Consider the following 230,686-nt stretch of genomic DNA (forward strand, 5'->3'; position numbering starts at 1 on the left):
TTATCATTAGCAATAAGATATTCAAGTATCGGGTCGATCTTGTCCGCGAAGCGCTCATAGGAATAGGTTGTATCACCTTCCGGAACGTAGCGGGAGATGTAATCCAGGTGGCCAAGGACATCAAATTCTGAAAAGAGCTTTATGTTCTCCAAAGTCTGATCAAAAAATCTGTTAAAGATGTTTTCAACTGTGTCCGGTGCCCAAAAATCAGGGTAGAAGGGGTCGCGCCTATCCACAAGGTGCTGTGAGGCGATGATGAAATCAAAAGAATCAGACTTTGCAATGGCCAGGTTTTCTTTTGTTACCTGGGCCTGCATTCCAATCTCTATCCCGAACCTGAGGGTGATCTTATCCTTGTATTTATCCTTAAGGGAAAAGAGCTCCTTCTTATAAGAAGGTACATCTAAAGTGAAGGGCTCGGGAGGCAGATCAGGGGTGTCAGGATAGTCAAGATCCAGGTGCTCTGTAAAACATATCTCAGAAAGCCCTTTATCTATAGCGCTCTTTATCATATCCTCCATGGGGGTGGAGCTGTCCCCGGAGTGGTTGGAATGCATGTGAAAATCTGATGTAATCGGCATTTTATCTCCTTAATGTTGGAATATTGAAACCACAATATACTATGTCGTCATTTTACTGAAAATTTATAAGTTAATCTACCAGATTTTTAATATTTTTCTTGATTTATGGGCAAAAGTCAGCTAGAATTTAAAGTGCTGATAAAAATTTGTCAAAAGAGATAATTTTAGAAACAGCAACTCATATAAAATTCATTTTAGGAGGAACTTAAAATGGCAGTAAAAGTAGCAATCAATGGTTTTGGCCGTATTGGTCGTCTTGCATTCAGACAGATGTTTGGTGCAGAAGGTTACGAAGTAGTAGCTATCAACGATTTGACAAGCCCTAAGATGCTTGCACATCTGTTGAAGTACGATTCATCACAGGGACGTTACGTAGAAGTTGGTCACGAGGATGACGTAACAGCTGATGACGAGGCTGGAACAATCACAGTAAAGGGAAAGACAATCAAGATCTACAAAGAGCCTGATGCAAACAATTGCCCATGGGGTGAGCTCGGTGTAGACGTAGTTCTTGAGTGCTCTGGATTCTATACATCAAAGGATAAGGCACAGGCACACATCAATGCTGGTGCTAAGAAGGTTGTTATTTCTGCTCCTGCAGGAAATGATCTTCCTACAATCGTATACAACGTTAACCACACAACACTTACAAAGGATGACAAGATCATCTCAGCTGCATCTTGCACAACAAACTGCCTTGCACCTATGGCTAAGGCTCTTAACGACTACGCTCCAATCCAGTCAGGTATCATGTGCACAATCCACGCTTACACAGGTGACCAGATGATCCTTGATGGACCTCAGAGAAAGGGCGACCTCAGAAGATCACGTGCAGGTGCTGTTAACATCGTTCCTAACTCAACAGGTGCTGCAAAGGCTATCGGCCTTGTTATCCCTGAGCTTAACGGAAAGCTTATCGGAGCTGCTCAGCGTGTTCCTACACCTACAGGCTCAACAACACTTCTTTTCGCAGTTGTTAAGAAGGCTGACGTTACAAAGGATGCTGTAAATGCAGCTATGAAGGCAGCAGCTACAGAGTCATTCGGATACAACACAGACGAGATCGTTTCATCTGATATCGTTGGTATGAGATTCGGTTCACTCTTCGATGCTACTCAGACTCTTGTAAACAAGGTTGATGATGATACATACGAAGTACAGGTTGTTTCATGGTATGACAACGAGAACTCATACACATCACAGATGGTTAGAACAATCAAGTACTTTGCAGAGCTTGGCTGATTAACCTCAAATATCGAATAGACTTTAGATGAGGTCCGGTCCATATGGACCGGACCTCATTTTTATTTATCAAAAATTCTAAAAACAATCCCAGGAGGAAAAACAATGGCACTCAACAAAAAGTCAGTAGATGACATCAATGTTAAGGGCAGACGCGTACTTGTACGTTGTGACTTCAATGTTCCTTTAAAGAACGGTGAGATCACTGACGAGACAAGAATCGTAGCAGCTCTTCCTACAATCAAGAAGCTGGTTAAGGATGGCGGTAAGGTAATCCTTTGCTCACATCTTGGAAAGGTTAAGAACGGCCCTAACGAGGGAGAATCTCTCGGACCTGTTGCTAAGAGACTTTCTGAGAAGCTTGGCAAGGACGTTAAGTTCATCGATGATTACAGCGTAACAGGCGCAGCAGCAACTGGTGCTGTTGAGGCTATGAAGGAAGGAGATGTTATCCTTCTTCAGAATACACGTTTCAGAGGCAAGGAAGAGACAAAGCCTGAAGAGGCTGGCGAGGCTTTTGCAAAAGAGCTTGCTGATCTTGCTGATGACTATGTATGTGATGCTTTCGGTTCAGCTCACAGAGCACATGCTTCTGTAGCAGTTGTAACTAAGTACATCAAGGAAAAGGGCGGAAACAACGCTGTTGGATATCTTATGCAGAAGGAGATCGACTTCCTTGGAAATGCAGTAGAGAATCCTGAGAGACCTTTCGTAGCTATCCTCGGTGGTGCAAAGGTTGCTGATAAGCTGAACGTTATCAATTCTCTTCTTGAGAAGTGCGATACTCTTATCATCGGTGGTGGTATGGCTTACACATTCCTTAAGGCTAAGGGATATGAAGTTGGTAAGTCACTCCTTGATGACACAAAGGTTGATTACTGTAAGGAAATGATGGAGAAGGCTGAGAAGGCTGGTAAGAAGCTTCTTCTTCCTATCGATACAGTTTGCATCGATTCTTTCCCAGATCCTATCGATAATCCTAACATCACTACAACAGTTGTTGATGCTGATAAGATTCCTTCTGACAAAGAAGGTGCTGATATCGGACCTAAGACAATCGAGCTTTACTCTGAGGCTGTTAAGTCAGCTAAGACAGTTGTTTGGAACGGACCTATGGGTGTGTTCGAGAACCCTGTACTTGCAGAGGGCACAAAGTCTGTAGCTGAGGCTCTTTCAGAGACAACTGCTACAACTATCATCGGTGGTGGCGACAGTGCTGCAGCTGTTAACCAGCTTGGCTACGCTGACAAGATGAGCCACATCTCAACAGGTGGCGGAGCTTCTCTGGAATTTCTCGAAGGAAAGAAACTTCCTGGAGTATATGCTGCGGATGATAGAGCGTAATGAGTGAGTCAAAGGTGTGACATACCTGCTTGCAGGATATGACACAGCCTTGACGAACAAACCGGTTGAGCAATATCCCGTGCTTTGCACGGAAGAGATATTGCGAAGACGGATAGGATTTCGAGAGCGAAGCGGAGAAATCCGTATTCGCTCTATATTGAGAGGAGAATTAAAAAATGGCACGTAGAAGAATCATCGCCGGAAACTGGAAGATGAACAAGACTCCCAGCGAGGCAGTAGCTCTTTGTGCAGAGCTTAAAGATCTTGTAAAGAATGACGCTGTTGACGTAGTTTACTGCGTTCCAGCAATTGATATTGTTCCTGTTGTAGAGGCAGTTAAGGGCACAAACGTTAAGGTTGGTGCTGAGAACTTCTACATTGAGGACAAGGGAGCTTTCACAGGTGAGATTTCAGCTCCTATGCTTAAAGATGCCGGTGTTGAGTACATCATCATCGGACACTCAGAGAGAAGAGACATCTTTGGTGAGAACGATATCCTCATTAACCAGAAGGTTAAGAAGGCATTCGCTGCTGGCCTTACACCAATCCTTTGCTGTGGTGAGTCCCTTGCACTTCGTAAGGCTGACACATACAAGGCTTGGATCGAGAGACAGATCACATGGGATCTTGACGGTGTAACAGCTGACCAGGTTAAGAAGCTTGTTATCGCTTACGAGCCTATCTGGGCTATTGGAACAGGCGAGACAGCTACAGCTGATCAGGCTGAGGAAGTTTGCGGACTTATCCGTGAGCTCATCGCTAAGCTTTACGATCAGGCTACAGCTGATGAAGTTCGTATCCAGTATGGCGGATCAATGAATGCCGGCAATGCTGCTGAGCTTCTTTCAAAGCCAAACATCGATGGCGGACTTATCGGTGGTGCAAGCCTTAAGCCTGACTTTGGTCAGATTGTTAATGCTTAACAATTGCATAAAAAAGCGCTGGACCGGAAATCCGGTTCAGCGCTTTTTTAATTTATTCATTATTTGTTCTTTCTGATTTCTTTGATGGCCTGCTCTGTTGTGTATTCTACAGTGTAAAGGACATCGTCCTCTGACTGGATGTACATAACTCCATCCTTCTCGTAGTAGTAGAATCTCTCATCATTAGTGGTCATCTTTGTGATGATGTTATCCTTCTTGCTTACGTCCTTGAATGTGCATTTTCCGTAGGATGAAGAAAAACCGTCTGTGAAGAATGCAAAGTTCTCTTCGCCGTCGCTATAGATTGCAAGGACCAGTTCGTTGCCATCAGCATCTTTTCCCTGAAAAGCATATTCAAAAATCGGTTCCTCGTAGGCGGCGGAAGCTGCCATTACAGTTGGAGTGAAGATGAATCCCAGGATACCCAGCGCAGCCAGAAATCCGGAAAATCTCCGTAATACTTTTTTCATACCATTCCCTCCTTTCAACTTATCCGCTCTAATACTATTATATACGAATAATTCAAGATGGCGGCATAAAAAGTATGAACTAAATATACAAAATTCTATAAAATTTTTGAAAAAAACTTTATTTCTTGCACAAAAGCCTGTTGACATACCCCGACTGTAGTAGTATATTTGCTATGACAGTCGTAGTAACGATTGTCGTAGCAACTTGCAACCAATCAGGATTCATACAAGGTGAGAACTTATGCAACAGATCAGTAGTGATGTGATCCGAGGGTATAACGACACCATTATTCTATTTTTCCTGAGAAAAGAGCCTTCTTATGGATATGAGATATCCAAGAATATCAAGGCGCTGTCCGACAATAAGTATCTGATAAAGGAAACTACCTTATATTCAGCTTTTACCAGGCTTGAGAAGAATGGGTATATAAGTTCCTTCAGCCAGGAAGCTGAGAATGGGAAAAGGCGAACTTATTATCAGATCACAGAAGAGGGCAGGATCTATTATCATGAAAAATGTGAAGAGTGGCATCTGACCAAGGATGTTATTGAAAGATTTATTTCTAACGAGTGAACGAAAGATTATTGATGTGCATTAAGAAGCACATATATTAAACAGGGGAGATGAATTATCATGGATGCAATTAAGAATTATCTGGAGACAATGTTTTCAAGTTTGCCTGACACCGAGGAGACCAGAAGGGCAAAGGCTGAGATCCTCTCAATGACTGAGGATAAATATAACGAGCTTATAGGAAGCGGAATGTCAGAGCATGAAGCTATTGGAAAGATCATTTCAGAGTTTGGAAGCCTGGATGATCTTAAAGAGTCCCTGGGACTGATAGGGGAGGAATGCGTACAGGCTGCGGAAGAACCTTTGAAGTCTGATTCAGTTCTTTTTACAGGAGTTCCTGAAGCTCCCAATCCGCCGGTAGAAATTGAACCAGTGGCAGAGAGAGCCCATAAATCATATGGTGGAAATCTTCGTCTTGTTTCTTTGGATGAAGCAAAGGATTTTCTTGCTGATGCAGCATTTAGCAGATTTTTATTGGGAGTTGGAGTTTTCTTCTGCATTATAGCTCCTGCTGGTCCTATCATGGGAGATGCCTTTGGGGATCTGTTCTTTGGAGTTTTTGAAGATCTGATGGAAGGCCTCGGGGTAATGTTCCTGTTCCTTTCCGTGGCTTTGGGCGTAGGACTTATCATCCTGTCCTCTTCAAAGATGAAGGAATGGAAGGACATCAAAAAAGGCGTCAGCATTATGGATTACGAAACCGAGGAATATATCAAAAGTGAAAAGCAGGCCCTTAATCCCAGCAGATCCACAATGCTTGCTCTTGGAATAGTACTTTGTGTATGCTGCGTCATTCCTGTAACATTCTTTGGTATCTTTTCAATAATACCTTTCCTCTCTGAAGGGGTTGGACCATCAATGATCTTTGTTATGGTGGGTGCAGGAGTGTTCTTTATTCTCAACTCCTCAAGGCTCACAGACGCCTGCGACAAGCTCCTGAAGCTTAATGTATGAAAGCGGTTACATTGGTCAAGATTTGCAACTTTTTGATATAAAAATGAAGTGAAAATGAAAGAACTATACACTATAGTAGCATATAGATAGTGTATAGTTTTTTTATTGGTTTATTGGAGGGATTATGGAACTAAGAACCGCATGTTCACCAAAGGACGAGAAATATTACGATACCGCAAGGCTCCGCAGTGAATTCCTTATCGATGACCTTTTCCAGCCTGACGACATTAAGCTGGTTTACAGTCACATCGACAGGATCATCACAGGATCTGCAGTACCTGTAGCTAAGGAGCTCAAGCTCACAGCCGGTGATGAGCTGAGAGCAGAGTATTTCCTGCAGAGACGCGAAATGGGTGTCATCAACATAGGTGGTGCAGGTGTTATCACCATTGACGGCAAGAAGTACGACGTTGAGTACAAGCAGGGAATGTACATAGGAATGGGAGCAAAAGATATTTCTTTTGCCAGCAAGGACTCATCAAAGCCTGCAAAGTTCTACATCAACAGCGCACCTGCTCATAAGACTTATCCTACAGTTCTTATTAAGAGAGAAGGAACTCCTTCTGAGGACGTAGTGATCATCAAGGATGAGAACAAGAAAGAGCTTGGAAGCCTTGAGGGAGCTAATCACAGAGTTATCAATAAGTACATTCTTCCAGGACAGGTTGAGACCTGCCAGCTGGAGATGGGAATGACAGAGCTTAAGCCCGGATCAGTGTGGAACACAATGCCATGTCACACCCACGACAGAAGAATGGAAGTTTATCTTTACTTTGATATGCCTGAGGATGCACTGGTTATGCACTTCATGGGAGAGCCTCAGGAGACAAGACACATCATCATGAGAAATGAACAGGCAGTCATCAGCCCAAGCTGGTCAATCCACTCAGGCTGCGGAACCCAGGCATACACATTCATCTGGGGAATGGTTGGAGAGAATCAGGATTTCGACGACATGGACGACTGCGCAATGCAGGATTTACTTTAAACAAACACAAATTAGGAGGGAAATATAATGGGAGACTTTTTAAAGAACTTTTCACTTGAAGGCAAGGTAGCATGGATCACAGGTGCTTCCTACGGCCTTGGACTTGCTTACGCAGTAGCTTATGCTGAGAGCGGAGCAAAGATCGTATTCAACGATATCAATCAGGAACTTGTTGATAAGGGACTTGCTGAGTACGAGAAGCGTGGTATTAAGGCTTTTGGTGCTGTATGCGATGTAACAAAAGAGGATCAGGTTCAGAAATTCGTTGCTGACGTTGAGGCTAATGTTGGTACAATCGACATTCTTGTTAACAACGCAGGTATCATCAAGAGAATTCCTATGCATGAGATGAGCGTTGAGCAGTGGAACCAGGTTATCGATGTAGACCTTACAGGTCCATTCATCTGCTCAAAGGCTGTAATTCCTGCTATGATGAAAAAGGGATCAGGTAAGATCATCAATGCATGTTCAATGATGTCTGAGTTTGGCCGTGAGACAGTTTCTGCTTATGCAGCAGCTAAGGGCGGACTTAAGATGCTTACAAGAAACATCTGCTCTGAGTATGGTCAGTACAACATCCAGTGCAACGCTATTGGACCTGGCTACATTGCAACACCTCAGACAGCACCTCTTCGTGAGAAGCAGCCTGATGGATCAATGCATCCATTCGACAGATTCATCCGTTCAAAGACACCTGCTCAGAGATGGGGCAAGACAGAGGATCTTATGGGCCTTGCTGTATTCCTTGCTTCACCTGCATCTGATTTCATCAACGGACAGGTTGTTTATATCGATGGTGGTATCTCAGCTTACATCGGTCAGGATCCAGGAAACCTTGATCCATCCAAGTTTACAGATATCGATGAGAGTCAGGCACAGTAAGTATTTTTTATAAAAGAAAGGCATAAAAATGGATAAGATTTGCGAAGAACTTTACAAAATTGGAATCGTTCCAGTAATCGCTATTGACGATGCTAAGGACGCAGAGCCTCTTGCTGAGGCACTTATAAAGGGCGGACTTCCTGCTGCAGAGGTTACTTTCCGTACAGCAGCTGCTGAGGAAGCAATCAGGATCATCTCTGAGAAGTTCCCTGAGATGGTTGTAGGAGCCGGAACAGTATTAAATGCTGAGCAGGCTGACAGAGCAAAGGCTGCAGGTGCTAAGTTTATTGTTAGCCCTGGATTCAACAGATCAAATGTTGAGTATATCTTAAGCCTTGGTGTTCCTTGCGTTCCAGGAACAGCAACTCCCGGTGAGGTTGAGCAGTGCATCGAGCTTGGACTTGACTGCGTTAAGTTCTTCCCTGCTGAGCAGAACGGCGGAATCGCTAAGATCAAAGCTATGGCTGCTCCATATACAAAGATGCACTTCATGCCTACAGGCGGCGTAAATAAGAACAACTTAAACGACTATCTTGGATTCAACAAGGTATTCTGCGCAGGCGGAAGCTGGATGGTTAAAAAGGATCTTATCGCTGCTGGCAAGTTTGACGAGATCGAAGCTATGACAAGAGATGCTGTTAACACAATGCTTGGATTTACTATGAAGCATGTAGGCATCAATCAGCCTGATGCTGCTTCTGCAGAAGCTACAGCTGATAAGTTTGATTCACTCTTTGGCTTCACAAAGAAGGTTGGAAATTCTTCAGTCTTTGCTGGTTCAGTAGTTGAAGTGATGAAGTCACAGGGCCGTGGCACATGTGGTCACATTGCTATCGGAACCAACAACGTAGACAGAGCTGTTTACCACCTTGGAAGACAGGGCGTGAAGTTCGACGAGAGCTCTTTTGCATATGATGCTGACAATCATCTTAAGGTTGCATATCTTGCTGACGATTTCGGCGGATTTGCAGTACATCTTGTTAAGAATTAATTTTGGAGGATTATTATTATGTCAAAGAAAGTAGTTACATTTGGTGAGATCATGTTACGTCTTCAGCCTGACAACTATTTAAGATTTGTTCAGGTTGATCATCTTGAGGCAACATTTGGAGGTGGAGAGGCAAACGTTTCTGTTTCACTTGCAAATTATGGCCTTGATTCAGTATATGTTACAAAGCTTCCTACCCACGAGATTGGTCAGGCAGCAGTTAATTCACTTAGAAAGTACGGCGTAGATACATCCAAGATCACAAGAGGTGGTGACAGAGTTGGTATCTACTTCAATGAGAAGGGTGCTTCCCAGAGAGGTTCAAAGTGCATTTACGATAGAGCACATTCTGCAATTGCAGAGGCTGTTCCTTCAGACTTTGACTGGGACGAGATCTTTGAGGGCGCAGAGTGGTTCCACTTCACAGGTATCACTCCTGCTGTAAGCGATTCTCTTGCAGGTATCACACTTGAGGCAGTTAAGAAGGCTAAGGAGCATGGACTTACAGTTTCCTGCGACCTTAACTACAGAGGAAAGCTCTGGAGCAAGGAAAAGGCCGGAAAGGTTATGGGAGAGCTTTGCAAGTATGTTGATGTTTGCATCGCTAACGAAGAGGATGCTGGCGACGTATTTGGTATCAAGGCTTCTTCTACAGACGTAACCACAGGTAAGCTCAACAGAGAGGGTTACATCGAAGTTGCTAAGAAGCTCACAGATCAGTTCGGCTTCAAGAAGGTAGCTATCACACTTCGTGAGTCTATCTCAGCTAACGACAACAACTGGAGCGCAATGCTCTACACAGACGGAGAGGCTTACTTCTCCAAGAAGTATGCACTTCACATCGTTGACCGTGTAGGCGGCGGTGATTCCTTCGGCGGCGGACTTATCTACAGCTGTGTAAATGGATTTGCTCCTCAGGAGACAATCGAATTTGCAGTTGCTGCTTCTGCTCTTAAGCACTCAATTGAAGGAGACTTCAACCTGGTTACTGTTGACGAAGTCAACAAGCTTGCTGGTGGAGACGGATCTGGACGAATTCAGAGATAAAAAGTTTATAAAAAAGCGTCATGTATGTTTCAATACATGGCGCTTTTTCTGTATAATGTATACGGAGGACAAGCGCTTTATGAAGCTGGATAAAACTACGGAAACCATGCTGATTTTTATATCAGTACTGGTTATTCTTCTAACTTCATACTATGTAGAACGGGTTTGCTCTAATAATACTGTGGCCTCTGAATACAGTAAGAATTTAAGCCTCACAGGCTCCAGATTGTCTGATGAGGTTTATGCTACTGTGGACAAAAGCGCAGATTCTTCAAGCAGCAAAGGTTATGTGAACAGCTATGAGATTACAATCTACAATGATTCAAGGGCAAGTCTCAGTAACTGGATTGCATTTTTGAATGTAGGTGAAAATGCTAAGATCCTGGATAGTTGGAATGCAGGAGTGACTTTGCTTGATAACGGTAGCCTTATGATCACCCCGGAGTATTACAACCTCTATTTTGATCCCGGATATTATATAGATTTTGGATTTACCCTCGAGACCAAAGAAGCTTTTTTTCCTACTGATATTGAATTTAGGGCTTACAGTTCCAAGGTTATGGGTGGAACCATATTCAGGAAGATAATTTATGTTGCTCTTGCTATATGGGCAGTATTGTTTGTGGGATTTCTTGTTACCGGTGTTAACCTTAGAAATTACAAGGAAAAGCAAAAGAACGACGTAAGGATTATCCTTCAGTCTATGAATACATTCATAAGTTTCATAGATGCTAAGGACCCATACACCAGGGGCCATTCAAGACGAGTTGCCATGTATGCGGCTGAAATTGCCAAGAGAATGAGGCTTTCGGAGGATGAGATCCAGAATATCTACTACGCAGGATTACTTCATGATGCCGGGAAGATCAGTATTCCGGATGCGGTTCTGAACAAGCCAGGAGTCCTGACAGAAGAGGAGAGGAAGCTGATCCAGGATCACACCGTAGCCGGAGGAAAGATGCTTAAGCAGCTGTCATCACTTCGTGGAATAAGGGAGACAGCTCTTTATCACCATGAGAGATACGATGGAACAGGATATCCGGAAGGGCTTAAGGGTGAGTCGATACCTCTTTATGCAAGGATCGTTGGCGTAGCGGATTCCTATGATGCCATGTCCAGTAACAGAGTGTACAGGCGCCACCTTAACAAGGATGAGATCATAGAGGAAATCCAGCAGGGAAGCGGAACTCAGTTTGATCCTGAAATAGTAAGCTACATGGTAGACATGATTAACGATGGATACGTAAACGTAGTAAAGATGGAAACAGCTGAACATGAGGAAGGCTCTTCAGACTTCCACCTGACAGAGGATGATATCCCCGGAGTATACATGGGATTTTAATAAAAGATTTATTGCCACAATATAATCTCATTCGTATAAAAGGGTGATCAGGAAATAAGTTTTAAGGTATGTAAAGGAGGAAAATTCATGGCAAACGATAAGGATTATAATCTTAATTCAAGTAAGATTGACGATGATGAACTGCTTGGTGTAAGTGGCGGAAAGATGATGACGGAGCACCTTACCTTCAAAAAGTCCACTAAGGTAAACAAGACCAATACTTTATATAGCGGAGAAGTTACCCAGAAAAACAGCAATCTCCTTTACAAGGATGATGATCGCGTACGTGATCTGCCTTTAGATGGGCCTAAGCTTTGCTGATATTTCGTCTTCCATAAAGGTGGCCATCAAATTCTTTGAAGTAGGTCTCTTCGATCTTTTTCATGAAAAGAGTTACCTCTCTATCTTCGAAGAATAGCTGGAAATGGATGGAACCCACAGATTCACCGATGAGATGAATGCGGATATAGAGAACGTTGTCTCTGGTAAAGACAGCGCCAGCGGTATATGCGTTTTCATAAATGGGAAAGAGCCCTTCACACATGCTTTGGATTCCGAAGTATATTGTGTGGAGGGTATTTTTTTGCTCAAAAGAAATATTGGAGGCTCCGTCCTGGGACAGGCGTAAATGCAGCTTTTCAAAGCCCTGAGAATTCTCTTTAAGGCTGTAGGTAAGGCTTATGCAGCCATCGGAATCACCCCCTGAAAGCGACCTGATAAAGTCCGGAATTTTGCTGGTAGCGGTAAAGGCACCGGTATAGCTGTAGCTTTCGGGAAGATGGGGAGGAGCAATGGATAAGGTATCTGCAAAGGCGCAAAGCTCTCGGTAGGCACTGGGATCAGACTCACAGCTCTTTTCCCCGGTTTCATCTAGAAGATACCTGTACAAAGTGTCGTAGATGACCTGATTGCCTCCCTGGTACCCCTGGGTGTCAGCAGTAGTCACTATGAGCATATCCTTGGAAGGGATGCTTATGGCCAGCTGACCACCCATGCCATAGAGCACAAAGCCGCCCTTTTCGTTCTGCCAGATCTGCATTCCATAGCCCTGAGCTTCGCTGGGAATGGGACCTGTCATGTAGTTGTCAGATAGGTTACCTGTGGCTTCTTCCACAAACTCTTTTGGCAAAAGAGATCTCTCCTGCCCATCAGAGCAGATTACAGTCCCCTTCTTGTGAAGGATATATAAGAATTTAAGGATGTCCATAGGAGTTGCCATAAGTCCGCTTCCGCCCATGGAAACACCAAAGGGATCCTTTAGCATGTAGGAATCTTTGGAGAAATCTACCTGATATAGGATGCTGTCCTTGAGATATGTGAGCATGTCTTTTCCTGAGAGCTTCTCCACAAGTGCGCAGAGAACATGAGCCGCTGAGGTGTCATAGTGAAAGACTGTTCCCGGCTTATGGGTGGGAGGTGTCACAAAAAAGCTCTTTACCCAGTCGGATTTCATATCTACCTTGTAGGTGGTTTGAGCGTGACAGGTTCGCATCATGAGAAGGTTACGGACGGTCATCTGCCTTATCCAGGGATGTGTGCTTTCGTCTGTGTACTCAGGGAAATATGATGTGATTGGAGCATCAAGATCCACTTTGCCTTCAGAAGCTAAAAGACCTATTGCCACTCCGGTAAAGCTCTTACTGATGGAAAACATCCTGTGGAGAGTATCTGCTTTGTAGGGAGCATAGTACTTCTCGAAGATCAGCTTATCATTTTTCATGATAAGCAGACTGTGCATGGGAATGGATTTTTCCTGCAGGGTCTTTAGAACTTTTTCTATGTTTTTTGAGGACAGTGAAACTTCTTCGGGAATGGCTCTTTCAAAGGCAAACATGACTCTCTCCTTAATGTTTATGCTGATAAAATTAGTATACCATGATATCGCGCATTGCTTATCTGTGGTATCGCGCATTGCTTAGCGAGGTTTTGCACGAGCTTAGCAATAAGCATACCAAGAAATGAGACGAGGTATTAACGAGTCCATTTCTGTGGTATAATTTAAAATTAGTTAGAAAAAGAGTTGTGAGGTAATTTATGTCTTCTATTATTCAGAACAATCAGGTTTTTAATAACGAGATCCCTTTTTGCAGGGTTTACAGTATTGAGAGCAAGAAGCAGCTGGAAGAAAGATTCCTGGCTCATCGCATTTCATACTTCATCGAGTGGCAGGATAAGTCTTTTATCCAGAGACTTTTTGACAGAAGCAAGAGCAAGATTGTATGCACCTTCAGGATCAACAAGGGTGATATCTTAAAGGCCAGAGAACTTTCCCAGGGTATCGAGGGTATCAAGTTCAAGGATTATGGCGAGATCAAGAACACTGAGCGCATCCGCAGAAGGAGCGAGGCAGTCAGAGATGAGAGCACAGGTCTCGAGATGCCTGAGCTTAGGATTGAGAACAGAGCAAATGGCTCTGATGAGGAAGAAGAGTAATTTTGGCAGATAATAAACGTATAAAAAAGCAGACCACAATTAAGAAGACTGCAGAGCAGCCAAAGAGTAAGAGCCGCTGCCCTGTCTTTAAGAAGTGTGGCGCATGTCAGATGATCGATACTCCATACGAGCAGCAGCTTCGGAAAAAGCACGCCCATGTGGCGGAGCTTTTGAAGCCTTACTGCAAGGTGGAGTCTTTTATCGGAATGGAGAAACCTGAGCATTACAGATGCAAGGTCCATTCTGTCTTTACCCACGACAGGAAGGGTAATCCACTTTCAGGAATATACAGAGAGGGTAGTCACGAGGTAGTACCTGTTGACAGCTGCCTTTTGGAAGATGAGAAGGCTGATGCTATCATCGCTTCCATAAGGGGCATGCTTAAGTCCTTCAAGATAAAGACCTATGATGAGGACAACGGCTTTGGACTTTTACGCCATGTCCTTATAAGGATTGGAAAGAACACCGGAGAGATCATGGTAGTACTGGTCACAGTGTCTCCGATTTTTCCATCCAAGAACAACTTTGTAAAAGCTCTTTTAAAGGAGCACCCTGAGATCACTACCATTGTGATCAATGTAAATGACAAACAGACCAGCATGATACTGGGAGATAAGGAGAAGGCCATCTATGGCCCGGGATTTATCTACGATATCTGCTGTGGGATGAAGTTTAAGATCAGCCCTAAGTCCTTCTACCAGGTTAATCCCATTCAGCAGGAGGTACTCTACAAAAAGGCTATAGAGATGGCAGATCTTAAGGGGGATGAGGTGGCTCTTGACTGCTACAGCGGTGTAGGAACCATTGGACTTATTGCCAGTCCCCATGTAAAAGAAGTTATATCTGTTGAAGTTAATAAGGACGCAGTTAAGGATGCAATCCTGAACGCTAAGATAAACGAGGTCAAAAACATAACCTTCTACCAGAACGATGCTACAGTTTTCATGCAGCAGATGGCGGATTCCGGAGATAAGGTGGATCTGGTCTTCATGGATCCTCCAAGAGCAGGTTCAACACCTGAGTTTATAGGGTCGCTGATCACCCTTGCACCTAAGAAGGTAGTTTATATCTCCTGCAGTCCTGACTCTCTGGCAAATGACCTTAAGCTCATTACAAAGGGTGGTTATAAGGCCGAGAAAGCTATTCCCGTAGACATGTTCCCATTTACACGTGGGTGCGAAACAGTCGTACTCTTAACGAAGACAAACTAGAGCGGAACATCCTTATGAAACTGCAACGAGGTGGACAATGAAAGAGAAGATAAGATCATGGCTAAGGCCATCTGGTAAAAAGACAGACATAATAATAGTTGCGCTGATCTTAACAACTGTTATGGTGTTTGCAGGTGATTTGCTGGGATATTACTCAACTATGGTCATTCCGTTTAAGGCAGCCGTAGCCCTTTTGACGCCCAATGAGGATATCAATGAATTCGCATCATTGTACTACGAATTTATAGGTATCTGGGTTTTCTTTTTTCTTTTTTGTATAGTCAAATACAATCGTCCAATAATGGCAAAGCTTGCCATAAACAAGAAGGCGCTTAAAGGAATGCTCATAGGAGCGCTCCTTGGCTTTGGTACTAATGGGATCTGCATTCTTGGTGCGGCTATTATGGGTGACATAAAGCTGTCCTTTAGTGAGATCAATCCCGGGCTGATAATCTTTTTTATCATAGTCGTATGTATTCAGTCGGGAGCGGAAGAGCTATGTGACAGAATATACCTCTATCAGAAGATGCGAAGAAGGTTTAAGTCACCTGCAGTTGCCTTTATCGTGAATTGTCTGTTCTTTGCTTCAATGCATGCATTTAATCCGGGAGTTACGTTTTTTTCTCTTTTCTCAATTTTCGTAGTTGCAATTTTATATACGTTTCTTATCTACTATTATGACAATGCCTGGATGGCCATAATGACACATGCATTTTGGAATTATACCCAGAATATAGTGTTCGGACTTCCTAACAGCGGAATTGTCTCCCAATATTCAGTATTCAAGCTGGAAGCAGCATCCGCCAGAGATGGATTTTTCTACAGTGCAGCCTTTGGAGTTGAAGGCAGCTACGCAGCAGTTCTCGTGAACATTATCTGCATAGTGGTGATAATCCTGCTTAACAGAGGTAAGGGTGAAAAGAATGATACCTGGGCCGAGATGGCTTGATAGAATGCAACGGGAACGATCCTTTGGGCAGATGCAGCCAGACCTTTGAAAATGCGCAGTTCTCGCACGAGGCGATGATTTTCAGAATAAAAATAACAGCAAGTGCCGATTGCTTTGAGCAACGTCGAAATGAGGCACTTGCTGTTTTTTTTATTCTAGAAAATCACAACGCAGGAGCAAACAAGTATTTTTGAAGGTCTGGCTGCATCTGCCCAAAGGACCGTTCCCATGGAATTAGGCTCTTTAATTCATCTCTTTCAGGAGCTTCTCAGCTGCTACAAGGCGGACACAGACTGTGAAGATCTCCATGGCCAGCTTAAGGTCTGTGAGATTAGGGAAAGTAGGAGCGATACGGATGTTGGAATCATGAGGATCCTTTCCGTAAGGATAGGTTGCTCCTGCACCGGTCATTGTAACACCGGCTTTTTTAGCTCTGTCTACGATGGCCTTGGCGCAGCCTTCAGGGGCGTCAAAGCTGATGAAGTAGCCTCCCTTTGGCTTTGTCCAGCTACCGATTCCGCAAGGAGTAAGATCTCTGTCAAGAGTCTCAAGTACTGCCTCGAACTTAGGACGGATGATAGCTGCATGTTTCTTCATGTGGGCTTTCATGCCTTCAAAGTCTTTGAAGAAACGAACGTGTCTGAGCTGGTTAACCTTGTCGTGACCAATGGTCTGGATACTGAGCTGGTTCTTGATCTCTTCAAGGTTGTTTAATGAGGTTGCTATAGCTGCAATTCCGCTACCAGGGAAGGTTATCTTGGAAGTGGAAGAGAATTTGTAAACCATGTCGGGGCTTCCGGCTTTTTTGCATTCCTCAAGGATTTCGATGAGGTAATCCTGATTGTCATCGTAAAGGTGGTGAACGCCGTAAGCGTTATCCCAGAAGATACGGAAGTCTCTTGCTGCTGGACGAAGACGGGCAAAGCGTCTTACTGTTTCATCTGAGTAGGAGTAGCCCTGTGGGTTTGAATATTTGGGAGTACACCAGATTCCTTTGATTGCCTCGTCGTGTGATACAAGACGTTCAACCTCATCCATATCAGGACCTGTAGGAGTCATCTGAACCGGGATCATCTCGATTCCAAAATATTCTGTAATAGCAAAATGTCTGTCATAGCCGGGAACAGGGCAAAGGAACTTAACCTTTGGAAGCTTGCCCCAGGGAGTATTGCCCATAACACCGTGAGTATAAGCTCTTGATACGGTATCGTACATAACGTTCAGAGAGGAGTTGCCATAGATGATGATGTTCTCAGGCTTGTTCTCCATCATGGCACCAATGAGAACCTTGGCTTCCTTGATTCCGGTAAGTACTCCGTAGTTACGGCAGTCTGTGCCATCCTCGCAGGAAAGGTCTGCTTCTGAATTGAGGGCATCCATCATTTCCATTGAAAGATCAAGCTGTTCTCTACAGGGCTTTCCTCTTGCCATGTTGAGGGAAAGTTCCATCTCCTGATACTTTTTATATTCAGCCTTGAGCTCAGTTACTACCATCTCAAGCTCCTGCTTGCTCATGTCTGCATATTTCTTTGTTTCACTCTGAACCTTGGGCATTTTACTCCTCCTATGGACCGACATCCTTTTTTGATTTAATCTTCTTAAAAGAATATAACACTATCTGCTCAACTTCAAGAGTTTAATGTGTTAAAATGATGATATAGGGATTCAAGGTTGCAAGATTTCTGTGCTTGCACGGATAATTTTGCAACTTTGAAGACCGAACAAACATGAGGAAGTAGCACTATGGTGCGGATTCCGAATGTTTGAGACCTGCGGGAATGACGCAGTCATGAAGCAGGTCGTATATCATCGTTTTATAGGGAGATTGGAATGAATTTACGCGAACTAAAGATTGGACAATCTGCTGTCATTAAAGCTGTCGGTGGCGAGGGAGCTTTAAGGCAGCATTTCCTTGATATGGGAGTTATTCCCGGAACAGAGGTCACTATTATAAAATACGCACCACTTGGCGACCCTATGGAGCTGCAGATCCACGGCTATGAACTGACCCTAAGACTTGCAGATGCAGAAAAAATAGAGATAGAACAGATACCTGAACGTACCAATAAGCACGAGAGGATCTCAGCAATTGAGCCCTCAGAACATCCCGGGATCGGTGAGGATGGAAAGTACCATCTTAAAGGGGATGGGGACAAGCTTCCCGACGGCTCATTCCTTACTTTTGCCCTGGTGGGAAACCAGAATTGTGGCAAGACCACTCTTTTCAATCAGCTCACAGGAGCTAATCAGCATGTAGGAAACTTCCCGGGAGTTACAGTGGACAGAAAGGATGGTCCCATAAAGGATTTCCCTAACACCATGGTGACTGACCTTCCCGGAATCTATTCCATGTCTCCCTACAGTTCAGAGGAGATTGTATCAAGAAATTTCGTATTAAATGATAAGCCCAGGGCTGTCATTAACATTGTTGATGCCACTAACATCGAAAGAAATCTGTATCTTACCATGCAGCTTCTTGAGATGGATATTCCCATGGTTGTGGCACTTAATATGATGGACGAAGTAAGGGGCAACAACGGCTCCATAGATATCAACAGGATGGAGTCTTTACTTGGTGTGCCTGTAGTTCCTATCTCTGCTGCTAAAAATGAAGGCGTTGCGGAGGTTATACGTCACGCTGTTCATATTGCCCAGTATCAGGAAAAACCACTGAAGCAGGATTTTTGCAGCAAGAGCGATCACGGCGGAGCAGTCCACAGAGCAATACATGCGGTAGAATCTATCCTTGAGGCCCATGCAGAAAAGGCAGATGTTCCCCTTAGATTTGCCACCACAAAGGTAATCGAGGGAGACAGCATTGTCCTTCGGCAGATGGATCTTAGCGACGATGAAAAAGAGATGATAGAGCGCATCATACTTCAGATGGAGAAGGAGAGCGGAATGGACAGAAGCGCAGCCATTGCTGACATGCGCTACGACTTCATCGAAAGAGTGTGTGAGCAGACTGTGGTAAAGCCCATGGAGAGCAAAGAAAGGATCCGTTCTGAGAAGATCGACAAGATCCTCACCGGAAAATGGACTGCAATTCCCTGCTTTATCCTTATCATGATCCTGGTGTGCTATCTGACCTTTAATGTGATCGGAGCATTCCTTCAGGACCTTTTAGCTACGGGGATCGACTCCGTTAAGGTAATTACTGAAGGTGCCATGGTAAAGGCCGGAGTCAATGAAGTAATAATGGACCTTGTAATAAACGGAATCTTTGAGGGCGTAGGAAGTGTCCTTAGCTTCATGCCTATAGTAGTTACCCTGTTCTTCTTCCTTTCTCTTATGGAGGACAGTGGATACATCGCAAGAGTGGCCTTTTTCATGGACAAGATCTTAAGAAGGATAGGACTTTCCGGAAGAAGTATCGTGCCTCTTCTTATTGGCTTTGGATGTACAGTTCCTGCAGTTATGGCCACAAGAACGCTGCCCTCAAGGCGTGATCGAAGGATGACAATTCTTCTTACACCCTTCATGAGCTGCTCTGCAAAGGTGCCAATCTATGCATTTTTCGTAAGTGCCTTTTTCCCCGGCCACGGAGGACTGGTTATGGTGGCACTGTACCTTCTTGGAATCCTGGCAGGTGTCATGATAGCAGTAATATACAAAAAAACTTTCTTCAAGGGCGAGGCTGTTCCCTTTGTTATGGAACTTCCAAATTACAGACTTCCCGGAGCAAAGAACGTGTACAGGCTCCTTTGGGAGAAGGCAAAGGACTTTTTTACCAGAGCCTTTTCAGTTATCTTCATTGCTACGATCATTGTCTGGTTCCTTCAGGGATTTGACATGCATTTCAACATGGTGGAAGATTCCTCCCAGAGTATCATGGCTAATATTGCAGGTGTCATGGTGCCTATCTTTGTGCCCCTTGGCATAGGAGACTGGAGAGTTGTCACATCCTTTATTTCAGGTTTCATCGCTAAAGAGAGCGTTGTGGCAACCATGGAGATGCTCTTCGAAGGCGGAGTGGGCAATGCCCTCACAACTGGTATGGCAGCAACTATCCTTGTTTTCTCACTTCTGTACACACCCTGTGTTGCAGCTATCGCATCCATCAAAAGAGAACTTGGCAAAAAGTACGCTGTCCTGGTGGTGCTTTGGCAGTGTGCTCTGGCATGGCTTGCAGCCTTTGTCTGCAGACTGGTCTTTATGGCCCTTGGAATGTAACAATAGAAGTAAGAAACACCTTTTTGAGTTTGGCAAACTATGCTATACTATAGTCTGGTTACATACTTATATAGAAAGTGATTGCAAAGTTTATGGAGTCGAAGAAGCAGTACAGTAAACGAATCCGTAATTTGCGCAGACTGATCTTAACGACAGTAGCAGCAGCCTGTCTTGTTCCTACATGTATTTGTGTCATCCTGGCTATCAGGTATGACAGATTGAATGACCGGTACGAGCAGTCGGAGGCCAACCTTGCCTGGTACAGGGACAGGTATGGCAGTGAGAAGGAAATCCTGTCTTCTGAGGAAGAGGAAACCGTTGCCGACAGCTCTTTTCCCATTTCTGAACCTATAGATGGGATGGATGTGGATTATGCCACCATTGAAGTCAGTGGTGCTCAGAATCCTGAGGACATTGAAGGAACCAGATATGTGTATCTGACCTTTGATGATGGGCCCAGTACCTACACGGACGATATACTGGACATCCTCGCGGAATATGATGTGAAGGCTACCTTCTTTGTCTGTGGTAAGCCTGACGCCAAATATACAGATGTTTACAAGAGAATTGTAAGTGACGGACATACCCTGGGTATGCATTCCTACAGTCACAAGTACAGCGAGATTTATTCATCGATGGAATCATATAAGGCGGATCTGGATAAGCTTAGAATCTTCCTTTATGAGACCACAGGAGTCTGGTCCAAGTACTACAGATTCCCGGGAGGCAGTTCCAATAAGGTCAGCAAGGTTCCTATTACGGAGCTGGTGGATTATCTGGATAACTCAGAGATCACATTTTTTGACTGGAATGTGTCAGCGGGAGATGACAGGGCCGGAGCTACAAAGGATACCATATATGCCAATATTGTGAACAATGTTCCAAGGTTCAAGCACTGCATTGTGCTTATGCATGACGCAGCTGACAAGAGGAGCACGGTTGATGCCCTTCCGGAGATAATTGAAGCGATACAGGCAATGGATGACACAGTGATAGTGCCGATAACCGACGATACGTTACCGGTTCAACATATCAATAAATAAAAGAAAATCATTGAATGGAGGATGAGCAGATGGGATTTTTTTCTGAGCTTAAAAGCGACCTCTCACAGGCAGTGAACACACTGATGCCAGAGGATAAGCCAGAGAGAGAAGCTCTTGATGACAACAAGGTGGGGGAATCAGCACCAAAGCCGGTAGACCTTGACAGTATGCTGGATCGCCTTGATGATATCAGGCTTGATGATGTGACGGAACCTGAGACTTCTGAGGAACCTGCCAAGGCAGAGGATGACCTTAAAGAGGCAGAAGAGGAAGTTGAGGAAGTCCTTGATGAGGTAAAAGAGATCAAGGAAGAGATTAAGGAAGAGGTTAAGGCTGCAAAGGAAGAAGTCCGCGAGGAAGTGGATGAAGCCAAGACTCTTGAGGAGAAGATTGAGGAGGAGACTCTTGCTGAGATCAGCGTAGAGGAGCCAAAGAATGCGTTAGAGGCAATCAATCCATCTCACATCAATAAATATGTTGCTGATGTAAATGCAGAAACTGAAGTAATTAAGAAAAATGGGGGAATTGATACTATGGATTTCGAACAGCAGACACCAACAGATGAAGTAGCCAGCATTACCGAAGGTATGATAGTTAAGGGTGACATTGCCACAACAGGCTCCCTTGACCTTGTAGGAAAGATCACAGGTAACATCAAGTGCCTTGGAAAGCTCAATATTACAGGTGAGATCACAGGTGATTCAGATGCAGCAGAGATTTATGCTGAGTCAGCAAGGATCACAGGTGAGGTTAGAAGTAAGGGCAGCGTTAAGGTTGGACAGAGCACTGTTATCGTTGGTAACATCTTTGGTTCAAGCGCAGTTATCGCTGGCGCTGTAAAGGGCGACATCGACGTTCACGGACCTGTTGTTCTTGATACAACAGCTATCGTAATGGGTAACATCAAGTCTCAGTCAGTACAGATCAACAACGGTGCTGTTATCGAAGGTATGTGCTCACAGGCTTATGCTGATGTTAATCCTTCAGAGTTCTTTGAGGGACTTAAGAATAGATAATTTAAAAACGGAGACGATATGAGAATATTATTAAAGCTCAGTGGAGAAGCACTTGCAGGTGAGAAGAAGACAGGTTTTGATGAGGAAACTGTCAGAAAGGTAGCACTGCAGGTTAAGCAGCTTATTGATGATGGCTGTCAGGTAGGTATTGTAATTGGCGGCGGAAATTTCTGGAGAGGCAGAAGCAGCGAGAACATTGATCGCACAAAGGCAGATCAGATCGGAATGCTCGCTACTATAATGAACTGCATCTATGTTTCTGAGATTTTCAGAAGTGTTGGTATGATGACAAACATCCTTACTCCTTTTGAGTGTGGATCTTTCACAAAGCTCTTTTCAAAGGACAGAGCTAACAAGTACTTTGAGAAGAACATGGTGGTATTCTTCGCAGGAGGAACAGGTCATCCATACTTCTCAACAGATACAGGAGTTGTCTTAAGGGCTATCGAGGTTGAGGCAGATTACATCCTTCTTGCTAAGGCAATTGATGGTGTTTATGACAGTGATCCTGCTAAAAACCCTGATGCAAAGAGATATGATACTATCTCCATTGATGATGTTATTGCACAGAATCTTCAGGTAGTTGATATGACGGCTTCTATCCTGGCAAGGGACAACAAGGTTCCTATGAGGGTATTTGCCCTTCAGGAAGAGAACAGCATCGTAAAGGCTGCTTCAGGAGATTTTAACGGAACAACAGTTACTACATAAAAATGCCTAGGAGGAAAAGGGTATGAACGAAAGACTTAAGAGTTTTAATGACAAAATGCAGAAGTCATATGATTTTCTCAAGGAAGATCTCGCATCAATCCGTGCCGGACGTGCTAATCCCAAGGTCCTGGACAAGATAAAGGTTGATTACTACGGAGCACCTACACCTATTCAGCAGGTTGGTAACGTATCTGTTCCTGAGGCAAGGATCATTCAGATCGCTCCTTGGGACAAGACACTTATAAAGGATATCGAGAAAGCTATCATGGCATCTGATCTTGGTATCACACCAAGCAATGACGGTGCTGTTATCAGACTGGTATTCCCAGAGCTTACCGAGGAGCGCAGAAAACAGCTCTCTAAGGACATCCACAAGAAGGGTGAGGAAGCTAAGGTTGCTATCAGAAACATCAGACGTGATGGTAATGATGCTCTCAAGAAGCTTAAGGGAACAGAGGTATCCGAGGACGAGATCGAGGATCTTAACGAAGAGCTTCAGAAGATCACCGACAAGTTCGTTAAGGACGTTGATGCAGCTGTCGAAGAGAAGACAAAAGAGATAATGACAGTATAAAAGGAATCAAGCATGGAAGAAAATTTAAATATTCCTGCACATGTAGCCATCATTTTGGATGGTAATGGAAGATGGGCAAAGGAAAAAGGAATGCCCAGAAACTACGGACATATGCAGGGCGCAAAGGCTGTAGAGGATATTCTTGTGGACGCTAGGGACATGGGAATAAAGTATCTTACAGTTTATGCATTCTCAACTGAGAACTGGAGTCGTCCTGAGGCAGAGGTTTCTGCCCTCATGACGATTTTGCGTAATTACCTGAAGACAAGTATAAAGAAATCCATGAAGAACAATGTGCGCTGCCGTGTTATTGGTGAGCGCTCAAAGCTCTCTGCAGATATCCAGGATGCCATAAATGAACTGGAAGAGGCCACTAAGGATAACACCGGACTGACCTTTACCATTGCTATTAATTATGGCAGCAGGGATGAGATCACAAGAGCGGTTCGCAAGGTGGCTGATAAAGTAGCTGCCGGAGAGATAGCATCTTCTGACATCACAGAGCAGATGATCACAGAGAATCTGGATACCAATTTCCTTCCGGATCCTGATCTTCTTATCCGTACCTGCAATGAGCAGAGGATTTCCAACTTCCTTCTGTGGCAGTGCGCATATGCAGAGTTTTACTACACTCCCGTGGCTTGGCCTGATTTCAACAAGGCAGAACTTGAAAAGGCTGTAGAGTCATATTCAGGGCGTAATCGTAAATTTGGTGGGCTTAAAACGTGAAGACTAGAGTAATTAGTGGCATAATAATAGGACTTATTCTGGCCGGTGTTTTGATCCCCGGAGGGTACATACTTCTGGCTGCATTGTTTATAGTATCATTAGTGGGGTACTATGAACTGGTCAGAGCCACAGGAGTACATAAGGAAGGTGAGAAGGTCAACGCCCTGGAGGTTTGTGGCTTTATATCCATCGTGGTCCACTATGTGCAGATGACCGTCACCAGAGAGTACAGATATTTCATCTTTTCTCTGATGTTTGCTTTCTTCCTGATAATGGTTTGTTATGTGCTGAACTTCCCTAAGTTCAACGCAACGCAGGCGATAGCAGCATTTTTCTGCTTTATCTATGCCCCGGTGAATATGTCTTTTATCTACCTGTTAAGGGAAAGACCTCTTGGAATATATTTCGCCTGGATACCATTCATCGCCTGGGTTTGTGACACCTGTGCGTACTTTGCAGGAAGAGCCCTGGGTAAGCACAAGCTTGTACCGATCCTTTCTCCTAAGAAGACTGTGGAGGGAGCAATTGGCGGAGTTATCGGAGCTGTGGCAGTTGGAGCTGTTTTTGGATATCTCCTTTACAGAAATGAGACCCACGATGTTTCAGTGATCATAGTCCTTATAGTAATTACCTTTGTGGGCAGCATTATTTCCCAGCTTGGAGACCTGCTGGCATCGGGAATTAAACGTGATCACAACATTAAAGATTATGGCAATATCATCCCCGGACACGGCGGGATTATGGACAGGTTTGACAGTGTTATCTTTGTTACACCTTGCATCTATTTCCTGGCTGCAGTACTGGCGCCACTCCTTAAGTGACGGTGGCAACCTTGGGGGTAATGTGGTATCATTTCTAATGTACTGAATTATATTTTTTTGAATTGTAGCATCCTGTTTGGGACACCAGTACAGGGTGCTTTTTATGTAATAGGACTTTGTTACGAGGTAATCAGATGAGAAAGATAGTTTTACTTGGGTCAACGGGATCCATCGGGACCCAGACTCTGGATGTTGTAAGAAATAACCCCACTGAGCTGGAAGTAATCGGTCTTGCAGCCAACAGCAGAGTGGCTGATGTAGAGGCACAGGTCAGGGAATTTAAGCCTAAGTACGTTTGTATGTATAGTGAATCTGCGGCAAAAGAGCTGCAGGAGAAGATTTCAGATACCGGCATCAAGGTACTTACAGGCATGGATGGACTTCTTGAGATAGTATCCGTCCCTGAAGCAGATACAGTCCTTACTGCAGTTGTTGGAATGATCGGTATTCAGCCTACCATCCGTGCAATTGAAAGTGGAAAGGACATCGCTCTTGCCAACAAGGAGACTCTGGTTTGTGCAGGACATATCATCATGCCTCTTGCAAAGGAAAAGAATGTGCAGATCCTTCCTGTGGATTCAGAGCACAGCGCTATTTTCCAGTCACTTAACGGAGAGCCAAAGGATAAGGTGGAGAAGATCCTTCTTACAGCCAGCGGCGGACCCTTCAGAGGGAAAAAGAGATCTGAGCTGGAGAACATGACAGCAGCAGATGCCCTTAAGCACCCTAACTGGGATATGGGACCAAAGGTTACCATAGATTCCTCATCCCTGGTCAACAAGGGACTGGAAGTTATGGAAGCCAAGTGGCTCTTTGGAGTAGACCTTGATCAGATCCAGGTAGTAGTACACCCCCAGAGCATTGTTCACAGTGCAGTTCAGTTTACTGACGGTGCAGTGATCGCACAGCTTGGAGTTCCTGATATGAAGCTTCCTATCCAGTACGCACTCTTTTACCCGGATAGAAGACCTATGAATGAAAAGAGACTTGATCTGTTTGAACTTGGTTCTCTTACCTTTGAAAAGCCTGACACTGATACCTTCAGAGGTCTTGCCCTTGCCTTTGATTCAGCAAGAGCAGGTGGCAGCATGCCTACAGTATTTAACGCTGCCAATGAGATGGCGGTAAAGAGATTCCTTAAGGGCGACATCAGGTATCTTGAGATCTACAGCATGATAGAGGAAGCTATGGAGCACCACAAGAGGATCGAGAATCCTACTGTGGCTGAAATTCTTGCAGCAGAGCAGGAGACCTATGAATTCCTTGGAAAGAAGTACAACATATAATGGCAATTAGTATACTGATTTTTTTCTTAATGTTTGGACTCCTTGTGACCTCCCATGAATTGGGGCATTTCCTTATTGCCAAGGCAGGAGGCATAAGAGTTAATGAGTTTTTCATCGGAATGGGACCTACCCTTTGGAAAAAGCAAAAGGGTGAGACTCTGTACAGCATAAAGCTTCTTCCCATAGGTGGAGCCTGTGTCTTTGACGGCATGGATCCCTTGGCGGAGGAGAAGGAAGGCTATGACGAGAGATCCTTTTTAAACGCTCCTGTCTGGAGAAGGATTGCCACACTCTTTGGTGGACCCTTCGCCAACTTCCTGATCGGTTACATTCTGGCAGTGGTACTGGTGCTTTTTTCAGCCTGGGATTTTCCTGTTATTTCTCAGATGACAGAGGACTCAGCAGCTCAGGAGGCAGGAATGCTTCCCGGGGATAAGATCATCAGCGTTGACGGCGAAAAGGTCTACATGGCTGCAGAGGTAACTTTGATCTCGCAGTTTGCTGAAGGAAGCCCTATGGATATCGTCTATGAGAGAGACGGTGAAAGACATGAGACCACTATTTTACCTAAGTACAGCGAAGAGGCCGGCCGTTACTACATGGGAATTTATCTGGGAGAGTATGGAGCCATAGAAGGACCACAGGCCCTTAAGTACGCCTGGTATCAGGTACGGTATTATTTCAAGAACACCTACAGAAGCCTTGCACTTTTGGTAAAGGGAAGGCTATCAAAGGACGATGTATCCGGACCTGTGGGAATGGTAAAGATGGTGGATGACACCTATGACGAGGTAAGACCCTATGGCATTTCGGCAGTGATCCTTACGATGCTGTCACTTACGGTGCTTCTTTCCATTAACCTGGGAGTTATGAACCTTCTTCCCCTTCCGGCTCTGGACGGCGGAAGACTGGTGTTCCAGTTTATAGAAGTTATCGTAGGTAAACCTGTTCCCGCAGAAAAAGAGGGATTTGTGCACATGATCGGCATGATAGCTCTCATGGGACTGATGGTGTTTATACTGTTTAATGACATTAGTAAATTTACAAGGTAATTTTGCGTGGAGGCGCACAACATGGCATATCGTGACAATACTAAAGTGATACATATTGGCGACAGAGTGATCGGAGGAGGTAATCCCGTTCTTATCCAGTCCATGACCAACACAAGGACTGAGGATGTGGCAGCTACAGTTGCCCAGATAAGGCGCCTTGAAGAGGCCGGCTGCGAGATCATAAGGAGCACAGTTCCCACTCTTGAGGCTGCAAAAGCTCTTTCTGAGATAAAGAAGCAGATCCATATTCCAATTGTTGCGGATATCCATTTTGACTATAAGATGGCCATTGCTGCCATGGAAAACGGCGCTGACAAGATCAGGATCAATCCGGGAAATATCGGATCAAAAGACAGGATCGCAGCTGTAGTATCCTGTGCAAAGGAAAGAAATATCCCTATCAGAGTTGGCGTTAACAGTGGTTCTTTGGAAAAAGACCTGGTTGAGAAATATGGCGGCGTTACAGCAAAGGGACTTGTGGAGAGCGCCCTTGATAAGATCGGAATAATCGAGGATCTTGGCTATGACAATATGGTAGTCAGCATTAAGTCCTCCAATGTTATGCTCTGTGTAGAGGCTCATGAGCTGCTGGCAGAAAAGTGTAACTATCCTCTTCACGTGGGAATCACAGAAGCCGGCACAGTTTACGGAGGAAACATCAAGTCAGCTGTTGGCCTTGGAATCATCCTTAATAAGGGCATTGGTGACACCATAAGAGTTTCTCTTTCAGGTGATCCTGTTGAGGAGATCAAGTCTGCCAAGATGATCCTTAAGACCCTTGGTATGAGAACAGGAGGAATCGAAGTTGTTTCCTGTCCTACCTGTGGAAGAACAAAGATCGATCTTATCGGACTGGCTAATCAGGTAGAGACCATGGTTCAGGGCTATGATCTTGATATCAAGGTTGCTGTAATGGGCTGCGCAGTTAACGGCCCCGGAGAAGCCAGGGAAGCAGATATAGGAATTGCCGGAGGAGTAGGTGAGGGACTACTCATTAAAGGCGGAGAAGTAATAAAGAAGGTTAAAGAGGACGAGCTTTTGTCCACTTTAAAGGATGAGTTGGATAGCTGGCCATCTAAGTAACAGGTAATAGTTTTGAGGTTTTGTTTTTATGGGGAAGTCGTTTTTTGAAGTTTTTCCTGCTTTGAAGCTGGACCAGGACACCAGTGAGATCATGGAGCAGACTGAGGTTGTAAAGGTTTCTACAACCCGTAAGCAGGATTTTATAAGGATATACATCGCCAGCAATAAGCTTATTGATAAGTCGGACATCGTCAAGACAGAGACCAGCATCAAGAAGCAGCTTTTTGGCGAACAGGATATAACCATCAAGATCTATGAGAAATTCAGCCTTTCGGCGCAGTACACCCCTGAGAATCTGCTGGATATCTACAGAGAGAGTATAGAGCTGGAGCTAAAAGACTATGACCATATGGAGTATAGTCTTTTTCGCGCGGCTAATTTTCTTTACCCAGATGAGGGCAATGTTGTCATGCAGCTGGAGAACAGCGTTGTGGGCAAGAAGAAGGCCCCTGACCTGATCCGTGTTCTCTCCAAGATTTTCAACGAGCGCTGCGGACTTTCAGTTGTCTTTTCCCCTGAATTTATAGAGGTTGAGAAGGAGAACAAGGAGCCAGACTACTCCGAAGAATCCTCCAAGATGGCCAAGAGGCTTGAGGAAGTTGAGGAGCAGGAGAGAGAAAAGGCCCTTGAAAAGCAGCAGAAGAAGGAAGCTAAGGAAGCAGCAAAGGCTTCAGGAAGTTCTGAAAAGAGCCCTGCTCCCAAGGCAGATGCTGCAGCTTCAAAGCCTGCCACCACAGGTCAGGCTGATGGCGGCTTTACCAAGGGTAAGACCTTTGGCAAAAGAGATTTCGGAGGAAGCTACAAGAGATCCGATAACCCTGATGTTCTCTTTGGCCGTGACTTTGACGATGAGGCCATGAAGCTCGTTGACCTCGTGGGAGAGCTTGGTGAAGTAACCATCCATGGTCAGATCATTGAGTTTGATAAAAGAGATATCAGAAACGAGAAGTCTATCCTTATCTTTGCAGTTACTGATTTCACAGATTCCATCGCTGTAAAGATGTTTGTAAATACTGAGGATGTTCCTGCCATTACTAAGGACATCAAGATGGGAGCCTTTGTTAAGATCAAAGGTATTGCTGCTGTGGATAAGTTTGACCATGAGCTTTCCATCCAGTCAGTTGTGGGAGTAAAGAAGATTCCTGACTTTACCACCAAGCGTGTGGATCATGCTGAGGTTAAGAGAGTAGAGCTTCACTGCCATACCAAGATGAGTGATATGGATGGCGTTTCAGAAGTTAAGGATATAGTAAAGCAGGCCTACAAGTGGGGAATGCCCGGTATCGCCATTACTGACCACGGCGTTGTTCAGTCCCTTACAGATGCAAACCACGTCTGGGAGGATCTCTACGGCGCTGAAAAGAGCAGAAGGAAAGAGGCAGGTGAGCCTCCTATCGACCGTCAGGATTTCTTTAAACTGGTCCTTGGTGTAGAGGCTTATGTAGTTGATGACCTGAAGGAGATAGTAGTAAACGACAAGGGTCAGAAGCTGGATGACACCACCTTTGTAGTATTTGATATTGAGACCACAGGTTTTTCGCCTATAAAGAATAAGATCATTGAGATCGGTGCGGTAAAGATCCGTAACGGTGAGATCATAGACCGCTTTTCTGAGTTCATAAATCCAAAGGTTCCAATTCCCTACAGGATTGAGAAACTCACCAGCATCACTGATGAGATGGTAATGGGAGCTCCCACCAGGGAAGTGATCATTCCTAAGTTTGTGGAGTTCTGTGAAGGAGCTGTCCTTGTAGGACATAACGTAGCCTTTGATATCAGCTTCATCAACCAGAACTGCGAGGATCTGGGAATACCTGCGGATTATACGACCGTTGATACTTTGTGGCTTTCAAGATATTTCTTCCCGTTGCAGGCGAAGCACACTCTGGATACAGTTGCCAAGACGCTTAACATCGTTCTTGGTCACCACCACAGAGCTGTTGATGATGCGGAGTGTACAGCCCTTATCTTCAACAAGTTTCTGCCAATGCTAAAGGAACAGGGAGCTGAGGACTTAACTCAGGTCAATATCCTTGGTAAGCCCACACCTGAGATGATAAGGCACCTTCGCCCTAACCACTGCATTATCCTTGCTAAGAATACACTGGGCAGAGTCAATCTCTACACCCTGGTCAGCAAGTCACATATAGACTACTTCAGAAGATTCCCTCTTATACCTAAGAGTGAGCTTATCAAGTACAGAGAGGGACTTATTGTTGGTTCAGCCTGCTGTGCAGGTGAGCTTTATGGCGCTGTTGTGGAGGGAAGACCTCCCCAGGAGATCTCAAGGATCGTCAGCTTCTACGACTACCTGGAGATCCAGCCTGTAGCCAACAACCACTTCATGGTTGACTCCGAGAGATACGAGGATATCAACAGTGATGATGATATCCGTGAAATAAATAAAGAAATCGTTCACCTTGGTGAACAGTTTGGCAAACCTGTTGTTGCCACCTGTGACGCTCATTTCCTGAATCCTGAGGATGAGATCTACAGGACTATAATCATGGCCGGTAAGGGAATGAATGACGAGGAGCCGGCACCTCTTTTCCTGAGGACCACTGACGAGATGATGGAGGAATTCGATTATCTTGGAGGAGACAAGGCAAAAGAGATCGTCATCGATAATACCAGACGCATCCTGGATATGTGCGATTCCATATCCCCGGTACGTCCTGATAAGTGTGCCCCTGTCATTGAAAATTCCGATGAGATCCTGACAAAGATCTGTTACGACAAGGCCCATGAGATCTATGGAGAGGAGCTTCCCGAGATAGTTAAGGAGCGTCTTGAGAGGGAGCTTAATTCAATTATCAAGAACGGTTTCGCCGTTATGTATATCATTGCCCAGAAGCTGGTTTGGAAGTCCAATGAGGACGGATATCTGGTAGGTTCCAGAGGATCCGTTGGTTCTTCCTTCGTGGCATTTACTTCGGGAATTACGGAGGTTAACTCCTTAAGCCCACACTATGTGTGCCCTAACTGTAAGTACAGTGATTTTGATTCACCTGAGGTTTTGGCTTTCGGTGGTAACTCGGGCTGTGATATGCCTGACAAGATGTGCCCTAAGTGCGGAACTAAGCTTTACAAGGACGGCTTTGATATTCCTTTCGAGACCTTCCTTGGATTCAAGGGAGACAAGGAGCCTGATATCGACCTTAACTTCTCCGGTGAGTACCAGTCAAAGGCTCACAAATATACGGAGGTTATCTTTGGTTACGGTCAGACCTTCAGAGCTGGAACTATTGCTTCACTGGCTGATAAGACTGCTTATGGTTTCGTTAAGAAGTACTATGACGCACTTGGAGTCAGCAAGAGAAAGAGCGAGATAAACAGAATAGTTCAGGGCTGTACCGGTATAAGACGTGGTACAGGTCAGCACCCGGGAGGAATCATAGTTCTTCCAGTGGGAGAGGATATCAATTCCTTCTGTCCTGTTCAGCACCCGGCCAACGATATGACAACGGCCACCATTACCACACATTATGATTACCACTCAATTGACCATAACCTTTTGAAACTTGATATTCTCGGACATGATGATCCTACCATGATAAGGTTCTTGCAGGACTGCACAGGGATGGATCCCAAGACTGTGCCACTGGATGACAAGAAGGTAATGAGTCTTTTCATGAATACAGAAGCTCTTGGTGTCACTCCGGATCAGATCGGAGGAACCAAGCTTGGATGTCTTGGACTTCCTGAGTTTGGAACAGACTTCGCTATGCAGATGGTTATCGATGCCCAGCCGAAATCTCTTTCCCATCTCATAAGGATTTCGGGTCTGTCCCACGGTACAGACGTATGGCTCGGCAATGCTCAGACCCTGATCCAGGAGGGTAAGGCTACAATTGATACCTGTATCTGCTGTCGTGACGATATTATGATCTACCTGATCCAGAAGGGACTGGATAAGTCAGAGTCCTTCAAGATCATGGAGGCTGTTCGTAAGGGTAAGGTTGCCAAGGGCAAGGAGAGCAACTGGGATACCTGGAAGCAGGATATGATCGATCATGGTGTGCCTGACTGGTACATCTGGTCCTGTCAGAAGATCAAGTACATGTTCCCTAAGGCCCATGCAGCAGCTTACGTTATGATGGCCTGGAGAATTGCGTATTTCAAGGTTTATATGCCACAGGCGTTCTATGCAGCCTGGTTCAGTATAAGAGCAAAGGCCTTCAACTATGAGCACATGTGCCAGGGTGAGAACCACCTTCACAGCATCATGAGGGACTATGCAAACAGGAAGGACGAGCTTAGTAACGCCCAACAGGCGGAGTACGGCGATATGAGACTGGTTGAGGAGATGTACGAGCGAGGCATCGAATTCATGCCTATCGACATTTTCCGTGTAAAATCCAGAGAGTTTCAGGTGATTGATGACAAGATCATGCCTTCCCTTACCAGTATCGATGGTATGGGTGAGAAGGCTGCAGACCAGATCGTGGAAGCAGCCAAGGATGGTCCTTTCCTTTCAAAGGATGACTTCAGACAGCGCACCAAGTGCCCTCAGACTGTTATTGATAAGATGGCCAACATGGGACTTTTGGGAGATATTCCGGATTCTAACCAGATTTCTCTGTTCGATTTGATGAAGGGGATGTAAGATAAAAGGTAGGAATAATTATTGCAGAGGTAAAAGGCATTGAAAAACAAAAGCATTATAGATAATACGCTGCATTTTCTTGTTCATAATGGGTTCCTGTTTACTGTATCCATCATGTGTCTGGTACACGTGGTGCTTCTGATTCTTACACTTATAGCGGATGTACCACCTTTGATGTTTTTCAATATACTCAGCGTCATAGTATATCTCTTTTGCGTGATACTGTGTAAAGTGGGGTATATCATGCCGGTATATATCAGCATCCTTTTGGAAGTAACGATATATTCGGCGCTTGGGGTATATTTCATAGGATGGGACAGTGGATCCTGTAACTTTTTGTTTTCAATAGTTCCTATTATCATCTACTTTGGATGCTTTTTGTTTAAGGGACCAAAAAGATGGCTGATAGTCTTCTTTCTGGCTCTGAACTATATTTTGTTTGTGGTGCTGTATACCTTGTTTTCAAAGGCAGTTCCGGTTTTTGTTCTGGCAGCGCCAATGAGAATGACCATGATGATCTTCTCAACCTTTGTTATGGTCTTTTCCATGATCTTCTATAACACAATCTATATTTATTCAAGTGAAGGTGAGATGTTATCACTGGAGCTGCAGAACGAGCAGCTGGCTGTGGATGCCAATAAGGACACTCTGACACAGCTTCTCAACAGACGCGGCTTTTTGCCTTTGGTAAAAAAGCGTATGGAAGATACGAATGAGCATTTCTGTATCGCCTTTTGTGACATTGATAATTTCAAGCGGATAAATGATACCTACGGTCATGATTGCGGCGATGAGGTTTTAAGGAATATTTCCAGGACCATTGAAAAAGAGCTGCCGGAATGTGATGTCTGCAGATGGGGAGGCGAGGAGATTGTCATTCTCCTTAATGACTACGATTTTGACACCGCCAGACAGGCAATGGAATCCCTCCGGACGCTTATAGAAACTACTCCTACGGTTTTCTATAACAAGCGCATTCACAAGACCATAACCATAGGCCTTGTGGAATATCAGGGTGATTTTGAGAGTGCTGAAGAGATCATAAAAACTGCTGATGAGAGAATGTATTACGGAAAGCAGCATGGAAAGAATATTGTAATCTACAAGAATGTAGGTTAAATTAGGTACGAAGACCTTGGAGGAATACGATGGTAAGGATACTATCAGACAGTACCTGTGATCTGTCAAAAGAGCTTTTGGAAAAATATAACGTCGGTATAATCCCTCTCTTTGTAAGACTTGGGGAAGAGGAGTACCTGGACGGAATAAACATCACACCGGAGGATCTTTACAAGTGGTCTGATGAACACGGCGAGACACCTAAGACCGCCGCTCCCAGTGTAGAAGTTATCGGAAAGATGCTGGACCCCAAGGGGGATGATGAGTACGTGGTATTTGCCATTTCATCCTCCATGTCAGTCAGCTTTCACAATATAAGACTTGCAGCCGACAATTACCGTATGGCTGACAGAGTCCATGTAATAGATTCCGCAAACCTTTCAACAGGTATAGGACTTCAGGTCCTTCGTGCTGCTCAGATGGCAAAAGAGGGAAAGACAGCTGCCGAGATCGTTGCAGATATAGAAGCTATCAAGAGTAAAGTCAGGGCAAGCTTCGTTGTAGATACTTTGGTTTATCTGCACCGCGGCGGAAGATGCTCAGGACTTGCTGCTCTTGCCGGTACAGCCCTTAAGCTACATCCTAGGATTGCTGTAATTGATGGTGCAATGCATGCTGAAAAGAAATACAGAGGAAACAGCAAGAAGTATGTCATGGACTATGTAAAGGACATGGAAGCTGACCTTAAGAGCGCCAGAAAAGAGAGGGTATTTATAACTCATTCAGGGTGCGATGAAGAGATAGTAGGTATGGTCAGGCAGTACCTTGAGGGTCTGAACCACTTTGATGAGATATTGGAGACCAGAGCAGGTTCTGTAGTTTCATCCCACTGTGGTCCGGGAACCTTGGGAGTATTGTTTATAGCGCAGTAACTAAGATGTCAGGGATTTTTTTCCCTGACATTTTTTTATTTAAAAGGTGTTGACAATTGTTGAGCGGAGGTTTATATTCAACATATGAACAGTTATTCATATGTTGAAATGTTGAAGGGATAACGGAAAGGAAGAGCATATGTCCATAAATGATGTAGAGCATTGCGAAGTGGTGCATAAGCACAGTGAAGTGGTGCTGAAGGTTCACAGAGAAATGCCTGATGAAGATAAGCTGTATGACCTGGCTGAGCTTTTTAAGGTGTTCGGGGATTCCACAAGAATCCGAATCCTGTTTGCTCTATTTGAGCAGGAGATGTGTGTGTGTGATATAGCTGAGAGCCTGGACATGACCCAGTCAGCCATATCCCATCAGCTTAAGATCCTGAAGCAGAGTAAGCTTGTAGGAAATCGCCGTGAAGGCAAGCAGATTATTTATTTCCTTGCAGATGAGCATGTAAGGACCATCATAGATCAGGGAATAAATCATATTGAAGAATAAAGAAAAGGAAAGGTGGAAAGAATTATGAAGAAAACATTTAAGTGTGAGGTTGATTGTGCAAACTGTGCAGCAAAGATGGAAGAGGCTGTAAAGAAGATCGATGGAGTTGTTAGCGCCAGAGTTAATTTCATGACTCAGAAGTTTACATTGGAGGCAGCAGACGACGTATTTGATAAGGTTTTTGATGATGCAGTAAAAGCTTGCAAAAAGGTTGAGCCGGACTGCTCTATCGAAAAATAAGATTAGGATTCAAGGAGGTCAGCCATGACCAAGAAACAAAAAAAGACCCGAAACAGAATACTTATTGTGCTGGTACTTTTTGCCATCCTTCTTATCCTTGATAAGATCGGCATCCTTGAGCCACTGCCCTGGTTTATTAAGCTTATCATTTACCTGATCCCCTATGGAATCATAGGATATGATGTCATCAGGAAGGCAGTTATCAATATCAGTCACGGACAGGTTTTCGATGAGAACTTCCTTATGATGATCGCGACCTTCGGAGCTTTTGGCATTGGAGAGTACTCAGAGGCACTGGCGGTAATGCTCTTTTACCAGGTGGGCGAACTTTTCCAGAGCTATGCTGTTGGAAAGTCCAGACAGTCTATAACTGATCTTATGAGTATTGCACCAGAGTATGCAAATCTTGTAGGTGAGGATGGCCAGGTAAATGAGGTTGACCCTGAGGAAGTAAGTGTAGGCGATATCATACTGGTAAGAGCAGGAGAGAAGATCCCGCTGGACGGTACAGTTATTGAAGGTGAGTCCTTTGTAGACACTGCAGCACTTACTGGTGAGTCTGTTCCCAGAAGGGCAGCAGAGGGCGACAGCGTTATCAGTGGCTGCGTAAACGGCGAAGGAATCCTTAAGGTAAAGGTTGATAAGGCTTACGAGGATTCAACTGTTGCAAGGATCCTTGATCTCGTTGAGAATGCCAGCAATAAGAAATCCAGAATGGAGAACTTCATCACACGGTTTGCCAGGTACTACACCCCGGTTGTTACTATCGGAGCAGTACTGCTTGCAGTGATCCCTCCGCTTCTTGGCCAGATACCTTTTTCTGACAGCATAAGAAGAGCATGTATTTTCCTTATAGTTTCATGTCCTTGTGCACTGGTTATTTCGGTTCCTCTTGGTTTCTTTGGCGGAATCGGAGCATCCTCCAAGAAGGGTGTCCTTGTTAAGGGCAGCAACTTCCTTGAGGCTGTAGCACAGGTTGATACTGTTGTATTTGATAAGACAGGAACCATCACAAAGGGCGAGTTTAAGGTAAGCGAGATCGTACCTTCAACCCAGTCAGATATTACAGAAGACCAGCTCCTTTCTCTGGCAGCTTATGGTGAAATGTATTCAAATCACCCCATTGCCAGATCCATCCTTGCCTGCTACGCTGAGCGCAACGACGGCGCAAAGCCTGATCCTTCTCACATTGATGAGGCTCAGACCAAGGAGATTGCAGGAAATGGTATCAGCACGATCCTTGATGGAAAAGAGCTTTTGGTTGGTAACGACAAGCTGATCAATGTCCCTGCGTCAATAGGTCTTTTAGATGAGGCCGCAGGCACTGTTGTCTACGTATCCTACGACGGCTTCTACGCTGGCAGCATCGTGATCGCAGACGCTATTAAGGACGGAATCAAGGAGGGCATAGCTTCCCTCTACGACCTGGGAGTTAAAAGAGCTGTCATGCTCACTGGAGACAATGAGACAATTGCCCGGCATGTGGCTGATCAGGTTGGAATAAATGATGTGAAGGCAGGCCTTCTTCCCGCTGACAAGGTCAGTGCAGTTGAAAAAATGCTTTCAAAAGATGATAATGGTAACAGGCTTGCGTTTGTTGGCGATGGAATCAATGACGCCCCTGTACTAATGAGAGCGGATGTGGGAATCGCCATGGGATCTATGGGATCTGATGCTGCTATAGAGGCAGCGGATATTGTCATCATGGATGACGATGTCAGGAAGATCTCTTCAGTTATGAAGATCGCCCGTAAGACTGTAAGGATCGTAAAAGAAAACATAGTCTTTGCCCTCTCAGTCAAGATCATCATCCTTATTCTGGGCGCCCTGGGACTAACTACCATGTGGCTTGCAGTATTCGGAGATGTTGGAGTAGCAGTTATAGCAATACTTAATTCCATGAGGGCTTTAAAGGACTGATCCTCAAAAATTAACCCTCATGGAGGTAATATAGATATGCCAAGAGCAGAACTTTACGTTGGAGAGCTTTTGATGAAGATGGTCGCCAGACAGACCGGCGAGATCAGTAAGGTGGACTTTTCACCACAGAAACCGGCTTTCATCTCGCTTTCCTTCCCTGATGAACAGTTTCTGGAGAGATCCTCTCCGGAATCCCAGGGCGTAAGCTCTGCTTTTTTTACTGAGCTTATCAGGGATCTGGAGATGGACAGGGATTGCAAGATGCACAAGTTCATCGCCCTTCGTCACGGGAAGGTGATCGCAGAGTGCGCCTTTGAACCCTATGACATGGAGATGTGGCATGTGACCTATTCCATGTGCAAGTCTGTCACAGGAATGGCCATAGGGATACTTATGGGTGAGGGTAAGCTTTCGCTGGATGACAGGCTTGGAGATATATTTGCCCCAAGGCTTGGTCCTCTTAGCATTTTCAGAAAGACGGTGACAGTAAAGAACCTTCTTACCATGTCCAGCGGCGTCGAGTTTAATGAGATCGGAGCTGTCAGTGGAAATGACTGGAGAAAGAGCTTTCTGGATGCTTCCTTTAAGTTCGATCCCGGAACCAGATTTGAATATAACAGCATGAATACCTACATGCTTTCTGCCATTGTGACTGAGATCACAGGACAGTCTCTCTTTGATTTCTGCAAGGAGAGGATATTTGATCCCATGGGCATCAAGAGAGTCTTCTGGGAGAGCTGCCCACAGAGCATCACAAAGGGCGGCTGGGGCATGTTCATGAGAATAGAGGATATGGCTAAGCTTGGTCAGCTCTATCTCCAGAAAGGCAGATGGAATGATCAGCAGATAGTGCCTGAGGAATGGGTTACTGAGTCTACCTCCTGGCAGATTGAGACAGGAAGCGATGACAATGCCCACTACGGCTATCAGCTTTGGATAAATGATGACAGACCAGGCTCCTTTGCCTACAACGGAATGATGGGCCAGAACGTGTTTGTTTACCCTGACCTTGACATGGTTGTGGTGACAAATGCAGGAAATGCAGATGTATTCCAGACCAGCAGCATGGCTGTTAAGATCCGTGACAGGATGAAGAATGAGATAGTGGTTTCTGATGAGCCGCTGCCTGAGGATTTTGTGGCTCTTTCTGAGCTTAAGGCTATTTGCAAATCTGTAAGCGGAAGAAATGCGGATTTCCCTGTTATCGCAGGAGGCGGTTGGAAAAACAGAACTGTAAAGATGACCACCGGCTCTACCAGAAACAGAGACATAAAGCTTCCGGGGAAGAAGCATGACTTCAAGTCCGCCGTTAGCTCTTTTAACATAAGAAATGAAAATCAGCTGATTCAGAAGTGGCTTACGAAGCTGGATGGGAAGGTATACGACCTGGATACCACGGGAGTAGGTCTTTTACCCATAATGATGCAGGTGGTCCACAACAACTTCACTGACGGAATGAGGAAGATCGGCTTCAGGCTCACTCCTGACAACGCCTTCTACATTGATATCTACGAGGGTGAAGTGATCTACAGGCTCCGCTGCGGATTTGGGGGCAAAAGATATGTGAGCGACATAAACGTTCACAGCGAAAACTACAAGGTTTCTCTGGATTCTACGGTCACTACCGATGAGTACAACCGCCTCACCATAAGAAATGACATTTATTTCCTTGAAGAGGCCTGCATGAGGACCTTCAATATCTATTTCCTGGATGATGCAGTTGACAGGATAGACCGGAAGGGAACCTTTATTCATCCTTCGCTTCCCGGCGGCATAGAGATCAGGATGAGGGAGACTCCGGGAGCCGACATGCTCCATGACACCTTAAAGAACTTCAACATTGAGGGTACAGGCTGGGAATCAGCTATTATCTCAAGGTTCATGAAGGGCGGTATGAAGGAAGCTATCGGACATGCAGTGAACAACACTGTAGAGCCCACCATTTACGGACGTCTTGAGACTCCGGTGGACCTTTTGGGACTTGAGGACTCATCTGAGGGTAATCAGGAGGACCAGCTGCCCGGCACAGATGACCTCTTGATTGCAGAGACCCCTGAAAATGAGGTATCATGATATGTGATGATTGGGTCAAAGGTCTAAACCCATGACATGCTTGCATGCCAGAAAAGACCTGATAAGGAGGCAAATAAATATGGAAAACAGAATGTATGAAAGGCTACTCAGATGCAAGGATGCAGTAAGGAAATATACTTCCTTTGAACCGGAGGTTGCTCTGGTACTTGGATCAGGCCTTGGAGCATTTGCAGAGAATATAGAGGTTGAGGCAGAGGTCAGCTACAGTGACATTCCGGGCTTCCCTGTATCAACAGTTCCAGGACATGCAGGAAAATTCATCTTTGGATATCTTGGAGAAGTTAAGATTGTTTGCATGAAGGGAAGAGTTCATTTCTATGAGGGCTATGATGTGGCAGACGTTGTAATGCCAGCAAGACTCATGGGACTTTTAGGAGCAAAGATTCTTTTCCTTACAAATGCAGCTGGCGGTCTTGGAGATGGCTTTAATGCAGGGGATCTGATGCTGATCACAGATCACGTATCAATCTTTGCACCAAATCCTCTTGTTGGACCCAATCTGGATGAGTTGGGACCAAGATTCCCTGACATGTCTGAGGTTTACAGAAAGGACCTTCAGGATATCATCAGAACAGTTGCAAAAGAGAATGACATTAAGCTCCAGGAGGGCGTATATGCTCAGCTTACAGGCCCTTCATTTGAGTCTCCTGCAGAGATCAGACTCCTTAAGAGCCTTGGCGTTTCTGCAGTTGGCATGAGCACGGTAAATGAAGCTATTGCAGCAAATCATATGGGGCTTAAGGTTTGCGGAGTATCCTGCATCAGTAACCTGGCAGCAGGACTTTCCGGAGAGCCTCTTTCCCACGGGGAGGTTCAGGAAGCTGCAGATAAGGCAGCACCTCTTTTCACTAAACTTGTAATGGAATCTATCAAGAGATTTTAATAGGGGGGCTAAAGCATGAGAACTCGCTTTTTCAATGCAAGAATCCTTACAATGGAGCCGGGAAAAGAGATTTTTACCGGAGAAGTCTGGGTCAAAGAAGACCGTATAATATTTGCAGGAACAGAGGAAGAGGCGCGGACCTACTGCGACTCACATCAGGATGCAATCTTAGTTTGGGACAGGGAGATAGACTGCAAGGGCAATCTCCTTATGCCTGGATTTAAGAATGCCCACACCCATTCAGCCATGACCCTGATGAGATCCAAGGCTGATGACCTTCCGCTGCAGGACTGGCTTGGAACCCAGATCTTTCCTATAGAAGCCAAGATGACTGCAGATGATATATATCACCTGAGCAAGATTGCAATCATGGAGTACCTTACAAGCGGCATGACAGCTGCATTTGAGATGTATCTTACTCCATTCTCCGTTGCAGATTCCTTCAGGGACTGCGGCTTCAGGTGTGTGCAGACCAGCTGTGTAAATAATTTCTCCCAGTCTGTGGAGCTTTTAGAGAGATACTACAACGAGCTCAACGGAAGAGATGAGTATAATTCATTTATTCTTGGGGTCCATGCTGAGTATACCTGTTCAAAAGAGCTTTTGGAGCAGTGTGCAGAGCTAACCAGAAAATATAAGGCTCCCTTCTGGGCTCATATCCAGGAGACAGAAAAAGAAACAAAGGAGTGTCAGGAACGCTATGGCATGACTCCTTTTGAATTCCTGGATTCTTTGGGACTTTTTGAGTATGGTGGTGGCGGATACCACGTTGTCTGGACCAATGAAAAAGACAGAGAGATCATGAAAAAGCGTGGTCTTTATGCTGTTACAAACCCGGGCTCCAACACAAAGCTGGCCAGCGGAATTGCACCAATTGACCAGTATCTTAAGGATGGAATTCCTGTGGCTATCGGTACTGATGGCCCTGCCAGCAACAACTGCCTTGATATGTTCAGAGAAATGTTCCTGGTAACAGGACTGGCCAAGCTAAAGGACATGGATGCGTCAAAGGTTGATGCAGCAGAAGTCCTTAAGATGGCTACCGTGAATGGCGCTCATGCCATGGGACTTAAGGATGCTGACTATCTTGCAGAGGGCAAGCTTGCGGATATCATAATGATCGATATGCATCAGCCTAACATGCAGCCCGTCAACAACATCGTAAAGAACCTTGTTTACAGCGGAAGTAAGTCAAATGTCCTTATGACCATGATCGGTGGTATCATCCGCTATGAAAAGGGACAGTTCAATATCGGCGCAGACCCTGAAGAGATCTATGCTAAGGCAGCCGAAATATCAAAGAGGTTATATAGCTAAAATATGGAATTATATGCGATTCTGATAATTGTAGGACTCTTTATCCTGGTGGCCTTTTTACTGGGACTAAGGGATAAGATAACTGCAGAAAAGAACCTGATAAAGATCCTTACAAGGATCTACGGACAGGCCCCCACCAAACACTATAAGAATGACGACATGGACCATGTGACGGGTTTTTACAGGAATCATCAGGATGATTTCCAGATTGATGATACCACCTGGAACGACCTGAACATGGACGGTGTCTTCAAAAGACTCAACTACTGTCTTTCAGCAGCAGGAGAGGAGTATCTTTATTACATGCTCCGAACCCCTAAGCAGGAGGATGATTTTGAGAAGCTTGAAAAGCAGGTGGATTTCCTTCAGAAAAATGATGAGGACAGACGTAAAATTCAGCTGATATTTCACCGTATAGGGAATACCAGCAGATATTCAATCTACGATTACATTGATTATTTAGAGAAGTTTGGCAAGGGCAGCAATAACTTTCACTACATCATGCTTTTGGTGCTCCTTGCAGCTATAGTGCTGTGCTTTGTGAATTTCAACTATGGTTTTATAGCACTGATTATTCTTATGGTTGTTCAGATCATCTCGTATTTTAGGATAAAGAGTAATATTGATCCTTACCTGGTGACCTACAACTATATCATGAGAGTGCTCAGCTCCGTGAAGAATTTCTCTTCTCTTAAGCAGGATGTATTTGCAGAGGATATGGAGGAACTCAAAAAAGCAGCTGCAGAGTTCTCTTCCTTCAGGATGGGGGCAGATATTCTCCTTTCTCCCGCCAGAAACAATTCCTCCGGAAATCCTGTAGATCTTGTTATGGACTACATCCGCATGGTGACTCATCTTGATATCATCAAGTTCAATCAGATGTTCAGGATCATTGTGGAGAAGATGGATAAGCTGGATAAGATCCTGGAGATAACCGGCAGGATAGAAGCGTGTGTTTCTATCTCCTGCTTCAGGGCTTCCTTTGAGGGACGCTACGTTATACCTGAATTTGCTAAGGGCCCATATATGGGAAAAGAGCTTGTTCACCCACTAATAGAAGATGCTGTAGCAAATGATATTGAAACGGGGAGAGGTGTTCTCCTTACAGGATCAAATGCTTCCGGAAAGTCCACTTTCCTTAAGACCTGTGCCATAAATTCTATTCTTGCCCAGTCAATCCACACTGTTATCGGATCAGAGTACAAGGCAGAGTTTTACAGGATATTCTCCTCCATGGCACTTAAGGATGACATCTTTGAAGGTGACAGCTACTACATCGTAGAGATCAAGTCAATTAAGAGGATCCTTGATGCAGCGGCCCAGGAAGGCAGCAGAGTCCTTTGTTTTGTGGATGAGGTCCTTCGCGGAACCAATACTGTTGAGAGGATAGCAGCTTCCACCCAGATCCTTAAAAAGCTGGCAAAAGAGGGTGTTTCCTGCTTTGCAGCTACACATGATATTGAGCTGACAGCTCTTTTGAAGGAAGAATACGATATCTATCATTTCGAGGGCGATGTGACTGATAACGATGTACACTTCGATTACAAGCTAAAACAAGGCCCTGCCACCACAAGGAATGCCATCAAGCTCCTGGGAGTTCTTGGTTATGACGAGAATATTGTTCAGGATGCCCAGAAAATGGCGGATGATTTCCTGGTGAAAGGGAAATGGGCTGTGACTACTTAACGAGGTTTTTTCGAGTTTAGCAGGAACGTGTTCTGGCGAGCAAAGCGAGAGCAGAACCACATTAGAAAGGACATATATTAAATGCACGTGGAAATATATTCTGACGGGTCAGCCCGTGGTAACCCGGACGGTCCCGGAGGATACGGCGTTGTTATGCGCTATGTGGATTCCAAGGGGGAAGCCCACGAAAAGGAAATAAGCGCAGGCTATGATAAGACCACCAACAACCGCATGGAGCTTTTGGGTGCCATTGTTGGGCTGGAGAATCTTAACAGACCCTGCGAGGTAGATATGTACTCAGATTCCAAGTATGTCATCAGCGGCTTTAAGGAAGGATGGCTTAAATCCTGGATGAAGAACGGCTGGAAGACAGCTTCAAAAAAGCCTGTTAAGAACGTTGAGCTATGGCAGAGGCTCTTAAAGGCTGCAGAACCCCACAAGATCACCTGGAATTGGGTGAAGGGCCACGCAGGACACCCTGAGAATGAAAGGTGTGATGCTCTGGCAACTTCAGCAGCTGATGGTGATCCTGAGACTCTTTTGCACGACGACGGTGGGGATCTCAGGTAAGGAATTTAGATGATCTATTATATTGCAGACTGTCATTTCTTCCATGGGGCTCTCAATGAGAAGATGGATAAAAGAGGCTTTGGCAGCCCCGAAGAGATGAATGAATACATGATAAAAAAGTGGAATGACAAGGTCACTGGGCAGGATACGGTGGTTGTCATAGGAGATCTGTCCCTTGGGAAGGCTCCGGAGACGGCAGAACTCTTAAAAAGGCTTAAGGGCAAGATTGGCCTTATTGTGGGGAATCATGACAAGTACCTTAAGGCTGCAGATTTTGATGCCTCCAGGTTTGAGTGGATAGACAACTACCGGGAGATAACCGATTCCCAGAGACAGGTGGTGCTCTGTCACTATCCCATACCTTTTTACAACGGCCAGTACAGGCTTCGTCACAACAAAGATCCAAAGACCTACATGTTATATGGTCATGTTCATGAAACCAGGGATGAAGTTCTTTTGCAGAAATTCATACAGCAGATACGGGAAACAAACTACACGCCCATTCACAGTGAGCATGAGAGCAAGATCCCCTGTAATATGATAAACTGCTTCTGCAAAAGGTCGGATTACGAGCCTCTTTCCCTTTCGGAGTGGATCCGGCTGGATAATTTGGATTCAAAATAAATTAACTTTATATAAAAATATTTTCAATCGTTTTTACGCAAACAAAATAGTGATATAATTATTGTTGGACACGTTGATCATGCATCCAGAGAAATGAAGAACGGGGGCAATATGAGCGATAAGAAAAGACTTGTAACGCGTAGTGACTTTGATGGACTTGTTTGTGCAATGATCCTTAGGGAGTGCAATCTCATCGAAGAGATCAAATTTGTTCACCCCAAGGACGTACAGGACGGAAAGGTTGAGCTTTCCGATAACGATATCACCACAAACCTGCCCTATAACAAGAATGTTTTTATGTGCTTTGACCATCATGAGTCAGAGCTGACCAGAAATGCAGATATGAAGGAGAGCACAAACTGGTTTATTGAGGGCGATGCAAAGTCTGCTGCAAGGGTTGTTTACAACTATTACAAGAATGCCGGATATTCCCTTGACAGGATTTCTGATGAGATCATGACAGCAGTAGATAAGGGCGATTCTGCCGACTTTACTAAGGATGAGATCCTTGATCCTAAGGGCTGGGTTCTTATGAACTTCCTTATGGATGCCAGAACAGGTCTTGGAAGATTCCATAATTTCAGGATCTCCAACTATGATCTCATGATGGAGCTTATTGACTACTGTATCAACCACAGCATCGATGAAGTTCTTCAGCTTCCCGATGTTAAGGAGAGAGTAGACCTTTACAATGAGCAGTCAGAGCAGTTTAAGAAACAGTTAAAAGAAATATCTCACATGGAAGGCAAGGTTGTTGTAGTAAATCAGAAGGCGGCCGGAGACATCATTTATGCCGGAAACCGCTTCATGATCTACGCTCTGTTCCCAGAGGCTGAGATTTCAATTCATGTAGCCTGGGGCTTCAAAAAACAGAACACAGCTGTTATGATAGGAAAGTCCATCATAAACAAGGTTTCAAAATTCAACATCGGTGAGATGTGCCTTGAGTATGGCGGAGGCGGACATGCCAATGCCGGAACCTGCCAGATCGACAATGACAAGATCGATCAGATTCTTCCGGAGATTATAGAGAAAATTAACAATAATTGATAGTTCAGCCCGACGCATTGGCTGCGGAGGGCGTGAGAATATGATGCAGAAGTGCAGAAATCCCATCGACGAAGTCGATTCTCATGATTTCTGCATCGTATCTGCGAGGGGACTGAGCAGATAAGATTAACAACGGGTAATTTAAGTTTATGGTAGTAAATGAAACTAAAAAAGCTCTTATAGCTATGAGCGGCGGCGTTGACAGCAGCGTTGCCGCTATGCTTATGGTCAAAAATGGGTTTGATTGCATGGGCTGCACCATGCGCCTTTATGAAAATGACATGATAGGAGAGGACCTTTTCGGTACCTGCTGTTCCTTAAAAGATACTGAGGATGCCAGGCAGGTCTGCGAGCGGATCGGGATCCCTTACAACATCTATCACTACGAGATCCAGTTTCAGGACAAGGTGATAGAGCCCTTTGTGTGCAGCTATGAGCGCGGGGAGACGCCAAATCCCTGCATAAGATGCAACAAATATCTTAAGTTTGATATTCTCTATGAGAAGGCAAAAGAGCTTGGATATGATAATATAGTTACCGGCCATTATGCCAGGATTGAGGAAAAGGACGGACATTTTTATCTGAAAAAGGCTAAGGACCTTTCTAAGGACCAAAGCTACGTATTGTACGACCTTACAGAGGAACAGCTTCGTCACACCTACTTTCCTTTAGGAGAGCTTACCAAGGTGGAAGCCAGGGAAATTGCTGATGAGAACGGCTTTGTCACCTCCCATAAGAAGGACAGCCAGGATATCTGCTTTGTGCCGGATGGCGACTACGCCGGCATGATAAAGAGGTACAGGAACAAGGAGTATCCTAAGGGGAACTTCGTGGACCTTGAAGGAAACGTTCTTGGAACCCATGATGGCATAATAAATTACACCATTGGCCAGAGAAGAGGCCTTGGAATCCCGGCAGACAGGCGCCTGTACGTTAAGCGCATTGATTCTGACCGAAACGAAGTCATCCTTGCAGATGATGAGGATCTTTTTGAAAAAGAGCTTTTGGTAAGGGATTTCAACTGGATAACAGGTAACGCTCCGGAAGGTGAATTCAGGTGTCAGGCCAAGATAAGGTACAGACACAAAGAACAGCCTGCCACAGTCACAATTCTTCCGGAAGGAAAAGCCAAGATAGTATTTGATGAGCCTCAGCGCGCCATTACACCTGGACAGAGCGCTGTACTGTATGACGGGGATACGGTACTTGGAGGCGGAATCATCTGTCTATAGATCTAAGAAAAGGGGAGAGTAAATGAAAAAAGACAACATAATCCTGATAGGTATGCCCACATCAGGAAAGAGTACAATGGGCGTAATATTAGCCAAGATTCTTGGCTATAACTTTATTGATGCTGACCTGGTGATCCAGGAGCAGGAGGGAAGAAAGCTCTCAGAGATCATTGAGACTGAAGGAGTTGAGGGCTTCATTGATATTGAGAACAGGGTAAACACCGGAATAGAAGCACAAAAGACCGTGATCGCCACCGGTGGAAGCGTAGTCTATGGCAAGGAAGCCATGGATCACTATAAGAACATTGGAAGGGTTGTTTACCTTAAGGCAGACATGGATACCCTTACAAAGCGCCTTAGAAATGCAAAGCAAAGGGGCGTTGTTATGAGAGAGGGCCAGTCCCTTATTTCCCTCTATAATGAGAGAAGCATTCTTTATGAGAAGTATGCGGATATTGTTGTAGAAGAAGGAAATGACAGCTTCGAGGAGGTTGTAGCAAAGATCCTCGGGGAGCTGTCATAAAGGTTTAGAAATTATTGTTCAGGTGGAAGTTTTTTCCAGGTAGCCATCCAGAGTACTGATAACATCTGCGAAATATCTTTTCCTGGAATCGTCATCTGCGTTAAAGATCTCGTGTCTTGAGTTCTCGTAGTGGTGTATGTCTGCCTGAGGAACCTTGGCCTTAAAGGCCTTGTAGCCTTCAGAGCTTATAAGGTGATCCTGACCTGCAGTCATGACTGTTACGGGAAGTTTGAGTTTATCAGCATCCTTTATGGCTTTATCTGTTGCCTTCATGCTGGCAACTGCCCAGCCAAAGGAGGCAGAAGATATCTGATAATGCGGATCAGCAATTCGCTGATTAAATTGATAATCGAATCTCGCACGGGATAGAGCACTGCAGCCTTCGAACTTCGGAGTGGGGCTGAAGTGCTTTTGATTTGGGGCAAGTTTTTTGGACTTGCCACTGAGCAATGCGTACAGACCTATCAGACTCTTGACCAATGGATTGTAGTTATCGCTCTTCATCTTAAGCATCGGAGAAGAGAGGATAGCAGCCTTAAAGGTATCCGGATGGGACTCAAGGTAGAGAGTTCCGATACAACCGCCCATGGAGTGGGCGATAAGGAACAGCTCAAGACCTGTGGTATTTGGCTTAACTACTGTCTCTATAAAGCAGTCCAAGTCACTTACGTAGGTGGAATAGTTGTCGATGTAGATCACATCGTGCTCCGGAGCCTTACCCTCTGAATAGCCGTGGCCCCTTTGCTCTAAGAAGAACACCTTGTAGCCGGCCTTAAACAGATACCAGATGTATTCTCTGTATTTTCCGAAGAATTCAGCCATTCCGTGGACAATAACAACTGCGCCCTTTGGAGCTTCGGGAGTTGCTATGTAGTAGTTGAACTTAAGCCCCTCAGGATTGGAAAAACTGCCCTGAGTTACAAAATTTCTTTTCCATTCTTCATTCTCTGTTGTCATGACTTCAAGAAAGTCATCTTCACCTAAAAATTTGATATCACTCATTATGCTTTCCCTCCGGGACGTGTGTTATCTATGTTCCAGAGCTTGTCGTAGCTAAGGCCTGTAACCTTTTCACAGATCTGGATCTCTTCAGGTGTTATCTTTGAAGAATCCTCACCTCTGCGTCTTGCGATCTCAGTCTGAACAACCTTAAACTCTTTTCCTGTAAGAGGGAACTTGATGCCTGAGATGATGAGAAGGGCCATCAGGATAACAGGAACAAATACGTAGATATATACGATTCCGTGCTGGGTTTCAATGCTCTGGCGAAGACCGCTGTTTGCAAGGACCTCATCGTAGCCAACAGCTGACAGCAGGAAGCCGATTACAGCTGCTGAAGTACCGGATGATATTTTTCGTGCAAAGGTTGCCATTCCTGAAACGATGCCGGGTCTTCTGACAGAAGTTATAAGCTCATCCACGTCAGCCATATCAGCCATTATTGAAAAGATACTTGTCAGTGTTGCAGCGTTACCAAAGCCAATAAAGGCTGTAAGGACAAGGATCGGTGCTATTGGAGCTCCCTCCTTTGAAATAAACAAAAGACCTAAGGTTGCGATAAGCCTCATTGGTGCACCGATTAAAATGGTGGTCTTCTTGGAGGTCTTGGTCATTACAGGGCCCCAAACCAGCATTCCAAGGAGCTGTGAAATAAGGATGACAGCCATAAGGTAGGTAAAATAGCCGTTTCCGTAGCCGTTCAGTACATCGTCAACGTAATATACAGCCATTCCTGAGACGAAGTCCATTCCGCACTGTCCAAAGAGGTAGATGCAGATGAAAAGGCGGAAGGAGTGGCTCTTGAATACGCTGGCTGCCTGAGGAAAGCTCTCTAAGAGGCTTGTCTTAACGGGAGCCTTTGGATGTTCCCAGGTTCCTGCGAAGGTGACCATTGATGTTACGAAGAACAGGAAACCAAAGAGCAGAGCGCATCTCATGTAAGCTCCTGTGTCCAGGTTGTCCTTGATGATGAAGGTGGGCACAAGGCCACATACCATGGAACCAAGAGTTGACCAGATCATTCTGACGTTGGAGAACTTGGCTCTAATAGTGTAATCATCGATCATGTCAGGCAAAAGCCCGTTGTAAGGAACAGAGATGATAGTAAAGCCTGTTGAGAACAGACAGTACATGAACAGGTAAAAGACATAAAGACCTGCGATGGACTTGGTCGGAAGAGTGATCCACATGACGATGAAGGTCAGCGCTGATACAATTCCGCCGATCATGATGTAGAATCTCTTTGGACCAAACTTTGAAACGGTCCTGTCTGTGATATTACCCATCATTGGGTCTGTGATAGCGTCCCAGATCTTGCCCACCAGAGGAATGGTTCCTGCAAGGGCAGCAGGCATTCCCAGGGCCTTTGTTAGAAACACCGTGAAAAAGGTGTTGATGATGACGAAAGCACCGCCGCTGTAGAATTCGGCCATGCCATAGAGGATCTGATTAAGCAGACCATAGTTTTCTTTTTTCTTTCCCATAAATAACCCCCAAACAAATGTTATGAATTTAATGATATACGAATTGCTCCATGACAAAGTCATTCTCGCAATTCTACAAACATTCGGAAACCGCAAATTTACTTCGTAAATTGCTAATTCCTCATATTTGTTTGGGTCATAAAGTCAAAATGCTTAACATGCAAGCATGTACGCATTTTCGACTTTTGACACCTATATCATATAAATTATACTACTATAAATTTCCCTTTGACACCGCTATTTTGTTTAGGTACAATAATAACGCACGCTACTATATTCAAGTCTGAAAATTCAAATTTCTGTAGCGTCATTGGGAGGAGACAATGTCTAGAAAAGCTACCATTACACAAAAAGAAATAGTTAATGCTGCATTTAAGATCACCAAGAAGGAGGGATTTGAGCAGATCACATCCCGTAAGCTTGCTGCAGCTGCAGGGTGTTCAACCCAGCCTATTTTCCGTATATATGAGAACATGGATGCCTTAAAGCTTGATGTTTATGCTAAGGCTGCAGAGTATTATGAGGAGTATTACTCAGAGTTTAAGAAGAACCATGAGGTTCCTTTTGTAGATCTGGGACTGGCTTACATTGGTTTTGCCCAGAAGAATCCTCACCTGTTCAGACTCCTTTTCATCTCTCAGCAGGGGAGCAATGGCAAGAGCATGTACGACCTTGTAAACGGCAAGGACGAGAACGTTGTAAAAGAGATAAGCAAGGCTGCAGCCCTTGGTGTAAAGGATGCGCAGCAGCTCTTTATGCAGATGTGGATATTCATCCACGGCGCAGGCTGCATGGCTGTAACAGGAGATTATGACCTGGACGAGGCTGCCTCAGTAGGCATGCTGGAATCAGCATTTAAGTCATTCAGCGCATAAGTGAGAGACCTATGAAATTTGAGGCGGACGTTGACGTAATCACAAGAATAAATGAATGCTACTCCAAGATGAGTAAGGGCAAGAAGAACATTGCTACCTACATCTGTGACCACTACGAGCAGGCTGTGTTTATGACAGCTGCTGAGCTTGGCAAGATTGTCGGCATGAGCGAGTCCACAGTTGTAAGGTTTGCAATGAGTCTTGGATATGACGGATATCCTGAATTCCAGAAGTCCCTTGCCTCCTGGGTATCTGATAAGTTTGGATCTGTTGAGAAGGTTGGAAGAAGGTTCGGCAGGAGCACTGAAGGCGAGATCCTTAATTCAATCCTCAAGTCTGATATTTCTAATATTGAGCATACCATTAACAACATTGATGTGGCTGCCTTTAAGACAGCTGTTGATATTATACTGAAGGCAAGGACTGTGTATATAGTGGGCCTTCGTAGCTGTGAGCCCCTTGCGGATTTTCTTTGCTTTTATCTGAACATGATAAGGGGCAACAATGTGCTGATCCGCACTACCAACGTAAGCGAGATGTTCGAGCAGATGATAAGGATCGGTGACAGGGACTGTATCATAGGTATCAGCTTCCCAAGATATTCCATGAGGACCTTAAAGTGCATGGAGTTTGCCAACGACAGGAATGCCAAGGTTATCACTATTACTGATTCCGTCCACTCACCTATGAATCTGTATTCATCCTGCAACATTCTGGCTAAGAGCGAGATGGCATCCATCGTTGACTCTCTGGTGGCGCCCCTTAGTGTTATAAACGCCCTTGTGGTTGCACTTTGTATGAGAAAGCCCAACGAGGTCAAGGCAGATCTTAAGATGCTGGAGGAGACCTGGAACAACTATCAGGTATACCTCAATGACGAGATAGATTTTGCCTCAGATGATGTGGCAGTACACATCCCCGGAGTGAAGGCTGAGAGAACCTGACGAGGTATTTTCGAGTCTGGTTCGAACGTGTCATGGCGAGCAATGCGAGAACATGACTTCCTTGTGAAGAATTAAGAGGAATTATATGAAGATAGCAGTAATTGGCTGCGGAGCAGCCGGTATGATGGCGGCGCTTGCTGCTGCGGAGAGCGGCGGAAGCGTCACTATTTTTGAGAAAAATGAAAAGCCCGGGAAAAAGATCTATATCACCGGAAAGGGCAGATGTAACGTTACAAATGCCTGTGATGTGACGGACTATTTTGACAGTGTTCGCCGCAATCCGAGATTCTTGTACAGCGCTGTTTACGGCTACGACAACAGGGCTGTTATGGACTTTTTTGAAAATAATGGGTGTCACCTGAAGGTTGAGAGAGGCGACAGGGTTTTCCCTGTGTCTGACCACTCTTCAGATATCATCAGGACCTTATATAATGCGGTGAAGAAGGCAGGAGTAAAGGTTTTACTTGAAACTGTGGTACATTCTGTAGAGAGCGAAGGCGGAGAAGTTAAAGCAGTTGCCTATAGCAAAGTGAATGAACCTATAACTCATGAGGAGTTTGACAGAGTCATCGTATGTACCGGTGGAATGAGTTATCCTTCAACAGGATCTACCGGAGATGGATACAGGTTCGCAAAGGATCTGGGACACAAGATCGTGGAGCCAAGGCCCAGTCTGGTGCCTTTTGAGATAAAGGAAGAATGGGTTAAGGAACTTCAGGGGCTGTCCCTTAAGAATGTGGGACTTAAGCTGTTCCTGGAAGATGCAGGAAAGGCAACTGATGCTTCAAGTGTTGTGGCTAACGAGAAGAACGCGGTCAGCTCTGAGGCGGATGGAAAGGCTGACAATAATGCAGGTAGTAAGGCATCTGGTGGCAAGGCTGGTAAGAAGGCCCGCCCTGTGTACGACGGATTTGGCGAGATGCTGTTTACTCACTTTGGTGTGAGCGGTCCGCTGGTTTTGACTGCAAGCTGCTTTTATGAAAAAGAGAAGGCTGGAAGGCTTCTTCTTGACCTGAAGCCGGCTTTGGACGAGCAGCAGCTGGATAAGAGAGTTTTGCGGGACTTTGAGGCTGCGCCCAATAAGCAGTTTAAGAATGCGCTGGGAGGTCTTTTCCCTTCCAAGATGATACCTATTATGGTGGAACTGTCGGGGATTGATCCTGAGAAGTCCGTGAACAATATTACACGAGAAGAGAGGCAGAGTTTCGTGAAGCTCATCAAGAATGTGCCCATGACAATTACTGGCACAAGGAGCTTTAATGAGGCTATAATAACAAGAGGTGGAGTCAGCGTAAAAGAGATTGATCCCTCCACCATGGAGTCCAAGCTGATAAAGGGGCTCTACTTTGCGGGAGAAGTCATCGACGTCGACACCGAAACCGGAGGCTTCAACCTCCAGGTAGCCTGGTCTACCGGCCACCTCGCAGGGGAATCCGCGGCAACCACTTTTTTTGAATAATACGGCTTTAGAAATAATAAGGAGAATACAGATGAGCAAGAGTATAGCTATAGATGGTCCTGCGGGAGCAGGTAAGAGTACCATTGCAAAGATGGTAGCGAAGGAGTTGGGATTCATTTATGTGGATACAGGAGCTATGTATAGAGCTATGGCGCTGTATATGATCAAGAATGGGATTGATCCAAGTGAATCAGAAAAAATCAGCGCAACATGCCAGAGTGCTGATATTACCATCAAATATGAGGATGGAGTTCAGGTGGTTTATCTGAATGGTGAGAATGTAAATGGTCAGATAAGGACTGAGGCTGTAGGAAATATGGCTTCAGCTAGCAGCGTGAATGGCGATGTAAGAAAGAAACTGGTGGAGCTTCAGCAGAAGCTGGCACAGACCACGGATGTTGTTATGGACGGAAGAGATATCGGAACCGTAGTACTTCCTGGGGCTGATCTAAAGGTATATCTTACAGCTAGCTCAAAGGTCAGGGCTGACAGAAGATACAAAGAACTGGTTGCAAAGGGCGTAGATTGCGACTTTGATGCCATCGAGAAGGACATCATCGACAGAGACTACCGCGATATGCACAGGGAGATCTCTCCTCTTAAGCAGGCAGAAGACGCTATTTTAGTGGATTCTTCTGACATGACCATAGAGCAGGTAGCAGGCAAGATCCTTGAACTGTACAAGAATGTGACAGAGTGATGCTAAATATATAAGCAAGTAGTTTCAATAATGCGAGCTAGACAGTGAACTGTTTTTCAAAGTGTGAGGCAACGGTGGCAAATATGTCTGCCGATGCGATTGTCGAGCTCTACGGAGAGAAGACGCACTCCCAGTGTGGCTTCTCGGAGTTCTCAGAGGTCGGAGCAGCGGAAGACATATTTGTCACCGTTGCCGGGCTATTCGAAAGAAATGAGGTTTATATGGAAGTAATTGTTGCCGAGCATGCAGGCTTTTGCTTTGGTGTTACCAAGGCGGTGGAAACCGTTTACGACCAGATTCAGAAAGAAAAAAAGAATATATATACATTTGGACCCATAATCCACAATGAAACTGTGGTAGGAGATCTGGAGAAAAAAGGGGTCAAGGTCATCGAGAATCCTGCGCAGCTTCAGGGGATTTCGGAAGGAACAGTGATCATCAGGTCCCACGGCGTAACCAGACAGGTCCACCAGGAGCTTGAAAGCTCAGGCCTTGATATAATCGACGCCACATGCCCTTTTGTTAAGAGGATCCATAAGATCGTGGACGAGGAAAGTGCCAAGGGCAAGAGCATTATCGTGGTTGGAAGCGAGACACACCCCGAGGTAGAGGGGATTGTAAGCTATGCAAACGGTCCTGTTTTTGTTGTTGAGTCCCCTGAAAAAGCAAAATTATTCAATGAAAACAGGGAACTGGAGTACACAGTAGTGTCCCAAACCACCTATAATAAAAAGAAATTTCAAGAAACCATTGAAATAATAAATAATAATGGTTACAATATTAATATTGTGAATACTATATGCAATGCTACTGACGAGCGGCAGTCTGAGGCAGAAGAAATTGCTTCAAAGGCGGACGTTATGATTGTTATCGGTGGCGCACACAGCTCTAATTCAAGAAAACTGTATGAAATATGCAGTCAGAGATGTGCGAAAACATATTTTATTCAGACACTGGATGACCTGAAAATGGATATTGATGCATCAGTGAATCTGGTGGGTATTACCGCCGGGGCTTCAACCCCAAAGAACATTATTGAGGAGGTTCAGAAACATGTCAGAACAAACATTTGAACAGATGCTTAACGAATCGTTCAAAACAATTCACACAGGGGAGGTTGTAGAGGGAACTGTTATTGACGTTAAGCCTGACGAGATAATCCTCAACATTGGCTACAAGTCCGACGGTGTTTTAACAAAGAGCGAATACTCTAACGACAACAGTATTGACCTTACAACAGCCGTTAAAGTTGGTGACACAATGGACGTTAAGGTTCTTAAGACCAACGATGCAGACGGCCAGGTTATTCTTTCATACAAGAGACTTGCCCTTGACAGAGGCAACAAGAGAATCGAAGAGGCATTCAACAACAAGGAAGTCCTCACAGCTAAGGTTGTTCAGGTACTTGAGGGTGGTCTTACAGTCGTAGTTGACGAAGTAAGGATCTTCATTCCTGCAAGCCTTGTATCAGACAGCTATGAGAAGGATCTTTCCAAGTATCAGGATCAGGAGATTCAGTTTGTTGTAACTGAGTACAATCCTAAGAGACGCAGATACATCGGTAACAGAAGAATGCTTGTAACAGCTGAGAAGGCTGAGGCAGCTAAGAAGCTCTTCGATACAATCAGCGCAGGTGACGTTGTGGATGGTGTTGTTAAGAACGTTACAGATTTCGGTGCATTCATCGACCTTGGTGGTGCAGACGGACTCCTTCATATTTCAGAGATGAGCTGGGGCCGTGTTGAGTCACCTAAGAAGGTATTCAAGATTGGTGATACAGTTAAGGTTCTTGTTAAGTCTATCGACGGAAGCAAGATCGCTCTTTCAAGAAAGTTCGATGATGAGAACCCTTGGAAGGATGCTACTGAGAAGTACGCAGTTGGCAACATTGTAAAGGGTAAAGTTGCAAGAATGACTGACTTTGGTGCTTTCGTAGAGCTTGAGCCAGGTATCGATGCACTTCTTCATGTTTCTCAGATCGCAAAAGAGCATGTTGAGAAGCCAGCTGATGTCCTTAAGGTAGGCCAGGAAGTTGAAGCTAAGATCGTAGACTTCAACGAGGCAGACAAGAAGATCAGCCTTTCAATCAAGGCTATGTTCGCTCCTGAGAAGGAAGAGACACCTGAGGAAGAGGGCGATGTAGTATCAGTTGACATCGACAAGGTTATCGCTGAGCAGTCAGAGGAGACACCTGAAGCTTAATATTTATTTGAAATTTTGAGGACCGGTGGTATTACCACCGGTCTTTTTTATAGTCCCAATCCCATCCATATCGGAATTAAATGCCAATTAAAGTTTTCTAAAAAATAACACCATGAGATTTGTACGAAAATTTATTTATAAATAATTTATTTTACATACAATTCCAACTAATATAGAATTAATTGTGTGACCTTGTGGTCAATAAAATAATTCAAAAAAACTAGGAGGAATTGTGCTTTATGGCAGCTGATTACGAGTGGTTTAAAAAGGGCGTGTATGATCTGACAAAGATTGATCTTAATGCTTATAAAGAGAAGCAGATGAAGAGACGAATCGATACTTTGATCGGTAAGTATGAGGTTAAGGGCTATGACGGCTTCCTTGATCTTATCAAGAAGGACAGAGAAGCGCTGGATTCCTTCGTTACATACCTTACCATCAACGTATCTGAGTTCTTTAGAAACAAAGAGCAGTGGGAGCTGATGGACAAGGAGATGGTTCCTGAACTTATGGGTAAGTTCGGTAAAAACCTTAAGATCTGGAGTGCAGCCTGCTCAACAGGTGATGAGCCCTACACCATCGTTATGATGCTCTCCAAGCATATTCCTTTAAATCAGATCAATGTCTATGCTACAGACCTGGACGCAGTTGTTCTTGCAAAGGCTAAGGCAGCTATCTATGACAAGAAGGAAGTTGCAGGTGTTCCTGATGAGTTTAAAAAGAAATACTTCACCGAGACAGAAGATGGCAAGATGAAGGTTTCAAGTGAGATCACCTCAAGAGTAACCTTCAAACAGGCAGATCTTCTTCGCGACCCGTATCCGAAGGATTGTCATCTCATCGTTTGCCGTAATGTTCTTATCTACTTCACTGAAGAAGCCAAGGACGATATTTTCAGAAAGTATTTTGCAAACCTTAAACCCGGCGGAATCCTCTTTATTGGAAGTACAGAGCAGATCGTAAACTATAAGGATATCGGTTTTGTAAGAAAGAACTCCTTCTATTACGAGAAACCGGAAGCATAAGCCGGCGCCCGGATCACAAATTATGAATTGTTAAAAGAGATGTGGAGCCACTTCACATCTCTTTTTCGTATAAATATCTAAAATGCTTTTGGGATTTTGGAGGAAACAGCTATGATGGACTTTGGAAAACAGGAAGAGTTAAAGAAAAAAAGAAATAGCTGGTACGTCCCTTATGGTAGAATAGAGAAAGGTAGGCGAATTCGGAAAGGGACATAAAATGATCAAGACCAGAGAGGCAATAACAACTTCGGATAACCTGAATGAGGAGGCTTTAGCTCTTTTGCCAAAGCGCCTTGACTGTCGGATGGAGGATATATTATTCATTGATATCGAGACCACCGGGCTATCGCCGAGAAATAGCGAACTGTATCTAATTGGAACCGGATTTTTCCAGGATGGGAAGTGGCTCATCAGCCAGTTCTTTGGGGAAAACACCAGTGAGGAGGAAGCGGTTTTATCAGCTTTTTCAGATTTCTCCAGAAACTTTAAGGTGCTGGTACACTTCAACGGAGACAGATTCGATATCCCGTTTCTTCAGAGCAAGTTTAAGGAGCATAAGCTGACGGATCCCTTTGAGAGGATGGTGTCCTACGATCTATATAAGCACGTAAAAAAATATAAGACTCCCTTGGGGCTTCCTGACTGCAAGCAAAAGACCATCGAGCTTTTCCTCGGTATCGACAGGGAGGATAAGTACGACGGCGGAAAGCTCATTGCAGTCTACAAAGACTACGAGGAGTCCAAGGACAGCGAGCTTCAAAGGCTCCTTCTTCTCCACAATTTTGAGGATGTGAAGGGCATGCTGAAGCTCCTGCCAATCCTTAACTACGAGGAATTCTTTGAGAGTTTCAAGAATCTTCCAAAGGTTTCTGTAAGGACCGACGAGGAGATCGATGAAGCCAGGTACATGGAAGGGCAAGCTCTTCCTCTCCGGGCAAGGAAGGTACAGGCCAATCGCTACAAAGACTTTGATGGAAAAGAAAAGTCGGAAGTATATATGAAACTGGTGCTTCCAATAGAGCTTCCCTCATCCATAGCCGGCAATGAGAACGGGTGCTTCTTCAAGGCCCAGGGCCGGGAAGCCACCTTAAAAGTGCCACTCTACGAGACTGAGCTCAAATATTTCTATTCAAACTACAAGGATTATTATTACCTCCCTAAGGAGGATATGGCTATACACAAGTCCCTAGCCACTTTTGTGGACAAGGACTTCAGGGAGAAGGCAAAACCTGAGAACTGCTACACCAAAAAGGAAGGTCAGTACCTGATGGAGTGGGATCTTACTTTTGCCCCCTTTTTCAAAAGAGAATATAACGATAAAAGCTTTTTCTTTGATCTGAATGAGAACATGAAACAGAGCCGTTTTGCTATGAGTCTGTACGCGTCTCATGTGGTGGCTCACGTGATGGACCTTTAATACTGGAGGACAAGGCCTATGATGGACAGTGGTTACAAGCAGGTTGACAAGAACAAGAATGTGATCGACACAACTTCCAAGAATGCTGAGATCTTCAAGCCCAAGATCGACACAGGCATGAAAGAGGATAATGAATACAAGCACGTGATCGATCAGAAGAGCGTTCAGGAGCTGAATAAGGAAAAGAGCAATGATAATATCATCCAAAACGTTGATGATGACCAGAGCATTTCCATGGTCCTGGACGAGAACCAGCCACTATTTGTCAAAAGACCTGTTCCCGCGCTTTCCAGGGAGCTGTCCATTGCCATTAACAAGGTATATAAGTGGGGAGACCTTAAGCGTGATACCTCACAGCCTGTTCATGATGCAATATCTGCCCTAAAGCAGGCAAATTCCGAGTCGGAATTTGTGGCTTCCTTTACCGAGCTTTTGGAAAAATGTATTAATTACATGACCATAAATGCCGGTACTCGTAAAAATATCTTTGGAAGCGGAGAGCAGCGCAAGGAGGATATCAGAGGCCTTCTCGATGCCCTTGCAAAGTATGCTGCAAACTCAGGTTCCAATCTTTTGTATGTTCTTGACAGCACCTTAGCAGAACAGGATCAGAACTTCAAATACACCAAATCTTTTAAGAAATCCTTAAATGACGCACTTACAAATAAATATGGAAATAAGCTCACCGGAAGACAGGGCTGGCAGGTTGCAGAAGAAGGCGAGCAGAAGATGCTCAGTGACCTTGAGGACTGGGGAGGAAGCTGTGAAGCGCGGGCAAAAGCTCTTTTAGCCGCAAGAAAAGAAAGGCCAAAGCCAGATTTTATTGAGTTTGATCTAAGACCTGATGTTCTGGAGAGGACCATTAAGGAACTGACCATTCCCGATACTAAGTCCATGGACGACTATGCCCTTTTAGCTAATCCTCAGATGGAAATCTTCAGGGAAAAGATGTACAACCCCCTTATGCAGAATCTGAATAAGCTGATATTTACGGGACAGCTGACGGATATGGGCGAGATACTAAAACTCCGCACAAAGATGGAAGTCCTGAGGCAGCAGTTGAACCTTTATGATGCCAGATTATCCATCATGGCCGGGGAACAGGCTGATTTAGAGCGCAACGAGCTTTTGGTGAACAATGCTTTGTATCTGCAGGACATGGAGGAGGCAACAAGGACCAGGACCCTTGAATCCATGAAGGGTGATGATCTGATCGCTTCCTTCAAGGGCTACGAGAAGGTTCTGGAACCAAACAAGAAACTGACCACCCAGGACCTTAGAAACAGGCTTTACATCATAGAGCAGAACCGGGCAAAGCAGGATTATGTTACTATGGCGACTTCTCTTGCAAGGGATACGAAGCTTCAAAGGGTTGATGACGAGGACAGAGTTGAGCGCTACAAGAAGCAGCGCGGCGTCATAGACAGAGTGCTTTCTACAGATTTTTCTGAGCTGCTTAATACAAATGTCAGCGAGACGGGACTTATCAGTAACCTGACAAAGCGCCAGGAGCTTTTGACCATGCTCACTGATCTGGAGCAGTTCCTTGATGGCGTATATGAAAATGAAGGTGCCCTTAAAGCGGAGGAAAAGGAAGGTCTCAATAATGAAGACATCCTTCTCATGGATTCAGAGAAGCAGGAGCTTTCAGCCCTTGTGGAACTTGGCAGACTCTTTAGCCCCTATCTGCCAAAGCTTCGTGCCTTTATGGATAATGAGGATGGCTATAGTGTTCTTAAGTCTTCTGATTATCATTCCCTTCCGGATGGAGAGCATAAGCAGCATCTTCTCACCAAGCCGGAACAATTCGGGGAAGGCCATGTAAATGAATTTAAGGTTTACAAATCCTGCGTGGCTTTCAAGGAGTTAAAAGAGATAGAGGATGTTATAGGCGCAGAGCTTGCGGATAAGGCGAAACTTCTTAAAACCCTCAGAACCCAGAATGCAGCTGTGGCTGAGTTTGTGCGCCAAAAACGGGAACAGGAGAGGCTGGAGAGAGAAAAAATCGAGGAACAGCAGAGGCTGGAGAGAGAGCAGAAAGAAGCTCAGGAGAGGAAGAAGAAAGAGGCACATAATAAATTTAAGGAAACCTTCAGCGATTTTAATCCTGTTGACTTTATCAGGGGTGAACTGAGTAAGGGAGACAGCCTGGATAAAATGACCAGGAAGAAGTCTGGCAGGAAAGTTGACGCCGAGGATCTGGAGAGCACCTATGAGAGGCTCCTTAAGGAGGACGTTACTATTGCCATGAAGGAATATGACAAGCTTGTCCTTTCAAACCTTCTTAAAGAGGGAGTCAAGAAAGCTGTAGGTGCCTATAACGCCCTTTCTGACAAGAATGCAAAGCCCGGAGATGAATTAAAGGCAAGGGAACTTTGTGTAAATACCATGTCTGAACTCAGTGGGGTAGACAAAGAAAAATTTGACCTGATACCAACAGACGTGATAGCCAACAGGCTTTCCAGGATAGAGACCGAGAAGTACTTTGATTCTAAAGCCTTTAATGAGGATGTTAAGGCAATTCTTGAAGATGCCGGGCAGTACACTGATGAGATTTCAGGCATTCTCGTTCCGCTTTCAAAGAAAAAAGACCTTGACATGGCTGAAAGCCTTAAGCTCAGGGAGTACTCCATGTGCGCTATGGAAGTCTGCCTGGATAAGTGTGCGAAGGGAAGAAAGACCTTTGACAAGTTCGACACTCATTTCCTGACTGAGCTTGCCCTTGGTCTTCTTGCCATAGATGACATTGATCTTAAGGACAAGGAGAAAGTACCTACTGAAAAAGAGCTTAAAAAGGTTAAAACAGTTTCAGTTACACTTCTTTCCCTGCTTACCGGTAAGGATAAGGCTGAGTATGAGTTCATTCCGGTAAAAGAGCTTTCGGAGATCATGTACGAGGCTACATCAAGGCTTGGTTCTGAGCTGGAGATTGTTCCTTATATTGAGGAACAGGTGACCCTTGAGAAGAGAAAGAAGATTGTCAGGGATGGCTCCGCCGCCTACGAAAAGCTGGATAAAAAGACTGCGAAAAAGTCTGAGATCGACAAGGCACGAAACACTGTTATAGAGGCGCTTGTTTCTCTATCGGGAAGCGAAAAGGGCGTTTTTGACCAGATACCAATTGACAAACTATACGAGATCTTAAAGGATTTACAGGATAGTGTGCAGGACCCTAAAGCCATGGAGCAGATAGTCCTTGGGAACTTAGAGACCTTAGATATGATCCTTGACTATGAAGGATTATTCAAGGTGATAGGTGACCTTGAAGGGGACAAGGATATGTCCCAGGATATGAAGGATTATCTGGTGGCTGAGTATGGCTTAATTGCCTATGGCAAGATGCTGGATAAGCTGGGCCTTACTGACCAGCAAAAGGATGTTACAAGAGAAGGCTTTGATCCTGAAAACCTTAAGCATTTGCCTGAGGCAGTGCTTATGGGAACTCATTTTATAAAGAATAATCCTGACAGCATATATAAGGAGGATACGAAGGCTTTCAGGGAGGGGGCTTGCAATTTCCTTTCACAGGTTACCGGTAAGGAGCCTGGAACCTTTGCAGATCTTCCTGTTTACGACCTTAAGAAGATATGCCGTGATCTCATTAAGGTGGCAGGGAATAAGGAAATCTTTGAAAAGACAGTAGAAAATCTCAATGATACTTACCTGGAAAGTTACCGTGGACAGGCCTTTGTGGATGAGCTTACATTGCTCATGGGTAAGGCTTCCGAAATAAAGAAAAACCAGCCGAAAGATAAGGGCAACAGCGACAACTATGCCCTTCGTGACCTTAGGGAGGTGGCAATTCATTTCATCATTGATATTGCTAAGGTAGAGGATATCTCAAGAGAGGAACTTGAAAAGCTTCCGGGCATGACTCTGTACACCATGGCTTTAGAGCAGGCTACCAGGGAAAAGGAGATGGTTCCTGAATACGACCCGGAAACTGACTGGAGCTATAGGAGCAGGAGGGCTTCCGTTGAGAAAAAATGGATGCAGGTAAAAGGAATAGCAGAATCTATCCGTATCCACAAAAATCGCCTGACAAAGGAAACTAAGGCCTATGATAAGCAGCTCACTAAACTGGCAGAAACTAATAAAAAGGGCAAGAATGACAAGAAGATACAGGAAGTTACCATGGCAAAGAATGCGCTTGTTGCCAAGTACCTGCCTGAGATAAGCGTGCTGGAAAAGAGAACTCTTGATATCCAGGACAAGGCCCGTGAGGAAGAGAAAGAGTTAAATGAATACTTAGAAGTAAAGAAAGCTGAGCACAAGAATCTTGATAAGTCTGTAGCTAAACAGTACCTGGAAAGGGATGAAGTACAAAGAGACGAGTATGACAGGGCTGTAGCCATGACCAGCACCGCTCAGCTTAAAAAGGAAATAGATACCAGTGAGAAGCATTGGAGTAAGGAGGCAGAAGATGTCTTTTCACTCCTTTCTGATCTGATCTCCATGGAGAAGCTCTTTGACAAAAAGGGTAATGAGGTTCCTGCAGCTGACAGGATGAGAACGATTCTGTCAGGCAAGGTATCTCTCCTTACTATGCTCCTTAATCAGAGAGCTAACAGGAACCCCAGTAAGGGCGTAATGAATGAGATATCAAGGGAGCTGTCAGGACCTGAGGCTATACTTATGTCTACCATTTCAGGACAATTCCTTGATAGTATTTTTGGCGCCTTTGAGCACCTTGGTAAAAAAGACGAAGGCTGGACTGAAAAGGAAGTCGCAGACATTTTAAATAGCAAGGAGATGGCACAGCATCTTCAGAACTCAGACAAGATCCTTGAAAAAGCCATTGGAGAAGGTGATGTCCACATAACGGATATGGTAAGCGAAGCTGCAGATGACCTGTTTGGCAGCAGGACTGGAGGCCTTGTTCCTGAGGATGATGTTCTTATGTACATCATCAATAACATGATGACTGAAGAAGAGAGAGAAAAGATCATCCCTAAGGAGCAGGAGCTTACGGATAAGGAGAAGCTTCAGAACATTCGTGACTCTGTATTTGACATGAACAACGGACAGGGTAAGTTTCTTTACAAGGTCATCAAGGACTATTACAAGGAAGCTCCGCTGTCCCAGAGACGCTTCATGATGTCCTATCTGATAAAAGACTTAAAACCCACTCAGAAAGGTGTCAGAGGAAGAGAAAAGGGAGCTATCTTCTTTGCATCAATGCTTAAAGGTGCAGGCCCTATCATGCAAAAGCTCTTCCAGGGCATTCCTGAGCACATGCTTATGAAGCAGTTCATGCCTGCCCTCAGCGTTGTTAAGTCAGGACTTCGTCCTATTCCTACTGAGTATGTTGACAGGCAGCTTGCAGAGCTTAAGAGAAACGCCAATGATAATCTTCTGAATAAAAAGAAGAAGGAGAAAGTAACATCCATCGAAAAGGTAAGGAGCCTTGGTGCAGCATCCATAGCTGAGACCTTCCTTTGCAATGTAACCTATGAGGGACAAAAGGGCCGGCGCAAAGAGCAGGTGGTTGTTAAGATCATGCGCCCAGACGTCAATTTGGAGCGCCTTACTCAGGAAAAAAGATTTATAGAAAAGTGTGCTGCTCAGACCGATAAGACAGGAGTTATGCTGTCATCCTTCAATGCCCATTACAACAAGATCGTAGAGGAGCTGGATTTTGGCAATGAGATCAAGAATGCCAATATGGGAGAAAAAGCTTACACCAAGGATCCTAAGGTGCATTCCGTAAAGATATCCACCACCATTCCTTCGGGCAAGAACTATCTTGTAATGGATAAGGCTGAGGGCGTTACTGCCGACCGCTATATTGAGGAACTGAAAGAACTTTCATTAAGCAGCATAAAGGAGTTTGACAGTCTGGTTGGACCGGCTGATAAGCGTTACACCATGTCCATAAAAGATTTTCCTCGGCATACTGAAATAAGAAAGAAGATAGCGGACAAGCTCATAGAGGCACAGAAGTGCCAAAAGAATATGGAAAAACTGGTGGAGACCTGGATTCAGGATGCGCTGTTTACAAGCGTCAGTAAACATATGTATTTCCATCATGGAGATCTTCACGCCGGTAATATTATGATCAACAAGGACTTCGCTACGGTTTTGGATTATGGAAACTGTACTACCCTTGACAATAGCGCAACGGGTTGGTTTTCATCAGGCAAGGTTGATAACATCGTCAAGATGATGGCTGCTGCTTTTAAGGGATTTTCGGGTGATTTCGTAAAATTCCTTGAGGCTTTCATCGCTCTTGATGGAGATAAAAACGATTACAATTCTCTGCCTGATATGAAAAAGAAAGAAATGAAGGATAAGCTTACAAAAGAGCTTGAAGTGGTGCTTAAACTTGGTGGGGAAGAGAATACCGGTGAACGCATATTTGTAGCTCTTTTAAAGGCACAGGAAGCGGGATTTAAGCTGCCTCAGGAGCTCATTAACTTCTCCCAGTGTCAGCAGAGGCTTGAGAATTCTTTGAATGAGTTTAATGGTGCCATAGAGTCACTTAAAGATGCCTTAGAGATCATAGACAGGGTTCGTGTTACAGATTTAGAGCTCCATGGGAAAGAGGTGACATTTGATCCCGTTAATAAAATGCTCTTAAATATTCCGACGGGCTTTTCCAATGAGACACCAAAGACTGTAATTGAGCAGACATACATGACCTACAGGAGTATAGATAAGGAGGAGATCAGGAAGACAATTCGTGATCCCCAAAAGCTTGATGCCTTTAGGGAGGGGCAGATGCGCGTCTATATGGATGTGAAGGAACATCTGGAAGGTGAAGAAACCAAAGCGTTTTTTGCTGATGCTCACAAGAAAATGATCAAATGGAATAAGGAATATTCTGAGTATAAGACCTATAAGGATTTAAAGAAGGAGGATATTCTCGACAAGAATAAGCTGAAAAAGTTCGATTATTATAAGACCATGAAGGAGGAAATGGGCAGCTTTTTATTGGATTTTTCAGATGACGTAGGCTTCTTTGATTGCATCGGAAAATTTTCAACCTTGTCCGATCTTGCTGCTACCGCCTCCATGAATTACGCTGAGGAGAGCTGGGAGCGGCTTTACGAACTGTTTGAAGTGAAACTGCAAAAAATGTATTCCCTTGGAGTTAAGTTTGACAATTATCAGAAAGCTGTCACAGAGAAAGTGAGCGAGGAAAAGCGATTAAAGCTTGAGGAGGAGTTCCTTGATGCTTTCTGCGATATGTACGAGGAAGACACACTTGAGCGAAATGAAATTGTTGAGATGTCCAAGCTGATCTCTCCTGATCTTGACCTGGCCAATTATCATAACAACAGGGGAGAAATACCTGTATTCGACGCCCTTAGAGATTCCGAAAAATATCATACCTGGGATTACTTTGACCAGATTGATGTTACGGAAAAGGATGGAACGGTCCATAAGGAATACGTACATGGCAAAAAAGCAGAGAAAGTAGTAGCTATCTGGCCAAGGATGAAGGAGCTTCATTCAATCAAGAAGCGCTCACCCCAGGAGGAGGCAGAATGGGAGCAGCTTATCAAAGAAGCCGGGCAGCAGATCACCTTTATGTATATTGAAAGCAAAATGAGTAAAAATTGTAAAAAGATGGAAGAAGAGCTTGCTGATTACTTCAAGGATGAATCTGCCGAGGGCAAAGAATTCAAACTTTCCTACCAGGAACTAAGAAAGGTGCAAGAGGAATACGTTAATGCTAAATATGAGGAGAATCTTTCCGATAAAGAGATGGCTCTTTTGAAGCAAAGAAGAATTGATGTCAACAAGAGGTTCCTTTTTGCCTTTAGAAATATGGTTGAAAAGAGATTAAGGCCTGTCTATGACAGCGTTAAGGACTACAGACCTACGGAACTTAATGATTTCGTGTCTCTGATGGAAGACAGGATTTTGAATAACAAGAAAAAAGTACTTGCTATTCTAAAAACTGATTCAGTTAAGTACGTATTGTAAATGCCATACTTTGGTCAATTATTTGCTGAAAAAAATTGATGTTAATCATCATTTTTTTGGCAAAAACGAGTATAATAGGTAGTGATGATGTGGGTCAGATTTTGCATCTGGCCCACTTTGTCAATATGAAAAAAAGTAGGAAGGTTGGGAGAAATGGCAAGAGGTACTTTTACGGGCGGAATTCACCCTTACGAAGGCAAAGAGCTTTCTAAGGACAAGCCCATCAAAACTGTGCTACCAAAAGGGGAACTGGTTTATCCTGTTTCTCAGCACATTGGCGCACCGGCAAAGCCAATTGTTGCAGTTGGTGACCATGTCCTTACTGGACAGATGATCGCTGAAGCTGGCGGATTCGTATCAGCTCCGATCTATGCCACTGTTTCCGGAACTGTTAAGGCCATCGAGAAGAGACGCCTTGCAACCGGCGCTATGTGCGACAGCATCATCGTAGAAAACGATGAGAAGTATGAAGAAGTTGAGTTTAAGCCTGCAAAGCCCTATGAGGAGATGACTGCTCAGGATAAGATCGATGCAGTCCGCCAGGCGGGTGTTGTAGGTATGGGAGGAGCAGGATTTCCAACTGCAGTCAAATTCTCTCCCAAGGAGCCTGACAAGATCGATTACGTAATTGCCAACTGTTCAGAGTGTGAGCCTTATCTTACCTCTGATTACAGAAGGATGATCGAGGAGCCGGAGCTTCTTCTGGAAGGTCTTAAGATCGCTGTTAGTATCTTCCCTAACGCAAGAGGTATTCTTGCAATCGAGGACAACAAGCCCGATGCGATCGCCAAATTCAAAGAATTAACTAAAGATGAAGACAAGATCAGCGTCAAGGTAGTTAAGACCAAATACCCTGAGGGTGCTGAGCGTATGCTTATCTATGCCTGCACAGGCAGAGAGATCAACTCATCTATGCTTCCCGCAGATGCTGGATGCATCGTAGATAACGTTGATACCCTTTGTGCTGTTTGCAGAGCAGTCAAGGAGGGACGCCCTCTCATGGAGAGGATCGTTACCATCACCGGAGAAGCAGTTAACGAGCCCCAGAACTACAAGGTAAGGATCGGTACCAACTACCGTGAGCTTTTGGATGATGCAGGACTTAAGTGCGAACCTGCCAAGATCATTTCAGGTGGTCCTATGATGGGCTTTGCCGTATTTGATCTGGATGTTCCCACAACCAAGACTGCGTCTGCTTTGACTTGCCTTACAAAGGACGAGGTTTCAGCTTTGGAGCCATCAGCCTGCATCAACTGTGCACGCTGCGTTGAGGTATGTCCTGAGAGACTTGTTCCAAAGAATCTTGCGGATGCGGTTGAACATAATGACGAGAAGGCATTCCTTAAGATGTACGGAATGGAATGCTGCGAATGCGGATGCTGCAGCTTTATCTGCCCTGCAAGACGTCAGCTTACCCAGCTGATAAAGGGTATGAGAAAGATCCAGCTCGCCAACAGAAAGAAGTAAGGGGGACATTTGAATGAGCGATTTAAGAAAAGTGTCATCCAATCCGCATGTGAGAAGTAAGACCACCACATCCAATATCATGATGTGGGTTATAATAGCTCTTTTGCCAACAACAGGCTATGGTATTTACAACTTTGGACTGAATGCACTTATTATAGTTTTATTGTCTGTAGCAAGCTGTGTGCTTACAGAGTTTCTTTATGAAAAGGCCCTGAAAAAGCCTGTCACTGTGGGAGATTTCTCTGCAGCGGTAACAGGTCTTTTGCTGGCCCTTAACCTGCCATCTACAGTGCCGTGGTGGATCCCGGTTCTTGGCGGTATCTTTGCTATCATCATGGTTAAGCAGATCTTTGGAGGTCTTGGACAGAACTTCATGAACCCTGCACTGGGTGGAAGATGTTTCCTTGTTATCTCTTTCCCTGCTATCATGACCAACTTTATTACAGATACATATACAGGAGCCACACCACTGGCTAACCTTAAGAACGGCGTTGAGCCAAGAGTTATGGACATGATCATCGGTAATACTGCCGGTACCATCGGTGAGACATCTATGCTCTGCATCGTTATCGGAGCCATGATCCTGTTTGCAGTTGGTGTTATTGATTACGTGATCCCATTCACCTACATCATCACCTTCTCACTTTTCGTTCTTCTCTTTGGCGGATATGGATTTAACTTCTACTATCTGGCTGCACACCTTGCAGGTGGCGGACTTATGCTTGGTGCCTTCTTCATGGCAACAGACTATGTTACATGTCCCATCACTCCAAAGGGCAGAGTGATCTACGGTGTGATCTTAGGTCTTTTGACCGGAATCTTCCGTATCTTCGGTGCTAACGCAGAGGGCGTTTCCTTCGCTATCATCATTTCAAACCTGCTTGTACCGCTTATTGAGAAATTCACAATACCAAGAGCCTTCGGTATTAAGAGAACAGCAAAGAAGGAGGCGAAAAAAGCATGAACGATACAAAGTCTATGATCAAGAATGCGCTTATCCTTTTTGCTATCACATTAGTTGCTGGTGTTCTTTTGGGAATCGTTTATCAGGTAACAAAAGAGCCTATCGCTTACCAGAACAAGCTTGCACAGGATAAGGCTAATCAGTCAGTATTTGCTGCTGCTTCAACCTTTGATGATGTTGCAACAGACGAAAGCGGCGCTTTAGCTGCAGTTACAGATTTTACCGGAGTTACCATCGAGAGCGTAAAAGAGGCTAAGGATGCTTCAGGCTCTGTTCTTGGATATGTAATCCAGGTTAAGTCAAAGGGCTACGGCGACTTCATCACCTACACAGTTGGTATCACCAATGAAGGTAACGTAAACGGAATTTCTATCATCTCAATTGCTGAGACTCCGGGACTTGGAATGAACGCTGAAAAGGTTGTTGTTCCACAGTTCGTAGATAAGGCAGCTACTGTATTTGGCGTTGCAAAGAACGGTCAGGTCACAGATCCAAACACACAGATCGAGGCCATCTCCGGAGCAACAATCACATCAAAGGCAGTTACCAATGGTGTGAATGCAGCAGTTACTTATTTCAATAATGTATTGAAAGGAGGTCAGTGATGAGTATGGATGCTAAAAAAGGCGCTTTAGGTTTTAAGGCCAATACTCCGGCCGAGAGATTTTTCAACGGTCTCATTGCTGAGAACCCTACCCTTGTACTTATGATCGGTATGTGTCCGACACTGGCTGTTACATCATCAGCTATCAACGGACTTGGAATGGGACTTGCAACTACATTTGTACTTGCACTTAGTAACGCAGTTATTTCTGCTCTGAGAAAGGTAATTCCTTCGACAGTCAGAATTCCTTCTTTTATAGTAGTAATAGCTTCCTTCGTAACACTGGTTCAGCTTCTTATGCAGGCTTACCTTCCATCACTTAATGCAGCTCTTGGTGTGTACATTCCACTTATTGTTGTTAACTGCATTATCTTCGGAAGAGCCGAGGCATACGCAAGCAAGAACGGAATCGTACCTGCCTTCTTTGATGGTATCGGTATGGGAATCGGATTTACCTGTGCTATTACCTGCATTGGTCTCATCAGAGAGTTCATCGGCGGAGGAACAGCCTTTGATGTTCAGATCCTTGGTGAGGGCACAGTAGTTCCTGGACCTGTAGGCGCATTCCTTTCAGGATATCAGCCAATCTCAATCTTCATCCAGCAGGCTGGAGCCTTCTTTGTACTGGCATTCCTTATTGCCATCATGAACAAGGTTAAGATGAATATGGCTAACAAGGGAAAAGACACATCGAAGTTCGGTCAGGGATGCTGCTCATCTGCAGAGGAAGCAGCTGCTGACAAGATCATGGAAGAAAAGGAGGCTAAGAACTGATGGGAGAACAGATTTTAAGTCTTGTTGCGCTCATGCTTAGCGCTTCACTTATTAATAATGTAGTACTTAGCCAGTTCCTTGGACTTTGTCCTTTCCTTGGTGTTTCCAAGAAGACAGATACAGCCCTTGGAATGGGAGCAGCCTGTGTATTCGTTATCACAATGGCTTCACTGGTCTGCAGTATCATTTACAAGTTTATCCTTGCTCCTTTGGATCTTTCTTATCTTCAGACCATAGTATTCATTCTTGTTATTGCGATGCTGGTTCAGTTCGTTGAGATGATCCTCAAGAAATATGTGGTTTCTCTGTATCAGGCACTGGGCGTTTACCTTCCTCTGATCACAACAAACTGCGCAGTTCTTGGTGTAGCTCTTAACAACGTAACTGATGGATACTCAATTCTTCAGAGTGTGGTTTGTGGTTTTGCAACTGCTGTAGGATTTACGATCGCTATCGTTATCCTTGCAGGTCTTCGTGAGAAGATGGAGTACAATGATATACCTGCTCCGTTTAAAGGGATGCCCTTAGTTCTTTTAACATCAGGACTTATGGCAATTGCATTCACAGGCTTCTCAGCTCTGAAATAATCGGCACCTATTAATAAGGAGATTAATCTTATGGTAACTGGAATTATTATTGCAACATGTGTGGTTGCAGGCGCCGGTATCGTCATCGGACTGATCCTTGGCGTTGCAGACCTTAAGCTCCATGTTGATGTAGACGAAAAGGAAGCTGCCATCTTAGAGGCACTTCCCGGTAATAACTGTGGTGGTTGTGGATTCCCCGGATGTTCCGGATGCGCTGCAGCCATAGCAAAGGGTGAAGCTGCTGTCAACCAGTGTCCTGTAGGAGGAGCACCGGTGGCAGAGATCATCTCAGGGATCATGGGCGTTGAAGCCGGTGATTCCACAAGAATGGTGGCATATGTTCACTGTCAGGGAGATTGCGAAAAGGCAAAGAGCAAATATGATTACAACGGAGTGCCTGATTGTAGACTCCAGACCCAGGCTCCGGGCGGCGGATCAAAGACCTGCTCCTTTGGCTGTCTCGGTGGCGGAAGCTGCGTATCCGTTTGCCAGTTTGATGCCATCCACGTAGTGAACGGAGTGGCAATGGTAGATAAGGAGGCTTGTAAGGCCTGCGGTAAATGTATCGATATCTGCCCAAGACATCTCATTGACCTTATTCCATATGATGCAACTCAGGTTGTTTCCTGTAAGTCACAGGATATGGGTAAAGATGTAAATCAGTACTGCTCAGTTGGATGTATTGCTTGTCACATCTGTGAAAAGAACTGTCCTTCTGGAGCGATCACAGTTGAGAATAATGTAGCTGTTATCGACCAGGAGAAGTGCACACACTGCGGAACCTGCGTAAGCAAGTGTCCTAAGAAAGCTATAAAGGCTGTATGACGCATAATAACTAAATTCTAAAAGTCATGTCCCATTTATAAAGGGCATGACTTTTTTTATTTGCATTTGTTTAGAATTATAAAGTCAAGTTGTATAGTTATAAACTAAAAATAAAACAACTCTTAAGGGCAAGTGAATATATAGTTAAGAAACAAATGGTAACCACAATATGATGATTTTTATGATTACAATATCCTTACAATGATTTCAAGAAGCACAGTTATGGCTGTTTATGTATAAAAATATGAGAGGGAGATAGAAATCTCAAGTTCAGAAGTAAAAGTAGCTTAATCCTAGAAAACATCTGGGATTGAGCCACTTTTACTTCTGAACTTGAGATGCCACAAGGGCTTGCGGATGATTTATAATCTATTCAACTTCTGAACTCGGGAGATTTCAAATAATAACCAATAATAAAAATTCTAAAGAGTTGCGAAAAATCGCAGCTTTTTAACACTTAATGAAAAAACGTGTAAAATAGATATATGAAAATGATACATTTAAATATCATCTTAGAGAAAATCCCGACAGTTCTATTGCTGTCGATAAACGCAACTAATGTCTGCCATTGCAATAAATGGCAAGGGGGCATGTGAAGTGAAGTGGAAAAGGATACTGGCAGGTATAATACTTGTCCTGGTTATTATAGGTCTCTGCTTCGGATGGATCTATTACATGAAAAGAATAAGGACAAAACATCCGGATTTATCAGTAAATTCCAGAGACAGCATAGTCTATGATGCTGATGAAGAAATCGAACTGACAAATGCAAAGTATAATGACCCGCAGTTTTATGAAAAAGCAACAAAGATAGAAGGATACAAGGCATCGCAGCACAAGGTATCTTTGGTTTTTGCAGGTCTGACAACTCCGACGGAAATGCAGAAGATCCTTGATCTTCTAGATGAATATGATATCAAGGCCACATTTGTCTGCGATGGAGTTTCAGCATCTGAAATACCGGATACTGTGAATGATATCAAAAAGCGTGGAAACATATTGGCAAACTATGGAATGAATATGGAAACGCATTGGGAAACGCTTGATGATGATACTATCCTTGATACTGTTACCCGCACCCAGGCGATTTTAAAGAGGATAACGGGAGAATATCCGAACTATGTTATGGGAAATGCAACGCAGATAAACAGAAACATGCTTTACCTTATGGCCTGCGCAGATATAGACAATTATATTTCGCCCACAAAGTTCATTAATCAATCAAGTTTTAAAGATTTTGGAGAAGCGCTTGGCTTTGTAGAAAAAGTACCCGGCGGCTCAATAATCTGTATCAAAATAAACGACACTCTCGATGAGATTGAGTTTGAGGCCTACGAGGTTGATGAGCGTCCTGCAGATGACAAGCAGGCTTCGATAAAAGAAGATCAGCCCCAAAAGCTCTCTGCAGTAGAAACGACTGACCTGCTACTTGAGGCCTTAGATACTACAGAGACTGCAGTCGTACCTTTAGATGAACTTCATAATGAACCTGACCCGTCTATAGACAAGCGTTTTTCTGACAAAGAACAGGCATCTGATTTTGAGGTGGAAAAATCTGCAGCTCAGGATCCGGCATTTTTGGGTAAGGCACTGCTTATAGGTGATTCGCTTACACTTGCTCTTTCCTATTATCCTGTTATCGATGAGCACGCGCAGTTTTGTGCTTACAAGTCAATTACACCGATGCAGTTTGTCAATAATATAAAGGTCGCCGGTCCAAACAATAAAGAGGTAGCTATATGGGATGAGGTATGCAGCAAACATCCGGACAGGATCTATATGTTGCTCGGTACCAATGCTCTGGCAAGCGGAAGCAACAAGTCTTTCATGGTATATTATGAAAAACTTACAGATATGCTCATAGAGCAATTTCCGGATGTGCCGATCTACATTGAAGGAATACCGCCGGTTACTGATGAGGTATCAAATACACGAATAACGCTGAATAACGGAAGAATAAGAAAGATAAATGTTGAGATTGCCAAGATGGCAAAAGAAAAGAACTGTTACTACATTGATCTATACACAGCACTGTCAGATTCAAAGAAAGCACTTCCTGTAGCTATTGCGCAGGAAGACGGGATACATATGAATCAGGAAGGTTGTCAGAGATGGATTGACTACCTTCTAAGCCACAAGGCAAAAGACGACAAATAATGGAATTTCTCGATAAGATCAAAAAAAAGAATAAAAATAAGGTTGATGAGGATGTCCTGCTCCATGTAAAGAAAGACAGAAGGTCCCTTCCGGATGTCCCTTCCGTTGCAGGCAAGAGAAAGCTTACAGACAGAAGAGGTGGAATGGAGGAATCCGAAAAATCCTTCAAGGAGCAGACCGAAAAAAGACAGCTTGGCATAAGATACCTCAACGCTTATGAGGTTTATGTCAGGATTAAAAAGGATGGAAAAAAATATAGCTTTATAGCCAAGTCCTTTGATGTCTCCATGACCGGAATTGGTTTAAAAGTGACCGAAATGGAAAAAAACATCCTGGAAAATGCACAGGACATCCGGATAAAGTTCCATGTTGAACCCGGAACCCTGCCTGAGGGTTTCGAGATGAATATTAGAACCGGTGCCAGAGTGACGAGAACAACGAGGGTTCACCCCGGCCGGTACCAGGTTGGTCTTATATACACTGAAGACCTTGCCGAGTATGCGAAAAAGAAAAAGGACAGGTATATTCTGACCATGTCCTCCGCGCTTTTATTCTTCATCAGCCTTTTCATCCTGCTTATGCGCTCAGAGAGCATTATTTATCTGAAGTATAACAGCGTATTGTACTTATATAGTATTATTGCCGCAGTTTTCCTACTGAGCCGCTATCTGTTCGGCGCATTATACAGGCCGGTTAAGATTGATCCGGACTTCACTCCGGGGGTAACTGTCATAATACCCTGTTTTAATGAAGAAGAGTGGATCCAGAGAACCATTCTAAGCTGTGTGAATCAGAATTATCCCACTGATAAACTGGAGGTTATTGTTGTTGATGACCAGTCATCGGATAAGTCTGTAGAAAAGATCAAGGAGCTGATAGAACAGCTGGAAGAGTCCGAGGAAGAGGAGTTTAAGATCAAAGAAAGAGTTACATATATGGTGCAGCCTAAGAACGCCGGAAAGAGAGAGGCTCTGGCCGCAGGCCTTAGAAAGGCCCAGCATGAATATGTCATATTTGTAGACTCTGACAGTTTCCTTGAACCATATGCCGTAAGAAATCTGGTTCAGCCTTTTAAGGATCCCAAGATGGCAGGCGTTACGGGCCGAACCGATGTGGCAAATACCTATACCAATTCACTGACAAGGCTTCAGTCGGTAAGATACTACATAGCATTCAGAATTATGAAGGCGGCAGAGAGCTTTTTCCACTGCGTAACATGCTTATCAGGCCCGCTTTCCTGCTATAAAAAAGAACTGGTCATGGAGAATCTGGATAAGTGGCTCAATCAGACGTTTCTTGGTCAAAAGGCTACTTTTGGTGATGACAGGTCACTGACTAACATTATGCTGCGAAATTACAGGACTTATTATCAGGATACAGCTATCTGTTCGACTATAGTTCCGAATAATCATAAGGTATTCTTAAAGCAGCAGATGAGATGGAAGAGGTCGTGGCTCAGAGAGTCCTTTACCGCCGGAACCTTCATCTGGAAAAAAGAACCTTTTGCGGCAGTATTCTTTTATATAGGACTTTTTGTACCGATCCTTGCGCCGGTAATTGTTATTTATAATCTGTTTTACGTTCCATTAACCCGTTATGTATTTCCGACAACCTTCATTGTCGGCATGGTCATGATGGCTATGATGATGAGCACTGCGCAGCTGTTTCTGCGAAAGAGCTCAACCTGGATATATGGCTTTTTATTCTGTATGTATTATGAAATAGTTCTCTTATGGCAGATGCCTATAGCAATACTGACATTCTGGAAGTCCACATGGGGAACCAGAATGACAACAAATGACGTTGAATACATGGAGAAAAAGAAGAAATCAAGAAAGAAGAAACATGGAAGCGGAAAAGGAACAGAAGAAGAAAAAGAAAAGGAAAATATTTGAGACCAAGACGGACGTCATTGTTTTTATCCGGTCTGTATTCGAGCTGGTCGTTATCGGAGTAGTTCTTTTCATGCTGATTCGTCTGTTTGTGACTCCTGACAGGTATATTTCTTATGATAAAAATGATGCAAACATAGTGCCAGGTAGTGACAATGGGTTTATCTGTATCTCCTATGTTGGGGTTGACCGCACGGGAACCGACACTCTGGTTGCTGACGATGACCTGGAACAGCAGCTTGCGGTACTGAAGGAATTAGGATATGTAACTATTACCCAGCAGGATATAATTGATTATTACGAAAAGGGAGCGTCACTTCCTGATAAAGCTCTTTTCCTGGTCTTTGAGGACGGAAGAATTGATACAGCTATGTTCTCACAGCCGGCCCTTGAACGTAATAATTTCATTGCCACGATGCTCAGCTACGGAAATAATCTGGAAGGCAAGGACTCCAAGAAGCTTAGCGGAAAAGACCTTGTAAAGCTCGAAAAAAGTACATTCTGGGAAAATGGTTCCAATGGATACCGTTTGTCTTACATCAATGTATTTGACCGCTATGGCAGATTTCTTGGCGAGATGGATTCCCTCGAATTCAATGCGATAAAGCAGTATCTGGGAAGAGAATACAACCATTACCTGATGGACTATTATCGCGATGAGAATTATATGCCTGTTGAGTCTTATTCGCAGATGCGGGAGAGGATCAGTTATGACTATGAACTGATGCAGGACGCGTATTTGAAAGACCTTGGATATGTTCCCGGATTATATGCCATAATGCATTCCAACACGGATATGTTTGGCAATAACGTGCGTGTCAGCGAAGTGAATAAGGAAAACATGGAAAAGCTCTTTTCCCTAAACATAAACAGAGAGGGCTACGCTGTAAACACAATTGATGAAGATATGTTTGATCTCACAAGACTTCAGTCCCAGCCATACTGGTCTGTAAATCATCTTCTCATGAGAATATGGGATGATCTGGATGAGGCAAACAAAAGCAATATCAAGTTCGTAAAAGGTGACAGGACTAGAGGAGACCATTGGGATACACAGGTTGGCGTGTCAGAATTTGAGGGAAATGAGATATTCCTGGTGTCACTTCCGGATTCCAAGGGCCTTCTTTCCTTAAAGGACAGCTCTGCTTACAAAGACATCAAGCTTGAAACGACTCTCACCGGTAACTATTGCGGAGATCAGTCCATAATACTCAGGAGTAATGAGGATTCAGGCAGCGGGATAAAGATAACATTCCGGCTCAGGGACATGATTGTAAGCGATAACGGAACAGAGATCGCCAAAGTAGATCTTGATAAGATCATGGGAGTCAAGTACGACTCCGTAGATGAGGATAAAAGAAATTCACTTGCCGGGGAATACAAGATGCGCTCCGATAGCGCAAGAAACTGGGAAGAGAGTATGGCCTACAGCATGGAGGGCAAGGAAATATCCGACCAGGAGGCCCAGAGCGTTGAAGAGGGAGCTCAGCCATATATTCCTACAATTGAGGCACATATCCCTGCTGAATGGAAGGTTATTATAAACCTTAAAGATGATAAACTTGATGTATCGGTAAACGGATATGATGCTCTGGTTAACTGCAGCGTAAACGCAGCGTCAGGGGGAAGTGTCAAACTTGAGGCAGCAGTCCTTCCTGAGATGGGATACAGGCAAAGAAATATTGCGGATGATGTCTATGAAGCACGTTTCGAGGATCTTGTGATCACAAGTCTGGCACAGAAAGACTTTGAGACTGTTTTGTATGATAACAGGCTTCATGGAAAAGAAAATGTATTTTATGTTGTTGTTACCTGGTGGAACAGGGTAATCGACTGGTTTGTGGAGAATCTGTAAAGAAATGAAAAAAACAATAATTTTGATGATGGCTATGCTGTGGGTGCTGCTTGTAGGCTGTGACAGCAACCAGAGTGTAGAGAGCGAAACTCCCAAAGAGGAGGTACCGGTTTTAGACGTGCAGGAAACAAAAAACGAAGCAGTGGATAGCGGTGAGGCTGTTAAAACGCAGGATGTAAGCCGTAACGCAGCCTGGTGTGTTTACTGGGATCCGTCTCCTGCAGACAGCGCTGATAAATACTCAAAATATTCTGACCTGGTACTGTTTGGATGCATATATTCTGAAGATTATTCACTATATATCCCTGATAAGCTGTATGAGCTGGCATTAAAGTTCAGCAATAAGAACGTATCATCCGGTCAGGAAACCTATTTGTCATTTATCAATGATGTCATGCATGCTGACGGCACTTCGACGCAGAAGTCTACTGATTTTCTTAAGGCTGTGCTATCAGATCCGGAATTATCGGACAGAGTCATCGACGACATGATAAAGAAAGCTCAGACTTTTGGAGTCAATGGGATAGAGCTTGATTACGAGAATGTTCATAAATGTGATGGATTTTGGGCTGAGTATCTTGATTTTGTGGAAAAGCTCTATTCGCGGGCCTCGGCAGCTGGCTTGAAGCTCAGAGTAGTACTAATGGTTGCAACACCTGTAAGTGACCTGAATTTCATCAAGGGACCGCAGTACGTTGTAATGTGCTACAACCTGTATGGAAATCATAGTGGCCCCGGTCCCAAGGCAGACGAAGAGTTTTTGAAAAAGACATATGACAAGTTCAAAAGTATTGATGCGGGCTACGCTCTTGCAAATGGCGGGTTCGAATGGGGGCCAAATGATAAAGCCGTACGTTCTCTTACAGCCGCTGATGCAGCAGCACTGGCAAAAGAGAAAGGCGCAGAGGTTACACGCGATGGAAGTGGAGCTCTTACCTACTCATTTCAGTCCGATGACGGAAAACACACCGTATTTTACGGAGATGAACAGACAATCGACAGGTGGAGCAGTATCCTGAAAAATACTGCAAATGGCAATGTCGGGATAAGTCTTTGGAAACTTGAATAACATTTTTTAGCAGGAGAAATAATACTATGAGAAGAATAATTACCACAATAATGGCAATGCTGATCTGCCTATGTGCTATTACAGCCTGCGGCTCATCAAATGAAGCACCCGAGGATAGTGCGGTTAATGTATCGCTGGACGATGTCGTTAATAAGATCAAATCAGTTAATCCTGTCGCTGATGAGAGAGTGATCGATGATTTTGCGGTTGAAAATGAAATGGGGCTTGACCCTGCAATCATAGACCAGTACAAGGGTGTTGTTACAAACTCACAAAGTGACTGCTCCCTGATATTTGTCGCAAAAGCAAAAGACGGCAAGACAAGAGAACTTAAGCAGCAGCTGACAGACTATCTGACAGGACTGGCAGCCAATGATCTTTATGTGGAGTTTGCAGATAAAATCGAGAAGACCAAACAGGCCAGGGTTCTTGTATATGGTGATTATGTTGTTCTGGCAATAGCAGGACTTAATGTTGATAATGATGTTGTGGTAAAGGCGATAAGTGAAGCGTTTGGAGAATAATATCTATGCTCTTTAACAGTACAGCGTTTTTATTGTTCTTTTTCCCAGTGGCGTTATTACTCTACTATATTGCACCTGACAAGATGAAAAACGGAGTTCTTCTTTTGGAGAGCATAGCGTTTTATTCTTATGGTGCGCTTAAATATGTGCCATTATTATTGTCCCTTATAGTATTGGATTATGCGCTGGCCCTTTGGATGGGCTCACAGGGCATTAAGCGCTCCGGGAAGAAATTCATTCTGATAGTCGGAATCGTCGTAAATGTTGTTCACCTTTTGATATTCAAATATGGAATACATATTTCTCAGATATTTGAAACGATCGGAATGGGATATTTTGATCTTGCAGCTATCATTCCCCTTGGATTTAGTTACTATTCTTTCAAATCAATAAGCTATCTATGCGATGTTTATTATGACAGATGTGAGCCTGAGAAAAATATCATTGATTATGCAACCTATGTCACGATGTATCAGCAGATAATAGTTGGCCCGATCATCAGATATGTCGATATAAAAGATGCTCTTAAGCAAAAGAGCTCCAGGTTTGACCTTGAAAGATGTTCGCGGGGAATAAGACAGTTTGTTTATGGCCTGGGTAAAAAGGTCATTCTCGCTGATTCACTTGGACTTATGTGGCAGGAAATTTCAGCAGCGGACGGACTGTCACTTTCACAGGCATCTTCGGGTGTGGCCTGGCTTGCGGTCATATCATATTCGCTTCAGCTGTACCTTGATTTTTCCGGCTATTCGGATATGAGTAACGGCCTGTCAAAGATAATGGGATTTGAATGTAAAGACAACTTTGACTATCCGTATTGCGCTACCAGCTTTGCCCAGTTTTGGAGAAGATGGCATATCACTTTGACGGAGTGGTTTAGAGACTATGTATACATCCCACTTGGAGGCAACAGAGAAGGGCTTTCAAAGCAGATTTTTAACATGCTTGTTGTGTGGATTCTGACAGGAATATGGCATGGATCAACTGTCAATTTTCTTATATGGGGAGTGTATTGTTTTGGCATACTTGTTTTAGAAAAGCTCCTGATTGACAGAGTAATAAAGAACGAGCATATCAGAAGGATATTCACTATCTTCGCAGCCGTTGTTGGATGGGGAATCTTTGCTTCATTTGGAAAGATATCTGTAGTGGATTTGTTTGCGAAGCTGTTTTCATTTTCAGGAGGAATATCAGCCGGGTACTATATCAGGAATTATGGCGTTGTCATTATCCTTTCAGTACTTGTATCAGGAGGTATATACAGATTCCTGCAAAAGAGCGTGTTCCGCCGCGTGTGGGTTGAGAATGCGATCACATTACTGCTCCTTTTTGTTTGTTTTGCGTACGTAGTTGGAAGCACCAATAACGCAGCTCTCTATGCTACATTTTAGGATAAACTATTATGGATGGATCCCCTACTAGGTCAAATAAACTTAATAACCTGATATTGATCATTGGTGCGTTAGCATTTATTGTCACAATTGGCATCGCAACACTTATGCACCCCAGGGCGCAACTGCTGGAGAGGGAGAACCGGAAAGCAGCCTCCGCACCGAGTATGACTGCAGAAGAATTGATCAATGGAAAATATGGCAAAGGTCTTTCTACGCATATAAATGATAATGTTGCACTGCGCCAATTCTGGATAGACGCCTGTTGCTTTATAGATGAGATGATCCTGATGAAGACGGAGGAGAACGACATTCTCATTGGAGGCCAGTCACGGCTCTTTGCAAAGCATTTCAAAGGCTATGGAGATGATAGTCAGATTGATAAGAACGTTGGTGAAATCGAGAAATTTGCTTCGGAGAGCGATATTCCCATATATGTCATGATAGTTCCATCAGCCGGATCAATAAATCCCGAGATGCTTCCGAAAGCTGCTCCCCAGGAAAATGAATATGAAAAACTATCGGAGATAAATAGCAGTCTTTCTTCAGTATGTAACGTCGTAGATGTATTTCCGGTTTTGACAGAACACAACAGCGAGTATATATATTTCCGAAACGATCATCACTGGACGACCTTGGGAGCATATTACGCTTATACTGAACTGGCTAAGTGCCTTGGCAGGGAAGTGGCAGACTATAATCTGGGAAATGCGGTAGAAGCAGGAGATTTCCTTGGCACTCATTACGCCAAGTCGAGATATTTCAAGGCTATCCCGGATATAATTACGTATTTTCCTACAGATACAAATATTAACATCATGAAAGTAGTGGGGGATGCACAGTTTGAAACAGAGCGGCAGATACCCATGATCAATACTGAGAAGCTCACAAGTTATGACAAATATGCGGCTTTTCTGGACGGAAACAATGGTTATACGATAGTTCCCGGCAAAGGATCCGGCCGTATCCTGATAGTAAAAGACAGCTTTGCTAATTGCCTTGTACCCTTAATGGAAGATGATTTTGAACAGATAGGAGTTGTCGATTACAGAAATTATGCGTACGGCCTGAGCAATCTCGTAGAAAAAGAGCATTACGACAATATCGTAATACTCTATTCATACGCAACACTTGAAACAGACAACAGACTTGTATATATAAACAAGCCAAGATAGTAAGAATTTTAATCCCTGGGTCTCATGTAGAAATTACCAATTACTTCCTCAGTCCTTACGGTATTGATGAAGGCATTTGGGTCGATTTCCCGGATTTTAGGGATTATTTTTCGTGTATCGGCAGCGCTTACTATGGAGTAGACAATCTTTTTGTTTTTATGGGCAAAAGAGCCTTCACCGTCTATGAGGGTTGCACCATGTCCGCAGCCTTTTTCTGTGGCGACACTTTAATTGTGATATACTTTTATATATAAATGTATTTACACAGGAGGACGTGTTATGGAAACAAAGAGGGAAAAGAGTTGGCTCAGTGCCCTGATCATTGGCCTTTGTGTGACAGCCAGCTGTGTAGCTCTGGCTTTTGGCCTTTCACATTTCAGATCTGAGAGCGTACACACAATAGCAGCCACAGGCGGAGCCAACGTTGATTTTGCGCATCTGCAAACGGTGCAAACGGTGCAGCAGCTAACGGTGCTGGCAACGGAGCAAACGGAGCAAATGGTGCAGCTGGCAACGGAGCAAACGGAGCAAATGGTGCAGCTGGCAACGGCAGCTTAACAGGCGGAAATGGCGGCGTAAATCCTATCATCGCTAACATCGGTGACGAAGAGACAGCAAGAGCAGCATTCGCAAACATCGACGACGAAGATACAGCAAAGGCAGCATTCGCTAACATCGACGACGAAGATACAGCAAAAGCAGCATTCGCAAACATCGATGATGAAGATACAGCAAAGGCAGCAGCTCCTGTAGAAGAGCAGAAGAAGATGGGATTCCCATGGTGGATCCTCCTTATCCTCGGAGCGCTTGGAATTTCTAAAGAGGAGTACGAAAGAAGAAAAGAAGCCAAGAAGAACGCTGACAACAACGATAACATCACACAGTAATAAGTAATAAAAAGTAGATAATCTCTCTCTCAAACACACACACATATACCAAGGAAAAGAGCGGATCCCCCAGGACCCGCTCTTTTTCTGTGTGATCAATAGCTTTTGCTGCGTCAGTTTCGAGATAAACATGTCCCCAGAGCATAATTTATTGGTCGTTCTTGCCATCCTTGACCCCTGCAAATCAGGATGCTTGTTCATCTTCACCGATGGCGATTGACTCATGAGCAGCTGGCGGATGAGTGAGATATATTTTGGGGCAAAAGCCATGTATTCGCGTACTTTAAGGTGGATGATTTTGGTGAATAATACATAAAATGATCCATATACGGGAGAAAAGTCATGCTTTGGACTCTATAAAGTTTGTATTTATGAATACTGTAATGTATAATGTATGTAAATAAAAACATTAGGAGAAAAATGGACGATGGGTAAAAGAAAAGCACTATTATTTCCACAAACGGCAAAGAAACTTCAGATAGTTGGTGAACAGATCAAGCTTGCTCGTTTGCGTAGGCATCTTACAGCAGAAGATGTTGCTGAAAAAGCGCGTGTTGGTCGTACAACAGTAGTGCAAATTGAAAAGGGATCTCCATCTGTTTCAATGGGGATGTACCTGGCTGTCCTTAATGCGCTGGGGCTTCAGGATGATATTCTACTTCTTGCCAAAGATGATGAGCTTGGCAGAACCATACAAGACCTTGATCTTAAAACTCCTCGAAGGGTAAAGAAACATGAGTAAAAAGAAAGAAATTTTTATTTATGCCGGATGGCTGAATGATGATTATATAGGTACAATCCATTCCGAAGTTGTCAGCGGAAATGAGGTTGTTTCTTTTGAATATAGCCGCGAATGGTTACAGGAGCATTCATCCTTGATACTAGATCCTACCATTCCGCAGGTAACATATCGCTCATATTCGATGGACAAACAACTCTTTGGTGCTTTTGAGGATTCATGTCCTGATAGATGGGGACGGAAGTTAATAGATAGACGAGAAGCATTATATGCTATCAAAGAAAAACGAGCACCGAGGAAATTCTTTGAAACAGACTATCTACTTGGTGTTCAGGATAACTACCGACTTGGTGGATTTCGATTTAAAATTGAACCTGATGGGGAATTCTTAGAAAATGATATCCTTCCAGTACCGCCCATCACAGCAATAAGAGAGCTTGAACAGATATCCCTCGGTTATGAAAAGGATTCTGACAATCGATGGGTAGAGCAGCTTGTTGCCACTGGTTCATCTCTTGGAGGAGCTCGGCCAAAGGCAAATGTAGCAGATACGGATGGATCACTATGGATAGCTAAATTCCCATCTCAAAATGATACATATGATGTAGGAGCATGGGAAAAAACAGCAAATGATCTGGCTTTAAAATGTGGCCTTAATGTCCCTGAATACAGACTTATGAAGCTAAGTGAAAACGGAAGCACATTTTTATCAAAAAGATTTGACCGATCATATCTTGATGGTAATACAAAACGTATTCATTATGCATCTGCTATGACCATGCTTGGAGCCAGAGATGGTAATACTGACGGGCTTGGTTATTTAGATTTGGCTGAAGTAGTGGAGAGGCTGACGCACAACACGGAAAAGAATTTGCATGATCTATACAAACATATGCTGTTCGATATTGCTATATCTAATCAGGATGATCATTTAAGAAATCACGGATTCTTACTTTATGGTGATTCATGGGAGCTGTCTCCCGTCTTCGATATCAATCCGGTAGCCAATGCGCAGTTCTTGAATATGAACATTGATATAGACAGTGGTTTTAGATCATTTGATAAAGCATTGGAAACCTGCGAGTTTTACCATTATAGCAAAGATGAAGCAGGCAGACTTATAAGGGAATTCTCAGAAATAATATCTAATACATGGAAAGAAACTGCTTCAAAAAATGGCATAAAAGAGAGCGAGCAAAAATATATGTCATCGGCCTTTAGTCTGGCAGAAGAGACCTATAAGATGTATGGCTAAGCGCAACTATCGCTTGGGGGAAACAGATATAATCCCCCATTCTTGTGCTATACTTATATACATAAACGCATATACAGAGGAGGACGTGTTATGGAAACAAAGAGTGAAAAGAGTTGGCTCAGTGCCCTGATCATTGGCCTTTGTGTGGCAGCCAGCTGCGTGGCTCTGGCTTTTGGACTTTCACATTTCAGATCTGAGAGTGTACACACAATAGCAGCCACAGGTGGAGCTAATGTAGATTTTGAATCAGACGTGATCATCTGGAGAGGTTCTTTCTCCGCCCAGGATTATACATCCAAGTCAGCCTATGACAAGATCAAGAACGATTCCGCTCAGGTCAAGAAATACCTGATGGATAACGGTGTTACAGAGGATGAGATCGTCTTCAACTCCGTTGATATTTACAAAACCTACCGTGATATCTATGATGACAACGGCAATTACATCGGAAGAGAGCAGGACGGTTATAGCCTTCAGCAGAGCGTTGTTGTAACCTCCAGCGATATCGATAAGGTGGAAAAGATATCTCGAGACATCTCTACGCTCCTGGAAACCGGCGTGGAATTCACCTCTGATGCACCTGAGTACTACTACACAGGTCTTGATGAGCTCAAGCTTGGCCTCATCGAGAGTGCAACACAGAATGCAAAAGAGAGAATCGACATTATGGCAAAGAACTCCGACGCCAGGATCGGAAAGCTCCGTAACTCAAGCCTTGGAGTGTTCCAAATCACCGCCAAGAATTCCGGTACCGGAAGCTACTCCTATGATGGAGCATTTGATACATCATCAAGACATAAAACTGCTTCAATAACCGTAAGACTTGAGTATGATCTTAAGTAAAACACAATATATTGTATAACCAAAGTATAAAAGTCATGTCCAAATTATAAAGGACATGGCTTTTTTTATACTAAATTGTTTATAATTATTAACCCCCTATGACCCTTCATAAACCAATCCTAAATATGCTCTGAATAGTGCGTAAATACGCACTTTTCGGGGCTTTTATGATGTATTATATGATTGTAGAGCCGATAAAATATGTATATAGAAGATGAGAGGAATATACATTTTGAGATAAAAAGGGGGCAGGCAACATGAAGAGGACAAGATTTATAAATGAAATTGCCAGAAGGGTGGCTGTACTTGCAGCTGTTATAGCCCTTGCCTTTGCAGCACCATTAACAGTATCAGCAAGTGAGCTGAATAAATATGATGCCCAGACAATAACAACCACAAACATCGAAGAAGGCGAAGCAGTCAAAGCAGCAGAACCAGAAACACCACCAGCTCACAAGCCACTCTGGATACTCCTGGCAATGCTTGCAGCAGTCGGCGCATCAATAGAAGTAATCGACTTAAATAGAAACAAAGAGTAATACATCATATGAGTATAGATAGTAAAGGCGGATCCGTAAGGGTCCGCTTTTTTATGGGCTTTTTATCCCTTTGTGGGCCGAGAAATTTCATAGAATAATCATAAAAAGTTAACAAATTACAAAAAAAAGTTTGGATATGATGTTTTGTATGATTGGGTGACGTGTATGATTACTTCGGCAGTTAAAACAAGTTTCACAAGTTTTTTTTGAGAGGAAAAACATGAAGAGGAAAGTGGTAAACAAACAGATGATCAAAGCACTTGCTGTTGGTATATCTGCAAGTATGGCGCTTCAGCCAGTAGCTGTCTATGCAGCGGAGGAGGGGAATGTAAATGGTGGAACATCAGAGCCGACAACTTCCGGTTCTGATAACAATACTACACAGAGCCAGGTAAAAACCGATTTTGAAAATGCTTCAGAGGCAATTAAGGAAGCTGAGAATGCTTTCGTTGGTGAGTCTCAGACTACTGTTGAGCAGAGTTCAGATTCTTCAACAGAGGGTAACACAGTAGCTGTGCCTACTGAGGAAGCAACTGTAGCATCAGACCTTAACGCAGCTGGGGAGTCTGCAAATACTGGTGCTACTGAGAACATTGAAGATGCTAAGACCGAGACAACAGACGTTGCAAATGCATTAAGTTCAATCGATCAGAAAAACGATAAGCTTGATTTCTTCAAAGATCTTGATTTCTCCGAAGAAATTGCAACACTTACCGGAGAACAGACCTCTGCAGTGAAGGATCTTGAGAATGGAAATTCTGACCTCAAGGATGCTGATACTGCAGTAAAAAATGCTAATACTGCTGACGGTAAGGTAAAGACTGACATTAATGTGCTCAATACTAATTCATCTGACGCCAATGACGCAGCTACAACTGGTGTGAGCGTTACTAAGAAGGATGAAAACGGGAATGACATCGTTGACGAGAACGGTGAGAAGGTATATGACGATCATCTTCACAAAATTAGCGAGTATGGCGAAGCATCAGATATGTATTCTGATGAAAAAGAAAAAGGTGGTGTAGTTGAAGAGGCTAAAGCAGCTGGAGATGATGCTGCTACAGCCCAGGAAAATTATAATAATGCTTCTTCAGCAGCTGATTCCTACAAAGCTGATGAAGATTTCGATAAAAATAATAAAGACCAGGGTTCAGATCTTAAGAATATTACTGATCTTGTAAAAGCTGGTGATGAGGCCCTTGAAAAGGCACAGGGCGAGCTTGATCAGGCACAATCCGACCTTGATAGTGCAAATAAGCTCTATGATGATGCAGAGGATGCCTACAATGCTGCCAGCAAGGCTTTGGATGCAGCAAAAGAGGCATATGAGAGAATTTTTGGAAAAGTAAATGAGGATGGTACTACGGTAAAGGGCAATGCTCAGGTTACCAAGGATGAAATAGTTAATGCTGTAAAGGCTCTTGAAGCTGCCGAGGAAGATCTTAAAGCTGCCAAGGCTAAACTTGACGCAGCACAGAAGAGCGTTCTTGGAAAAGAGGATGAGGTACAGGGAAAGATAAGAGAATTGTACGATGCAGGCCTTCAGAACATCAAGACTTTTGATGAGGAGCTTGCTAAGGCTCAGAAGGCTTTGTCTGAGCTTCCTTCAGATGCTTCTGATGAGGAAAAAACTGCAGCTCAGAAAGCAGTTAATGATGCTACTGAGGCTCGTAAGATTGCAGTCATCCAGTACTATATCCTTAAGAAAAAGGGTGAAGTAACAAGTGTAGAAATTGGAACAACTTCCCAGATCGACAATGTAGTAACAGTAGATGCTGAAGGAAAAGAGACTCTGGTTTCAGGTGAAACACTTTCAACTCCTGATGATGCCACTTTCAATTACAGAGACGCAGAAGGCCTTCATAACAATGGTAAGGTTAAATCCATGGATACTATCACCTACAAGGTGGGTGACGATGAGTACACCATGATATGCGAGATTGAGATTGGTGACGATGGTGTAATAACCATTACTGAGCTTGATCCCAAGGCTGTAAAGTCTACTGAGACTGATACTATTCCTGCGCATTATGAGCAGGTTGGTTCAACAACCAATACTATGACTTCAGAGGATATCGAGGGTCTTGAGAATTCTGGAAAGGCAAAGACGGTAACCGGTGAAGATAATAGCCAGGTAACTTATGTAATTGACCAGAACACAGAATACGAGATGCAGACCGCTTTTGAGAAGACTGGTGATGCTCCTGATACTTATGATGAGTCTGTGGCAAATCCTAATAGCTTTCACAACCTTGAAAAAGTTGGCGAGATTGTCTTTGATGAGAGTACAAACACTACAATTATAACTCATAAGATCACTAAAGTAGTTAAAGCTGATGAGAATGATTATGAATACAAGGATGCTCAAGAAAGTGCTTGGGACGGAAAAACATACAATAAGACATTCAATACAACTATTGAGGGAATAAGTGAATGGGTAGATACTGCCAAAAATTCAGAAGGAAAAGCTCAGTTCTTTGGAGCTGACTGGAAGTGGCATGATTATGAAGTGACAGAGATTAAAGATATCGGTTCTTTCTTCAAAGCAATATGGCAAGGACTTCAGGTAGGTGGTGCAACTATTGCAAGTGGAGTAGGATTTGACACATTAAGAGTAGTAAATGAAGGAACAGAGAAAGCATTTGATATGCTGGATGGCTTCACAGAGACTGAGAAGGAAGTTTATAAGACCTTTGAGGCTACAGTAGTTGAAACCATTACTCCATATACACCTGAAAACCCACAGGCATCTTTTACTGGTAGTGTTGAGAGTGATACACAATGGTTTACCAAAGATGGCAATGAAACAGAAGCCATGAATAATTATAGGAAGAAAGCTGAAGGAGAAGGCTATCATTCTTCTGATACTGATGCGAATACGTATGTTATGGATGTCTATGATCCTGATACCGGAATTACGACACGTTATACAAGAACGATTGAAAGAAAATGGACCGAGAGTGGATCATTTATTGTTAATTATAGCAAAACATATGTTGCGTATAAGACAGAGGTAACATACTATAAGTCAGAGTTCAGCGAAGTGTCCGAATTTGTTGAGAACAAGGATAAGGTACAAACCTACGATGTTGGCAAGACATTCTATGGAAGAACCGGATATAACTATGTTGGAGAAGCAGATGGTGAGACTCGCACTCTTTACACTGTAACCTATGATCCTAAGGAAATCGTAGGCACAGCAGATGATGAGGCTTACAGAACTGCTGTTGAAAATCAGAATATAGCTGAAAGTGAGTATACTACAGCACAGTCAGCTTTTGCGAAGGCTCAGAAAGCATATGAAGAGGCACAGAAGAAGCTAGATGCAGCACAGGAGCTTGTAGGTAAGCTTAAGGCTACAGAGGTTGATCAGACCACACGTGATAAATATCAGGCAGCTCAGGATGCATTACGCGATGCTGCAATTGAGAAGGGCAAGGCTGCTGCAGCGAAGGAAAAGGCTGAAGAAGCAAAGACAGCTGCTGACGAGGCAGTAAAGGCAGCAGAGCTTTCAAGTATCGAATCTCATAGCAAGAGCGACGCAGCAGAAGCAGCTGCATTTGCTAAGAAGGCCGACAATTCAGCTAAAGATGCAAAGGATCTTTCTGATGGCGTAAAAGATGTTAAGTCAGAGGATGCTAAGAAGTTGGCAGGAGATGCTGAGGAAATGTCTAAGAAGGCTGCTGAAAAAGCAAAAGAAGCAGCTAATAAGGCAAAAGAAGCTGATACTAAGGCTAAGGAAGCAGCAACTAAGATAAAAGAAGCAAAAGAGGCAGAAGCACAGGCTAAGGATGCTAAGGAGCCTGCTGAGAAGGAGAGTTTCTTAGAAGTAGCAGCGCAGAAGCTTAAAGAAGCTAAGGAAGCTCAGAATTTAGCAGATAAGGCTAAGCAGGATGCAGAACAAGCTGCTAAGGATGCTGCAGGTTTCGCTAAGAATGCAAAAGATTATGCTGGTAAGGCAAAGCTTGCAGACCAGACAAAGCCTTCAGACCAGACAAAGCCTTCAGATCAGACAAAACCTGCAGATCAGACAAAGCCTTCAGACCAGACAAAGCCTTCAGACCAGAACAAGCCTTCAGACCAGACAAATACTTCTGGTAACCAGACTAATCCATCTACAAGCGATGAGAAGGGTAACGGAGCAGGAACTACAACTCCTTTAACCAATGGCACAACTGGTAATAATACAACACCTGGTGGCAACGCTGGTACAACTGATGGAACAACTGGCACAGGAACTACAACAGGTACTGGAACCACAACTGGAACAACAGGAAATACAACAGGTACAGGTAATGGCACATCATCATCTACCACACCTGTATCAGGACCAATAGCTGATGCAACGAGCACAACAGGAACAACATCCTCAACAGATGCTACAACAACAGCTACTGTAGCTACAACTACTACAGCTGCAGCAACTAACGTTCAGCTGGCATCTGCAACTACTGCACAGCAGGCTATTGCAGCTATTGCCAACGCAGGAACAACTACTCAGACAGCTAACGCTGCAACAGGTAACAATGCTACAGCAAATGCAGCAGGTAATGCAGCTGGTAACGCTGCTGGCAACACTGCCGACAATACAGCAAATAACACTGCTGACAACGCAGGAAATAACGCTGGTAACAATGCTGATAACAACGCAGCAGGTGATGCAGTAGCAGCTAACATCGCTGATCCGGAAGTTGCAAAGTCAGCTACTCCTGAGGTGACAGCAAATATCACAGATGATCAGACAGCAACAGCAGCATCTGCACCTGTTGAAGACCAGCAGCCTGTTACAAGAAATATTATTCTTGTTTTATTTGCAGCTGCAGCTGGAATCTCAGTAGAAGAGTATGTAAGACGTAAGAATGCTAAGGCAAAGGTTAACGACAACCACAACAATACAACAATGTGATTTCTAATGTTTATCCTCTCAATAGACATATAGAATAAAAAAGAGGCGAATCCTTGATTTATGGATTCGCCCCTTTGCATTTTTATAAAAAATATTCATCCGGCGTAGGTAAGGCCTTCGAAGATATCATCCACGTTCTGGCCTTCAATCTGGGCTGGGTAATCAGTCTTTGTATAGTTGAGTCTTATAAGTCTGCCGTCATCCAGCTGACAGTCTACGTACTGAGAATTGTCGGTTCTTATGGGCTTGATGCCTGTTCCTACAGGAAGAGTCTCTTTTGACTGCTCGTTTCCGTCGTTATCGATAATTGGTACCGTTAGCTCTTTTGCCAACTTGATCTCATCTGAAATCCATGCAATGGTGTAGATGTTGTCGACCATCTTGGGCATTCCGTCAGACCCAACCTGGTATTTTGTGTAGCAGGTGAAGGTGCCCAGAATGTCTGAAACCTGGCCAAAGTACATGTTGTCAGGATCAGTAAGAACAATCTCACCTGCAAGATCTGTGTCAGAATCTACATATACATAGTGGAAGCTGTCCTGGCCCACAAGCTCCACATCGCCGTCTGTGATATCAAATACCAGAAGCTCGGTGTAATCGTTGAAGGAAAGAATGCTAACATAAATGTACTCGCGGTCATCAGCAGTTCTAACATAGTAAGGGTTAAGGACGTTGTAGTTGCTGTTGAAATCAAAGTATACATCAGCAGTGGCGGACTTATCCATATCCTTCAGTGTCAGAGACTTGCAGTAGAAGTAGCCTTCCTCCACGGTGTCTTCGTCCTCCTTCTCGTAAACAAGGTGGAGAGGAGTAGTGTCATCATCCCATTCCTTTGAATAGGTAGGGAGATTAGCTGCAAAGATATAACCTTTGGAGCTGTCCGGGAAGTAGTCCTTGTTAATTGCACCGGAGAGCTCATCATAGCCGATCAGCACATCCTTATCGCCGTTGGAGTAAGGTCCGATCTCGTAAGGCCCAAAGTAGAAGTGAAGGCCATCATTGGACAGGTACCAGGTGTAGCCGTATTCGAAATTGTCAGAGTCAGAGCTTGCTGTATCGGGATTAAACTTGTAATGGGAAAGAGTGTCCTCAAGATCCCAGAACTGATCAGTGTCATCGGCGTTGTCCTGGAGCTTGGTCATAAGGACAGTATTAAGCTCGTCCTCAGAAAGGTTCAGGACCTGATCAAGGGTAATCACTTGGCCTGTAGCAACGTCATAGGTCGTACCACTCATGCCGTACATTCCGTGGGCGCCGCCCTCAAAGGATGAACCATAATCGCATATGCTCACAACTTTATCATCCGCACGGGAGATTGAAACAGTATTACTGCTTGTGTATGGCCCGGAAAAGAAATAGTCGTTCTCGATAGCGTCTTCCAGATCGGTTTTGGCGTTCTGTGCTGTAGTCTTGGCGTCGTTTTCTGCACCCTGTAAAAAGTCTGAAGCACTTTCTTTAAGCGCCTTATAAAGTGCTGGATATGTATCTGCACACTGGTCTGCAAGCATAATAGCTTCGGATCTTCCTTCGAAAAGAGGCTTATTCTTAAGAGAGTGACCGTCCTTGTCCTCGGTGTATGAGCCGTCGTAAGTCTCGCTAAAATACCTGGTCACTTCCTTAAATATTATGGGGCTTTTCTGGGCAGCAGCCTGTTCCTCAGTTTGAGCGCTGTCCTGGGACTGGGCCTCGGTGGTTGCGCTGGAATTACTGTCATCTGTCCTGGCCTCATCCTGAACAGTTTCTTCTACTTCCTTAGGAAGACTTCCCGGAAGGCTGCAGCCTGTAAGGACTATAACCAGAGCCCCTGCCAGAATAAAATTTCTTTTCTTCATAATAATATGTCTCCTCCTCATAATTGTTCCATTATCATCGCACAATGTTACACTGATAATTTTATCATATTTAAGACAATAAAATGACGTGACATGATATAATATACGAGTGAGGATAGTAGGACCGTTGATCTGATATCCAAGGAGGTCATATATGCTTAAAAAGATTACTTCGCTTGTATTAGCTGTGATAATGGTTCTGTCAGTTTTTTACCCCTGCAGCGTCAAGGCTTATGCAGCAAGAGTGCTTCCTTTTACCAGTTCTTTGGATTATTCAAAGGCAGAGAACTGGCTATATGATGGGGTATACCCTGAAAACGCAGTGGATGTCTTTATAGTGGCACCTTCCGTTGATACTCTGAGTGAGACCAATTCTGCTATTACACCTAAATATAAGACAAGGTTCAGAAATGCCATGAATCAGCAGCAGGCAATTTACGCAAAGACAGCCAGAATCTATGCGCCATATTACAGGCAGGCTGCGCTGAATGCCTATAAGCTGCCGGATTCACCTGAAAAGGAACAGATATTTGCCAATGCCTACACGGATATTTCTGCAGCTTTTAAGTATTATCTTGAGCACAAGAACAATGGTCGGCCCCTGATCCTTGCGGGATTTTCTCAGGGCGCGGACATGTGCTACAGGCTCTTGGAGGAGTACTACGGCGGAAGTTACGAAGGCGCGTCGGAACTCAGGAATAATCTGATCGCTGTTTATGCCATAGGATGGGGCCTGACCCAGGAAATGATAGATAAGTATCCTCAGATCGTGCCTGCCAAGGGCGAGACAGATACTGGTGTGGTTGTCAGCTATGAGTGTGAGGATGGAAATGTTTCCGGCTCCATCAGTATCCCTGCAGGGAAAAGAGCTATCTCCATCAATCCACTGAACTGGCGAACAGATTCAGTTGTTGCGGACAAATCCTTGAACAAGGGGACAGTTACCCAGGACAGCGTAACCGGTGCTATAACCTCAGTCGAAGTAGGAAAGTACGGAGCATACATTGATCCAAACCGTGGATCCTTGATAGTTACTGGAATTGATACCAATGAGTACCCGTATCTCCTGGATATCTTTTCCGAAGGATGCCTCCACCTGTATGACAATTTCCTGTTCTTTGTAAATCTCCAGGAAAATGTCCAGAAGAGAACAGAGAGCTTTTTGCAGAAAAGAGCTGCTTCAAATGCAGCATAAATCGGGGATTTGAAAAAAATTTAAAATATCTAAAAAAAGTACTTGCATTATTTTGGATTATGAAGTAATATAAACAAGTCGCCGCGATGCGGACGACTTAAATGCCTCGTTGGTCAAGCGGTTAAGACGCTGCCCTCTCACGGCAGAATCAGCGGTTCGATTCCGCTACGAGGTATTAGCTATTAAGAATAGCCCAACCCGAAACCCAGAATGTGTCTGCATTCTGGGATTTTTATTTTCTGTTCAAATTCCCCTACCAATCAAAAGTAAACCCCAATCTTTAAAGCGAGTATTGATAACGACTTTGCATTACTATTTTTGCATCAGGATTCCTTGCAATAATGCTTGAATAATGTGTGACATATCTGTGATACACCCTATTGTATTATTACAGTAGAAAAGGAAGCATGGCTTACTCGTGGAAGGAGGTTATGACTATGATGAAGGTGATCAACAGATACAAAGACAATAATATAGAATATGAAGAGAAGAACAATCATTATATTAGTAGTGACAGGCAGCACAATGAGGATGAGATGTTCCTGAAATGGACCATGGTAATGGGCTCCATGCAGGGAAAAGAGCTGTCTACAACGGTTTGTCGCTAGAAAAAGTAAGGATTTCTTCGGATAACCCTTGACGAAAGGGCGTAAATGTGGTATCTTCACAGTGTAATTAGGAAGTGGGCTCGAAAAAAGCCCACTTTCTTTATGCCAAGATGACGGTAAAGCACGTTTTTAATTGTTTCTTGGCGCCTTTATTAAGTGAGGTCAATACAATATGAAGAAAAGCGAAATTGAAGCGAAGGCAGAAGCTCTTTTGCAGCCCATCGCCGAGAAGTGTGGCGTATCCATTTATGATGTGGAGTATGTCAAGGAAGCCGGTGAGTGGTACTTAAGGGCCTACATTGACAAGGAAGGCGGCGTGAATATCAATGACTGTGTTGATGTGAACCATGCACTTTCGGATGCCCTTGATGAGGACGACTTTATTGAGGAGGCCTACACCCTGGAGGTTTCAAGTCCGGGTCTTGGAAGACAGCTCAAGAAGGACAGGCACTTTGAGAACAGCCTGGGACAGGACGTTGAGCTAAAGCTCTTTAAACCAAGAGATGGAGTTAAGGAGTTTGCCGGTACACTGAAGAGCTACACAGACTCAACAGTTACCGTAACTATAAATGGAAATGATGAAGAATTTATAAGAAAAGAGATATCAGTTATTAAGCTTGCTCTGGATTTTTGATCCGGACGGAAATGGAGATTACGATGAGTAAAGAATTAATGGATGCCCTTGAGCTACTGGAGAAGGAGAAGAACATCAGCAAGGATTCACTGTTTGATGCAATTGAGAATTCTCTTATCACAGCCTGCAAGAACAACTTTGGAAAGGCTGAGAACATCAGAGTTGAAGTGGACAGAGACAACTGCGATTTCAAGTGCTATGCAGACAAGGAAGTTGTTGAGCTGGCAGATGATGTTATGGATCCAAACCTTGAGATCTGTCTCGACGATGCAAAGAAGATCAGTAAGAAGGCAAAGGTTGGCGATATCGTAAGCGTATCCCTTAACTCCAAGGAGTTTGGTCGTATCGCAACACAGAATGCCAAGAACGTTATTCTTCAGAAGATCCGTGAGGAAGAGCGTGGTGCTATTTATAATGAATATTTCGAGAAGGAGCATGACATCGTAACAGGTGTTGTTCAGAGATTCATTGGAAAGAACATCTCTATCAACCTTGGAAGAGCAGATGCGATCCTCAATGAGAATGAGCAGGTTAAGACTGAGGTTTACAGACCTACACAGCGTCTTAGAGTATATGTCCTTGAAGTTAAGAATGGTTCTAAGGGACCAAGGATCCTTGTATCCCGTACACATCCTGATCTTGTAAAGAGACTTTTCGAGCAGGAAGTTGCTGAGATCCAGGACGGAACTGTTGAGATCAAGTCAATCGCAAGAGAGGCAGGCAGCAGAACAAAGATCGCTGTTTACTCAAAGGATCCTAACGTAGATGCAGTTGGTGCATGCGTAGGTGTTAACGGAAGCAGAGTTAACCTCATCGTTGACGAGCTGGGCGGCGAGAAGATCGACGTTGTAAGCTGGGATGAGAACCCTGGTAACCTTATCCAGAATGCTCTTTCACCTGCTAAGATCGTTGCAGTATTTGCTGATCCTGATGAGAAGAGCGCAAAGGTTGTAGTTCCTGATTATCAGCTTTCACTTGCTATTGGTAAGGAAGGTCAGAACGCAAGACTTGCAGCAAGACTTACAGGCTACAAGATCGATATCAAGGACGAGACCCACGCTAAGGATGCTCCCGGATTCCGTATGGAAGACTATCTTGATGATGAAGATTACGAAGATTATGAAGATGGTGAGTACGAAGAGGGCGAGTACGCTGAGGACGGCGAGTACGTTGAGGGCGAGGAGCCTACAGAAGAGTAACTTTTAGTATATTGGAGAGTCTATGCAAAAGAAAATTCCCACAAGGAGATGCGTCGGCTGTGGCCAGATGAAGGAAAAGAAAGATCTTATCAGGGTTATAAAGACTCCTGAGGATGAGATTTATCTTGATACCACAGGAAAGGCCAACGGAAGGGGCGCATATATATGTAACAACGCAGAGTGTCTCCAGAAAGCACTTAAGAACAAGGGACTTGAACGGTCGCTGAAGTCTCAGATCCCTGATGAAGTGCGGACGCGACTTGAAAAGGAGCTTGGCTGATATTTTGGATCAAAACAAGGTTTATTCTTTGCTGAGCCTTTGTATGAGGGCCGGCAAGTTAAAGAGCGGAGAGTTTGCCACTATGGAAGCAATCCGCAAGAGAACTGCCAAGTTGGTGATAGTAAGCACTGATGCTTCAGAAAACACCACCAAGCAGTTTACAGATAAATGTAAGTATTATAATGTTCCGATCTATTACTTTGGAGACAAGGAGAGCTTGGGACACGCAATAGGTAAGGATGTTCGAACTAGTTTGGCAATAACAGACTTTGGGCTGTCTGAGTCACTTCGGAAGAACTTACAAGATGAACAGGACGGAGGAAATTTGAATGGCGAAAATTAAGATATCCGAACTTGCAAGCGAGCTGGGATGCGAATCAAAAGAGCTGATAGCTTTTTTGCAGGATAAGGGAATAGAGGCAAAACGTTCTAACAGTTCTATCGAAGAGACAGACGCTGACGTTGCAAGAAAGCAGTTTGGTTCTAAGGGCAAGGAAGAAAAGCCTAAGAAGGAAGCTGCTCCAGAGCCAAAGGTTGAAAAGCCTGTAGAAACAAAGGCAGAAGCACCTAAGGCTGAGGCACCTAAGGCAGATGCTCATAAGGCAGCACCTTCACAGGGGCCTGTTAAGAGACCTGTTGATGGACAGGAGCCTCCTAAGAAAAAGAAGAAGATCATTGTTGTTACCAATAACAACAATTCTCAGAACAGAAGCAGCCAGGGTGGAAATGATCGTGGCAACTTTGGTGGCCAGAGACGTGATAACAGAAACGGTGGGATGAACCAGGGCCAGAACAGAAGACCACAGTTCGCTCAGGCTCAGAACACATACCGTCCTATCAAGCCTCTTACAGCACCTTCACAGCTTGATAGCTACAACACACCTGTTAACAAGTCAACAACTCCTAAGCCTACACCTAAGAAGGAAGAGGCAGTTCAGACACCTGTACAGGCACCGGCTCAGGAGCAGACACAGGTTAGACCAGCAGCACCTGCACAGGCACCTGCTCGTCAGAATGTGCCTTCACAGGCTCCTTCAAGACAGGGTGCTCCTTCTCAGAATGACAACAGAGGAAGAGAAGGCAGAGATAACAGAGACGGAAGAGATAACAGAGACAACAGAGACAACAGAGATAACAGAAATGCTGCAAGGGGAGACAGAAATAACTTCCAGGGCGGCAGAAATGACAATAGAGATGGCAGACCTGATAGAGGTGGCCAGAATGCCGGTGGCCAGGGCAAGTTTGGCCAGGGTAAGGATAACAGATTTGCCGGTAAGGGCGGATCAAGAGGTTTTGATGGACCATCAGAGAAACAGGATGGTGGCGGACATGATGCAAGACGCCGTCAGAACCAGGAGAAAGATAAGAGAAACAAGAAGGATTTTGCTCTTGAGCAGGAAGAGATGATGCCAAGAAGCAAACGTGTCGGCAGATTCATCAAGCCTGAAGTTAAGAAGGTTGAGGAGCCTGAGGAGCAGATCAAGGTTATTACTATTCCTGAGAAAGTTTCCATCAAGGAACTGGCTGAGAAGATGAAGATGCAGCCTTCAGTGATCATCAAGAAGCTCTTTATGGCAGGCCAGATCTCTACAGTTAACACTGAGCTTTCTTATGAGGATGCCGAGAACATAGCTGCAGAGTATGATATCCTTTGCGAGAAGGAAGTTCCTGTAGACGTTATTGAGGAACTTCTTAAGGAAGAGGATGATGCACTTGAGACACTTAAAAAGCGTCCTCCTGTAGTCTGCGTAATGGGTCACGTTGACCATGGTAAGACTTCACTTCTTGATGCTATCCGTAAGACCTCTGTAACAGACAGAGAGGCCGGTGGTATCACCCAGAGGATTGGTGCTTATACAGTATCTATCAACGACCAGAAGATCACATTCCTTGATACTCCCGGTCACGAAGCATTCACAGCAATGCGTATGCGTGGTGCTAACTCAACAGATATCGCTGTTCTTGTAGTAGCTGCTGATGACGGTGTAATGCCTCAGACAGTAGAAGCTATCAACCACGCTAAGGCAGCTGAGGTTGAGATCATCGTAGCAGTAAATAAGATCGATAAGCCAAACGCTAACGTAGACAGAGTTAAGCAGGAAATGACAGAATATGGTCTCATCTCCACAGACTGGGGCGGAACAACAGAGTTTGTACCTGTTTCAGCTAAGTCCGGTGAGGGTATTGAAGACCTTCTTGAGACCATCATTCTTACAGCAGACATTCTTGAGCTTAAGGCTAACCCTGACAGAGCAGCAAGAGGTCTTGTTCTTGAGGCAAGACTTGATAAGGGCCGTGGTCCTGTTGCTAACGTTCTTGTTCAGAAGGGAACACTTCATGTTGGAGATTTCATCTCTGCTGGAGCAAGCTCAGGTAAGGTTAGAGCAATGGTTGATGATAAGGGCAACAAGCTTAAAGAGGCTCGTCCTTCACAGCCAGTTGAGATCCTTGGACTTTCTGATGTTCCTAATGCCGGTGAGGTATTCCTTGGACATGAGACTGACAAGCAGGCTAAGCAGTATGCTAATACATACCTTCAGCAGCACAAGAAGGATCTTATTGAAGAGACAAAGGCTAAGATGTCCCTGGATGACCTTTACTCCAAGATCGAGGAAGGCAGACTTCAGGAGCTTAACATCATTATCAAGGCAGACGTTCAGGGTAGCGTAGAAGCCCTTAAGCAGAGCCTTCTGAAGCTCTCTAATGATGAGGTTGTTGTTAAGGTTATCCATGGTGGTGTTGGTGCCATCAATGAGTCTGATGTAACATTGGCTGCAGCATCAAATGCCATCATCATCGGCTTTGATGTTCGTCCTGATGCAACAGCTAAGAGCATGGCTGAGCACGAGGGCGTAGAGATCAAGCTTTACAAGGTTATCTATCAGGCAATCGAGGAGATTGAGTTTGCCATGAAGGGCATGCTTGCTCCTGTTTATGAAGAGAGAGTTACAGGACACGCAGAGGTTCGTCAGATATTCAAGGCATCCAAGGTTGGTAATATCGCCGGTGCATTCGTCAAGGACGGTGTTATCAAGAAGGATTGCAAGGTTCGTATTTCCAGAGAAGGCGAGCAGATCTTCGAAGGTGATCTTGCATCCCTTAAGAGATTCAAGGATGACGTCAAGGAAGTTAAGGAAGGCTTCGAGTGTGGTCTTGTATTTGACGGCTTCGACCAGATCCATGAGGGCGACTTCGTAGAAGCTTACGAGATGGTTGAGGTTCCAAGGACGTGAGCGATAAAAGGAATGAGTAAACACAGTGATGTGCTTGCACATATAGCTGTGTTTATGAAATGACTGAACGTACATGAGGAAAAAAGATATACGAATGGAATGAGTATAGCGATTTCCGAATGTACGTAGGATTGCGAGAGCAAAGCGTAGCAATCCGCATATCGCGGAGGATATAAATGAGAAAAAACAGTAACAAAAACAGAAGAATCAACGGCGAAGTGCAGAAGGTTATTTCTGAAGCAATCCGTTACAGCAAGGATCCAAGGATCAGCCCCTTTACATCTGTCATGGATGTAGAGGTTGCTCCTGACCTTAAGACCTGTAAGGTATGGGTGACTGTAATGGGCGACGAAGAGGACAGAGTAAGAACTCTTGAGGGCCTTAAGTCAGCTGCAGGATACATCAGAAGCACACTGGCCAAAGAACTTAATATGAGATACACTCCTGAGATCAGATTTATCATGGATGACTCCATTGAGTATGCAATCAACATGTCCAAGAAGATTGACGAGATCACAGCTAAAGACAACGAGGCAAGAGCAGCCCGTGGAGAGAGTATTGAAGAAGACGAAGAGTCTTTACAACAGTAAATGACAGCCCGAAAGCACTTGCTGCTGAGGGCGTACCAATACAGTATATATGACATGCATGGGCGATTTGGAATGCGAAGCCTCGCCCATGCAGTGCAGTTCATCGAACTGCAATCAGGAGAGTAGTAATGAGGATTGATGAAGTATTAAAAGGCGTAAAGACCGTAGGAATCACCGGTCATGAGAGACCTGACGGCGACTGCGTTGGCTCCTGCATGGGTATGTATCTTTATATTAAAAAGAACTATCCCCAGATCAGGGCTGATGTATTCCTAGAGGAGATTCCCCCGGAATACCGCTTTATAAAAGACACTGACAAAGTACATTCTGATTTTCAGACTGATATAGAGGTCTATGATCTCTTTATCTGCCTGGACAGTGGCAAGGAGAGAACCTCCGGAGCTGAGAAGCTCTTTGATGCAGCTAAAAGAACTGTCAACATTGACCACCACATGAGCAACAAGGGAACAGGTGATGAGCTGTACATTGTAACAAATGCAAGTTCAGCCTGCGAGCTGGTTTACGATACCCTTGATCGGGATAAGATCGACGAGGATATTGCAAAAGCTCTTTATACCGGAATGGTGACAGATACAGGAGTGTTCAAGTACAACAACACTTCACCAAAGACCATGGAAGTGGCAGCAAAGCTTATTTCCTACGGCTTTGATTTTGGAAGCCTTATAGATCATGTCTTTTATGAAAAGACCTACATCCAGAATCAGATTCTTGGAAGAGCTCTTTTGGAGAGCATCCTTCTTATGGATGGAAGATGCATCGTATCTGTGGTTTCAAAGCAGACCATGGAGTTCTACGAGGCTGGCAGCAACGATATGGACGGAATAGTTAATCAGCTTCTTCTTACAGTTGGAGTTGACTGCGCTATCTTCATGTATGAGAAGGCACCTTTGGAGTACAAGGTGAGCCTTCGTTCCAACGGAGCTGTTAATGTGGCTGAGATAGCAGAGATTTTGGGTGGCGGCGGACATGTAAGAGCTGCAGGCTGCACAGTAAGCGGAACTCAGCACGACGTAATAAACAACATAACCAAGTACATTCATAAGCAGCTTTACGCTGAGTGATAATACGGGGCTGAGTATTGCTAACTCAGCCCTTTCTTTATATTTATGATATAGAGGTATTTAGATGCCAAATAAGTACAATGGACTAATAAATATATATAAGGAGCCTGGATTCACCTCCAATGACGTGGTGGCGAAGCTTCGCGGAATTCTTAAGCAAAAGAAAATTGGGCACACGGGAACTCTTGATCCTGATGCTGTGGGCGTTTTGGTGGTATGCCTTGGAACCGGCACAAAGCTTGTTGAGATGCTGACTGATCACGACAAGGAGTATATTGCAGTGGTGAGGCTAGGAGTATCGACCGACACTCAGGATATGTCAGGGCAGATTCTTGAAGAAAACGAGGTTAATGTCACCAGACAGGAGCTCAAGGATGCTGTTGCTGCCTTTGTTGGGGACTACGACCAGATCCCACCTATGTATTCTGCTGTTAAAGTTGGCGGCAAGAAGCTCTATGAGCTGGCTCGTGAGGGAAAAGAGATTGAGCGCAAGCCCCGTAAGATCCATATTGATGCCATAACAATTTTGGACGATTCACACCTTGAGAGCGATTATCTCTTTACAATAGAAGTGAAGTGCTCCAAAGGTACTTATATAAGGACACTTTGCCATGACATTGGACTTCGCCTTGGCTGCGGAGCCGCTATGCAGCACCTTACAAGGACAAGAGTAGGTGCCTTTAACCTGGAAACAGCTGTAACTTTGTCCCAGGTTGAACAGATGCGCGACAATGGCACTTTAGAGGAGCACATCCAGTCACCGGAGTTTATCTTCCGCGATCTGGACAGGATACATGTGCAGGATTCGGCGAGAGCTCTTTTGGAAAATGGCAATAGCTTCAGGTTGTCCAATGTCCTTAATGAGGATCCGGATGGCGTGAATGATAAGGAATATGCAAAAGAAATGTTCAAGGACGGAAACTCCTTCAGAGTATATTCTGAGGACAATACCTTCTTTGGGATCTATAAATATAACGAGAAGACAAGGCTGTTTAATGTGGACAAGTTCTTCTTTGAAAAGTGAGTTTAAATGGAAATAATTTCAGGTACAACCGAATTTCATATAGACAATAAGACCGCGGTAGCCATCGGGAAATTTGATGGGATCCACCTGGGGCACAAGAAGCTCCTGGACCAGATCCTGCTTCAAAAGAAGGATGGCTTAAAGAGCGTTATCTTCACCTTTGATCCATCGCCGGAGGAGTTCTTTACCGGAAAAGAAATACCACAGCTCTTTACCAGGATTGAAAAACGTGAAGCCTTTGAGGAGATGGGAATTGATATCCTTTTGGAATTCCCACTTACCGCTGCTACGGCGGCGACAGACCCGGAGGACTTTGTGAGGCGTATACTTGTAGGACAGCTGGGCGCAGATTTTATCGCAGCCGGGACCGATGTTTCTTTTGGAGATAAGGGCCGTGGGGATCAGCATCTTTTGCGGAGCCTTTCCAAGGAACTGGGCTACGAACTGGCTCTTATAGACAAGGTCAGGATCGATGGGGAAGAGGTTTCCTCCACCAGGGTCAGAAACCGTGTTGCTGACGGTGATATGCCTATGGTGAAAAGACTTCTTGGCTACAACTACAGCGTTAGCGGAACGGTACAGCATGGGAGGCATATAGGTCACACCATTGGAGTGCCAACAGTAAATATCATACCTCCTTCCAACAAGCTCCTTCCGCCCTATGGAGTTTACTCCAGCAAGGTCTACATTGATGATAAGGTCTTTGATGGCATGACTAACATAGGAAGAAAGCCAACCATCTCCGAGAAGGAACAGGTGGGAGTTGAGACCTACATTTACGACTTTGACAGCGATGCCTACGGCAAATTCATTAAGGTGGAACTCCTTAAATTTGTTCGCCCTGAGATGAAGTTTGATTCCATCGATGCCCTAAAGGCACAGATCAAGAGTGACCTGGTAAGTGCCAGAGAAAGTTGATGCTTTACATAAATACATAATTGTGATAGTATTAGTTGGTTGCTGTCGGATGTGACAGTAGCAGTAACAGAAACTACCGTTACTACGGCCAAGGAAACTCCAACCTGGTCCTGGTAATTGGCGGATTATTTAAAAGGAGAAAAAACAATGATCACAAAAGAGAAGAAAACAGAAGTTATCGAGAAGTTTGCCAGAAAGGCTGGCGACACAGGATCACCTGAGGTTCAGGTAGCTATCCTTACAGAGAGAATCAAGGAGCTCAACGATCACCTTCAGAAGAACCCTAAGGATCATCACTCAAGAAGAGGTCTTCTTAAGATGGTTGGTCAGAGAAGAAGCCTTCTTGGCTACCTCAAGAAGAAGGACATCGAGGCTTATCGTAAGCTCATCGCTGACCTTGGTCTGAGAAAGTAATTTCTGAAATTATTAAAGGCGGGATATGGCTGACAGTTCCCTGTCAGCTTGTTCCGTCTTTATGCGATTAATGAGAAAACAGCGTTTTAAGCGCTTTTCTAAATAGGTGAAAACATGATTAAAGCTGCACACGCACCTGAAGTACAGTCAAATGTGTGAATTACTGCAATTTGCACTTCGCTGCAAATTGCGTGAGAACATGAATGAGAAGTGAGGGGCAATCTTTGCGAAGCAAACTCTCATTATTGCCCCGAATCTCTACAGTTCGCGCAGTGAACTGTAGATGATGGACCGCGGATGAGCAGGAAAAGGAGAAAAAATGGTAAAAACTTACGAAATGGAACTGGCTGGTCGTACACTTAAGGTTGAGATTGGCAAGGTAGGCAAACAGGCAAACGGATGTGCATTCATGCAGTACGGAGATACAACAGTTCTCTGCACAGCTACAGCATCAGCTAAGCCAAGAGACGGAATCGACTTCTTCCCACTTTCAGTTGAGTACGGTGAGAAGTTCTATGCAGTTGGAAAGTTCCCAGGTGGATACAATAAGAGAGAGGGTAAGCCTTCAGAGAATGCGATCCTTACAAGCCGTGTAATCGATCGTCCTATGAGACCTCTTTTCCCTAAGGATTACAGAAACGATGTTACAATCGAGACTATGGTTATGGCAGTAGATCCACAGTGCCGTCCTGAGCTTGTTGCTATGCTTGGTGCATCAGTATCAGTTTCTATTTCTGATATCCCATTCGATGGCCCTTGCGCTATGACACAGATTGGTATGGTTGATGGTGAGCTTATCGTTAACCCTACTCAGGAACAGTGGAATTCAGGAGATCTTAAGCTTACAGTTGCATCTGTAGGTCAGAAGGTTATTATGATCGAGGCTGGTGCTAACGAGATCCCTGAGGAGAAGATGAAGGAAGCTATCTACAAGGCTCATGATGTTAACCTTCAGATCATCGAGTTCTTTAAGGGTATCGTTGCTGAAGTTGGTAAGCCTAAGCACGAATATACAAGCTGCGCAGTTCCTGAGGAACTCTTTGCAGCAATCAAGGAAGTAGTTCCTCCAGAGGAGATGGAGAAGGCTGTCTTCACAGATGACAAGCAGACAAGAGAGGGCAACATTGCAGAGATCACTGACCGTCTCACAGAGAAGTTTGCTGACAACGAGGAGTGGCTTGCTATCCTTGGCGAAGCTATCTACCAGTACGAGAAGAAGACAGTACGTAAGATGATCCTTAAGGATCACAAGAGACCAGACGGCCGTGAGATCAAGCAGATCAGACCTCTTTCAGCTGAGATCGATCTTATCCCCAGAGTACACGGAAGTGCTATGTTCACTCGTGGACAGACACAGATCTGTGATGTAGTAACTCTTGCACCTCTTTCAGAGGCTCAGAAGGTTGAAGGCCTTGATGCATTTGCATCTGACAAGAGATATGTACACCAGTACAACTTCCCTGCTTACTCAGTAGGTGAGACAAAGGTTTCAAGAGGACCAGGACGTAGAGAGATCGGACATGGAGCTCTTGCAGAGAGAGCACTTCTTCCTGTTCTTCCTAGCGCAGAGGAGTTCCCATATGCTATCCGTGCCGTATCTGAGACTTTCGAGTCTAACGGATCAACATCAATGGCTTCAACATGTGCATCTTGCATGTCACTTATGGCTGCAGGTGTTCCTCTTAAGAAGATGGTTGCTGGTATTTCCTGTGGTCTTGTAACAGGCGATACAGATGACGATTTCGTAGTACTTACAGATATCCAGGGTCTTGAGGACTTCTTTGGAGACATGGACTTCAAGGTAACAGGTACTAAGGACGGTATCACAGCTATCCAGATGGATATCAAGATCCACGGTCTTACAAAGCCTATCGTTGAGACAGCTATCGCACAGTGTCGTGAGGCTAGATTCTTCATCATGGACGAGTGCATGAGCAAGGCTATTGCTGAGCCTCGTAAGGAAGTATCCAAGTACGCTCCTAAGATCGTATCTCTCCAGATCGATCCTGAGAAGATCGGTGATGTTGTTGGTCAGAGAGGAAAGACAATCAACGAGATCATCGCAAGAACAGGCGTTAAGATTGATATCACTGATGACGGTAAGGTTTCAGTATGTGGCGAGGATCAGGATGCTATCGCAAAGGCTGTAGATATGGTTAAGACAATCGTTACAGACTTCGAGAAAGGCCAGATCTTTACAGGTAAGGTTGTAAGCATCAAGGAGTTTGGCGCATTCGTTGAGTTCGCTCCTGGTAAGGAAGGCATGGTTCACATCAGCAAGATCTCCAAGGAGAGAATCGACCATGTTGAGGATGTACTTACTCTTGGCGACACAGTTAAGGTTGTATGCCTTGGTAAGGACAAGATGGGAAGAATCAGTTTCTCAATTAAGGATTGCGCTCAATAAGGCGGAACTTCCTTGTTACGATACCACTTGAACATTATATTTACAGGCCGGCGTGTTCCTACATACCGGCCTGTTTTAAGGATTTACAAAAAGGAAATCAGTTAATGAGTAATACTAAGGAAACTATACAGGAAATAAACAAGAGAAGAACCTTTGCCATCATTTCTCACCCTGATGCAGGTAAAACAACACTCACAGAGAAATTTCTTTTATACGGTGGTGCCATCAACATGGCGGGTTCCGTAAAGGGTAAGGCAACAGCCAGACACGCAGTATCTGACTGGATGGAGATTGAGAAGCAGAGAGGTATCTCAGTAACCTCATCAGTTCTTCAGTTCAACTTTGAGGGTTGCTGTATCAACATTCTTGATACCCCTGGACACCAGGACTTCTCAGAGGATACCTACAGAACTCTTATGGCTGCGGATTCAGCTGTCATGGTAATTGACGCCAGCAAGGGTGTTGAGGCCCAGACAAGAAAGCTCTTCAAGGTCTGCGCCATGAGTCATATCCCGATCTTTACTTTTATCAACAAGCTGGACAGAGATGCCATGGACACCTTTGATCTTCTTGATGATATTGAGAATAACCTTGGAATTGCCACATGCCCAATGAACTGGCCAATCGGTTCAGGAAAGAACTTCAAGGGCATCTATGACAGAAGAGAAGGCCATATTGTTACTTTCTCCGAGACCCAGAAGGGTACCAAGGAAGGTAAAGAGACAATCATCAATCTGGATGATAAGGCTGCCATCGACTCTGAGATTGGACAGGATGCTTATGACAAGCTTACCGGCGAGATCGAGCTTTTAGACGGAGCCGGAGCTGAGTACGACCTTGATAAGGTAAGAGCCGGAGAACTCACACCTGTATTCTTTGGTTCAGCCCTTCAGAACTTTGGCGTAGAGCTCTTTTTACATCACTTCCTTAAGATGGCTACACCTCCAACAGGTAGAGTGTCAGCTGACGGCGAGAAGATCGATCCACTTGAGAGCGATTTTTCAGCCTTCGTATTCAAGATCCAGGCTAACATGAACAAGGCCCACAGAGACAGGGTGGCTTTCATGAGGATCTGTTCCGGAAGGTATGATGCAGATAAAGAAGTTAAGCATGTACAGAGCGGAAAGGTAATGCGTCTTTCACAGCCACAGCAGCTTATGGCAGATGAGAGAAAGATCCTTTCTGAGGCCTATGCGGGAGATATCATGGGTGTATTTGATCCCGGAATTTTCTCAATTGGAGATACAGTCTGCATGCCTAAGGATAACGTAAGGTACGAGGGAATCCCTACCTTCGCTCCCGAGCATTTTGCAAGGGTAAGACAGGTTGATACCATGAAGCGAAAGCAGTTCGTTAAGGGTATCACTCAGATTGCCCAGGAGGGTGCGATCCAGATCTTCCAGGAGTACAATACAGGCCTTGAAGAGATCATCGTAGGCGTTGTTGGTGTCCTTCAGTTTGATGTATTGAAGTTTAGGTTGGAAAGCGAGTACAATGTAGATATCATTTTGGAAAGCCTTCCTTATGAGTACATCAGATGGGTGGATAATGAAGATGTAGACATGTCAACTTTGGTTGGAACATCTGACATGAAGAAGATCAAGGACATGCACGACAGACCACTTCTTTTGTTTGTGAACGAGTGGAGTGTAGGCATGACCATGGAGAGAAATAAAGGACTTGTGCTTTCAGAGTTCAAGAAGAATTGATGATCCGGTTTTTGGGGGAGAAGATCATTGAAGAAACTGAGTATCACCGTGAAAAGAATAGCACCGCTATTTCTTGCAGCATCGCTGGCGCTGGGGGCGCTGACAGGATGTGAGTATTCAAGCGTAGAGGATTATCTTGAGGATCTGGGAATCCTGGATCCTTATGATCGTGAGGATGAGACAGGGACTGTAGCTGACCTTGAGATCTCAACAGTGAATTTTGAGTATGACACTGATGAGAATAATTCTCAGGAAGAACCTGAGATCCAGATAGCTGAAAGTGACGCATCACAGGAATTATCAGCAGAGGCTTCCGCAGAGGCTCTGCCCCAGGATGAGGCAAAAGAGCTTTTGGAAGAACCCGGCGCTGATCCTGAGATTGGCAATCATGCTGACGATGAGTTTGTAAAGGGATACAAGGAACTTAAGGATTCCAATACAGACAGCGAGGTTAAGGCAGCCAGAACTGCCATGGGCCTTACAGAGAATGGCATCAGGGAACTGAAGAATGCCCAGAAGGGTCTTTACGCCTACGAACTTTTGACAGATGCAGGTAAGACACTGTATGTTGAGATGCTGGCTATCTTACAGAATCTTGGGACAGATGTGACTGTTTCCACCACCAGTGATGAAGCCATTGAGATGGTCTTTGACTATGTGATGGCAGATCATCCTGAGATCTTTTATGTGGATGGATATCAGTACACCAATTATTCGGTTGGTGATACTATCACCAGGATCTCTTTTACCGGAAATTATCTCTACGGAGCGGATGAGGTAAAGAGAAGGCAGACCAGGATCAACGAGGCAGTAAACAAGTGCCTTCAGGGGGCTCCATCCTCAGAGGATGATTACTATGCCATAAAGTATGTTTACGAGTATCTTATTGCAAACACTGAGTACGACATGGATGCAGTGGACAACCAGAATATCTGCTCGGTATTCATAAACGGAAAGAGTGTCTGCAATGGTTACGCCAAGGCTGCCCAGTATCTTCTTGGCAAGCTTGGGATAAAGAGTACTCTGGTTACAGGAACAGTGAACACCAGGAACAGCTCCGGTGTGAGACATGCATGGAATCTGGTTCTTTGCAATAATTCATACTATTACATGGATGTGACTTGGGGAGATGCTTCCTATCAGACTGTGTCTGGAGAAAGTGCAGATGCAACCAAGCTTCCGGCAGTTAACTACGATTATCTGAATGTTACTACTTCAGAGATCACAAGTAACCATGCAATATCAGATATCATGGCTATGCCAAAGTGCAACAGTATCGCTGACAATTTCTATGTGAGGGAAAATGAATATTTCACCTCCGCAGAAATGGCTCTGGTAACCGATCTGTTTAATCGTAGATATAAGGATGGCAGCAATAATGTCACCATTAAATGCTCAAATGACGGGATTTACGACTCGCTGTTTGAGGAGCTTATTACTAACAGGCGAGTATTTGAGTGCCTTCAGGGAGATACCTCACAGGTATCCTATACAACCTTTGAAGATACAAGGACCATCATATTCTGGATATGATAGCCTGGGCTCGAAGGCGTAAGGTTTAACATAATATTCATTTATGGTATAATTATAAAGAAATATGCATAAAAGTAAGAGGTAAGAAGCAATGGCAAAAGGTAATGCAGAAATTGGAACAGTTAAGATTGCTGATGATGTAGTGGCAAGAATTGCAGCTTTAGCAGCTCTTGAGGTTGAAGGAGTATCTGCTATGGCAGGTAACTACACCAGTGATGTTCTTGAGAAGGTTGGTCGTAAGAACCTTTCCAAGGGAGCAAAGGTCTTAGTTGGTGCCGGAGACGTACAGGTTGATCTTGCACTTATGATGACTTACGGCTTTAATATCCCTGCAACATGTCAGCAGGCTCAGACCAAGGTTAAGGCTTCAATCGAGAACATGACCGGGTTAAATGTAACTGATGTAAACATCAGGATTGCCGGAATTACAATGCCTGAGGCTTAATAAAGGACTGGTATACTATATGAACAGAACAGAGCTTAGAGAGCAGGTTTTTAATCTGCTTTTTCGCGTTGAGTTTAATCCAATGGAGGATATGTCAGAGCAGGAGGAACTCTTTACCACCACATCTGACAAGGAAATCTCCACTAAGGACGCGGACTATATAAGAGAAAAATATGAGAATATCGCTTCAAAGCTCCCTGAGATAGATGAAGCTATCAACAAGGAGACTACAGGATGGAACACCCAGAGGATTGCAAAGGTTGATCTGACAATCCTTCGTCTTGCTATCTATGAGATCAAGTACGATGAGACAGTACCAACGGGCGTAGCCATCAATGAGGCTGTTGAGCTTGCCAAGAAATTTGGTCAGGATGGCTCACCGGCATTTGTAAATGGAGTGTTAGCTAAATTTGCGCAGTGAATATACAGTCACACAGGTTAATTCTTATATAAAGAATATGTTTAGCCAGGACTTTCTCCTTAAGAGCCTTACGGTGAAGGGAGAGGTCAGTAACTGCAAGTACCACTCTTCAGGGCACATCTATTTCACCCTGAAGGATTCAGGTGGTTCCATAGCCTGCGTGATGTTTAAGGGCGATGCGGATAGGGGCCTTAAGTTCCGAATGCAAGAGGGGCAGCAGGTCAAGGTATCCGGCGCCATAACTGTATATGAAAGAGATGGTAAATACCAGCTTTATGCCAGACTGATAGAACTGGATGGAGCTGGAGTTCTTTATGAGAAATTTGAAGAACTGAAGAATAGATTAAAGGAATCCGGCATGTTTGCTGATGAGTATAAGCAGCCGATTCCCAAGTACATACGAACTCTCGGTGTAGTAACGGCTCCTACAGGAGCAGCGGTTCGGGACATAATCAACGTGTCCACCAGGAGAAATCCGCATATTCAGATCATTCTTTACCCTGCCATAGTACAAGGTGATAGCGCTGCCGAGAGTATAGTCAGAGGCATTGAGTATCTGGCTCAGACTGAGGTAGATGTTATCATTGTTGGCCGTGGTGGAGGATCTATAGAAGACTTATGGGCTTTCAATGAGGAGATCGTGGCACAGGCGATCTTTGACTGCCCGGTTCCAATTATCTCAGCAGTAGGGCATGAGACAGATACCACAATAGCAGATTTTGTTGCAGACAAGAGGGCAGCGACCCCTTCACAGGCAGCAGAACTTGCAGTTTTTGAATACGACAGGTTTATACAGGATCTTAAGGATTATCAGTATACCTTAGGACTTCGCATGGACAGGAAGCTAAAGAACCTTTCCCTTGAGGAAAAGAGATATGCTGAGAGCCTAAGGCACCTAAGCCCCATGGGAAAGATCCGTGACAGGCTCCTTCGGATGGATCAGTACCAGGACATGCTTGAGCAGGCCATGAATGGCAGGCTCCAAAGTGCAAGACATCGCCTGAATATTGACATTGAGAGGCTTAAAGGTCTTTCTCCTTTAGACAGATTAAAGGGCGGTTATTCCTACGTCTCCGGGGCGGATGGAAAGAATGTCAGGAGCATTGGAGATGTGAACCTCGGGGACGAGCTGAAGGTTTATGTCAGCGACGGAACCATAAGCGTTACGACTACAGGGAAAGAAGCGGAGACTATATGGCAACAAAAAAATTAGAAAAGAAGCTTTCTATCGAGGAGGCTTTCTCAGAGATAGATGACAAGATAAAAGCCCTTGAAAATGATGATATTTCTTTGGAAGATTCCTTTAAAGAGTATCAGCAGGGTATGGAACTTTTAAAGTATTGCCACGAGGCCATTGCCGAGGTGGAGAAGAAAGTTCAGAAGATAGCTGAGGATGGAAGTCTGGAGGACTTTGAATAAATGATCGGAGAAGATTTCGGAAAGAGGCTCACGGAGAGAGCGGACTTTTTTGAAGAGGTATTAAAAAAGTTCCTGCCAAAGGAAGAAGGCTATCCCAAGGTAGTGCTTGAAGCCATGAACTACAGCCTTTTAGCAGGTGGAAAAAGGATAAGACCAGTCATGATGCTGGAGTCCTATAAGCTTTTTGCAGGTGAGAAGGCAGATACACAGCTTATCTGGCCTTTCATGTGCGCCATGGAGATGATCCACACCTATTCACTGGTGCATGATGATCTTCCTGCCATGGACAATGATGAGTACAGAAGGGGCAGAAAGACTACCCACGCAGTATACGGCGCTGGAATGGCTACCCTTGCAGGAGACGGCCTTTTGAATCTGGCTTACGAGACAGCTGTGAAGGGAGCTATTAAAGGAAAAGAGCTATCGCCCTATGACGGCGAAAACACAAACAGATACCTGGCAGCCCTTGAAGTACTTACAACCAAAGCCGGAGTTTATGGCATGGTTGGTGGTCAGTGCGCAGATATCTGTGCTGAGAACTCGACAGAACCTGATGAAGAAAAGGCTAAGGAAACTCTCCAATATATTGATGAGAACAAGACCGGTGCTCTTATAGAGAGCAGCCTTATGGTAGGCGCGATCCTTGGTGGAGCTACAGCAGACCAGGTAAGTCTCATGGAGAAGGTTGGAAGCAATGTGGGAATTGCCTTCCAGATCCAGGACGACATTCTGGATATTGAGGGAAGTGAAGCAGAGCTTGGAAAGCCCATTGGCTCTGATATTAAGAATGGAAAGAGTACCTATGTGAGCCTCTATGGCATGGAAAATGCCAAGGCTAAGGTCAAAGAGCTCTCCGATGAAGCAATCAACATCCTTTCCGGCTTTGACTACAGCAATACTTTTCTTCAGGAACTGTTTGAGTACCTGATCTACAGAACTAAGTAATTTAGGCGGAGAATAATATGCTGCTTGATCAGATTAATAATACAGGTGACATAAAGAATATACCTCAGAGCGAATATAAAGAGCTGGCCCAGGAGATAAGGGAATTCCTCATTGAGAAGATTTCCATTACCGGAGGTCATCTTGCTTCCAATCTTGGAGCAGTGGAGCTTACCATGGCTCTTCACATTGCCCTGGACCTTCCCAAGGATAAGATCATCTGGGATGTAGGACATCAGTCCTACACTCATAAGCTTCTAACAGGGAGAAAGTCTGGCTTTGACACCCTTCGTCAGTATGGCGGAATGAGTGGTTTCCCAAAGAGATGTGAGTCTGATACTGACTGCTTTGATACAGGACACAGCTCAACATCTATTTCCGCAGGCCTTGGAATGGTCAAGGCAAGAGACCTTAAGGGTGATGACTATGCAGTTGTTTCTGTTATAGGTGACGGCTCCCTGACAGGAGGTCTTGCCTATGAAGCCATGAACAATGCTTCAAAGCTGGAGACCAATTTCATTATTATCCTTAACGACAATGAGATGTCCATTTCCGAGAGTGTTGGTGGAATGGGTAAGTACCTTGATAGTGTACGAACTGCCCAGGGGTACCTTAACCTGAAGGAAGATGTGTATGCACAGCTTCGCACCAGCACCAAGATCGTAGATTCCATCAGAAGAGCCAAGAACAGTGTCAAGCAGCTCTTTGTACCGGGTATGGTATTTGAGAACCTTGGTATTACCTACCTTGGTCCTGTTGACGGACATGATACGGCAGGCCTTGTAAGAGCGATCAAAGAAGCAAGAAAAGTTAAAAAGGCAGTAATGATCCATATCGTTACCAAGAAGGGCAAGGGCTATGAGCCTGCAGAAAGGCACCCTGCCAGATTCCATGGAACGGAGCCTTTTATCATTGAGAACGGAATTCCCAGGAATCCAAGAACGACCTCCAACTACCAGGATATCTTTTCCACAGTCATGTGTAAGCTTGGTGCCAGAGATGAAAAGGTGGTTGCCATCACTGCAGCCATGGCTGATGGTACCGGACTTAAGAGGTTCAGGAACATGTATCCTGACAGGTTCGTGGATGCAGGCATTGCGGAGGAACATGCGGTAACCTATGCTGCAGGACTTGCAATTGGCGGATATAAGCCGGTCTTCGCGGTTTATTCTTCATTCCTTCAAAGGGCCTATGACCAGGTGCTTGAGGATGTGTGTCTCCAAAATCTCCCTGTGGTATTTGCCATAGACAGAGCGGGACTTGTAGGCTCCGACGGTGAGACACATCAGGGAATCTTTGATCTGTCCTACTTGTCTTCAATGCCCAACATGCATGTGCTGGCCCCCAAGAATAAGTGGGAACTTTCGGATATGCTGAAGTTTGCAGTGAACTTCAACGGTCCTGTTGCCATCAGATATCCAAGAGGAAATGCCTATGATGGCCTTAAGGAATACAGAGCTCCTATCGAAATGGGCAAGTGTGAGCCAATCTATGAGGAGAAGGATATATGTCTTTTAGCTGTAGGCAGCATGGTAAAGGTTGCTGAGGAAGTGAGAAATATCCTTAAGGACAACGGATTCAGGTGTTCACTGGTTAATGCAAGATTTGTTAAACCAATAGATACAGACTATATCCACAAGGCAGTAGGAACCCACAGACTCTTTGTCACAATGGAAGAGAACGTGGCTTCAGGCGGATATGGCGAGAAGGTCAGAAGCTATATCGGGGAAAAGAAACTTGATGCGAGTGTACTTTCCATCGCTATCCCTGATCAGTTTGTGACTCACGGAAGCGTGGACAAGCTCTTTAAGGAGTTGGGAATAGATGCCCAGTCCATTGCCGAGAAAGTTATGAAGGAAGTACGGTAAGGTAATTTATGGCAAAGGATAAAGAAAGACTTGATGTCATCCTGGTTAACAGAGGGCTGGCTTCATCAAGAGAGAAGGCTAAGACCCTTATCATGGCCGGTGAGGTTTTTGTAAACGGCCAGAGAGAGGATAAGCCGGGAACCACCTTTGAGGAAGCTAAGATAACTTCCCTTGAGGTTAAGGGAGACACACTTCCCTACGTAAGTAGAGGCGGTCTTAAGCTTGAGAAGGCAGTTAATAACTTCGGCTTTTCTCTTGAGGGAAAGGTGTGCATGGACATTGGTGCATCCACCGGAGGATTTACGGACTGTATGCTGCAAAACGGCGCAGTGAAGGTCTACTCAGTGGATGTGGGACATGGACAGCTGGACTGGAAGCTTCGAAGTGATCCAAAAGTCGTTTGCATGGAGAAGACCAATTTCAGATATATGGTCAGGGATGATATAGATGACGACCTGGACTTTGCGTCCTGCGATGTTTCTTTTATCTCACTGACAAAGATACTTCTTCCTGCCAGAAAGCTTTTAAAGGACGGGGGCGAGATGGTTTGTCTCATAAAGCCTCAGTTTGAAGCCGGCAGGGATAAGGTTGGTAAAAAGGGCGTAGTCAGAGACCCGGAGGTCCACAGTGAGGTGGTCCACCGGATATTTGACTTTATGGGGATCGCAGGTTTTGATGTGCTGCACCTGGATTATTCACCCATCAAAGGACCTGAGGGGAATATTGAATATCTGATCCACATCAGAAAGAACCCCGAAATGAATGAGAAGGTAAAAGACCTTACAGAGGCTGAAGGCGAGAAGCTTCTTAAGGAGATAGAAGGTACAAAAGAGGGTATTTCATATAATGAGGAGAACAGAAAGCTGGTGGAGGCGGCTGTGGCCGGTGCTCACGGAGAGCTTTCTTAAGGGGTTATGGACAAATTTTGTATTGTTGCTAACAGGAACAAAGACAGAAGCCTTGCTCTTTCTAACCACATTAAGGATTATCTGGAGGAAAGGGGAAAGACCTGCGTCATAGCCAGTGAGAAGTCTGAGGAATCAGATCCTCTTCACATTACAAGGAATCACTTAAGTGTTATTCCTGAGGATACGGATCTGGTCATTGTCCTTGGAGGTGATGGGACCATGCTCCAGGCTGCAAGAAGTGTGGCCTTTATGGATGTTCCGCTTATTGGCGTGAATCTTGGAACCATGGGTTATCTCACTGAGGTTGACGAAAGTGGTGTGGACGAAGCCCTTGAGAAGATCCTTAAGGGTGAATACGAGATAGAAGACAGGATGATGCTAAGGGGAAGCGTCGAGGGGAAAAAAGACTACTCCCTGAATGATATTATCCTGACCAGATATCAGGATATTTCCACCATCGGTTACAACATCTACGTAAATGATCAGTTCCTGTATAACTACTTTGCCGACGGGCTTATAATTTCAACACCTACAGGCTCCACAGGCTACAACATGTCAGCCGGAGGTCCAATCATTGAGCCTTCAGCCCACATGATACTGGTAACCCCGGTATGTCCACATACCTTAAGTTCCAGGAGCCTTGTCTTTTCACCGGGCACAAGAATAGAGGTGGAGCTCACTGAAGGAAGAGACGGTCGTGAGCAGAAGGCTATATCAAGCTTTGATGGCAGCGGAACGATCCTTATGCATTCCGGCGACAGGCTGGAAATAAAGATGTCAAAAAAGACAACCAAGATCCTTAGACTCAACAGAGTCAGCTTCTTAGAGGTCATTAGTAAAAAATTTGAGAAATAACTTATGAAGGGCGGTGTAAATTTTGAAGAAGAACAGGCATGACAAGATTATTGAGATCATCAACAACAACGTGGTAGAGACACAGGAACAGCTTGTTTCGCTGCTTTGTAAGGAAGGCTATGATGTAACACAGGCTACCATTTCAAGAGATATCAGACAGATGAAGCTTACCAAGATGGTTCTGGAGGATGGAAGACAGAAGTATGTCTACACCAATGCAGATCCTAAGGTAATGCATGACAAATATGTTAATGTATTAAAGGCAGGATATGTCAGCGTTGATACAGCTGAGAATCTGATCGTCATCAAGACAGTTCCGGGCATGGCAATGGCACTTGCAACAGCAACTGATGCTCTGGAAGTGCCACAGATCGTTGGCTGCATTGCCGGAGATGATACTATATTTGTAGCTCTCAAGACCAAGGAAGATGCTGAGGAGCTTAAGGAAAGATTCCTGCGTCTTATAGAAAGACAGCAGTAAATCTTAGGTAATTATTTGGTTGGGGTCCTCATTTTAGAAATGAGAGAGGAATTATGTTATACAATTTACATGTGAAGAATCTTGCCCTGATAAAGGAGCAGGAGATTGAGTTTTCCAAGGGTCTGAACATCCTTACGGGAGAGACAGGCGCAGGAAAATCAGTAGTTATAGGGTCAGTAAATCTGGCTCTGGGAGGAAAAGCCGATCCGTCCCTTATAAGGACCGGCGAGGAGTACGCTCTTGTTGAGCTTACTTTTGGAGAACTGGAAGATATTCAAAAAGAGCTGCTTGCCGGCATGGACATTCCCCTTGAGGATGATGGAACTTTGGTTATCCAAAGGAAGATCATGCCAGGCAGGAGTGTTTCAAAGGTGTCCGGTGAATCAGTATCAGCCAGACAGCTTAAGGATATAGGTAATATCCTTATCAATATTCACGGTCAGAACGATCATCAGGAACTTCTCCAGAAGAAAAAACATATGGAGATACTGGACGGCTACTGCGACAAAGATCTTAGTGGCCTCTTTGGTGCGCTTTCAGAAGATTACAAGACTATGAAGGACCTTGAAAAAGAGCTTTCGGAATCTGATATAGATGAGAGCGCCAGGATCAGGGAACAGGAGCTTTTGGAGTTTGAGATCGGAGAGATTGAGGATGCTGCTGTGGTTCCAGGGGAAGACAAAGACTTGGAGAGCCTCTACCACAAGATGGTAAACTCAAGGAAGATCTCAGAGGCAGTTTATGCCGTGTCATCCATGATCAGCTCCGGTGAGGGAGAAGAGACAGCCTCAGACATGGTGGGAAGAGCCGTAAGGGAGCTTACAAGCGTAGTTAGCTACGATGAAGCATTAAATGATCTTCTTAGCCAGCTTTCCGATGTGGAGAATCTTCTTTCTGATTTTGGACATTCACTTTCCGGATATATGAAGGATCTGGAGTTTGATGATGAGACCTTCCACAACACAGAGGAAAGGCTCAATACTTTGAATCATCTCAAGGACAAGTACGGCGGAAGCCTTGAAGCTGTGCTTAAGTACAGGGATGAAAAGCAGCTCCGCCTTGATGCCCTCACAGACCTTGATGCCCACAGAAACAGGCTGGTAAAGGAACTGGATGAGATTCGGTCGAAAGTTCTTTTAACCTGTAAGAACATATCTGATATAAGACGTAAAGGTGCTAAGGCTCTGGCAAAAGAGCTAAAGGAGGCCCTGATAGATCTTAACTTCCTGGATGTTCAGTTTGAGATCGATGTCAGGAGCAACGAGGAAAATGTTACTGCAAAGGGCTTCGATGATGTGGAATTCATGATCTCCACAAACCCGGGCGAGGCGCTTCGTCCGTTGGATCAGATTGCCAGCGGCGGTGAGCTTTCCAGGATCATGCTGGCCCTTAAGACCGTTGTTGCAGATAAGGATGACATCAGTACACTTATCTTTGACGAGATAGATGCGGGAATCAGTGGAAAGACAGCCTGGAAGGTTTCCGGTAAGCTTGGAGAGCTTTCTAAGGAGCACCAGATCATCTGCATCACACATCTTCCTCAGATCGCAGCCATGGCGGATGAGCATTTCATGATAGAAAAGGGGCTCTCTGATGGAAGGACAGTTACCGGCATTCACAGCCTTAATGAGGAGGATTCCATAAAGGAGCTGGCAAGGCTTCTTGGAGGCGACAAGCTGACTGATGCAGTGCTTTCTAACGCGAAAGAGATGCGCCAGATGGCCATTGAAAAAAAAAGAGGATGAAAAATGACGATCGATAATGATGATCTTTTGAACAGCATAATTGCTTCTCTTGGCAGGATCGATCCTATCTCACTGGATGAGATGCCCAATATTGATCTTTATATGGACCAGCTTACCTCTTTTATGAATGAGAGGCTCAAGAAGTCCACAAGGCATCCTGAGACAGACAAGATCCTTACCAAGACCATGATCAACAACTATGCAAAGAATGATCTTTTGCCTCCTCCTGTAAAGAAGAAGTATTCAAAGGATCATCTGATTCTGTTGCTGTTTATTTATTACTTCAAGAATATCCTTTCCATAAATGATATTCAGACTCTTCTGGAGCCCTTAAAGGAGCGTTTCCAGACCACTGAGGAGTTTAATGTAAGCAGCATTTACAAGAATTGTTTTGAACTGCAGGGCGAGGCTTTAGAGCCTGTAATTGAAGATATTACAAGGAAATACGGAAGAAGCCTTCAGACCTTCGAAGATGAGAAGCTGTCCGAGGACGAAAAGAACAGGATGCAGCTCTTTTCCTTCATAATCCAGCTGTCCTATGACGTCTATGTGAAAAAGCTCCTGATAGAGAAGATCCTGGACAACATCACTGAGGCTAAGGAGCAGGATAAGAAGGCTGAGAAGGACTCCAAGAAGGATTCTAAGAAAACTAAGGGATAAGATTTAATGGGAATTTACGATACACTTAACGGGCAGCAGAAGAAAGCAGTGCTGCAGACAGATGGACCGGTGCTGATTCTTGCCGGTGCCGGATCAGGAAAGACCAGGGTTTTGACCCACAGGGTGGCTTACCTGATCGATGAATGCAATGTTAACCCCTGGAACATCATGGCCATTACCTTTACAAATAAGGCAGCAGGCGAGATGAGGGAAAGGGTAGATAAGATAGTTGGCTTTGGAGCGGAGAGCATTTGGGTTTCAACCTTCCATTCCAGCTGCGTGAGGATCCTTAGGAGGCATGCGGACCTTCTGGGATACACCTCAAACTTTACGATTTACGATACGGATGATTCAAAGGCTCTCATGAAGGATATCTGCAAGAGGTTTCAGCTGGAGACTTCGCAGCTTAAGCTTCGCCAGATCATGAGCATGATCTCAAAGTGCAAGGACAATCTGGTGGACCCTTCAGAGTACGCTCTTACAGCAGGAAATGATTACGTTAAGAGCCGTGTTTCCAAGGCTTATTCAGAGTATCAGAGTGCCCTTAAGAAGAATAATGCCTTTGATTTTGATGACCTTATCATGAAGACTGTGGAGCTTTTTAGGAAGAACCCTGAGGTTCTGGACTACTATCAGGAGCGCTTCCGCTACATCATGGTTGATGAGTATCAGGATACCAACAATGCCCAGTTTGAGTTTATAAGGCTTTTGGCTGACAAGTACAGGAATCTGTGCGTTGTAGGTGACGATGACCAGAGTATCTACAGGTTCAGAGGTGCGAACATCAGGAATATCCTGGACTTTGAGAAGGTATATAAGGATGCGGTTGTTATAAAGCTTGAGCAGAACTACCGCTCAACCCAGCAGATCCTGGACGCTGCCAATGCTGTTATCTGCAACAACTATGGCAGAAAGGACAAGGCTCTCTGGACTGATGAAAAGGACGGAGACAAGGTTAAGCTTCGCCAGTTTGACACCGGAGAAGAGGAGGCTGAGTTCATCGCTTCCGATATTGGGCGTCTTAAGAGGAATGGGAAGCTGTCCTACGATGAGACAGCAGTTCTTTACAGGACAAATGCTCAGTCCAGACTTTTGGAGGAACGCTTTGTTTACGAGGGAATCCCCTATGACATCGTTGGTGGCACTAACTTCTATTCAAGGCGTGAGATAAAAGATCTTTTGGCGTACCTTAAGACCATCGAGAGCGGAAGGGACGACATTGCTGTAAAGAGGATAATCAATGTTCCCAAGAGGGGCATTGGTCTTACTACCATAGAACACGTACAGAATTATGCTGATGAGAGGAACATAAGCTTCTTTGATGCGCTGTGCGAGGCAGATCAGATAGTTACTGTTGCAAAGAGTACAACTAAGCTCATGGATTTTGTGACCATGATCAGGGCCTTCAGGACCAAGATGAAGGGATATTCTCTGGAGGAACTCTTAAAGGATGTCATCGATGTGGTGGGATACATGGCGTATCTTAAAACTCTGGATGACGATGATGACAGTGGTGATAACGACAGAGCTCAGAACGTAGACGAGCTTATTTCCAAGATAGCAGCCTACGAGGAAAATGAAGAGATAGAACAGCCCACACTTACTGGCTTCCTTGAGGAGGTTGCTCTTGTGGCTGACATAGACAGGATCGGAGATGACAACGAGAAGGTTCTTCTCATGACCCTTCACAGTGCAAAGGGACTTGAGTTTGAGAACGTTTATCTTGCCGGAATGGAGGAGAATGTTTTCCCGAGCTACATGACTTTGCAGATGGAGGACACTGATCCTGAGGGAATCGAAGAGGAGAGAAGACTGGCATATGTAGGTATTACCCGTGCCAAGAGAAATCTCACTCTTACAGCTGCCCGTCGCAGAATGGTTCGTGGGCAGACCCAGTACAATCATGTGAGCCGGTTTGTTGAGGAAATCCCATCGGAGCTCCTTGATAAAGAGAGGCCACTTACAGCAGCTTCATTCCTCTATGACGGGGGCGAGACCATAGAGGATGAGTATGATGACGGCGGTTATGGTCATGGTCGCGGAAGTCGCAGTGGTCGTGACTATGATGATGTGTTTGATGATGATCGCGGCGATGGCGGATACTCAGGGATCAAGCCTGCTTTTGCCAAGGGGCTTAATAAGGCTAAGGCCGGAAAAAGCTCTTTTAACGGGGGCGGAGCCGGAATTGGAGCCGGGGCAGGAAAATCGCAGCTGGCAAGCACCTATAAGCTCAAGGCTTCTCCAAAGCCAAAGGTTACAAAGCCCAGGGCAGTACCGGATAAGCCATACATCGCAGGAGCCGGAGCAACCCACGCAAAGGGCTCTCTTGCAGGTATCTCAAAGGGAATGCCCATGAAGGCAGCTAAGCCTGAGTACGTAGCAGGAGACAGGGTTTCCCATATTAAGTACGGCGAAGGAGTAGTAACTTCTTTAGAGGAAGGTCCAAGAGACTACAAGGTTACAGTGCAGTTCGACGACTGCGGACAGAAGATAATGTATGCAGCCTTTGCAAAGCTTAAGAAGGTATAATCGATAAAATATGTGGTATAATTGAGTTAACTATAATTTTCAATGGAGGGGTTACAAATGGAAGTAAAATCAAAACTTGAAGACATTATTGAAATGACACGCATCAACGAGCTTTTGGACAGAAGAGAAGCAGCCAGCAATAAAAAGGCTTCCACTGTGATCCTTTGGGTCCTGGCGGTTTTAGGCGCTATTTCAGCTGTTGCTATCATCGCTTTCCTGGTTTATCAGTACATGACACCGGCGTTTGAAGATGATTACTACGATGATGATTTTGACGATTTCGAGGATGACTTCGAGGACGAGGATTTCATCAAAGAAAGCTGATATTTATAGTGAAGAAAAAAGATATAGTAGAGGGAATTGTAAGAAAAGTCGAATTCCCCAATAAAGGAATTGTAGAAACAAATGAAGGAAAGGTCGTTGTAAAGGGCGTCCTTCCTGATCAGAAGGTATCTGTTCAGATCCAGAAGGTCAGAAAAGACAGAGCAGAGGGAAGGCTGTTAGAGGTTTTGGAAGAACCCTCAGATGCCATCGAAAGTCCCTGCATCCACTTCGGTAAATGTGGTGGCTGCAGTTATCTTACCATGCCCTATGTCAAGGAACTTGGCCTTAAGGAGCAGCAGGTAAGGACTCTTTTAAAGCCTGCCATGGACAGACAGACCTGCAGATTTACCTGGGAAGGTATCAAGACCAGCCCGGTTAAGTTTGCATACAGAAATAAAATGGAATTCACCTTTGGTGATGAGGTTATGGGAGGCCCCCTTTGTCTTGGTATGCACAAGAGGGGCAGTTTTTATGACATTGTTACAGTCAGTGGCTGCAGGATCGTTGATGACGACTACAAGCAGATACTGTCTGCTACTCTGGATTTCTTTTCACCTATGTATGAGAGAAAAGAGATAACCTTCTACCACAGGATGAAGCAGGTTGGATATTTAAGGCATCTCCTAGTTCGTAAGGCTGTAAGAACAGGCGACATCCTGGTTGATATCATTACCACGACTCAGGAGGAGCATGACCTTACTGCATATAAAGACATGCTTCTGTCCCTGGACCTTTCAGGAAAAATTGTAGGTGTTCTTCATACTAAGAATGATTCTCTTGCGGATGCAGTTATAGACGAGGGTACAGAGATTCTATTTGGCCAGGATTTCTTTTACGAGTATCTTCTTGGCCTTAAGTTCAGGATCACACCGTTTTCCTTCTTCCAGACTAACAGCTTAAGTGCAGAGGTTCTTTATACTACAGTCAGAGGCTATATTCGAAGCCTCTATGACCAGAAGAAGATTAATAAGGATGGCGTTATCTACGACCTGTATTCAGGAACCGGCACAATTGCTCAGCTCCTTGCAAAAGTCTGCGACAAGGTCATTGGCGTTGAGATCGTTGAGGAAGCTGTAGAAGCAGCCAGAGAGAATGCCAGACTAAACAATCTGGATAACTGCGAGTTTATCTGTGGCGATGTTTTAAAGGTTCTTGATGAGATTGAAGTTAAGCCCGACATGATCGTCCTTGATCCTCCAAGAGATGGCATAAATCCCAAAGCCCTTCAGAAGATCATCGGTTATGGCGTTCAATACATGATCTATGTTTCCTGCAAGCCCACATCCCTTGCCCGTGACCTGGAAATCCTCCAGGAAAACGGCTACATGATGACTCGGGCTGTAGCTATAGATCAATTTCCTTGGACCAATCATTGTGAGACGGTTGTTCTTCTGTCCCAACAAAAGCCAGATGATCATATTGAGATAGAGATTAATCTGGATGAGATTGATGCTACAAGTGCTGAGTCGAAGGCTACATACAAGGAAATTGAGGAATGGGTGCAGGAGCACTATGGATTTCATGTAACAAATCTGAACATTGCTCAGGTAAAACAGAAACATGGGATTATTGAGCGTGAAAATTACAATAAGCCAAAATCTGAGAATAGCAGACAGCCTGGATGTCCGGAAGAAAAAGTAAAAGCGATTGAAGAGGCTTTGAAACATTTTCAGATGATATAAATAAAAACTCGTGACTATCGGTATTTGGTGGCCACGAGTTTTTTTACGTACATTTTACCAATGTTGATAATGGATTTTACATGTATCTGCTAGCATTGCGCTAGGAGGTGAAGAGTATGTCTAAAATATGGAGTTTTGTAAATGACTTGAAGGTCAAGAAGAATCATAAAATCACAATGTTTATGTGGCTTACAACAATACTATATGGATTAACTGGCGGTTTGATATGGGGATTGATTGGAAGATTGATATTACCTGAAATAACTTGGCTATTTTGCTTTATAGGGTACCTTGCGGTGTTCATGGGACTGCTTGGCGGGGCAATCTATCTATACAATCATGAGTTCATATGATTTTTCAAGACTTTTACTGAACTTTTACATAAAGATGGCTATGGATTTTACATTAGGCGAATAATATTGTCATTGTAAAAAATACGGCGCCAAATAATGTAAGTTTAGAAAGGAATGAAAAATATTATGAAGAGAAGGATAATTGCTATTATGGCAGCAGTAAGCTTAATGACATTTGGGCTAGTAGGATGTGGAAGCGAGAGTCCCCAAAGTGCTGATGCTGCAGAGCAGGGAAAAAATGAGGAATCTGTAGAATTGAATGGAACTATTAAACTTGCAGGCTCAACTTCTATGGAAAAACTTTGCGAGGCTATGTCTGAGAGTTTCATGGAGAGGAACCCAGGAGTGACAGTCACCGTTGAGTATACTGGCTCAGGTGCAGGTTTGGAATCTCTTGCAGCCGGTTCTGTAGATATCGGAAATGCTTCCAGAGGCCTGAAGGATGAGGAAAAGGCAAGTGGTGTAGTAGAAAATATTGTGGCAATTGACGGTATTGCAGTGATTACTAATAAATCTTGTAGTATCAAGGATGTGACGTCAAAGGATCTTGCTAAAATCTATTCGGGCGAAATTACAGACTGGGCTGAGCTTGGTGGTGAGGAACAGCCAATCATTGTAATTGGTAGAGAGGCAGGTTCAGGCACAAGAGATGCATTTGAAGAGTTACTTGAAGTAAAAGATGGTTGCGCGTATGCACAGGAGTTGGATTCAACAGGAGCAGTTCTTGCAAAAGTAGCAACTACACCAGGAGCAATCGGTTACGTCTCGCTTGATGTGGTTGATGACACCGTGTCAGGATTAAAGATTGATGGAGTGGAGCCAACAGAAGAAGAGATCCTAGCAGGAAATTACATGCTTCAGAGACCGTTTGTAATGGCTACAAAGGGCGAAATCTCAGAGCAGAATGAATTGGTTCAGGCTTGGTTTAACTATATCAATTCTGATGATGGTAAGGAAGTTATCAAACAAGTTGGACTTATTATTCCACAATAAGGGGTATACATGAAGAGAAAAGCATTTATAGAAAAAACTGCCAAAACATTATTCGAGCTTTGTGCAGTAGTGGCTATATTTGCAGTTTGTGCAATTACTATCTATATGTTCATGAAAGGTGCCCCGGCTTTAAAGGAAGTCGGGGTTTTTGATTTACTTTTTAAAACCATATGGAAGCCAACTGCAAGTGAACCATCTTATGGTATTGGATTTATTATTTTGGCTTCGGTAGTAGGAACTACCACTGCACTTTTTCTTGGAGTTCCGATAGGATTGTTAGCTGCAGTATATATATCAGAAATGGCAGGAAAAACAACAGGAAACATTGTACGAACTGCAATAGAATTATTGGCTGCCATTCCATCAGTAATATATGGATTAATTGGAATGATGGTACTTAATCCGATTATGTTTAGATTTGAGCAAATAATATTTGAAGACGATAGTTCTCATCAGTTTACTGGAGGAGCAAACATGCTTTCTGCAATTATTGTACTGACAATCATGATTTTGCCAACGGTAATAAGCGTAAGCACATCGTCGTTAAAAGCTGTACCTGACACTCTTAGAGCAGCGTCGTTAGCACTTGGTGCAACGAAAGAACAGACAATATTCAAAGCAGTTATTCCAGCGGCGAAATCAGGAATACTTACAGGTGTAGTGTTAGGTACAGGTAGGGCACTTGGTGAGGCAATGGCTATAACTATGGTTGCAGGGGGAGCAGTTAATATTCCCTTACCATTTAATTCTGTTCGTACTCTTACCACTCAAATTGTAAGTGAAATGGGTTATGCCCAAGGTACGCATAGACAAGTATTATTCACAGTGGGATTAGTCTTATATATTTTTATTATGATTGTGAACTATGCATTGCTAAGAGCAAGGAAAGCGGGGATTGATGATGTCGATTAGTAGAAGAAAGTTTATTGATTGTATCCTGCGCTTTTTAATATATATCTGCTCGATATTTTCAGTACTTTTGTTACTTGGAATTATTGGATATGTGTTAATAAGAGGTATTTCTGCGGTTAACATAACATTTCTTACTTCAGTAACAAGCGTATTGAAAGGAACTGTGGGGATTGCAGGTAATATTGTAAATACATTACTGATTATTCTTATCACCATGATAATTGCAACTCCAATCGGTGTAGGTAGTGCAATATATCTTAATGAATATGCAAGACCTGGGAGAGTTGTAACAGCAATAGAATATGCAACAGAAACCTTGAGCGGTATTCCATCCATTATCTTCGGCCTATTTGGAATGATGTTTTTTGGAGAAAAGCTCGGATTAGGTTATTCACTTTTGACAGGATCTTTAACATTGATTCTCATGGTGCTCCCTTTGATAACACGAAATACGCAGGAAGCATTAAAAACTGTACCAAGTTCGTATCGGAATGGTGCAATCGGACTTGGAAGTGGCAAATGGCACATGATACGAACAATACTTCTTCCAAGTGCTATGCCGGGAATAATCACAGGAGCAATACTTGCCATAGGAAGAATTGTGGGAGAATCAGCGGCACTTTTATTTACAGCCGGAAGTGCCAAGTTATTACCCCAAGGGATTAGCGGACTTTTAGCTAAACCATTTCAGTCTGGAGGAACCCTTACTATTCAGATGTATCTATCTGCCACAAGTGAAGGTGATTTCGAAACAGCATTTGGAATAGCTGTAGTGCTTTTGATTATCGTATTGGCTATAAACCTTGCAACAAAAGCATTAACAAAACGATTTGATGTGACAAGAAAGGAATAGTAATGGGAGAAACAAAAATCAGTGTTAATGATTTGAATTTATATTATGGACAAAATCATGCATTAAAAAATGTAAGCATGGAAATAAAGGAGAAGGCTATTACGGCATTTATTGGACCATCAGGTTGCGGTAAATCTACCTTTTTGAAAACTCTAAACAGGATGAATGATTTAGTTGAGGGAGTAAGGATTGATGGGACGGTAAAAATCGATGGAGAGGATATTTATGGTAGAGATATAGACACTACGCTGCTTAGAAAAAAAGTAGGCATGGTATTTCAGCAGCCAAATCCATTTCCAATGAGTATATATGATAATGTGGCTTATGGTCCAAGAGTCCATGGCATTAAGGATAAGAAAAAGCTTGATAAAATTGTAGAAGATAGCCTGAGAGGAGCTGCGATTTGGGAAGAGGTGAAAGACAGATTAAAGAAATCCGCTTTATCACTTTCCGGGGGACAGCAGCAAAGAATATGTATAGCCAGAGCTCTGGCCGTAGAACCTGAGATTCTGCTGATGGATGAACCTACATCGGCTCTTGATCCTATCTCTACCACAAAGATTGAAGACCTTATGGAGGAATTAAAAAAGAACTATACAGTAGCTGTGGTCACACATAATATGCAGCAGGCCGTGAGAGTATCGGACTATACTGCATTTTTTCTTGTAGGTGAGATGGTGGAATTTGGCACAACCAAGCAGATTTTCTCTTACCCAAATGATAAAAGAACTGAGGATTATATCACCGGAAGGTTTGGCTAATATGCTTAGTGAATTAGTAAGAATTATAGAAGGGAATATTCGAATGAGAAGTAAATTTGATGAACAGCTTTTAGAACTTAATCATAAGATGATTGAGATGGGAAACAATATAATATCCTCGATTCAGAAGGCTATAGAAGCGTTGGTAGCCCGAGATATTGATCAGGCAAAGCTGATTATGGATGGTGACGCAGAAATTGATCATCTCCAGAAAGTAATCGAAAGTATATGCTTTAATCTTTTGATACAACAGCAGCCAGTTGCAAGAGATCTTCGAACAGTGACAGCAGCAATGAAAATGGTTACTGACATGGAGCGAATAGGTGATCATGCAGCAGATATTTCGGAAATGACTATACTTATGGGGCAGAATAGTCAAATAGATAAGTTTAATCATATTTCAGAGATGGCAAGCGAGACAATGATAATGCTCAATCATAGTATTGAAGCTTATGTAGAAAAGGATGTTGTAAAAGCTAGGGAAGTTATTGAACATGATGATATTGTTGATGAGTTGTTTGTAAAGGCAAAAAAGGATGTTATCCAACTTATCTTAAATAATCCTGAAGAAGGTGAGGAGGCAACCGATATTTTGATGATAGCAAAGTACTTTGAACGAATAGGGGATCATGCAACAAATATAGCAGAGTGGGTAATTTATTCACTAAAGCAGAAGGAGAATGAAGATGAAGTATAAAGATATTAAAGAGAATGAAGAGGTACTGGCATTAATAGCAAAGGGAAATGAAAACCTTGGAATATTGGGGTATACAGACCATTCAGAAGTACATGCAGCTTTGGTAGCCGAGCGTGCTACCAATATTCTTGAGATTCTTGGATACAGTAAGAAACAGATTGAACTTGTTAAGGTGGCTGCATTTATGCATGACATTGGGAATGCCATCAATCGTAGTAGGCATGCAGAGTATGGTTCATTACTTGCAAATGACATATTAAAGAAAACAGGCATGGATAGGCAGGAGAGACTTACAGTGGTTTCTGCAATCGCCCATCATGACGAGTCAACAGGTGGAGCTACAGATGTAATATCAGCTGCACTCATTATAGCAGACAAAACAGATGTTAGAAGAAACAGGGTGCGTCAGAAACCAAAAGCCAACTTTGATGTTCATGATAGAGTGAATTATGCTGTTACCAAAACAGATCTTATTATTGATAAGGATAAAAAGCAAATTTCATTAAATCTCGAAATTGATGAGAAAATCTGTACCATGTATGAATATTTTGATATTTTTCTCGGTAGAATGCTGATGTGTAGAAAAGCTTCAGAACTATTGGGAGTAACGTTTAGATTAATGGTTAATGGAAATAAAGCATTGTAATAGTAAGCAAAGTTTATAATTTTACATAGATTTTACATAGGACATTCATACATTTTACTTTCATTCAGTATGCTAATAATTGGCGTATTTTTTTAGCATACCCAGAAAGGAATTTGTATGGATATTTTTAATGTTCTAAATATGATAGGTGGGCTATCCCTGTTTCTATATGGAATGAGCATGATGGGGAATGAACTGTCAAAGATGGCAGGCGGAAAGTTGGAAATAATTCTTGAGAAGCTTACTTCAAAGAGGATATTTGCGGTGTTGCTTGGCGCAGGAGTTACGGCAGTTATTCAATCATCATCTGCAACTACTGTCATGGTAGTTGGATTTGTAAATTCAGGCATTATGAAGCTAAATCAGGCTGTAGGTATTATTATGGGGGCAAATGTGGGTACAACTATTACATCCTGGATGCTTTCACTTACAGGAATCGAGGGAAGTACCATTTGGCTTAAGATGCTAAAGCCTTCATCATTTTCGCCTATATTAGCGGCAATAGGTATTATTTTAGTTATGTCAAACAAAGAAGAATCTAAGAAAAAGGATGTTGGTGGAATCTTACTTGGATTTGCGATTCTCATGTTTGGAATGGAAACAATGAGTGGAGCTGTGTCTGGGCTAGCAGACAATACTTCTTTTACAAGAATGATGACAGCTTTTAGGAATCCTATACTTGGAATGGTTGTTGGTGCAATTCTAACGGCAGTAATTCAAAGTTCATCTGCATCTGTTGGTATTTTGCAGGCACTTTGTTCTACCGGAGCTGTACATTATGCAGTAGCGCTTCCGATTATTATGGGGCAGAATATCGGAACCTGTGTAACCTCAATTATTTCATCTGTTGGGGCAAACAGAAACGCACGTCGCTCAGCGATGATTCATTTATATTTTAATCTTATAGGAACAATTATTTTTATGGTTGTATTCTATTCTTTGAATACAGTTATAGATTTTGTTTTTTTAGATAAGGCTGCTAATGCAGCAGGGATAGCTGTGATTCATAGTTTATTTAATATTGGTGCGACAATACTTCTTTTCCCATTTGCGGATAAGCTTGTAAAGCTGGCTGAAATAACCATACCAGATGGAGCAGAAGAGCCGGAGGCTAAAAAGGATTCTATCATTATTGACGAGAGATTCTTGGACAGGCCGGCATTTGCAATGGAATTATGCCGTGGAAAAGTAAGAGAAATGGCAGAGTATTGCCAGAAATCTATCACCTTATCACTGGAAGCCCTATTAGAATATGATAAGAAAAAGGTTAAGGAAGTTAAAAGACTTGAAGCTGTAGTCGATAAGTACGAGGATGCAATTGGCTCATATTTGGTAAAAGTATCAAGTAAGAATATTTCAAAATCAGATAGCCAAAGTATGTCCATTATTTTGCATAGTATCAGTGATCTTGAAAGGATTTCAGATCATGCCTTAGAGATTGTTAAATCAGCAGAAGAAATAAAAGATAAGGGCTTAGAGTTCAAGAAGGGGCAGCTCAGAGAAATGAAAGCTCTTTGTGGAGCTGTTAATGATATATGTGCACTAACAGTTGATAGCTTTTGTAGAAATGATGTAGAGCAAGCTACTCATGTTGAGCCTCTTGAAGAAGTTATTGATACACTATGCAAGACCATTAAGGAGAATCATATTAATAGATTGAAGAAGGGAAAGTCTACTATTGAGATGGGATTTATTTTGGATGATGTATTGACCGGTCTGGAGCGAGTATCTGATCATTGTTCAAATATAGCTGTTGAAATGATAACTATTTTAGATGATGATTATAATACGCATGAGTATTTTGAAAGCTTATCTAGTGAAGACAGAAAGAGCTTCAACAAGGAGTATGAAGAACTGATTAAGCAGTACCCCATCAGTAAGAAAGAGATAGAACAGTCTAAGGACGCACAATAGGAGAGAAGAATGGCGCTTATTTATATAATTGAAGATGATGACAGCATAAGGGAAATCGAAGAGCTGGCCCTCATAAATGCGGGGCATAAGGTATTAGGATTTTCATGTGCAAAAGATTTTTATGACAAGATGAATGATGTGATTCCGGATTTATGCTTAGTGGATATTATGCTTCCGGATGAGAGTGGCAATGAAATAGTAAAGAAGCTTAGAAAAAATCCTGAGACAAAGAAGCTTCCTGTGATTATGGTTACAGCTAAAACAACAGAGCTTGATTTAGTTAGAGGAATTGAGGATGGTGCTGATGATTATATCAAGAAGCCATTTTCGGTTATGGAACTAATCTCAAGGGTGAAAGCCCTGCTTCGTAGAACTCAGGCTGAGGATATAAAAGAACTTAGGCTGGACGAACTAGTTATAAATAATGAAAAGCATGAGGTTACTATCAGTGGAAATCATGTTGAGCTAACCTATAAGGAGTATGAGTTTTTGTCTTTTCTTGTATTAAACAAAGGAATCGTACTGAACCGTGACACTATCATGGAGCAGGTATGGGGAGCTGATTACGAGGGGGAATCAAGAACTATAGACATGCATGTAAAAACTCTTCGTCAAAAATTAGGGGATTATGGTAGTAGAATCAAGACCGTGAGAAATGTAGGATATGTAATCGAATGAAAATAAGAATAAATATAAGACTGGTTGGAATTGCGATATTAGCAATTATCGCAACAGTTATTGGAATTACAATTATATATTACAATCTCTTTGAGGGTCAGGTGCGATCAGATCTATCTGTCAGTGCGAAACTTCTAAAGGATACCAAATATTTTGAAACAGTAGATATTGATGTAGATCAGATAGATTTATCTACTGATTTAGATGAGCTGCGTGTAACTTGGATTGATAAAGATGGAACTGTTTTATATGACAATGATGCCTCAGCGGAGCTATTGCAAAATCATTTTGACAGACCAGAGATACAGGCGGCTTTTGAACAGGGTGAAGGGGAAGCAGTTAGAAGATCTGACACTATGAATGAGGATACTTTCTATTATGCGTTGCGTTTAGATAATGGAACGGTTCTTCGTGTTGCTACCAATGCACAGAGCATTTGGGCGGTATTCATATCAGCGATACCAATTATTTTATTAATTATTCTCCTTATCATTTCAATTTGCATAGCGATTTCTCATCTGCTTACAAAACAGTTTTTAAAACCAATAGAGATTATGGCGGAAAATTTGGAGAATGCTGATTATGAATCACCGTACAGGGAATTGGATCCTTTGGCAGAAATGCTTCGCACCCAGCATACAGATATTTTATCTGCTGCAAAAGCCAGGCAGGATTTTACGGCTAATGTTTCACACGAGCTGAAGACACCGCTGACCGCTATTTCTGGTTATGCTGAATTGCTAGAGGGAGGAATGGTAGGCGCTGAGAAGCAGAATCATTTTTATCAGGAAATCAGAAAGAATGCCGACAGATTACTTGCATTGATAAATGATATTTTGAGACTCTCGGATTTGGATAGAAAAGATTCTGAGTTACATTTTACCGAGGTTGACTTATATGAGACTGTCTCAGAATGTATGGAAGTCTTATCAGTTAATGCGAAACAAAGAAACGTGACAATAGAGCTTGAGGGGAAAACGAGTATTGTTTGCGGAAACAAAGATATGCTCAAAGAGTTGGTTGAAAATCTGGGGCAGAATGCAATCAGATACAATAATCCTAATGGCAAGGTAAAGATTTCTGTGGGAACAATTGATGGTCAGGTTGCGCTTACAGTTAAGGACAATGGAATAGGAATACCTGCTTCAGAGCAGCAGCGAATTTTTGAACGATTTTATCGTGTTGATAAAAGCAGATCAAAAGCTACAGGTGGAACAGGGCTTGGTCTTGCGATTGTAAAACACATAGTTGAGATTCATGATGCCAAAATTGAGTTAGATAGTGCACCTGGGGTAGGAACGACTATATCTGTGTTGTTTTAGGATTATTTTTTCTTCTTCCCGCGTCCATTTCCTTTAACCGGTTTGCAGAGATCAGAGTAGCGCTGCAAAATGTCGGTAAAGGTCTTGAACTCGTATGGATCCATCTTAGTAAAATTGATTTTGAAGAGTTTGCTATACATGACCATCTGAGCCTGAGTGACATTGTCGGCGGTCTTTAATTCCTCAAATGAGTCAAGGATATCGTCAACCGGTGTGGTTGCATCACCGGTTTCTGCATCTTTGCCATGGGCATCTCGTATAGCTTTTGCTATTTTGACAATGTCGTTTCCAAGAAGATTGTTGAAGTAGTTGTCTTCAGATATGGTTGCTGCTTCTAAGGTTTTCATGTAATGATCTTCATCGGAAATGCCTTTATTTTGAAGCCGAACTCTTGTCTGTTCAATCATTTTGTTGATGTTTCGAAATTGCATTCCGGCAAGATTATCAACGTAGATTTCCATGTCCGAAAGAAAATTTATAAAATCCGGGTGCTTAATCATTTCACAAATCAATCTGACATTAAGCTTCCCACTTTTTAGTAAATCTACAGTTTCATCATCCAGTCCAAGTTCATCTATAGGAAATAGATGTTGTTCTCTATTTTCAGTAAGTCCCAGAAGATAGTCTGATGTTACTCCATAAAAATCCGCAAGTGTGATGATGGCCTTGTGAGAGATTTCTTTGTAATCATCTGTTTCATAATTTCCCAGTGATGCTCTGGATATTCCGGTCTGCTCTGACAATTCTTGCAGAGACAGGCCTTTTTCTATTCTTAAATCTTTTAGTTTTTCCTGAATTGATAATTTACACTTCAATGCTTTATTCCCCCAGTGCTTTTCCTAAAGTCCTTGTATATGTAAATCATAACAGAATGTAAGTTTGCTATAAATGATGAATTCCAATATCGTGGAAAAATTTGAGTAGAGCATCTATTTCCTACCTCTTGGATATACGGGGTTGGGCTTCTAAATCTTGGATAATTAGTCCATGAACAACGATAACGAGAGGAGGTGAAAAGCAAATGTTGTTAAATCAGGGATACGTTCCATGTAACAAACAGATTCATATCAAGATTCCCGAAAATGAATTACAAATGATTCACGACAGGATGGAGCAGATAGGAATCAAAAACATGAGCGCCTACATTAGGAAGATGGCAATCGATGGATATTATATCCACATTGATTTCAGTGAGTTATTAGAAATCATCAAACTTCTGAAAATTGACAGCAACAATATCAACCAGATTGCAAAAGTTGCCAATTCATGTGGCACTGTAGATAGCAAAACAATTTCTGATATGAAGGAGAATCATGAGCGAGTTTTGAAAAAGGTAGAAAAGACTTTCAACAAATACTTAGACATTTATTGACTTCGTTTTTAGCCTGCTTTGCAGGCGTAGCTTGTCGATGAAAATCGGCAATCAGGGGGATTGGGGCACACTCCCCAACAAGCAAAATCGCATCAGGTGTACACCGATGCACTGCTTGCCAATTTGTGAAAGACTATAAAACTATGATGAAAGGGAGGAAAATATGGGAAGGAATTACTTTGAAAATCCATCTTGTAATGTAGCTTTTGAAAGATGCATCGATGTACTTGCTGAGCTAATTGAAAAGTATGCCGGGAAGTTTGCTATGGATGATATAGGCTATGACTATTGCGTATATATTGGCAATACGCCGGTCACACTTGTTTATTCATACAAAAATTTGGGTGATCGACTCAAAGATTATTATAGGCAATGTTATCACAATCAAGACTCAGGGATGAAATCAGAAAAGAGCATGTGCCAAAAAGCAAGTTGACAGTGACACAGTGCGGAATTACAATGGTGTCAGAAAGCGAGGTGGCACAAGATGAAAATTACAACTCTTGATGAAGCCCTTGAAAGAATAAAGGAATTAGAAAAAGAGGTTGCAGAGCTAAAGGCGGAAAATGAAACGCTCCGTAACCGTAACTTCGGTGGTCGCAAAAAACATGATGAAGCTTGGATGGCAGCATACAATGATTTCATGTTGAAGTATGAGAGTGGCATGACTCTTATGGAGATTGTGGCAGAGGGGGATGTCAGCAGAAGAACAGCCTATCGCTATCTGGCATATTATAAAGAACTGCAGAAAATTGCAGGGACTTCAAAAAGTGTTCAAAAGTGAACACTTTAACTATAAAGTTTAAACCGGTCGAATTCGACGGGGTTAAAAAGAAAAAAGGTTAAAACGTAGAATCTTGAGGTCAAAATTTTTCACCTCAAGATTGGAAAGGAAAATATGGGCGAAAAAAAGAACGAAGTGGTGGATAATACTGAATTAGTTCCAGTAGAAGTTACAGAAGAATTTTTGAGAGAAAAACTATATGAAGTTCGTGGCGTAAAGGTAATGCTTGATGCAGATTTGGCAGAAATATATGGATATGAAACTAAAAGGTTAAACGAGCAGGTAAAGAGAAATATAAGAAAATTTCCTGAAGACTTTATGTTTCAAGTGACTGATGAAGAAGTGAAAATTTTGTGGTCGCAAAATGCGACCGCAAATATTAATTCAATGTCGCGTAGTAATCCATACGTTTTTACAGAGCAAGGATTGTATATGTTAATGACAGTTTTAAAAGGAACACTGGCAGAAAAACAGAGTATAGATTTAGTTCGTACTTTCAAAAAGATGAAGGACTATATTATTGATAATCAGAGTCTTATTGGTCAGCGTGAAATGATGCAGCTATCAATGCAAACTGCAAGCAATGTGGTCGAGATAAAAAAGCTCCGAATGGATCTTGTTTCTGTGGAAAAACAAATGTCAGATGTCATGGATGGACTTAGCGATGTTGTGACAAAATCTGATCTTGCAGACATGATGAATAGTTTTGTTAGTGACGAGGATAATGGCTGGCTCATGTATAATACCAAGTATTGCAGTGCGGATGTGGCATATTCTTCAATATACAGTAAAGCCAAGAAATCAGTATATCTTGTTGATAATTATATTGGAATTAGAACGTTGGTACACTTGAAAAATGTTATTTCGGGAGTGGAGATCAAGGTGTTTAGTGATAATGTAGGTACTTCAAAACTCCACAATATTGAATACAAAGATTTCTGCAAAGAATACCCAACATTAAAAATTACAATGCAACGTACCGGTGGAATTTTTCATGACAGATTTATTGTTCTTGATTACGGAACAAAAGATGAACGTGTATTTCTGTGCGGTGCATCGTCAAAAGATGCAGGTGGTCGTATCACAAGTATTGTAGAAGATTTTGGAATAGATAAGTATAAACCGATGATAAAGAAATTATTGCAAAATGGATTATTGCAACTTCCATAGGAGGATGTTCTAAATGAAGAAACAAACAAAATGCTATATCTACACCCGTGTTTCTACAGCAATTCAGGTTGACGGTTATAGCTTGGACGCCCAACGAGATAAGCTAAGCAAATATGCTGAATATCAGGATATGGAAGTTGTAAAAGAGTTTTCTGATGCAGGCCACTCCGGCAAGAATATAAAAGGTAGACCGGAGTTCTCAAGGATGCTCGAAGAAATCGCAAGTGGTGCGGATGGAATAAGCTACGTTCTCGTTTTTAAGTTGTCAAGATTTGGAAGAAATGCAGCTGATGTTCTCAGTTCATTACAGCTAATGCAGGATTATGGTGTTAATCTGATCTGCGTAGAAGATGGAATAGATAGTTCTAAGGAAGCAGGAAAGCTTATGATTTCAGTTCTATCGGCTGTCGCTGAAATTGAGCGAGAAAATATTCTCGTCCAAACAATGGAAGGCCGTAGACAGAAAGCAAGAGAAGGTCGTTGGAATGGTGGCTTTGCTCCCTACGGATATACGCTTGTTAATGGGGAACTCATAATTGCAGAAGATGAGGCTGAAATCATTCGTATTATTTTTGACAAGTATATTCATACCAATATGGGTGTCAACGGTGTGGCGGATTACTTAAATACGCATGGATACAAGAAGAAAAAGCGTCAGAATAATACGCTTGATGCATTTGCAAGCTCTTTCATAAAGGGAGTACTTGATAATCCTATCTATATGGGAAAAATGCCTTATGGCAGACGCTCTAATGAGAAGATTCAAGGAACTCGAAATGAATATCATGTTGTAAAACAAGAAGAATATGATTTATATGATGGAATCCATGAGGCTATTATTTCAGAGGATGACTTCAGGCTTGCGGCTCAGAAGCGAAAGGAGACAGGAGTAAAAAGAGAAAAGACGCATAGCCTTGAGCATGAACATATTTTATCAGGAATTCTTCGTTGTCCTGTTTGTCATGGCGCTATGTATTCTAATGTTAATCGTAAAAAGAAAGCTGACGGCACATACTATAAGGATTTCTTCTATTATGCATGTAAGCATAGGCTTAAAGTCGATGGTCATAACTGTAGCTACCATCATCAATGGGGGCAGGATAAAGTAAATGCTGCCGTAGAAGAGGTTATATATAAGCTCGTCAATAACCCAAAGTTTCAAGATGCTCTCAAAACTAAAGTGGGAGCAAAAACAAATACAGAAGAGTTGGAAAAAGAAAGAGAAATCTGTCGGACCAGACTTCGACAGACAATCGGTGCTAAGAATAAACTGGCTGAGCAGATGGACGCTCTTGATGTTAGTGACAGGTTCTATGACAGAAAATATGATGATATGCAGGAGCGCATGAATAAGCTATATGAGGAAATTGGTGCAATAGAAGATGAGATTGATACCATCTCCCTGAGAATCGAAAACATAAACAAGAAGCAGCTTTCCAAAGACTCTATCTATCGCATCCTTAAGAGCTTTGATAAAATATACGGTGAATTCACAGATGCAGAAAAGAAGCGCTTTATTAACTCTTTTGTAGAGCGTGTTGAAATCTTTGAAGAGGAACAGGAGGATGGTCGCTTCTTGAAGAGTATCAAATTTCGGTTCCCGGTATACTACAATGGGGCCGAGACACAGGAAGTGGATCTTTCTGATTCTGGTTGGGACTATCAAAGAAGCCTTGAAACCGTCGTGCTGTTAACGAAGACGAGCGGTAGCGAAGGCTGAGTGTTACAGGCGCGGTTGTTCTGGCGAGCCCCGTATTTTGGGGCGAGAGCAGAACTTCATTGTGAAATAGTGGTGAGAAGCCAACGGGTTTGAGGCGGTTTTAGAAGGAAACAAGTCGACTAAAATCGAAGCAAAAATTATGTACTTATGGCGGACAAGTACATTTGGGGGATAGGGAAAAAGACCTATCTGCGGACAATGCTTTTGTACGCCAATACAAAAGAATTTTACATAGTACGCCAAGATGTATCTTGATGGCTTTTGAAGCATTTAACTCCGCGGAGAGGTATCGAGTAGAGGCATAGATATTGGCGGACATGATAATTGATTAGTAAAGGAAGGCTGTGTATGCAGGCTTCCTTTTTAAAAGCTTATACCAAGTATTTTGATTGTTTTTATACAATTGACTACTGGTATAATGGATAATAGGAATTACCAATATTCCAAAGCAGAAAGGATTATATCACGTATCTCTTAAAGCAATCCATCAATTCAGTTTCGCAGGACCTTGATGGCCCTTATGATGTGGCAGATCGGCATAAATGTGGAGCCAAACGGAAGACGAAAGGGCATTGGAAAGATGCTGGTTTCACTTCTTAAAAATGAGATCCTTGGTAAGGGAAGGCTTCCATATTACGGTACTTCCATGGGACATATCGCTTCCCAGAAGGTTGCTATCGGTTCAGGGTTTGTGCCGGCCTGGGCAGAACTTGTAACAGATAGGCTCGAATGATTTTTACATATACTGTCATTTTGGAGAGGACATGCGATGCAATCAGAGTCCACAAACAAATCTCAAAAGAATAATAAGCGGAGAATCCTGATTGTATGTTTTGTTGCTTTTTTCCTGCTTGGTATTTACTTTTTAATTGGAAAACCTATGATTGCTTTTGTTGATGATGCAGATGGATTTCAAGAATATGTTAAAAGCAGAGGCATCTTTGGACTATTAGTGTTTGGATTTTTTGTTTTTTTACAGACACTCTCAAACTGCATACCAGGACTTCCGTTTTATCTTGCTGCTGGCGCTGCATTTGGAGGCATTAAGGGAGCAATCATTTGTGATATATTTGCAACTATGGCAAACACAACTGCATTCCTCTTGGGAAAGAAATTTGGAAGAGATTTTTTGCTTCTGCTTTTTCCCAAAAGTAAATTGGAACAGGTTGAAAATCTTGTTCTAAATAAAAATCCGGTATTGGTACATGTTCTGTTCATGCTTTTACCATTGCCAAAAGATACTTATGCATGGCTTGGCTTTTATTCAAAAGAAAATGTGATCCAATGGATCCTGATCACTTTTGTTGCAAGGTTTCCGCATATCTTTATCTATACATTCGGAGCTGAAAAGATGCTAGAGAACCAATACAGCTATATTGCTGCGGGCGCGATCATTGCAGTAGTCGTTTACCTGGCTGTTGCTATGCTTATTAAGAAAAAAACTGTTAATAGTGGTGAATAAATGGCACTATATGCACTTGGAGATCTCCATCTGTCTTTTCAGGCAGACAAACCAATGGATGTATTCGGAAAAGCAAGGAGAAATCACGAAAAAAGAATGTGAAAAGCAGCTTTGTAAATTATTTAGTTAGACGCATATTTCTCAGATTAAAAGCACACTATTCTATAGGTGTTGCGTTTAGTCTGAGAATTCTTTTTTTCTATATATCAAGACGTATTTCGAATATGGGTCTCTTGTGTTCATATGATGATCAACACATTATATGAAAGACAGGTGCAAAAGTTTATTGAACTTACTCATGAGAAATACTATGCTGAGCTTTCAGAGTACTTTGGGGATACAATCATTGCTTTTTTTACAGACGAACCCAATATCCTTGGACGAAATGCCGTGTCAGTATAGTATGAAGGGTGACGTGATGATATGAATCAGGATTTGTTTCCGGATGGGGCAAGCTTTTCAGATTTTGTCTCTTGAATAAAACTTTTGGATGTTTCGTTAAGTAATTTTCATTCCAATCTTAAGGTTTCTGAGCATACCCTTGCCATATATTCAGGAGATTCTTTCATACCGTTTTTTATCCATGTCAGCGACACTTCCCATAAGCCGGCAGCAATACCTCTGGCAATATATTCATGTTGGGAAGCGTATTCGCTGTCTGAGGCAATACATAAGGCATTATAGAACATATCCGTAAAAGAGATATTTGAATTACGGATAAGTACACACATGTCTTTATCGGAGTGCAGCCTTGAAAACACCTTTAAAAACCACTCATACGTGTTACTTTTCTGCAACAGTCCTGTCAAAGAAGCGCTGAGCTCGTCAGTTATGTTTTTTGTAATGTCCTGAATGATAGTCTCTTTTGAAGGATAATTTCTGTAGACAGAAGCTCTTGAAGCTCCTGATTTTTTTATTATCATGGTCATATTTATATCTTTGTACGGATGCTCTTTCATCAATCCGATCAGCGCATCACAGATGCATTCTTTAGTAATTCTATTGGACTCCTTATTTGACATTCTTCGTATATTTCTTTTTTCAAGCTCTGTGGACATTTTGGCCTCCATTTGTATTGTCACGACATTTTGTAAAATTGTGTATCAAATACGCACAACATATTGTTTGACATTTGTATAGATGATATAAATGTATTATCAGACAGATGTTTTGTCAATATACATAAAAATACTGGGAGACGATATGAACACATTTACAAATATTTCACATGCAGCGCAAAGACAAGCTTTTAGTATCCTGATAGACAAATTCCTTGGCCATCTTGATAAGACTGATGACCGCACCAAAACATACTTAAAGCTCGTTGATGAAGCAGAACGCTTTTGGGGAAAGAAGGCTGCTGATCCTGAAAAACTGGAAGCTGTTAGACGTGCATTTAAGGATCCGGATAACCGCTGGGTAAACTTTATAAACAGAGTAGTGGATGAAACTGATCCGCATATAGCCAAAATGACCATGCTCAATCTGGGGTACGAGGCTTTCTTCAGGGGAACAAAGACTATACGGAAGAACAGGGAAAAATACGGCTGTAACATACCATGGCTTATACTTTTTGATCCTACTTCTGCCTGCAATATGCACTGTAAAGGATGCTGGTCAGGCACTTATGGACCAAAGAACAATTTGTCTTTTGCCGATATGGATAAGATAGTAACTCAGGGAAAAGAGCTGGGCGTGTATCTCTATATGATGACAGGTGGAGAGCCCCTTGTCAGGAAGGCAGATATACTTAAGCTTGCAGAAAAGCATAATGATGTGCAGTTCGGAATATATAGTAATTCAACTCTTGTGGATGATGATTTTTGTAAAGAGGTTGTACGGCTGGGAAATATTACATTCATGCTTTCCATAGAGGGGACACCTGAAACTAATGATGCAAGAAGAGGAATCGGTCATTATGATGCAGTGATGAATGCAATGTCTCTTTTCAAAAAATACGGGATTCTCTTTGGTACATCTATTTGCTATACAAGAAATAATATTGAAGCCGTGACAAATCCTGAATTTATAAAGTATATTGCAGAAAAAGGCGCGAGATTTGGCTTTTTCTTCCACTATATGCCGGTTGGAAATAATGCGGTACCGGAGCTGATGCCTACCGTAGAGCAGAGAAAGCTGATGATAGAACGTATCAGATGGATTCGCTCAAACGAATGTGATACAGGCTTCTTTCCGATGGATTTTCAGAATGACGGAGAAGCTGTAGGTGGATGTATTGCAGGTGGAAGGAATTATTTCCATATTAACTCAAGCGGAGATGCAGAACCTTGCGTTTTCATCCATTTTTCAAACACTAATATACATGACAATTCTATTTTGGAAATGCTAAAGAGTCCGCTTTTCATGGAATATCATAAGGGACAGCCCTTTAATAAAAATCACTTAAGACCGTGTCCGATGCTCGAAAATCCAAAACTTCTAAGGGAGATGGTGGAAAGATCAAAAGCACATGGCACAAATGAAGAATCGGAGGAGAGTGTAGAGCATTTATGTGCAAAGTGTGATGACTATGCTCTCAAGTGGGCCCCTGTTGCCGATGAGATTTGGAAATCGCAGCCACATCAAAAAAAGAAGTATGAAAATTATGCACCGGCTAATAGGATAGAAAATGATAATATTATGAGATTTGAAGAGAAGAAAACAGGCCTTGCCAAAGATTTCAAAAAACATGCATGATTAAAGATAAGCGTTTTTCCAAAATACGGCTTAATACTCTGGATTTGTTAGAAGCTATTATTCACCTGAATCAGTGAAGTTAAGGGCATAAAAAATAAGCCAGAGTGCTGAAAAACTCTGGCTTTGTGTGCATTTAGTTCGATAAAATTTATTTATTAAAAAGTGTGCGTTTACCCTGAAAATTTACCGTAAAAAGCAGCTTAATGCTTTGTAAATATAAACAAAGAATTAATAAAAAGATATCTTGAATTCAGAATTGAATGTGATACTATCATATTGTATCAAATTGTTTAAATTGATAAAGATGGAAATATAGCTGAAAGGTTTATACCTTCAGAGAAGCCGGATACCTTAGTGTGAAGCATTGAAAAACAATTGAACAAATAAACAGCAGGAGGTTTAAGATGAAGTCAGGAAATGTAATATTGGCAGTAGTAGCAATACTCTTTGGTGGATGTCTTTTCATCCACAGACGTGTGATCAAGTCCCTGATCACAGGGGAGGAGATGCCTAAAGCACCAGCATGGCATACATGGGTTCCTGAAGATAAAAGGCGCTCATAACTTTCTTAGAAAATCAACTTGCCTAACTGGTTCTTATAGTTGGATATACCATAAACTCTCGACATCTGGTCGGGAGTTTTTATAAGAGACTTGAAGAATGCTTGCATTCTTTCAAGTCTCTTTTTTTACGTACATGGGGCGAATGCCTCGCGCTAGTAAGCGAAATCTCTGATTTCGGTTACGTGCGTGGCTCATATTACATGTCTCATTTTGGCATCAGCTAAACAATATGCCAAAATGGGACATTTTCTTTTTGTGCTGATTTCTTACACTAAAAGCATAGAAAAGAATCGGGGGTTATATATGAGATACGGATATTTTGATGAAGAGAACAATGAGTATGTGATAGATAGGGTAGACCTTCCCACATCCTGGACCAACTATCTGGGAGTTGAGGATATGTGCGCGGTGGTGAATCATACTGCCGGAGGATATCTCTTTTACAAGTCTCCTGAGTACCACAGGATAACTAGATTCAGAGGGAATGCTGTTCCTATGGACAGACCCGGAGACTACATTTACATAAGGGATAATGAGGATGGTGATTACTTCAGCATTTCCTGGCAACCAGTGGGCAAGCCTTTGGATCAGGCGAAATATACCACTAGGCATGGCATGAGTGTAACCACTTATGAATGCCAGTATAAGGGAATAAGCGCCAGTGAAAAGCTTAGCATACCAATTGGTGATAATGCTCTTATCTGGGATGTAAAGATCAAAAACGAAAGTGACAGGAAAAGAGATTTAAGTGTCTTTTCCTATGCAGAGTTTTCGTACCACCATATTCCGATAGACAACCAGAATTTCCAGATGAGTTTATACTGTGCTGGATCTGAATACAGGGACGGGACTATTTTGTATGACCTTTTCTATGAGGAAGAAGGATATCAGTATTTTACTGCAAACTTCGAACCCGACGGTTTTGAGTGTCTGAGGGATGAGTTTATCGGGACCTACAACACAGAGACCAATCCGCAGGCTGTTATAAACGGAAAGTGCGACGGCTCCTTTGAGAGGGGTGGGAACCACTGTGCCAGCCTTCAGAAGAACCTGGCCCTTGAGCCTGGAGAGACGGTTCGACTTATCTATTTCCTTGGTGAAGGTGGCTATGATCAGGCCCGGGGCATCAAAGAAAAGTACAACAACCCTTCAAGGCTGGATGAAGCTTATGAGGACCTGAGTAAATTCTGGGAGGATAAGCAAAAAAGGTTTGCAGTTAAAAGCCCTGAGAAGGGTATCGATACCATGATCAATACCTGGACTTTGTATCAGGCGGAGATAAATGTGATGTTCTCAAGGTTTGCTTCCTTCATAGAGGTTGGAGGCCGTACAGGTCTTGGCTACCGTGATACGGCGCAGGATTCCATGACTGTCATCGCCACAAATCCAGAGGGCTGCAAAAAAAGAATAGTTGAACTTCTAAGAGCTCTGACCAGCACTGGCTACGGCATTCATCTCTTTGAACCCCGCTGGTTCCTTCCTGAAGATGAGAAAGAGAAAAAGAAGAAACCTTTCAAATCTCCAACAGTCATTCCTGAACCTGAGGGTGCTTCCAAGGTCCACGGCCTTGCAGATGCCTGCTCTGATGATGCTTTGTGGCTGGTGCCTTCCATTGTGGAGTATGTGAAGGAGACGGGAGACGAGGACTTTCTTAAGGAGGAGTATGGATATGCCGATGGCGGCTTCGGAACTGTCTATGACCACATGAAGAAGATAGTTCTTTTCTCGCTGAAGGAAGTGGGAAGTAACGGAATCTGCAAGGGGCTTCGCGCAGACTGGAATGATTGCCTGAACCTTGGAGGCGGCGAGAGTGCGCTGGTTTCCTTCCTTTTATATCGCGCGCTGATCTGTCTTAAAGAGACAGCTGAATATATCGGTGACAGCTCTTTTGCAAAAGAGCTAGCGGAGAAGATTGACAAACTCTCTGAAGATCTCAACAACATCTTATGGGACGGAGACTGGTACCTGAGAGGTTTCACGGGTTCGGGAAGAAAGATCGGTACCAGAGAAAACAAAGAAGGCCAGATTCACTTAGAGTCCAACGCCTGGGCTGTTTTGTCAGGAGCGGCGGATGAGGAGAAGGGCAAAAGAGCTTTGGACATGATCCACGAGAGGCTGGCCACTCCTTACGGCATCATGTTGAATGCACCGGTGTACACTGAGCCTGATGATGAGGTGGGCTTTGTCACCAGAGTTTATCCGGGACTTAAGGAGAATGGAAGTATCTTTTCCCATCCAAATCCCTGGGTATGGTCTGCGGAGTGCAAAGTGGGAAATGGAGACAGAGCTTTTGAATACTATAAGAGTCTTTGCCCATATTATCAGAATGACTCCATTGAAACAAGATGGGCTGAGCCTTACTCATACTGTCAGTTCATATCCGGCAAAGATCATACCACCTACGGAAGGGCGCATCACCCATTCATGACAGGAAGCGGAGGATGGGCATATTTTGCTGTTACCCATTATATGCTTGGGGTACAGCCTGGCTTTGATGAGCTCATTATCGATCCCTGTATACCAAAGGAATGGGATGGCTTCGAATTAGAGAGAGACTTCAGAGGAACTACATATCATATCAGCGTTAAGAATCCGGACCATGTTCAGAAGGGCGTAAAAAAGCTTATCCTGGATGGACAGGAGGTGACAAAGATATCTGCTTCCTTAAGAGGGAAACATGAGGTAGAAGTGATAATGGGACAAAAGGGGGAAGAGAGATGATAAAGTTTGGTACAGGCGGATGGAGAGCTGTCATAGGTGATGGCTTTACTAAGGAGAATGTCCAGATCCTGGCAAAGGCCATGGCAGAAAAGATGAAGGCAGAGGGGGTTGCTGACAAAGGAATCGTGCTAGGGTACGACAGAAGGTTCCTCTCCAAAGAAGCTATGCAGTGGGCGGGCGTCGTGTTTGCAGCAAACGGCATAAGTGCAAGCCTAATCAATAAGTCCAGCCCAACGCCTCTGGTTATGTTCTATGTCATGAAGCATGAGCTTCCCTATGGAATGATGGTTACTGCCAGTCATAACCCTGCAATTTACAACGGCATAAAGCTCTTTACCCTGGGAGGCAGAGATGCGGATGAGGTGCAGACCCGGGAAGTGGAGGAGTACATCGGAAAGGTGACACTTCCGATTGAAGCAATGGAATATGAGGATGCAAAGGCAGCAGGGCTTATTCGTGAGTTCTATCCTATAAATGAATACATTGACAATATCTTAGAGCGTGTGAATGTAGAGGCAATAAAGGGGGCGTCACTTCGAGTGGCTCTGGATCCCATGTATGGTGTCAGCGAGACAGCAATAAAGACAATACTGCTTACAGCTAGATGCGAGATGGAGACTATCCATGGCAGGCATGACACCCTATTTGGAGGCAAGCTTCCGGCTCCCAACGAAGGAGCAATGAATCCACTTAAGACCTGTGTCATCGACAATCACTGTGATATTGGAATAGCCACCGATGGCGACGCCGACAGGATCGGTGTTGTGGACGACACAGGAAGGTACCTTTCACCCAACGACATCCTGGTACTTCTGTATTATTATCTTGTGAAGTACAGAAACGAGAAGGGCCCGGTAGTCAGGAACCTATGCACCACTCATATGCTTGACAGGATCGCAGAGAGATTTGGGGAAAAGAGCTATGAGGTCCCTGTAGGCTTTAAGCACATCTCCGCGAAGATCACTGAGACCAATGCGCTTATTGGAGGTGAGTCATCAGGAGGTCTTACTGTAAGAGGTCATATCAATGGAAAAGATGGAGTGTATGCAGCAGCTCTTTTGGTAGAGATGCTTGCAGTAACCGGGAAGAAGATATCTGAGATGTTTGATGATATCCAGAAGGAGTTTGGAAAGTTCTACATGCTGGAAAACAACTACTCCTTCAGGGCTGAGAAGAAAAGAGAGTACCAAAAGCTTCTTCTTGAAGATAAAGTGGTTCCTGCCTTTGAAACTGAAGTGGACAGGACTTCCTATATGGATGGCTGTAAGGTATACTTTAAAAATGGGGGATGGGTGTGTGTGCGTTTTTCAGGAACAGAACCACTCCTAAGAATATTCTGTGAGATGCCTGATAAGGGGCTGGCAGAAAGAACCTGTGACACTTATAAAGATCTGTTGGGGCTTGGGGACTGATGAATAGAAAGAACTCTCTTAAATGGCAGATGCTTCGTTTGCTGGCGCTGGGGTGGTTTGTACCCCTGGCTGCTATTGTGGTGGCTTTTCTTGTTGTTGTTTCAGGAAGGATTGATGCCCAAAGCCAGCGTATAATAACAACTTCGATGGAAAAGGCGGCGGATATCAGTATCCTCCGCCTTTTGGACTGCATTGATTCATCAAAGGATGCATCATATCTTTCTTATATCGGGGACTACTGGAATGAGTATCAGGACAGTGGCGATTCAGGAAAACTCTATACCCAGGTAACAAACTTTTTATCCCAACACTACAAGTATGATCCCAGCTTTGATATTACGGTGCTGATCTTTACAGATGAGCCGGACAACCTCTACTACACGGGTAACACCACAGGAAGGGGAAGTGTATCAAGGTTCAGGTTCTTTAAAGACTATGTGCAGGAAAAGGCTCTTTTGATATCTGAAGATCTGGATACCAGGACTGAGTTTTTTGCCATGGACGGACATGTGTATATGATTCGAAACCTGATGGGCAGAGGCTTTAAAAAGTATGCGATTCTTATTATGGAGATAAATCCCGAAGAGGTCTTTGAGAGTTTAAAGAGCGTTTGGGAGTACAAGGGAATGGAGGTTTTCTATAAAGGGGAGAAGCTATATTCTGAGGGGAGCTTTGGTGAAATGCTGGGTCTTGTATCCTGCAAGAGAAAGAGTGTTGATGGTGAATTTACTTTTTCGGTTTTTTATGACACTACAGCTGTTGGGCTTGAAAAGAGATCCATCAACATAACATTCATGATTCTGATAATATTTCTTTTGCCCATGATCTTATTGCTGTTCTATTTCTTCAACAGAAGGATCAACAGACCTATCATAAATCTGACGCAGGCATCAAAGAAGATTGCATCGGGTGAGTATGGAACAACGGTGGATGAGCTTAAAGGGCAGAGTGGAGAGATTGCTGATCTTACCAGGAACTTCAACAAGATGAGCAACAAGCTTGGGGAGCAGTTCAACAGGATATTCGTGGAGGAGATCGCCCTTCGGGACGCCAACATCCATGCGCTGCAATCCCAGATCAATCCGCATTTTTTGAACAACACCCTTGAGATCATCAACTGGGAGGCCAGGATGAACGGGCAGGAAAAGGTATCCAGCATGATAGAGGCGCTGTCAGTCATGATGAGTGCCACCATGGACAGGAACAGGCAGTCACTGATTTCCCTGTCGGAGGAGCTGGAGTACGTGAATGCCTATATCTACATTATCAAGTGCAGGTATCAGGACAGGTTCGTCTACGAAGAACATATAGATAAAGCTCTTTTGCCTGTTAAGGTTCCCAGGCTCATCATTCAGCCGGTGATCGAAAATGCTGTGGAATACAGTTACTCCGAGGACGGCATAAGAAGAGTGAGGATGGAGATTGAGGGAGAGTGCCAGGGTGAAAAGATCGATATGCAGATCAGGATAATCAACCCCGGTGTTCCAAGCGACGAGGACGTGGCCAAGATAAAAGAGCTGCTTAGGGATGATGTGGATATCAAGCCCATGGAGGAGCGCTCCACCAGGATAGGTATAAGGAACGTCCACAGGAGACTGAAGATACTTTACGGCACTGAAAGTGGCCTTGTTATTGAGACTGATGGAAACGGAAATACAATCAGCACTATTTTTGTCAAAAATTGACAATTTCAGCAATCTGATTAAAGAGTCGGCACTGCTATCCTAGAATTACAAAACACGAAACGTGATGCGCACGGGCAGTGCGCAGAAGGGAGAGAATGTATGAAACTTAAAAATCTGACAGCAGTGCTTATGACAGCTCTTATGAGCATCAGCATCATCGGATGCGGAAGCACAGCACCACAGGCAACCCCTGCAGATGCAGGAACACAGACCGAGGCTCCTGCAGCAGAAGCTCCGGCAGCAGAGACACCTGCAGCTGAGACTACAGAGGCAGCAGGTCCTGTAGAGATCACTGTCACCACCACCTTCGCAGGTGAGGACAGCAATGCCCAGAACTACAAGAACGCAGTAGCAGGCTGGGAAGCTGCAACCGGTAACACTGTAAGTGATACTTCAGCAACCAGTGACGAGACCTTCAAGACAAGAATCATCACAGACTTTGAGACAGGGTCAGAGCCTGACGTATTGTTCTTCTTCAACGGAGCAGATGCCAATGATTTCGTTAACGCAGGAAAGGTTGTTTCCATCGACGATATCAGAGCAGAGTTCCCTGAGTTTGCTTCCAACATGAATGACGACCTGATCGCAGCTTCTCCTGCAGATGGCGTTAAGTATGCAGTTCCTGTTAACGGATACTGGGAAGCAATGTTTGTAAACACAAAGGTTTTAGAGGACGCAGGCGTAGCAATGCCCGGCGCAGACTATACATGGGATCAGTTCCTGGATGACTGCCAGAAGATAAAGGATGCAGGCTATGCTCCTATCGCAGCAGCTCTTGGAAATATCCCTCACTACTGGTGGGAGTTTGCTATCTATAATCAGCAGACACCTGCAAATCACCTGGACATCCCCGGCGCAGCTGATGATGCTACAGGCGCTCAGTGGGTAGCAGGACTTGAGGATATCAAGACTCTCTATGAGAAAGGCTACTTCCCTGACAACACACTTTCAGCAACTGATGATGAGACCTTTGCAATGTTTACAGATGACAAGGCAGCATTCCTTCTCGATGGTTCATGGAAGGTGGGCGGTATTGTTGGATCATGCCAGTCAGACCCTGAGGATCCTTCAACACTTGACGCTGACAAGCTTGGCCACTTTGATGTTACTTACTTCCCTGGAAAGGGCAACAGAAAGACCACAGATATGATCGGCGGACTTTCAATGGGTTACTATATCACAACAAAGGCCTGGGAAGATCCTGACAAGAAGGCAGCAGCAGTTAGCTTTGTTGAGTACATGACCAGCGACGAGGTTGTTCCTTTATTCGCACAGCACACCGCTTCAGCTCTTAAGAATGCACCTGCAGTTGATGAGAGCCAGTTCAACGCACTTCAGGTTAAGGCCATGTCCATGATGAGCGGAGTTACATCTCTTACAGGAGCTGTACAGGATCTGTTCAATGGTGACTGCAGAGTATCAACCTTTGACGGAATGCCTGACATTGTAGTAGGCAACGTTTCTGCACAGGATGCAGTTCAGGAAGGTATCGACGTTTATAAGGAAACCATCGAGTAAACGATATGTCGAACATATACAAGAGCAAAAAATACATATTTCTGTTTCTTGCGCCGGCATTTCTCTTTATGATCCTCTACCTGTACTACCCGTTTTTTGTAAACATCTATGGGAGCTTCAGGCACATCAAGAATCTGGGAACCTATGGTACCAGATGGAATGATCCCTGGTTTGACAATTATGTCAAGCTTGCCACTGACCCTGTGGTCTGGACATCACTTAAGAACACATTTCTGATGATCATCGCCACGATAGTGGGGCAGGTGGGAATCGCTCTTTTGCTGGCTTTAATGGTAGATAATATCGGAAGAGGAACTCAGTTCTTCAGAACCGTGTATTTCTTTCCTATTGTAATTTCAGCTACTGCACTGGGCCTTTTGTTCAACCTGATATTCCTTTACGACAAAGGAATGCTCAATCAGTTCCTGGAGGCCCTGGGCAGGACTGAGCTGATCGATTACAAGGGCGAGAATCTTGCCATAGTAACCATGATGATCCCTGTAGTGTGGCAGTATGTAGGCTTCTACTTCGTCATACTGCAGACAGGTCTGAACAACATCTCTCAGGAGCTCTATGAGTCAGCAGAGATCGACGGAGCCACCAGGTTCCAGAGAGTAATATACATTTCACTTCCACTTCTTAGGAACGTGATCTGTACCTGTCTGACTCTTGGAGTTACCGGAGCTCTGAAGGTCTTTGACCTGCCCTGGACCATGTTTCCAAAGGGCATGCCCCTCAAAAAGACATTCCTTACCGGAACCTACATGTACTATCAGACCATGGAGGCAAAGAACGTGGACTATGGAGCAACTCTGGCAGTGCTGATCGTTGTGCTGGGAGTTGTACTTTCAAGGATCACAAGGCGCGTGTTCAAAGAAAGCGAGGACTTCTGATATGAAGAGAAATAAGCTGAGTCTCGCAGTTCTTTATGTGATCCTGGGCGCTTGGGCCCTGACCACCATCTATCCTTTGTTTTGGGTTTTGGAGAACTCCTTCAAGGCCAAGGATAAGATACTAAAGCAGAGTTTTGCGCTGCCGGTGGGAGATCTCTTTACCTTGGCCAATTACAGAAGAGCCTTTGAGAGACTTGATATCGGTCATGCGTATTTAAACAGTATATTTATCTCCGGATGCGTGACAGTGGGAGTAATGATGCTGGCAGGGTTTGCGTCATTTGCTCTTGTGAGATTTGATTTTAAGGCAAAAAAGCTATGCCACACCCTGGTGATCGCGGCAATGATGTTCCCGGTTTTCTCCACCATCATTCCCGTGTACACCATGGAATCAGGCTGGCATATAACAAACACCTCCAGCTGGCTACTTAACATGCTCTCGGTAATCCTGCCACAGATAGCAGGTAACATGAGCTTTGCCATAATAGTGCTGATGGGCTATGTTATGTCGCTGCCACTGGAGCTTGAGGAGGCAGCGCATCTTGAAGGCTGTTCAATACCACAGATATTCTTTAAGATCGTTGTTCCCCTTGGAAAACCCTCATTTGTAACTGTTGCGATTTTCTCGTTCCTTTGGAGCTACAACGACCTGTTCACCCAGATGTTCTTCCTTAGAAGACCTGAGATGCAGGCCATCACCAGGCTCCTCAACGAGCTGACCTCTAAGGAAGGAACTAACTACGGCCTTATGGCAGCAGCTGTTACACTGGTAATCATACCCGTAATAGTAGTGTATATTTTCCTGCAAAAATATATAATAAAGGGGATGACAGCAGGTGCAGTAAAGGGATGAGTATGTATAAGGTACTTATTGTTGACGATGAGCCCGTGATCGCGGAGGGGCTTAAGAAAATAGTTGATTGGGAGAAATATAACTGTGTTGTGGCAGGGACAGCCTCTTCGGGAAAAGAGGGTCTGGAAATGGTTGAGAAGTGCGAGCCGGACATCATCTTTACTGACATAAGAATGCCCGGAATGGACGGCCTTACCATGATCGCAGCCCTGCGCTCCCAGCACAGGAACCTTCAGGTTATAATCCTCACAGGCTACAGGGACTTTGACTATGCCAGGGAGGCGCTGAATCTGGGCGTCTTCAGATATCTGGTAAAGCCCTCGAAGATGAAGGAGCTGAATGAGGCCATGGAGAGCCTGTCAGAGAGGCTTGCTAACATTTCCAAAGCCCAGCAGGAGGATCTGGAGGAGGACAATTCCAGCGCCAACAATTTCATCGTCAAGCAGGCAATAAGCTACATGGAGCTCCACTACAGGGAGAAGCTTACTCTGACCGATGTGGCTGAGAAGGTTTATGTTAGCCACTGGCATCTGAGCAAGCTCCTCAACAGCACAGGCAAGAGCTTTTCTGATGTCCTCAACGAGATCAGGATAGAGAATGCAAAAGAGCTGATGGAGGATTCTTCACTGCACATAGCTGATATATCAGACAGAGTGGGCTTTGCTGATACAGCGCATTTTTCCAGGGTTTTCAAGAAATATACAGGCATGAGTGCAAATGAATACAGAAACAGATTCCTGAGGTAGAGTGCGCAATGAAAATAGTTAGAGCAAAAGATTACTATGATATGAGCAGAAAAGCTGCCAATATAATCTCGGCTCAGATAATAATGAAACCGGATTGTGTCCTGGGACTGGCCACCGGCTCGACACCCATAGGCACTTACGAGCAGCTGGTTGAATGGTATAAAAAGGGAGACCTTGATTTTTCTTCGGTCACCACTATCAATCTTGATGAATACAGGGGAGTAACAAAAGAAGATCCCCATAGTTATTACTATTTCATGAGGGAAAAGCTCTTTTCACAGGTGAACATAGACCTTAGCAGGACCTATATCCCTGATGGAATGGATGATGATGCTCAACATGCATGCAGGTTTTATGAAGAGATAATCAGTCGCTGCGGCGGAATTGACCTGCAGCTTTTGGGCCTGGGTCATAATGGTCACATTGGATTTAATGAACCTGGCACAGCATTTGAAGCCAGGACCCATCTTGTAAACCTGACAGAGGCCACAAGAAAAGCAAACCAGAGATTTTTTGCTGATGATGAGAATGTTCCCAGGCAGGCTTATACCATGGGCATCAAGTCTATCATGCAGGCAAAGAAGATCGTGGTTGTGGTAAGCGGCAAAGATAAAGCTGAGGCTCTTTGCGCTGCTGTTCAGGGTGAGATAACGCCTAATGTACAGGCGTCTGTTCTTCAGCTGCACAATGATGTTACAATAGTAGCGGATCAGGAAGCGTGCAGCTTGTTAGAGGTGTGAGATGAAGATTACAGGGGCTTTGGTCTTCGGAGAAGACAGAAGGTTCAGTAAAAGAGATATTTATATTAAGAATGGATTGATTACAGACGAGGCATCTGATTTCCGGGAGGAAGTGGATGCCTCCGATTGTTATGCAATTCCGGGACTTATCGATCTGCATTTCCATGGGGCGCTGGGGTACGATGTTTGCGATGGTACCCTGGAAGCCTTTGAAAAGATATCTGAGTATGAGGCCAAAAGAGGTATTACTGCAATCTGCCCGGCAACACTTACACTTCCGGTGGATGATCTGAAAAAGGTTCTGGCACTTGGAGCAGAGTATGCGCAAGGTGAATATTCTAAAGCATCCGATATTGTTGGTTTTAATATGGAAGGCCCTTTCATCAGCAGGGTTAAAAAGGGCGCTCAGAATGAGAAGTATATTTTGCCATGCTCGCCTGACCTGGTGAAGGAGTTTTACGATTCTTCAAAAGGTCTTTTGAAAATAATAGGTCTGGCTCCGGAGGATAACCCTGGATTTGAACAGTATATAAGCGCTGTGAAGGGAAAGGTTACCGTTTCTTTAGCGCATACTGGAGCAGACTATGACACAGCTAAAAGAGCTATCGAAGCAGGCGCATGTCACGCAGTACACTTATACAATGCCATGACTGGCTTTGACCACAGAAATCCCGGCGTGGTGGGAGCTGTGTTTGATAGCGATAATGTCACAGCTGAAATAATCTGTGATGGTATTCACGTGCATCCGGCAGCAGTACGTACTGCTTTTAAAGTGCTGGGCAGCGAAAGGATGATACTTATCAGTGACAGTTTAAGGTGCACAGGTATGCCTGATGGGGAGTATGTCCTTGGTGGTAAGCAGATAGTTAAAAATGGAAAAAGGTGCACCCTGAAAAACGAAGGAAATATCGCAGGTTCTGTGTCGGATCTTATGGACTGCATGAGGAACGCTGTTCTTGAAATGGGAGTTCCTCTGGAGGATGCTGTGGCTTCAGCGTCGATAAATCCGGCACGAATACTGGGTGTGGATCATAAATATGGGGCTATCCGAAAGGGTAACCGGGCGAACATAGTTCTTTTGAATAAGGAGGATCTCAGTCTCAATTCTGTCTACAAAGACGGCTTCAAAATCATATAAAATACATTCCGCGACAAAAAAAAGACATTTTTCGACAATCATACGTAATGAAATACTTTTTTGGGTAAACTATACTCAGGAATAAAACTTATTTCACTTTATTGTAACAGGGGGCTTGGAATGAGTAGTCATAAGTATGATGAGATGGGCCTTTTGGTGGTTCAGGAAAACTACTGTTGTGATCATTTCGAACCGGATGATGGTGCTCTTGTTCCCATGAGGGAATGCTGGTGCTGTAATGACAGTCTGGGTTGATGCAGCGCCATCTTCGCTGCTTGAGGATAAGAACAAGAGAGTAATTATCCTGCAAGATTGGATGGTTTATAGTCCATTCCTTTACACCACGTGAGTACATCCTGAAACCGCAGACAGGGCAGAAATGCGCTGTTGGTGGTGTTTCAAGTGTAAGGACTTTTGTCTGGCCCTGAATATCGATATTTTTGATGATCACATCGTTGTCTTCAAGGTCCAGTAAATCTGTGATACTATTCATGTATCCTCCTCCTTTGATATTTAGTCCAAGAAACATCATAAGAGAAGGAGGAAGTGCAGGGAATGATCCCTTCATTAAAAGAACCAGGATTAGTCAGTTTCAATAACTGATTAACCCTGGTTTTGTTTATTCTCACAAGAGACCCTCAAACCAGCCCCTCAAACCAGACCCTCAAACCAGACCCTCAAAGTAGCCCTCACGACAGCCCCTCAAACTAGACCCTCAAAATGATTGACCCTCAAAAACTTTGAATACCCTGTTTTTCTCAGCATTGTGGGATAGCCCCAATGCTGAGTTTTTATTTGCTTGAAAACGTATTGATACAGCTGTATTATAAAAACGAAAACAAATATTTCATAAATATGAGAGTGGTGTTATGGTAATTGATTATATTATAGAAAACTATACGGATGGTGAGCCAATTTTCCTGGAGGAGCTTCCATGCAAGTCCAAGGATTATCTCAGACAGGAGATGAAAAAGCTTGTTGATGAAGGCAGGCTTGAGCGTTTGTATAACGGATTATATTATCTGCCATACACTACAATTCTTGGAACAAAAGGGAAAATCTCTATAGAAAAATACTTGGATAAGAAGTATTTGAATGCAGGTGGGAGAGTATCAGGGTACATTACAGGACTTCAATTGGCTAATCAATATGGTTTTATTACTCAGAATCCTTCATGCTATGAGATATGTAGCAATGAGGCTACGACCAAGCAGAGAAAACAGGATTTGGATGGAAATTCCATTATTGTTTATAAGCCGGTAGATACCATAGATGAGAAGAATAGAGCATCACTACAGTTTCTTGATCTTATGACAAATATCGACAAGTACAGTGAGATCAAAGGGAAAGAGCTGTATAAGAAGCTGGTAAAGTATGTGAAAACAGCGGGTGTTGATTTTTCAATTGTCAAAAAGTATCTCCAATTCTATCCGGATAAGGTTTATAGAAATATATACCAGGTTGGGCTTATGGGGGAATTGATATAATCAGTATGGGCAAAATATGTCTACACTTGCAAAAGAGATTTATTGCGTAAATGCAGATGGGAAATTGTAAGCATATCCAACCTGTCGGGAATTCCGACAGGTTCAAAAGGAAAGTGGTTGTTTCCAAAATGGAAATAACCATTTCTTTGGTAGATGATATGACGCATATATAAGAAATAGGGAGTTTACAAATGTGACATAATTAGATATGATTATATCACAAAAGCAAACTATCGAAGAGGTACTGTCTATGAACAAGTTTGAACAAATGAGTATGATGGTACAATCGAATAATGGATATCTTTTTACGTCTGAAGTAGAAAAGGCAGGAATTTCACGTACATATATGCTGAGATATGTTAAAGAAAATGGCATGGAACAAGCTTCTCATGGTGTGTATGTGACGGAAGATACTTGGCCAGATCAGCTTTTTATTATCCAGAAGAGTAACCCTAAAGTTATTTTTTCTGGAGAAACAGCAGCATATTTGAATGGACTTATGGAAAGGGAGTATTCAGAAATATGTGTCTGCGTCCCATCTGGCCATAATGGAGCTAGATTAAGAGAAAAAGGAATCGTAGTGCGGCAGGAGAACGCTGCTATCTATGGCATGGGAGCTTCTGAGATTACTACTAATTATGGGAATGTTGTTAGAGCATATAATAAAGAGCGATGCTTCTGTGATTTTGTAAAAAACAGGTCAAAGTACGAAGTTCAGACATATCAGACAGCAGTAAAAAGCTATATGCGACGAAATGATAAAGATTTATCTCTGCTTATTGGGTATGCAGATGCTCTTAAAATCAGGGATGAAGTTATGAAGTATGTGGAGGTCTTGGTGTGATTAAATCAGCAAGTCAGTTGAAGGGAAAGATTAAGAATCTTGCCAATGGGGATGTTAGAAAAGCAGAGACTCTTATGCGAATCTTCTTTATGGAGAGATTTATAGAAAGAGTATCCGTTTCAGAATATAGAGAGAAGTTCATTTTAAAAGGTGGGATGCTCACTTCCTCATTACTAGGAATAGATATGAGAACCACTATGGATATTGATACCACTGTGAGATCGCTTCCGCTAACAGATGAGGATATCCAGAGAATAATAGCGGAAATAATAAGCATTCAGCTTGATGATGGGATTTCTTTTAAGATAGTCTCTACAGAAAGGATTATGGATGAATTTGATTATCCGGGAATAAAAGTACACTTGGAGGGAGTGCTTGAAGGTATAAGGCAGCCAATAAAAATAGATGTGTCTACTGATGATGTTATAACTCCGGGGGCGATAGAATACGAATACAAGCTTATGTTTGAAGATAGGACAATAAAGCTTCTTTCCTATAATACAGAGACTTTATTGGCTGAGAAAGTGCAAACGATTATTGCAAGAGGAATTGCTAATACCAGAATGCGAGACTTCTATGATGTTTATATGATTGTGCTCGATGTGGATTTTTCATGGGATATACTTAAAGAAGCATTTAGAGCAACATGCCAAAAGCGTAGCACAGACTATTCTGATGAAAGAGTAAGCCGAGAACTGGAATTGATCGATAAGGATGCGAAGCTTGAAGCGGACTGGAACAAATTTAAGAAAAAGAACTTTTTTGCTGAGACATTAGAGTGGAGAACTGTAATTGATTCTATAGAGGATTCAATTAAGAAGGTAGTAAGTTGATGTTGGGGCGGATAGATATTTATAGGTAATAAAATCCCTACGCACTGCATAAATCTTTCATGCAAACGCAGACAGTTTCTGGCTTTAGCACATACTTGGGGTGCGAATACATCCGTATGTACTAAGGAAGATGTAGCATATACAGTAAATATCAGGAAAATGTATTTGCTTAAATTTTTAACACCCATAATCATTATTTTTTCCAAAGGGGTATACAGTATTAGTCCGTATATGTACATGCAAACATAGATGATTACGCAGGTTGAGATTCTGGAAAAAGAGAGAGCAGAAGAGCGAAAGCGCTATGAAGCAATGCGAAATCTCATGCTCTCGGATTTTGCCCATGATCTCAGGACACCCATTATGACCATAGGCGGTTATGCAAATGCAATAACAGATGGTATGGTAAAAGACGAAGCTCAGAAAACCGAGTATCTGACTGCAATTGCTGCCAAATCAAAGAGAATGACAGAGCTGATAACTATGCTCTTTGAATATGTGAGGGTAGGAAGCGGGCTGGGATTATCGGTTGTCAAGCAGGTCATGGACATGCATGGCTTTGATATTCATCTTAAGCAACCTTACGGCAATTACTCCAAGGCTTTTGTCCTAAAATTTTACGAATGTAGTATAATTGATATATAGTACATAATATCACTCTATAATGACAGCGTAAAAGGAGTCGTAATGGATAAAAGTTCTGTAGCTGATAGCATTAATAAGGGAATAGGGCAGTTTACCGCTGAAGACAGCGTTGAAATAAATGATCTGGAGCCCTTATTTGATGTATCTGCCTACCCGGAGGAACAGCGTGAGCTCATAATTGAGTGTAACAAAAGGATTGATGCTGCAAACAGCAAATATCGAATTGCCAAGATCAGAGAGGACATGTTCGCTAAGGGATTAAAAGCAGGTATGTATTTCTGTACTTTTGATTGCGATGAGAACATGACAGGTTTTGAATTCAACGATGAGACCAGGCAAATGCTTGGCTATGACGGTCTGGAGGATCTGCCCAATGAATTTGACAGCTGGGTAAAGACTCTTGTCCCTGAAGAGCAGGATGCGATAGTCAAGCTGTTCTGGGATTCAGTAAAAATGCATCGTGAACTGCCGGATATTACCCACGCCACATATCGCATGCAGAAAAAAGACGGCAATATCATCTGGGTTACCGGAGCCGGAAGGTTTATAAGACGTCCGGATGACGGTTCCCTGGAAATCTACATGGGATGCTACCGTGATATCACAGCGCAGCAGGAGCTCGAAGAGCATGTAAAGATTATTGAAGCCATCGGTAAGGTCTTTAATTTCTCTTTATTTATTGATGTCAGCGATATGAGTTACAGAATGATAAGTACCAATGAATATGTTGAAATGGTTCCTAAGGCCCCGGATGCTATACAGTTCCTTAAGAATAATGTTGACTCTTCAGTGGCAGAGAGCTTCCGCCAGAGTCTATATGACTGGCTTAATAAGGACACTATTCTTGCTGCAATAGAAGAACATGGATCAACAAGCATGGAATTCTACAGTGAAAGCGCAAACCGTTGGTTTAACGGTGTCTTCATGGTTGGAGATCGGGGTGAGGACGGAAGTCTTGCACATATTGTTTACGGCTGCATGGATACCACAGATGCCAAGCTCCAGAACCTGGCTCAGCAGAAGATGATCTCTGAATTTGAGACAGAACTTTATGTGGATTCTCTTTCACAAATTCGCAACAGGAAGTTTTTGGATGATAAACTTGTGTTTAAACCATGCATGACAGTGGTCATGGCTGATATCGACCTGTTCAAGCAGGTCAATGATACGGTCGGACATCGTGGCGGTGATGAAGCAATCAAAAAGGCTGCGAAAATTCTGGAACAGTCTGTCAGAAAAGATGATGTTGTCATTCGCTACGGCGGCGATGAATTCATGATGGTATTCTTTGATATTACCAGGGAAAATCTGGAGCACAAACTTTCAAAACTAAGGTCAGCAGTAAAAGAGATTTCTCTTGATAATCATCCGGAAGTCAAGATCACCATGAGTTTCGGCGTGGCATACGGAACAGAGCTTGTAAATAATATGATCGCCACAGCTGATAAGGCACTTTATGAATCAAAAAAGAAGAGAGATACATTTACTGTAATTGAGATATGATGACGTAAAAAAGGGGTGAATGATGGTTCACCCCTTTTTTACGGAATATCTACATCAGCGTAACTCTCGGCAACAGCATCAGGTATCACGAAATCTTCGCCGTCTAAATCGGCGAGGATTTCTGCAAGCTCATAGCAGCGCTTTCTGGAATATTCTTTTCCTGCACAATTCTCGAGAAACGGTTGCATAGTGCCACCCTCAAATTCTGCTCCTGCCTTGGCTATGTAGGCTTCTTTTCTCCTGATCCATGCATTGTGAAACCGTCGTGCTGCTTACTAAAGTGAACTCATAGAAATTCTTGAATTTACGCACTTTTTCGAGCATTTCACGTTTGACAAGGGGAGAAAATCCACTCTTGATTTTCTCCCCTTATGTATTATAATAAATATTGCTAACAATTTAATTGTGCGTCAGATTTTTATTATATGGGAGGCACCACAATGGGAAACTTTATTGACCTGGTTAAGACCAGAAGAAGCGTAAGATCATTTGATGGAAACGGGATAGAGCCCCAGCTTTTGAACGAACTTAAAAGCTATGCAGAGGAGAGCACTAATCCCTATGACATAAAGGTAAGATTCGAATTTCTTGATGCAGCTGCTAATGGGTTATCAAGCCCTGTTATCACAGGAGAGAAGAATTATGTAAGTGCTGTAGTGAGCAAGGTTGACCATGCTGAAGAGGCCTATGGCTACAGTTTCCAGAAGCTTTTGATGAAAGCCCATGAACTTGGTCTGGGTACAGTATGGCTTGGCGGAACAATGCCAAGGGAGAAGTTTGAGAAGGCATCAGATCTTAAGAATGACGAGATCATGCCCTGCGTAAGCCCTCTTGGTGTCGCAGCAAAAAAAATGTCCATCAAGGAGTCACTGATGCGAAAGGGCGTGAAAGCAGACTCAAGAATGAAGTTTGAAGAGCTGTTTTTTGTAGGGGATTTCAGCAAGCCTCTTGATGAGAGATACGCAAATGAAAACGGTCTTTTTGATGACCTGGAAGCAGTAAGACTTGCTCCTTCCGCTGTCAACAAGCAGCCCTGGAGAATAGTAGTAGATGGGAAGAAAGCGCACTTTTTTGAAAAGCATGACAAGGGATATCTGACCCCTTCCTACGACCTTCAGAAGATCGATGTGGGAATAGCACTGTACAACTTTGAAGTCCAGATGCTGGAAGAGTGCAGAACCCCTGTGCTTAGTGTAGAAAAGCCTTCATTCAAAGTTCCTGAGGGAATAGATTATATAGCAACCTATACATTCTAAGATCAATAAATGGTTATTATTCTCTGAGCTTAACCAGCTCAAGAATTTCATCCCAATCAAGCTGCATCATAAGTGCTTCAAGCTCTTTTACCAGATCTGTGTCAGCTTCTGAAAGGGAATAACCTTTAAGGTCTTTAAGGACCTGTTCCATCATTCCGTAATCCATAGCCTGAGCTACTTCTTCCATGGTCTGGAAAGCTTCTTTCCTCATATCATCGGAGAGCTCGGGCTTTTCTTTTTCTTCCTCATCAAAGCCGGAAAGAGCGGTGTCAAGTTCTCTGTACATGGAAAGGAGAGTAGGGGTGTCACTTTCTATTTTTGCCTGGTCGGCAGCCTTTCCTGCAGCCTCAAGCTCTTTTGCCAGGTCAGAGAGAATGGTGGCACCGATGATCCTGGCGGAACTCTTGAGCGCATGGACCTTGATGGTGTAGTTCTCAATATCACCGGAGGCTAAGAGATCTTCGATTTCCTTAGCCTTTGAGGCAGCTGTCTTATGGAAAACCTTTACAACAGAAACAAGACTCTCGAAAGAGCCGCAGTTGGTAATTCCATGTTCAATATCCAGCCCATTTATGTTTCTTAGCCACTCAGAATTGTCAATCTCGTCAGAGACAGGAGTGGACACTGCTGCACCTGATATTTTAGCAATAGAACCGGAAGAAGTCGGGGCGTCCGAATCGTATCTGTCCCAGTAAGCTTCTTTGTTCTTCCAAACGGAACCCTGAGCTTTGCGCTCATTCATATCGTAGTTTACATCTTCATCGATCATAGCGATCATGATCTGAGCGATTTCGGGATCGAACTGATATCCGCTGCATCTTTCAAATTCTCCACGAACCTTCTCCTGAGGCTTTGGAACTGAATAGGTCCTGGTGCTGGTCATGGCATCATAGCAGTCCGCAACGCAGATGATCCTTGCTACTTCAGGAATGTTGCTGCCCTCAAGACCATCGGGATAACCGCGCCCGTCGTAGCGCTCATGATGGGATCTTGCACCCTGGGAAAGTTCCTGCATATCCCCGATTCCTTTAAGAATCTCATAACCTATGACAGTATGAGTCTTAATCTGAGCAAACTCTGCCTCTGACAAGCGTTCTGTCTTGTTGATGATATCCTCCGGAATACCGATCTTACCTATATCATGCAAAAGACCTATCTCGTACAATCTTCGCTGTTCCTCTGGATCTTTTCCAAGACGCCTTCCAATTTCTGCGGCGTAGGCAGCAACTCTCTCGGAGTGGCCCTTGGTGTAGTGATCCTTAGCATCGACGGTGTGAGAGAGGGCTAACATCATTTCCCTGGAAATACGCTCAGCCCTGTGAGACTGCTTTCTTACCTCGCCCTGAAGGTCCTTCTGGAAACGATCAAGGGCGATAATGCGCTTGCTTCGCTGCAAAAGAACTTCAGGAACCACCGGCTTCCTAATGAAATCCAGAGCTCCGTTCTTGAGGCCAAGAGCCTCATTTTCCCTGTCCTCATCCGCAGTCAGGAACATGATCGGAATATCGCTGGTGGAGACATTTTTCTTAAGACCGTGAAGAATCTCAAAGCCGCTCTTGTCGCCAAGATTCAGATCCAGAAGGATCAGATCAGGCAGAAGGTCAACTGCCTCTTTTTCTGCCTGAAGGGCATCATTGCAGGAAAAGACATCAAAGCTCTTTCCAAGTATCTGGGAGACGGTAGCGCAGATTACCTCATCATCGTCGATTACAAGGACTTTGCTCTTTTGATGGATCAAAGCACCGCTAACTGCTTCACTTTCTATCTCTGAAGGCGCAAGAACCTTGTCGTTTGGAAGATAACGAAGGATGATCTCCTCAAGACGCCGTCCGTCAACAGGCTTGGACAGATAATCCTCAAAACCTGCATTCAGATACATCTGCCTTGCCCCTGAAACAGCATTGGCAGTAAAGATGATGAAGGTAGTGCTATCGGCCCCTTCGAGCTCCTTCATCCTGGTGAGGGTTTCAACGCCGTCCATATCGGGCATCATGTGATCTATGAAAACTATGTCATAGCTGTTATTTTTGAACTTTCTTATGGCCTCAGTGCCGGAAGCAGCAGTATCAATGGGAATCTGGGTCTTTTTCAGGAGATTCTTTACGACGGCAAGATTGACCTCAGTGTCGTCAACCACGAGGATACGTGCTTCAGGAGCATGGAACAGCTCTTTGTACTCCTGATGTTTTTGTTCTTCCTTTTCCGGGTGTGAAAAGATATTTCCAACCTCTTCCCAGCTAATGACCTTCTGTCTGATGGTAAAGGAAAAATCCGAGCCCTCTCCGTAGACGCTCTTTACCTGAAGCTGGCTTCCCATGAGCTCCAAAAGCTGCTGAACGATGCTCATTCCAAGGCCGGTTCCTTCAGTGGTACGATGGTGCTTCTCGTCAATCCTTGTGAAAGGGGAAAAGAGCTTTTCCATGTCCTCAGGTTTAAGGCCCACTCCGGTGTCAGATATGTCGAAGGACAGGTCAATCTCTTCATCGGATACCCTTGAATAATCCACAGTAAGGCAAACAAAGCCTTTATCAGTGTATTTGACTGCGTTTGTCAAAAGGTTGATGGCCACCTGTTTGATCCTTATGTCGTCGCCGTAGAGAAGATGAGGAATGTGCTTTTCTACGTCCACATTAAGCTTCAGGCCTTTCTTTTCTGCGCGGTATCTGACTATATTCACCAGGTCATTTATTACTGAGGAAAGCTCATACTGGGTGGGGATGATCTCCATCTTGCCCTCTTCGATCTTGGAGAAGTCCAGGATATCGTTAATAAGGGACAAAAGAGTCTTTCCTGCAGAGCGGATATCGGCTGCATAGGCCAGGATCTCTTTTTCATGGCTCTCTCTAAGGATCATTTCATCCATACCAAGAACCGCATTGATAGGAGTGCGGATCTCGTGGGACATTCTGGCAAGGAATTTGGATTTTGCCTTGTTGGCATTGTCGGCGATGCTCTTTTGTTCTTCGAGCTCAGCCATATACTTGAAGTGCTCAGTGTCATCTATAACGGCGTAGACTGTACCTACCTTTTCATTATTGCTGATCAGCTCTTTCTCCTCAGGGGAATAGATCTTTTCATCAATCTCAATAGGAGTATTGGTGGCGATGGATAGCTTGAGCTGCGCAATAACACCTGCGGGATTTGAACGAAGCTCCGGGAAAATGATGCTGGCAGGCTTGTTGTAGTAGGTCAGGTTTTCGTCTTCATCCACAGCGATAACACCTTCGGAAAGCTCATCAATGGTGAAGCGCCTTGCAAGGGTCTCGGCATCTAGAAGTCGGTATCTGAAAATTGCGATCAGAATAAAAATGGAACTGATGGGATAGCCCACCATGGTCATGTCGTACACAGCTGTGGCGGGGACTAGTGAGAAGGTCTCTATAATCAGGAAAAAACTAAGGGTGACAATGGCAAGAAGCACCATAATAAAGCGCTTTTTGGCAATGGGCTTTCGCTCTTTCAAAAGAGCTTTAATAAGCAGATAAAGTCCAAAGATGGTGCAGACAGCTAAAATCACGTCCCACAGGTAGTGGACGATGGCATTTTGGTGGACCAGAACAGGCATATGACCACGTATTTCAAAACTCATATTCTTATAATAAAGGTTAGTTTCTTTCGTGGTGACAACTGCTATATATGTAAAGAGATTTGACAGAGCCAGAGCTATTTTGACAGGTCTGGGTATCTTGAAATTCACAAGTTCAGCCAGGAAAAGGAAAAGGGCAAAAGTAATCCAGACCCTTCCGAAGTATGAGAGCTTCAGGGCATTGAAAAACGCTTCCTCAGAACCGGAGGTTATCTCCATAAGATAGCCCACATTATTCACAAGAATTGCTGCACAGCTAAGAAACAGGTAAGAGTGAAGTATACCCTTCCAGTTTTTGAATATGACCCAGCATTCGATCAAAACAAGAATGATGCTGATACATTGGATACCAATAATCTGCTGATACATTTTCGTTTCCTCATAAACACGCGCCACTATATCTATTTTAACAGATTAATAAACATTTCGTTTCCATTGATATTATCGCTTTAAAGGAGTATAATGACTTGATGTGATTTTTTATAAAAAATTAATAATTTGAAAGTGGGTTTTTACATTTATGAAGTGTTCAGAAATGCCATATACCAGGGTGGATATGGATGAGGTAAAGAGCTTTTTCGAGAAGCTTATTGCCGACAGCAAGGAAGCAAAGAGCGGTGAGGAACAGTTCGAGCTTCACAAGAAATACTACAAGTTTACGGACGAAGTTTTCACAAATATGAAGCTCGCTGTATTCAGACATAACATTGATACAACACAGGAGTTCTATTCAAAAGAGAATGACTTTTACGACGAGATAACTCCTCTTATTTTTAAGTACAGCAATGATTATATGAAGGTTCTCTATGAGTCACCTTTCAGGCCATACCTTGAGGAGAAGATCAGCAAGGTAGCATTTAAGAACATCGAGCTGGATACCAAGTCAATTGATGACAAGATCCTTCCACTTATGCAGGAAGAGAACGCTCTTGTAAGCAAGTACGACAAGCTTATCGCATCAGCCAAGATCGTCTTTGACGGCGAGGAGTGCAATATCTCCCTTCTTCGTAAGTACCTTACCAGCGAGAACAGAGACACCAGAAAGCGCGCATGGAAGGCTCTTTCCGATTACTTTATGTCTGTTACTGACGAGATCGATGATATCTACGATCAGCTGGTTAAGATCAGGACCAGGCAGGCTAAGGAGCTGGGCTATGACAACTACGTAGAGCTTGGCTACAACAGAATGAGAAGAAATTCCTACAGAAGAGCAGAAGTTGAGAATTTCCGCAAGCAGGTAAAAGAGTCTTTTGTTCCTTTTGTTGCTAAGATCCAGGAGCAGCGCAAGGCACAGATTGGCGTTGATGAGCTGAAGTACTACGACAACGATATGTTCTTTAAGAACGGCAATCCTAAGCCAACAGGAACTCCTGAGGAGATCATGAAGGCCGGACAGGATATGTACAGAGAGCTTTCACCTGAGACTGCAGAGTTCTTTGATTTTATGATCGAGAATGAGCTCTTTGACGTTCTTGGAAGAAAGACCAAGAAGGCAGGCGGATATATGGATTTCCTGCCAAAGTACAAGTCACCTATCATCTTTGCTAACTTCAACGGAACCAGCGGAGATGTGGACGTTATTACTCACGAGTGCGGACATGCATTCCAGGGCTATGTTACAAGAGATGATGAGATCTCTGAGCACAACGACATTACCATGGAGACAGCTGAGATCCACTCCATGTCCATGGAATACTTCACCTACGGATGGATGGACAGATTCTTCGGAGACAGATCTGAGGACTATCTCAAGATGCACGTTCAGGATGCTGTAACCTTTATCCCTTACGGGTGTATGGTTGACGAGTTCCAGCACATTGTTTACGACAAGCCTGAGATGACTCCCGCTGAGAGGAAGCAGGTTTGGAAGGAACTGGAAAAGACCTATAGACCATGGCTTGATTTTGATTCTGATCCTTTCTTCGGGGAGGGCGGTTACTGGCAGAGACAGGGCCACATTTTCTGGAATCCTTTCTACTATATTGATTACGTTCTTGCCAGTGTTGTGGCTATGCAGTTCAAGGTTTGGATGGATAAGGACTTTGATGATGCATGGAAGCATTACCTGCAGCTTTGCAAGCTTTCAGCAAAGGATTTCTACGAGCCAATGCTTGCAGAGGTTGGGCTTAAGAGCCCCTTCAAGGACGGCACAATCAGTGAACTTGCTTCAAACATGGAGCAGAAGATTTTTGGTTAAAAGAGATTTAAATGTCTATCAGCAACAGCTGAAGGCAATTTAAATACATTTCTTAAGGAGGAAAGTTTTATGAAAAACAGAAACAAAGTGTTGTCTGCTCTTCTTGCCGGTGCTTTAGTACTTTCTACAGCTGCCTGCGGAGCACAGCCTGCTGCACCATCTGACGATACAGCTGCTACACAGACAACAGAGAACGCTGGGGATCAGTCAGCAGAAGCTGCTTCTACTGAAGAAGTAGTTGCTGGATCAGATGCTCCTCTCGTAATCGCTTCAGATGACTTCTCTGAGAAGTTCAGTGAGTTCTTCTGCGCAAGCGTACCAGATCAGAGAGTAGTTGATCTTACAGCAGTATCACTTCTCGGTAATGACCGTGCAGGTGAGCTTATCTACAACGGTATCGAGGGTGAGACAAAGTCTTACAATGGTACAGACTATTTCTACAACGGAATCGCTGATTGCGTAGTTACAGAGAACGCAGACGGAACAGTTGACTATGACTTCAAGCTTCGTGAGGGCGTTAAGTTCTCAGATGGTGAGGAGCTCACAGCTGATGACGTAATCTTCTCATATTATGTATATCTTGATCCTTCATACGATGGAAGCTCATCAACTTATGCACTTCCTATCAAGGGTCTTGAGGAATACAGAAGTGGATCAGACACTCTCTTCAATCTTCTTGTAAAGGGTGGAGCTGATAACACAGACTTCACATTTGTAACAGAAGAGCAGCAGAAGCAGTTCTTCGAGAAGGACCTTCCTGAGGCAGGTGCTAAGTTCGCTCAGTCAATCGCTGACTACTGCACAGCTAAGGGATATGCTTCAGATGATGCTGACATTGCGGCTAACGATATCGCAAACGGTATGGCTAACTGGGGCTTTGGTAAGGCTGAAGACGGAAAGCTTACAACAGCTTCAGGCGCAGAGTTCGATGTTAAGGGCGGAAAGGCTCCTACAGCTGAGGACTTCTGGAACGAGATCATGACAGCTTATAACAACGATGTTGTTACTGCTTCCAGCACAGAGAAGGCAGACAGCGAAGTAATTGATTTCCTTTCAGATGATTACAAGGTTGCTATCGAGACTGGCGATTCAGTAGACTTCGTTGAAGGTATCGAGAAGGTTAACGATTACGAAGTAAAGATCACTCTTACAGAGGTTGATGCTACAGCTATCTACCAGCTGGCTATCATGGTTCAGCCTATGCACTACTACGGAGATGTTTCCAAGTATGACTACGCTGCTCACAAGTTCGGATTTGATAAGGGTGACCTTTCAAGCGTTCGTGCTAAGACTACAACTCCTATGGGAGCTGGTCCTTACAAGTTCGAGAAGTTTGAGAACAAGATCGTTTACATGACAGCTAATGACAACTACTGGAACGGCGCTCCTGTAACAAAGAACCTTCAGTTCAAGGTTACATCAAACGCTGATAAGGAGTCAGGTGTAGTTCAGGGAACAGTTGATATTTCTGATCCTTCAGCTTCTAAGTCAGCTCTTGAGCAGATCGCAGGCGAGAACTCAAACGGCGAGATCTCAGGAGACAAGCTTACAACAGTTCTTACAGACTACAGAGGATATGGTTATATCGGTATGAACTCTCAGAACGTTTGTGTAGGCGGCGATAACGGCAGCGAGGCTTCAAAGAACCTCAGAAAGGCTATCGCAACAGTTATTTCAGTTTACCGTGACGTTGTAATTGATTCTTACTATGGTGAGGCTGCATCAGTTATCAACTATCCTATTTCAAACACATCATGGGCAGCTCCTCAGGCTTCAGATCCTGATTACAAGGTTGCTTTCTCTACAGATGTTGATGGAAACGACCTTTACACAGCAGGTATGACAGAGGATGAGAAGTATGCTAAGGCTCTTGAGGCATCTCTTGGATTCTTCGAGGCAGCTGGTTACACAGTAAAGGATGGCAAGCTTACAGCAGCTCCTTCAGGTGCTAAGATGGGTTACGAAGTAATGATCGGTGGCGGCGGATCAGGTGATCACCCTTCATTCGGTATCCTCACAGCAGCATCTGAGGCATTTAAGACAATCGGTTTTGATCTTACAATCAACGACCTTTCAGACACATCAATCCTTTGGAACGCTCTTGAGGCTGGCACAGCAGAGCTCTGGTGCGCTGCTTGGCAGACAACTCTTGATCCTGATATGTTCCAGATTTACCACTCAGAGGGTGGTAGCGCCGGTCACTACAGAATCTATTCTAAGGAACTTGATGAACTCGTTCTTGAGGCTAGAACAGTAACAGACCAGGCAGTTCGTAAGGCGCTTTACAAGGAAGCTCTTGACTTCGTTGTAGATTTCGCTTGCGAGATTCCTGTATATCAGAGACAGGATTGCACAATTTACAGCTCAGAGAGAGTAAATGTTGATTCTATCACTCCTGATCAGACAACATATTACACATATCTCAATGAGATCGATAAGATTGCTATGAACTAAGCTTTAAATTAGAAATTCTAAGTTAATGCTAGGATTGGTGGCAGATCGCAGTACACTTCACGTGTACTGCGATTTGTGCGCCAAAAGATTTTTGTTTTCTACTAGACAAGGAGCACCACTACAATGAAGAAGTTTATTATCAGAAGACTGCTGATATCTGTTGTTCTTCTATTCTTTGTTTCACTGATCATCTATACAATCATGAGACTGATGCCTACATCATATGTAGAGACACAGGCTATGACACTTGCACAGAGACCGGGATCAAAATCCTTCCAGGAGTGGGTTGATCAGCTTAATGCCCAGTACGGTCTGGATACCGGAATTATACAGGGATACTTTATCTGGGTATCAAAGGCAATACGACTGGACTTTGGGGATTCATGGTATTTCAATCAGCCGGTTCTTCAGAAATTCTCAAATGTAATCTGGTATTCATTTGGGCTGGGACTTGCTTCATTTATAATTGAGATTCTTATAGCTATTCCTGCAGGTATTTTAGCTGCAAGAAAGCAATATTCGATTGCGGATTATGCAATAACAGTTATTGCACTTATTGGTATTTCACTGCCAAGCTTTTTCTTCGCTACAATTTTGAAATATGTCTTTTCCATAAAGCTGGGATGGGTAGATCTGTATGGTATTGTAAGCCGTATGCATGAGACCATGTCCCCTACCGGAAAAGTTTTAGATATGATCAGACACATGATCCTTCCAACACTTACTCTTGTAGTTGTAAGTATTGGATCACTTATGCGTTATACACGTGCAAACATGTTGGAAGTTCTTAACTCTGATTACATCAGAACAGCAAGAGCTAAGGGACTTCCTGAGGGAAGAGTAATCAATCACCACGCATTCAGGAATACACTTATTCCTATCGTTACACTGCTTGGTGGATCACTTCCAGGACTTTTTGGCGGAGCTATGATCACAGAGACTCTGTTCCAGATCCCAGGAATTGGTTACACCTTCTATCAGTGCGTAACACAGGGTGATATTCCTTTTGTTATGTTCTACATGGTATTTATGGCTGTCCTTATTCTTCTGGGCAACCTCATTGCAGATATTACATATGCTCTTGTTGATCCAAGAGTTCGAGTTAATTAAGAAAGGAGGAAGAGCAAATGTCTAACGAGAATAATGAAAACAAGATGGCTCTTGATGACGCTAACCGAGTAAAAGTTCTTTCTCCCGGAATGATGGTATTCAAGAGATTCATCAGAAATAAGCTTGCTATTGTTGGTATTATTATCATTGTATTTATGTTCCTGTTCTCATTTGTGGGCGGACTTCTCAATCCTTACTCACAGAGCCAGGTATTCTATACAACAGAGCAGATCCTTAAGGATTATGCCGGAGCTACATCAATTGATCAGTATCAGATACAGCAGGTAGATGGAGTTAAGCTTCCATCTGATATCTTCTCCAAGACTCTTATTGCTGCTTCAACCGGTAAGTATGTATTTGAGACAAGAGATGGTTCACTTCTTGGTCTTGGAAATGTTGGAGAGAATGTTTATGTAATCTATAGTCTTGAGGAAGTAAATATGCTTCTCAAGAAGAACGCAGCTTATGATGCCGCTGTTGCAGCAGGTGAGAACTACTTCACAGATGATGACGGTCTCACATATCTTTTCCAGGATGAGGGAGCTGCTTTCCCAACAGTTTATGCTGCTTCAGAGATGGGCGTAGCTGCCATGAAGTCTTTCACACCATATGACAGTAGCGAGAAGTTCTCCTATGAATTCTACAGAGGAGCACTGGTTGCTTCTGCTAACGGGAAGAAGTCTTTTGAGGCTGACGGAACAACATATACAGTTGATGAAGATGTTATCCTTAAGGATGGGGCAGAATATGCACTTATCTCAGATGTTAACTTCAATGCAGCAAATGCAGGAGTATTTATTTCTCCTGCTTATAAGGATGCTGCCCTTGATGCTATTGCAGCAGGTCAGACAACCTTTATGTTCCCTGATGAGGATGGAACAGAGATAGAGTACAGGATCGAGAACAAGAACGGTCAGTACACTTTCAGAAGATACCAGGAGACAAGAGTCATCGACACCTATGCTCATCCTTCAAAGGCTCACTGGGTAGGAACTGATGCCAATGGTATGGATCTTCTTGCAAGACTTATGTATGGTGGAAGAATTTCTCTTCTTATCGGCTTCGTAGTTATCTTCATCGAGGTATTCATCGGAATGATCATCGGTGGTGTGGCTGGTTTCTTTGGAGGCTGGGTAGATAACCTTTTGATGCGTATCGTTGACGTGGTTTATTGTATCCCTACAATGCCTCTTTACCTGATCCTTGGTTCAATCATGGACTACTATCAGGCAAGTGCTACAACACGTATTTATATGCTCTGCGTTATCATGGCTGTTATCGGCTGGGTAGGAATTGCACGTATCGTCAGAGGTCAGATTCTTTCACTTCGTGAACAGGAATTCATGGTTGCTGCTGAGGCAACTGGTATCAGCACCTACAGAAGAATTTTCAAGCACCTTATTCCTAACGTAGTACCTCAGCTTATCGTATTTGCCAGCATGGGACTTGGTGATGTCATCCTTGCAGAAGCAACACTTTCATTCCTTGGTCTTGGTATCAAGTATCCAGCTGCTTCATGGGGATCAATCATCAACGCAGTTAACGATTCTTATGTAATGAGTAACTATTTATTTGTATGGCTTCCTGCAGGATTATTCATCTTGCTTACCGTTCTCGCTTTCAACTTTATCGGAGACGGCTTAAGGGATGCTTTTGATCCAAAGATGAAGAGGTGATAAGAAATGGCTAAGAATTCAAATTACATCTCTGCTAAGGAATCCAGAAGAATTTCAAGAGAGAATCGCAAGATCACTGCAGAGATTGAGAAAAAGAGAAATAGAAAACATATACCTGAGAGTGAGTATGTAACTCAGATGAAGAATCCTGAGAACTGCGTTGAGTTTGATAACGTTCACACATACTTCTTTACAGATATCGGAACCGTAAAGGCTGTAGACGGCGTTTCCTTCGAGGTACCTATCGGTAAGACTGTTGGAATCGTTGGTGAGTCAGGTTGCGGAAAGTCTGTTACCAGCCTTTCACTTATGCAGTTGGTACAGAGACCTTCAGGACAGACAGTAGAAGGTGAGATCAGATTTAATACAGGAGATAAGGCAATCAATGTAGTAAATGCGCCTGCCTCCTATATGCAGAAACTTCGTGGTAACTCCATGGGAATGATCTTCCAGGAGCCCATGACATCACTTAATCCTGTATTCAGGATTGGTGACCAGGTTGATGAGGTTATTAAGCTTCACAACCCTGATATGAGCGCTGAAGCAGTTAAGAACAGAACCCTTGAGATGCTCCAGCTCGTTGGTATTGCCAACAAGGAGGGTGTTTACAGAATGTTCCCTCACGAGCTTTCAGGTGGTATGAGACAGCGTGTAATGATCGCTATGGCTCTTGCCTGCGATCCTAAGCTTATCATTGCTGATGAGCCTACAACAGCTCTTGATGTTACTATTCAGGCACAGATCCTTGATCTTCTTCGTGATCTGAAGGACAAGATCAACAGCTCTATTATGCTTATCACCCATGACCTTGGTGTGGTAGCTGAGATGGCAGACTATGTGGTTGTTATGTATGCAGGACGTGTTGTAGAAAAAGGTACTGCACAGGAGATCTTTAAGGATCCTAGACATCCATATACCATCGGTCTTATGAATTCTAAGCCTGTGGTTGGAAAGCATGTAGACAAGCTCTACAGTATCCCGGGTAACGTACCTAACCCAATTGACATGCCTAACTACTGCTATTTCAAGGATAGGTGTGAGATGTGCACTGGCAAGTGCTCAGGTGCATATCCATCAGTTTACAAGGTTTCACCTACCCATGAAGTAAGCTGCTACAGGTGTGAGGAAGGAGGTGCTAACGCATGAGTACAGAAGTAAATACAAATGCCGCAGGAAACAGTGCCTCCGGTGAGAATATCCTTGAGATCAGAAACCTGAAGAAGTATTTCCCTATTAAGGGCGGCTTCTTTGGCGGAGTTACAGGCCAGGTAAAGGCCGTTGATGATGTTTCTTTTTCCATTAAGAAAGGTACCACAATGGGCCTCGTTGGTGAGTCCGGATGTGGTAAGTCAACTACCGGCCGTACAATCTTAAGGCTTCTTGAGAAGACTGAGGGAGATATCATCTTCAATGGTCAGGATGTAAGCGCTCTTGATAAGAAGCAGCTTCGTGAGCTTCGTACCAAGATGCAGATCATTTTCCAGGATCCATATTCATCACTTTCTCCAAGACTTCCTATCGGTGAGATCATCGGTGAGGCAGTAAAGGAACATAAGCTGGTTCCTGACAGTGAGTATGATGACTATATCACAAATATCATGAAGGAATGCGGACTTCAGGAGTATCACAAGGACAGATACCCTCACGAGTTCTCAGGCGGACAGAGACAGCGTATCTGTATCGCAAGAGCTTTGGCTCTTAAGCCTGAATTTGTAGTCTGCGATGAGCCTGTTTCAGCTCTGGACGTTTCAATCCAGGCTCAGATCATCAACCTTCTTAAACAGCTTCAGGAGGACAGGGGACTTACTTATCTGTTCATTTCTCATGACCTTTCTGTTGTTGAGCATATCTCTGATACTATCGGAGTTATGTACCTTGGTAACCTGGTTGAGACAGGAAATACAGAGGATATCTTTGCAAATCCTCTGCATCCATATACAAAGGCATTGTTCTCAGCAATTCCAATGCCTGATCCGGATATTAAGAAGGACAGAATTCTCCTTCAGGGAGACATTCCTTCACCTGCAAACCCACCTAAGGGATGCAAATTCCATACAAGATGTTCTCAGTGCATGGGCAAGTGCAAAGAGGTTGCACCAACACCTAAGGATATGGGCAACGGACATGTTGTATGTTGTCACTTGTACGAGTGATATGTGTTAATATAGAAAAGGGTATATACAAAAATATATATTTTAGAGAAAAGGGGATTATTTTATGGCAAAAACTATGGCAGAGTGGAAGATCGGCGATCCAATGATCAACGAAAACGACTTCTGGCAGGATCCGAATTATAAGGCAGAAGATCCTGAAAAAGAGAAGATGGTCATTGAGCTGGCTACACTCATCACTGACCGTATGGTCAAGAAACTTACAAAGAAGATCAACAACCATGATCCAGAGTACTGGATGCTTGATCGTGTTCTTAACAAGGAACAGGTTAAGTTCTGTCTTAGCTTCAAAAAGACTCGTGTTCCTTATTCAATTCCTGAGCTTGCTCAGATGAACAACATGTCTGAGGAAGAGTGCACAAAGATGGTTCACGACCTTAGATTCATCGGTATTATTGAGCAGAACAGAGCTAAGACACCGGACAAGCACCTTCAGTACGAGCTTCCTATTTTTGTACCAGGATCTGCTGAGTTCATGATGATGCAGGATAAGATTACTGATGAGCATCCTGAGATGGCAACATTCTTCAACCTCATGACACAGCTTCCACTTCAGGGTGTAACTGAGATGGTTCCTCCCGGAGGTGCAGGTATAGGTATGCACGTTATTCCTGTTGAGAAGGCTATCTCACTTGAGAACCAGTCAGTTCCTGTTGAGCACCTTTCACGCTGGATCGACATGTATGATAAGTATGGTATTTCCGAGTGCTCTTGCCGTAAGCAGCAGGCAATGAGAGGCGAGGGAAGCGGTGAGATCCGTGGTGACTACTGTATCGGAATGGGTGATATGGCTGAGTACATGGATGACCGTGGAATCGGACACTATATCTCCAAAGAAGAAGTTTACGAAATCCTTGAGAGAGCAGAGCGTCATGGCTATGTTCACCAGATCACAAATATTGACGGCGAGGGCAAGATTGTTGCTATCTGTAACTGTGCTCCCGGCGTATGTAACGCTCTTCGTACTTCACAGCTCTTTAACACACCAAACATGTCAGCATCTGCATACAGAGCACATGTTGAGAAGGAAAAGTGCGTAGCTTGTGGTAAGTGCGTAGAGGTTTGCCCTGTTGGAGCAGCTAAGCTCGGACAGAAGCTTTGCAAGAAGAACGGAACAGCAGTTACATATCCTAAGTCTGAGCTTCCTGATAACAAGAAGTGGGGACCACACAAGTGGAACTACAACTATCGTGATGACGCTAAGATTAACTGCTATGAGACAGGTACAGCTCCTTGTAAGACAGCTTGTCCTGTTCACCTTTCAGTTCAGGGATATATCAAGATGGCTGCTGAGGGCAGATATGAAGATGCTCTTAAGCTCATCAAGCTTGATAACCCATTCCCTATGATCTGTGGTGCTGTATGTAACAGACGTTGTGAGGATGCATGTACAAGAGGAACTATCGATCAGCCTCTGGCTATCGATGAGATTAAGAAGTTCATTGCATCTCTCGACCTTAAGGCTGACAAGAGATACATTCCTCTTTGCGAGAAGCATGATGGTGGAATGTGGAGCGATGACTACAAGGTTGCTGTAATCGGTGGTGGCCCAGCTGGTCTTTCAGCTGCATACTTCCTCAGAGAGAACGGCTATCCTGTAACAGTATTTGAGAAAGAGAAGAGAGCCGGCGGAATGCTTATGAATGGTATTCCAAGCTATCGTCTTGAGAAAGATATTATTGAGGCTGAGATTGATGTAATCCGTCAGATGGGCGTAGAGTTCAAGTGCGGAGTAGAGGTTGGTAAGGACGTTACTATCCAGGAACTTCGTGATCAGGGCTACAAGGCATTCTTTGTTGCTATCGGTATGCAGGGCGGAAGACTTGCAGGCGTTCCAGGAGAGGATGCTGAGGGCGTTCAGACAGGTGTTGATTTCCTTCGTAACATCAATCAGGATCATTCAATTAAGCTTAATGGTGATACAGTAGTAATCGGTGGTGGTAATGTTGCTATCGACGTTGCAAGAACAGCAGTAAGAGCTGGTGCTTCTAAGGTTACAATGCTCTGCCTTGAGAGCGAGAAAGAAATGCCTGCAGCTAAGGACGAAGTAGAAGAGGCTGTAGAAGAAGGCATCGAGGTTAAGAACGGCTGGGGACCTAAGGAAGTAGTAGTTGAGAATGGTCACGTTAAGGCTGTTATCTTCAAGAGATGCACAAGCGTATTTGATTCAGAGCACAGATTCTCACCACAGTATGATGAGAACGATACAATCGAGATTCCATGTGAGAATCTCCTTCTTTCAATCGGACAGTCAGTTCAGTGGGGAGACCTTCTCAAGGGAACAAAGGTAGAGATCAACCGCAATGGTACAGCAAAGGCTGACGCTCTTACAAGACAGACAGCTGAGCCTGATATCTTCGTAGGCGGTGATGTATTTACAGGTGCCAGATTTGCTATCGACGCTATCGCAGGCGGAAGAGAAGGATTTGTTTCCATTAACCGTTTCGTACACAAAGGAAACAGACTTGATCTTGCCCGTGACAGAAGAGAGTTCATCGAGCTTGATAAGGATGATATCCTTGTTGAGGGCTTTGATAATGCTAAGAGACAGATTCCTGGTAAGAAGGCAGGAGTTGCTAAGGATACCTTCGAGGATCTTCGTCTCACCTTCACAGAGGAGCAGGTTAAGACTGAGGCTGCCAGATGCCTTGGCTGTGGTGCTACAACAGTTGATGAGAACCGTTGTATCGGATGCGGACTTTGCACAACCAAGTGTGAATTCGATGCTATCCACCTTACAAGGGATATGCCTGCAGCAAGCACAATGTACAGGTCTGAGGATAAGCTTAAGGCAGTTGGACCATACGCTGCTAAGAGAGCAGGAAAGATCCTCATCAACAAGCTTACAGGTGGCAAGTAATAAGCATATAAGCAATATAAAAGAGCCAGGCCGAAAGGTCTGGCTCTTATCATATAATAGAAAGGGTATTTAGTTGCTAGAAGATTCCGTGTTGCTTTCAACAGATACGTCTGTAGTGCTGACTTCAGTGGCGGATGTGTTGGTATTGGTGGCCGGAGCCCCTGTGCCGGCAACTGAGCTGTCGTAGCTCTGAACGCTGGTTACGTACCAGGAACCGGTTTCTTCGTTCTTAGCAAGGTTAAGTACAAGCTTATAGGTCACAGAATCTGAAGCAGCTATTGCTTCTTCATAGGTATCTACTGCAATCAGGATAAGATCATTATAGGCTTTGGAAACTGCCGCGTCTGATCCCTGTTCCTCACTGAGCTTTAGCAGCTCGTCCTGGTTCTCGCTGTTGTAGGTCTGGGAGGCCTCATTGAATTTTGCTGAGGTTTCGTCGCTGGTAACTACATCGAAGGGGAAGCTTGTCTTCATAGTAACCTGGGCCGTGGCTGTGCCATCCTTGCCTACAGTTACCTCGGTAACTTCATATTCCTCCATCATAGCTTCATATTTTTTGTAGAAGTCATCAAGTCTTGATACGGTATCCTCTTCCAGAGTAGGATTGTTAAGACTTGTAAGAAGTTGCTCCTCCAGGTAATCAGCATCAAACAGGGAAACAAAGTATCCGTTTGCAACTTCACTGTCAGACCAGGTGTTGATGCCGTCCTTGTCATTATTCTTGATAGCATTCATAAAGCCCTCAGAAGCCTCTTTTACGGCACTTTTATCGCTTGCTCCGCATCCTGTCAGGGCAGAAGCACCAAGAAGAATAGAAAGGCTTACGGCGGTAAATTTCTTTATATAATTCATGATATATTAGTTCCTTATTAGCTTGATTTAAATTGTTACAAATCTCGTAACACAATGGATAGTATAGCATAAAATAGCCTATTAGCCAAAGAATATCGCAATAACAATTAATTAGTGATAGAATAAAAGAAATACAACTTTTTGACAGGAGGTTAATCGATGGTAGTTCTTTTTAATGAGGGTGTATTGAAAGAAGTTAGCTCTGTTGAGGTTAAACCTATGGACGTTGGTGATGGAAAGATCATCGGAACTCAGATCAATTTCGTTCTGACAAGTGGGGATAAGATCGAGTACATCTATAGCCAGAACGTGCCGATCGAGGAATCGGGGCAGAGAGCCATTGAGTTTGTCAGGAAGCTTTATAACGACGGAAAAGCAGACTTTTCACATGAGCCTGTAGAAATGTTGTAAAGAATTTAAAACTAAATAGAAGATAAGAAAAGGTCCTATGCTGTATCTAGCATAGGACCTTTAATACTGGTTTGAGTCTTGCATTTTATTCTCCATTCTATTTGAGAGCAAGTTATCAATGCTTGCCGAGACGACCCTGGTTTTTCAGTTCGATAAGAAAATCAAAAACTACCCCCAATGGCAGACCGGTAATATGAGCTACTTTCTCAGGATCAGGATAATACTCATTTCCACAATCATGAAGAATGCAGTCCATAACTTCCATTTTGACATCACATGTTGCTGTCATACCCGTATTTCCTCCTTTCAAAAATTGTAAAAAAACTTAGAAGCAGATGTTCTCTACTACTAACTATTATATCGTACTTTTATGCAAAAAAATTACATAAAAGTATTAAAAATTTCGAAAATTTATTCCCAAGGGCCATAAAAAACCCGGAGACAGGACTGCCTCCGGGATAATAAATCATATTTTCTATTGTATTATTATGCCTGCATATCTTTAAGTTTGTTAGCCTGCTGGAAAATGTTACCGAGAATTGTCTTAAATTCTCCGAATTTTTCAACAGCATCGTCGGAGGACTTAACACCCTCATTTGAAAGGGAAGCAACCTCTTCACTGGTAGCTGAAAGATTGGAAATACTGTCGTTGATCTCGGTAGTAGAAGCGGCAATGGACTTCATACCTTCACCAATTTCAGCAAAGCGTGAGAGCATCTCTGTAACGTTATCATTGATGCTGTCAAAGTTCTCGCCAACGGATTCTATCATCTCGTTCTGTTCAGAAACAGAAGCAACGGTATCATCGATACTAGCCATGGCTTTCTGAACATCCTCAGTAAGTTCGTTGATAATACTTGTGATCTCAGTGGAAGCGGTATTGGTTTCAGCTGCAAGTTCACGGACATCGTTAGCTACAACGGCGAAACCCTTTCCTGCATCACCGGCTCTAGCTGCCTCAATGCTGGCATTAAGGGCAAGAAGGTTTGTCTGCTTTGATATGGACATAATAGAACCAACGATCTTCTGAACTTCTTCAACCTTGTTGATAACAGCCTGAGTGGTTTCTACAGTTACCTGGCTGGTTCTGGCAACATCCTGAGATTTTGCTTTAAGGTCTCCGATAACCTGTACACCTTCCTGAACTGTTTTCTGAGCGTTCTCAGAAGCTTTTGTCATTTCTTTTCTATGCTGCTCTGTAGCAGAGGTCTCTTCCTGAATCTGCTGAACTCTTTGAGCCTGTATCGTAACAGCCTGAGCTGTACTCTCCATACTGCTGGCAATGTCCTGCATTCCGGAGTGCTGGGCATCCATGATCTGCTGGAGGGCAACCATTTCTTCCTGAGACTCATTGAACAGGTCGGTAATGGTATTAGCTATATCAGCCATGGCATTTCCAGTTTCCTGGGTCTGCTCTGCATTCTTGGTGATCACTTCATTATTTTCAGTGTTGAACCTTGTTAAAAGAGTTACTGTATAAAGGCAAGCTATGAAAGCAAGAGCCAGTGTCACAAACGCAGGTACATGAGACATGTCCAGAGTCCCTGTGGTGACATAGGTCTTTATACAGGTAATTGTATAGGAAAGTATGATGGCTGCAATTCCGCTCTTACAAAGCTTTACATTCAGATAAATAATAGAACAGATCAAAATGGGAAGTCCGAATGCAAAGTATGCGATGTTATCCTCGGCCAAAAGGAGTATGAAATAGAAGATAGTAGCACCGCCCATAATGATTATGGAACCCTTTTTTACAGTACTGAATTTGAAGTTTCCTACTGTTATCATTAAGCCAGCTGCTATTGCAGCTACAATGATAACTATTCTTCCCGGGGTAACACCTTTTGTGACCATGGAAAAAAATGTCATCAGCATTCCGGATATAAGGATAACAAGGGTAACATAGAAACTGCTGTTATTGGCTCTTTTGTATTGTTCAGCGTTCATACAGTTCTTCCTTTCTATTAGTAAGAATAGATACAGAATAATTTTAACACAGTACAGAAGGAAAAAACGTAAACTAGAATATTAAATATTGATAAACATTAAACCAAATTTATTATATATTAACTCATTTTATACTTTTTTTAGATTGATTCATGCCGAAATATAGTACAATAAAGATGATGTCTGAATAATATTAATCAGTCATTGAGTAAACAATTAATTATAGGAGAGGTGATCAGATGAGAAAATTGAGCTTGCGAGTAAAGATGCTCCTTTGTATCCTGCCGATTATGGCTATTGCCATGATCCTTTTGACCTATGTGGCAGCTAATCAGATCAGCACTGAAATTCAGACTGCCAACACGGATACGATGAATCAGGCTGCACTGGCAAATGCCAACAAGGTTGATGGTACCCTGGAGCGCGTAAGAACTTCATGTGTAGACATAGCTGAAATGATATCGACGTCATATCAGTTTGTAACCATGGACAGCTATAAGGGAACCATCAGCAAGATCATTTCCAATAATGATTCTGTTCTGGGATCAGGTATCTGGTTTGAACCCTATACTTTCAATAAAGATGAAATGTATATTGGACCATACTGGTATAAGGAGGGCGGACAGATAGTAGAAACCTGGGATTACAGTAATGCTGAGTATGATTACTTTAACCAGGAGTACTATACCAACGCCAAAGCTCTTGGTGAGGGCCAGGCGCTGATAACAAATCCATACTATGATCCTACATCAGGAACAATTATGGCCAGCTGTTCAGCTCCTATCTATGATAACGGCACATTCGTTGGATGTGTAACTGTAGATATGGAACTTTCCAATATGGAAGACCTTGTTAGAAATATTTCTGTTGGAAAGACAGGAACTGCAATTCTCATCGACTCAACTGGTACATATATTTACTGCCTTGATGATGCCAAGGTGCAAAATGGTGTTAAGATCACAGAAGATGATAATGCCGCACTGGCAGCAGCAGGACAGAATATGCTTGCAAACTCATCAGAACAACCTCAGATGGGTGCATTCATGGAGAATGGTGAAAACATTCTTCTTACATATGTAACTATACCTGACGTAAACTGGATCCTTGCAATCCGAATGAATATTTCCGAGTTGGAGGAGCCTGTTAAGAATGCTTCAACAAAGCTCATTATCATCTGTGTAATAGCACTTCTTATTGGCGCAGCTATCATTTGGGCATTTGTAATGAGCATCAGTAAGAGCATTAACAATGTTAAGGCATTTGCTGGATCACTTGCAAGTGGAGACTTTACAGTTGATAAGATTGTAAGTAAGAACGAGGATGAGCTTGGACAGATGTCTGCTTCCCTCAATAACATGTATGAGAGTAACCGTGATGTTATCAGTAAGATCTCTGATGGATCAGTTCAGGTATCTGAGACGTCCACAGGACTTGCCAGCATGGCCAATGAACTGTCAAACCAGTTCACCAGCATCCAGGGCAATATCTCAGGTGTAAACGATGCTATGATGTCTTCCGGAGCTGCTACAGAGCAGGTTAATGCATCCGTTGAAGAAGTTAATGCATCTGTTCATCAGCTGGCTGCTGAGACAGAAAAGACCAGCGCTGAGGCTGCTGATATCAAGACCAGAGCAAGAGATATTGAGAAACAGTCCAGACAGGCTCATGACTATGCTATTTCTATTGCTGAGCAGAGAGAGGCTGATCTCGTTGAGGCCAATGAAAAGGCTAAGATCGTTGATCAGATTGGAACTCTGGCAGATACAATTGCTGAGATAGCTGACCAGATCAACCTCCTTTCACTTAATGCTTCAATCGAGGCTGCAAGAGCAGGAGATGCAGGTAAGGGCTTCGCAGTTGTTGCTTCTGAGATCAACAAACTTGCCAGCAGCACATCTGAGGCTGTTGAGCAGATCAGAGATACCATCGACGGCGTTCAGGAAGCTTTCGGAACACTTTCAAGTTCATCCGGCGAACTCCTTGGATTCATCAAAGACACTGTTACACCTGACTACGACAAGTTTGTTGGACTGGCAAAACAGTATGGAGAAGATGCTGATTCCTTCGGAGGATCTTCAGAGAACATTGCTCAGATGGTTGAGAATATCAGAGCATCCATGGAAGAAGTATCGAAGGCTATCCAGAACATTGCAGAGTCTACACAGGATACAGCTGATCTGTCCAGCAGAGTAAATGATTCTGTAATGGCTGCAGCTGATGTAGTATCCAGCGTAAATGATATGTCCAGCAAGCAGGAAGAGATAGCAGGAACACTGGGTGAGATCGTTGGTAAGTTTAAGTTAAAATAAAAAACAAAAGGCAATATTAAAGGCCAGGTCCGAAAGGACCTGGCCTTAATTATTTTACAGTGTATCCTGTCGTTTTATATAAAGCGGAGCATCTGCCTCACCACGTATATTCTTGGCGTGGATGATATGTGCCCACTTATCGACGATGGCATTTTCAATGTGAACCCCTTCCTCAATGGTAGCATAGGCCATTATGATGGAGTTCTTGATAACAGCACCTTTCTTAACAACTACGCTACGACCGATGATGGAGTTATCAATGTTTCCTTCGATGTTACAGCCGTTACTTACGAAGGAACCTGTAACCTTTGAGCTGTCAAAGTACTGAGTAGGACAGGAGTCTGTAGTCCTTGTGTAGATAGGCCACTCTGCCCTGAACAGATCGCTGGCGATGCTGTAATCCAAAAGCTCCATGGAAGCATTGTAGTAATCTTCCAAGCTTGTGAGGGTAGCAAAGTAACCTCTGTGCTGATAAGCTCTTACGTCCATGTCCTTGCACTTGATGTTTACGATGTCTGAAAGTGTGTAAACTGATGAAGTCCAGCTGGCAGCCTTAACCAGTTCTACAAAGACATCTCTCTTCATGCAGTAGGTTTCCATGAATATGTTCTTGGAATTGGCTGTACCAAGGTTCTTCTCAATTGACTGAACACCCTTCTGCTTATTAACTGAAATGGTGTAGCAGTTCTTGAAGTACTCTCTGGCATTGTCTACCTTGTGATAGAGAAGTGTAACATCTGCGCCGGATGCAACATGTGCATCTAGGAGCTGGCGATAATCCTGCTTGTAAACCATATAACTTGGAGCGATGATAACGTAATCCTGATGCATACGCTGGATGATATCAAGGTTCTCCATGTAAGCAGAAATATCATTGTTATAGATGGAACGGGAAGATGAGTTCTCGGAAAAGAGAAGCTGGATCTTACCACGTTTTGAGTTGATGTTGTAGTGTCTTCCTGATCCTACGTGCTCAGCGATGGATCTGGGACGGGTGCGTACATAAACCTGAATACGGTTGATATCGCTGTTGCTCATGTTTGAGATAGGGAAGTCAATAACACGGAATCTTCCAAGGAATGAAAAAGCACCGATAGGGCGGTAGTCCTGAAGTCCCTCAACATGTATTGACTGGTCTGGGGAGGATACTATTCCAAAAGCCTTAACTGACATTACTTTGCACCTCCTTTAATATTTTTTGCCACAAGCTCTATATTTTCGCTGTTCTTGGAACCAACTCTTGCCTTTTTGCCAATGCGGACATTCTCAGCTACAAGAGCTCTGGTAACAGTAGCGCCTTCTTCAATAACAGCACCAGGCATAAGAACTGAATCTGTAACTTTGGCACCCTTAGCTACAACAACGCCTGTGAACAGAACTGAGTTGGTGACATTTCCTTCAACCCTTACGCCCTGTGTGATGTAGGCCTTCTTAACCTTGGCTTCTTTGCCAATGTACTGAGGAAGGGTGGAGATGTCTTCTGTATAGATGAGCCATGAAGAATCGTTGAGGTTTAATGGATTCTTTGGATCGAGAAGGTCCATGTTAGCTTCCCAGAGGGAGTCGATGGTTCCTACATCCTTCCAGTATCCCTTGAACTCATAAGCTATGAGATTCTTCTTTTCTGCAAGCATGGTAGGGATTATGTTCTTTCCAAAGTCATGATCTGAATTTGGATCCTTCATATCCTCAACAAGGAGCTTACGAAGCTGCTTCCAGCTGAAAATATAGATACCCATTGAAGCAAGATTGCTCTTTGGCTTTGCGGGCTTTTCTTCGAATTCTACAATGTGACCCTTGCCATCGGTATTCATGATACCGAAACGGCTGGCTTCACGCATGGGAACAGGGCGGACAGCAATAGTAGCGTCTGCCTTCATCTCTTTGTGGTAATCCAGCATCTTGGCATAATTCATTTTGTAAATGTGATCTCCGGAAAGAATAAGAAGGTACTCCGGATCGTAGTTATCGATGAAATCGATGTTCTGTGAAATTGCATCTGCGGTTCCTCTGTAGACATCAAGACCTTCGTCGGCCTTTTCACGAGGAGTTAATACATAAACACCGCTGTCCTTGGAGTCGAGACCCCAACGGCCATCCTGTGCAACATAACTGTTTAGAAGTACTGATTCGTACTGGGTAAGGACACCAACAACGTCAATTCCGCTGTTTGCGCAGTTACTCAGTGGGAAGTCGATGATCCTGTATTTTCCGCCGTAATAAACCGCCGGCTTGGCTACTTTAGTGGTCAGATCTTTAAGTCTGCTTCCACGACCACCAGCCAGAATCATAGCTAACATTTCATTCTGAGCCATTTATGGTTCCCCCTATCTTGAAGTTTGTAGATTTACCCTATTAATCTATGATATAATGGCTTTTATCTTAAATCAAGCATGAAAGGAGCACTTGAGGGGTGTTTTCAGTAATTATTCCAGCCTACAATGAGGAGGAGATAATCCCCAAAACTGCCAAGGTTATAGATGAGATATTAAGCTCGGAAAGTATAGACCATGAGCTTATTTTTGTTAATGATGGTTCCAAGGATAGTACCTGGGAAAAGATATCTGAGCAGTCCAAATTGATTCCCAGTGTAAAGGGGATCGGTTTTTCAAGAAACTTCGGAAAGGAATCAGCTATCTTTGCTGGTATAGCTGAGGCAAAGGGCGACTGCTGCGCAGTGATCGACTGTGACCTTCAGCATCCACCGGAAAAACTTGTGGAAATGTACAGGCTTTGGGAGCAGGGCTACGAGATAGTAGAAGGAGTCAAGAAGAGCAGAGGAAGAGAGAGCTCTTTTCATAAGCTGGCTGCCAAAAGCTTCTACGGAATAATGAGCAGCGCAGTAGGCTTTGATATGTCCAGAGCCTCTGATTTCAAGCTCCTTGATAGAAAGGCCATCAACGTTCTTCTCAATATGAATGAAAAGAATGCCTTTTTCAGGGCGCTTTCATCCTGGATAGGTTTTAAGTCCACAGAGGTGGAGTACGAGGTAAGGGAAAGAGAAGCAGGGACCTCCAAGTGGAGTACCAGAGCTCTTTTTAAATATGCTCTTACCAACATTACTTCATTCACTTCAGCACCTATGCAGGTGGTTACCATTCTTGGACTGATCGTTTTTGTGGTGGGACTTGGCGCAAGCATTGAGGCTCTGGTACAGTTTTTCAGACACAATGCTCAGGACGGCTTCACGACAGTTATTATCTTGCAGTGCTTTACGGGATCCTTTATCATGTTCGCCCTGGGCATAATAGGGTTCTATATTTCCAAGATCTATGAGGAAGTTAAGGGAAGGCCGAAATACATAATTGATAAAACTACGGAATGAGCCAAGACTCGGAATTGCAAGCAATTCCGAGTTTCGTCTTATCGCCGAATGCAGACAGGCATCAGCAGATATCTATTTGAGCGAGCTCAATATATATCCACTGATGCCTGTCTACACTTGGCTCATTATCTTCGGAATTTTATAAAAAAATAATTTGTTTTACCATAATTAAGAGGTACAATATAAGTGAGTGGGATTTTGCCCTTTTATAGTTGCTGAAAGGAGAAATGTATGCTTGCTACGTTGATACCTCTTTTTGATGACAAAATGACAGTATGCGCGTATTCTGTTTTTGCCCGTAAAGAAAATCTCTTCCTTAACCCCAGCTATGCCGGAGGCGCCAGGTTCGATGGTGCCGGTACAGTTCATGAGCTAGAGGTTGTCAGCAGTATGGGCGTCTCGACGTTATCTGGCGGAAAGGAAGTCTTTGTTCCCGTAAACCAGTTTTCTATTTTCGCAGAAATTTCTTTGCAGTGCACAGTCCCACCAGACAAGGTTGTACTGCTCATGGATAATACCATTTTAGCTGAAGACAATTACATTAAGAGGGTAAAAGAGCTTAAGGAGCAGGGCTACAAGCTGGCTATCCGTAAGCTTCCAATAAACAGCTTCGAGGAATACAGAGAGATCTTGAAGTGTTGCAGCTATATCCTTCTTGACCATGTTAAGATCGATATTTCAAAAGCTAAGATCTATTTCAACAAACAGTATCCGGGAATTAAGCTGTGCGCTGTTAATGTTGATACCCAGGAAGATTATGATGAGCTTGTTGCAGACGGTGGCTATGATCTTTATGAGGGATCATTCTTCAGAATGCCTATCATGGAGTCTGAGACAGATGTCAGCCCTCTGAAGGTTAACTACATAGAGCTTTTAAATGTGGTTAATGCTCCTGACTACGATCTGACCGATGCTGCTGATGTTATCGGAAAAGACCCGGCTCTTGTAATATCTCTTTTGGAGATCGTTAACAGAATGGCTCTTAATTCCGAGATCACATCCATTCGTCACGCAGCAGCTATGCTGGGACAGAAGGAGCTGAAGAGATGGATCAACACAGCTGTAACAAAAGAGCTGTGTGCTGATAAACCAAGTGAGATAGTAAGGCTTGTAATGATAAGAGCTAAGTTTGCTGAGAACCTGGCAAATGATTTTGAACTTGGCATACAGGCTCCTGAGCTGTTTATCATGGGACTTTTCTCAGCTCTGGATATCATGCTTGGAAAGACAATGGTGGAATCCCTTGAGATGGTTCAGGTTTCCAAAAATGTCAAAGAAGCACTCCTTAACAATCAGGGAGATTTTGCTAAAGTCCTTCACTTTATTAAACGTTATGAGGATGCAGACTGGGAAGAAATTTCCAGAATACTTGTGCTTGAAAATATTGACATGGACAATGTATACAATGCATACCTTGGGGCACTTAGATGGTATCGTGATCTTATTCCTGCGTAAAGAGGATGTTTGGACGGATGCCTTGAGGGTAATCTATGTTTGATCCTAACGGTAGCTTAACCTTTAATCTTGCTGCGCTCATAATTGCTGTTACCTGTATGTTCTATACATTGGTAATGCGAAAAAAAGTAAGATTAAAGAACAGGCTTTTTCTCACATTCATCATAATAGTCATCATCGATTCTATAGTGGTGATGATGTCTGAACCCCTCGAAAAAAGTGGGCTGAGTAATGATCTGAAGCTCGCTCTGTTTAATGTGCTTCAGTTTTTGTACTACATTACACACTTTGCTATAGCGCCATTTTTTGCACTATATATCTGTCTTGTTTGTAATGTTTCTTACAGGTTTTCCAAGAAAGCTCAATTCTATATTGTTCTGCCTTTTTATATTCTTGAACTTCTGGTTCTGACAAATCCATTAACACACTTCGTCTATCGTTATGGTGCAGATATTAGTTTCCACAGAGGATGGGGAGCATACCTGGCTTATTTCCAGGCTGCTTTCTATGTGCTTTTTGCCATAGTAGCCCTGTTTCTTTACTGGAATACTTTAAATGACCTTAAGAAGATAGCGCTGGTTTACTTCTTCGTGATCATCATTGCCGGAACTCTCATTCAGATGGTCTTCATGGAGATAAAGTGTGAGCTTTTGTGTGAAGCCATAGGTCTTATGGGACTTATGATAGTTGTTGAAAATGATGACGACAGGCATGATATGGGCACTACTGCCTTCAACAGAAGCGCATTTTCTGCTGATGTAGCAAGCTATTTTAAGTATGGCAGAAAATTCTTCACCATTTGTATAAGACTGTTAAATTCAGATGTCTATAGAAAGATAACCGGTTATGAGACCTTTGAAAAGATCCTTTCCGAGATCGTTACTTATGTTGAGAGCCTTCATCCGAAGCTTGATGTTTACAGGGCAGGAAATGACTGCTTTATGATCATCTTTCCTGATGTGGAGAAGGATCTGGCTGACAGTGTTTCAGAAAAGATTCTTGACCGTTTCAGAGAAGAATGGGTATTGGGCGACAATAAGGTGCTTCTAAAGACCCTTATTATGCAGGCTCAATGTCCTGAACAGTTTGGCAGTCTGGATAATCTCTTATTCATGTCCGACTCTGCTGCTGACAGAGAATCAGATACTGTTCTTTCAGAGCATGATCTGGATTTCCTTTTGAGGCGTGCAGAAGTAGAAAAGGCGGTAAGAAGAGGTATTGCCAATAAGGCATTCAAGGTTTACTACGAGCCCATCTATACCATGAAGGATCATGCTATCTGTGGTGCTCAGGCTGTACTTAAGTTTAACGACTACGAAATGGGCGAGATTGCTCCTTCTGAGTTCCTTCCAATTGCAGAAGAAACAGGTATGATTGAGGAACTGGGATGGTTCATAATCGATGAGGCCTGCTACTTCCTTGGTGGCGGTATTACTGAGGAGATGGGACTGGAGTTCATGGAGATTGGTCTGTCATCCCTTCAGCTTATTAAGTCAGACTTTACCACCAGGGTGAGATCTCTTTTAGCCAAGTACACAATAAAGCCTGAAAGGGTTGTATTTGATATTACTGAATATTCAGCTGCTACAGACCAGGATATCCTTGGTAATGTAATGCATGAGCTGGAAAGTGATGGAGTCCGTTTCTTTATGGATGAGTTTGGATCGGGCTTCTTTAACATGCAGTCAGCTTCAACTCTTGTTTTTGAGGGCGTAAAGATTGATTCATCTCTTCTTGTCAATGCGGGAAGACATATGCAGAGCAAGATCATTCTTGAAAACAGACTTAAGATGATGAATCAGATGGGAAGAAAGATTGTTATTAACAAGGTTGATTCCCATGAACTTTTAGAGAGAACGGCCGGCGTAAAGGCAGATTATGTCAAGGGCGCTTACTTCTCAGAAGCTGTCAGCAAGAACGAGTTTATTGCTATCCTTCGTGCTACTGAGCTTGCGCGAATGGAGGAGAGAAGAGCGAGAGCTGCCAACGAAGCAAAGAGTAATTTCCTTGCAAATATGTCTCATGAGATCAGAACTCCTATCAATGCAGTTCTTGGTATGAACGAAGTAATCCTCAGGGAGTGTAAGGACACCAAGATCCTTGAGTACGCCAGAAACATTGAAGGGGCAGGTAGAACTCTTTTGTCCCTTATCAACGATATCCTTGACTTCTCTAAGATCGAGGCAGGTTCCATGGAGATCAACGAGGTGGAGTATGATCTGAGCTCGGTTCTTAATGATGTCTATAACATGGTTCATATCAAGGCAGAGCAGAAATCCCTTGGCTTTGAATTCAAGATTGCACAGGACCTTCCTGATAAGCTCTTTGGCGATGAGATGCGTATCCGTCAGATCATGGTCAACATCCTGAACAACGCGGTCAAGTACACCACTGAAGGCTGTGTAACACTTCAGGTAACCGGAAGCAGGGAGTTTGGCGAGAGGATAATCCTCAAGATCGATGTAATAGATACAGGAACAGGTATCAAGGAAGAAGACAAGGCGAGCCTGTTTGAGAAGTTTAAGAGACTGGACATTGATAAGAATAAGACCGTCGAAGGAAGCGGCCTGGGACTTGCCATCACAAGTTCACTTATCGACCTTATGGGCGGATCCATTATGGTTGAAAGTGAGTATGGCGAAGGATCAACCTTTACTGTTATGCTTCCACAGCGCATAGTCAGCGATACTCCTATTGGAGATTTCAAGAGCAGAATGACAGGCGCCAGCAGAGAAAGAAAAGAGTATAAAGAAAAACTCATAGCTCCTGAGGCTCAGCTTTTGGTAGTAGATGATACGCCAATGAACCATGTGGTAATCACAGAGCTCTTAAAGCCTACTCAGGTGCAGGTAGATTCTGCAAGAAGCGGACAGGAATGTATCGAGAAGCAGCATAAAAAGAAATATGACATCATCTTCCTGGATTACAGAATGCCGGGAATGGATGGTATTGAGACTCTGGATGAGATCAAGAAGGACACAGAAAGTCCTAATAAGAACACCCCGGTTATCGTTCTTACTGCAAATGCTATTTCCGGAGCAAAAGAGAATTTCATTAGGGAAGGTTTTGATGATTACCTCAGTAAGCCTGTAGAGAGCGACAAGCTTGAAGGTACACTTATTAAGTTCCTTCCAAAGGAAAAGGTTATTCTTCCCTCCCAGGGCGGCGAAGTACCTATAAATGAAGCGCCTGCGGAAGAAACATCTGACAGCTTCGACTGGATGAGCAGTCTTGAAAAGATTGACGTGGACGAGGGGCTTAAGAACTGCGGAACGAAGGATAGTTACCTGAGTATACTTAAGGTTTACTATGAGTCTGCTCCTATGACAGAGTCCAATATTGTGACTGCCTTTGAAGATGAGAACTGGAAGGATTACACCAGCTATGTTCATTCTCTTAAGAGCACCAGTCGCACCATCGGGGCAAAAGAGCTGTCGGCCCTTGCAGCGGAAATGGAGGCAGCAGGAAATGACAACGACATAGATAAGATAAGAGCACGTCAGGGCGAGCTTATGGCTCTTTTCGGAACCGTCAAGGAGACACTTTCGAAGATTCCTGAAATTGCCGGAGTAGAAGTTGAAGAAGAGGTAAAAGAGGATATCTCTCCGGCCCAGCTTATGGACGCATATCAGAGTATTATTGAGGTAAGTAAGAGCCTTGATTATGATACACTTACGTTTATTCTTGATTCACTGAAGAAGTACAACCTTCCTGAGAAGGATCATAAGATCACCAGAAGGATCGGTGAGATGGCGTATAAGCTTCAGTGGGATGAAATAACGACTCTTGCAAATGAAGGCATCAGTTCACAGGAGAAGTGATATGTTGTTTGGGAAAAAGATATTGCTTGTAAGAAATACAGAGACGTTTTTGGTAAACGCTATTAAAAATGCGCTCAAAAATGCCAAATATGAAGTGGTGGATTCTACCTATTCCATTGCTGATCTCAGTGCCAAGTCCAAGAATATAAATCTTATTCTTCTTTACACTGATGAAGACTTTGAGGATCACAGGGATGCCATGGTCTACTTTAAGGATCTGTGTGTGGAAGAGAATATGCTGGTGATGGCCATTGGAGATAGAGATGCCTTTGATCTTATCCATCAGTATATTCCCAAGGAAGATATGGCATTTGAAGTGACAAGGCCCCTTGAAATGTCAGATCTTTTATCTAAGGTCGAGCATGTCATGGACGACGAGTATGAGCAGCAGAGGAGAAAGTGCATCCTGATCGTGGATGATGATCCTACTTACCTTCAGATGATAAGAGAGTGGTTAAAAGATACTTACAGAGTCGGAATGGCTAACTCCGGAACTCAGGCAGTGGCCTGGCTTGCTACTAATAAGGCAGATCTTATTCTTCTTGATTATGATATGCCGGTCCTTGATGGGCCAAAGGTTATGGAAATGCTAAGGAGTGAGTCCTTCTCAAGCTCTACCCCGGTAATGTTTCTTACTGGAAAGAATGACAGAGGAAGCGTTACTAACGTGATCTCATTGAAGCCTGCAGATTATCTCTTAAAATCCATTTCAAAGGATAAACTGCTGACTACTTTAGATAATTTCTTTAAGTCGAGGAAATAGACATGTTAAGTCCATCCCCTATTGGAGGCCTATCCTTTAGGATTGCGGCGGTAATGATCTGTGTAACATGCATTTTCTATATGACGGTTATGCGAAGCTATAACAGAAAGAGGCTTCGAGGCCGTCTTTTTATCGTGCTTTTAGTTCTTACTGTCATCGACTGCTGTACAGGTGTTATTTCCACGCTGATCTCTAATTCGGGGGCATCGGAACGGGCAAAAGACATAGTTACCTATGTATGCAAATTTGTTTATTATCTGACTCATATGGCATTTACACCTGTTCTTGCCATATACATTACAATCGTATGTGATGTGTTCCACAAGTTCACTAGAAAATCTTTAACTCTTGTTATTATGCCCTTCCTTTTATTGGAATTGGGTGTGCTTTCAAATCCCTGGACTAATTTCATTTATGCCCAGGCAAGCCATCAGTTTTATACCAGAGGAAAAGGTGTATATGTAGCATATACAATAAGCGCTATATATGTAGCTATGTGTGTTATTCTGCTGCTTCGGTACTGGCATACCATGAATCAGCTTCAGAAGGTTGCCATGTTTTATTTCCTGCTCCTTTCTCTTGCTGGTACTTTGGTGCAGATGTTATATCCAAAGATAGTTTGTGAGCTGATGGCTGAGGCCCTTGGACTTATGGGCATCATGATCATGATAGAAAGAGATGACTACAGGCTGGATTACAAGACCCATGCCAACAACAGGTCAGCGCTTATGCATGATCTTAACAGTTATATTGAGTATGGCAGACATTTCTACATAATCTGTTGCAGGATTGATAACGCCGAGAACTACAGAAGACTCATGGGAAGCGATACCTATGATGATATTATGTTCAAGACTGCTGAGTTTTTGAGGAGCCTTGATGGCAGATATGAAACCTACAGAACTACCGGAGGTATTTTCTATACTTTATGTCCTGAGGCTACGAAGTCGGATGTAGACAGGATACTGGCCATCATGGAAGAAGTATACGAGAAGTCTTTTAGCAGAACTCTTGGAATTGCCAGGGTTAACGCTAAAGTTCTCTGTGGAAGATGTCCTGAGGAGTTTCAGACAGTAAACGATATTCTCCTCATGGGTGATACGGAGCTTGATGATACAGAAAAATTAATTCTAAGAGGACACGACCTGGATTTCCTTCTGAAGAAGGTTGAAATAGAAAATTCTATAGTAAGAGGTCTTAACGGCGACAGCTTTGAGGTGAAATACCAGCCGGCTTATGACAAGAAGAATCATGTGATCTATTCTACGGAAGCACTTCTTACTTTAAATGATCCGGGGCTTGGAGAGATAAGCTTTGCTGATTTCATGGTAGTTGCTGATGAGACAGGCTTTGTGGAAGAGATGCAGTACAGGATGCTTGAGTCGGTATTCGCTTTTGCCAGTGAAGCTGTAGTAAGAGAACAGCTTGATATAAAGGCATTTATCGTTCATGTCATGTCTGTACAGGTGCTTAAGCATGACCTGATCGATAAGATAAACTACTGTATTGATAAATATGAGATCGATCATTCACTGATCATTTTCTCTATAAGTGACACCATAGCCATCCAGGCTCAGGGAGTACTTGAGACAATGCTGGAGGCTCTCCGTGAAAAGGGAATGTACTTTTTCCTTGCTATCCATGATGCAGGTTTCCCGGGGCTTTCACCGGAAATCATAAACAAGTTCATTGGCATTGTCATAAATGTAAGACGTCAGTATGAAGAAAGTGACAGAGAACAGGCGGAGATCCTGATCAAGAACCGTATCTCCATGGTAAAAGAGCTTGGGAAGATCGTGGTCCTTATCGGAGTTGATAATAAAGAACTCTACGACTGCGTAAAGGATATGCCTGTGGAGATAATCTGTGGCAACTATCTGTCACCTATGGTTTCCAAGAAAGAGCTTAAGGAGAAGTTTGTTAAAAAGGAAATGTTTTTTGCCTGAGAGTTTTTGAGGGGATAGCTTATGAGCATAACACAGGTGATAAATTTTCTTCAGGGTACCAGCGATGTGGCTGTGGGAATAAGGCTTGTAATAGCCACTATTTTTGGCGGACTTGTAGGCTGGGAGAGGATCATAAAGCATCATAGCGCAGGAATAAAAACCCATGCTCTGGTGAGCCTTGGCTCTGCTTCTGCAACAGCCCTGAATATATATCTGGCTCTTCTTCCGGGAATGAATGCAGATGTCAGCAGAATTCCTGCCGGGGTAGTAAGTGGTATAGGCTTTCTCGGGGCAGGAACTATCCTGGTTACAGGAAGAAAGCAGATAAAGGGTCTTTCCACTGCTGCAACCCTATGGGTAACCTCCTGTATGGGAATGGCTATCGGCGCAGGATATCTGGAGATAGGCTGCGTTTGTCTTATTATGGTAGGCTTTTCCAATATATTGCTATTGCAGCTCAGCAATAAAGTCGAGGGAAATAGCAAATATATGAGCATCTACATTGAGGTCAACAAGAACCGGGGAGTAGGCAAACTCAGCAGATTTGTTCAGGATGAGGGCTTTACCATTCTCAGTATGACCAAGAGCAAGGAAAAGACAATTGTCCCGGCAGATACGGGACTCCTATTGGATCTTGAGCTTGATAAAAAGAGAGATCACAACGATGTCCTAAATCTTTTAAGGGATCAGGAATATGTGAATTATGTAGAGGAAGTATAAGATAGAACAGGGGGGACCGAAAGGTCCACCCTGTTTCCATTTACAAGTATTTGGATCAATCACGAAACATCTTTGAAAAATCCAGGACAAATTTAGGAGCAATCTTATCAAGTACTGACATCAATTCTGTGTCGTGGTCTTTTTCGCATCTAAACTGTCTATCAAAAATCATTGTATATCGCTGATCTTCAGTTACATTCTTCCATTCAGGAAGATATTTGTTATTTGGATCACCTGTCTTTACATAGTTTATGGTCATTGCACTGAAGGCCTGTGCCAGCTTCTGACCATATACTGCCTCGTTAAGAACAAATACTTTGTCTTCAGTCTGAAGAATGTAGCACACATCGCCGCCATGCCACATAGGAACATATTCATCCTCGGGAGGATTATAGGAGGCAATGTAAATGTAGGTATTATTTAGGCCATTCTTTGAATGAAGGAGGGCAGTGTCCATTGTAGGAACTCTGACCATTGTATCCATGCAGCTAAGATCAAAGGAGTCGTGATCAGGATATGCCTTGCGGAAAAGAGCTATAAGCTCATCTGCCTTGTCGCCGTAACGCTCTTTGATGAAGGCATTCTTTTCATCATCACTCATAGCTGCTTTTTTGTCTCCGGGAACCTGGCCAATAAGAAACTCTCCAATGGTGGAACCAAAGAGCAGTGGCTTATTTGAAGACCAGGGCATAAATCCTACATCAAGAGGGAAGCCCATGAAATAATCGTCTTTTACAGGGGACCATTTCACCATAACACCTGAGTCTGACAGCTTCTTTGCAACTTTCTTGTAGGCGCCTACAAGCTCTTCGTAGGATACTTCATATATCTTTTCAATGTTCTCTTTGGTGATTCCAAGTACATCCAGGATTTCCTTGGCAGCTGTACGGCTGCTCTCCTGGGTATCAGTCATGTCATTGGTCATGGAGCCACTAAGGACCATACCTCTCTGGAAGTAAGGTGCAGCCTCTTCGATCTGGTAAAGACACTGAACCTTTCCGCCACCGCCGGAGTGACCACAGATTGTAACATTTTCTGGATCTCCGCCAAAAGCAGAGATGTTTTCGTGGATCCATTTCATGGCAGCTACAAGGTCTGCAATTCCCACATTGACTGAGTTTTTGAACTCATCGCCATAATCGGCAAGATTAAGGTGTGCCAGGATGTTTAGACGGTGATTGATGGATACAAAGACCACATCACTGTTGTGTGCCATATTAAAGCCGTCAAAGGAATACTCCTCAAGAGCGTTTCCTCCAAAGTATCCGCCGCCGTGGATCCAGACAAATACAGGCTTTTTCTCACCATTTAAGGTCTTGGGAGCCCATATATTGAGATTCTGACAATCTTCACCATGCTTTTGTGACATATGGAGTCCTCTGTAATAGGAGGGTGGATTGTCAGGCAGCATCAATGGAGCTACCGGGCCGTAGGTGTATGCGTTTCTTATTCCCTCCCAGCTTTCCTGCTCCTTGGGCATGTGGAAGCGCTTAGCCTTTGCATATTTGACCCCCATAAAGATATTTACATCACCGTAGGTGACTCCCCGTAGTTTTCCGAACTTTGTTTCTACCACCGGCTTAACCGGTTCAAAGATATATTGGTTCATATCATTATCCTCCGCTATATTTTAGACCCTTTTTAGAAGGGATTTCCGCCATCGTCAGGAAGTTCAAAGAAATCAAGGGCATGCTGTATTGCAAGGTCCCAGAATGCCCACTCGTGCTTGTAGCCCGGAAGGTGGAACCAGTCAGCTTTAAGCCCGATCTCATCGCAGTGCTTACGGAACTTTATGTAGGAGCCGTATAAAAGGCTATCGGCTTCTCCACAGCCAAACATAAGCCTTGGAAGCTTTTTGCCGCTTTTTACGGATTCATCTATGATACGCCATACATTTTCTTCGCCGTTTACGTAAGCTTCAAGACCGCCGGCATTAGCTATAGTAGTCTGCATTCGTTCGTCATCAAGGCTCATGAAAGGATTCTCATCATCATGATCTTTGAGTTCGCTAAAATCAACAGGAGCAGCTGAGAGAACAGCAGCAGCATTAAACAGCTCCGGGAAGTTTACAGCAAATTTGATGGTGCCGCGTCCGCCCATGGACAGGCCTGCTATGAAATTATCTTTTGGATCGCTTGAAGCAGGGAACCAGCCGTAGATAAGGGGCATTAGCTCTTTTACCAGATAGTCATACATATTGTAACCCATCATCATCTTAGGCCAGTTTGAATAGTTGGAATTAAGGGCAGAGGGCATTACTACAATAAGATTCTTTCGTGATGCATATAATTCAATATTTGTCCTTCTGACCCAGTCGGTGTTGTCACCAAAGGTTCCGTGCAAAAGCCAGAGAACAGGGTATTTTTTTCCGCTTCCATAAAACTCTGAAGGGGTCTTGTCTCTGGTTTTGTCAGGAAGAATAACTGAAATCTGAGTACCACCTGACAGGTACTGGCTTTCAAAATTATAATTCAAGATTGACATCTTTTTCTTCTCCTGTGTTTTCGTCGATGTAAGTGATCCTGAAGGAAAGATCCTTGAAATTGGCTATGAGTGTTGTTCTAAGTTCTGCCTTTGCCCAGGTAATCCGAAGCTTTCCGTCCTGATCATCAGCTCCTACGGTAATATCGCCATTAAAGGCTTCATAGGAGTTTCTAAAACTCATGAGTTTATAGAGCTTTTTAAGAACCGGCTTTTCTACAGCTTCTTTGATCTCTGCCTCTGTGTAAGTATGCCTGTTGATGCTTCTTGGCTCCTCGCCTCTTTTTATGGCTTCCTCATCGTTCTTTCCTGCAAGCATTCCTACGTAATATACCTGTGGGATTCCAGGAGTAAAGAACTGTACGGCCCTTGCAAGAAGATAGGCATCGTCGTTGCATCTAAGAGCAGAGTAGTAGGTGCTGCTAAGCTGGTACTGTCTTGCCTTTCCATCATCCTTTGTAATGGTCATTGGAAATTTGAAGAAAGGTTTTATATCCTTCAAAATGTCGTCAACATCATCCCTTACAACATCGATCTCTTCGTCAGTAAGAAGACCTGCCACGTCCACAACGCCTATTCCGTCGTGGGTATCAAGGGTGGTGAACTGTTTCCTTGGACAGATATTAAGCCAGTGTATCAGCCTGTCTGTCCTGCCTGTTTTCAATCCGTGAAGAAGCAACATTGGAAGTGCAAAGTCATAAACCCAGTATCCGTGCTCAGCCATCTTCAGCTGAATGTGGTAATTCTCATGTATCTCAGGGAGCATTTCTGTTCCATACTTGCGAAGAGGAGACATACTGATATCAAGTATGTTCCAGATGTCTGGTTCCACGAAAAAGCAGGTGGTTCCCGGCCTTTTTGAGGTATAAGCAAAAGCATCATACCTGATAAGCGGAACGTGGGATGCTATCCTTGAAAGGTTATCTTCGTAATATCTCTGAGTGGCAGCAGCATAAGGATTTATGTCAATCTGCTCCTCAAAGAAAGTATTCCATAACCTGACGGTTTTTCCATCCTTACGTGTAAATTCCTTGTAGGGGCCGCCGGGTTTTCTTTTATAAATGGTCTCAAGCTCTTTTTCTGTGGGAGCGCCATTTGGCCAGAACTTTTCCCACTCAATAAACATGTCCTTGTATTCAGACTCGTCGCCCTTTTCCATGTAATCCTTAAATTCATTGCTCCTGATTGATACATGGTTTAGCATGAAGTCTGCCATTAAGAAATAATCATCTGCCAGAGCATCGATATCCTCCCAGGTTCCGAAGGCAGTGTCAACCTCGTCGTAGCCTATTACAGCAAAGCCCCTGTCGCCGGAGGAGGGGAAAAAGGGCAGTATGTGTATTCCCCCTATGGCATCCCCAAAGTATTCAGAGACGTTTCTTTTTAATTCCTTGAGATCCTTCCCGATGGTGTTGGGATAGGTTATCAGCATGCATTTGTTTTCAATCTTTTTCATAAGTCATTATCCTTTGACTGAACCAACTGTGATTCCTGCTACAAAGGTCCTCTGGAAGAAAGGATATGCAATGAGTACAGGAAGGACTGCTATTACTGCAAGAGCCATTCTTATGCTGACATTAGGGATGGCGTCAACGCTGACAAATCCTGCTGAATGAGTGGCAAGGAACTGAACGTTTGACAGAACCTGATTTAAGTAGTTCTGGATTCCATAGAGATCTCTTCTTACAGTCAGGAAGTAAATTCCGTTTGTCCAGTTGTTCCAGTAAGCGATGGCTGTCATGAGGGCAACAGTTCCGATGATAGGCTTTGACATGGGAAGAACTACTTTCCACAAAAGCTTTCCTTCTCCGGCGCCGTCGATTCTTCCTGCCTCAAGTACTTCTGTAGGAATATTTGTTGTCATGTATGTACGGATCATGATAACAAAGAAAGGATTCATGAGAAGATAAGGAACTACCATTGCTGCAAATGAATCATTTATATGAAAGATCTTTGAGTAAATCAGGTAAGTTGGAACGAAACCACCATTAAAGAGCATTGTGAAGAAAAGGAAAAATGATATTACCTTTCTTCCAGGAAGATCCTTAATGGAAAGGGGATAAGCAAACAAAAGACTTATCACCAGATTGACAACTGTTCCGATGGCAGTGTACATGAAGCTCATGAGATATGCGTGAAGAATATCGCTTTTAACGCCACCGATATACTCATAGGCTTTAAAACTGAATTCCTTTGGGAACAGGCCGTAGCCGTACTGTGCAAGGCTTGCTTCGGAACTGAAGGAGCTTGCTACAAGAATTATGAAAGGTATGACACAGGAGCATACCAGTATGATCATTATAAGGTTTGTAAAAAACCTAAAGGCTTTATTTTCGTGAATCATTTCAGACCTCCAAAATGTATTTGTTGATTATCAGAACAGTGAGCTTTCTTCATCAAGCTTTCTGACTACTGAGTTTGCTGTTACCACACAGATGAAACCAAGGATTGACTGCAGGAATCCTGCTGCTGTGGATCTTCCTATATCGTTAAGCTCCAAAAGTCCTCGGTAAACGTAGGTATCGATTGTCTGGGTAGTGGAGTAAAGCATTCCGCTGTTCATTGGTACCTGATAGAAGAGTCCGAAGTCTGAATAGCAGATACGTCCAACGGCCATAAGTACCAGTGTGATAACTGTGGTCTTCATGGCAGGGATTGTTATGAATTTGATCTGAGCCCATACACCGGCTCCATCCACTACAGCAGCTTCATAAAGTGATTTGTCAATTCCGATCAAGGTACTGTAGTAAAGGATTGAGCTGTATCCAAAGCTCATCCACAGATATGTGATGGTAAGGATTACAGGCCAGTATTTTGGCTGATTGTACCAGCTTATAGGATCAATTCCGAAAAGCGGAAGTATTGTCATGTTCATGAAACCGTTCTTTCCGGAGAGCATAGCAAATACTATGTAGCTTACGATTACCGTTGAAAGAAGGTAAGGGAACAGTATTACAGTCTGACTTGCTTTCTGGAAAAACTTCTTTTTAATGGAATCTAATGATATTGCAACTACAAGTCCCAGAAGATTTCCAAGCAGTATGAATGCCAGGTTGTAAAGGATGGTATTTCTAAAGAACTGAGCCGCATCCTTTGTACTGAAAAGGTATTTGAAGTTTGAAAGCCCCGTCCAGGGACTCTGGAATATACCTATCTGATAATTTACCTTTTTAAAGGCAAGAACCAGTCCTGCCATAGGCATGTAGTTGTTGATGATCAGATAGATGATACCGGGTATCAACATAAGATACAGTGCTGAAAAACGACGTATGTCTTTTATTGCTATTTTTTTCTTTTTCATGGTTTCCTCCTGATTAAGCATTGTTATCAGCTTAATATGAAGATTAACATTTAGGGCCCTGTCAAAACTATAAGATTTCTGATTAGGACTGTCAGATTTCTGCTAACTGATACTTGACGATAAAATATTTATTTTATTTATATAATGAAGCTTTTCCAAAGGTTAGAAAACTGACAACCCAGAACAGAAAAATGATAGAAAACCCGTTTGTGATTTTGCTACCATGTTTTCAGGTTAAGAGAAAACCCATTAAAAATCTTACGAAAAATGGGACACATTTAGGAGGGAAAACATAATGAAGAAGAAGGTATTGGCTTTAGTCCTTGCGCTTACAACAGTTTCAGGAATGATAGCTGGCTGTGGAAGCTCAGGATCAGAATCCGCAGGATCAGAGCAGGCAGCTCCTGCAGCATCTCAGGATGCAGCACAGTCAGGAACTGATGCACAGACAGGTGATGTTCCAACAATCAGAGTTGCTTATAACATCATGTTCCCTGCAACAGATGAGCAGGCAATTGAGGATGCAGTAAACAAGCTCTTGGTTGAGAAGGCTGGAGCAAAGATCGATCTTGTAGGTGTTGAGTTTGCCAACATTCAGACACAGTACAACCTTATGCTTACAGGTGGAGATAACACAGTAGATCTTTTCAACTCTTTCTGGTACACAACAGAAAGTAATCTGGTTGCTAACGGACAGGTAATGGAACTTGATGATCTTATCGAGTCTGATGGCCAGGGCATCAAGGAGATCTATTCAGGAGATATGGCACAGTATCTTGATTGCGGAAGGATTGGCGGAAAGCTTTACGGAATTCCTTGCGTATACGCTTTCGAGTCTGAGAACCTCTTTGAGGTAAGAAAAGAGGATTCAGATGCTGCAAATATCGACTGGAGCAAGGTAACTGACCTGGACAGCCTTACAGATGCAATGGTAGCTATGAAGAAGGCCAATCCTGATCACTACTACGTTCCCGGATCAACAGATCCTTACTGGGTACCAAAGAGCATTGACTACCTTGGTGATACAAACTACCTTGGTGTTCTCACAGATCCTACAAACAGCACAACTGTAGAGAACTACTATGAGTCAGAGTACTTCCTTGATTTCCTTGATCATGTAAAGGTTTGGAAGGAAAACGACCTTATCAGTCCTGATCCACTTTCAAATACTAACCCTACACTTATGAACATCCTTGCAGGCGTTGCACAGGGAACACCTGGATACAGCTGGGATGCTCAGGCAGGTATTGAGTCAACATCAAAGCAGAACAACATGGAGATGATCGGAAGTGCAGTAACTGATGCACTTGCAACAACAGGTGAGGTTACAACATATATGTGGCACATGAGCACATTCTGCACAAATCCTCAGGCTGCTATGAGAGTTCTCAATGTAATGTACACAGATCCTGAAGTAGCACAGCTTCTTGCAAATGGTATTGAGGGACTTGACTACGTACTTAATGCAGATGGCAAGATGGAATATCCTAACGAGAACGGCCTTTCAGGTATCGGCTGGGGAGCGGCATCTATGGCATTCTGGCCAAACGTAACACTTTGCCCTTCATGGTCTTATGAAGATGACAACGTTTATGATGTTATGGCTGAAAAGAGAGCAAACGCTAATAAGTCTAAGGCTCTTGGATTCCAGTTTGATTCAACTCCTGTTGCAGATCAGATGACAGCTTGCGCAAACGTGGTTGCTCAGTACTACAACCCAATCATGCTCGGTGAGACTGATATTGACACAGCTCTTCCTGAGTTCCAGGCAGCACTTAAGACAGCAGGAATCGATGAGATCATAGCAGAAAAGCAGAAACAGCTTGACGCATGGCTTGCTTCAAAATAATTAGCAGACCCTAATGCTGATATAGGGGGAATCCTTCCAGGGATTCTCCCTTTTTTAAAAGAAATATTTCCACTGGCAGGTAACAAAAGTGAAAACATTATGGAATAGATATTACATAACTACAGTTTTAATAAATGTTCTTATTTCTTTTTCTTTCTATATGGTGTCGTCAATCATGTCAAAGCATCTGGTTAATATAGGAATTGACGTGGCTGTTGCAGGAGTTATCGTTGGGCTTTTCTCCATAACATCACTGGTATGCAGGCCCTTTAGCGGTATTCTTGCAGATACCTTCAGCAATGTGACTCTCCTTAAGATAAGTAACGTGCTTATGGCAATAGGTCTTATGGGATTTGCATTCGTTTCGGACGTCAGACTCCTTGTGTTTTTCAGGATAATCAATGGCGCCGGCTTTGCTTTACTTGGAACCTCTGTGATCACACTGGCCACAAGATTTGTCCCGGACGACAGAAGAGGTGAAGGAATCGGATACCTTGGACTTGGAATGGCACTTACTTCAGCTGTTGCCCCGGGATTTGGTATCATGATCGCGGACTGGCTTGGCATGAATGTGACCTTTATTGTGGCATCCCTGATGTGCGTTCTGGCTATAGTGATGCTTCTTCTTATGAACAACGCTGAAGAGAAGAAGGAGAAAAAGAACTTTAAGCTTAGTCTTAAGGATATGATAGGTGTTGAAGCTATTCCTTATACGCTGATTGCCGGAGGCTTTTCTTTTGTAAATGGCATAATTGCTTCCTATCTTGTGTTGTATGCGGATGAACTGGGAGTTGCTGGGATAAGCACATATTTCACTGTCTGTGCTGTGATGCTGATGATAGCAAGACCTATGTCAGGGAAGATCATGGACAGGAAGGGCATTAAATACACCGTTATTCCCGGAATGATCTGTACGATAATCTCAATGTTTATGTTGGGTAGAGTGACAGGACTCATAGCTATTCTTATCTCCGGCGCCATAAGGAGTCTTGGACAGGGGGCTGCACAACCCTCACTTCAGGTGGGCTGCATAAACAAATGCGGTAAGGAAAGAAGCGGAGTAGCAACAAGTACTTACTATCTCGGGGGAGATATCTGTCAGGGAACTGCACCCATGATAGGCGGACTGATAATTGGAAAAGTGGCAGGTCTTCAGGGATACAGATTATCTTTTGATCTAAGCGGAGTACTACTGATTATTGGGCTTGTTTATTTTATTTATCTGGAGTTTGTAAAGGGAAAGAACAGGGAGAAAAGAGATGATAAATAGCACTAAGGATTTTATTGAGAAACCTATAATAAGCATACCGGCAGGTGAGCCTGATGACGATAATAGAGATTACCTTCCCGGGAAGATTAAAAACAGCAAAGTGGTAGTTAATGAAAATGGTAATAACTCCCATGTTTATCCTGATAAACTTAAGGAGTTTCACAAGATCTTTTGTGACGATGTGGAGGATACCTGGTATGAATATGTTCCTGATAGCTATGATCCTTCAAAGAAGACTCCTTTAGTGGTGGCACTTCATGGAGGACTTATGACAGGCTGGGGACAGTGTATATATACCTCCTGGTCCATGGTTGCAGACAGAGAGGGATTTATAGTAGTATTCCCGGACGCCAGCTTCAGGGGACTGTGGCTAGTGGAGCATCCTCAGGAGATAAGGGAAAAGGTATGTAATCCGGAGCTTGCTGAATTTACTTTCAATGATTTTCCTGATGATTACAGACAGAACCATGACATCAATAAGATCTTTTCCATAATAGATGAAGTGAAGGGCAAGTATAACATTGATGATGGAAGGATCTATATGCAGGGAATGTCCTGCGGAAATGCCATGACGAATACCATTGCACGGCACTACGCATATAAATTTGCTGCCTTCGCAGGTTCAGCAGGACATGTAAGTCCAAAGATCCTTTTTGACAAGGATGGCAACATAATGAACGATGGCGGCCATGCTGATATCTGGCAGACCAGAATGGAAAATGACATCAATGCTCCCGGTGAAGACTGTCCTTTGGAATATACCTTCAGAAAGAACCGTGAATACTGGAATGGGCTTGGAGAGTGTAAGGATGCCCCTGTGATCAGTATTGACGGCGTCAATAACCTGGCTTTTTATACCGGAGGAAAGGCAAATCTTACCTATAGAGAGGTTGTGAACAGAGATCATGGACAGACTCTTGATGATGCTGAGATGGCATGGGACTATGTCTTTTCCGGAGTGAGAAGGCTTGAGGACGGAAGCCTTGAACATACCGCTACAGCCTGCTCAAGACAGGGGGATAAAAACGCTCTTGCAGTTGCTCCCGGTAAGAAGAATGTCTTGTTTGATAATAAGAAGACTGATATAGGGGGAGAGACCTTTATCTGGAATAAGATCAAGTACCATGGCCTTAACGGCGACTATATTGTCAGGGACAGCTACGTCATGGTTCCTGCCAGAGCACTTGCAAATATCTTTGGTGCAGAGTATTGTCAGAATAGTGGTGAGGGCGAAATGACTCTTAAGGATGGCAGAAAGATCAGGTTCTCCAGAGGAATCATTTCCTGCACAATTGACAACAGGATCAGAGATATGTATGTGGAGGCTGTTGAAAGAGATGGTGAGCTGTATATATCGGCTGAATGGCTGTGCGAGGATGTTCTGAATATGCATGTTTGTACCAGTGATGGGGTATTATATGCTTCAGATCACAACGGAAAGCTCTCCAAGCACTTTGCAAAGCTGATCTCAGATCTGCTATAAAAATGATTCGCAAGAACAGGAGAAGAGTATGAGCTACATAGTAAATGACAGGCTTTACTGGCCGGGGGGAAGAAGAAAATGTCTCACCTTAAGCTATGATGATGGTGTGACACAGGATCTTCGTCTATTGGAAATACTTAATGAAAAGGGTGTGAAAGCCACTTTTAACCTGAATCCGGGGCTTTTTGGACAGGAGAATACCGTTACCGCCGGAAAGAAGGAGGTATCCCATATAAAGCTTGGGGAAGAAAAGATAGCCTCCGCCTACAGTGGGCATGAAATTGCTGCTCATGGCTTTTTACATACATCAATGTATGGCATGGACAGTGCCAGATGCGTAAAAGAAATATTGGACAGCAGGGCAGCTTTGGAAAAACTCCTTGGGCATCCTGTGACCGGCTTTGCCTACGCTTTTGGAGCTGCAGATGAGACAATAGTGGACGCGGTGAAAAAGAGTGGCCTCAGGTATGCCAGAACAATCAAGTCAACCTGTAATTTTGATATTCCTCAGGACTTTTTGCTCTGGGATCCGACCTGTCATCACAATGATGAAAAGCTCTTTGATCTGCTTTCTGAGTTTTTATCAGATGAACCCTATTTTAACTTTTACAGTCCGGCAAAGCTATTTTATGTCTGGGGACATGCTTACGAGTTTGACCAGTGCGATAACTGGGACAGGATCGAGGAGTTTGTGGAGAAGGTATCCGGAAGGGAAGATGTATGGTATGCCACAAACACTGAGATAGAAGAGTACGTACGAGCCTACAAAAATCTTATCTTCAGTGCTGACTCGGATTATGTCACTAATCCATCTGCAATTTCAGTATGGATCGGTGGAGTGTTTGACTGTAAAACAATAGAAGTAAGGCCCGGTGAAACCGTATCCTTACTTCCTAAGACAATTATGTGATATTTAACCCAATTTGGCTTTTCTGTATTCTGTGGGAGTCATGTTCTCATACTTCTTGAACATCTGTGTGAAGTGTGAGAAATTGGTATATCCTATCTCGCAGGATATGAGGCTGATTGGAATATTGGGATTGGACAGCATATCTTTGGCTACATCAAGTTTTACCTGTGTGATGTAGGTCTTGATATTCTGTCCTGTTTCTTTTTTAAAGACCTTTGTAAAATACTCCGGACTTCTGTGGACATGGTCCGCCACTTCTTTAACGGTTAGATCCCTGTTTACGTTGTTAAGGATAAAGTTTTTGGCCTTCTTGATATCATCCTCTTCGGAGTCATTCTTTTTCAGATTCTCAAGTGCACCTGACATAAACTCAGTAGCTTTTTTCAGGGCATCTATGTTCTTATAGGCATCCAGTATTTCCTGGTAGGAATAGGTTTCATCAAATACATCGCCAATCTCGATGTTGTTATCATACATGTAGTTGAAGAAAATCTGTGTCAGCTGCTGATGCAGGTCACAAATGCTGTTAAAGCCTGCCAGATGAGCAGATGAAATGAATGAAAGGTAGGATTCTACGGAGTTTTTCATCTGCACAAAGTCGCCATTGTCTATCATTCTTTTCCATCTGTCTGCATTTTCCATCAGATCTGAGGAGGCTAGTTCATGGGTGTTTGCCTCGGAAGAAGCGAAGTGAACGCCGCACTCTAAGGATATATTGTTGGCCAGAGTGTTCTCCAGAAGATCTATCTGAGGGTGAAGATTCAGGTAGTGTTCATACTCAGAAATATATAGTCCAAAGCTTACTCCAAGTGAAGCCTTGAGATCTCCGTAGAGCTTTTCGTACCATTCATCAGGGAGACTTTCAAGGGTGTCATCATTGCAGAACAGAAGCATTACATACCTTCTGTACCTGTTAACAGTGAGAAGGCTGTAAATGTTTCGTGGAAGTCCAACTCTTTCTATTGAGGTCACAAAGCATTTCCTTATTGTGATATCACCATATTTGGGATCAGCCTTTGATACGTAGGCATAGATGTCCATCATGAGGATCCTTATCCTGGAATCCTTCTGCACCGGATATCCCATGCGCTCCAGCATATGTCTGGATTCTTTGGAGGTTTCAGGGTTTTCGGCATAGAGATTAAGGACTATCCTGTCTGACATTTCAGGACGAAGTTCCTCAAAGAGCTTTCCTTTTTCGTAAACAGCCCTGTGTTCCTCATCAAGATGATATCTGTCGATGGCTCTTTGGAGACTGTTTTCAATCTCATCGTAAGGAGCAGGCTGAAGTATGTAATCAAAGCAGCCAAGCTTTATGCTCTCCTGGGCATAGGAGAACTCTGCATGGCTGGTAAGCAGTATTCTTATGATATGGGGGTAGTTGTCCTTTACAAAGCGATTTAGCTCAAGTCCGTTTTCCCCTGGCATTTCTATGTCGCACATCATGATGTGTATCTTGTCATTTTTAAGGATCTCTTTTGCTTCAAGGGAGCTTGTGGCATAGAAAACCTTATCAAATCCAAGGCCTGTGAAATTAACTCCATGTTCAATTCCGCTAAGTACCGAGGTCTGATCATCAACTACTAAAACATTCATTTTTTTGCATCCTCATCTTTTGAATAGATCACGGGAAGATAGGCCATGATCATGGCACCTCCCTGTTCGGTGTTATTGAAAAAAGCAAGATTGCAGTCACCGTGGAATAAAATATCCATTCTGCGTTTGAGATTGCTGATTCCTACGTGGTACTGCTCATATTCTCTGTCTGAATCAAAGTTAAGCTTATCTAGCATCTCCTGGTCGTAGCCGGTTCCGTTATCAGACATCTTTATCCTGAGATATTTCTTTTCCTTGTCTTCTGTTATTTCAGCCTCAATGACAAAGCGCAGCATTTTATTGTACTGGGCATTGTATTTAACTGCATTTTCAAGGAAGGTCTGAATTATAAGTGGAGGTACCATGCAGTCAAAATAGTCAGAGGGTACCTTTTGGATAAGCATTATGGGAGTACTTGAGTCAATCTGGATTATGCCTGCATAATCATTGACTTCATCCAGTTCCTCCTTAAGGGTTATCAGGGAGAGATTGTCGTGGAAGATGAAGCGAATATGATCTGAAAAATTCATTATCATTCTCTTCATCTTGTCATACTCACCCATTTCCAACATGTTGTAAAGGCTCTTTAAGCAGTTTAGAAAAAAGTGTGACCTGGTCTGGAGCTGAAAGTATTGTAGCTGGGCGTGTTCCTTCTCGGCATTCTTGGCTTCGCTCTGTCTCGTGAGAGAAATCATCTCATAAAGGCTGATGGCCAGGATTACCATGAGAAAAACCACCATTATCATGAGAAAGAGATATGGAATATAACGAGCCAAATACTTTGATACGGACATGATACTGGCAATGTTTACAGGCATGTTCGGTATCTGCTGGGATTGGAGGATATATCTCAGGTCTGTAAAAAAACCGTGCTTGTCATTTAAAAGGTCATCAAAGGATATGTTGTAGAGCTCAAGGACCTGATTGTTGGTAAGTACCTCTTTATCATCAAAAAAGACAATCTCATAGTCCTGCATAGTTGTAAAGTCTCTGTCCTTGGCGATGAATTTAGTCAGATCCAGGGCAGCAGCTACATATAGTTCGTTTTTTTTGCAGGGAAGGACAAGCAGTGCATCGTCACCATTATAATACAGATTCCAATGCCAAAGCTGCTGAACCGGCAGTTCTTCAATAAAGGTTTCTATCGATATTTCCAGTGCGTAGTTTTTGTTGAAATCTTTTTTGTCAAAACCTGAGCCTACCTGCCAGATAGCGATGTCCCTGTTTTCGTCAAAGCAAAGGATCATACTTCCGGATCTGACGCTACCGTTTATGTGATTCCTAAGCAGATAGCTGTGCAGAATCTCATCTGAGCTGGAAAGATTCCCTGATGAAAGAAATTCAAAGCTTGGATTGGAACTATGTATATTCTGGACAATGTTCTCAAGATCCGAGGCGTTCAGCTCTAGTTCCCTTGAATAGAAACCAAGGAGTTCTGAGGAACTGTCTCTGGACTGATGCTGAAAGGTCTTTATGGATATGAGCGCTATTACAGACATGAGGGCTATTACCACAAGGATAATTGCCCAGAAGGCAATGCGCAGTGTTCTTTTTATCCGGAGCTGTCCGGGGGAGTCTTTCCTTTTCAAAAAACATTCTCCTAACTAATAAAGAAAAATAATAATACACAAATTCTATCACTTTTTTCTTTGAAAAGTGATATTTCCTGTCAGATAACTGACAGTATCAAAAAAGGTGTCTTTGGTATCATGATGTTAATGAAAAATTGGGCGTTTTTATAGTGCCTGAATGGGAGAGATAGCATATGGAAATCAGCTTAAGAGCCGGAACACCTGATGATAATAACAGGGATTACCTTCCGGAAGAATGTAAGAATACTGACATAGTTGTAAACGAAAACGGCAACAATTCGCAGCCCTATCCGGAAAGATTAAAGGAATTCACAATGACCCTCTGCGATGGTGTGGAGGATACCTGGTATGAATATGTACCGGCAAGCTATGACGGCAGCAGCAAGGTTCCGCTGGTATTTTCCATGCACGGGGGACTTATGACAGGCTGGGGACAGGCTATTTATACTTCCTGGACATTGATGGCAGAAAGGGACGTATTTATCGTTGTCTTTCCCAATGCACATGAGGGAAGGGCTTGGGAGCTTAAGTGGGGCTACTGGGGAGTAAACAGCAGTGAGACAGCCCCGGGTGACATCAATTCACACCCTGCGGGTCTTAAGGAAAGTCCTGAAAATGTCCTGGAAAACCACGATGTGAAGATGACCCTGGCCTTAATGGATCTTATTATGGAAAAGTATGAAATAGATCCTCAGAGGGTGTTTATGCAGGGCATGAGCATGGGAAATATGATGACAAGTCTTTTCGCCAGGGAACTTGGTGACAGGCTTGCAGGGGCAGCAGGAGCAGGCTGTTCAACCTTCCTGTCACTTCTTTATGACGAGAATTACAAGATAAAGAATCAGGGAGGACCACTGGCTATCTGGCAGTCAAGGCCCGAGACAAATAACATCCCCGAGGATACGCAGCTACAAAAGAGAATAAACAAGTACAACAGACTTTACTGGATGAGGATCAACGGATGTAGTCCTATACCCAAGATCAGCATTCAGGGTGAGAATAACCTGGCATTTTACTCCGGCAAAAATGCGGATATGGTCTATCTGGACATAAAGAACAGAGACCATGGGCAGAGCTTTGATGATGCAGCTCTTATCTGGGATTATCTCTTTTCAGGAGTTAGAAGGGGAGATGATGGCAGAATAGAAAAAAAGTTAAGCGCATCGGAAAGAAAAGGCGATGACTTTGCTGTAGCTTTGGCCCTTGGAGCTGAAAAGCTCTGGGTAAGCGGAGAAGTATCTGATACAGGAAAGCCTGTGATAAAGTGGCAAAAGCTCAAGTATCACGGCCTTGATGGCGGAGAAAGGGTAAGAGGAGAATATACCATGATCCCTCTGTCAGCGCTTTCAGCTGCCTTTCCGGTAGAAGTTTCCTATTCGGAGGATGGACTGACTGCTGAGGTAGCTCTTTTACAGGAAAAGAAATGTGGAAAGCAGGCGCCGGTATGCAAGAAGATGCAGTTTGCAAGAGGAAGCATCGGCTGCATCATGGACAATAAGATCAGGCAGATGTACTGCGAGACCATTGAGAGAAACGGGGAGCTTTATATCAGTGCTGAGTGGTTTGCAAGGGCAGCCTACGATCTTACAGTGAGTTTCTGTGACGACGTTTTGTATATTACAGATCATTTCAGCCATCTTTCACTGTATATGGCAGATCTGATAAAAGACATCCTGAATGACCGGGCTGTGCCGGATAACTACGATGAAATGGGGGATTTCTAAATAATGGAAAACAGGATTAGGTTAAAAGCCGGCGTTCCCAATGACAAAAACAGGGATTATCTGCCGGAAGCAATATACCATTCACAGATGGTAGTCAATGAAAATGGAAACAACTCCCAGCCATATCCTGAAAGGCTACAGGAGTTTCATGAAGAGATTGTGGAAAAGGATAAGGAAGATGTCTGGTTTGAGTACGTGCCGGAAAGCTACGACGGTTCAGAAAAAGTACCACTAATCATTTCTCTTCACGGAGGACTTATGACAGGTTGGGGACAGGCTATCTATTCCTCCTGGACCCTTGTGGCTGACAGGGATAACTGCATTGTCTTTTTCCCAAATGCCTTTTCAAGGCGTATGTGGCTTGTGGAATACTCACAGAAGGATCTTATAAACAAGGCTATGGCAGATGAGCCTGAGGAACTTCATGCAGATGTACCACCGGAAAATCCGGATGACAACCATGATATCAGGCTGATACTCAATCTTATAGACAGGGCAAAAGAGAAATACAACATCGATGAAGGCAGGATATTCATTCAGGGAATGAGCGCAGGAAACCTTATGGGAGCGTTCTTCTCCAGATATTACGGAAGTAGGATCACGGGACTTGGGGAGTCTGCCGGACCTACCTTTGATCCGGGGCTTTTGTTTAATGAGGACGGATCCCTTCACAACTATTCAGGACCTATGGCTGTATGGCAGACCAGACCTGAAAGAAACGGTGTTCCGGATTTTGTATCCTACACTGACCTGGAGCTTTACCGCTACAACAGGGAGTACTGGCTGAAGGTCAATAAGTGCGATCCGGTGCCTGCGATTTCAATTTTGGGGGAAAATAATTTTGCTTTTTACAAGGGAGAGGGAGCACCTTTCGTTTATCTGGATGTAAAGAACAGAGATCACGGACAGACCTTTGATGAGGCCTTTCTCCAGTGGGATTATCTCTTTTCCGGAGTAAGAAAAAAGCCTGACGGAAGTATCGAGGATGTGGGATCAAGGCTGGAAAGAAAGGGTGACAGCTTCAATGTAGCTTTGTATGAAGGCACAAATACAGTTCTTTTGAATAATCAGCTCATTGATCTGGACAGGCCTGTAATGAGATGGCAGAAGCTTAAGTATCACGGGCAGAACGGAAAAGAGCTGGTAAGAGGGGATTACATAATGGTTCCACTGTCATTTGTTGAGAAGTGCGCAGGAGCAAAGCTGGAGTATCAGAATGACAGACAAGAAGCAGATGTTACATTGCCTGACGGAAGGAAGCTGCAGTTCGCTACCGGAAGCATAGGCTGCATTATAGATAATGACCTTAGGCAGATGTACTGCGAGACCATCTTTAGACATAACGAGCTTTATATTTCTTTTGAATGGTTTGCAAGAATGATAATGGGCTGGACAAGCTCAGAGTGCGACGGAATCGTCTATGTTACAGACCACCATGCAGAGCTGGCAATCAATATGGCCGATCTTATCAGGGATCTTCTCTGCAGGGATATGTGGTCTGAAGTGGCAAAAAACGCGTAAGAAAGGGGACAAAAATGACAGAGGGTATTGTAAAGGTTTTGCCCGGGGTACCGGATGATGATAACAGGGAGTATCTTCCTGAAAAGTGCAAGACTACAGATATTGTTGTAAATGAGAATGGTAATAATTCAATTGTTATGCCCAAAAGGCTTCAGGAGTTTCATGGAGTGATCTGCGACGGACTGGAGGATGAGTGGTATGTTTATGTGCCGGAGTCCTATGACGGAAAGACTCCTGTTCCGCTGGTTATCGGCTGTCATGGTGGACTTATGACTGGCTGGGGGCATGCTATCTATACTTCATGGTGCCTTGTGGCTGATAGAGAAGGATTTATCTGTTGCTTCCCAAATGCTCATGCACACAGAATGTGGCCTGTAGAGGGCATTGCTGAGACCTTTGATCCAAAAGCTGCTCCGGAGCTTCCTGTTGTGCTGCCTCCTGCTGATATAAAGGACAATCATGACAACAACATGCTTATGGGCCTTATCGAGAAGATGCAAAAGGACTACAACATCGACAATGGCAGGATCTTCATGCAGGGAATGAGCATGGGAAATCTCATGACCGGTCAGTTTGCAAGATACTGCGGAGATGTACTGGCTGGTGCTGCAGGATCCGGTGGACCAGTTGAGCCCTTTGTTTTGTTTAACAGAGACGGAAGTATAAAGAATAAAGCGGGAGCTCTTGCTATATGGCAGTCCAGACCTGAAAAGAACGGGCTTCCACCGGGAAAGGTCTACGATGAGTTCACTGTAAACAAGCTTAACCGTTTCTATTGGATGAAGATAAATGAATGTGATCCTATTCCGGAAATTTCCATACAGGGAGAGGATAACTTTGCATTCTATAAGGGAAAGAAAGCTGACCTTGTTTATCTTGATATCAAGAACAGAGATCACGGACAGACCCTTGATGAGGCATTCCTTTACTGGGATTACCTCTTTGCCGGAGTCAGAAGGCTTCCTGATGGCAGCATTGACAGCGGAAGAGCGCGCTTCGAGAGAAAGGGAGATGGCTTTGCGATTGCTGCAGCAGAAGGGTTGGATAAGGTCTGGTTTAAAAACCGCATAGAAAATATGGAGACAAAGGCAGTTTGGTGGAAGAAGCTTAAGTATCACGGCCTGAATGGTGGAATAATCGCCAGGGGCGAGTACCTGTGCCTTCCTCTGTCATTCCTTGCTAAAGCTTTTGAAGCAAAGTATGAAACAATGGACGAGGGTCATTCCTGTATCCTGGAACTTAAGGATGGAAGGAAATTGCAGTTTGCAAGGGGCAGTATCCTTTGTGTTATTGATAACGATCCAAGGCAGATGTACTGCGAATGTTTGGAAAGAGAAGGGGAACTTCTGGTTTCTGCAGAATGGTTTGCTGGATTTATCTTCAATATGCATGTATCACTGGTAGATCATGTCATTTATATAACTGACCACTTTATTGATCTTTCTGCAAATATGGCTGATCTTATCAGGGATATGCTCTCCGGAAAGGCATACATCGAGCCGGGAGAGTTTGAGTGCGTCAGAAATCAGCCGGAAGGAGTGAAGGACAGGAAATGAGAGCTAAAGACATGAAGGCCATAACTGTTGTGGGAAACTTTGGACAGGAGCTCCATGAGCTTGAGATTTTTACTGAAAAGAAACTTAGCTTAGGGAAAAAAGATGTGACCTTAAAGGGGGCATATCTTGATGCCTCAGGAAAGGTACCTCTTACCGAGATTGAAGATATAAAGAGTACAAAGCGTGGGGCAAAGTATAGGACTAGGCTGTGCTTTAAGCCTTTTCCCTACAGGTACGATTTTGAACTTGATCTGAAAGTGGACGGGGAAACAGTTCACGTAGCAAAGGGCGATGTTAAGGAAGTATCAGTTAAGGACCTTGACAGATTTGAAGCAGCCGAGAAGAATGGAGTCGTATACAGACTTTACAGACCGGATGTAAAGAGCAAAAGACCTCTTATTCTGTTTTTACATGGTGGCGGAGAGTGCGGAAGTGATAACATTTCCCAGATGACCGGAACTCTTGGAGCAATAAAGCTTGCTGAGAGATATTCAGATATGTATGTTATGGCACCTCAGGCACCGGATGGGAATGGAATCTCCATGGATGAAAATCTCAAGAAGATGTTGTCCAGAGGAAATCCCTTCAGGAACAACATGAGCGATACACCTTTTTCTCTTAAGGGAGAGTATGGCTGGAACAGGGATTATCTTTCAAAGGTATCCGGCATTATAAGGGATTTGATCGATGAAGGTCTTGTAGATGAAAAGAGAGTCTATGTAATAGGTCTTTCCATGGGAGGCGGAGGATGCATTACTATGTGTTCAGTGGATCCGGAGCTCTTTGCAGGAGCCGTGGCCATTTGTCCAAGCATGAATGGTGAGACCTATTCGATCCTTAGAAGCTTTCCGAAGCTTCCTTTGTGGATTGCAGCTGCTTACGTGGATCATCAGAAGAGTAGAAACAGTTATATTCTGGATGCTTGTTCCAAGAACTGGAAGGATGGCAGAGATGACATACAGTTTTCCATGCTTTCCGAAGAGGAGCTGGCTAAATTTGGGATTGGAACAAATCCTGACCTGACAGTCAGGGAACTTCTTGCAGAGAACCACAATGTATGGATCCCGGTACTTTGCAATGAAAGAGGTATACTGGACTGGATGGTATCAAATGTTAAAAGTAGGGAGAAATGAGATGAATTTTGAAAAGCTTACTGAATATATAGATGGACTTAAAAGCAGCTACGGTGTTCCTGCCTGCGATATGATAATAACAAAGGACCATGAGGTTGTTTACAGGCATCTTGCAGGTTTTTCCGATGTTGATAATAAGGAGCCAATTACTGAGGATGCACTTTACAGATTATTCTCAGCTACCAAGGTTGTGACCATGACAGCTGCAATGCAGCTTATTGAGCAGGGAAAGCTGGGACTATATGATCATCTTACTGACTATATTCCGGAGTTTGGAAAACTCAAGGTGGCAGATAAATTCGTGTTTGAATTCCCGCTTCACTGGCCAACCAGCGATGAGCCCTGCCATCTGGCTCATAACTCCATCAGGATAATTGACCTTATGACCATGACAGCAGGCATGAACTATGACACAACTGCTCCTGAGCTTTTGGCAATAAAGGAAAAGACAGGTAACAAAGCCACCACTTTAGAGGTTGTAAAGGAAATGGCTAAGATACCTCTTTTGTATGATCCCAGGACCAGCTGGGGCTACAGTCTTGCCCATGATGTGGTAGCAGCAGTCATTGAGATTGTCTCCGGAATGACCTTTGGTGAATATCTGAAGAAAAATATTTTTGAGCCCCTTGGAATATCTGATTTTTACTTTACTATAGATGAGCAGGTCAAGAAACGTCTTCCTGCAATGTACATGGGAGTTTTCGGAACCAGGGATATTGAGCTTGAAGAGGGTAAGTCCAACGCAGACACCTTTAAAGTGACAGACAATTACGAAAGTGGCGGAGCTGGTCTTATCGCTTCTGTAAAGGATTACAGTGTTATCATTGATGCTTTGGCAAACGGAGGAGTTGGTAGAAACGGCAACAGGATTCTTTCAGAGGAGTCAGTGAAGATGCTTATGACTCCTTACACTACAGGAGTCATGCAGGAGCAATTTGAGATAACCGGAAAGAAGGGCTATTCCTATGGCCTTGGTGTCAGGGTCCTGACAGATGAGAAGGCATCAAGATCTCCTTTAGGTGAATTTGGATGGGATGGCGCAGCAGGAGCTTACGTACTGGTGGATCCTATCAATAAAGTGAGCATTTTCTATGCACAGCACATCATGGGATTCCCTCTTGTTTACGCGGAGATCCACCCTATGCTGAGAGACCTTGCCTATGAAGGGATGAACTTATAATAATGAAAAAGTATTTGGGAAATGCAGAGTTTTATAAGAGGGTGTCCATTATAGCGCTCCCCATAGCTTTCCAGAACCTGATCCAGATCGGTGTAAACATGATGGATACGATAATGCTGGGAACGCTTGGAGAGACGGCACTTTCTGCATCTGCCCTGGCCAATCAGTTCATTACAATTTACCATATCTGCAGCATGGGAATTGGAATGGGGGCATCAGTCCTTGTTTCCAGATTCTGGGGAATGCAGGAGCTTAACTCTCTAAAAAAGTCTGTAACCATAATGCTGAGGTTATGTTTGGGCTTTGCCCTTGTATTTGCTGTTTTGACAGCCTTCTTCCCGGGACAGATAATGCGCATGTACACGCCGGAAGAGGACGTTATAAGAGAGGGAGTAAGATATTTTCTCTATTCTATTCCTACCTATTTTCTTTTGGGACTTTCACTGGACTGCACATTGGTTCTTAGAAGTATCGGCAGCGCCGTTGTTCCTCTTGTGTGCTCTATACTTGGATTTATGTCAAATCTGTTTTTTAACTGGGTGTTCATTTTCGGAAAGCTTGGAGCACCCAGAATGGAAGTGGCAGGAGCTGCTTTGGGAACTTTGATCTCCAGGATCATAGAGTTTGCCATGATAGGGGGATATTTCTTTTTTATTGAAAAGAAGCTGGGGTACAGGATAAAAGATCTGTTCATGAAATGTGGAGATCTGGTCAGGGAGTACCTTGTTATCAGTATTCCGGTTGTGATAAGCGATGCTCTTATGGCACTGGGAAACAGCGCAGTAGCTATGATCATGGGAAGGATAGGGACGAATTTTGTCTCTGCAAATTCCATAACTACAGTTACTCAGCAGCTTACAACTGTCCTTACTCAGGGCGTGGCCCAGGCTGGATGCATTGTCACCGGTCATACCCTTGGAAAAGGAGAGGTGGCAAAAGCTCAGGATGAGGGCTATACCTTTGCGGTGTTTGGGCTCATAATGGGAGCTATAGCCGGAGCTATAGTTTTTCTTGTCAGCGGACCTGTGGTGGGGATGTACAACATCACAGACGATACAAAAGACATTGCTATGCAGCTTATGCGAGCTATCTCCATTATTCTGGTATTTCAGTCCACCAACTCCATCCTTGCAAAGGGAGTTCTAAGAGGCGGTGGGGATACCAAGTTCCTGATGCTCGCAGATGTGTTGTTTTTGTGGATTGCATCCGTTCCTCTTGGAATACTTGCAGGAATAGTGCTTAAGCTACCGGCATTCTGGGTGTATTTTTGTATTAAGATCGATCAGATCATTAAATGTGTCTGGTGCTTCCAAAGGCTTCACAGCGGCAAATGGATAAAGAGAATTAGTAAATGAGTTTAAGTCCGTTTATTCAAGCGGACTTTTTCTTTTCTTATCACGTTTTATTGTGTTATATTTATGAGTAGATGTTGAGGCAAAGATGAGGATTGTTGGAGGTATGTTCTGATGGGGAAGTCTCAGCTTACAACTCTTTGTTATCTTGAGCGTGGAGATGAATATCTGATGCTCCACAGAGTTTCCAAAAAGAATGATATTAATAAGGACAAATGGATTGGCGTAGGCGGTCATTTTGAAGATCTGGAAAGTCCCGAAGAGTGCATAAAGCGGGAGGTTTTGGAGGAAACCGGCTATGATATTCCGCTGTCCGATTTTGCCTATCGGGGCATTATCACCTTTATTTCGGATAAGGGTGACTATGAGCTGATGAGTCTTTTTACAGGGCCCTGTCCTGATGAGGAGCCTGCTCCCTGCGATGAGGGAGAGTTTGCTTTTGTTAAAAAGAAGGATGTGTATGACCTGAACCTTTGGGAGGGAGACAAGATATTTTTCAGACTCCTGGAGGAGAGGCAGGATTTCTTTTCCATGAAGCTGGCCTATGATAAGGAGGACAACCTGAGGGAGGCTGTTCTTGACGGGAAAGATATTCTGGAAAAGTGAGATTGTTCTAAAGAAAGGGAGTCTTGAGAAATGTCAGAAGTGATGCTGGAAATAAAAAACTATAGCAAGTCCTATGGCGGAGGGAAAAAGGCAGCGGATGATGTGAGCCTTTCTGTTATGGGCGGAGATATCTTTGGCTTCATTGGGCACAACGGCGCAGGAAAATCCACGACCATCCGTGCGGTGGTTGGAGTGTTGGATTTTACTGAGGGAGAGATTTTTATTGATGGTCACTCTGTAAAGGATGAGCCTATGGCGTGCAAAAGAGTTACTGCCTATATTCCGGATAATCCGGATCTTTACGAGAATCTCACCGGTCTTCAGTACTTGAATTTCGTGGCAGATGTTTTTGACATAAGCGGACAGGAGAGGGAAGAGAAGATAAAGAAATATGCGGATACCTTTGAGATTACTGATGCTTTAGGAGATCTGATCAGTTCCTACTCCCATGGTATGAAGCAGAAGGTGGCAATAATCTCTGCGCTTATCCATGAGCCTAAGCTTCTGGTACTGGATGAGCCCTTTGTGGGACTGGATCCAAAGGCAACCTTCGTCCTTAAAGAGATCATGCATGAGATGTGCCAAAAAGGTACGGCTATTTTCTTTTCCACCCATGTACTGGACGTTGCAGAAAAGCTGTGCAATAAGGTGGCGATCATCAAGCAGGGAAAGATAATAGCACAGGGAACCATGGAGGAGATCACTGAGGGGCAGTCCCTTGAGGAAACATTTTTAGAGAGTACTTGAAGAGGCGTCGAAAATGAAGAATAAGAATTTACTCCTTTTACGCACGCTGCTTTTATCCACCAGTCAGCGGAATATCTATAAGAATACAACCGACAAAAAGAAGAAAAAAAAGATAGTTGGAAGCACAATAGGTGCTTTTATCATCTACGCAATGATCATGATCTACAGCATGATGATGTGTCTGGGTTACGGCTTTGTAGGGATGATAGATTCTGCCCCTGTGATGTGCGCTCTAATTGTCAGCGGAATTGCTTTTTTCTTCACTCTTTTTAAGACCAACGGATACCTGTTTAATTTCAAGGAATACGACATGCTCATGTCGCTGCCCTTTGAGAGTAGCTCTGTGGCAGGGTGCAAGTTCCTGTACATGTACATAAAGAGCCTTCCCTGGTACTTATCAATTTCGCTGGCCATGATGATCGGATACATGATCTTTGCCGGAGCATCATTTTTGGTCTTTGTGATTTGGTTGGTTCTATCCTTTGTATTGCCAATAATACCGATGCTCTGCGCTTCGTTTATCGGATTCCTGATTGCAAGGATCAGCGCAGGCTTTAGGAAGAACAATGTTATCCAGACCGTACTCACATTTATTTTTGTGATATTCTGCTTCTCGCTGAGATATATCATTGATGCGGTTTTTAGGGAAGATCAGGTTCAGGCAACCCTGGAAAAGACCTCTGAGTTAACTGAAAAGGCAGGACAGATCTATTTTCCGGCCGGATGGTTTTCAAGGGCCATTACAAATGGAAATGTGCTTATGGCTCTTTTGCTGATCGTTGTAAGCGTGGCTTTGTTTGCAGGACTGTTCTACCTTGTTGGCAGATCCTACAGGAATATCAATTCAGCGCTTAAGTCCCATGCTGCAGCCAGGAAATATAAGATGACAGGGCAGAAGAAGAGAAGTATTGTTAAATCAATTGCCTTTAAGGAATTCAGAAGGTTTTTGGGTTCAACAAATTATACTGTAAACGGTGGCATGGGAATGATTTTGGCGCTTTTACTTGGAGTAGTTACTCTGATAATTGGCTTTGATAAGCTGGTGGCTATAATTACCCAGAATGCACCCTTTGATCCGGCTATACTTCGTCCCGCGATTCCTTTTATCGTGTACTTCCTGATTGGAATGATGGCGACCACAGCCTGTTCCCCATCTCTGGAGGGAAAGAACTACTGGATAGTACAGAGTTTGCCTATTGAAAAGAAGACACTTTATCAGGGCAAGATGCTCTTTAACTTGTATCTGACAGTTCCTTTCATGGCGTTTGCCACACTTTGTTTTTGCATTTCAGCTAAGGTTTCTGTGCTGGATACGATCCTTTATCTTCTCATGGGATTTATCCTCTGCTGCTTCTCAACAGCCTGGGGCTGTGCCTGCGGAATCAAGCATATGCGCCTCGACTGGGAGAATGAAGTAGAGGTCATCAAGCAGGGGGCAGCAGTAGCAATCTACATGCTTCCCAACATGTTCGTTGTCATGGGATTAACTGTACTGGTTGTTTTCCTGGGAACCTTCATGAATCACAGATTACTGACTATCATCTTTACACTGATAGCAGCCGCTTTGGCAGCACTGAGCTATTTCAGAGCCCTAGCTTTGGCAGAGAAAACAAGATGATAGATTAAATTGCTATCCTCCATGAGCACCGGTCCTTGTTATAATACAGCCTTACTGTCCTGTACAGATCCAGGATTAGGACCCTGCACTCAAATACTGAGTCTTTGCTACAGACTGTTACACCATCAGGAGTCGTGTAACAGTCTTTTCTCATGATCTCACGATATCCCTTTATGGTGTACGCCTCATAGCTTCCGTCTTCATTCATGATCCTAAAGCGCATGGGGATAACTTTTCCATCAGCTTTATGTTCGCATATCACATCTACTTTATCTATAATCCTACTCATAACATGCCCTTACCGGGTCCATTTTCATGAGCACCTCACCAAGGATTCAGCAAAACCTATGAGCTTTCTCTCAACAAGCTCGTAATCAAAAGCCTCTGTGCCAACATGGACCACCTTCCTGTAATCTCCTGCATTTACCGCTCTGTCATCGATATAGACATCACAGCTTATCTTTCGGCTGTTGTTCCCATATTTTTCGGTGACTTCCGGCAAATTATCATTTATGGCATCAAATTCAAGACCATTTCCGCTGCACCAGTCTACAGCAGCATCCAGTGCATCTCCTGCACGGCAAGTCCAAAGTATCAGCTTGTCACCGGAATGTTTTCTGTCCTTAAGATACTCTATGAGATTATGATTAGCCGGACCAACTTCAGGCCATTCTCCAAAACTCAGTGTCCCATCAAAATCAACCGCAAAAACCATGCAAAAGCCCTCTCTTTCGCCTGAGTACTGCTTCAAATACACAAACAACTGTTCGATATAATTACATTATAAGAACAATTGTTCGAATTTGCAACCGCAAGATGTTGGTCGTCGTGAACGCTGGTTTGGCATATTTCGTATGCCCCAAGGTCGAAGCCATCTATTTGGAAATGCGCAGTTCTCGCACGAGGAGATGGAGTACAAATAGAAAAAACAGCCAAAGGCCGATTTCTCTGAATAACATGAAATGAGGCTTTTGGCTGTTTTTGAAATTTAGTAATCCACGACGAGGAGCAAACAAGCATTTGCGAATGGATGGCTTCGGCCCTGGAACTTCGATAGCCTACCCGAGCTCCTTACAATACTTTTGATAAGAATTCCTGGAGGCGTTTGCTCTGGGGATTCTCGAAAAATTCTTTTGGGGTGTTTTCTTCAAGGATGTTTCCTTCATCCATGAAAAGAACCTTTGTGGCAACTTCCCTTGCGAAGCCCATCTCGTGGGTGACCACAACCATGGTCATCATCTCTTCAGCAAGCTGTTTCATAACATCAAGAACTTCACCTACCATCTCAGGGTCGAGAGCAGAAGTGGGCTCGTCGAAGAGCATCACCTCAGGGTTCATGCAAAGGGACCTTACAATAGCGATTCGCTGCTTCTGACCGCCTGATAAGGATGCAGGGTAGACATTTGCCTTGTCAAGAAGGTTGACTCTGCTAAGGAGCTGAGTTGCCTTATCTTTTGCTGCACTTTCAGACATGATTCCCAGCTTTACAGGAGCCAGGATAATGTTGTTCATGACTGTAAGATTGTTGAACAGGTTGAAGTTCTGGAACACCATTCCCATGCGGGCTCTTACCTGATTGATGTTGACCTTTGGCGCAGTGATGTCTTCGCCGTCAAAAAAGATCTGACCGGAAGTGGGGCGCTCCAAAAGATTTAAGCATCGAAGGAACGTGCTTTTTCCGGAGCCGGAAGGCCCAACGATTACAATCTTTTCACCCTTTTCAACTTTGTAATTGATGCCGGAGAGGACCTGAGTCACAGTTCCGTCAGGATCTTTAAATTCTTTATGCAGATTCTTAACGTCTATCACTCTTACGCATCCTCCTTTCCAGCTCGTTTAGCAAAATAGTAAGTATCTTGATGATTATAAAATAAATGACTGCAGCACCGATGAGAGGCATGAAAGCATCATAGGTTCTTGAGGCAATCTGATTGGCAACACGGGTAAGATCCGCAAGGCTGACATATCCCACAATGGCAGTTTCCTTGATAAGAGTAATGAACTCGTTACCAAGGGGTGGGATGACATTCTTGATGGCCTGTGGAAGAACAATGTAGCGAAGAGTCTTTGCCTTGGAAAGTCCAAGACTTCTTCCTGCTTCCATCTGTCCCTTGTCAACCGCCAGGATTCCGCCTCTGACAATCTCAGACACATAGGCTCCGGAGTTGATTCCGAAGGAAAGAGATGCCACCAGGATACCATTATTGGATGAAGCCATGATAATGAACCACATGATAAGAAGCTGAAGAACACTGGGGGTTCCTCTGATAATATCCACATAAACTGTGGCTATGTAGTTAAAAACAGTGGGCTTTCCGTCTTCAGTTGTGGACAGTTTCATAAGGGCAGTGATAGTGCCGATTATGATTCCAAGGATTCCGGCAAAAAGAGCTATCTCAAGGGTTATTCCAAGACCTGAAAGATAAAGCTTCCAGCGATCACCGGTTATAAAAGCTGCAACAAAGCGTTCTTGTAAAGTCATTTATTTATTGATTACTCCTCGATGTATTTTTTAACGAGACTGTCATAGGTTCCGTCTGCCTTAAGCTCTTTTAATGCAGAATTGATCTCGTCAGCAAGCTCTGTGTCTCCCTTAGGAAGGGCAATTGCATAGTTCTCAGGCTCGAAATCGAACTTGGTTCCATCAAGAACATCAACCTTATCAGAGAACTGAGCACCAAATACCTCTGCAGGGTTCTTATCAACGATTACGCAGTCAACACGTCCGTTGTTCAGGTCGTTTACAGCATCAACAGCCTTGTTATAAGCAGAAACCTCAGCGCCTTCAATCTCGTCTGCGATGAACTCACCTGTTGTTCCAAGCTGAACACCAATCTTCTTACCCTGAAGGTCAGCAGCAGTAGCGATGTCTGATCCCTTAGGAACGAGAACGTTCTGAACTGCTTCGTAATATGGATCAGAGAAATCAACAGTGTTCTTTCTCTCTTCAGTAACTGTCATGCCTGCGATGGCAACATCGATCTTGTTTCCGATGGAAGATACAAGAGAATCAAATTCCATATCCTGGATCTGAACTTCATAGCCAGCCTTTTCGCCGATTGCCTTGATGAGAGCAATGTCAAATCCGTCTGGCTTTCCGTCATCACCTACATATTCAAATGGTGGGAATGCAGCGTTTGTGCCGACTACAAGAGTCTTGCCGGTGCTTCCTGAATCTGAAGAAGCTGCGCTTCCGCATCCTGTGAGAGCTGTTACTGTTACCATTGCTGCCATGGCAGCTGCTAAAATTTTCTTTTTCATAATGGCCTCCTCTTATGCATATTAATGTATATTTATACAGATTTATGTATAATATAACAGCCATATTAAAAAATATCAAGTACTAATTTTATTGTTAGTTAAGATTGCCCTGACATACTCATTGTGACTGCATAAAGTTACGTGTTGCTAACTGAGTGCAGCTGCAATATAATTATGTTAGCATAAGGTAACAAGTGAGGAGGAACGTTATGAAAGAATTTCTTGAGATCAAAGATCTGAAAAAGAGCTTCGGGGTTGGAGAGGCCAGGCAGGATGTTCTTAGAGGGATGAATTTTACTGTTAAAAAGGGAGAGTTCTGTGTTCTTCTAGGACCTTCCGGTTCAGGAAAATCCACGCTTCTGAATATCATTGGGGGAATAGATACTCCTGACGAAGGCTTTGTGAGTATTAATGGTGATAAGCTGGAAGAGATGAACGAAAAGGAGCTTACGCTTTACCGTCGCAAGCACCTGGGATACGTGTTCCAGATGTATAACCTCATTCCGAATCTGAACGTTAAGGAAAATATTGAAGTTGGAGCATATCTGTCTGACAATCCACTGGATGTGGAGGAGGTTCTGACCACACTGGGACTTCAGGACCACAAGTACAAATACCCCAACCAGCTTTCCGGTGGACAGCAGCAGAGAGTTTCCATCGGAAGAGCGGTAGTCAAGAATCCTGATATCCTTATGTGCGATGAGCCCACAGGAGCACTGGATTACAAGACGTCAAAAGAAATACTGGCCCTTATCGAGGACTGCAACAACAAGTTTGGCAGTACTGTGATAATGGTCACCCATAATGAAGCAATCAAAAATATGGCTGACCACGTCATCAAGCTTAGAGATGGTGTGGTCCGCCATAATGACATTAATGAGAACAAGATTGCAGCAGCGGATCTTGAGTGGTAAGGGGGTGCAACATGAAGAATCCTCTTATCAAAAGAGTTCCCAGAGAACTCTTATCAGACTGGCATAAGTATCTTGTTATCATTGTGTTCATGGTCATCATGATCGGAGTAATTTCCGGTATGTATGTTGGCCACGACAGCATGCTCTCATCAGTTTATGCAGGGAGAGATGAACTCAATCTGGAGGACGGTAGCTTTGAACTGAGCAAAAGAGCCTCACAGAAGCTCCTGGACGGCATCAGTTCCGGAGAAAGAGCTGATGTACGGACATATTACATCGAAAAAGGTACAAAAACAGCAGATAAAGAAGTGGCAAAGGCCATTGATGAAAAGCTGAACGAACAGGTAATGAACATAATCGAGGAAGGTGTTCGTGCCCAGTGCGCTGCTTTTGGAATCGCAGATGAAGAGATAATAAAGCAGCAGATCGATAAGGCTGTTATAGACTCTTTTGACGAAGTACTGAAGCAGGTAAAAGAGTCAGAGGAGTACGAAAAGGCTGTAGACGAGGCCTATGAGGAAGCCCATGAAGAAGTTGTAAAAAAAGTGGATGAAGAGTGGGATGAAGTTTCAGACAGGTACAGTCTTGATGATCCGGACTTTGAGCCCGTAGCTGTGAATATCTATGAACACTTCTACAGGGAAGAGCCTGAGGATAACAACAATGACGGATTGGAGGATGCAAACGTCAGGATCTTTAAGAGCGATGCTGAGATAGATAAAGCCTCTTTTAACCAGGGCAGAGCCCCGGAAAAAGAAGGTGAGATCGCCATTGACAGAATGCACGCTGACAACGTAGGTGTGGGGATTGGAGACACCATCACTGTTGGAGGAAAGAAGTTTGAAATAGTGGGACTTCTTTCTTATGTGAATTACCTGACCCTTCATGAATCCAATACGGATCTTATGTTTGATGCCTTTGGATTCGATGTGGCAATGGTGACTCCAGAGGCTTTCAACAAGCTCCATTCCAGGATCCACTTCAGCTACGCATATAAATATGATGCTGAACCACAGTCAAAGGTGGAGCAGGCGGATTATTCAGATAACTTCTTAAAGGCTCTGATCACACAGACTCTTGTTAATGATAATGAAATAGATGATTATCTACCCGAGTATCTGAGGCAGGCCAGCAACTTTGCTATATCAGATATTGAGGGAGATTCAGCGGGAACAAGCATTTTGTGCTACATACTTATCGGTGTTATAGCCTTTATCTTTGCTATCATAATCAGCAATACCATTGATAAAGAGGCTTCGGTTATCGGAACCCTTAGGGCATCAGGCTACAGCAGATCGGAGCTTGTTGTTCACTATATGACCATGCCAGTTATTGTCACAATTCTAGGAGCAATTATCGGCAATATCCTTGGGTATACAGCTTTCAGGAACATGGCGGTCTATCTGTATTACAATAGCTACAGTCTTCCGGTATGCCATGCAGTCTGGAGTAATACAGCCCTTATAAAGACCACAATAATTCCGCTTCTATTAATGTTTTTTATAAATCTCTTTGTAATAGTAAAAAAGCTTCAGCTTAGTCCCTTGAGATTCCTTAGACATGACCTGGTAAGGACCAGAAGGACCAAGGCCATGAGACTACCAAGGTGGAAGTTCCTTCGCAGATTCAGGCTCAGGATTCTTTTCCAGAATATGCCCAATTACCTGGTGCTGATCTTTGGAGTTATCTTTATTGAACTGATGCTGTGTTTTGCCTTTGGACTCCCGGATTCTCTGACCCATTATGCCAAGGAAGCTCCGGATATGATGTTTGCAAAGTACCAGTATATGCTCATGGACTATCTGGACGATGATGGAAATGTCATAGAAACTTCGGAAGATAGTGCGGAGCGTTTTAGTATGACTGAGCTCTTGTATCCAAAGAATAGGTCCTCATTCCGGGAAGGAATGGGAAGCGGCGGAGATGAGAGTGTTACGGTATATGGCATTTTGGCCGATAGCTCTTTTATCAAGCTTGATAAAAGCAGCGACGATAACAGCGTATATATTTCCAGTGCTTTTGCCAAAAAGTTTGAGTTGTCTAAGGGAGACAACATCACTCTTAATGCAGAGTATGAGAATAAGTCCTACAACTTTAAGGTGGAAGGGATAATCGATTATGACGGCGGAATAGCTGCTTTTCTTGATGTTGACAGCTATAACAGGATTTTTGAAAAAGAGCCGGATGAATTCTCGGGGTACTTTTCAAGGAATGAGATCACTGACATTGATGATCAGTATATTGCCACCGTTATCACCGAAGAAGATATTTTGAAGGTGACAAATCAGCTGATGCATTCCATGGGTAATTTTATGGATGTGTTTAAATACGCGCTGATAGTTCTTTCTGCGTCCCTGATCTATCTGCTGGCTAAGATTATCATTGAGAGAAATGAGCATTCAATATCCATGGTGAAGATACTGGGCTTCAAGAACAGCGAGATAGGATCTTTGTACATCATTCCTACAGCCATAGTAGTGGTACTGTTTTCAGTAATAAGCTTTGTGATCGGTTACTATCTTATGGTGTGGATCTTCCATATTTTTATGCTGCAGATGGACGGATATTTTGCCTTCTTTATGAAGCCTCTATCCATGTTGATGTCTGTGCTTTATCTACTTATTGGTTACGCATTCGTTTCCGCCCTGGATTTCAGGCGGATTCAGAGAATACCACTGGATGTGGCTCTCAAGAACATAGAGTGATTTTATTGTTTTTTTATAAAAATTTGACATTCCGGAACATCCTTCTGTGAGATAATCGTAATAGCGATAAAATTCAAGCGAAAAGGATGGATTATGAACATGAAAAAAAGAAGAGGAATAATATCACTACTTTTGACTCTGGTCATGCTTTTTTCATGTATAGGGATCAGCGGATGCGGAAACATTCCCGGAGGATCAATGTCAAATTATTGGGCACCTGATTCAAGTGCTGCCAAAAGCCTCAGGGATTATGTGACAAAAGTTACAAATAAAATGGATAAAGAGAATTATATCCCGGAAGAGGACCGTATTGCCGTATTTGACATGGACGGAACTCTGGTCTGTGAGACCTATTTTACCTACTTTGACACCATGATGTTTATTAACTACTGTCTGATAGATCATCCTGAAAAAGTATCTGATGAACTTAAGGATGCTGCCAGAGAGATAGAACCGGGATATAGTGCAGGAGAAGCGCTTGCCAGAAATTTTGCCAAGGCATACGCCGGTATGACTATAAAAGAGCTCTATGACTACGCCGTGGAATTTGGCCAGAAGCAGCCGGAGAGCTTTATCAACATGCGCTATCTCGATGGCCCCTACCTGCCTATGGTGGAGTTGGTTAAGTATCTTTATGACAATGGCTTTACCATCTATGTTGTCAGCGGAACAGAACGCACAACCACAAGGGCCATTATTGCTAACTCGCCTTTTAGCGAATATGTTTCCCCTTCGCATATTATAGGAACAGAGTTTGAAGTTAAGGAGAGGGGATACGAAGACGTAGCTTCCAATATGGATTTTAAGTACGCTGACGGAGATGAACTTGTTTTCACCGGTGGATTCGTGCAGAAGAATCTGAACGCCAATAAATCCATTTGGATAGAGCGTGAGATTGGTCAGCGTCCGGTTCTGGCTTTTGGAAACAGCGGCTCTGATACCAGTATGATGAACTATGTTTTGGATAAAAGAAATCCATACCCAGCCCAGGCTTACATGGTTGTGGCAGATGATGATGTCAGGGAGTGGGGTACGCAGAACTGGGAAGAAAAGTCTGCAGAATACATAGAAAAGGGATATGTGCCTATTTCCATGAAAAATGATTTCCTGAAGATATATCCGGATACCATAAAGAGGTCTGATATCCAGTATACTGAGCCTGAAGAGGCAGAGGATGATGCAGCCTGAGGATAAGTGAATTGTCAGAAAAAATGTCTTTTATCAGCATAATTAGCTGTTAAAAGGCATTTTTTTTGATATAGTGGAATATTATCAGGTGCGTCAGGAGGAGAAAAGTATGGAACTAATCAGGGTACAGGATTCAGACTACAAAAAGACTTACGAGCTGTATATGTCTTTTCCTGAAAATGAAAATGGCTACATGAATAATGTCTATGGCTTTGATTATGAGAGGTTTTTGACCTGGATCGAAATGAAGCGGAACTGGTCTATGGGAAAAGAGCTGCCGGAGGGTTTTGTACCGGATACCACCTATGTGCTGGCAGATGGGGATAATTACGTAGGAGTTTTCAACCTGCGCCACTGTCTGAATGACTTTCTCAGGGAAGGACCGGGACATATAGGCTACTGTATATCAAAGAAATACAGGGGAAAGGGATACGCCACGAAAGGTTTGGAGATGACCCTGGAAAAGGCAAGACAGATGTGTATTCATGAGGTGTATATGTCTGTTAATAAGGATAATCCTGCCAGCCTTCGGGTTCAGCAAAAAAACGGTGCGTATATTCATCATGAGAATGATACTGAGTACTTTACAAGAATAGATCAGATAACAGATGGGGCTTCAAGGGAAGAGATTGTCAGCAAATTCTATACTCAGTATGAAGAGGACGGACGCCTGGAGCGATCAGTTCATGGCAGGCTTGAATATGCCACAACCATGAATTACATCCACAGATATGCAGATAAAAATTCAAAGGTGCTGGAAATTGGAGCCGGTACCGGGAGATACTCCATTGCTCTGGCAAAAGAGGGGATGGATGTAACTGCAGTTGAACTGGTGGACAAGAATCTTGAAGTGCTTCGGGAACACAGCAAGGGCATTTCCAATATCAGGGCCCTTAAGGGGGATGCCACAAGGCTGGATGGCCTTTCAGACGATACCTATGATGTTACTCTTGTCTTTGGACCACTATACCATTTGTATGAGCCTGATGAAGTGAACCTTGCAATCGATGAGGCTATCAGGGTAACAAAGCCCGGCGGAGTAATACTGTTTGCCTTTATTTCTGTTTACGCCATCATGTATTCCAACTATTTCTATGGGAACTGGGCTTCCGGTCAGGAGGAAAACTTCACTGAAGATTATAATATCAGGCATTTTAAGGAACAGCTCTTTACCGGCTATGATATCGCTGAATTTGAGCAGCTCTTTGAAGGAAAAAAGGTATCCTGGATAACCACCACAGGCGTAGATGGTCTTATAGAGCCTATAGAACACAGGGCAGATTTTGGCTTTACAGATGAAGATTTTAAGAAGCTCTCTGACTGGTATCTGCATTTTTCTGAGAAAAGAGAACTCCTCGGCAATACCAATCATCTGCTCTATATCTGCCGGAAAGATGTATGAAATGAACAATAAATCATTTGATTCAAAAAGAATAGCATTGGGATATGCAAAGAGGCCATGGCTTCACAAGTCTGTGATAGAGCAGATGAAGATAGATTGTGATCTGGATGAAGACTTAAAATTTAAAAATGGCCTAGATGTGGGATGCGGAGCAGGACTCTCCACGAAAGCGCTACGACTTATTTGCGATAAAGTTACGGGAACAGATATTGCTGATGCAATGGTTGAAGTGTGCAAGGAACTTTATGGAGATGATCCTGCATATTCCTTCTATGTTGCAAAGGCTGAAGAGACTAAGATACCTGAAAAAAAGTATGACATTGTAACAGCTGCCGGATGTATTAACTGGGTGGATGAAAAGAAATTCATGGAGAATATGTCAGATGTTCTTGCAGATAATGGTCTGATCGTTATATATGACTTTGGGATCACAGACAGGATGGCA

Annotated in this window: 192 protein-coding genes, 1 tRNA gene and 1 pseudogene (2 of these 194 running past the window's edge); 165 read left to right on the forward strand and 29 right to left on the reverse strand. The window is 43.5% G+C overall.

The window, feature by feature from the left end; all coding sequences use genetic code 11:
- Positions 1 to 581, reverse strand: partial view of a histidinol-phosphatase HisJ family protein gene (locus tag BO18_RS12115; RefSeq protein ID WP_034446476.1) — the 5' portion only. It extends 241 nt beyond the left edge of the window; 581 of the gene's 822 nt are visible here — the first part of the coding sequence; it begins with the start codon at positions 579 to 581; its stop codon lies off the left edge, out of view.
- 210 nt (positions 582 to 791) lie between these two features.
- Between BO18_RS12115 and gap the strand changes: the two genes are divergently transcribed.
- The 3 genes from gap to tpiA all read left to right on the forward strand — a co-directional run bounded on the left by gap (position 792) and on the right by tpiA (position 4,090).
- Positions 792 to 1,823 (forward strand): type I glyceraldehyde-3-phosphate dehydrogenase, encoded by a 1,032-nt coding sequence (gap, locus tag BO18_RS12120; RefSeq protein WP_034446477.1) that lies wholly within the window; start codon positions 792 to 794, stop codon positions 1,821 to 1,823.
- 105 nt (positions 1,824 to 1,928) lie between these two features.
- A complete protein-coding gene (locus tag BO18_RS12125) occupies positions 1,929 to 3,167 on the forward strand; it encodes a phosphoglycerate kinase (protein ID WP_034446478.1) in 1,239 nt (412 codons plus the stop codon).
- A 176-nt stretch (positions 3,168 to 3,343) separates the two neighbouring features.
- Complete coding sequence (tpiA, locus tag BO18_RS12130) at positions 3,344 to 4,090, forward strand: triose-phosphate isomerase (RefSeq protein WP_034446479.1); 747 nt, start codon at positions 3,344 to 3,346, stop codon at positions 4,088 to 4,090.
- A 59-nt stretch (positions 4,091 to 4,149) separates the two neighbouring features.
- On the opposite strand, the gene BO18_RS12135 is transcribed toward tpiA, so the two are convergent.
- Entirely contained in the window at positions 4,150 to 4,560 is a 411-nt protein-coding gene (locus tag BO18_RS12135) for a hypothetical protein (protein ID WP_034446480.1), read from the reverse strand.
- A gap of 241 nt (positions 4,561 to 4,801) precedes the next feature.
- Here BO18_RS12135 and BO18_RS12140 point away from each other — a divergent pair, with 241 nt between their 5' ends.
- From BO18_RS12140 to BO18_RS12175, 8 genes are all read left to right on the forward strand, one after another.
- The gene (locus BO18_RS12140; protein ID WP_034446482.1) at positions 4,802 to 5,134 is read left to right on the forward strand and encodes a PadR family transcriptional regulator; all 333 of its coding nucleotides are present in this window, start codon (positions 4,802 to 4,804) and stop codon (positions 5,132 to 5,134) included.
- Between the two features lie 60 nt (positions 5,135 to 5,194).
- Positions 5,195 to 6,088 (forward strand): permease prefix domain 1-containing protein, encoded by an 894-nt coding sequence (locus tag BO18_RS12145; RefSeq protein WP_034446484.1) that lies wholly within the window; start codon positions 5,195 to 5,197, stop codon positions 6,086 to 6,088.
- Positions 6,089 to 6,212: 124 nt separating this feature from the next.
- Complete coding sequence (gene kduI, locus BO18_RS12150; protein ID WP_034446486.1) at positions 6,213 to 7,076, forward strand: 5-dehydro-4-deoxy-D-glucuronate isomerase; 864 nt, start codon at positions 6,213 to 6,215, stop codon at positions 7,074 to 7,076.
- A 27-nt stretch (positions 7,077 to 7,103) separates the two neighbouring features.
- The gene (locus BO18_RS12155; protein WP_034446488.1) at positions 7,104 to 7,958 is read left to right on the forward strand and encodes a gluconate 5-dehydrogenase; all 855 of its coding nucleotides are present in this window, start codon (positions 7,104 to 7,106) and stop codon (positions 7,956 to 7,958) included.
- Between the two features lie 28 nt (positions 7,959 to 7,986).
- Positions 7,987 to 8,949, forward strand: coding sequence for a bifunctional 4-hydroxy-2-oxoglutarate aldolase/2-dehydro-3-deoxy-phosphogluconate aldolase (locus tag BO18_RS12160; RefSeq protein WP_034446489.1), 963 nt, complete (start codon positions 7,987 to 7,989; stop codon positions 8,947 to 8,949).
- An 18-nt stretch (positions 8,950 to 8,967) separates the two neighbouring features.
- Positions 8,968 to 9,993: a sugar kinase gene (locus BO18_RS12165; protein WP_034446490.1), complete on the forward strand. Its 1,026-nt coding sequence runs from the start codon at positions 8,968 to 8,970 to the stop codon at positions 9,991 to 9,993.
- A gap of 79 nt (positions 9,994 to 10,072) precedes the next feature.
- Positions 10,073 to 11,335, forward strand: coding sequence for an HD domain-containing phosphohydrolase (locus BO18_RS32725; RefSeq protein WP_051688689.1), 1,263 nt, complete (start codon positions 10,073 to 10,075; stop codon positions 11,333 to 11,335).
- Positions 11,336 to 11,422: 87 nt separating this feature from the next.
- Positions 11,423 to 11,656, forward strand: a complete 234-nt coding sequence (locus BO18_RS12175) for a hypothetical protein (protein ID WP_034446492.1) — start codon at positions 11,423 to 11,425, stop codon at positions 11,654 to 11,656.
- Here BO18_RS12175 and BO18_RS12180 read toward each other — a convergent pair.
- Entirely contained in the window at positions 11,643 to 13,169 is a 1,527-nt protein-coding gene (locus BO18_RS12180) for a serine hydrolase domain-containing protein (RefSeq protein ID WP_034446494.1), read from the reverse strand. The genes BO18_RS12175 and BO18_RS12180 overlap by 14 nt on opposite strands.
- A gap of 200 nt (positions 13,170 to 13,369) precedes the next feature.
- Between BO18_RS12180 and BO18_RS12185 the strand changes: the two genes are divergently transcribed.
- Genes BO18_RS12185 through BO18_RS32730 form a run of 3 tightly spaced genes read left to right on the forward strand, consistent with a single transcriptional unit; the run spans position 13,370 to position 15,928 of the window.
- Complete coding sequence (locus BO18_RS12185) at positions 13,370 to 13,768, forward strand: hypothetical protein (RefSeq protein WP_034446496.1); 399 nt, start codon at positions 13,370 to 13,372, stop codon at positions 13,766 to 13,768.
- Between the two features lie 2 nt (positions 13,769 to 13,770).
- The gene (rlmD, locus tag BO18_RS12190; RefSeq protein WP_185752416.1) at positions 13,771 to 14,979 is read left to right on the forward strand and encodes a 23S rRNA (uracil(1939)-C(5))-methyltransferase RlmD; all 1,209 of its coding nucleotides are present in this window, start codon (positions 13,771 to 13,773) and stop codon (positions 14,977 to 14,979) included.
- A gap of 37 nt (positions 14,980 to 15,016) precedes the next feature.
- On the forward strand, positions 15,017 to 15,928 hold the full coding sequence (locus BO18_RS32730; protein WP_051688690.1) for a CPBP family intramembrane glutamic endopeptidase: 912 nt from the start codon (positions 15,017 to 15,019) through the stop codon (positions 15,926 to 15,928).
- A 243-nt stretch (positions 15,929 to 16,171) separates the two neighbouring features.
- Here BO18_RS32730 and BO18_RS12200 read toward each other — a convergent pair whose 3' ends face one another.
- Positions 16,172 to 17,482 carry an aminotransferase gene (locus BO18_RS12200; RefSeq protein ID WP_034446497.1) on the reverse strand — a complete coding sequence of 437 codons (1,311 nt, stop codon included), beginning with the start codon at positions 17,480 to 17,482 and terminating at the stop codon, positions 16,172 to 16,174.
- 276 nt (positions 17,483 to 17,758) lie between these two features.
- Here BO18_RS12200 and feoB point away from each other — a divergent pair, with 276 nt between their 5' ends.
- The 25 genes from feoB (at position 17,759) to BO18_RS12325 (ending at position 47,651) form a co-directional block, all read left to right on the forward strand.
- Positions 17,759 to 20,101 (forward strand): ferrous iron transport protein B, encoded by a 2,343-nt coding sequence (gene feoB / locus BO18_RS12205; protein WP_034446498.1) that lies wholly within the window; start codon positions 17,759 to 17,761, stop codon positions 20,099 to 20,101.
- 92 nt (positions 20,102 to 20,193) lie between these two features.
- Positions 20,194 to 21,144 (forward strand): polysaccharide deacetylase family protein, encoded by a 951-nt coding sequence (locus BO18_RS12210; RefSeq protein WP_034446499.1) that lies wholly within the window; start codon positions 20,194 to 20,196, stop codon positions 21,142 to 21,144.
- A 29-nt stretch (positions 21,145 to 21,173) separates the two neighbouring features.
- Positions 21,174 to 22,160, forward strand: coding sequence for a polymer-forming cytoskeletal protein (locus tag BO18_RS34860; protein WP_034447324.1), 987 nt, complete (start codon positions 21,174 to 21,176; stop codon positions 22,158 to 22,160).
- Positions 22,161 to 22,178: 18 nt separating this feature from the next.
- Positions 22,179 to 22,871, forward strand: coding sequence for a UMP kinase (pyrH, locus tag BO18_RS12220; RefSeq protein WP_034446500.1), 693 nt, complete (start codon positions 22,179 to 22,181; stop codon positions 22,869 to 22,871).
- A gap of 22 nt (positions 22,872 to 22,893) precedes the next feature.
- Positions 22,894 to 23,445: a ribosome recycling factor gene (gene frr, locus BO18_RS12225; protein WP_034446502.1), complete on the forward strand. Its 552-nt coding sequence runs from the start codon at positions 22,894 to 22,896 to the stop codon at positions 23,443 to 23,445.
- Between the two features lie 12 nt (positions 23,446 to 23,457).
- Positions 23,458 to 24,174 carry an isoprenyl transferase gene (locus BO18_RS12230; RefSeq protein WP_034446504.1) on the forward strand — a complete coding sequence of 239 codons (717 nt, stop codon included), beginning with the start codon at positions 23,458 to 23,460 and terminating at the stop codon, positions 24,172 to 24,174.
- On the forward strand, positions 24,171 to 24,995 hold the full coding sequence (locus tag BO18_RS12235) for a phosphatidate cytidylyltransferase (protein WP_034446505.1): 825 nt from the start codon (positions 24,171 to 24,173) through the stop codon (positions 24,993 to 24,995). Before BO18_RS12230 ends, BO18_RS12235 begins: the two co-directional genes overlap by 4 nt.
- A 134-nt stretch (positions 24,996 to 25,129) precedes the next feature.
- Positions 25,130 to 26,281, forward strand: a complete 1,152-nt coding sequence (locus BO18_RS12240; RefSeq protein WP_034446506.1) for a 1-deoxy-D-xylulose-5-phosphate reductoisomerase — start codon at positions 25,130 to 25,132, stop codon at positions 26,279 to 26,281.
- The gene (gene rseP / locus BO18_RS12245; RefSeq protein WP_051688693.1) at positions 26,281 to 27,333 is read left to right on the forward strand and encodes an RIP metalloprotease RseP; all 1,053 of its coding nucleotides are present in this window, start codon (positions 26,281 to 26,283) and stop codon (positions 27,331 to 27,333) included. The genes BO18_RS12240 and rseP overlap by 1 nt, the downstream gene beginning before the upstream one ends.
- 21 nt (positions 27,334 to 27,354) lie before the next feature.
- On the forward strand, positions 27,355 to 28,416 hold the full coding sequence (gene ispG / locus BO18_RS12250; protein WP_034446507.1) for a flavodoxin-dependent (E)-4-hydroxy-3-methylbut-2-enyl-diphosphate synthase: 1,062 nt from the start codon (positions 27,355 to 27,357) through the stop codon (positions 28,414 to 28,416).
- A 28-nt stretch (positions 28,417 to 28,444) separates the two neighbouring features.
- Positions 28,445 to 33,022 (forward strand): PolC-type DNA polymerase III, encoded by a 4,578-nt coding sequence (locus tag BO18_RS12255; protein WP_034446509.1) that lies wholly within the window; start codon positions 28,445 to 28,447, stop codon positions 33,020 to 33,022.
- Positions 33,023 to 33,265: 243 nt separating this feature from the next.
- Entirely contained in the window at positions 33,266 to 34,141 is an 876-nt protein-coding gene (locus tag BO18_RS12260; RefSeq protein ID WP_034446510.1) for a GGDEF domain-containing protein, read from the forward strand.
- Between the two features lie 29 nt (positions 34,142 to 34,170).
- Positions 34,171 to 35,013, forward strand: coding sequence for a DegV family protein (locus BO18_RS12265; RefSeq protein WP_034446511.1), 843 nt, complete (start codon positions 34,171 to 34,173; stop codon positions 35,011 to 35,013).
- A 139-nt stretch (positions 35,014 to 35,152) separates the two neighbouring features.
- Entirely contained in the window at positions 35,153 to 35,512 is a 360-nt protein-coding gene (locus tag BO18_RS12270) for an ArsR/SmtB family transcription factor (RefSeq protein ID WP_034446512.1), read from the forward strand.
- 24 nt (positions 35,513 to 35,536) lie between these two features.
- Positions 35,537 to 35,752, forward strand: a complete 216-nt coding sequence (locus BO18_RS12275) for a cation transporter (RefSeq protein ID WP_034446513.1) — start codon at positions 35,537 to 35,539, stop codon at positions 35,750 to 35,752.
- A gap of 24 nt (positions 35,753 to 35,776) precedes the next feature.
- Complete coding sequence (locus tag BO18_RS12280) at positions 35,777 to 37,672, forward strand: heavy metal translocating P-type ATPase (RefSeq protein WP_034446514.1); 1,896 nt, start codon at positions 35,777 to 35,779, stop codon at positions 37,670 to 37,672.
- Positions 37,673 to 37,708: 36 nt separating this feature from the next.
- Complete coding sequence (locus BO18_RS12285) at positions 37,709 to 39,745, forward strand: serine hydrolase domain-containing protein (RefSeq protein WP_051688694.1); 2,037 nt, start codon at positions 37,709 to 37,711, stop codon at positions 39,743 to 39,745.
- Between the two features lie 79 nt (positions 39,746 to 39,824).
- A complete protein-coding gene (locus BO18_RS12290; protein ID WP_034446516.1) occupies positions 39,825 to 40,649 on the forward strand; it encodes a purine-nucleoside phosphorylase in 825 nt (274 codons plus the stop codon).
- A 15-nt stretch (positions 40,650 to 40,664) separates the two neighbouring features.
- A complete protein-coding gene (locus tag BO18_RS12295) occupies positions 40,665 to 41,966 on the forward strand; it encodes an amidohydrolase (protein WP_185752417.1) in 1,302 nt (433 codons plus the stop codon).
- Between the two features lie 3 nt (positions 41,967 to 41,969).
- Positions 41,970 to 43,652 (forward strand): MutS-related protein, encoded by a 1,683-nt coding sequence (locus BO18_RS12300; protein WP_034446517.1) that lies wholly within the window; start codon positions 41,970 to 41,972, stop codon positions 43,650 to 43,652.
- Between the two features lie 81 nt (positions 43,653 to 43,733).
- The gene (rnhA, locus tag BO18_RS12305) at positions 43,734 to 44,222 is read left to right on the forward strand and encodes a ribonuclease HI (protein WP_034446518.1); all 489 of its coding nucleotides are present in this window, start codon (positions 43,734 to 43,736) and stop codon (positions 44,220 to 44,222) included.
- Positions 44,223 to 44,231: 9 nt separating this feature from the next.
- Positions 44,232 to 44,846, forward strand: coding sequence for a metallophosphoesterase family protein (locus tag BO18_RS12310; protein ID WP_034446519.1), 615 nt, complete (start codon positions 44,232 to 44,234; stop codon positions 44,844 to 44,846).
- A gap of 111 nt (positions 44,847 to 44,957) precedes the next feature.
- Entirely contained in the window at positions 44,958 to 45,896 is a 939-nt protein-coding gene (locus BO18_RS12315) for an exopolyphosphatase (RefSeq protein WP_081861006.1), read from the forward strand.
- A gap of 149 nt (positions 45,897 to 46,045) precedes the next feature.
- Positions 46,046 to 47,128, forward strand: coding sequence for a tRNA 2-thiouridine(34) synthase MnmA (gene mnmA, locus BO18_RS12320; protein WP_034446523.1), 1,083 nt, complete (start codon positions 46,046 to 46,048; stop codon positions 47,126 to 47,128).
- A 22-nt stretch (positions 47,129 to 47,150) separates the two neighbouring features.
- On the forward strand, positions 47,151 to 47,651 hold the full coding sequence (locus tag BO18_RS12325) for a shikimate kinase (RefSeq protein ID WP_034446525.1): 501 nt from the start codon (positions 47,151 to 47,153) through the stop codon (positions 47,649 to 47,651).
- A gap of 18 nt (positions 47,652 to 47,669) precedes the next feature.
- Here BO18_RS12325 and BO18_RS12330 read toward each other — a convergent pair whose 3' ends face one another.
- Both BO18_RS12330 and BO18_RS12335 read right to left on the reverse strand, forming a co-directional pair.
- Entirely contained in the window at positions 47,670 to 48,653 is a 984-nt protein-coding gene (locus BO18_RS12330) for an alpha/beta hydrolase (RefSeq protein WP_051688695.1), read from the reverse strand.
- On the reverse strand, positions 48,653 to 50,134 hold the full coding sequence (locus BO18_RS12335) for an MFS transporter (RefSeq protein WP_051688696.1): 1,482 nt from the start codon (positions 50,132 to 50,134) through the stop codon (positions 48,653 to 48,655). Before BO18_RS12335 ends, BO18_RS12330 begins: the two co-directional genes overlap by 1 nt.
- 323 nt (positions 50,135 to 50,457) lie before the next feature.
- Here BO18_RS12335 and BO18_RS12340 point away from each other — a divergent pair, with 323 nt between their 5' ends.
- The 22 genes from BO18_RS12340 to BO18_RS12445 all read left to right on the forward strand — a co-directional run bounded on the left by BO18_RS12340 (position 50,458) and on the right by BO18_RS12445 (position 81,972).
- Entirely contained in the window at positions 50,458 to 51,009 is a 552-nt protein-coding gene (locus BO18_RS12340; protein ID WP_034446526.1) for a TetR/AcrR family transcriptional regulator, read from the forward strand.
- An 11-nt stretch (positions 51,010 to 51,020) separates the two neighbouring features.
- Positions 51,021 to 51,953, forward strand: coding sequence for a MurR/RpiR family transcriptional regulator (locus BO18_RS12345; RefSeq protein ID WP_034446527.1), 933 nt, complete (start codon positions 51,021 to 51,023; stop codon positions 51,951 to 51,953).
- 85 nt (positions 51,954 to 52,038) lie between these two features.
- The gene (locus BO18_RS12350; protein ID WP_034446529.1) at positions 52,039 to 53,412 is read left to right on the forward strand and encodes an NAD(P)/FAD-dependent oxidoreductase; all 1,374 of its coding nucleotides are present in this window, start codon (positions 52,039 to 52,041) and stop codon (positions 53,410 to 53,412) included.
- 31 nt (positions 53,413 to 53,443) lie between these two features.
- Positions 53,444 to 54,112, forward strand: a complete 669-nt coding sequence (cmk, locus tag BO18_RS12355; RefSeq protein WP_034446531.1) for a (d)CMP kinase — start codon at positions 53,444 to 53,446, stop codon at positions 54,110 to 54,112.
- A gap of 83 nt (positions 54,113 to 54,195) precedes the next feature.
- The gene (ispH, locus tag BO18_RS12360; RefSeq protein WP_330379531.1) at positions 54,196 to 55,185 is read left to right on the forward strand and encodes a 4-hydroxy-3-methylbut-2-enyl diphosphate reductase; all 990 of its coding nucleotides are present in this window, start codon (positions 54,196 to 54,198) and stop codon (positions 55,183 to 55,185) included.
- A complete protein-coding gene (rpsA, locus tag BO18_RS12365) occupies positions 55,166 to 56,314 on the forward strand; it encodes a 30S ribosomal protein S1 (RefSeq protein WP_034446532.1) in 1,149 nt (382 codons plus the stop codon). The genes ispH and rpsA overlap by 20 nt, the downstream gene beginning before the upstream one ends.
- Before the next feature lie 239 nt (positions 56,315 to 56,553).
- Complete coding sequence (locus BO18_RS12370; RefSeq protein WP_034446534.1) at positions 56,554 to 57,339, forward strand: CheR family methyltransferase; 786 nt, start codon at positions 56,554 to 56,556, stop codon at positions 57,337 to 57,339.
- A 217-nt stretch (positions 57,340 to 57,556) separates the two neighbouring features.
- The gene (locus tag BO18_RS12375; protein WP_034446535.1) at positions 57,557 to 58,756 is read left to right on the forward strand and encodes a ribonuclease H-like domain-containing protein; all 1,200 of its coding nucleotides are present in this window, start codon (positions 57,557 to 57,559) and stop codon (positions 58,754 to 58,756) included.
- Between the two features lie 18 nt (positions 58,757 to 58,774).
- A complete protein-coding gene (locus tag BO18_RS12380) occupies positions 58,775 to 66,688 on the forward strand; it encodes an AarF/UbiB family protein (protein ID WP_034446537.1) in 7,914 nt (2,637 codons plus the stop codon).
- A gap of 153 nt (positions 66,689 to 66,841) precedes the next feature.
- The gene (gene rsxC, locus BO18_RS12385; protein WP_034446538.1) at positions 66,842 to 68,155 is read left to right on the forward strand and encodes an electron transport complex subunit RsxC; all 1,314 of its coding nucleotides are present in this window, start codon (positions 66,842 to 66,844) and stop codon (positions 68,153 to 68,155) included.
- Positions 68,156 to 68,168: 13 nt separating this feature from the next.
- Entirely contained in the window at positions 68,169 to 69,119 is a 951-nt protein-coding gene (locus tag BO18_RS12390) for an RnfABCDGE type electron transport complex subunit D (RefSeq protein ID WP_034446540.1), read from the forward strand.
- Complete coding sequence (locus tag BO18_RS12395) at positions 69,116 to 69,724, forward strand: RnfABCDGE type electron transport complex subunit G (RefSeq protein ID WP_034446541.1); 609 nt, start codon at positions 69,116 to 69,118, stop codon at positions 69,722 to 69,724. The genes BO18_RS12390 and BO18_RS12395 overlap by 4 nt, the downstream gene beginning before the upstream one ends.
- Positions 69,724 to 70,497 carry an electron transport complex subunit RsxE gene (gene rsxE, locus BO18_RS12400; protein WP_081861007.1) on the forward strand — a complete coding sequence of 258 codons (774 nt, stop codon included), beginning with the start codon at positions 69,724 to 69,726 and terminating at the stop codon, positions 70,495 to 70,497. The genes BO18_RS12395 and rsxE overlap by 1 nt, the downstream gene beginning before the upstream one ends.
- Positions 70,497 to 71,084, forward strand: a complete 588-nt coding sequence (gene rsxA, locus BO18_RS12405; RefSeq protein WP_034446542.1) for an electron transport complex subunit RsxA — start codon at positions 70,497 to 70,499, stop codon at positions 71,082 to 71,084. The genes rsxE and rsxA overlap by 1 nt, the downstream gene beginning before the upstream one ends.
- A gap of 30 nt (positions 71,085 to 71,114) precedes the next feature.
- The gene (locus tag BO18_RS12410) at positions 71,115 to 71,909 is read left to right on the forward strand and encodes an RnfABCDGE type electron transport complex subunit B (RefSeq protein WP_034446543.1); all 795 of its coding nucleotides are present in this window, start codon (positions 71,115 to 71,117) and stop codon (positions 71,907 to 71,909) included.
- 597 nt (positions 71,910 to 72,506) lie between these two features.
- Positions 72,507 to 74,066: a GDSL-type esterase/lipase family protein gene (locus BO18_RS12415; RefSeq protein WP_034446544.1), complete on the forward strand. Its 1,560-nt coding sequence runs from the start codon at positions 72,507 to 72,509 to the stop codon at positions 74,064 to 74,066.
- The gene (locus BO18_RS12420) at positions 74,066 to 75,961 is read left to right on the forward strand and encodes a glycosyltransferase family 2 protein (protein WP_034446545.1); all 1,896 of its coding nucleotides are present in this window, start codon (positions 74,066 to 74,068) and stop codon (positions 75,959 to 75,961) included. Before BO18_RS12415 ends, BO18_RS12420 begins: the two co-directional genes overlap by 1 nt.
- Entirely contained in the window at positions 75,912 to 77,813 is a 1,902-nt protein-coding gene (locus BO18_RS12425; protein WP_051688697.1) for a hypothetical protein, read from the forward strand. The genes BO18_RS12420 and BO18_RS12425 overlap by 50 nt, the downstream gene beginning before the upstream one ends.
- A gap of 4 nt (positions 77,814 to 77,817) precedes the next feature.
- Positions 77,818 to 78,882, forward strand: a complete 1,065-nt coding sequence (locus BO18_RS34335) for a hypothetical protein (RefSeq protein WP_185752418.1) — start codon at positions 77,818 to 77,820, stop codon at positions 78,880 to 78,882.
- Positions 78,883 to 78,908: 26 nt separating this feature from the next.
- Positions 78,909 to 79,406 carry a DUF4358 domain-containing protein gene (locus tag BO18_RS12435; RefSeq protein ID WP_034446546.1) on the forward strand — a complete coding sequence of 166 codons (498 nt, stop codon included), beginning with the start codon at positions 78,909 to 78,911 and terminating at the stop codon, positions 79,404 to 79,406.
- Between the two features lie 5 nt (positions 79,407 to 79,411).
- On the forward strand, positions 79,412 to 80,797 hold the full coding sequence (locus BO18_RS12440) for an MBOAT family O-acyltransferase (protein ID WP_034446547.1): 1,386 nt from the start codon (positions 79,412 to 79,414) through the stop codon (positions 80,795 to 80,797).
- Between the two features lie 290 nt (positions 80,798 to 81,087).
- Positions 81,088 to 81,972, forward strand: a complete 885-nt coding sequence (locus BO18_RS12445; protein ID WP_185752419.1) for a DHHW family protein — start codon at positions 81,088 to 81,090, stop codon at positions 81,970 to 81,972.
- An 8-nt stretch (positions 81,973 to 81,980) separates the two neighbouring features.
- Here BO18_RS12445 and BO18_RS36500 read toward each other — a convergent pair.
- A pseudogene (locus BO18_RS36500) lies at positions 81,981 to 82,160 on the reverse strand (DUF2179 domain-containing protein); the annotation flags it as partial.
- 91 nt (positions 82,161 to 82,251) lie between these two features.
- Between BO18_RS36500 and BO18_RS12450 the strand changes: the two are divergent.
- The 6 genes from BO18_RS12450 to BO18_RS12475 all read left to right on the forward strand — a co-directional run bounded on the left by BO18_RS12450 (position 82,252) and on the right by BO18_RS12475 (position 91,141).
- A complete protein-coding gene (locus BO18_RS12450; RefSeq protein WP_034446549.1) occupies positions 82,252 to 82,530 on the forward strand; it encodes a hypothetical protein in 279 nt (92 codons plus the stop codon).
- 756 nt (positions 82,531 to 83,286) lie between these two features.
- Positions 83,287 to 83,601, forward strand: a complete 315-nt coding sequence (locus BO18_RS12455) for a helix-turn-helix domain-containing protein (RefSeq protein ID WP_034446551.1) — start codon at positions 83,287 to 83,289, stop codon at positions 83,599 to 83,601.
- On the forward strand, positions 83,594 to 84,853 hold the full coding sequence (locus BO18_RS12460) for a type II toxin-antitoxin system HipA family toxin (protein WP_034446552.1): 1,260 nt from the start codon (positions 83,594 to 83,596) through the stop codon (positions 84,851 to 84,853). The genes BO18_RS12455 and BO18_RS12460 overlap by 8 nt, the downstream gene beginning before the upstream one ends.
- 90 nt (positions 84,854 to 84,943) lie before the next feature.
- Positions 84,944 to 85,696 carry an SIMPL domain-containing protein gene (locus tag BO18_RS12465; RefSeq protein ID WP_034446553.1) on the forward strand — a complete coding sequence of 251 codons (753 nt, stop codon included), beginning with the start codon at positions 84,944 to 84,946 and terminating at the stop codon, positions 85,694 to 85,696.
- 257 nt (positions 85,697 to 85,953) lie between these two features.
- Positions 85,954 to 86,235: a hypothetical protein gene (locus BO18_RS12470; RefSeq protein ID WP_034446554.1), complete on the forward strand. Its 282-nt coding sequence runs from the start codon at positions 85,954 to 85,956 to the stop codon at positions 86,233 to 86,235.
- Positions 86,236 to 86,455: 220 nt separating this feature from the next.
- Positions 86,456 to 91,141: a hypothetical protein gene (locus tag BO18_RS12475; RefSeq protein ID WP_034446556.1), complete on the forward strand. Its 4,686-nt coding sequence runs from the start codon at positions 86,456 to 86,458 to the stop codon at positions 91,139 to 91,141.
- A gap of 95 nt (positions 91,142 to 91,236) precedes the next feature.
- Here the strand turns inward: BO18_RS12475 and BO18_RS12480 are convergent, their stop codons facing one another.
- Entirely contained in the window at positions 91,237 to 92,973 is a 1,737-nt protein-coding gene (locus BO18_RS12480; RefSeq protein ID WP_034446557.1) for a DUF3298 and DUF4163 domain-containing protein, read from the reverse strand.
- A gap of 154 nt (positions 92,974 to 93,127) precedes the next feature.
- Here BO18_RS12480 and BO18_RS12485 point away from each other — a divergent pair, with 154 nt between their 5' ends.
- The 40 genes from BO18_RS12485 to BO18_RS12675 all read left to right on the forward strand — a co-directional run bounded on the left by BO18_RS12485 (position 93,128) and on the right by BO18_RS12675 (position 133,207).
- Positions 93,128 to 94,168 carry a DUF3089 domain-containing protein gene (locus tag BO18_RS12485; protein WP_051688700.1) on the forward strand — a complete coding sequence of 347 codons (1,041 nt, stop codon included), beginning with the start codon at positions 93,128 to 93,130 and terminating at the stop codon, positions 94,166 to 94,168.
- A 103-nt stretch (positions 94,169 to 94,271) separates the two neighbouring features.
- Positions 94,272 to 94,343 (forward strand) — tRNA-Glu (locus BO18_RS12490).
- Positions 94,344 to 94,605: 262 nt separating this feature from the next.
- On the forward strand, positions 94,606 to 94,776 hold the full coding sequence (locus BO18_RS34865) for a hypothetical protein (RefSeq protein WP_185752420.1): 171 nt from the start codon (positions 94,606 to 94,608) through the stop codon (positions 94,774 to 94,776).
- A gap of 172 nt (positions 94,777 to 94,948) precedes the next feature.
- Positions 94,949 to 95,410, forward strand: a complete 462-nt coding sequence (gene rimP, locus BO18_RS12495; RefSeq protein ID WP_034446558.1) for a ribosome maturation factor RimP — start codon at positions 94,949 to 94,951, stop codon at positions 95,408 to 95,410.
- Positions 95,411 to 95,433: 23 nt separating this feature from the next.
- The gene (nusA, locus tag BO18_RS12500; RefSeq protein WP_034446560.1) at positions 95,434 to 96,609 is read left to right on the forward strand and encodes a transcription termination factor NusA; all 1,176 of its coding nucleotides are present in this window, start codon (positions 95,434 to 95,436) and stop codon (positions 96,607 to 96,609) included.
- Positions 96,610 to 96,631: 22 nt separating this feature from the next.
- Entirely contained in the window at positions 96,632 to 96,889 is a 258-nt protein-coding gene (rnpM, locus tag BO18_RS12505) for an RNase P modulator RnpM (RefSeq protein WP_034446561.1), read from the forward strand.
- A 4-nt stretch (positions 96,890 to 96,893) separates the two neighbouring features.
- Complete coding sequence (locus tag BO18_RS12510) at positions 96,894 to 97,232, forward strand: L7Ae/L30e/S12e/Gadd45 family ribosomal protein (RefSeq protein WP_034447336.1); 339 nt, start codon at positions 96,894 to 96,896, stop codon at positions 97,230 to 97,232.
- On the forward strand, positions 97,219 to 100,122 hold the full coding sequence (infB, locus tag BO18_RS12515; protein ID WP_034446562.1) for a translation initiation factor IF-2: 2,904 nt from the start codon (positions 97,219 to 97,221) through the stop codon (positions 100,120 to 100,122). Before BO18_RS12510 ends, infB begins: the two co-directional genes overlap by 14 nt.
- Before the next feature lie 176 nt (positions 100,123 to 100,298).
- Positions 100,299 to 100,712 carry a 30S ribosome-binding factor RbfA gene (rbfA, locus tag BO18_RS12520; RefSeq protein WP_034446564.1) on the forward strand — a complete coding sequence of 138 codons (414 nt, stop codon included), beginning with the start codon at positions 100,299 to 100,301 and terminating at the stop codon, positions 100,710 to 100,712.
- A 128-nt stretch (positions 100,713 to 100,840) separates the two neighbouring features.
- A complete protein-coding gene (locus tag BO18_RS12525; protein ID WP_034446565.1) occupies positions 100,841 to 101,794 on the forward strand; it encodes a DHH family phosphoesterase in 954 nt (317 codons plus the stop codon).
- Between the two features lie 64 nt (positions 101,795 to 101,858).
- A complete protein-coding gene (gene truB / locus BO18_RS12530; RefSeq protein ID WP_034446567.1) occupies positions 101,859 to 102,818 on the forward strand; it encodes a tRNA pseudouridine(55) synthase TruB in 960 nt (319 codons plus the stop codon).
- A gap of 6 nt (positions 102,819 to 102,824) precedes the next feature.
- Positions 102,825 to 103,736 (forward strand): bifunctional riboflavin kinase/FAD synthetase, encoded by a 912-nt coding sequence (locus tag BO18_RS12535; RefSeq protein WP_034446568.1) that lies wholly within the window; start codon positions 102,825 to 102,827, stop codon positions 103,734 to 103,736.
- A gap of 147 nt (positions 103,737 to 103,883) precedes the next feature.
- Positions 103,884 to 104,150, forward strand: a complete 267-nt coding sequence (gene rpsO, locus BO18_RS12540) for a 30S ribosomal protein S15 (RefSeq protein ID WP_034446569.1) — start codon at positions 103,884 to 103,886, stop codon at positions 104,148 to 104,150.
- A gap of 319 nt (positions 104,151 to 104,469) precedes the next feature.
- Positions 104,470 to 106,557: a polyribonucleotide nucleotidyltransferase gene (locus BO18_RS12545; protein WP_034446570.1), complete on the forward strand. Its 2,088-nt coding sequence runs from the start codon at positions 104,470 to 104,472 to the stop codon at positions 106,555 to 106,557.
- A 104-nt stretch (positions 106,558 to 106,661) separates the two neighbouring features.
- Positions 106,662 to 108,266 (forward strand): peptide chain release factor 3, encoded by a 1,605-nt coding sequence (locus BO18_RS12550; RefSeq protein WP_034446571.1) that lies wholly within the window; start codon positions 106,662 to 106,664, stop codon positions 108,264 to 108,266.
- A 27-nt stretch (positions 108,267 to 108,293) separates the two neighbouring features.
- Positions 108,294 to 109,799: a transglutaminase domain-containing protein gene (locus BO18_RS32735; RefSeq protein WP_051688701.1), complete on the forward strand. Its 1,506-nt coding sequence runs from the start codon at positions 108,294 to 108,296 to the stop codon at positions 109,797 to 109,799.
- A 91-nt stretch (positions 109,800 to 109,890) separates the two neighbouring features.
- Positions 109,891 to 110,244: an Asp23/Gls24 family envelope stress response protein gene (locus tag BO18_RS12560; RefSeq protein ID WP_034446573.1), complete on the forward strand. Its 354-nt coding sequence runs from the start codon at positions 109,891 to 109,893 to the stop codon at positions 110,242 to 110,244.
- Between the two features lie 19 nt (positions 110,245 to 110,263).
- Entirely contained in the window at positions 110,264 to 110,665 is a 402-nt protein-coding gene (gene nusB, locus BO18_RS12565; protein WP_034446575.1) for a transcription antitermination factor NusB, read from the forward strand.
- Positions 110,655 to 111,878: an exodeoxyribonuclease VII large subunit gene (xseA, locus tag BO18_RS12570; protein ID WP_034446577.1), complete on the forward strand. Its 1,224-nt coding sequence runs from the start codon at positions 110,655 to 110,657 to the stop codon at positions 111,876 to 111,878. Before nusB ends, xseA begins: the two co-directional genes overlap by 11 nt.
- The gene (gene xseB, locus BO18_RS12575; protein ID WP_034446578.1) at positions 111,860 to 112,084 is read left to right on the forward strand and encodes an exodeoxyribonuclease VII small subunit; all 225 of its coding nucleotides are present in this window, start codon (positions 111,860 to 111,862) and stop codon (positions 112,082 to 112,084) included. The genes xseA and xseB overlap by 19 nt, the downstream gene beginning before the upstream one ends.
- Positions 112,085 to 113,029 (forward strand): polyprenyl synthetase family protein, encoded by a 945-nt coding sequence (locus BO18_RS12580; RefSeq protein WP_034446579.1) that lies wholly within the window; start codon positions 112,085 to 112,087, stop codon positions 113,027 to 113,029.
- Between the two features lie 17 nt (positions 113,030 to 113,046).
- Complete coding sequence (gene dxs / locus BO18_RS12585) at positions 113,047 to 114,894, forward strand: 1-deoxy-D-xylulose-5-phosphate synthase (protein WP_034446580.1); 1,848 nt, start codon at positions 113,047 to 113,049, stop codon at positions 114,892 to 114,894.
- A gap of 8 nt (positions 114,895 to 114,902) precedes the next feature.
- Positions 114,903 to 115,802, forward strand: coding sequence for a TlyA family RNA methyltransferase (locus BO18_RS12590; protein ID WP_034446582.1), 900 nt, complete (start codon positions 114,903 to 114,905; stop codon positions 115,800 to 115,802).
- A 6-nt stretch (positions 115,803 to 115,808) separates the two neighbouring features.
- Positions 115,809 to 116,657 (forward strand): NAD(+)/NADH kinase, encoded by an 849-nt coding sequence (locus BO18_RS12595; protein WP_034446583.1) that lies wholly within the window; start codon positions 115,809 to 115,811, stop codon positions 116,655 to 116,657.
- 22 nt (positions 116,658 to 116,679) lie between these two features.
- Entirely contained in the window at positions 116,680 to 117,138 is a 459-nt protein-coding gene (gene argR / locus BO18_RS12600; protein WP_034446584.1) for an arginine repressor, read from the forward strand.
- Between the two features lie 53 nt (positions 117,139 to 117,191).
- Positions 117,192 to 118,883, forward strand: a complete 1,692-nt coding sequence (recN, locus tag BO18_RS12605; RefSeq protein WP_034446586.1) for a DNA repair protein RecN — start codon at positions 117,192 to 117,194, stop codon at positions 118,881 to 118,883.
- 3 nt (positions 118,884 to 118,886) lie between these two features.
- Positions 118,887 to 119,543 carry a DUF1836 domain-containing protein gene (locus BO18_RS12610; protein ID WP_034446587.1) on the forward strand — a complete coding sequence of 219 codons (657 nt, stop codon included), beginning with the start codon at positions 118,887 to 118,889 and terminating at the stop codon, positions 119,541 to 119,543.
- 6 nt (positions 119,544 to 119,549) lie between these two features.
- The gene (locus tag BO18_RS12615) at positions 119,550 to 122,072 is read left to right on the forward strand and encodes an ATP-dependent helicase (protein WP_034446588.1); all 2,523 of its coding nucleotides are present in this window, start codon (positions 119,550 to 119,552) and stop codon (positions 122,070 to 122,072) included.
- A 57-nt stretch (positions 122,073 to 122,129) separates the two neighbouring features.
- Positions 122,130 to 122,396: a hypothetical protein gene (locus BO18_RS12620; protein ID WP_051688702.1), complete on the forward strand. Its 267-nt coding sequence runs from the start codon at positions 122,130 to 122,132 to the stop codon at positions 122,394 to 122,396.
- Positions 122,397 to 122,404: 8 nt separating this feature from the next.
- A complete protein-coding gene (gene rlmD / locus BO18_RS12625) occupies positions 122,405 to 124,078 on the forward strand; it encodes a 23S rRNA (uracil(1939)-C(5))-methyltransferase RlmD (RefSeq protein WP_034446590.1) in 1,674 nt (557 codons plus the stop codon).
- Positions 124,079 to 124,194: 116 nt separating this feature from the next.
- Entirely contained in the window at positions 124,195 to 124,431 is a 237-nt protein-coding gene (locus BO18_RS12630; RefSeq protein ID WP_034446592.1) for a hypothetical protein, read from the forward strand.
- A 126-nt stretch (positions 124,432 to 124,557) separates the two neighbouring features.
- Positions 124,558 to 125,424, forward strand: coding sequence for a phosphate ABC transporter substrate-binding protein (locus BO18_RS12635; RefSeq protein ID WP_185752421.1), 867 nt, complete (start codon positions 124,558 to 124,560; stop codon positions 125,422 to 125,424).
- 9 nt (positions 125,425 to 125,433) lie between these two features.
- A complete protein-coding gene (gene pstC / locus BO18_RS12640) occupies positions 125,434 to 126,336 on the forward strand; it encodes a phosphate ABC transporter permease subunit PstC (RefSeq protein ID WP_034446595.1) in 903 nt (300 codons plus the stop codon).
- Positions 126,326 to 127,189, forward strand: coding sequence for a phosphate ABC transporter permease PstA (pstA, locus tag BO18_RS12645; protein WP_330363295.1), 864 nt, complete (start codon positions 126,326 to 126,328; stop codon positions 127,187 to 127,189). The genes pstC and pstA overlap by 11 nt, the downstream gene beginning before the upstream one ends.
- A gap of 2 nt (positions 127,190 to 127,191) precedes the next feature.
- Positions 127,192 to 127,950: a phosphate ABC transporter ATP-binding protein PstB gene (gene pstB / locus BO18_RS12650; RefSeq protein WP_026664573.1), complete on the forward strand. Its 759-nt coding sequence runs from the start codon at positions 127,192 to 127,194 to the stop codon at positions 127,948 to 127,950.
- Positions 127,951 to 127,993: 43 nt separating this feature from the next.
- Entirely contained in the window at positions 127,994 to 128,647 is a 654-nt protein-coding gene (gene phoU, locus BO18_RS12655) for a phosphate signaling complex protein PhoU (protein ID WP_034447338.1), read from the forward strand.
- A complete protein-coding gene (locus BO18_RS12660) occupies positions 128,631 to 129,293 on the forward strand; it encodes an HD domain-containing protein (RefSeq protein WP_034446596.1) in 663 nt (220 codons plus the stop codon). Before phoU ends, BO18_RS12660 begins: the two co-directional genes overlap by 17 nt.
- Positions 129,294 to 129,410: 117 nt before the next feature.
- Positions 129,411 to 131,207 carry a Na/Pi cotransporter family protein gene (locus BO18_RS12665; protein WP_034446597.1) on the forward strand — a complete coding sequence of 599 codons (1,797 nt, stop codon included), beginning with the start codon at positions 129,411 to 129,413 and terminating at the stop codon, positions 131,205 to 131,207.
- Between the two features lie 9 nt (positions 131,208 to 131,216).
- A complete protein-coding gene (locus BO18_RS12670) occupies positions 131,217 to 131,885 on the forward strand; it encodes a response regulator transcription factor (RefSeq protein WP_026528708.1) in 669 nt (222 codons plus the stop codon).
- Positions 131,882 to 133,207 (forward strand): sensor histidine kinase, encoded by a 1,326-nt coding sequence (locus tag BO18_RS12675; RefSeq protein ID WP_026528707.1) that lies wholly within the window; start codon positions 131,882 to 131,884, stop codon positions 133,205 to 133,207. The genes BO18_RS12670 and BO18_RS12675 overlap by 4 nt, the downstream gene beginning before the upstream one ends.
- 2 nt (positions 133,208 to 133,209) lie before the next feature.
- On the opposite strand, the gene BO18_RS12680 is transcribed toward BO18_RS12675, so the two are convergent.
- The gene (locus BO18_RS12680; protein ID WP_026528706.1) at positions 133,210 to 134,022 is read right to left on the reverse strand and encodes a helix-turn-helix domain-containing protein; all 813 of its coding nucleotides are present in this window, start codon (positions 134,020 to 134,022) and stop codon (positions 133,210 to 133,212) included.
- A gap of 206 nt (positions 134,023 to 134,228) precedes the next feature.
- Here BO18_RS12680 and BO18_RS12685 point away from each other — a divergent pair, with 206 nt between their 5' ends.
- The 7 genes from BO18_RS12685 (at position 134,229) to BO18_RS12715 (ending at position 139,715) form a co-directional block, all read left to right on the forward strand.
- On the forward strand, positions 134,229 to 134,579 hold the full coding sequence (locus BO18_RS12685) for a plasmid mobilization protein (RefSeq protein ID WP_026664580.1): 351 nt from the start codon (positions 134,229 to 134,231) through the stop codon (positions 134,577 to 134,579).
- Between the two features lie 163 nt (positions 134,580 to 134,742).
- Positions 134,743 to 135,015, forward strand: a complete 273-nt coding sequence (locus tag BO18_RS12690) for a hypothetical protein (RefSeq protein WP_027114869.1) — start codon at positions 134,743 to 134,745, stop codon at positions 135,013 to 135,015.
- A gap of 51 nt (positions 135,016 to 135,066) precedes the next feature.
- The gene (locus BO18_RS12695) at positions 135,067 to 135,363 is read left to right on the forward strand and encodes a hypothetical protein (RefSeq protein WP_027114870.1); all 297 of its coding nucleotides are present in this window, start codon (positions 135,067 to 135,069) and stop codon (positions 135,361 to 135,363) included.
- A 114-nt stretch (positions 135,364 to 135,477) separates the two neighbouring features.
- Positions 135,478 to 136,533, forward strand: coding sequence for an ORF6N domain-containing protein (locus BO18_RS12700; RefSeq protein ID WP_034446600.1), 1,056 nt, complete (start codon positions 135,478 to 135,480; stop codon positions 136,531 to 136,533).
- A gap of 13 nt (positions 136,534 to 136,546) precedes the next feature.
- Positions 136,547 to 138,253 (forward strand): recombinase family protein, encoded by a 1,707-nt coding sequence (locus BO18_RS12705; RefSeq protein WP_034446602.1) that lies wholly within the window; start codon positions 136,547 to 136,549, stop codon positions 138,251 to 138,253.
- Positions 138,254 to 138,764: 511 nt separating this feature from the next.
- The gene (locus BO18_RS12710; protein WP_034442072.1) at positions 138,765 to 138,986 is read left to right on the forward strand and encodes a GNAT family N-acetyltransferase; all 222 of its coding nucleotides are present in this window, start codon (positions 138,765 to 138,767) and stop codon (positions 138,984 to 138,986) included.
- 36 nt (positions 138,987 to 139,022) lie between these two features.
- Positions 139,023 to 139,715, forward strand: a complete 693-nt coding sequence (locus tag BO18_RS12715; protein WP_034446603.1) for a TVP38/TMEM64 family protein — start codon at positions 139,023 to 139,025, stop codon at positions 139,713 to 139,715.
- Between the two features lie 509 nt (positions 139,716 to 140,224).
- Here the strand turns inward: BO18_RS12715 and BO18_RS12720 are convergent.
- Entirely contained in the window at positions 140,225 to 140,773 is a 549-nt protein-coding gene (locus BO18_RS12720; RefSeq protein ID WP_034446605.1) for a TetR/AcrR family transcriptional regulator, read from the reverse strand.
- Between the two features lie 145 nt (positions 140,774 to 140,918).
- Here BO18_RS12720 and BO18_RS12725 point away from each other — a divergent pair, with 145 nt between their 5' ends.
- From BO18_RS12725 to BO18_RS32740, 17 genes are all read left to right on the forward strand, one after another.
- Positions 140,919 to 142,412, forward strand: coding sequence for a radical SAM protein (locus BO18_RS12725; protein WP_034446607.1), 1,494 nt, complete (start codon positions 140,919 to 140,921; stop codon positions 142,410 to 142,412).
- Positions 142,413 to 142,816: 404 nt separating this feature from the next.
- Positions 142,817 to 142,975, forward strand: coding sequence for a hypothetical protein (locus BO18_RS34870; protein ID WP_022770065.1), 159 nt, complete (start codon positions 142,817 to 142,819; stop codon positions 142,973 to 142,975).
- Positions 142,976 to 143,278: 303 nt separating this feature from the next.
- Positions 143,279 to 145,696, forward strand: a complete 2,418-nt coding sequence (locus BO18_RS12730) for a GH36-type glycosyl hydrolase domain-containing protein (RefSeq protein ID WP_034446609.1) — start codon at positions 143,279 to 143,281, stop codon at positions 145,694 to 145,696.
- Positions 145,693 to 147,108: a phosphoglucomutase/phosphomannomutase family protein gene (locus BO18_RS12735; protein ID WP_034446610.1), complete on the forward strand. Its 1,416-nt coding sequence runs from the start codon at positions 145,693 to 145,695 to the stop codon at positions 147,106 to 147,108. Before BO18_RS12730 ends, BO18_RS12735 begins: the two co-directional genes overlap by 4 nt.
- Positions 147,108 to 148,793 (forward strand): sensor histidine kinase, encoded by a 1,686-nt coding sequence (locus BO18_RS12740; RefSeq protein ID WP_034446611.1) that lies wholly within the window; start codon positions 147,108 to 147,110, stop codon positions 148,791 to 148,793. The genes BO18_RS12735 and BO18_RS12740 overlap by 1 nt, the downstream gene beginning before the upstream one ends.
- Positions 148,794 to 148,892: 99 nt before the next feature.
- On the forward strand, positions 148,893 to 150,311 hold the full coding sequence (locus BO18_RS12745; RefSeq protein WP_034446613.1) for an ABC transporter substrate-binding protein: 1,419 nt from the start codon (positions 148,893 to 148,895) through the stop codon (positions 150,309 to 150,311).
- A gap of 5 nt (positions 150,312 to 150,316) precedes the next feature.
- Positions 150,317 to 151,204, forward strand: coding sequence for a carbohydrate ABC transporter permease (locus BO18_RS12750; RefSeq protein ID WP_034446614.1), 888 nt, complete (start codon positions 150,317 to 150,319; stop codon positions 151,202 to 151,204).
- 1 nt (position 151,205) lies between these two features.
- Positions 151,206 to 152,057, forward strand: a complete 852-nt coding sequence (locus BO18_RS12755; RefSeq protein WP_034446616.1) for a carbohydrate ABC transporter permease — start codon at positions 151,206 to 151,208, stop codon at positions 152,055 to 152,057.
- 2 nt (positions 152,058 to 152,059) lie between these two features.
- Positions 152,060 to 152,803 (forward strand): response regulator transcription factor, encoded by a 744-nt coding sequence (locus tag BO18_RS12760; protein ID WP_034446617.1) that lies wholly within the window; start codon positions 152,060 to 152,062, stop codon positions 152,801 to 152,803.
- A gap of 8 nt (positions 152,804 to 152,811) precedes the next feature.
- Positions 152,812 to 153,543 carry a glucosamine-6-phosphate deaminase gene (gene nagB / locus BO18_RS12765; protein WP_034446618.1) on the forward strand — a complete coding sequence of 244 codons (732 nt, stop codon included), beginning with the start codon at positions 152,812 to 152,814 and terminating at the stop codon, positions 153,541 to 153,543.
- 1 nt (position 153,544) lies between these two features.
- The gene (gene nagA / locus BO18_RS12770; RefSeq protein WP_034446619.1) at positions 153,545 to 154,681 is read left to right on the forward strand and encodes an N-acetylglucosamine-6-phosphate deacetylase; all 1,137 of its coding nucleotides are present in this window, start codon (positions 153,545 to 153,547) and stop codon (positions 154,679 to 154,681) included.
- A gap of 120 nt (positions 154,682 to 154,801) precedes the next feature.
- Complete coding sequence (locus tag BO18_RS35995; protein ID WP_255350935.1) at positions 154,802 to 154,936, forward strand: hypothetical protein; 135 nt, start codon at positions 154,802 to 154,804, stop codon at positions 154,934 to 154,936.
- A gap of 614 nt (positions 154,937 to 155,550) precedes the next feature.
- Positions 155,551 to 156,168: a hypothetical protein gene (locus tag BO18_RS12780; protein WP_034446622.1), complete on the forward strand. Its 618-nt coding sequence runs from the start codon at positions 155,551 to 155,553 to the stop codon at positions 156,166 to 156,168.
- Positions 156,169 to 156,418: 250 nt separating this feature from the next.
- On the forward strand, positions 156,419 to 157,012 hold the full coding sequence (locus tag BO18_RS12785) for a type IV toxin-antitoxin system AbiEi family antitoxin domain-containing protein (RefSeq protein ID WP_034446623.1): 594 nt from the start codon (positions 156,419 to 156,421) through the stop codon (positions 157,010 to 157,012).
- On the forward strand, positions 157,009 to 157,845 hold the full coding sequence (locus tag BO18_RS12790; RefSeq protein ID WP_034446624.1) for a nucleotidyl transferase AbiEii/AbiGii toxin family protein: 837 nt from the start codon (positions 157,009 to 157,011) through the stop codon (positions 157,843 to 157,845). The genes BO18_RS12785 and BO18_RS12790 overlap by 4 nt, the downstream gene beginning before the upstream one ends.
- A 249-nt stretch (positions 157,846 to 158,094) precedes the next feature.
- Entirely contained in the window at positions 158,095 to 158,490 is a 396-nt protein-coding gene (locus BO18_RS12795; RefSeq protein ID WP_034446626.1) for a histidine kinase dimerization/phospho-acceptor domain-containing protein, read from the forward strand.
- Positions 158,491 to 158,532: 42 nt separating this feature from the next.
- Positions 158,533 to 159,993, forward strand: a complete 1,461-nt coding sequence (locus BO18_RS32740; protein ID WP_051688703.1) for a sensor domain-containing diguanylate cyclase — start codon at positions 158,533 to 158,535, stop codon at positions 159,991 to 159,993.
- Between the two features lie 38 nt (positions 159,994 to 160,031).
- Here the strand turns inward: BO18_RS32740 and BO18_RS34875 are convergent, their stop codons facing one another.
- Positions 160,032 to 160,181 (reverse strand): hypothetical protein, encoded by a 150-nt coding sequence (locus BO18_RS34875; RefSeq protein ID WP_185752422.1) that lies wholly within the window; start codon positions 160,179 to 160,181, stop codon positions 160,032 to 160,034.
- Between the two features lie 252 nt (positions 160,182 to 160,433).
- On the opposite strand from BO18_RS34875, the gene BO18_RS12805 reads away from it, so the two are divergent.
- Positions 160,434 to 161,249, forward strand: a complete 816-nt coding sequence (locus tag BO18_RS12805; RefSeq protein ID WP_034446628.1) for a nitroreductase family protein — start codon at positions 160,434 to 160,436, stop codon at positions 161,247 to 161,249.
- A 16-nt stretch (positions 161,250 to 161,265) separates the two neighbouring features.
- Here BO18_RS12805 and BO18_RS12810 read toward each other — a convergent pair whose 3' ends face one another.
- Positions 161,266 to 165,204 carry a response regulator gene (locus tag BO18_RS12810; protein ID WP_051688704.1) on the reverse strand — a complete coding sequence of 1,313 codons (3,939 nt, stop codon included), beginning with the start codon at positions 165,202 to 165,204 and terminating at the stop codon, positions 161,266 to 161,268.
- A gap of 151 nt (positions 165,205 to 165,355) precedes the next feature.
- Here BO18_RS12810 and BO18_RS12815 point away from each other — a divergent pair, with 151 nt between their 5' ends.
- From BO18_RS12815 to BO18_RS12845, 7 genes are all read left to right on the forward strand, one after another.
- The gene (locus BO18_RS12815) at positions 165,356 to 167,032 is read left to right on the forward strand and encodes a M3 family oligoendopeptidase (protein ID WP_034446630.1); all 1,677 of its coding nucleotides are present in this window, start codon (positions 165,356 to 165,358) and stop codon (positions 167,030 to 167,032) included.
- A gap of 69 nt (positions 167,033 to 167,101) precedes the next feature.
- Positions 167,102 to 169,486 (forward strand): ABC transporter substrate-binding protein, encoded by a 2,385-nt coding sequence (locus tag BO18_RS12820; RefSeq protein ID WP_034446632.1) that lies wholly within the window; start codon positions 167,102 to 167,104, stop codon positions 169,484 to 169,486.
- A 123-nt stretch (positions 169,487 to 169,609) separates the two neighbouring features.
- Complete coding sequence (locus BO18_RS12825; protein ID WP_034446634.1) at positions 169,610 to 170,596, forward strand: ABC transporter permease; 987 nt, start codon at positions 169,610 to 169,612, stop codon at positions 170,594 to 170,596.
- Between the two features lie 17 nt (positions 170,597 to 170,613).
- Complete coding sequence (locus BO18_RS33980) at positions 170,614 to 172,272, forward strand: ABC transporter permease (RefSeq protein WP_034446636.1); 1,659 nt, start codon at positions 170,614 to 170,616, stop codon at positions 172,270 to 172,272.
- Positions 172,273 to 172,278: 6 nt separating this feature from the next.
- Complete coding sequence (locus BO18_RS12835; RefSeq protein ID WP_034446637.1) at positions 172,279 to 173,418, forward strand: ABC transporter ATP-binding protein; 1,140 nt, start codon at positions 172,279 to 172,281, stop codon at positions 173,416 to 173,418.
- Positions 173,415 to 174,425, forward strand: a complete 1,011-nt coding sequence (locus BO18_RS12840) for an ABC transporter ATP-binding protein (protein WP_034446638.1) — start codon at positions 173,415 to 173,417, stop codon at positions 174,423 to 174,425. Before BO18_RS12835 ends, BO18_RS12840 begins: the two co-directional genes overlap by 4 nt.
- 103 nt (positions 174,426 to 174,528) lie before the next feature.
- Positions 174,529 to 177,303, forward strand: coding sequence for an FAD-dependent oxidoreductase (locus BO18_RS12845; protein WP_051688771.1), 2,775 nt, complete (start codon positions 174,529 to 174,531; stop codon positions 177,301 to 177,303).
- Positions 177,304 to 177,372: 69 nt separating this feature from the next.
- Here the strand turns inward: BO18_RS12845 and BO18_RS12850 are convergent, their stop codons facing one another.
- The gene (locus tag BO18_RS12850; protein ID WP_034446639.1) at positions 177,373 to 178,155 is read right to left on the reverse strand and encodes a hypothetical protein; all 783 of its coding nucleotides are present in this window, start codon (positions 178,153 to 178,155) and stop codon (positions 177,373 to 177,375) included.
- A 159-nt stretch (positions 178,156 to 178,314) separates the two neighbouring features.
- On the opposite strand from BO18_RS12850, the gene BO18_RS12855 reads away from it, so the two are divergent.
- On the forward strand, positions 178,315 to 178,566 hold the full coding sequence (locus tag BO18_RS12855) for a hypothetical protein (protein WP_034446640.1): 252 nt from the start codon (positions 178,315 to 178,317) through the stop codon (positions 178,564 to 178,566).
- Between the two features lie 115 nt (positions 178,567 to 178,681).
- On the opposite strand, the gene BO18_RS34880 is transcribed toward BO18_RS12855, so the two are convergent.
- Both BO18_RS34880 and BO18_RS32750 read right to left on the reverse strand, forming a co-directional pair.
- On the reverse strand, positions 178,682 to 178,855 hold the full coding sequence (locus BO18_RS34880) for a hypothetical protein (protein ID WP_185752423.1): 174 nt from the start codon (positions 178,853 to 178,855) through the stop codon (positions 178,682 to 178,684).
- A 197-nt stretch (positions 178,856 to 179,052) separates the two neighbouring features.
- Complete coding sequence (locus BO18_RS32750; protein WP_051688705.1) at positions 179,053 to 180,513, reverse strand: methyl-accepting chemotaxis protein; 1,461 nt, start codon at positions 180,511 to 180,513, stop codon at positions 179,053 to 179,055.
- Positions 180,514 to 180,752: 239 nt separating this feature from the next.
- On the opposite strand from BO18_RS32750, the gene BO18_RS12865 reads away from it, so the two are divergent.
- Entirely contained in the window at positions 180,753 to 182,822 is a 2,070-nt protein-coding gene (locus BO18_RS12865; RefSeq protein WP_034446642.1) for a methyl-accepting chemotaxis protein, read from the forward strand.
- A 54-nt stretch (positions 182,823 to 182,876) separates the two neighbouring features.
- Here the strand turns inward: BO18_RS12865 and glgD are convergent, their stop codons facing one another.
- Together glgD and BO18_RS12875 are read right to left on the reverse strand one after the other, a co-directional pair.
- A complete protein-coding gene (gene glgD / locus BO18_RS12870) occupies positions 182,877 to 183,995 on the reverse strand; it encodes a glucose-1-phosphate adenylyltransferase subunit GlgD (protein WP_034446644.1) in 1,119 nt (372 codons plus the stop codon).
- Complete coding sequence (locus BO18_RS12875) at positions 183,995 to 185,137, reverse strand: glucose-1-phosphate adenylyltransferase (protein ID WP_034446645.1); 1,143 nt, start codon at positions 185,135 to 185,137, stop codon at positions 183,995 to 183,997. The genes glgD and BO18_RS12875 overlap by 1 nt, the downstream gene beginning before the upstream one ends.
- 98 nt (positions 185,138 to 185,235) lie before the next feature.
- Between BO18_RS12875 and BO18_RS12880 the strand changes: the two genes are divergently transcribed.
- The 6 genes from BO18_RS12880 to BO18_RS12905 all read left to right on the forward strand — a co-directional run bounded on the left by BO18_RS12880 (position 185,236) and on the right by BO18_RS12905 (position 194,852).
- Entirely contained in the window at positions 185,236 to 186,147 is a 912-nt protein-coding gene (locus BO18_RS12880; RefSeq protein WP_034446646.1) for a glycosyltransferase family 2 protein, read from the forward strand.
- 231 nt (positions 186,148 to 186,378) lie between these two features.
- Complete coding sequence (locus BO18_RS12885; RefSeq protein ID WP_034446648.1) at positions 186,379 to 187,602, forward strand: EAL and HDOD domain-containing protein; 1,224 nt, start codon at positions 186,379 to 186,381, stop codon at positions 187,600 to 187,602.
- A gap of 35 nt (positions 187,603 to 187,637) precedes the next feature.
- Positions 187,638 to 191,423 (forward strand): EAL domain-containing protein, encoded by a 3,786-nt coding sequence (locus tag BO18_RS32755; RefSeq protein ID WP_051688706.1) that lies wholly within the window; start codon positions 187,638 to 187,640, stop codon positions 191,421 to 191,423.
- A 1-nt stretch (position 191,424) separates the two neighbouring features.
- Positions 191,425 to 192,186, forward strand: coding sequence for a response regulator (locus tag BO18_RS32760; RefSeq protein WP_051688707.1), 762 nt, complete (start codon positions 191,425 to 191,427; stop codon positions 192,184 to 192,186).
- A gap of 53 nt (positions 192,187 to 192,239) precedes the next feature.
- Positions 192,240 to 194,132: an EAL domain-containing protein gene (locus BO18_RS12900; RefSeq protein WP_034446649.1), complete on the forward strand. Its 1,893-nt coding sequence runs from the start codon at positions 192,240 to 192,242 to the stop codon at positions 194,130 to 194,132.
- A 21-nt stretch (positions 194,133 to 194,153) separates the two neighbouring features.
- Positions 194,154 to 194,852: an MgtC/SapB family protein gene (locus tag BO18_RS12905; protein ID WP_034446650.1), complete on the forward strand. Its 699-nt coding sequence runs from the start codon at positions 194,154 to 194,156 to the stop codon at positions 194,850 to 194,852.
- 55 nt (positions 194,853 to 194,907) lie between these two features.
- On the opposite strand, the gene BO18_RS12910 is transcribed toward BO18_RS12905, so the two are convergent.
- Genes BO18_RS12910 through BO18_RS12930 form a run of 5 tightly spaced genes read right to left on the reverse strand, consistent with a single transcriptional unit; the run spans position 194,908 to position 200,634 of the window.
- Positions 194,908 to 196,461 carry a carboxylesterase/lipase family protein gene (locus tag BO18_RS12910; RefSeq protein ID WP_034446652.1) on the reverse strand — a complete coding sequence of 518 codons (1,554 nt, stop codon included), beginning with the start codon at positions 196,459 to 196,461 and terminating at the stop codon, positions 194,908 to 194,910.
- 32 nt (positions 196,462 to 196,493) lie between these two features.
- Complete coding sequence (locus BO18_RS12915) at positions 196,494 to 197,336, reverse strand: alpha/beta hydrolase (protein ID WP_034446654.1); 843 nt, start codon at positions 197,334 to 197,336, stop codon at positions 196,494 to 196,496.
- Complete coding sequence (gtfA, locus tag BO18_RS12920; RefSeq protein WP_034446656.1) at positions 197,317 to 198,789, reverse strand: sucrose phosphorylase; 1,473 nt, start codon at positions 198,787 to 198,789, stop codon at positions 197,317 to 197,319. The genes BO18_RS12915 and gtfA overlap by 20 nt, the downstream gene beginning before the upstream one ends.
- A 6-nt stretch (positions 198,790 to 198,795) precedes the next feature.
- Positions 198,796 to 199,677, reverse strand: a complete 882-nt coding sequence (locus BO18_RS12925; protein WP_034446658.1) for a carbohydrate ABC transporter permease — start codon at positions 199,675 to 199,677, stop codon at positions 198,796 to 198,798.
- Positions 199,678 to 199,707: 30 nt separating this feature from the next.
- Positions 199,708 to 200,634, reverse strand: a complete 927-nt coding sequence (locus BO18_RS12930) for an ABC transporter permease (RefSeq protein WP_034446659.1) — start codon at positions 200,632 to 200,634, stop codon at positions 199,708 to 199,710.
- A gap of 295 nt (positions 200,635 to 200,929) precedes the next feature.
- On the opposite strand from BO18_RS12930, the gene BO18_RS12935 reads away from it, so the two are divergent.
- The 4 genes from BO18_RS12935 (at position 200,930) to BO18_RS12950 (ending at position 206,146) form a co-directional block, all read left to right on the forward strand.
- Positions 200,930 to 202,483, forward strand: coding sequence for an ABC transporter substrate-binding protein (locus tag BO18_RS12935; RefSeq protein ID WP_034446660.1), 1,554 nt, complete (start codon positions 200,930 to 200,932; stop codon positions 202,481 to 202,483).
- Between the two features lie 88 nt (positions 202,484 to 202,571).
- Entirely contained in the window at positions 202,572 to 203,753 is a 1,182-nt protein-coding gene (locus tag BO18_RS12940; protein ID WP_081861015.1) for an MFS transporter, read from the forward strand.
- On the forward strand, positions 203,743 to 205,236 hold the full coding sequence (locus tag BO18_RS12945; protein WP_051688708.1) for a stalk domain-containing protein: 1,494 nt from the start codon (positions 203,743 to 203,745) through the stop codon (positions 205,234 to 205,236). The genes BO18_RS12940 and BO18_RS12945 overlap by 11 nt, the downstream gene beginning before the upstream one ends.
- Before the next feature lie 28 nt (positions 205,237 to 205,264).
- Positions 205,265 to 206,146 (forward strand): polysaccharide deacetylase family protein, encoded by an 882-nt coding sequence (locus tag BO18_RS12950; RefSeq protein ID WP_034446663.1) that lies wholly within the window; start codon positions 205,265 to 205,267, stop codon positions 206,144 to 206,146.
- 3 nt (positions 206,147 to 206,149) lie between these two features.
- Here BO18_RS12950 and BO18_RS12955 read toward each other — a convergent pair whose 3' ends face one another.
- Together BO18_RS12955 and BO18_RS12960 are read right to left on the reverse strand one after the other, a co-directional pair.
- Complete coding sequence (locus BO18_RS12955; protein ID WP_034446664.1) at positions 206,150 to 207,742, reverse strand: response regulator transcription factor; 1,593 nt, start codon at positions 207,740 to 207,742, stop codon at positions 206,150 to 206,152.
- Positions 207,739 to 209,331, reverse strand: a complete 1,593-nt coding sequence (locus tag BO18_RS12960; RefSeq protein ID WP_034446666.1) for a sensor histidine kinase — start codon at positions 209,329 to 209,331, stop codon at positions 207,739 to 207,741. Before BO18_RS12960 ends, BO18_RS12955 begins: the two co-directional genes overlap by 4 nt.
- Before the next feature lie 176 nt (positions 209,332 to 209,507).
- Between BO18_RS12960 and BO18_RS12965 the strand changes: the two genes are divergently transcribed.
- The 9 genes from BO18_RS12965 to BO18_RS13005 all read left to right on the forward strand — a co-directional run bounded on the left by BO18_RS12965 (position 209,508) and on the right by BO18_RS13005 (position 220,771).
- Positions 209,508 to 211,058, forward strand: coding sequence for an alpha/beta hydrolase family esterase (locus BO18_RS12965; RefSeq protein WP_034446667.1), 1,551 nt, complete (start codon positions 209,508 to 209,510; stop codon positions 211,056 to 211,058).
- 3 nt (positions 211,059 to 211,061) lie between these two features.
- A complete protein-coding gene (locus BO18_RS12970) occupies positions 211,062 to 212,579 on the forward strand; it encodes a hypothetical protein (RefSeq protein WP_034446669.1) in 1,518 nt (505 codons plus the stop codon).
- 14 nt (positions 212,580 to 212,593) lie between these two features.
- Positions 212,594 to 214,135 (forward strand): hypothetical protein, encoded by a 1,542-nt coding sequence (locus BO18_RS12975; protein ID WP_034446670.1) that lies wholly within the window; start codon positions 212,594 to 212,596, stop codon positions 214,133 to 214,135.
- Complete coding sequence (locus BO18_RS12980; RefSeq protein WP_185752425.1) at positions 214,093 to 215,268, forward strand: prolyl oligopeptidase family serine peptidase; 1,176 nt, start codon at positions 214,093 to 214,095, stop codon at positions 215,266 to 215,268. Before BO18_RS12975 ends, BO18_RS12980 begins: the two co-directional genes overlap by 43 nt.
- Before the next feature lies 1 nt (position 215,269).
- Positions 215,270 to 216,448: a serine hydrolase domain-containing protein gene (locus BO18_RS12985; protein WP_034446674.1), complete on the forward strand. Its 1,179-nt coding sequence runs from the start codon at positions 215,270 to 215,272 to the stop codon at positions 216,446 to 216,448.
- 2 nt (positions 216,449 to 216,450) lie between these two features.
- Positions 216,451 to 217,803 (forward strand): MATE family efflux transporter, encoded by a 1,353-nt coding sequence (locus BO18_RS12990; RefSeq protein WP_034446675.1) that lies wholly within the window; start codon positions 216,451 to 216,453, stop codon positions 217,801 to 217,803.
- Between the two features lie 111 nt (positions 217,804 to 217,914).
- Positions 217,915 to 218,406: an NUDIX hydrolase gene (locus BO18_RS12995; RefSeq protein WP_034446676.1), complete on the forward strand. Its 492-nt coding sequence runs from the start codon at positions 217,915 to 217,917 to the stop codon at positions 218,404 to 218,406.
- A gap of 42 nt (positions 218,407 to 218,448) precedes the next feature.
- A complete protein-coding gene (locus tag BO18_RS13000) occupies positions 218,449 to 219,153 on the forward strand; it encodes an ABC transporter ATP-binding protein (protein ID WP_034447346.1) in 705 nt (234 codons plus the stop codon).
- A 13-nt stretch (positions 219,154 to 219,166) separates the two neighbouring features.
- Positions 219,167 to 220,771, forward strand: a complete 1,605-nt coding sequence (locus tag BO18_RS13005; RefSeq protein WP_034446678.1) for a putative ABC transporter permease subunit — start codon at positions 219,167 to 219,169, stop codon at positions 220,769 to 220,771.
- A 4-nt stretch (positions 220,772 to 220,775) separates the two neighbouring features.
- Here BO18_RS13005 and BO18_RS13010 read toward each other — a convergent pair whose 3' ends face one another.
- The 5 genes from BO18_RS13010 to BO18_RS13030 form a co-directional block, all read right to left on the reverse strand.
- Positions 220,776 to 221,060 carry a hypothetical protein gene (locus BO18_RS13010; RefSeq protein WP_034446679.1) on the reverse strand — a complete coding sequence of 95 codons (285 nt, stop codon included), beginning with the start codon at positions 221,058 to 221,060 and terminating at the stop codon, positions 220,776 to 220,778.
- 24 nt (positions 221,061 to 221,084) lie between these two features.
- Positions 221,085 to 221,486 (reverse strand): hypothetical protein, encoded by a 402-nt coding sequence (locus BO18_RS13015; RefSeq protein WP_066738242.1) that lies wholly within the window; start codon positions 221,484 to 221,486, stop codon positions 221,085 to 221,087.
- Positions 221,487 to 221,842: 356 nt separating this feature from the next.
- A complete protein-coding gene (locus BO18_RS13020) occupies positions 221,843 to 222,580 on the reverse strand; it encodes an amino acid ABC transporter ATP-binding protein (protein WP_034446680.1) in 738 nt (245 codons plus the stop codon).
- Positions 222,567 to 223,253, reverse strand: a complete 687-nt coding sequence (locus tag BO18_RS13025; RefSeq protein ID WP_034446682.1) for an amino acid ABC transporter permease — start codon at positions 223,251 to 223,253, stop codon at positions 222,567 to 222,569. The genes BO18_RS13020 and BO18_RS13025 overlap by 14 nt, the downstream gene beginning before the upstream one ends.
- 11 nt (positions 223,254 to 223,264) lie before the next feature.
- Positions 223,265 to 224,032 (reverse strand): basic amino acid ABC transporter substrate-binding protein, encoded by a 768-nt coding sequence (locus BO18_RS13030; protein WP_034446684.1) that lies wholly within the window; start codon positions 224,030 to 224,032, stop codon positions 223,265 to 223,267.
- 209 nt (positions 224,033 to 224,241) lie between these two features.
- Between BO18_RS13030 and BO18_RS13035 the strand changes: the two genes are divergently transcribed.
- The 5 genes from BO18_RS13035 to BO18_RS13055 all read left to right on the forward strand — a co-directional run.
- Positions 224,242 to 224,946 carry an ABC transporter ATP-binding protein gene (locus BO18_RS13035; RefSeq protein ID WP_034446685.1) on the forward strand — a complete coding sequence of 235 codons (705 nt, stop codon included), beginning with the start codon at positions 224,242 to 224,244 and terminating at the stop codon, positions 224,944 to 224,946.
- Between the two features lie 11 nt (positions 224,947 to 224,957).
- Positions 224,958 to 227,651: an ABC transporter permease gene (locus BO18_RS13040; protein ID WP_034446688.1), complete on the forward strand. Its 2,694-nt coding sequence runs from the start codon at positions 224,958 to 224,960 to the stop codon at positions 227,649 to 227,651.
- A gap of 198 nt (positions 227,652 to 227,849) precedes the next feature.
- A complete protein-coding gene (locus tag BO18_RS13045) occupies positions 227,850 to 228,839 on the forward strand; it encodes an HAD family hydrolase (protein WP_185752426.1) in 990 nt (329 codons plus the stop codon).
- A 109-nt stretch (positions 228,840 to 228,948) separates the two neighbouring features.
- Complete coding sequence (locus BO18_RS34345; protein ID WP_034446690.1) at positions 228,949 to 230,241, forward strand: GNAT family N-acetyltransferase; 1,293 nt, start codon at positions 228,949 to 228,951, stop codon at positions 230,239 to 230,241.
- Position 230,242: 1 nt separating this feature from the next.
- Positions 230,243 to 230,686, forward strand: partial view of a class I SAM-dependent methyltransferase gene (locus BO18_RS13055; protein ID WP_034446691.1) — the 5' portion only. Its footprint extends 333 nt past the window's final position; the window shows 444 of its 777 coding nt (coding positions 1–444); the start codon lies at positions 230,243 to 230,245; its stop codon lies off the right edge, out of view.

The organism is Butyrivibrio sp. AE2032, assembly GCF_000702965.1.

What these genes read in the sequence shown, in the direction of transcription:
- BO18_RS12730 (WP_034446609.1), top strand. Translation starts at nt 143,279, where the DNA reads ATGAGATACGGATATTTTGATGAAGAGAACAATGAGTATGTGATAGAT.
- BO18_RS13005 (WP_034446678.1), top strand. Translation starts at nt 219,167, where the DNA reads ATGAAGAATAAGAATTTACTCCTTTTACGCACGCTGCTTTTATCCACC.
- BO18_RS12675 (WP_026528707.1), top strand. Translation starts at nt 131,882, where the DNA reads ATGAAAATAAGAATAAATATAAGACTGGTTGGAATTGCGATATTAGCA.
- BO18_RS32760 (WP_051688707.1), top strand. Translation starts at nt 191,425, where the DNA reads ATGTTGTTTGGGAAAAAGATATTGCTTGTAAGAAATACAGAGACGTTT.
- nagA (WP_034446619.1), top strand. Translation starts at nt 153,545, where the DNA reads ATGAAGATTACAGGGGCTTTGGTCTTCGGAGAAGACAGAAGGTTCAGT.
- glgD (WP_034446644.1), bottom strand. Translation starts at nt 183,995, where the DNA reads ATGTCAGTTAAGGCTTTTGGAATAGTATCCTCCCCAGACCAGTCAATA.
- BO18_RS12845 (WP_051688771.1), top strand. Translation starts at nt 174,529, where the DNA reads ATGATCAACGAAAACGACTTCTGGCAGGATCCGAATTATAAGGCAGAA.
- ispH (WP_330379531.1), top strand. Translation starts at nt 54,196, where the DNA reads ATGTCTGCCGATGCGATTGTCGAGCTCTACGGAGAGAAGACGCACTCC.
- BO18_RS12690 (WP_027114869.1), top strand. Translation starts at nt 134,743, where the DNA reads ATGGGAAGGAATTACTTTGAAAATCCATCTTGTAATGTAGCTTTTGAA.
- BO18_RS12425 (WP_051688697.1), top strand. Translation starts at nt 75,912, where the DNA reads ATGGAAGCGGAAAAGGAACAGAAGAAGAAAAAGAAAAGGAAAATATTT.
- BO18_RS12455 (WP_034446551.1), top strand. Translation starts at nt 83,287, where the DNA reads ATGGGTAAAAGAAAAGCACTATTATTTCCACAAACGGCAAAGAAACTT.
- BO18_RS12410 (WP_034446543.1), top strand. Translation starts at nt 71,115, where the DNA reads ATGGTAACTGGAATTATTATTGCAACATGTGTGGTTGCAGGCGCCGGT.
- BO18_RS12325 (WP_034446525.1), top strand. Translation starts at nt 47,151, where the DNA reads ATGAAAAAAGACAACATAATCCTGATAGGTATGCCCACATCAGGAAAG.
- BO18_RS12720 (WP_034446605.1), bottom strand. Translation starts at nt 140,773, where the DNA reads ATGTCCACAGAGCTTGAAAAAAGAAATATACGAAGAATGTCAAATAAG.
- BO18_RS12750 (WP_034446614.1), top strand. Translation starts at nt 150,317, where the DNA reads ATGTCGAACATATACAAGAGCAAAAAATACATATTTCTGTTTCTTGCG.
- BO18_RS12875 (WP_034446645.1), bottom strand. Translation starts at nt 185,137, where the DNA reads ATGGCTCAGAATGAAATGTTAGCTATGATTCTGGCTGGTGGTCGTGGA.
- BO18_RS34870 (WP_022770065.1), top strand. Translation starts at nt 142,817, where the DNA reads ATGAAGTCAGGAAATGTAATATTGGCAGTAGTAGCAATACTCTTTGGT.
- BO18_RS32740 (WP_051688703.1), top strand. Translation starts at nt 158,533, where the DNA reads ATGGATAAAAGTTCTGTAGCTGATAGCATTAATAAGGGAATAGGGCAG.
- rsxA (WP_034446542.1), top strand. Translation starts at nt 70,497, where the DNA reads ATGGGAGAACAGATTTTAAGTCTTGTTGCGCTCATGCTTAGCGCTTCA.
- BO18_RS12375 (WP_034446535.1), top strand. Translation starts at nt 57,557, where the DNA reads ATGATCAAGACCAGAGAGGCAATAACAACTTCGGATAACCTGAATGAG.
- BO18_RS12810 (WP_051688704.1), bottom strand. Translation starts at nt 165,204, where the DNA reads ATGTATCAGCAGATTATTGGTATCCAATGTATCAGCATCATTCTTGTT.
- frr (WP_034446502.1), top strand. Translation starts at nt 22,894, where the DNA reads ATGAACGAAAGACTTAAGAGTTTTAATGACAAAATGCAGAAGTCATAT.
- BO18_RS12470 (WP_034446554.1), top strand. Translation starts at nt 85,954, where the DNA reads ATGAAGAGGACAAGATTTATAAATGAAATTGCCAGAAGGGTGGCTGTA.
- BO18_RS12260 (WP_034446510.1), top strand. Translation starts at nt 33,266, where the DNA reads ATGCCGGTATATATCAGCATCCTTTTGGAAGTAACGATATATTCGGCG.
- BO18_RS12420 (WP_034446545.1), top strand. Translation starts at nt 74,066, where the DNA reads ATGGAATTTCTCGATAAGATCAAAAAAAAGAATAAAAATAAGGTTGAT.
- BO18_RS12310 (WP_034446519.1), top strand. Translation starts at nt 44,232, where the DNA reads ATGATCTATTATATTGCAGACTGTCATTTCTTCCATGGGGCTCTCAAT.
- BO18_RS12175 (WP_034446492.1), top strand. Translation starts at nt 11,423, where the DNA reads ATGGCAAACGATAAGGATTATAATCTTAATTCAAGTAAGATTGACGAT.
- BO18_RS12825 (WP_034446634.1), top strand. Translation starts at nt 169,610, where the DNA reads ATGAAGAAGTTTATTATCAGAAGACTGCTGATATCTGTTGTTCTTCTA.
- BO18_RS12995 (WP_034446676.1), top strand. Translation starts at nt 217,915, where the DNA reads ATGGGGAAGTCTCAGCTTACAACTCTTTGTTATCTTGAGCGTGGAGAT.
- BO18_RS32755 (WP_051688706.1), top strand. Translation starts at nt 187,638, where the DNA reads ATGTTTGATCCTAACGGTAGCTTAACCTTTAATCTTGCTGCGCTCATA.
- BO18_RS12440 (WP_034446547.1), top strand. Translation starts at nt 79,412, where the DNA reads ATGCTCTTTAACAGTACAGCGTTTTTATTGTTCTTTTTCCCAGTGGCG.
- BO18_RS12785 (WP_034446623.1), top strand. Translation starts at nt 156,419, where the DNA reads ATGAACAAGTTTGAACAAATGAGTATGATGGTACAATCGAATAATGGA.
- BO18_RS12900 (WP_034446649.1), top strand. Translation starts at nt 192,240, where the DNA reads ATGATCTGTGTAACATGCATTTTCTATATGACGGTTATGCGAAGCTAT.
- BO18_RS12390 (WP_034446540.1), top strand. Translation starts at nt 68,169, where the DNA reads ATGAGCGATTTAAGAAAAGTGTCATCCAATCCGCATGTGAGAAGTAAG.
- rpsA (WP_034446532.1), top strand. Translation starts at nt 55,166, where the DNA reads ATGTCAGAACAAACATTTGAACAGATGCTTAACGAATCGTTCAAAACA.
- pstA (WP_330363295.1), top strand. Translation starts at nt 126,326, where the DNA reads ATGTCGATTAGTAGAAGAAAGTTTATTGATTGTATCCTGCGCTTTTTA.
- BO18_RS12135 (WP_034446480.1), bottom strand. Translation starts at nt 4,560, where the DNA reads ATGAAAAAAGTATTACGGAGATTTTCCGGATTTCTGGCTGCGCTGGGT.
- BO18_RS12780 (WP_034446622.1), top strand. Translation starts at nt 155,551, where the DNA reads ATGGTAATTGATTATATTATAGAAAACTATACGGATGGTGAGCCAATT.
- BO18_RS12535 (WP_034446568.1), top strand. Translation starts at nt 102,825, where the DNA reads ATGGAAATAATTTCAGGTACAACCGAATTTCATATAGACAATAAGACC.
- BO18_RS12280 (WP_034446514.1), top strand. Translation starts at nt 35,777, where the DNA reads ATGACCAAGAAACAAAAAAAGACCCGAAACAGAATACTTATTGTGCTG.
- recN (WP_034446586.1), top strand. Translation starts at nt 117,192, where the DNA reads ATGTTATACAATTTACATGTGAAGAATCTTGCCCTGATAAAGGAGCAG.
- rnpM (WP_034446561.1), top strand. Translation starts at nt 96,632, where the DNA reads ATGCAAAAGAAAATTCCCACAAGGAGATGCGTCGGCTGTGGCCAGATG.
- BO18_RS12915 (WP_034446654.1), bottom strand. Translation starts at nt 197,336, where the DNA reads ATGTCAATCTTGAATTATAATTTTGAAAGCCAGTACCTGTCAGGTGGT.
- BO18_RS12715 (WP_034446603.1), top strand. Translation starts at nt 139,023, where the DNA reads ATGCAATCAGAGTCCACAAACAAATCTCAAAAGAATAATAAGCGGAGA.
- BO18_RS12380 (WP_034446537.1), top strand. Translation starts at nt 58,775, where the DNA reads ATGATGGACAGTGGTTACAAGCAGGTTGACAAGAACAAGAATGTGATC.
- BO18_RS12210 (WP_034446499.1), top strand. Translation starts at nt 20,194, where the DNA reads ATGGAGTCGAAGAAGCAGTACAGTAAACGAATCCGTAATTTGCGCAGA.
- rsxE (WP_081861007.1), top strand. Translation starts at nt 69,724, where the DNA reads ATGAGTATGGATGCTAAAAAAGGCGCTTTAGGTTTTAAGGCCAATACT.
- BO18_RS12755 (WP_034446616.1), top strand. Translation starts at nt 151,206, where the DNA reads ATGAAGAGAAATAAGCTGAGTCTCGCAGTTCTTTATGTGATCCTGGGC.
- BO18_RS12285 (WP_051688694.1), top strand. Translation starts at nt 37,709, where the DNA reads ATGCCAAGAGCAGAACTTTACGTTGGAGAGCTTTTGATGAAGATGGTC.
- BO18_RS12710 (WP_034442072.1), top strand. Translation starts at nt 138,765, where the DNA reads ATGGCCCTTATGATGTGGCAGATCGGCATAAATGTGGAGCCAAACGGA.
- dxs (WP_034446580.1), top strand. Translation starts at nt 113,047, where the DNA reads ATGCTGCTTGATCAGATTAATAATACAGGTGACATAAAGAATATACCT.
- BO18_RS12660 (WP_034446596.1), top strand. Translation starts at nt 128,631, where the DNA reads ATGAAGATGAAGTATAAAGATATTAAAGAGAATGAAGAGGTACTGGCA.
- kduI (WP_034446486.1), top strand. Translation starts at nt 6,213, where the DNA reads ATGGAACTAAGAACCGCATGTTCACCAAAGGACGAGAAATATTACGAT.
- BO18_RS35995 (WP_255350935.1), top strand. Translation starts at nt 154,802, where the DNA reads ATGAGTAGTCATAAGTATGATGAGATGGGCCTTTTGGTGGTTCAGGAA.
- BO18_RS12255 (WP_034446509.1), top strand. Translation starts at nt 28,445, where the DNA reads ATGGGGAAGTCGTTTTTTGAAGTTTTTCCTGCTTTGAAGCTGGACCAG.
- phoU (WP_034447338.1), top strand. Translation starts at nt 127,994, where the DNA reads ATGAGAAGTAAATTTGATGAACAGCTTTTAGAACTTAATCATAAGATG.
- BO18_RS12925 (WP_034446658.1), bottom strand. Translation starts at nt 199,677, where the DNA reads ATGATTCACGAAAATAAAGCCTTTAGGTTTTTTACAAACCTTATAATG.
- BO18_RS12165 (WP_034446490.1), top strand. Translation starts at nt 8,968, where the DNA reads ATGTCAAAGAAAGTAGTTACATTTGGTGAGATCATGTTACGTCTTCAG.
- BO18_RS12910 (WP_034446652.1), bottom strand. Translation starts at nt 196,461, where the DNA reads ATGAACCAATATATCTTTGAACCGGTTAAGCCGGTGGTAGAAACAAAG.
- pstB (WP_026664573.1), top strand. Translation starts at nt 127,192, where the DNA reads ATGGGAGAAACAAAAATCAGTGTTAATGATTTGAATTTATATTATGGA.
- BO18_RS12975 (WP_034446670.1), top strand. Translation starts at nt 212,594, where the DNA reads ATGACAGAGGGTATTGTAAAGGTTTTGCCCGGGGTACCGGATGATGAT.
- BO18_RS33980 (WP_034446636.1), top strand. Translation starts at nt 170,614, where the DNA reads ATGTCTAACGAGAATAATGAAAACAAGATGGCTCTTGATGACGCTAAC.
- BO18_RS32750 (WP_051688705.1), bottom strand. Translation starts at nt 180,513, where the DNA reads ATGAACGCTGAACAATACAAAAGAGCCAATAACAGCAGTTTCTATGTT.
- BO18_RS12180 (WP_034446494.1), bottom strand. Translation starts at nt 13,169, where the DNA reads ATGTTTGCCTTTGAAAGAGCCATTCCCGAAGAAGTTTCACTGTCCTCA.
- BO18_RS12740 (WP_034446611.1), top strand. Translation starts at nt 147,108, where the DNA reads ATGAATAGAAAGAACTCTCTTAAATGGCAGATGCTTCGTTTGCTGGCG.
- BO18_RS12465 (WP_034446553.1), top strand. Translation starts at nt 84,944, where the DNA reads ATGGAAACAAAGAGTGAAAAGAGTTGGCTCAGTGCCCTGATCATTGGC.
- BO18_RS12200 (WP_034446497.1), bottom strand. Translation starts at nt 17,482, where the DNA reads ATGCCCAAGGTTCAGAGTGAAACAAAGAAATATGCAGACATGAGCAAG.
- BO18_RS12335 (WP_051688696.1), bottom strand. Translation starts at nt 50,134, where the DNA reads ATGGGAAAGAAAAAAGAAAACTATGGTCTGCTTAATCAGATCCTCTAT.
- BO18_RS32730 (WP_051688690.1), top strand. Translation starts at nt 15,017, where the DNA reads ATGAAAGAGAAGATAAGATCATGGCTAAGGCCATCTGGTAAAAAGACA.
- BO18_RS12345 (WP_034446527.1), top strand. Translation starts at nt 51,021, where the DNA reads ATGAAATTTGAGGCGGACGTTGACGTAATCACAAGAATAAATGAATGC.
- BO18_RS13015 (WP_066738242.1), bottom strand. Translation starts at nt 221,486, where the DNA reads ATGGTTTTTGCGGTTGATTTTGATGGGACACTGAGTTTTGGAGAATGG.
- BO18_RS12745 (WP_034446613.1), top strand. Translation starts at nt 148,893, where the DNA reads ATGAAACTTAAAAATCTGACAGCAGTGCTTATGACAGCTCTTATGAGC.
- BO18_RS12580 (WP_034446579.1), top strand. Translation starts at nt 112,085, where the DNA reads ATGATCGGAGAAGATTTCGGAAAGAGGCTCACGGAGAGAGCGGACTTT.
- feoB (WP_034446498.1), top strand. Translation starts at nt 17,759, where the DNA reads ATGAATTTACGCGAACTAAAGATTGGACAATCTGCTGTCATTAAAGCT.
- BO18_RS12735 (WP_034446610.1), top strand. Translation starts at nt 145,693, where the DNA reads ATGATAAAGTTTGGTACAGGCGGATGGAGAGCTGTCATAGGTGATGGC.
- BO18_RS12885 (WP_034446648.1), top strand. Translation starts at nt 186,379, where the DNA reads ATGCTTGCTACGTTGATACCTCTTTTTGATGACAAAATGACAGTATGC.
- tpiA (WP_034446479.1), top strand. Translation starts at nt 3,344, where the DNA reads ATGGCACGTAGAAGAATCATCGCCGGAAACTGGAAGATGAACAAGACT.
- BO18_RS12525 (WP_034446565.1), top strand. Translation starts at nt 100,841, where the DNA reads ATGAGGATTGATGAAGTATTAAAAGGCGTAAAGACCGTAGGAATCACC.
- BO18_RS12450 (WP_034446549.1), top strand. Translation starts at nt 82,252, where the DNA reads ATGGAAACAAAGAGGGAAAAGAGTTGGCTCAGTGCCCTGATCATTGGC.
- BO18_RS12610 (WP_034446587.1), top strand. Translation starts at nt 118,887, where the DNA reads ATGACGATCGATAATGATGATCTTTTGAACAGCATAATTGCTTCTCTT.
- BO18_RS12480 (WP_034446557.1), bottom strand. Translation starts at nt 92,973, where the DNA reads ATGAAGAAAAGAAATTTTATTCTGGCAGGGGCTCTGGTTATAGTCCTT.
- rnhA (WP_034446518.1), top strand. Translation starts at nt 43,734, where the DNA reads ATGCACGTGGAAATATATTCTGACGGGTCAGCCCGTGGTAACCCGGAC.
- BO18_RS12700 (WP_034446600.1), top strand. Translation starts at nt 135,478, where the DNA reads ATGGGCGAAAAAAAGAACGAAGTGGTGGATAATACTGAATTAGTTCCA.
- BO18_RS12330 (WP_051688695.1), bottom strand. Translation starts at nt 48,653, where the DNA reads ATGAGTGATATCAAATTTTTAGGTGAAGATGACTTTCTTGAAGTCATG.
- BO18_RS12620 (WP_051688702.1), top strand. Translation starts at nt 122,130, where the DNA reads ATGGAAGTAAAATCAAAACTTGAAGACATTATTGAAATGACACGCATC.
- BO18_RS12545 (WP_034446570.1), top strand. Translation starts at nt 104,470, where the DNA reads ATGGTAAAAACTTACGAAATGGAACTGGCTGGTCGTACACTTAAGGTT.
- BO18_RS12815 (WP_034446630.1), top strand. Translation starts at nt 165,356, where the DNA reads ATGAAGTGTTCAGAAATGCCATATACCAGGGTGGATATGGATGAGGTA.
- BO18_RS12805 (WP_034446628.1), top strand. Translation starts at nt 160,434, where the DNA reads ATGGGAAACTTTATTGACCTGGTTAAGACCAGAAGAAGCGTAAGATCA.
- BO18_RS12290 (WP_034446516.1), top strand. Translation starts at nt 39,825, where the DNA reads ATGGAAAACAGAATGTATGAAAGGCTACTCAGATGCAAGGATGCAGTA.
- BO18_RS12695 (WP_027114870.1), top strand. Translation starts at nt 135,067, where the DNA reads ATGAAAATTACAACTCTTGATGAAGCCCTTGAAAGAATAAAGGAATTA.
- truB (WP_034446567.1), top strand. Translation starts at nt 101,859, where the DNA reads ATGCCAAATAAGTACAATGGACTAATAAATATATATAAGGAGCCTGGA.
- gtfA (WP_034446656.1), bottom strand. Translation starts at nt 198,789, where the DNA reads ATGAAAAAGATTGAAAACAAATGCATGCTGATAACCTATCCCAACACC.
- nagB (WP_034446618.1), top strand. Translation starts at nt 152,812, where the DNA reads ATGAAAATAGTTAGAGCAAAAGATTACTATGATATGAGCAGAAAAGCT.
- BO18_RS12760 (WP_034446617.1), top strand. Translation starts at nt 152,060, where the DNA reads ATGTATAAGGTACTTATTGTTGACGATGAGCCCGTGATCGCGGAGGGG.
- BO18_RS12685 (WP_026664580.1), top strand. Translation starts at nt 134,229, where the DNA reads ATGTTGTTAAATCAGGGATACGTTCCATGTAACAAACAGATTCATATC.
- BO18_RS34860 (WP_034447324.1), top strand. Translation starts at nt 21,174, where the DNA reads ATGGGATTTTTTTCTGAGCTTAAAAGCGACCTCTCACAGGCAGTGAAC.
- BO18_RS12990 (WP_034446675.1), top strand. Translation starts at nt 216,451, where the DNA reads ATGAAAAAGTATTTGGGAAATGCAGAGTTTTATAAGAGGGTGTCCATT.
- rbfA (WP_034446564.1), top strand. Translation starts at nt 100,299, where the DNA reads ATGAGAAAAAACAGTAACAAAAACAGAAGAATCAACGGCGAAGTGCAG.
- BO18_RS13030 (WP_034446684.1), bottom strand. Translation starts at nt 224,032, where the DNA reads ATGAAAAAGAAAATTTTAGCAGCTGCCATGGCAGCAATGGTAACAGTA.
- BO18_RS12950 (WP_034446663.1), top strand. Translation starts at nt 205,265, where the DNA reads ATGAGCTACATAGTAAATGACAGGCTTTACTGGCCGGGGGGAAGAAGA.
- rpsO (WP_034446569.1), top strand. Translation starts at nt 103,884, where the DNA reads ATGATCACAAAAGAGAAGAAAACAGAAGTTATCGAGAAGTTTGCCAGA.
- gap (WP_034446477.1), top strand. Translation starts at nt 792, where the DNA reads ATGGCAGTAAAAGTAGCAATCAATGGTTTTGGCCGTATTGGTCGTCTT.
- BO18_RS12705 (WP_034446602.1), top strand. Translation starts at nt 136,547, where the DNA reads ATGAAGAAACAAACAAAATGCTATATCTACACCCGTGTTTCTACAGCA.
- BO18_RS12855 (WP_034446640.1), top strand. Translation starts at nt 178,315, where the DNA reads ATGGTAGTTCTTTTTAATGAGGGTGTATTGAAAGAAGTTAGCTCTGTT.
- BO18_RS13040 (WP_034446688.1), top strand. Translation starts at nt 224,958, where the DNA reads ATGAAGAATCCTCTTATCAAAAGAGTTCCCAGAGAACTCTTATCAGAC.
- infB (WP_034446562.1), top strand. Translation starts at nt 97,219, where the DNA reads ATGGCGAAAATTAAGATATCCGAACTTGCAAGCGAGCTGGGATGCGAA.
- BO18_RS12295 (WP_185752417.1), top strand. Translation starts at nt 40,665, where the DNA reads ATGAGAACTCGCTTTTTCAATGCAAGAATCCTTACAATGGAGCCGGGA.
- rimP (WP_034446558.1), top strand. Translation starts at nt 94,949, where the DNA reads ATGAAGAAAAGCGAAATTGAAGCGAAGGCAGAAGCTCTTTTGCAGCCC.
- BO18_RS12985 (WP_034446674.1), top strand. Translation starts at nt 215,270, where the DNA reads ATGAATTTTGAAAAGCTTACTGAATATATAGATGGACTTAAAAGCAGC.
- BO18_RS12670 (WP_026528708.1), top strand. Translation starts at nt 131,217, where the DNA reads ATGGCGCTTATTTATATAATTGAAGATGATGACAGCATAAGGGAAATC.
- BO18_RS12935 (WP_034446660.1), top strand. Translation starts at nt 200,930, where the DNA reads ATGAAGAAGAAGGTATTGGCTTTAGTCCTTGCGCTTACAACAGTTTCA.
- pstC (WP_034446595.1), top strand. Translation starts at nt 125,434, where the DNA reads ATGAAGAGAAAAGCATTTATAGAAAAAACTGCCAAAACATTATTCGAG.
- BO18_RS12445 (WP_185752419.1), top strand. Translation starts at nt 81,088, where the DNA reads ATGAAGACGGAGGAGAACGACATTCTCATTGGAGGCCAGTCACGGCTC.
- ispG (WP_034446507.1), top strand. Translation starts at nt 27,355, where the DNA reads ATGGCATATCGTGACAATACTAAAGTGATACATATTGGCGACAGAGTG.
- BO18_RS13025 (WP_034446682.1), bottom strand. Translation starts at nt 223,253, where the DNA reads ATGACTTTACAAGAACGCTTTGTTGCAGCTTTTATAACCGGTGATCGC.
- BO18_RS12140 (WP_034446482.1), top strand. Translation starts at nt 4,802, where the DNA reads ATGCAACAGATCAGTAGTGATGTGATCCGAGGGTATAACGACACCATT.
- pyrH (WP_034446500.1), top strand. Translation starts at nt 22,179, where the DNA reads ATGAGAATATTATTAAAGCTCAGTGGAGAAGCACTTGCAGGTGAGAAG.
- BO18_RS12315 (WP_081861006.1), top strand. Translation starts at nt 44,958, where the DNA reads ATGAGCGATAAGAAAAGACTTGTAACGCGTAGTGACTTTGATGGACTT.
- BO18_RS12905 (WP_034446650.1), top strand. Translation starts at nt 194,154, where the DNA reads ATGAGCATAACACAGGTGATAAATTTTCTTCAGGGTACCAGCGATGTG.
- BO18_RS34865 (WP_185752420.1), top strand. Translation starts at nt 94,606, where the DNA reads ATGATGAAGGTGATCAACAGATACAAAGACAATAATATAGAATATGAA.
- BO18_RS13035 (WP_034446685.1), top strand. Translation starts at nt 224,242, where the DNA reads ATGAAAGAATTTCTTGAGATCAAAGATCTGAAAAAGAGCTTCGGGGTT.
- nusA (WP_034446560.1), top strand. Translation starts at nt 95,434, where the DNA reads ATGAGTAAAGAATTAATGGATGCCCTTGAGCTACTGGAGAAGGAGAAG.
- BO18_RS12275 (WP_034446513.1), top strand. Translation starts at nt 35,537, where the DNA reads ATGAAGAAAACATTTAAGTGTGAGGTTGATTGTGCAAACTGTGCAGCA.
- BO18_RS12460 (WP_034446552.1), top strand. Translation starts at nt 83,594, where the DNA reads ATGAGTAAAAAGAAAGAAATTTTTATTTATGCCGGATGGCTGAATGAT.
- BO18_RS12930 (WP_034446659.1), bottom strand. Translation starts at nt 200,634, where the DNA reads ATGAAAAAGAAAAAAATAGCAATAAAAGACATACGTCGTTTTTCAGCA.
- BO18_RS12240 (WP_034446506.1), top strand. Translation starts at nt 25,130, where the DNA reads ATGAGAAAGATAGTTTTACTTGGGTCAACGGGATCCATCGGGACCCAG.
- BO18_RS34335 (WP_185752418.1), top strand. Translation starts at nt 77,818, where the DNA reads ATGAAAAAAACAATAATTTTGATGATGGCTATGCTGTGGGTGCTGCTT.
- BO18_RS12370 (WP_034446534.1), top strand. Translation starts at nt 56,554, where the DNA reads ATGGCAGCTGATTACGAGTGGTTTAAAAAGGGCGTGTATGATCTGACA.
- BO18_RS12635 (WP_185752421.1), top strand. Translation starts at nt 124,558, where the DNA reads ATGAAGAGAAGGATAATTGCTATTATGGCAGCAGTAAGCTTAATGACA.
- BO18_RS12395 (WP_034446541.1), top strand. Translation starts at nt 69,116, where the DNA reads ATGAACGATACAAAGTCTATGATCAAGAATGCGCTTATCCTTTTTGCT.
- BO18_RS34345 (WP_034446690.1), top strand. Translation starts at nt 228,949, where the DNA reads ATGGAACTAATCAGGGTACAGGATTCAGACTACAAAAAGACTTACGAG.
- BO18_RS13045 (WP_185752426.1), top strand. Translation starts at nt 227,850, where the DNA reads ATGTCAAATTATTGGGCACCTGATTCAAGTGCTGCCAAAAGCCTCAGG.
- cmk (WP_034446531.1), top strand. Translation starts at nt 53,444, where the DNA reads ATGAGCAAGAGTATAGCTATAGATGGTCCTGCGGGAGCAGGTAAGAGT.
- BO18_RS12145 (WP_034446484.1), top strand. Translation starts at nt 5,195, where the DNA reads ATGGATGCAATTAAGAATTATCTGGAGACAATGTTTTCAAGTTTGCCT.
- BO18_RS12970 (WP_034446669.1), top strand. Translation starts at nt 211,062, where the DNA reads ATGGAAAACAGGATTAGGTTAAAAGCCGGCGTTCCCAATGACAAAAAC.
- BO18_RS32725 (WP_051688689.1), top strand. Translation starts at nt 10,073, where the DNA reads ATGAAGCTGGATAAAACTACGGAAACCATGCTGATTTTTATATCAGTA.
- BO18_RS12340 (WP_034446526.1), top strand. Translation starts at nt 50,458, where the DNA reads ATGTCTAGAAAAGCTACCATTACACAAAAAGAAATAGTTAATGCTGCA.
- BO18_RS34875 (WP_185752422.1), bottom strand. Translation starts at nt 160,181, where the DNA reads ATGCAACCGTTTCTCGAGAATTGTGCAGGAAAAGAATATTCCAGAAAG.
- BO18_RS12300 (WP_034446517.1), top strand. Translation starts at nt 41,970, where the DNA reads ATGGAATTATATGCGATTCTGATAATTGTAGGACTCTTTATCCTGGTG.
- BO18_RS13000 (WP_034447346.1), top strand. Translation starts at nt 218,449, where the DNA reads ATGCTGGAAATAAAAAACTATAGCAAGTCCTATGGCGGAGGGAAAAAG.
- BO18_RS12850 (WP_034446639.1), bottom strand. Translation starts at nt 178,155, where the DNA reads ATGAATTATATAAAGAAATTTACCGCCGTAAGCCTTTCTATTCTTCTT.
- BO18_RS12665 (WP_034446597.1), top strand. Translation starts at nt 129,411, where the DNA reads ATGGATATTTTTAATGTTCTAAATATGATAGGTGGGCTATCCCTGTTT.
- BO18_RS12475 (WP_034446556.1), top strand. Translation starts at nt 86,456, where the DNA reads ATGAAGAGGAAAGTGGTAAACAAACAGATGATCAAAGCACTTGCTGTT.
- mnmA (WP_034446523.1), top strand. Translation starts at nt 46,046, where the DNA reads ATGGTAGTAAATGAAACTAAAAAAGCTCTTATAGCTATGAGCGGCGGC.
- BO18_RS12865 (WP_034446642.1), top strand. Translation starts at nt 180,753, where the DNA reads ATGAGAAAATTGAGCTTGCGAGTAAAGATGCTCCTTTGTATCCTGCCG.
- BO18_RS34880 (WP_185752423.1), bottom strand. Translation starts at nt 178,855, where the DNA reads ATGACAGCAACATGTGATGTCAAAATGGAAGTTATGGACTGCATTCTT.
- BO18_RS12265 (WP_034446511.1), top strand. Translation starts at nt 34,171, where the DNA reads ATGGTAAGGATACTATCAGACAGTACCTGTGATCTGTCAAAAGAGCTT.
- rseP (WP_051688693.1), top strand. Translation starts at nt 26,281, where the DNA reads ATGGCAATTAGTATACTGATTTTTTTCTTAATGTTTGGACTCCTTGTG.
- BO18_RS12125 (WP_034446478.1), top strand. Translation starts at nt 1,929, where the DNA reads ATGGCACTCAACAAAAAGTCAGTAGATGACATCAATGTTAAGGGCAGA.
- BO18_RS12230 (WP_034446504.1), top strand. Translation starts at nt 23,458, where the DNA reads ATGGAAGAAAATTTAAATATTCCTGCACATGTAGCCATCATTTTGGAT.
- BO18_RS12160 (WP_034446489.1), top strand. Translation starts at nt 7,987, where the DNA reads ATGGATAAGATTTGCGAAGAACTTTACAAAATTGGAATCGTTCCAGTA.
- BO18_RS12550 (WP_034446571.1), top strand. Translation starts at nt 106,662, where the DNA reads ATGAGTAATACTAAGGAAACTATACAGGAAATAAACAAGAGAAGAACC.
- BO18_RS12955 (WP_034446664.1), bottom strand. Translation starts at nt 207,742, where the DNA reads ATGAATGTTTTAGTAGTTGATGATCAGACCTCGGTACTTAGCGGAATT.
- BO18_RS12840 (WP_034446638.1), top strand. Translation starts at nt 173,415, where the DNA reads ATGAGTACAGAAGTAAATACAAATGCCGCAGGAAACAGTGCCTCCGGT.
- BO18_RS12185 (WP_034446496.1), top strand. Translation starts at nt 13,370, where the DNA reads ATGTCTTCTATTATTCAGAACAATCAGGTTTTTAATAACGAGATCCCT.
- BO18_RS13010 (WP_034446679.1), bottom strand. Translation starts at nt 221,060, where the DNA reads ATGAGTAGGATTATAGATAAAGTAGATGTGATATGCGAACATAAAGCT.
- BO18_RS12965 (WP_034446667.1), top strand. Translation starts at nt 209,508, where the DNA reads ATGGAAATCAGCTTAAGAGCCGGAACACCTGATGATAATAACAGGGAT.
- BO18_RS12485 (WP_051688700.1), top strand. Translation starts at nt 93,128, where the DNA reads ATGCTTAAAAAGATTACTTCGCTTGTATTAGCTGTGATAATGGTTCTG.
- BO18_RS12795 (WP_034446626.1), top strand. Translation starts at nt 158,095, where the DNA reads ATGATTACGCAGGTTGAGATTCTGGAAAAAGAGAGAGCAGAAGAGCGA.
- rsxC (WP_034446538.1), top strand. Translation starts at nt 66,842, where the DNA reads ATGGCAAGAGGTACTTTTACGGGCGGAATTCACCCTTACGAAGGCAAA.
- BO18_RS12155 (WP_034446488.1), top strand. Translation starts at nt 7,104, where the DNA reads ATGGGAGACTTTTTAAAGAACTTTTCACTTGAAGGCAAGGTAGCATGG.
- nusB (WP_034446575.1), top strand. Translation starts at nt 110,264, where the DNA reads ATGAACAGAACAGAGCTTAGAGAGCAGGTTTTTAATCTGCTTTTTCGC.
- BO18_RS12615 (WP_034446588.1), top strand. Translation starts at nt 119,550, where the DNA reads ATGGGAATTTACGATACACTTAACGGGCAGCAGAAGAAAGCAGTGCTG.
- BO18_RS12835 (WP_034446637.1), top strand. Translation starts at nt 172,279, where the DNA reads ATGGCTAAGAATTCAAATTACATCTCTGCTAAGGAATCCAGAAGAATT.
- BO18_RS12595 (WP_034446583.1), top strand. Translation starts at nt 115,809, where the DNA reads ATGGACAAATTTTGTATTGTTGCTAACAGGAACAAAGACAGAAGCCTT.
- BO18_RS12560 (WP_034446573.1), top strand. Translation starts at nt 109,891, where the DNA reads ATGGCAAAAGGTAATGCAGAAATTGGAACAGTTAAGATTGCTGATGAT.
- BO18_RS12435 (WP_034446546.1), top strand. Translation starts at nt 78,909, where the DNA reads ATGAGAAGAATAATTACCACAATAATGGCAATGCTGATCTGCCTATGT.
- BO18_RS12270 (WP_034446512.1), top strand. Translation starts at nt 35,153, where the DNA reads ATGTCCATAAATGATGTAGAGCATTGCGAAGTGGTGCATAAGCACAGT.
- BO18_RS12350 (WP_034446529.1), top strand. Translation starts at nt 52,039, where the DNA reads ATGAAGATAGCAGTAATTGGCTGCGGAGCAGCCGGTATGATGGCGGCG.
- BO18_RS12945 (WP_051688708.1), top strand. Translation starts at nt 203,743, where the DNA reads ATGATAAATAGCACTAAGGATTTTATTGAGAAACCTATAATAAGCATA.
- BO18_RS12725 (WP_034446607.1), top strand. Translation starts at nt 140,919, where the DNA reads ATGAACACATTTACAAATATTTCACATGCAGCGCAAAGACAAGCTTTT.
- xseB (WP_034446578.1), top strand. Translation starts at nt 111,860, where the DNA reads ATGGCAACAAAAAAATTAGAAAAGAAGCTTTCTATCGAGGAGGCTTTC.
- BO18_RS12630 (WP_034446592.1), top strand. Translation starts at nt 124,195, where the DNA reads ATGTCTAAAATATGGAGTTTTGTAAATGACTTGAAGGTCAAGAAGAAT.
- BO18_RS12590 (WP_034446582.1), top strand. Translation starts at nt 114,903, where the DNA reads ATGGCAAAGGATAAAGAAAGACTTGATGTCATCCTGGTTAACAGAGGG.
- BO18_RS12820 (WP_034446632.1), top strand. Translation starts at nt 167,102, where the DNA reads ATGAAAAACAGAAACAAAGTGTTGTCTGCTCTTCTTGCCGGTGCTTTA.